Genomic DNA, 230686 nt, shown 5'->3' with positions numbered 1-230686 from the left:
TTCAGCGCGCCTTCCTCACCACCGGAGACGCCGGTGCCGATGAAATGCAGACCGGCCTTCGCGAGTTCCTGATTGCGGCGGATGGTGTCGGTGAAATGCGTGTTGCCGCCGTCGATCAGAATGTCGCCCTTGTCGAGCAGCGGCTTGAGCGAGGCGATGGTGGCGTCGGTGCCTTCACCGGCCTTGACCATCAGCAGAATGCGGCGCGGCTTTTCCAGCGACTCCACGAAGTCTTCCAGCGTGAAGGCCGGCACCAGCTTCTTGTCCGGATATTCGGCGATGAGTTCGTCGGTTTTCTCGCGGCTACGGTTGTACACCGACACCGCGTGGCCGCGGCTCTCGATGTTGAGCGCCAGATTGCGGCCCATGACCGCCAGCCCCACCACGCCGATTGCCTGTTTGCCCATGTGAATTCTCCAGAGTCCAAAAATGTCGTGACGCCGCGCCGGAAGGAAGGTCGGCGCGGCGTCGAGGGTGAAAGGATAAAAGAAATGCGCACTTGCCGCTCGTTGGCGGACAACGGGCGGTGTGTTCCACTGCATGCGGCCGGCGCGGCACCGCTTCATGATTCGCTTTGCGGCGCCCTTCATGAAGCCTCGATGCGTGCCGCCACGTCGCCGCGACTCATGAAGCAGGCCGGTTTCCGCCCGCGGAAAAACCGTTTGCCGGAGCCGCGCCGTGGCCGAATCCGACGTTCGTCAGACCTGCGCCGCGTCCGGGCGTTTCCTGAACACTAGGCTGAAATTGTTGGCCGGCATCGCGATCGGCTCGTCGCACGCGAAGCCGACCGACGCGCCCAGCGCAATCACGGCTTCCATGTCGCGCACGCCCCACTCGGGGTCGCGGCTGCGCAACTGCTGATCGAACGCGTCATTGCTCGGCGCCGTATGCGCACCCCCGCGTTTGTACGGACCATACAGATACAGTACACCGCCATCGACGAGACGGCGGCTCGCGCCGGCGAACAGCGCCTCGGCCGCGCTCCACGGCGAGATGTGAATCATGTTGACGCAGATCACCGCGTCGAGCGCAGCATCCACGCCCCAGTCCGGTTGATGCACGTCCAGAGCGAGCGGCGCGCGCACGTTGCGCAGACCCTCGTGCGCGATCCACGCGGCAATCGACGCGCGCGCGTCGGCGTCGGCGTCGCTCGGCTGCCAGTCCAGCCCGGGCAGCGCGCGGGCGAAGCACATCGCGTGCTGGCCCGTGCCGCTCGCGATTTCGAGCACGCGGCCGGTGGCCGGCAGCGTGTCGCGCAGCACGGCGAGGATCGGTTCGCGATTGCGCTCCGCGGAAGGCGAACGTTGCCGCAGCGCCGGATGGGAATCAGTCATGGTTGGATTGTGTGTCAATAGAGGGTCGTGCGCACGCGTTCGGCGAACTCGCGGTCGTAGGTGGCGGCGTCGAAGCCGGCGCCGTTCAGGCGCCGATGAATCTCGCCCGCGCTCGGCAACTGCGAGCGTCCGACGTGCCGCGCCGGGTCCCACAGCTTCGAACGCACGAGCGCCTTCGAGCAGTGAAAATACACCGAGTCGACGTCGATCAGCAGCACGGTGCGCGGCAGCTTACCTTCGACGGCGAAACTGTCCAGCCATTCGGGGTCGCTGGTAATCCGCCCGCGGCCATTCACGCGCAAACTTTCGCCGACGCCGGGAATGATGAACAGCAACGCCAGCCGCGGCTCGACGATGATATTGCGCAGACTGTCGAGGCGATTGTTGCCGATGCGGTCCGGCAGCGCGAGCGTGCGTTCGTCGACGACCCGCACGAAGCCCGGCGCGTCGCCGCGCGGCGAACAGTCGAGGCCGTCCGGACCGGCGGTGGCCAGCACGGCGAACGGCGCGACTTCGATGAACGCGCGATAGTCTTCGTTGACGTACGCGATCTCCTTGCGCAGCGCGCGCTCGTGCGGCTGGCCGTAGAGGGCTTCGAGCTGTTCGATCGTGGTCAACATCGGCGTTTCCTTTCGAGTTGCGTTGTTATTCGGGGCGACTCACGAGCAGCACGCGAGCGGCACGCGCGGCAGAAGCGAAGCGGCTTGTCGGAGCAGCCCAATGCGCGCATCACCCTGCACGCCGCCGCTCCGCGCATGCCTCTCGTTCAATCCAGCGCCAGCCGGCCGGCCAGCGCGCTCAGCGTGTCCCCGCAAGGCGCGGCGAGCTTCAACGACAGCAACGGATCGGCGCGCGTGCGCCCCAGATTGATCGCGGCGATCGGCTTGCCCTGCCTCTGCGCCCACACGCAGAAGCGATAACCGGAATACACCATCAGCGACGAGCCGGCTACCAGCAACGCATCCGCCGCATCGAGCGCGTGCGAGGCCGCTTCGACGCGCTCCTTCGGCACGCTTTCGCCGAAGAACACCACGGCCGGCTTCAGCAGACCGCCGCAGTTCGGACACGCCGGAATGCGGAAGCCGCCGAGACCGTGCCATTCGAGATGCGCGTCGCCATCGGCGGCGGTTTCGGCGCTCACGTCCAGCAGCGCAGGATTGTCCGCTTCCAGCACCTGCTGAATCGACGCGCGCGCATGCTGCAACCCGCAATCGAGGCACGTCACGCCGTCGATGCCGCCATGCAGTTCGATCACCGCGCGGCTGCCCGCGCGCTGATGCAGGCCGTCGACGTTCTGCGTCACCAGCGTCGGCACGTGGCCGGCCGCTTCGAGCCGGGCCAGAGCGGTATGCGCGGCGTTCGGCTGCGCCCGCGCGACCACCGGCCAGCCGACCATGCTGCGCGCCCAGTAGCGCTGGCGCATCGCGAGCGTGCCGAGGAACTCCTGCAGTGTGATCGGCGGCGAGCGCTTCCACTCGCCGTTGTCGTCGCGATAGCCGGGGATGCCCGAGTCGGTGCTGATGCCCGCGCCGGTCAGCACGAACAGGCGCGGATAACGCTGCACGAAGCGATGCAGGTCGTCGAGCGTGTGCGAGTCAGGCAAAGGTTCGAGTGGCGCGGGCTGAAGATCGGTCATGACGGAGCACGGTGAAAGACGGCGGCCTGGACGTGTCACCTCGCATGCCGCTCAACGAGGCGGGCGCGGCCTGGTTTGCCGCGTGGGTGTCGCGTGCCGCGCCTGCCACTCGGCGAGCGCGGTCCGATAGCGCGCGAGCGCTTCGTCGTAGAGATCGAAAATACAGGGACTGCAGCCGCTATGACAACAGTCGTTGAGATCGGGCTGCTCGGGCGGCAACGGCTGCGGGTCGTCGCTGGGTGTGGCTTGGGGCACGGCGAATCGCGTTCCGTGAAAAACAGGAAGCGCCCAGTATAAGTTGATCCCGCATGGCGCGCTGCCGCGCGCGCAACCTCAGCCCCGGCCGACGAACGGCATCTTGCTCGCCATGATGGTCATGAACTGCACGTTCGCCGACAGCGGCAATTCGGCCATGTGCAGCACCGCGTCGGCGACGTGCCGCACGTCCATCAGCGGCTCGACGGCGATTTCGCCGTTGGCTTGCCGCACGCCGCGCGCCATCCGCGCGGCCATTTCGGTTTCGGCATTGCCGATGTCGATCTGCCCGCACACGATGTCGTACTGGCGGCCATCGAGCGACACGGCTTTTGTGAGACCTGTGATAGCGTGTTTGGTGGCCGTATAGCCTATGCTGTTGGGCCGCGGCGCATGCGCGGAAATCGAGCCGTTATTGATGATGCGGCCGCCGCGCGGACTCTGCGTTTTCATCAGGCCGAAGGCGGCCCGTGTGCAGAGGAACACGCCAGTGAGATTGGTGTCGACGATGGAGCGCCATTCATCGATATCGAGTTGATCGATATCGACGGGCGAGCCGTTGCGGCCCGCGTTGTTGAACAGCACGTCGAGCCGGCCGAAACGCTCGCGGATCTGATCGAACAGCGCCGCGACGCTGGCGGCGTCCGTCACGTCGCAGGCGACGGCGAGCGCGTCGCCGTTCAGGTGTCGTGCTTCCTGCGCCACGGCATCGAGCGCCGCCTGACGGCGCCCGGCCAGCACGACGTGATAACCGTGTTCCAGCAGCCTGAGCGCACACGCGCGTCCGATGCCGCTGCCCGCGCCGGTTACCAGCGCGATCTTTCCGATTTCCGTTTCCGTCACTGTGTGTCTCCTGTCGACCTCAATGCTCGCAACTGCGCGTGCTCACCGGTCCGCCTCGACCCTATAACGGCGGACACGCACGCGCTCCTGCCCAGCACCATACAGCAGCGGATTGCCAATCGCAAAGGCCCCACCACAGCGCCTCAACTTTCATCGTGCTTTCATTTGCAACCATTCCTGACACCCGTGCGCCCCGGCGCGCATCAATGGTATCTTTCGCGGCTGCGCGTGATGCGCAGGATTCATGGCCTTCCCGGACGGAAGAAGGCAGACAGGAAGCACGCTTTGATGAACGAATTCTCCACGACGCCGCATGGCGTCCAGCCCGCGCCGCCGCGCCGCTGGCCGCTAACCGGCTATCCCGCGATGCTCACCGCGACCGCCGCATGGCACGTCATCGTGCTGGCCGGCTGGCTGCTGGCGCCCGCCGCGTGGCTCTGGTGGCTGGCCGCGATCTTCGTGAACCACGCCATTTTCACGGTGACCGGCCTGCTGCCGCGCACTTCGCTGCTGGGCCCGAACTGGACGCGCCTGCCGGCCGGCGCGCACAACGCGGACGCCATCGCGCTGACCATCGACGACGGCCCCGATCCCGTGGTCACACCGCGAGTGCTCGACCTGCTCGACGCGTTCGACGTGCGCGCCACTTTCTTCTGCATCGGTGCGAACGTACAGCGCTATCCGGCACTCGCCCGCGAGATCGTCGCGCGAGGCCATGCGCTCGAAAATCATTCGCAGGTTCACGTGCACACCTTTTCCGTGACGCTGCCAGGCGCGCTCACGCGTGAGATCGACGCCGCGCAACGCACGCTCGAAGAGGTGTGCGGCGAGCGGCCGATGTTTTTCCGCGCCCCCGCGGGCTTGCGCAACATCTTTCTCGAGCCCGTGCTGCGCAAGCTCGATTTGCGGCTGGCGGCATGGACACGGCGCGGCTACGACACGCGCGAGCGCGATCCTCGCGTGGTCACGCGACGGCTGCTCGACGGTCTCGCGGCGCGCGACATTCTGCTGCTGCACGACGGCAATGCCGCGCTCACGATCGAAGGCACGCCGCTGATTCTCGCGGTGCTGCCGAGGGTGATCGATGCAGCGCGGCAAAAACAGCTGCGCTTCGTTACGTTGAGAGAAGCGCGGATCGACGCGTGAGGCGAGCGGGTTGTGGGCGACCGCATCCGCCCCACTCCCGTCATCGCCCAAAATCCGCCGCCATATCCTCATCCGTACGCACCTCCAGTTCACCGCTGCGGCACGCCTTCAGAAACACGCCGTAGTCGCGTTCCACCTGGTCCGCGTAGCTCGTCGCATACCCGGTCAGCGCTTCCGCGAACTGATCGCCTCGGCCGATATACGCGCTCACCTCGATCGCCTGGCCGCTCGCCTTCGCATGCGCGCGCGCCATGATCCAGCCGCATAGTCGCGCATAGCCCTCCAGCAAGTCGTTATCGAACAGTTCGAGATTCGCCGACAGCTTCATGTCGCGCAGTTGGCGAAAGTAGAAATGCCGGCCGAGCGGGCTTGTGGCCCAGCCTAGAAAGATGTCGCTCGTCGCCTGCAACATGCGCTGCCCCTGCACGACACGCTCGCCCTCGTGCGCGAGCGGTCGCGACGTGTGAAACCGCGCGATCACCGACGGCCGCGCTTCCTTCATTTGCAGGAACAGCGGCTTTCCCATGTGATCGACCAGCAGCAGCGCGAGGCAACGCGTACCGACGCCGCCCACGCCCATTACCCTGAACACGATGTCCTGCACGGAGAAATGATCCAGCAATTCACGCCGGTCGTGCGGCATCGTCTGCAGGTACTCGCCCCACATGCGTTCGAGCAGCTTGCGCCAGTGGGCACCTCCGTACATCTCGGTCTCTTCCGGTGTGAATAGCGTGTTCGTGCCGTGCACGTGAAAGAACGCCGGCGGTGCGTCGCGAATCGTCCAGTGATCGCCTTCGTGCAAAGCCATTTTTTCGAGCGCGCTTTCGTGGGTTCGCGCGGCCGCCTTTTCCATGCCGCGCCGCACGCTGCGCCGCCGCTCGGGTGACAGCGTGGTTTCCGCCATGCGGTCGAACGTGATGCGGTCGTACCAGAGTTCGAGCGCACCCAATTGCGCGTACTGCGCCATGCGCTCGCGATACTCGCGCACGGCGGTCATCACGAGGTTCTCGGCGGTGCCGCGGCTCAGCCGCATATGACGCGCGGCCACCACGAGGCTCGCGCTCAGCCGTTTCAGGTCCCATTCGAACGGACCGACCGACGCTTCGTCGAAGTCGTTCAGGTCGAACACGAGTTGCCGCTCGGGTGTGGCGAAGCCGCCGAAATTCATCAGATGGCCGTCGCCGCAGATCGGCATGGTCAGGCCACTGTCGTGAACCTTGCTGAGATCGTGCGCCTGCAGCAGCGCCGCGCCGCGAAAAAACGCAAAGGGCGATGCAGCCATGCGCCCATGGCGCAGCGGCACGAGACTCGCGACCCGGCCTTCGCTGCTTTGCTTCAGCAGGTCGATCGGGTTGCGATGCAGTTCGCCTACCGTGCGATGGCTCGAACGTTTCGAATGCTCACGGGCGGCACGGCCACGGGCCTCCCGTTCAGCGATGGTGCTGGCTTTCATGCGCTTCTCCGTTTTGTGCAAGTCTTGACCGGCGGTCGCAAAGACTGCTTTTACTGGCACGACAAAGCAAATCATCAGGCGCGCGAGGCATCGTCGAACGGAGCCCTTCGCGGGAAAATCACCTTCGGGCTTCGAACCGCGATCATAGCGGCCTGCGACAGGCAATCGGTAAAAATGTTGCCTCGCTCTATTCGACCATGACGGTCGCTCACTTCGGGTTGCCACCGACGTCGTGGCCAATTTCTCATGAAAGCAGCGGGCAAAATTACCGGAGCGTACGTTTCAAACTAACCATTTGGTGAATTTCCATTTTTTCCTTGCCCGACACACTTCAGCTATAGCGAATCCAGCCGTTTACCCATCCATACAGAACTTTTATGACGCGTGAAAAAAGCCCTTGAATTAGGGCCTGTTCTGAACGGACGTGCGTCGCGCGAGAGAAACGGAGAGAGTATGTTTGTCGCAATCGGCTGGGTGGTGGTCATCGCTTCCGTGATCGGTAGCTTTATCGGCGTGGGGGGCCATTTGCCGGCGCTCGTTCAACCGTTCGAACTACTGTGCATTTTCGGCGCGGCAATCGGCGCGTTCGTCGTGAGCAATCCGACTTCTACGCTGAAGAAAACCCTCAAGGCGATTCCTTCGTGCTTCAAGGGTGGCGGCTACACTAAAGAAAAATATCTCGAACTGATCGCCCTGCTTTATGAACTGCTGCAGAAGGCGCGCAAGGAAGGGATGATGGCGCTCGAAACCGACGTCGCCACACCCGAGGAAAGCGTGATCTTCCAGAAGTATTCGCACGTGCTGAACGACCACCATCTGCTCGATTTCATCGTCGACTATCTGCGCATGATGTCGGGCGGCAACGTCAACGTACTGGAAGTGCAGGACCTCATGGACGAGGAACTGGCCACGCATCATGCGGAAGCCTCGGTCGCGGCCAACGCGATCCAGAAAATGGCCGACGGCCTGCCCGCGTTCGGCATCGTCGCCGCGGTGATGGGTGTCGTTCACACGATGGGCTCCGTGGGTGCGCCGCCCGCCGTACTCGGCGAGATGATCGCCGGCGCGCTGGTCGGCACCTTCCTCGGCATCCTGCTCGCGTATGGCTTCATTGGTCCGGTGGCGGATCTGCTCAACGCGAAGGGCCGCGCCGAAGCCAAGCCGTACCAATGCGTGAAAGCCGTGCTGCTCGCATCGCTGTCCGGTTACGCGCCGCCGATCGCCGTCGAATTCGGCCGCAAGGTGCTGTTCACCGCCGACCGCCCGAGCTTCCAGGAACTCGACGACGCAGTCCGCGCCACCAAGATGCCGAAGTCGGCCTGACGCGGAGCGACACGATGAGCGAAAGAAGATCGCGCGCGTTGCAGCAGGTCGAGACGCCTGCGCCGGTGATCGTGCGCCGCTCGAAAAAGGGCAACGATCATGGTGGGCATCACGGTGGCGCATGGAAGATCGCATACGCCGATTTCGTCACCGCGATGATGGCGTTCTTCCTGCTGATGTGGTTGCTCGGCTCAACGTCGAAGTACGACAAGCAGGGCATCGAGGACTACTTCAACACGCCGCTGTCGAGCCTGCTCGGCGGCAACGAGGGCGCGGCGGCGGCGCGGCCGAGCGTGGTGCAAGGCGGCGGCCGCGACATCGCCGATACGCGCCCCGCCGAGGGCAGAAAGAGCCAGACCGAGCCGACCCCGCCGTCCGCCGCTACGCCGAGCGTGACGCCGCCTGCCGACGCGGCCCGCTTGCAGCAGTTGAAGGCGAAGCTCACCGCGCTGATCGAGCAGAGCCCGGCGTTGAAGGCATTCAAGGATCAGATCCGCATTTCGATCACGAACGAAGGGCTGCGCATCGAGATCGTCGATTCACAGAACCGGCCGATGTTCGCCTCCGGCAGCCCGAAGCTGCAGCCCTACGCGGTGACGATCCTCACGCAGATCGGCGCCGCGCTGAACGACGTCGACAACCGCATTTCGATTGCGGGCCATACGGACGCAGTACCGTACACGGCGGGACCGGAAGGCTATTCGAACTGGGAGTTGTCGTCCGAACGCGCGAACGCCGCGCGCCGCGCGCTGGTGGCGGGCGGCATGCACGGCGAGAAGCTGCTGCAGGTGCGCGGGCTCGCCGACGTCTTGCCGCTCAACAGCCATGTCGCCGACGAGCCGACCAATCGGCGCATCAGCATTCTCGTGTTGAACAAGGCGGCGGAGCTGGCGTTCTTCCACGATGGAGGGCGAACCACGATCGACGAAACCTCGCCGGCGAGTTCCGCCATTCCTGACGTCGTCGGACGCTTGCGGCCGGTGAGCGGCTCGCGTGGCACGCCTTGAGTTGCGAAGGGCATTGCGCACGACTGGTGCGGTGATACCCGCGCCGGCAGTTTCGTGCGACGCGCTCATGATGGCGCATGCGCTGTGTTCCATGCAGTGCCCGGTCCGGACTGCTACGCGTTGCATCGAACGCACTTCCACCTCGATATGGCGCAAGCTTCGGTGGCGCAGTATCGCTTCAAGCCCTTCGTCGAGACATAAGACCCCTGTGATTCACTGCGCAAGCTGGCAGCGCAAAACAGGATGCGGCGCGCACGCCGGCATCGCCCACACGCCGGTCGAACCGAGGTCCCGAAGCGTTCGCGCGCAAGCTCTGGTTGCCCACGCCCACGTTAGCGATCGTCGCACCGGTCGCGATGGAGACATTGCGGCAGGCCGCGAGCGTGAGCGAAGCCGGATCGCGCGCACGCGCTCCGCGCCGCCGCCTGGCTGATCAGCTGCCGATCGAAACATACAGCAGCACCATCGGCGCTTTCGATCCACCCGGCGTCGGCGCGCGCAGCGGTACCCCGTACGTGCAGCGAAAGTCGACGAATCGCGACCACTGGAAACGCACGCCCGCGCCGACGCTGGAGAGCGTGCCGCTACTGGTTTCCGCCGGCTGATCGATGCGATTCCACACGTGCCCGGCGTCGAAAAAGACGAAAGCCTGAATGATCGCGCTGCTCGTGCCGAACGGCAGTCCGGGCGCGCGCAATTCGGTCTGTATGTTCCAGCCGCGATCGCCGAGCGCGACGTACGGCGTGTACCCACGCACGCTGGACTCTCCGCCGAGGCCCATCTCCTCGCTGGGCAACAAAGTGTTCGGCGTCCACTGGAACGCGCCGCCTGCGCTCAACGTGAAACCGGCGCCGAGCGCGAACGTGCGCAGCGCCGCCAGTTGCAGATACATGTAGCGCGCGGTTGCGCCTTGCCGCGCGGCGTTGAAGGCGGCGTCGTCGTTCTCGCTCGCCAGTCCGCCCGGACTGCCGACGAGTGTCGCCGACGCGTGCGCGTTTCCCGCGTCGGTCGGCTTGCTGATGTCGTAAGTCAGCAGGAACTGATGGATGTGGGTGTTCGAGTTGAACACCTGGAAGCCGCCGAATTCCAGATCGTTGTTGCTGCGCTTGAAGTCGTAACCGAACTGGATCTGCTGCGCCGTATCGGTCGTGCCCGGCAGACGCCAATCGTAGCGCGCGCTCATCTGCGCGGAGATGCCGGTCTGTCCATAACTGTCGGGCAAGCGCGGCGTGCTTTGCGCGTAGACCCCGAACAGTTCGATGCTGTCGCCCCACGGCAGCGGCGCGACGTAGTTCAGCGCATGCGCCATGAAGCGCGCGCGGTTCGGGCGCCCTTCGATGTCCGGATTGCCGCTGAAGAAATCGTTGCTGGCGGTGAATTGATACGCGATCTGCTGATCGAGTCCGAACAGGTTGCCGTAGCCGATGCCCGCGAAGAAGCGATCGCGGCCGAGATCGGGCACGCCGGCATTGTCGTAGCCCGCGTTCACGCGCAGCGGCAGGCGATCTTCGGTTTGCAGGATGACGTCGGTCGAGTTCGCCGCATCGCCGGGTGTAAAGACCGCGTCCACGCGCCGATACGGGTTCGCGTTGAGCACGGCAAGCCCCGACGACACCGCCGATTGCAGGATCGCCCCGCCGGGTTCGAGCGGCATCTCGCGCTCTAGCAGCGCATCGGAAAAGTAGCGGTTGCCGCGAGCGCGAACCTGACCGAGCCGGAATTCGGCGACGGCGATATGCACGATGCCCGAGCTCACGTCCTGCTCGGGCACGTAGACATCCACGAGCGGCTTGCCCGCCGCGCGATAGTGCTCGACCACCGCGCGGCGGATCTCGGCAAGACGCGCGAAGCTCAGCGGCTTGTCGAGATCCGCGTCGAAGGTGCTGAGAAACGAGGCGTCGAGTACCGGCAGACCGGTGGCCGCGATGCGTTGCGGCGCAAGCGACTGCGCGGCCGAATCTGTTCCCGCGGGCTCGAAGACCAGTCCTTCGAGCCGGCTGACGGCGATCTGCGCGGACTGCGCGCCGGCTTCCGGAGTCTGCTCGGGCGGCGCGCTGCGCGGCGTCGGCGGGGTCGGCTGCGGCGCGAGATCCCGCCACGCCTGCGCCGACGCCGGCGCGCACTGAACGGCGAGCGCGACGCCTATCGCGACCAGCGTGAGATGCAGAGGCTCGAACACGCGTCGCGATACGCCCGCCGGTTCGGCTCTCGACGACCCGAACGGGCTAGTGCGCAAGCTGCCAGCGCAGCACGGGGTGGGTCGAGCCAGCCGGCATCGCCCATACGCCGTTCGGACCCATGTCGTAACCGGCAAAGCTGGCGGGGTCGCTCATCTGCGCGGTGGTGAACCCGTTCGACGGCGGTAATGTTCCGCCGCTCAAGGCCTGGCCCGTCGTTTCCGTGTTCCAGTGGACGTCCGGCGCGAGGGTGCCGGAACCGAACGCGATCACGCCGTGCGTCGGCATCAGCCGCGTCTGAACCGCGCCGGTGGCGAACGACTGGCTGATCGTCCCATCGTTGGTGCCAACCAGCCCGCCGCCGAATCCCGTCGAATAGGTCGGACTGACGCTTCCGGTTGCATACGACTGCGTGATCGAACCCAGGTTGTAGCCTACGAGCCCGCCGTTCGCGTCAGAGCCCGATACGGAAGCACTGCTCCACGAGCGTTCGACAACGCCCTCGTTGCGTCCCGCCAGCCCGCCGAACGTGGTGCCTTCCTGAGTCGGTTCCGACGCCACGCCCGTGGTGTGCGCCGCCGTGATCAGGCCTTCGTTGAGGCCGGCCAGGATGCCGCTGCCGAGAAAGCTGGTTCCGACCGAACCGCTCTCCACACCCACGTCGCGCAGCACGCCTGCCTGTCCGACCACACCGAATAATCCAGCCGAGTAGTCGTGACTGAAATCGGCGATCTGGACATTGGCGTTGAGCACGCTATGCCACATGCCGTCGAACTGGCCCGTGAACGGCGTCGTGTGGTTGCCGATCGGCGCGAGCGTGACGCCCGCGGCGTCCACGTCCTTGCCGAGCGCGTAGTTGCCCGCGACGTCCTGCGCAATGTTTTCCAGGTCGGTGACGTTGTTGATCAACTTGTACGCGGTGATCTGCGTGATCTGGCCGCTGCCCGGCGCGCGGGTCCACGCCGGATTGGCAAGCACCGTGCCCGCGTTGTAGGTGCCGTTCATGTCGTAAAGCGCATTGACGATCCCGGTGCTGCGCGACCAGTCGATGACGCCGTGGTTGACGACTGCGCCGCCGTTATCGAGGCTCGCCGCATCCGCTCGCAAGGTCAGGTTGCCGCTGCCCCGATTGCCGATGGTCGCGTCCTGGCCGACCGTCAGCGTGCGATACGCGGCGAGCGTGAGCGATGCGCCTCCGTGCCAGGTGATCCCCGAATTCACGTTGAGCTCGCCGCTATTGCCGTTTGCGCCCGTCGTTTGCAGCTCGACTGACGTACCTTTGGCGAGGCTCCTGGAAAGGGCGCGAGCCGCGCTGTCGTCGACCGTGAAGCCCGCTGTCGATATGTTCCATTGACCTGCCTTCACCGACGTGCCGCCGGCGGGGAAGGTGACGGTGTCCGCACTCATGTCGACGGTGCCGCCGGCCGCCTCGACGAAGCCGCCGGGCCGTACCTCGCCATGACCGCCAACCAGCCAGACGTGGCCGTCGCGCGTGGCGGTGCCGGTCGCACGAATGGCTTCGTGATTGCCGGCAAGCGCGTAGATGTTGCCGTCCATCGCCTGCAGGTTGACCTGAGCGGCCCGAATCACGCCGTTGTTCTGCAGCGTGCCGCCCGTGCCCGCCTGCACGAACACCTGCTTGCCCGACGAGGAATCCTGCAGCAGCACCTGCTGCGCGACGGCCAGTTCGGCCGTGCCGTTCGGCGCGCTGATGGTGCCGCTGTTGATCACCTCGCTGCGCGCGATGAGAAAAACGTCGCCGCCGCTGGACGCAATCGTGCCGAGATTGACGATGCCCGCATCGGCGTCGCCGGAGAACATCAGCGGGCCGCCGTTCATGAAGGCCGCGCTGTCCACGTCGAGCGTCGAAGCGACAAAGCGTCCGTGGGTGGAAATCACGCCCTTCGGTCCGACCAGAACGCCTTGCGGGTTGATCAGGTAGACACTGCCGCTTGCGGTGAGCGTGCCGAGAATCGCCGACTGCGAGCCGCCCGTCACGCGATTGAGCGTGGCGCCCCCGCCGTTGGCGAATACGACATGGTTTTTGCCGCCGATCGAAAAGCTGTCCCAGTCGATCACGCCGCGGCTGGAAGTCTGGTTGATCGTCAAGGTGGCGCCGCTTGCGCCGATCGATCCGGTTCCGCCGGCGAAGTGCCCGCCGGCCGGCAGCGCGCCGGCCGCTCGCGCAGGCTGTGGTGTGACGCAGCACAGGACGGCGGCAACAACGGGGAGCAACGCGGCGAGCGCGTTGCGGCGACGTAAAGGTCCACATACAGGTCCAGCATGTGATACCGGCGAAACATGGTTCATCACGTCTCCTTGTCGCCTGTGGATCGTGTCGCTTGCCGCGCTGGACGTGCAAAGGGCGGGAGTTTCAGCTTCCCGGTCGCGTTAGTCCAACCGCCGCACGTCCACGGGATTATCTACGACGAATCCGGGCATTGCAGCCTGTCGTGCGGATCCAGCACCGACGTTTTCGGCCTAAACATCTGCGGAATAGGACATGCGCCGGCCTCCTTGCTGACCCTTGGGGAAAGCCCGCAGCCGTTCTGCGATGGCGGGCGTCGTGATTCGCGCAACGCAGCGCAGCATTTCCAGAGCCGATGTCGACGCCAGTCCGCCATATCGCAGCAAGCATAAAGTTGTCCGCGGGATTGTCGATAGAAGGGCAGAGAGCATGCCGCCCGCGCTGATCCGGCGCGCTGCAAGAAAAGCAGTCGCAAGAGACTGCTACGAACGAGAGAGAGAGGGCCGATGACTGGGATCTATAACCCGCTGCTGGTCTGGCTGTCGCTGGTGGTGGCATTTCTCGCGTCCTATACGGCCGTGGAACTGTCCGCCGGCCTGAATGCGCTCGCCAGCGCGAAACGGCGGCCGCCCTGGCTCGCCGGCGGCGCATTGTCGATGGGCCTCGGCATCTGGTCGATGCACTTCATCGGCATGCTCGCCTTCACGCTGCCGGTGGCGATCGGCTACGACCTTGTCATCACCACCGCGTCGCTGATTCTCGCAATCGGCGTGTCGCTGATCGCGCTGGCCACCGCGAGCCGCGGCGCGCTGTCCCGGCGCCGCCTGTGCGCCGCCGGAACAATCATGGGCGTCGGCGTGGCCGCCATGCACTTCACCGGCATGCAGGCAATGCAGATGTCGCCGACCATCGACTACACGCTGTGGCGAGTCGCGCTCTCGGTGGGCGTGGCGATTGCCGCGTCCATCGCCGCGCTCTGGCTCGCCTTCACACTGCGCAGCTCGGGCGTGCAAAACCGCGTGGTCAAGCGGCTCGGTGCGGCCTTCATCATGGCGATGGCGATCACCGGCATGCACTATGTCGGCATGAGCGCGGCCAACTTCGCCGCCGGCAGCCTTTGCCTGTCCGGCGATAAGCTCGACGCCAACTGGCTCGCGCTGATCGTCAGCGCGACGTCGTTCATCGTGCTGGTCGGCACGCTCGCCTTTCTCGGCTTCCATACGGGCAGCCTGACCGTGTCGCTGAAGCGCGCGAACCGGCAACTGCACTATCTCGGTACGCACGACGCGCTGACGAATCTGCCGAACCGTCAGCAGCTTTCGCTGCACATCGCACGGGCGGTCGCCGAATGCGCGCGCCGTGAAACGTCATTCGCCGTGCTCTTCATCGATCTCGACGGCTTCAAGGCGATCAACGACTCGCTCGGCCACGCCGTCGGCGACGATCTGTTGCAGGTGTGCGCCGAGCGATTGAGTCAGGACTTGCGTCAGACGGACATGGTCGCGCGGCTCGGCGGGGACGAATTCGTGATCGTGGCCGAGGCGTCGTGCGCCGAGGCTAGCGCCGCCGGCGTGCTGCGGCGCCTGAGCGAGGAGATCGTTGTCGACGGGTTGCCGCTGCGCGTGAGCGCGAGCATCGGCATCGCCTTCCATCCCCGTGACGGCGGCAATGCCGACGAACTGCTGCATTGCGCGGACGCCGCGATGTATGCCGCCAAGCAAAGCGGGCGCAACACGTTCTGCGTGTTCGAGCCGCACATGAACCAGACCGCGCTCAAGTCGCTGATCCTGCAGCGCGACCTGCGCCGGGCGTTGAGCGACGGTGAACTCAGCGTGTCGTTCCAGCCGAAGTTCCGCGTGGCGTCGCAATCGGTGACCGGCGTCGAAGCGCTGATCCGCTGGCGTCATCCCGAACTCGGCGAGATTGCTCCGCTCGAATTCATCCCGCTCGCGGAACGCTCCGGCCTGATCGTCGACATTGGCGACTGGGTACTGCGCGAGGTTTGCCGCAACATCGTGCTATGGGACGCGCAAGGGCTGCCCGCGATTTCCGTCGCGGTGAATCTCTCGCCGATCCAGTTCAACGTGCCGGACCTGGTGGCACGCATCGACGCGCTGCTTGGCGCGGCCGGCGTCGATCCGTGCCGCCTGATGTTCGAGATCACGGAAACGGCGGCCATGCAGAACGTCGAGAAGGCAAGCCGCACGATCGAAACGTTGCAGTCGCACGGCTATACCGTCGCCGTCGACGATTTTGGCACCGGCTATTCGAGCCTCGGCTATCTGCAGCGCTTCAGGTTCGACCAGATCAAGATCGACGGCTCGTTCATGCGCGACCTCGACGCGGGCGGCGAGCGCGGCGGCGCGTTGCTGTCGGCTGTCGTGGCGCTCGCGCGCGCGCTGCGGATCGAGGTCGTCGCGGAAGGTGTCGAGACGGAGTCGCAATTCCACGCGCTCAGCGAGCTGGCCTGCGATCAGGTGCAGGGCTTCCTGTTGAGCCGGCCGTTGCCGGCCTCGGAGTTTCTGGCCTTCCTGCGTGGTTCGGCGGAGCGGATCGTCGCCGCCGGCAACGTCTGCGCTGTGCCCGCCGTATGAGGCGCGCGGGGCCTGGCCGCGCAGCAAGCGGCCAATTTTTACCTGGTATCTTTTAGCGTGGCTGCGCGCGATGCGGCCGCGCCGGGCAGGTTCTTCAACACTGCTGCAAAGCGCGTATAAAATCGCACGCATGCGCCCTTTCCCTCATCAGCAGCGGGAGCCCGAGCTTCCGCTGCATACGCCAAGCGTTTCGTCGGTGACGTTGGCCGCGGTGATCGCCGCGATCAGCTGGGTCGCCCTCTTCGCGCAAGCCAATGTCACGATCGATCGCACGCTCGCCCGCGGGCTGACCGTGTTCGACGGCCTCGCTCGCATGAGCAGCTATCTCACGAATCTGACTGTGCTCGCGTGCGCGATCTGCTTCACCTGCGTGGCGCTGCGTAAGCACCGTTCGCCGCTCGTGCGGTTTTTCCGGCAGCCCACCGTCGTGACGGCGGTGGTCGTGTACATGGTTTTCGTCGGGATCGCGTACAACCTGCTGTTGCGCGGCTGGTGGTCGCCTGCGCCGCTCAGACGGCTGCTCACCGAATCGCTGCACAGTGTGCTGCCGATGCTCTGCGCGCTCTACTGGGTGCTGTTCGTGCCGCGTTTTCATTTGCGGTGGCGCCACTGTCTGTTGTGGCTGATCTATCCACTGACGTATCTGGGCGTCACGTTCTGGCGCGGCAGTCTGTCGGACTTTTATCCCTACCCTTTCATCAACGTCGATGAACTCGGCATCCGGCACGTGGTGGTCAACTCCGCGCTGCTGTTCGGCGGCTTTCTGATGTTGATGGCGGTGTTCGTCGGCATCAATTCCCGGCGGCGACGCTGACGCCTCATTTCCACTGCCCTCAATCTGTTTGCGGTGCGGGCGCGCTTTTTGCGCGCTGTTTGCTGGACGTAAGCGGCCTCCGGCGCGGGGCGGCCTGCGCGACCCTTGTGTGTGACGGCGTTGCAATTGCAGCGCGCTCGCACGTAAATATGACAACGGGAGCACATTCGTATGGACACCAATTCAGCGGAAGGCGCAGTGAAGGAAGTCGCGGGTAAGGTTCAGGGCGCGGTCGGCGAAGTACTCGGCGATACCGGTACGCAAGTGGCCGGCAAGGCTAAGGAACTCAGCGGCAAGGCGCAGCAACTTTGCGCGAGCACGACGAGTCTGGTGCGCGACACGACGGCCGAAAGCCCCTTTACCACCATTGCGGTGGTCGCGCTCGCGGGATTTGTCGCCGGGGCGATCTGGTCGCATGGCCCGGCGAATCGCGACTATCGCCGGTAGTCGATAAGCACGGTTAGACCGGAGTGACGGGCGATCTGCCTGGACGGAGATCGCCCGATCCGTGTGGAGGCGATTCTTTCGGATCCAGAGGCGTTTCTTCTGGATCACCCCTTTGCTGCGCATCTGTGAGTCGCTTCTGGGAGTCGCGTGCGTTGTCTCGCGGCTGGTTCCGTGGTGCCTCGTTCCGACTGGCCTCTGATTCACTCGCCGCTCGTCACTACCCGCCCTTCTTCTTGCGCCCGCTACCCATCTCCAGTTCCACCCACGTCGGTGCGTGATCGCTCGCGTGCGGTTCGCCGCGCACCCAGCGGTCGACGCCCGCGTCGCGCAAACGCGGTGCGAGCTCAGCACTCAACAATAGATGGTCGATTCGCAAGCCCGAGTTCGTCTCCCAGTGGCGGCGAAAATAATCCCAGAACGTGTAGACCCGTTCGTCGCCGAAGTGCGTGCGTAGCGCGTCGGTCCAGCCTTGCGCCAGCAGCCGCCGATAACGTTCGCGGCTCTCCGGTTGCAAGAGCGCGTCCTTGAGCCATGAACGGGGGTTATAGATGTCCTCGTCGGTGGGCACGACGTTGAAGTCGCCCGCCAGCACCACCGGATGGCCGCTCTTGAACAGCTTGGCAGCATGCGTGATGAAATGATCGAACCACGCGAGCTTGTAGTCGAACTTGGGGCCCGGTTGCGGATTGCCATTCGGCAGATACAGGCAAGCCACCAGTACGCCGCCGGCCGCCGCCTCCAGATAACGGCTGTGCGTATCGACCTCGAAGCCGGGCAGACCGCGGCGGTTCTCGAGCGGTGCATCGCCTTTCGACAGAATCGCCACGCCGTTCCATGCGCTCTGTCCTTGCCAGATGGCACCGTAGCCCGCGTCGCGCAATTGCTCGACAGGAAACGCGCTGTCGACCGCCTTGAGTTCCTGCAGACACACGATGTCCGGCGCTTCACGCTCCAGCCATTGCAGCAGTGCGGGCAAACGCGAACGGATACCGTTGATGTTGAACGTCGCAATTCGAAGCTTCGCCACGGCGTGTTCTCCCTGGGTCTGTTCTTCCTGTCACGCGCTCCGTTCTGCCGCGACGTCGCACCACTCGATCGCCCACGACCTCGCGCATGCAATGGCATCGGCTTCGTTGGCGAAGGAATCGATGTCGCCGGAATCGTGCGACTTCACATGCTCGTTTTTTCGCGGCACGTGCGTGATTTTCGCTCTCGCGTAGTAGACGCCGTCTTCCGCATGGCGTGCGCGGCAATCGATGTGGAAATGCCTGTAGTCGAACTGCATGGACTCTCCTGTCGACCGGAGTTAGTGCTTTAGCTGTCGACCGGAGTTAGTGCTTCAGCACTTACTCCGGTCCCATGCAACGCACTTACTCCGGTCCCACGCAACCTGTTGCAGCCAACACGCACAATAGTTGCTCTGATCGAATTAAATCTATTCAGCGGTAGCATCGGCCGTACCTGGCCGGATGCAATAAGCGAAGCCGCGCGCAACGCCATCGCACCCGGAACAGGCACATCTCAATTCGGCACGTTCACCGCCCCACCCGCCGCCGTAATCGCATTGCTCCCCGGGCTCGCCGCAATCGCCGGCAAATTCGCCGCGCTCAGCGCGGGCGCCGCGCCAGCCACACCGCCACGCGGTGTCGTGTGAATCACCTGCGACGGCGGCAGCGGCGTGCCGCTCTTCAGGTGACTCCACATCAGATTGAGCGCCTGCAGATTGTAGTAATGCAGCGGCACGAAACGCGTATCGAAACCGGCCACACTGAGAAACGCGTCGAAGTGCTGAGCATTCGTCACTTCGTAGAACGACAGCTTGCTCGCCCCCCCCCTCGATCAGCTGATTCATCCCGAGGTACGGCCGCGACGCGTGATTGATCGGCACCAGAGCATCCGCGCGGCCCTGCACGATGATCGTCGGCTTGCCATGCAGATTCGCATTCACGCGGACGGCGTCCACACTGCCGGTCAGCGCGCCGCCGGTCCACAGCGCACGCAGACACGCCGCTCCCGCGTAGCTCGCATCGGCGGTCGCCAGCCGGTGATCCGCCGCGCCGAATGCCCCTGCGTTATAGACGAGATTGATGCCATTGGTCGGCGGCACACCGTTGCCGTTGCCGAACACCGTGAGCATCGGCGATACGCCCGGCGTCACACCCGCTGCCCCGGCCGCACTGGTCGTGCCGAAGCTGAAGTTGCAGAGGTTGTCGGCGACACTGGCGCGCGCGTACGCATTCGCATAGGTCACAGCGACGGCGGGCACGGCTTGCGAATCCCACATCGGCGCGTGCAGGAGATCCGAGTCGGTCTGGTAGCCGCTCTGATGCAGCAGCGCGAGCGCGTTCACCGCCCTGGTCGTCACATCCGTTCCCGCGATCACACCAGCGACCGCGAGCGACGCACAGCGTGCGACGCGGATCGCCGTGGTGGTCGTGGTCGGCAACGTGCTCAGATACGGCGCGCCGGCGGCGGCGGGCGCGAGCGCGGCGCACGGCTGCAACAGGTTGGCGAGCGTCATGTAGTCGGCAAGCGGCTTGCCGACCGCGCCGACCGGCACGCCGCCCTGCGCCACCGAGACTTGCGTGCCAACCCGCAAATTGATCTGCGGCTCGCCGACCACCACCGCGGTGATCAGGCCGGACGTATCCTGCTCCGCCGCCGCGAGCGACGCGCCGCCGCCATTGCTCACCGACGCCGCAATCGTCGTGATGCTGCCGCTCGCATAACGCACGGCGCGTGTGGAGCCGTTCAGCGCGCCGTACGAATCGTTGAGCGCCCAGTATGCGAACTGGATCGCCTGCAAGGTATTCTTGCCCCAGTCCTGCTCCGGATTCTGCTGCGAGTGCGCGTGCTTGAACGCATAGCGATTGGGGAACTGCGTGTTGAACGAGGTGAGCGCGCTGCCGCTCAGGTTCGCGGTGAAGAGACTCGCTTTGCCGGCGGCCGACGCATCCTGCAACGTGCCGTCGATCAGCGTGACGCGATTGGTCGACAGTTCGTGCGCACCGTTGCCGCTGCCCTTGTCGGTATAGGCCACCGCGCAGCCGCGCTTGAGGCCCCACTCGCCAGCCGCGGAAATCGCGCCGTACACGCCGCGCGAACCCGACGACGTCGCCGTGACGATGCACGGCTGATCCGGATTGAAGCTTGCCGGAATCTGCACCAGCATGCTGACGTTCTGCGCGCCGCTGCCGTCGTCGGCGAACGCGAGGTACTCCTTGCCCGCGATCTTGCCTTCGCCCAGCGTGTCGTTGCCGTTCAGGTCGACGTTGGGTCCCCAGAAGCGTCCATAGCCGCCGTTCGCGCTCATGTCGACGAGCGCGCGATAGTTCGACCAGATCGCCACGCGCCGCAACTCGGCGGCCGTGGGCTGCGCAGGGTTCGCAATCGCCGGCGCGGTGGCCAGCGCAAGGCCGCTCTTGCCGAGACCCGCAGTAAGCAGATCGTCGGTGTTGCCGTCATAGGACTGGGTGGTCACGGCGCTTTTGATGAAGCCGGGCAGCACGTTGGCTGGCGGTGAAGGTGGAGCGTTGTTTTCATCGTCGCTATGGCAGGCAGTCAGCGCAATTGCCGCCATCATCACGACGGCCACGGTACGCATAGGCGAAGCAACGCGTGAAGCCTTACGCGAAGCCGGCCAGACTCTGATCGTTGAAGTCATTTTTGCTGTCTCCGTCATTTTCTAATACCGTTGTAATTGCAACGGCACCGAAATTGCTGCGTCAGCTTTGTTGGAACGCGACGCTTCGGATACCGATGCATCGCTAGCCTGCATTGACCTTTCACTGGAGTCAACAGAACGTCATGTCCACGCATAACGAATGTCAGGATTCAGGCGCTTCAGACGCCACCCCACAGCAACCCGCACGCCGCCGCTTTCTGCAATCGGCCGCCGCCGCCGCGACGGTCGGCGCGGCGCCGCATCTGCGCGCACAAACCCAAACGCCGGCCGCGCCGCCGGCTCAACTCAACCAGGCCGTGCCGCCGCGCCCGGTCACACTGACCGTCAACGGCCGCGCCTATACGCTGCAACTCGAACCGCGCGTGACCCTGCTTGATGCGCTGCGCGAATACGCGGATCTGATGGGCACGAAAAAAGGCTGTGACCGTGGTCAGTGCGGCGCGTGCACGGTGCTCGTCGAGGGCCGCCGCATCAACTCGTGTCTGACGCTCGCGGTGATGCACGAAGGCGAAAACATCACCACCGTGGAAGGACTCGCGGCCAACGGCGCATTGAGTCCGATGCAGCGCGCGTTCATCGAACACGATGCGTTCCAGTGCGGCTACTGTACACCGGGGCAGTTGTGTTCCGCGACGGCTCTGCTGAACGAATTTCGCAACGGCACGGCGAGCACCGTGACCGCCGATGTCCGCAGCCGTCCCGCCCAACTGTCCGACGAGGAAATCCGCGAACGGATGAGCGGCAACATCTGCCGCTGCGGCGCCTACGCGAACATCGTGGCCGCGGTGCGTGCGGTGCATGAAGGCGGTGGCTCGAGCGGCGCCCCCCAACCCGGCAATGCCTGACGGAGCGACCAGCATGGATGCGATCTCTTACGAACGCGCCGGCGACGTCGCCAGCGCAGTGCGCGCGGTTCAGCAACCGGGCGCGGTCTTCATCGGCGGCGGCACCAATCTGCTCGATCTGATGAAGGGCGGTGTCGCGAGGCCGATGCGGCTCATCGACATCACGCACATCAGCGGACTCGATACGGTAACGACGCTGCCCGACGGCGGCATCCGCATCGGCGCGCTGGTGCGCAACAGCGATGCGGCGAACCATGCGCTGGTGCGCGAGCAATACCCGTTGCTGTCGCAAGCGCTGCTCGCGGGCGCGTCGTCGCAGTTGCGCAATATGGCGACGGTCGGCGGCAACCTGCTGCAACGTACGCGCTGCGGCTACTTCTACGATACGGCCTTCACGCAATGCAACAAGCGCATGCCCGGCAGCGGCTGCGCGGCGCTCGGCGGCCACAACCGCATGCATGCGATTCTCGGCGCGAGTGCCCAATGCATCGCGGTCAATCCTTCGGATATGAGCGTGGCGCTGGCCGCGCTCGAAGCGGTCGTGCGCGTGAGCGGTCCCAACGGCGAGCGCACGATCGCGTTCGCCGACTTCCACCGCCTGCCCGCCGACCGGCCCGACGTCGATACCACCTTGCAGCCGGGCGAACTGATTACGGCGGTCGATCTGCCGCCGCCGCTTTTCAGCGCACATTCCCATTATCTGAAAGTGCGTGACCGCGCCAGTTACGCATTCGCGCTGGTGTCGGTGGCCGCCGCGTTGCAGATGGACGGCGAACGCGTGAGGACCGCGCGCATCGCGCTGGGCGGCGTCGCGCACAAACCGTGGCGCGCGAGCGTCGCCGAACAGATGCTCAACGGTCAGCCTCTCACGCAGGCGTCGTTGAATAACGCCGCGGCCGCCGCGTTGAGGGACGCGCGCCCGCAGCAAGACAATCGTTTCAAGGTGCAGCTCGCGCAACGCGCGATCGTGCGCGCAGTCAACCAGGCCGCCGGCCACGCCGGAGGTGTCGCATGAATCTGATCGGTCAACCGGTCGACCGCGTCGACGGTCTGCTCAAAGTCACCGGCGAAGCACGCTATGCCGCCGAATTCCCCGAAGCGCGTCTCGCGCATGCGGTGCTCGTCACCAGCACGATTGCGAGCGGCACGATCGCGTCGATCGACGCAAGCCGCGCGCAGGCGCTGCCCGGCGTGCTGCTCGTGATGACGTATCAGAACGCGCCGCGTCTGCCGAACGGCGGCAGGCCCGCGCTCGCGCCGCCCGCCGGCAGGCGGCTGTCGCTGCTGCAGGACAACCAGGTTCACTACAGCAACGAGCCGGTCGCGGTGGTGGTCGCCGACACGCTCGAACATGCGACCGACGCCGCGCGTCAATTGCGCATCGTCTATCAGGCGAGTGCCGCGACCGTGGACTTCGCGCAGGCCAAACCGAACGCGCACGCACCGGACAAGCCGCAAGGCCGCCAAACCGACACGCAACGCGGCAGCTTCGAAGACGGCATGCAAAGCGGCGCGGTCCATGTGACTGCGACGTACACCACGCCCATCGAGCATCACAACCCGATGGAGCCGCACGCCACGATGGCGCGCTGGGACGGACCGCAACTCACGCTCTACGATTCGACGCAAGGCGTGAGCAGCGCCGCGCAGGCGGTGGCCAAGGTGTTCGGCATCGCGCCCGGCGACGTACGCGTGATCTCGCCGTTCATCGGCGGCGGCTTTGGGTGCAAGGGCTCGTCGTGGTCGCATGTGTCGTTGTGCGCGATGGCGGCGAAACAGACGGGGCGTCCGGTGCGCCTCGTGCTTGAACGGCCGCAGATGTTCGGGCCGGTCGGCGCGCGTCCGCGCACCGAGCAGCACTTCACGATCGGCGCTCGGCGCGACGGCACGCTCACCGCCATGCGCCACGACAGCTTCTCCAACACCTCGACGATCGAAGACTGGACCGAGACCTGCTGCATGGTCACGCGAATGCTGTACGCGGTGCCCAACCAGGTGACGACGCATCGCATCGTGCCGCTCAATCTCGGCACGCCGACCTTCATGCGCGCGCCAGGCGAAACCACGGGTTCGTTCGCGCTCGAATCGGCGATGGACGAACTCGCGGCCGCATTGAAAATGGACCCGCTCGCGCTGCGCATCAAGAATTACGCAGAGGCCGATCCCCAGGAAAACAAGCCGTGGTCGGGTAAGTCGTTGCGCGAGTGCTATCAGATCGGCGCGGAGAAATTCGGCTGGTCGCGCAGAAGCGCCGCGCCACGCTCGATGCGCGCGGGCCGCACGCTGATCGGCATGGGCATGGCGACCGCGACCTATCCGGCCAACCGCAGCGAAGCGGCGGCCATCGCGAGGATTCTGCCGGACGGCACGGCGATGGTCGCGTCCGGCACCCAGGACCTCGGCACCGGTACTTACACGGTGATGACCCAGGTGGCCGCCGACGCGCTCGGCTTCGCGCCGGAAAACATCCACTTCGCGCTCGGCGATTCGACGCTGCCGCGCGCGCCCGTGTCGGGCGGCTCGCAGTCGGCGGCGAGCGTGTCGCCCGCCGTGCGCGAGGCGGCGAGCCAGGCGCGCAGCCAGTTGATCGCGCTGGCGCTGGCCGACCCGGCTTCGCCGGTGCACGGCATCGCGCTCGACGACATCACCGTGGATAACGGCTGGGTGGTGAGCCGCTCGCAGCCGGGCAAACGCGATCCGGCGGCCGCCATCATCGCGCGCTCGGGCGGCAAGCCGATCGAAGCGACCTCGACGGTCAAGCCCGGCGATGAGAAGCAGAAGTACTCGTTCCACTCGTTCGGCGCGGTGTTCGTCGAGGTGCATGTCGACGCCGAACTCGGGACGATTCGCGTGCCGCGGGTGGTCGGGGTGTACGACGTGGGCCGTGTACTCAATCACAAGACCGCGCACAGCCAGATGATCGGCGGCATCGTGTGGGGCATCGGCGCGGCGCTGCAGGAAGAGTCCACGGTGGACACGCGTTATGGACGCTTCACCAACGCGAATCTCGCGGAGTACCACGTGCCGGTGAATGCGGATATCGGCGCGCTCGATATCACGTTCATCGATCGGCCCGATCCGTATATCAACTCGCTCGGCGTGCGCGGGATCGGCGAGATCGGCATTACGGGCGTGCCGGCGGCGATCGCGAACGCGGTGTATCACGCAACCGGAGTACGGGTGCGCGATTTGCCGCTCACGTTGGACAAGGTGATGGGGACGGGCTGATCCTTTTGCGAGCGGCAGCGAGGGCTGCCGGTTGATTGTGACGGGCACGTGCGTCGATTTGAGTTTCGCCGATGCACGGGTGAGCCGCGCTCGTCAGTCGCCCCGTCGCCGCGACAACCTTCGCGCCGCACCAAAATGACGCGGCGCCGCGCTTCACGTCCGCCGGCCAGGTAGCGCGGCGAGGCGCCATGCACCCACATTGGCGCTTGCCTGCGACCGCGTTGCATCGCACAATCGGCTTCATTCCCTCCACCGGTGTCCGTCCATGGCCTACGCCTCGCTCGCCACTGGCGTGCTGCTCGCCGCCGGCTTCGGTTCGCGCTTCGATCCGGACGGCCTGCACAACAAACTCCTTGCCCGGATGCCCGATGGCACGCCGGTCGCGCACGAAGCCGCGCATCGGCTGCTACACGTCGTGACGCGCGTGCTGGCCGTAGTGCGACCGGGTTCGGACGCCCTCGCGCGTCTGCTGAACGACGCCGGTTGCGACGTGGTATTCGCGTCCGACGCCGAACGCGGCATGGGCGCGAGCCTCGCCGCCGGCATCGAAGCGAGCGACGACGCCGAAGGCTGGATCGTCGCGCTCGCGGACATGCCGCGCATCGCCACCTCGACGATCGAGACCGTGGCAATCACGCTCGACAAGGGCGCATCGTTAGTCGCGCCGTTTTATCGGGGACAGCGCGGGCATCCGGTCGGCTTCGGCATCGAGCATCGCGAGGCACTGCTGGCGCTCGACGGGGACACCGGCGCGAAATCCTTGCTGATGTCGCAGTGTGTGACAAAGGTGGAGGTCGACGACCCGGGGATCCTGCGGGACGTGGACACGCCGGAGGATTTGCGCAACGTCTAGCGTGAGTGAGCGGCGTGCAGGCGCCGCTCGTAGTGCGGCCTTGATCCCGGCGCGGGTTTGAGTGCATACTGTATATCCATACAGTATTTTTGTCCGCATGGGCTGCCGCTTCTCGTCGCGCGCCCACGGCGCGTCCGCATGAAGCGCATTCCGATCGAACCGTCTTTTGCCGCATGGCGCCGCACGGCGCGAGAGCTACTGCGTCAGGGTGCTGAGCCGGGGTCGATCGAGTGGGTCGAGGTTGAAGGCGAGATGGCTGGAGAAGGCGAGTCGGAGGCTGGGCGCGATGCGCGGCTTCCGGGTGCGGCCCAGACAACCGTAGATACCGCCGCCGCCCTCGACGCCCTGACCACCGCCCCTCCTCTCACGGCGCCCGCCATTCCCCGCGACCTCCTCGCCCAGTTGCAGACGGCGTCCTGCTTCCGCGCGCCGGATCGCTGGGCTCTGCTTTATCGCGTGCTGTGGCGTTGGACGCACGGCGAGCGCCACGTCGTCGATCCGGCTGACTCCGACGGCGCGCAACTCGCGCTGCGCGTGCAGTCGATCGAACATGAAACCGACGAGCTGCTGAGCTTCACTCGCTTCAGACTGCGCGATCCCTCGATGGGCCTGCCCGAATTCGTCGGCTGGTACGAGCCGCGGCACGATATCCTGAAGCGCGCCGCCGCGCGGTTCGCCCAACCCATGGGCGACTCCACGTGGATGCTAGCCACCCCGCACGGCGCGGTGTTCTGGAACGGCATGCTGTTGCGTATCGACCGGTGCGCAACGGAAGAAGACCAGCAGGCTGTGCCGCCTGACGTCATGGCGGGCGAAGCCACCACCAGCGAGCCCGCCGAAGCACTCTGGCTCGCCTACTACGCAAGCGTCGTCAATGCGCTGCCGACGCCGGCGCGGCTCTCCTACTGGCGCACACCGCCCGCCGGTCCGCCGCTGCCCGCGCACCTCGCGCGCAAGCGCAGCCGTCTCGGCGCGCAAGCCGTCACTGTCACGGTGCCGCAGACGCCGCCGGTCGAATATTCAGCGCTCACGCCGCCCTTGCGTGAGGCGGTCGGCCCGCTCGCCGCGTGCCGGCGTTGCGCGCTGTGGCGCAACGCGAAGCAGGCCGTCGCGGGCGCCGGGCCGGCCCACGCGACGATCATGGCCATCGGCGAACAGCCCGGCGAATATGAAAACCAGCACGGCGAACCTTTTACCGGACCCGCCGGCCAACTGCTGGACGCGGTACTCGCGCGCGCCGGTCTCGACCGCGCGGCGCTGTATCTGACCTATGCCGTCAAGCATTACAAGTGGGAAACGCTCGACCAGCAGCGCGTCCACCGCACCCCGGAGCGCCGCGAGGTCGAGGCTTGCCGGCACTGGCTGGAACAGGAACTGACGCGCGTCGCGCCGCGCGTGATCGTGACGCTCGGCGCGACCGCGCTGAAAGCGCTGACCGGCGCGCACGTCAATCTGTCCGAATATGTCGGGCAGACCATTGCTCATCGCGAACGCCTGATCGTGCCGACGTGGCATCCGGTGTATGCGCTAAGAACGGCAGACGCGCGCTTGCGCGCGGACATCGTGGAGAGCATCGTGACGACGTTTCGCCGGGCAGCGGCGCTGGCGGTGGGGGGCGAGTAGTTTTTCTGATCCGGATGAAACGGTCAGAAAAAGGTGCGATTGACTCCCTGCAAACGGGCTCATGGGCTGACGCGACAGGCCGCAGCAGCAGCGCGATGCCCGGGCACTTTCCTCGCGCGAGTCGCATGCCGAATGCATACCGCCTTATCCCGCCAACGAAAATCCCGCCTTCCACCGCCAACCGACGGTGAGTCAATTCAGGAGCCCCCACGCTCCCAACCGGTGAGCCTCTACGGGAGCCCGCCAAACACAGTCCAACACAGCCAGCCACACCCAGGCACACCCAGGCACACCACTTGCGGCCCCACAACCGCCGCGCAAGCCGCATCGATTCGGCCTAAGCTGATGTGAGCCCATGTTTTCCGCGCGGACCGGGCCCTGAGAGCTCTAGCTCACGCATTAGCCGGCCGCCCGCGCCCAACCCTACCGCCCCAATGAGCGAAACCAGCCCACGCCTGTTCATCGTCTCGCCCCATTTCGACGACGCCGTTTTCAGCTGCGGCGCATTGCTCGCCGCTCACCCCGACGCCTCGGTCTGCACGGTGTTCGCCGCGCCGCCGGAGCACGAGATGCATACCGAATGGGATCAGAAGTCGGGTTTCGCGAATGCCTACGAAGCCATCCACGAGCGCACGCTTGAGGACAACCGCGCGCTGGAGGTGCTCGACGCGATTCCGCTGCGCATGCCGTTTCGCGACAGCCAGTATGCCGACTCGCCGTCGATCAGCCGGATGGCGGCAATGCTCGAAGAAATCATTTATCGCAGCACCGCGAATACGCTGCTGATGCCGCTCGGCCTCTATCACGACGATCACGTGCGGGTCTTCGAAGCCTGCTGCGAAATCCTGCCGCGGCTGTCGCATCTGGTCTGGTTCGGCTACGAGGAAGCGATTCACCGGCGCACGCCCGGCGTCGTGCAGGCGCGCCTCGCCGATCTTGCGCAGCGCGGCATCGTGGCGACGCCGGCGCATCCGAGCGCAGCGCATACGATCGACGTCCAGCGCCGCGCGCAACTCAAACGCGAGGCGGTCAATGCGTACGCCAGCCAGTTGCGCGCATTCGGCGCGGGCAATTACGACGACGTTTTCGCCACCGAGCGTTACTGGCAGCTCAGCGTTGGCCGTCGCGGAAGAAAGTGACAACACTGAGCAGCGCGGCGCGCGGCAAAAACGCCTACGCTTGAAGAGGATTGCCGGCGTCGGTTCGAGCGCGGATTGTCCGAAGCGCTCGAACCGCATGCGTTTCAACTACAGGGTGATGCGATGAGCTACGACATGCATACCAGTCCAATTCCCGACCCCAATGCCGATCCGAACCGCGACCCGGAAGCCGACCCGCTGGTGCCGCCGTCGCCCGGCCATCACGTGGAGGAGCCGCAGCGGCCCGACGGGCCGCCTGACAAGGATCCCGTGTGACCGGGCGCATTGCATCGCGCGGTACGGCGCGGCGCGGTGAAAGCCGCCGCGCCCTGCACCGCGACGCCCGAATCAACGCGTCAGTTCGGTGAAGCCCTGCAGCAAACGGTCGATATCGGCGGCGTGGATATTGCCCATCGTCGAAATGCGGAACAGTTCGGCCGACAAGCCGCCCTGCCCCGCATAGATGACGAAGCCGCGCGCCTTCAGCGCGTCGTGCAATTGCGCATACGCGACGCCGTCCGGCAACCGGTACGCGCGCAGCACCACCGACGATTGCTCCGCTGGCAACACGCTGCGGATGCCCCGCTCGGCGAGCCCCGCCCGAGCCTGTTCGGCCAGCGCCGCATAACGCGCGTGACGCGCGCGCCAGCCGCCTTCGTCGGCGAGTTCGCGCAGCGCTTCGACGAGCGCGTAGTACGCGTGAACCGACGGCGTGAACGGCGTGTTGCGCTGATCCTGCAAACGCGCGAGCCGCCCGAGATCGAGGTAGTAGGTGCGGCTCGCCGCCTGGGCGAGCGCCACGCGCCGCACCAGCACGAACGACGCGCCCGGCACGCCGTGCAGACACTTGTTCGCGGTGGCCGCGACCGCGTCGAGACTCGCATCGGCGAAATCGATCGCTTCGGCGCCGAAACTGCTCACGCCGTCCACCAGTAGACGCAAACCGCGCGCGCGGCACAGCGCGCCGAGCGGCGCGAGGTCGTTCAGACGGCCCGTGGTCGTTTCGTGATGAATCACCGCGACGTGCGTGAACGCCTTGTCCGCATCGAGGCGTTCGGCGATCTTCGCGAGGTCCGGCGCGTGCATCCAGTCGTGCTTCAGCGATTCATGCGCGATGCCGTATTGCATGGCGATCTGCGAAATGCGCTCGCCGTACACGCCGTTTTCCACCACCAGCAGCTTGCCGTTTTGCGGCACCAGCGCGGCGCTCATGCTTTCGACGGCGGCCGTGCCGGAGCCGGTCATCAACACCGCCTGCCATTCATTCGCATCGAGACCGTACAGATCGACGAGGCGCGTGCGGGCCTCTTCCTGCAAGTCGAAAAACTCGCTTTCGCGATGGCACAGATCCGTCTGCAACAGGCTATGGCGAACACGTTCGGTGAGCGTCACCGGACCGGGATTGAGCAGCAGCATGGGCGCTCCTTTACTGTGATTTCAAGCGGCGCCGATGTGGCGCATCAGGCGCGTCTTCACATCGGGCGGGGTGATGGTGGGACGCGGCAGGCCGTCCGGCGTGCCGCGGCGAATCGCGAGGCGCACGAAGCGCGGGCCGTCGAGCGGCGGCGCGTCGAAGACCTGATCGAACACCGCTGCGTCGTCGCTTTCGACCGCCGACGCATAACCGCACGCCGCGGCCACACCCGCGAACGACACTTGCGACGACACCGTCGCCTGGCCGCCGGTCGAATCGTGCGCGCCGTTGTCGAGCAGCACGTGCGTGAGATTGCCCGGACCGTAAGCGCCGAGCGTCGCGAACGCGCCCATGCGCATCAGCGCGGCGCCGTCGCCGTCGAGCGCGACCACGTGCAGGTCGGGACGCGCGAGCGCGAGCCCGAGCGCGAACGGCGTCACGCAGCCCATCGAGCCGACCATGTACAACTGGTTCGGCCGGTCGTCGATCGCATAGAGTTCGCGGCCGCAAAATCCGGTCGACGCGAGCACCACCGTCGATTCGAGCGGCGTGTGCGCGATGACCTTCTGCAACGCGTCGTGACGCGAAGCCAGTTCGGCCGCCGCGACGTCATGGAACTGCGAGCGCGGCGCCACCGGCGCACGGCGCGTACTCGCGCCGCCGGCTTTCAACTCGTACGGCGCCACGCTGCCCTTCTGCATCACGAGCGCATACGGGCGGCCGGTTTCGTCCATGTGCGCGATCGCGCGATCCAGCGCCGGGCCGATCGCGTCGGCCTCGGTCGGGAAAGTCTCCCAGGGAATCTCCATCGTGTCGAGCATCGCGGGCGTGACCGGACCCATCAGCGCGTGCTGCGGTTCGTCGGCGACACCGGGCTGGCCGCGCCACGTGACAATCAGCAATTGCGGCAGACGGAAGGTCCACGTGAGCGACGTAAGCGGGCTCACGGCGTTGCCGAGGCCGGAGTTCTGCATCATCGTGATGCCGCGCCGGCCATGCTTCGCGCCGAGCGTGACGCCCGCGATCAGCGCGACCGCATCGCCTTCGTTGGCCGCCGACACGTAGTGCAACGACTCGTCCTGCAACACGTAGTTGATGAACGGCGTCAGATACGAGCACGGCACTCCTGCGTACCAGTCGAAGCCGCGCTCACGCGCCGCCTCGACGAACTGTGCGGCTTCGATCATTGCGCCGCTCCGTTCGCGGCGCTCTTCGCCGCACTTTGCACCGCGCTGCCGCCGCCCGCCCCCGCGAATGGCGCTTGCGCATGCGCGAAGTCGCCCGCACGGCGGAAGTCGTCCAGATCGTTCACGCCGCGCCAGTGGCCATGCACGTATTGCACCTCGATCGATTCACCCGCTTCGATCAGCGCGTTCAGCAGCGCGGGCATGTCGAGCGAAGCGAAATCGGCGCGCGCCTGCAACCGGCTCATCACCGCCTGCAGACGCTCGCGGCCTGCGTCGCGCACGTTCAGCAGACCCACCCAGCGGCCATGCGGCGCTTGCGCGGCAATCTCCGCCGATGCGTTCTGTCCGCTCGACACATGGCGCAGCACGACCTTGTTGCCGAACAGTCCGCGATCGTCGGCGGCCGAGCACCACGCGAAATCGCGCACGCTGGCGTTTTCCGTATCGGTCAGCGACGAATCCACCACGACGCTGAACGCCGCTTCGCTCTCCACGAGATCGCGCAGGATGTAGCTGCGGAACAGCAGATCGCCGTACGAGACGACGGTATCGCCGCTCAGCTTGTCGAGCGCGCACGCGAGCGACGCGAGTTCGCCGGTTTGCGCATGCTGTTCGTTGACGACGAGCTTGATGCCCGCCGTTTCGATCGCATCGGCACGATAGCCGCCGACCACGGTGATGTCGTTGACGCCCTGCTTCTTGAACGCGTCGACGAGCCAGCGCAGCAGCGGCTTGCCCGCGATCGGCAGCATGACTTTCGGCCGGTCTTCGGTGACGGCTTCGAGGCCCTTGCCGCGGCTCGCGGCAAGGACGACCGCGGCGCCGGCCGCGCGGCCGCTCGACAGATAGCGGTCTTCGGCTTCGGAATATTCATCGGCGTCCTGCAAACGGAAGATTTCGTTGACAGCGGCAATGCTGTCTTCGACGTTCACGAGCGTCTGACTCGAATGAATTTCCTTCGCGACGGCTTGCATCGCCGAGGTTGCCGAGCGGATCAGATGATTCGCCCAGATCACCGTGCTGATGCCCGCTTCGCGGAACACTTCGGTCGGCGTGCTGTAGTACTTGGTCGGCACGATCACGAGCGGACCGCGGCCAGCCCATTCGCGCGCGAATTCGAGAATTTCATCGGGACGCGAGAGCTTGCTGTGAATCAGGATCGCATCCGCACCGGCTTGCCGGTAGGCTTCCGCGCGACGCAGCGCCTCGTCCATGCCCCAGCCTGCGATCAGCGCTTCGACGCGCGCGACGATCGAGAAATTTTCGTCGGACTGCGAGTCCTTGCCGGCTTTGATCTTGCCGCAGAACTCGTCCATATCGGCGAGCGGCTGCGCTTCGCCGTTGATGAAGCTGTTGGTCTTCGGGAATTGCTTGTCTTCGATACAGACGCCTGCAATGCCGCGCTGTTCGAGCTTGCGCACGAGGCGGCGCACGTTGTTGAAGTTGCCGTAGCCGGTGTCGCCGTCGAGCAGGATCGGCAGATCGCTCGCGTCGGCCATGAATTCGAGCGTGTCGACAACCTGGGTCCAGCTTGCTTCGTTGTTGTCGCGCACGCCGTATTGCGCGGAGATCGCAAGCCCCGAACCCCAGATCGCCTTGAAGCCGGCTTCACGGACGATTCGCGCGGACAAGCCGTTATGGGCCTCCATCATGAATTCGAGTTCGTTGCTAAGGAGCATCTGGCGCAGACGTGCGCTGCGGGATACGGAGACGAAGGCGGGTTGGCGGGCGTTCATTTTCTACTCCTGATAGCGGGCTTATTGGTGCTCTTATTGCCCGCCTGGCGACGGGAAAATCGCGACTATAGCGGAATTTTTATTTATTCGTCTTTTCGATGACAGCGCGTTTTTCTGCGTTGCCGTTAAGTGGAAAAATGTGTCTTTTTTTGCGTTTTCCGCAATACTGCAGCGGGTTTTGGATTTGATTGGCGTTTTGTGGCGGTTTGACGCGCTTTCGTGGTGAGCACGGGGTTGGCGCCGGGCCGGCCTGTTTCAGGCTTTACCTGAGTCATTAATAGCCGTAGCGGGTCGCTTTTTTATATCGCTTGTTATTGACGCAGACCGATTAATTTCATGACCGCGCTCTCAAGTCGTCATTGGCATTAAACGACGCGAATAACAATAAGCCGGCAATGGAAAATCCAGATTAAAACCGTCGCGGATCGCGCAGTGAAAGCTGCCGCCCGGGCGAGCCAAACGGCTTATAGATCAGACGAATAACAACCTGAAACAACGGGTTTCCCCTGCCTGCGGAGCACACCGTGTTGCGCCGTAAACAACGTTAGCGACAAGCTAATCGCTGCCAGGCAAACTCAACTCCGCCCGATCACCTGCAAAAGCCACTCTCATTGCTATGACTCTGAACAAAAAACTGACGTCCATGATCGCCGTGCTGTGGATCGGCCTGATCCTGATCGGCGGCTTCGGCGCATGGCAAAACCGCGCGTCGATGATCTCGGACCGCCGCGATCAATTGACCGCGCTGATCGACCAGGGCAACCACATCGTCGCCCATTACTACGCGCTGGCCCAGCAGCGCACCCTTTCCGAGACCGACGCCAAAAAGCAGGCGCTCGAGATGCTGGCGGCCATGCGTTACGGCAAGGACGGCTACATTTCCGTCAACGATTCGCAGCCGGTCATGCTGATGCACCCGTTCAAGCAGGAACTGGTCGGCAAGAACCTCGCGCAGTTCGCCGACCCGGCGGGCAACCATCTGTTCGTCGCGATCGTCAACGCGGGCAATCACGACGGCGGCGGCTTCGTCGACTATCTGTGGGCGAAGCCCGGCAGCGAGCAGCCGGTCGCCAAAACCAGCTACTCGATGCACTTCGCGCCGTGGGATTGGTATCTCGTCACCGGCATGTACATGGACGACGTGCAGAGCGCGTTCTACGCGAATCTGCTGCGCTGGCTCGCGATCACGGTGACGCTCGGCGCCGTTGCCACGGCCGTCATGCTGCTGGTGTTGCGCAGCATTCGCCGCTCGCTCGGCGGCGATCTCGAAGTGGCCGTCGAACATGCGCAACTGATGGCGCAAGGCAATCTCGCGACGCGCGTACCGGTCGGCCCGCACGACAACGGCAGCCTGCTGCACGCGCTACAAACCATGCAGGCCGGTCTCGTCGACACGGTGTCGCGCGTGCGTCTGGGCACCGAGAACATCAACATCGGCGCGACAGAAATCGCCGCCGGCAATACCGACCTCTCGCAACGCACCGAGGAACAGGCTGCGGCGCTCGTCGAAACAGCGTCGAGCATGGATCAGATGACCGTCAACGTGAAGCAGAACGCGGACAGCGCGATGCAGGCCGCGCAGCTCGCCGGCCAGGCGGCGGACGTAGCCACGCGCGGCAGCCGCGTGGTCGACGACGTGGTCCGCACGATGGGCGAGATCACCGCCAGCTCGCGGCAGATCGGCGACATCATCGGCGTGATCGACGGCATTGCGTTCCAGACTAATATTCTCGCGCTCAATGCGGCCGTCGAAGCGGCTCGCGCGGGCGAACAGGGACGCGGCTTCGCGGTGGTCGCCGCCGAAGTGCGCAGTCTCGCGCAGCGCTCGGCGACGGCGGCCAAGGAGATCAAGGCGCTGATCGAAACCTCGACGAATACGGTCGAAACGGGCGCGTCGCAGGTCGCCAATGCGGGCTCGACGATGGGCGAGATCGTGCACTCGGTGCGTCGCGTCAACGAAATTCTCGAGGAAATCAGCCATGCTTCGCGCGAGCAGAGCGCGGGCATCGAGCAGGTCAATCGCGCGGTGGGCGAGATGGATCAGGTCACACAACAGAACGCGGCGCTCGTCGAGCAGGCCGCGGCCGCGGCTCATTCGCTGAAGGATCAGGTGGGTGTGCTGCGCGAGGCGATTTCCAGCTTCGCGTTGCCGGGTTGAGGGTGTTGGGGCCGGCGTGGCTGGCGTGGGTGGCTTGCCCGGCGCTCGCCACGTGCAAGCAGGATCGGAAGCCCATAAAAAAGAAGGCGCTCGACAGGCGGAGAGCGCCCCTTTAACACGCCGCGTCGGAGTCGACGCATCAATCGAACGAGCCAGCCGCGCGGATTTTTCAAATCCACGCGGCTTTTTTACGGCCATATGAGTGGCTGCCTCGCGTGGCGCATTGCGGTCTAGTTGCCTCGCATTCTGCCGACGTCCACCCCGCTCGACAACGCAACGAACTTGAGCCGAATTGGGTATCACCGGATTCGGCTTAACCGTTTTCAAACCAACAACACGCTTACGATAATCGCCGTTTTACAACGCGAGCCCCACAGCGGTCTTCGCCGACGAAGCCGCTCATGAGCGCGCTCCGTCAAGACTGGCCGTCATGCTGCTGCACCGTCCCCTCCCTGCTCGCCATCGCCGCGAAGCCGTGTCCGGCGTGCTGATGGGCATGCGCCGCAGTATGGAACGCCTGGGTTTGCGCCCCGTCGGCACCGTTGCCACGCTGGGCGGCGGCACGGTGCGAGACGTCTTGCCCGGTCACTCTCCACTTGCGTGGATCTCGCATACAGATTACGTTCTCATTACAATCGAGGCGACCAAGGTCGTGACAGGCGTGCGGCATCGCGCGAGGACCGGCGTCGATCGTGATGTCGGCCGCAGGCTTCGCGATACACATGCCGGTCGTGCGCGCCCATTGGCATCTCAAAATGTCGAGCGCCGCCGATCCGGACGGCGCAAGTTAATCGCGTTCTCGAGTTCATTACCCGCAACCAATGATCCAGCAGAAAAAATCGCAGTCGCATGATCCCTACGCGTCCGTCGCGAAGAACCCCTTGCTGGCCGCTCGCCTGCCCACCTGGCGCTCGAAGTTCATCGTCCTGCTGGTGTTCGGCGCGTTCGCGGCGCTGGCGGGCCGCGCGCTGTGGGTGCAGGTGGTGAACCGGGATTTCTATATCGACCAAGGACAAAAGCGCTATCAGCGCACCATCGAACTCGACGCGACGCGCGGACGGATCGTCGATCGCAACGGCTCGATGCTTGCCGTGAGCCTCGCCACGTACGAAATCTGGGCCACCCCCAGACAGGTCGATGAAACCGCCGCCGTGCCGCTGGCGAAGCTGCTCGACCTGCCGCTCGCGGAATTGCGCCGGCGTCTGAACGGCGACAAGAGCTTCGTCCTGCTCAAGCGCCAGGTGGATGCCGACACCGCCGCCCAACTGTCCCGCCTCGGCCTCGCCGGCATCACGCAGATTGCCGATTCGAAGCGCTTTTATCCCGAAGGCGAATCGGCGGCGCACGTGGTCGGCTTCACGGATATCGAGGACAACGGCCAGGAAGGCGTCGAGCTGGCCGCCAACGAGCACCTGCTCGGCGTGCCCGGGCAGCGCGAAGTGATCCGCGACCGGCTCGGCCGCGTGGTGTCCGAGACCCGGCCGCTGGTGCCGGCGCGCAACGGCGAGACCGTCCATCTGACGATCGACCGGCGCATCCAGCAACTTGCCTATGGGCAACTGAAGGAAGCGATTGCGAAGCATCACGCCGAAGCCGGCAGCGTCGTGGTGCTCGACGCGCGCAACGGCGAGATTCTCGCGCTCGCCAACTATCCGAGCTTCGATCCGAACGACCGCGCCCGCCTGACCGGCCGGCAACTGCGCAACCGCGCGGTGGTCGACACCTTCGAACCCGGATCGACGATCAAGCCGCTGGTCGTCGCCCTCTCGATCGACGAGGGCAAGGTGCGGCCGCAAAGCGTGATCGACACGGCCCCCGGCTGGTACAAGATCGGGCCAGCCGTGATTCACGACACCTCGAATCACGGCGTGATGACGGTCTCCGAAGCGGTGCAGAAGTCGAGCAATATCGCGCTCGCCAAGCTCGCGCTGAATCTGCCGGCAGAGACGATCTGGACCAAGTATCAGCAATACGGGCTCGGACTGAGACCCGAGCTGACCTTTCCGGGCGTGGCGTCCGGCAAGGTTCGCCCGTACAAACGCTGGCGCCCGATCGAGCAGGCGACCATGGCGTATGGCTACGGGCTGTCCGCCTCGCTGCTGCAGATGGCGCAGATCTACACCGCCTATGCGGGCGACGGCACGATGCAACGCGTCAGTCTGCTGCGCAACGGGGCGCATGCCGCCGCGCCCTCCGTGGACACCGACCTCGCCGTGACGAAGCCGGCCACCGCGCGGGCGATCCGCGCGATGCTGGAGATGGCCACCGGCGAAGGCGGCACGGGACGGGCGGCGGCGGTGCCCGGCTACCGGATCGGCGGCAAGACCGGCACGGCCCGCAAACAGGTCGGTGCGACGTATGCGAAGAACCGCTATCGCGCGCTGTTCGTCGGCATGGCGCCGATGAGCGACCCACGGCTGATCGTCGCGGTCATGATCGACGACCCGGCGGGCAAGGCGTTCTATGGCGGAACGGTGGCTGGGCCGGTGTTCAGCGAAGTGACCGGCGGCGCATTGCAGTTGCTGGGCGTGCCGCCGGATGCGCCGGGCATTTGACGCCTCGCCAGCACCACCCATGCCTGACCGGCAAACTCAGTGTTCCGCCTGATCGTCGCCCGGCTTCACCAGCGCCTCGATGCGATTGCGACCATTGCGTTTGGCCTGGTACATCGCACGATCGGCTTCCTCGATCATCTCGCGCCCGAGCGACACGGCCCCGGCCGCCGTCCCGCCGACCCTGCGCGCCGCCACGCCGATCGACACGGTCAATGCGATGCGTTGGCCATGATCATCCTGCAGATCCAGCCGTTCGACCGCCAGCCGCACGCGCTCGGCGACGGTGAGCGCATCATCCCGGTCGCCTTGCAGCAGCGCGGCGAACTCTTCGCCGCCATAACGCGCGACAGTATCGCCCAACCGCACCTGTTGCCGCACGCAGGCCGCCACCACCGCCAACGCGCGGTCGCCGGTCTGATGGCCGTAGGTGTCGTTGATGCGTTTGAAACCGTCGATATCGATGAACAGACATGCCACCGGTACACCATAACGGACCGCGCGCATGAGTTCCTCGCGCAGCCGCTCGTCGAAATAGCGGCGATTGGCGAGGCCGGTCAGCGAGTCGGTCATACCGAGCTGCTTGAGTCGCTCGCGATGCGCGACATTGTCGAGACTCGCCGTCACGACACTCGCGAAGCGCTCCAGAATGTCCGTGGCCATGCCGTCGCCGAAACGCGCGGGGTCGTCGCTGCCGAGGCATAGATAACCGCTGACGGTGTCGCCCGCGGCAAGCGGCAACAGAATCGCGCTCGCCGGCGGTGGCGCGGCGCCGAAGAACGCGTGACGCACGGTGTCGCTCAGTTCGCCTGGCTTGCCGAGCCACGGCCGGCCCTCCTCGCACAGGTCTCGCGCGGCGAGTCCGCCTTCGCGCGAGGTCTTCAGATTCGCCTGATCGAGCGCGCGCAACGCGACGGGCTCGAGCAGGTCGAGCAGCATCGGAGCGCGGTCGTCGAGCCATAGCGTCACGCTCGCCAGCGAGAATTCCTGCGGCAAATGACTGAACAGGGTGTCGAGAAACGAGGCGAAATCCTGCGCGCCGATCAATCGCAACTCGACATTCTGGAAACGGCGCAACGTGCGCTCGTTATGTTGCACGGTATCGACTAGCGAGCGAAGGCGGTCGGAGAGCGGCGTTTGGGCGAGATTCGTCACGTTATCAGGATGCGAGCCCGAAGGCGAAGCGGGGATGGCGGCCCCAACCGCTCTAATAACGGCCTATCCCGCGAGGTCTTGAGGGTGAGAATACGGCGCGGACGCTGATGCGCCTCTTAAGTTTCGCTTAATTCTTCCCTGCAACCATGCGCACACCATCCCCTGTTAAGCCGCCAGAACATCGGCGGTCTTTTTTCTTAAGGGTGTCGACGACGCGCCAAAAGACGGGCTGCAGGCCCGCGCAGAAGGAGTCAAATCATGGTTGAAAAGACAGTATTCGAGCATTTGCGCGCCATGCCCGGCATTGAATGGGTCAGCCAGATCCACACCTGCAGAGTCTCCGACCCGTTGCAACCGCCTTGGGGACGTTCGTACCGTCTCGTCGAATGGACCATGAAACACACGCCCGAATCGAGCCGCCGGGTCGTGCCCGCCGAAAGTACACCGCTCGAAATCGCTCAGGCCGTCGTCTCACACGTTCCCGGCCGCCGCTTCTGCCAGCAAGGTAACGAATAAGCGCTGCCGCGCTCCCCACTCATTGTGCTGCACGCGTCGAATCGCAGTACGCCAACGCGTCATCCAGCCTGTCGTTGCCCCAGAACATTTCATTTCCGACGAAGAACGTCGGTGCACCGAATATCCCTCTGGCCGCAGCCGTTTCGGTCTGTTCGCGCAGGCGCAGTTTGTTGGCGTCGCTTTGCGAGTCGGCGATGATTTGCCGAGCGGGTAAGCCGAGTTCGGCAAGCGCGTCGCTCACTACCTCCGTCGAGCCGATGTCGCGGTCATCGGCAAAATTCAGTTGCATGATCTTGCGGCAGTAGCCAGCCATCCATTGCTGATCCGCGCCCAGCAGCGCCACGCGCATCGCCAGCAGCGCCGCACGCGGGAAGGTGCTGGGCCGCACGAACGGGATATCGTATTTGCGACATTGCCGCTCCATGTCCTTCCAGACGTATGCGCCCTTTTCCTTCTGCAGTACGAATGGTGAGTTGGTGAAGCCGAGATCGCGAAACACAGGCCCGAGCAAGAACGGTCGCCATTGAATCCGCACGCCATGCGCGGCTGCCAGCGCCTCGATTCGCATGACGCTCAGGTAACTGTAATTGCTGCCGAAGTCGAACCAGAACTCGACCCCCGGTGCGAAGGAAGGCGTTGAAGAAGACGCGGCGCCATTCATGTTGCCTCCTATATCAAGCATGCCCACTCGTTGCCGCCGATGGACTATGCCTTGCAATGCTTAACAGTCGCGTGTGACGGTTCTCCCTATGATGAACCTCCCGCACATGCCACGTTGACGGTCCGCAATGAACTATCCGTACGACATGCTCACCGCCGTCTGTCTTTTCATCATCGCCGTGTCGTCATCGATTCTGCTCGCGCTGTCCTGACCTCACTGAAGCCACTCGCACGGTTTGGCGAGAAGCCGTTGACGCACGCCGCACGGCTTCGAAATAAGACAAGCTATACTGTGCATATATACAGTATTTTTCGTCTGAGCAATGCGTCTTCCTCCCTTCGAATCTCCCACGCTCGCCGAGTTGCGCGCCTGGTGGCGAACGCGCGACGAGCGGGCCGTCCAACGGCTCATCCTCGAGATTCAGCGGCAGCGGCTCACGCTGCTGGAGTTGCGCAATCTGATCGATAGCGGCGTTCAGCAGGCACGCGCCACGGATCGCACACTGGTCGAACGCGGCGAACCGTTGATGACGCTACGCATCAGGATCGCGCAGGAAGTGCTGCGGGTCGGCGACATCGACGATACGCAGCAAGCAAGCCGCGCCGAACGGGACAAGGTCGCCGTTCGCACGCAAAGCCAGATGGAATACGCCCGCGAAGGCCGTCTGCAACGGCAACGCCGCAACATCTAGCGCAAACGCACCTAGTGCACAACGAGACGAAACAGACGCGCGGATCGATCAGCGCGTCTGCGCAGCCACGCGCAGGCCGAGCGAAATGAACAGCAACCCGATGATCTTGTTCTGCCAGCGCGCCAGCCACGTCAAACGCTTGACGAATTTGCCCAGCGGCCGAATGGTCAATACGATCAGTGTCGTATACAACGCGCTCATGCCGACGAAGATCAGTCCCAGCGTGGTGAACTGCAGAAACGTGGAACCGTGTTCGGGGCGCACGAACTGCGGCAGAAACGCGAGAAAAAACAGCGCGGTCTTGGGATTCAACACTTCAGCGGGAATCGCCTGAAGGAACGCTTTCGATCCCGATACCGGCGCGACCACCGGCAAATGCGCGCTCGCCTGCTTCTCGCGCAACGCGCGAATGCCCAGATAGACGAGATACGCTGCGCCGACGTATTTCACCGCATTGAACGCAAGCGCGGAAGTCATCAGCAATGCAGAGAGGCCGACCGCTGCGCCCAGCGTGTGAATGAAATCCCCGGCCGCGATACCGAGGCCCGTGAGAATGCCGGCTTTGCGCCCGCCATGCACGGTGCGCGTCAACACCAGCAGCACCGCCGGGCCCGGAATCAGGAAGAGCCCGAGCACGACTGCAACGAAAGTCCCCAACGTGGATAGGTCAAGCATGTCGTCTCCTTGTCGACGCGCTGGATTCAGCGAACTGACGCGCGTTCAGCCGGCAATTGTAGACGAATGCGTGAATTCGATCTTCGTGCGGCGCGGACGTGCCGTGCCGCGGCCAAGCCGAAGGTCCTCGTGGGTAATGCGCCGGCGATCCGTTACCATGGCGAGCACAGAGCCGCCTGCGGCTCGTACTCGTTCATATTTACTGAAGTCTTTGCCTTGCCCACCTATACCTTGCCCGCAGCGCTGAGCGCGGAACTCGAGATTCGCAAGAGCCGATTCATTGCCTATGCAATACCGGTTGCCGACCGTGATGCAGCGATGGCCGAGCTGCGTCGGCTGCGCGACGAACATCCTGCCGCGACGCATGTGTGCTGGGCGTTGCTGGCCGGCGGCCAGTCCGGTATGTCCGACGACGGCGAACCGTCCGGTACCGCGGGACGGCCGATTCTCGAAGTATTGCGTCATCATGATCTGGACGGCGTGCTGGCCGCCGTCGTGCGCTACTACGGCGGCGTGAAACTCGGCGCCGGCGGTCTCGTGCGCGCCTACACGGATGCAATCGCCTCCGCCCTGCTGGATGCGCCTCGAATCGAGAGGATTGCTCAGGTTTCGTTAATCGTCGAAGTGAGTTATGCCGATGAAGCCAAGGTTCGCCGATGGATCGAAGCCGAGGAATATACGCTTGTGGATAGCGCATATGGCATGCTGGTGAAGATGACGATCCGGTTACCCGTCAATAAGCTCGAAGAGGCTCAGCGAGTGCTGGTGGATATGACTCAGGGAAAAGCGGGTTTCTTTTGATGGTCCACCGGTGTTGCTCTCCTTTGCGAGACCGCAAGTAGGAAGTAGGAAGCAGGAAGCAGGGAGCAGGGAGCAGGACTGCACGGTACGTAAATGGTAAAAATATGACAACGCGTTAATGACGCGGTGTCTATTGAAAAAACGGCTCTGTATGATGAAGCGATTCGCGCCGATACGACAGGGAGCGCGAACCGTGTCACCCAGAAGGGCTCCGACGTCGGCTCACTGTTACCATGCTGTTCTCTACCGGATGTCTCCATTAAAAAGGGCAACGCCTCTGACCTCGACCGCCGCTTTCTCCAGCACAACGCCTGAATCGCCGCGACGAAGCCCGTCTCTGCCGCGCCCGGCCAGTGCCATGGATTCAACGTTGAGCACTACCCTGCTCAGGGGTTGCGGCCTCATTGCGTTGCCGTTGATGCTGTCGGCGTGCTCATGGTCGTGGTTCGGCCTGAATAGCAGTGCACCGCGCGCGGCCGCGCATTCCACCGGATCGCTCAGCGTCGCCCCTGCCCACGAGTTCGCCTACGTGCCCGCTCGCAGCGGACGTGTTTCGCCGAACCGCATCGAGAACACCGCGATGACCGGCATCGTACTTAAGGACGACATTAACGAAACCGTGCGCAACGGCGTGGCGAACAGTTTGCAGGTCGCGGGGTTTCGTCTCAACGATCGCAAGCGGGTGCTGAGCGGCAGCATCGAGATGTTCACCGTCGACGATGCGCGCTCGCCGGCGTTCTGGACGCTGAAGATGCGCTACGTGGTTACCGACTCCGCTACCCGTCAAATCGTGTTCACGACCGTCAAGACGGTCAAACAGAAGTCGCCGAAATTTACCAGTAGTACGATCGCGATCGAAGATACCGTCAAGCTGAGCGTCGATTCGTTGATTAGCGATCCCGGATTTGTCAAAGCGGTGAATTGAACCCGTCGGCGTGGGGTGCGCGCGCGTTTCGCTACAATTGCATGACCACGGGTGGCGCGCCGGCCCCGACGGCCATGACGGCCATCGCGCCGCGCGATTCCCCCTGCAATCTGCCGTTCATCGCGCGAGCCATCATGTCCATCACCGCCTGGCTTTTCTTTTTGCCCGCCTGTTTCGCTATCAACCTCGCGCCCGGGCCCAACAACCTGTTGTCGATCAATGTGGCCGCGCGTCATGGATTCCTGAAGGCGTTCGTCGGCGGCACCGGGCGTCTGGTTGCATTCGCGATGATGCTGGTACTCGCCGCAACCGGTCTTGCAGTCGTGCTGCACGCGTCGGAGTGGTTCTTTCTTGCGATCAAACTGGCTGGCGCAGCGTATCTGATCTGGCTTGCCATTCAACTGTGGCGCAGCGATGCGCCCACCATCGATACGTCGCAACCGCAGGACACGTCACTCGGTCGAATTGCGTGGCGTGAGTTCCTCGTCGCGGCCGGCAATCCGAAGGCGATTCTGGTCTTTACCGCGTTTCTGCCGCAGTTCGTCGATGTTGCGAGGCCAATCGTGCCGCAGTTCTCGGTGCTCGGCGCGAGTTTTCTGGTGCTCGAATGGGTAGCGATTGCGCTCTATTCGTGGGCCGGGATGTATCTCGGGAAATGGTTGGTGCGGGCGCGGGTCAGGCGGTGGTTTAATCGCTTTTGCGGCGGGTTTCTGGCGGCGATCGGGGTGAGTTTTTTGTTGGTGAGGCGGGGTTGAAGGTGAATATGGGAGGGAAGGCGCAAAGCCCCAGCCTTTCAGGATCGGCCACATTCCAATCGACCATCGCGAGACCGCGCACATCGGACATGCAGAGCACATTGACGAGGTCGCCGCTGAATTCGTCGAATTCGCGCAGACCTGCGAATGAAGGCAAATCATGCACGCCCGGCTGCGTCGTGCCTCGCGTGTTGAACGTCGCCACCGCACGAAAGCCTGCGTCCGGCAAACTCGCCATGCTGCGCCGATGCGCATCGTCCTTCCATAACCGATACCTAATGCATCGGACCAGAAACTTTAACTATCTGCTTTCGTCGCCCCCCCTTATCCTCGAACAGTGACCCGTTGGCTACGCTACGGGCGACCGACTTCTCACAGTCATTGGAGCGGCATCATGAAGATCTGCATCTTTGGAGCGGGGGCGATTGGCGGCCTGATGGGCGTGCAACTCGCCCGTGCAGGCGCGGACGTGAGTTTCATCGCGCGCGGCGCGCATCTGGCGGCCATGCGCGAGCATGGCGCGCGTCTGATCATGGACGGCGAGACATACAGCGCACCGGTTCGCTGTACGTCCGACCCGCGCGAACTCGGCGTGCAAGACTTCGTGATCGTCACGCTAAAGGCACATTCGCTGCCTGGCGTGGTCGACGCCATGCAGCCTCTGCTCGGCAAACACACGGCGATCGTCACCGGCGTCAACGGCATTCCCTACTGGTACTTCTATCAACATGGCGGGCGCTTCGCCGGCACGCGCCTCGCGAGCGTCGACCCGGACGGCGGTCAATGGACGAAGCTCGGCCCCGAACGCGCGATCGGTTGCGTGCTGTATCCCGCTGCGGAGATCGTCGAACCGGGCGTGATCAAACATGTGTACGGCAAGAAATTCCCGATCGGCGAGCCAAGCGGCGAGCGCACGCCGCGCATTCAGCAACTGCACGACATCATGCAGGCGGCGGGTTTCGAGGCGCCGATTCGCGACAACATCCGCGACGAAATCTGGCTCAAGCTGTGGGGCAATCTGTGCTTCAATCCGATCAGCGCATTGACGCACGCCACGCTCGACGTGCTCACCAGCGACCCGGGCACGCGCGCGGTATCCCGCACGATGATGCTCGAAGCCAAGCGGATTGCCGATCAGTTCGGCGTGCACTTTCGCGTCGATGTGGAAAAGCGGATCGACGGTGCGGGCGCGGTCGGCGCGCATAAGACGTCGACGCTGGTCGATCTGGAGAATCGCCGTCCGATGGAGATCGATCCATTGTTGACGGTCGTGCAGGAGATGGGACGTCTCGTCGCCGAACCCACGCCCACTATCGACGTGGTGCTGGCGCTGATCAAACTGCGCGAGCGCATGGCATTGCAGGGCAACTGATCGAACGTCGCGGGCTTTTCGGCTATTCCTGTTGCCGCTGCAATAAAAAAGGATCGAACGCCTGGCGCGTTCGATCCTTCTTTTTTACTATGCCGCTATTGATCGATTGCCAGCCACACCGCCTTCGGCTCGGTGAAGTTCTCAATCGCGACGTCGCCGTGTTCGCGGCCGAAGCCTGAATCGCCGGACCCGCCCCACGGCAGCCGCACGTCGGTATAGCCGTAGGTATTGATCCACACGGTGCCCGCTTTCAGATCCCGCGCCACCCGATGCACCCGGCCAATGTCTGCGCTCCATACACCGGCCGCGAGGCTATACGCCGTACCATTGGCAATCCTTAACGCATCGGCCTCGTCGTTGAAGCGAATCACGCTGGCGACCGGCCCGAAAATCTCCTCCTGCGAAATGCGCATTTCGTGCTCGACGTTGGCGAACACCGTCGGTTCGACGAAGAAGCCGCGCTCGCCGATTCTCGCACCGCCGGTCACGAGCGACGCGCCTTCGGCTCGTCCCGCGTCGACATAGCCCAACACGGTCTTCATCTGCGCGGCGGAGATGAGCGGGCCCATCGACGTTTCGCGCGCCGACGGATCGCCGACCTTGATCGACTTCGCACGCGCGGCGAGACGCTCGACCACTTCGTCGTACACGTCGCGATGGGCGAGAATGCGCGAGCCCGCCGAACACACCTGACCGGTATTGAAGAAAATCCCCGATGCTGCGGCGCGCACCGCATTGTCGAGATTTGCATCGGGGAAAATCAGGTTCGCCGACTTGCCGCCGAGTTCGAGCGTGACGCGCTTGAAATTGCCGGCCGCGCCTTGCAAAATGCCGCGCCCGACTGACGGCGAGCCCGTGAAGGTCACCTTGTCGACACCCGGGTGTGCCACCAGCGCATCGCCGACCACCCGTCCTTTGCCGGTGACGATATTCAGCACGCCGGGCGGCACGCCCGCTTCGAGCGCCAGCTCGCCGATGCGTAACGCGGTGAGCGGCGTGATCTCCGCGGGCTTGACGATCAGCGTGCAACCGCACGCGAGCGCCGGCGCGATCTTCCACATGCCGATCATCAGCGGGAAATTCCACGGCACGATCGCGGCGACCACGCCGACCGGCTCGCGCAACGTGTACGTTAACGCATCGGGCCGCGTCGGCACCACCTGACCGTTGATCTTGTCGCACCAGCCTGCGTAATATTCGAGCGTATCGATCGCGGCCGGAATGTCCTGGCGCATCACCGAGGCAATCGGCTTGCCGGCGTCGAGACTTTCTAGCGCGGCGATCTCGTCGAGGTTGGCGCGCATCAGGCCGGCGAGACGCATCAGAATGCGGCCACGCTCTGCCGCACGAATCGAATTCCACACTTTCAGCGCAGCGCGCGCGGCGTGCACCGCCGCATCCACGTCGGCGGCGCTGCCCTGCGCCACCAGCGCAATGGGTTCTTCGGTGGCCGGATTGATATCGACGGAATACTCGCCTGTGCCCGGCGGCAAACGCTTGCCGTCGATCAGCAGATCATGGCGCCTGAGGTCGGTTTCAGTTTCCATCATGAAGCTCCTTGAATGGATATTGTCGTGTGGCTGATCGCGGCGAATCGTTTGGGCAGACGTGCCGGCCATCGCGGCTGACGCTAAGGCTCATGCAAAAGGGCGCCGCGCGGCGCAAATGCCGGCCCTGTGATCGCTTGCGAAGGAGATGATGTCGCGCCGCCGTGTGCATCGATAGACTCCGGCGCGGCGAACTGTGTCCAGGCCGCCGCGGCGTTGGGTCGTAAAGAGCGGTTCCGGCGATGCACGAGGAAGGTAGTCACGGTCACTTCGGGCACCAAAGGCCGGCTCACCAGCGATCCCCCCGGTGCCGGCCAATGCGCATCGACAGGCAGCACGCCGACACCGAGGCCCAGTTCGACCATGCGCGACACGGCCGCCACATGGCCGAGTTCCTGCAGCGGGCGCCGCTTCAATTCATTGGTGCTGAACGCGAGCTCAAGCGCCGTGCGCACACCCGTGTCCGCATTCAGCGTGATGAGCGAGCACTCCCGTAAAGCTCGCCATGCAACGCTGTCATGACTGGCCAATGGATGGGTGGGAGGAATCACCGCATGCAGCGGCGTCCTGAAGATCACCTGCGCGTGCAGCAATTCATTGTCGAACGGCTGGGCCAACGACACCAGGCCGAAGTCCACTTCGCCTTGCTCCACGCTCGCGAGTACACCACATTGCGGCTGATCCCTGACGGATACGATCAGCTCGGGAAACGCCGATGCGCAACGTGCAAGCGCCTGCGCAACCCAACTCGACGACAACACCGGATTGCTTGCCAGCACCACGACACCGGTATGTCCGTCGTAAGCGGCGCGCTCTTCGAGCAAAGTCAGTTCGATCTCGTCGAGCAGCCGCCCAATCCGGCGCTCGAGGCTCGCACCCGCATGGGTCAGTTCAACCTGGCGTGTGGTGCGATCGAACAGTTTCAATTCAACGGCATCTTCGAGCTCGCGCACACAGCGGCTCACCGCCGATTGCGTCAGATCGAACTCGCGCGCCGCGCGCGTGAAACTCCGCTCACGCGCGACGGCAACGAACACCTTGAGCTGCTGCAGCGAAACGTTCATGACGTCTGCGCCGGGCGCGGGCAGTTCATGCTATTCCCCGGTCTGTTCGGGCCAATGGCTCAGCCGCGAAGCATTGCCGTTGCCCGCGACCGCCAGCGCGCCTTGAGGCTCGTTGTGCGACTCGATCCAGCGCGAGCGCATCGGTGCGAGGATGAATTTCGCCGAGACGCCGGCGGCGATCGTGATGACCGCGGAGACGATAAAGACGAGATTCCAGCCGCCCGCGGCCGCCAGTACCGATGCGATCGGCACGAGCAAAGCCGCCGTACCCTTCGCGGTGTACAAGGTACCCGCATTCGCCGTCGCGTATTTGCTGCCGAAAGTATCGGCGCAGATTGCCGGAAAGATCGAGAAGATCTCACCCCAGAACAGGAAGATCAGCCCGGCGAAAACCATGAACGCATACGGATTGGTGCCGAACTGCATCAAGCCGAGCAGTGCGAGGCCCTCGCCGATGAAGATCACGAACATCGTATTTTCGCGGCCGATCTTGTCGGAGATGAAACCGCACAGCGGGCGTGTCAAGCCGTTGAGGATGTTGTCGATCGAAAGCGTGGCGGTGAGCAGCGGCAACGTCAGTCCGAGGAACGACATCGGAATGCGGGCAAGCCCCCAGTCTCTCGCGATCGGGCCGATCTGCGCCGTCGCCATCAGCCCGCCTGCGGCAACCGCCACGAACGACACATAGATCACCCAGAATACCGGTGTCTTGATCATCTGGCGCGACGTGAAGTCGGCCTTCGACACGGCGAACTTGCTCTTGCGCATACCTTGCTGACGCAGCACCGGCCGGACCAACAGCATCGCGAGCACGAAAATGCTGACGCCTTGCAAAATGCCGAAGAAGAAGAACGTGTGTTCGAAACCCGAGCGCGTGATCATGTTGGCAATCGGAATCACCGTAATCGCCGCGCCCGCGCCGAAGCCCGCAGCCGTCAGACCCGCTGCGAGACCGCGTCGGTCGGGAAACCATTTCAGCGCATTGCCGACACACGTGCCGTACACGGCGCCCGCGCCGATGCCGCCAATCACTGCGGACGCGTACAGAACGCCCAATGTCGTCGCATACGAATTCATGACCCACGACAAGCCCGCGCATAAGGCACCCACCGCGACCACCGGCCGTGGCCCGAATTTGTCGACCAGCAAACCTTCGAGCGGCACGAGCCACGTTTCGGTCAGAATGAAAATCGTGAAGGCAAGCTGAATTGACGCTTCACCCCAATGATGCCTGGCGTTCATCGGCGCGACGAACAGCGTCCATGCGTATTGCAGATTAGCCACCAGCGCCATGCATGCGATGCCGATCACGAGCTGCCACCAACGATTCCCCAAAAACCTGCGGGTCGTTGTTTCCTCGGTGATATTGTCCATGAGTCTTGTCTCCGCTATTTGTCTGGTGCAGCCGGTCGACGCCCCGAAGGAAAGTGCCCTCGGAGGACGCGCCGCGCTGTATGCGTCCCACCTTATGGTTAGAACCCAAAAAGCCTTGCCTTTCGGGGATATTTAATATTTGCCTCTCTAATCCACTTCTTTAAAACACCCGGTTTTTATTCATCGCATTTTTCAAAACTTCTTTATTCCGATCAATTAACCGTCAACAGGATATCTTGACCGGCTGCCTCGTCCGCCACGCCTGACATCCAAGCGTTAACCCGAATGCTGTGACGACAATTTCGTTTTCTTATACAGGCTGATGCTAGGGTCATTGCTGAATTACTAATAATTAAAGTTTGTTATTATGTCGATTCATATTTGCTTATACATCGGCCATGACGATGCGCAATGCGACTCTACGGCAACTGAAGGTCTTCGAAACAGTGGCGCGCCACCTGAGCTTTTCGCGTGCCGCAGAAGAATTGCATCTGACGCAGCCCGCCGTCTCCACCCAGGTCCGGCAGCTCGAAGAACATGCGGGACTGCCGCTGTTCGAACAGCTCGGTAAAAAGATCTATCTGACGCCGGCCGGCACCGAAATGCTTCACTACAGTCGCGCGATCATTCAGCAGTTCCACGAAGTCGACGAAGCGATGTCCCAGCTCAAAGGCGTCTCCGGCGGCAAGCTGAATGTCGCGGTAATTAGCGCGGGCGACTACTTCTTTCCGCGCGTACTCGCCGAATTCACACGCCGCTATTCCGGCGTCGTTCTCAATCTTGCCGTGCACAATCGCGAAGAACTGCTGCATCAACTCGCGACCAACCAGACCGATCTCGCCGTCATGGTGCGCCCGCCGCACGAGACCGACGCGACCAACGAGCCGTTTGCACCGCACCCGTATGTCATCGTGGCGGCGCCCACACATCCGCTCGCGCAGAAACGCAACATCCGGATGAGTCAACTCGCGAACGAGGCCTTCATCGTGCGCGAGCGCGGTTCGGACACGTGGAATTCGATGGAAGAAGGTTTTGCGGGACGCCTCTCCAATCTGAAGATCGCCATGGAGATCAAGAGCACCGAGACGATCAAGCAGGCGGTGATCGCCGGCATGGGCATCGCGTTCCTGTCCGCGCATACGATCAGCCTCGAATTGCAGCTGGGACATCTGGTTGTGCTCGATGTCGAGAGCTTTCCCGTCATGCTCAACTGGTACGTCGTGCACCGGAAGAACAAGCGCCTGCCACCGGTGGCGGTCGCCTTCAAACGCTTCCTGATGGAGGAAGGCGCGAACCTGATCGAGAAGATCACGCGCGTCAAGGAATTGAGCGTGTATAAGCAGTAAGCTATGGACACCCAATAAAACTTTAACTATTTCAAATTGACCGGTACTTCTATGCTGCAAGCGAGTTCTCTCACTTGTCAGCCCAGGAGGCCGATCATGAACCATGCTCCGGTTGAGTCTCATACCAGCGGCACGCGCGCCGTCCGTCTTTCCATGGACGCTTCTGACGACGCCCATCTGAGCGCATACAATGCCGCGTTCAGCGACCTCGGACTGCGATTCCGCTGGGATCACGCGACGCTCGAACTGCTGAGGGAATTCAATGGCGAAGTCGCGCGCATCACCGCGTACATCGAGCGGTATCACAGTCATCTTCACCGCGCCTACGACGCCGACTTTCTCGCGCAAATGATCCTGCACAAGAAGGACCGGTACTACAGCGAGTTCGCGGCCGCAGGCGCTTGAGGACACAGGCGGGATCATGGTCCCGCCGTGCGTCGCGTCTGCGAGTCGATGAGTTTGCGCATTCATGCATTGGCTCATCTTCAATGGCGTGCCGTGAAATGAGTCGGACGATGGCGAACACACGCGCGTTGACGTCTGTTCGCGCGCCCGCTGTCATGCCGGCTCGCGCGGTGTCCGCGGTGTCGATACGCTACCGTACGGATCGTGCCCGGCGTCATGTCGCGCAGTGCCCACGCCAGTTCTTCGCCGCCATGCCACTCGATGCGCGCGAGCAGCCCTCCCTTGCCCATGTCCACACCATCGCAACGTGCGGCGAAAGCGTGCGCGTGCAACGCCCGCCCTTCGCCGTGACCGACGCAATACTCGCGGCTGATCATCAGATGCGCGCCCATGGCGGACGCCAGCGCGCTCATTGCAAGCAATGCAGCGAGTCCAAACGGCTGCGCCTGCTCGGTTGCGAAGCCGTAACCGAGCCATCCGCAGAGCACCATCGCGAACAGATTGACGATGCGGTGGCCCGGCCGCGCGATCGTATTCAACTGCAATGCGCCGCGTAATTTGCAGAACGCAATCGCGGAAGTCGCGAAGATCAGTGCGCCGATGAACACGGCTGCATAGAGTTCGATACGCTCGGCGCTTTCCCGCGCATCCGTCGACAAATAGCGCACGATGCCGCCCGACATGACAGCGAGTCCCATGCCGCTGCCCAGTAGCGCAACGAGACGCGGCCGCCGCGTCAGATCGCAACCGCGTACGAGCCACGCTCCGAGTACGGCGCCCAGCAGCGCGGCGTCGACCACCGCCCCGCCCGCTCCCATTCCCGCGGCGAACAGTCCCGTGAACACGGCTGCGAATGCGCCCGCATGCCAGTACGGCCGACGCGTCGCCCGCATTTCGAGCTGCCGTTGCCCGACCGCTGCAAGCGCAACCGTCAACACGGAGATCAACGCCGCACCGAGACCGGCGGCCAGCGAGAAGAGCACGCCCATCCATGCGGTACTGTCAGACGCCTGCAGCATGCGTACTCCTTCGAGTTGCGATGCAAAAACTGCTGGACCGATGATTCAGTTCACCGTCAGACCACACCCGCCGCGACGCCCGGCGGTACCGGTGCGACCGGCTCCGCGCGAGCGGCGCTCAACGTATTGCTGAGCGTACCGATCCCGTCGATCGTGATCGACACGGTCGCGCCATCCTTGATCGATCCGACGCCGACCGACGTACCGCACGCGATCACATCGCCGGGTTCGAGCGTGAGGTCCTGCGAGATCAGACTCACCTGCTGCGCGGGCGAGAAAACCATATCGGCGAGCGGATAGTTCTGCCGCTCGACGTCGTCGAGCTTCGTCACGAGATGCGCCTGCTGCCACGCGAACCCGGAGACGATCGCCGGCCCGATACAACAGAACGTATCGAAACCTTTCGCGCGGCACCATTGCGGAAAATGCGGATTCTCGTTCAGCAGATCCGCTGCGGTCACGTCGTTGACGAGTGTGTAGCCGAAAATCGCGTCGGCGGCCTCCTCCAGAGTCGCGTCGCGGCAACGCCGGCCGATCACGATGCCCAGCTCGCCTTCGTAGACGATCTTGCCCGCGTAACTGACAGGCCGCCGGATTGGCGCACCCGCGCCGATCACCGAGGCCGCCGGTTTCAGCAGAAAAAGCGGATGCGTGGGCACCGGCTTGTCGAGCTTCGCCGCCAGCGCGTGAAAGTTGTTCCACAGCGCGATGACCTTGCCGGGCGCGCACGGCGCGAGCGGCGTCAGCGCGCGCGTCGACAATACCGCGCCGGTCGGCACCGGTTGTTCGAGACTTTCGTATTCATGCAAATAGCCACCTTCGACACGGCCGAACACGATGCCACCGTCGTTCGACATGAACCGCATCCACGTATCCATACCTCGCTCCTTGAGCGTTCCAGGACAATCCTGGGTTGACTGATTTCGACTTCCGCGCACTCAGATCGCGCCGGCCGTGCGCAACGCGCTGATCTGCTCGGGCGAATAGCCGAGTTCGGCCATCACTTCGTCGGTATGCTCGCCCAGCAGGGGCGAACGTGTGACGTCAGTCGGACTGTCGGACAGTTTGATAGGATTGCCAACGGTCAGATACTTGCCGCGCGTCGGATGATCCACTTCGACGATCGTGCCGGTTTTGCGCAACGACGGCTCCTCGGCGATTTCCTTCATCGACAGGATCGGCCCGCACGGGATGTCGTATTTGTTGAGGATCTGCATGGCCTCGAATTTCGTCTTGGTCATGGTCCAGCGCTCGATCTCGGCAAAGATCTCTTTCAGGTGCGGCAGACGCGCGGCGGGCGTCGCATAGTCGGGATCCGTCGCCCACTCTTCCTTGCCGATCACGTTGCAGATCTTCGCCCACACCGGCGCTTGCGTGATGAAGTAGATGTACGCATTCGGGTCCGTCTCCCAGCCCTTGCACTTCAGAATCCAGCCCGGCTGACCGCCGCCCGAAGCATTGCCGGCACGCGGCACCGCTTCCCCGAACGTCCCATTCGGATATTGCGGATACTCTTTCATCGTGCCGGTGCGATCGAGCCGCTGCTGGTCACGCAGTTTCACGCGGCACAGATTGAGCACGCCGTCCTGCATGGCGGCGAGCACGCGTTGCCCGCGACCGCTCTGCGTGCGCTGATACAACGCCGTGACGATGCCGAGCGCCAGATGCAAACCCGTCCCGCTGTCACCGATCTGCGCGCCCGTCACGACCGGCGGCCCGTCGTCGAAGCCGGTGGTCGACGCCGCGCCGCCCGCGCATTGCGCGACGTTCTCGTAGACTTTGCAGTCCTCATAAGGTCCGGGACCGAAGCCCTTCACCGACGCGACGATCATGCGCGGATTCAGCTCCTGGATCCGCTCCCACGTGAAGCCCATGCGATCCAGCGCGCCCGGCGCGAAGTTCTCGACCAGTACATCGCATTTCTGGATCAGCGCTTCGAGAACCAGTTTGCCTTCGGGGTTCTTCGTATCGATCGTGACCGAACGCTTGTTGTGGTTGAGCATCGTGAAGTACAGGCTGTCCACGTCGGGAATATCGCGCAACTGCTCGCGCGTGATGTCGCCCGCCCCGGCCCGCTCCACTTTGATCACATCCGCGCCGAACCATGCCAGCAATTGCGTGCAGGTTGGCCCCGATTGCACATGCGTGAAATCGAGAATGCGTACACCGTCGAGTGCTTTGCCCATGTCCTATCTCCTGAAGGCCTTGTGTTTTACGTGTACATGGTCTGGTTCTTCGTGCCCGGCGCGTACTCGCACGGGTCGACCCAGATATTGACGACCGCCGAACGGCCGGTCCGATGAATCGCTTCGCGACCGCGCTGCAACGCGCTGGCGATCTGCGCGGGGTCGCGCACTTCCTCGCCGTGGCTGCCGAGCACGTCGGCGAACAGGGGTCCGCCCGAGATGACAGCGGCATTGCGCGTCTTCTGCCGGAGCGTGTCGTCGGCCGTCATCCTGTCCCTCGGGTTCAGCGATGAAACAACTGCAGACATGGTTGTCTCCTGTGTCGTTGCTTTGGCGCTTATGCCGGCACCGTCTCTGCCACATACCGTATGTGATATATCAGATTCAAGCAAGGCCAATTTCGAGATGCGTGTGCGTCGGAACACTTGCCGCTACGGCTTGCTGGTCGCGGCTTTGCAACGAAAAAGCGACTGCGGTTTCGGGTGCGGCTCGGGAAAATACCGAGTCGACAGATGGCTGATTCGGAAAGTTGATATATCACATACCATATTTTTTAGGCCGTCAAGGATGGGTTATCCCTGTCCCGCGAGCCACGCACAAACAAAAAGGCCCGCGGTGTTTGCACACCGCGGGCCTCTTCGCCGGCAACGCCGGTCAATCGCTTACGCAGCCATCAATCTAGAAAATCGCAATTCGCCTCGACGAATGCCGCGAGATCCAGCGAATGCTGACGCACGAGCCGTTCGGCCAGCTCGGTATCGCGTCGCTCCAGCGCCTCGATGATCCGCAGATGATCGACGATCGAGCGCGACGCGCGGTCGCTCTGCGAAATCGTCATGCGACGGATCGCCCGCACGTGGATGAAGATGTTCTTGATCGTGTCGAGAATGATCTGCGACTTCGACAATTCGACGATTGCCTGATGAAACGCGATGTTGGCGTCCGAATACTCGGCGATATGCTCGGCCGGCGTCGCATCGCGGAAATTGTCGAACATGTGGCGCAGACGGGCGATTTCCCCGTCCGAGGCGTGCAGCGTGGCGAGCCGCGCCGCCATGCTTTCGAGCGCCGCCCACATCTGGATCATCTCGACAATTTCGCGCTTGCTCTTGCGCACGATATAAATACCGCGCCGCGGCACCATGCGCAGAAAGCCCTCCTGTTCGAGGAGCGTCATCGCTTCGCGTACGGGCGTGCGGCTCACGCCGAGCGATTCGCTCAGCACGCGTTCGTCGAGGCGGATTTCATCGCGATTCTGGTATATATCCGCGTCGGCGATCGCCTGGCGCAGCATCGCGTACGCCTGATCACGCAAGCTCGCGCTCGCGCCGATCGGCTGCAATGACAAGGTCAACGGTGTTGCCACTGTTTCAGTTTGAAGTTCTGACGACATTCATCGCCTCGGATTGAACATGCGCGCGATACGACGTCGCCCCGCGCGGTTGCTCGCCCAGACCGATGAACCGGCCATGTTGCGATGCAAGCTGCGCGACCGATTGCGGAATCCAGTCGGTCAGCAGAACGGTGGCGGAGGCGCCCAAACCCACAACAGCAATGGCGAGCAGCAGAAGAGACACAAATTCCATTTGTAACTCCAAACGATTGAGTGAACGAATGACTCAATCATATGCTGCATCGCCGCATTTTTCAATATTCGGTATGTAGTATATCAGTAAATGTTGTTTTCACGTAACGCTCACATTCCCCAAGTTAGCACGCGCCAGCCCGGTTGGTTTGCCAGCTGGCCGCTTCGATCCGCGCCTGATCATTGGCCGACGCTCGGTGTAAACGCGCAAAACGCGCGCTATGCGCGCAGACGCGTCCGATGATCGCGCAGTTTCACCCCCGCGCGGATTGTGAGATCCGCTTCGCATCATTAACCTTCCGGACATTCTGAGCGGATCGACGGCGGCCACGGCGCTGCCCGCTCCGCCCGGTCTCACCCTGCAATCCGAGCATTTCAAGGAGACAACGACAATGAGCAGCACCCTCCCGACAGCCGCGATGGCCGACCACCAGAAAGCGCGCAACCAGGCGCGCAAGGCGGCGCTCGGCGGTTTCGTCGGCGCCGTGGTCGACTGGTACGACTTTCTGCTGTACGGCATCGTCGCGGCGCTGGTGTTCAACGCCGAGTTCTTCCCGAAAGTCAGCCCGGCGATGGGCACGCTCGCGGCGTTCGCGACCTTCGGCGTCGGCTTCCTGTTCCGTCCGCTCGGCGGCTTCGTGTTCGGCCACTACGGCGACCGCCTCGGCCGCAAGCGAATGCTCGTCCTCACGGTGATGATGATGGGTCTGTCGACCGCGGCGATCGGCCTGCTGCCGGCCTTTTCGGCGATCGGCTGGTGGGCGCCGGTGCTGCTCGTGACCTTGCGCGCGATTCAGGGCTTCGCGGTCGGCGGCGAATGGGGCGGCGCGGCGCTGATGGCGGTCGAAAGCGCGCCGGAAAAGAAAAAGGCGTTCTACAGCAGCGGCGTGCAGGTCGGCTATGGCGTGGGCCTCGTGCTGTCGACCGGCCTCGTCGCGCTGATCAGCCGTTCGATGGACAACGCGTCGTTCCTGAGCTGGGGCTGGCGTTTGCCGTTCCTGTTCAGTGTCGTGCTGGTGCTGATCGCGCTGTGGATCCGCTCGAGCATGGAAGAGTCGAAGGAGTTCGTCGAAAAAGTGGGCAAGCGCGGCGAGCGTCGCGCGCGGCTGCCGATCGTCGAAGCGCTGCTGCGGCATCCGAAAGCGTTCCTGCTGATTATCGCGCTGCGTCTTGCCGAGCTGTTCACGATGTACATCGTGACGGCGTTCGCACTGAACTACTCGACGGCGAATCTGCACATGCCGCGCGAATTCTTCCTGACGATCGGCCTGCTGGTCGGCGCGGTGAGCTGCGTGACGATCCCGTGCTTTGCCTTGCTGGCGGACCGCTTCGGCCGCCGCCGCGTGTACATCATCGGCGCGCTGGTCGGCATGTTCAGCGCGGTGCCGTTCTTCCTCGCACTCGACGCGCGCTCGACGGTGTGGATCGTGGTCTTCGCGGTCATGCTCGCGAACGTTGCGCACGATATGGTGGTGAGCGTGCAGCAGCCGATGTTCACCGAGCTGTTCGGTACCGAGTACCGCTATAGCGGCGCGGGCGTCGGTTATCAGGTGGCGAGCGTGGTCGGCGGCGGCTTCACGCCGTTCATCGCGGTGGCGCTGGTCAGCTTTGCTGGCGGCTCGTGGCATCCGGTGGCCGCGTACCTGGCGATCGGCTGCCTGATCTCCGTGCTGGTGGCGGCCAGAATGAAGACCGGGCGCGGCGTCGCCTGATACCCGGCAATCCATAACCGCCCAGAACAAACGGGCCGGCGTGGCGCAGATGCCACCGCCGGCCCGTTTGCTTTTTTGCGCCCGCGGTAACCGTTAGGCGGTCCGCGCCGCGTTGCCGCGCATCGAAGGTTACTGTCGCATTTCACCAGGACAATGCCTTATGTCTTTGCACCTCATATTGCAAAGGCCAACTTCGCGCCCTATCGTTCGTCAAAGCAAAATTCCTCATGAATTTGGCCGAGTCACATGAAAATAGAATGCATATATCGATGACGCGAAAGCCCGCAAGCTTTACACTGCGCCGCCTCAAGCATTGTGTATGAAACGCCGATAACAAAGCTTTCCTCACCGGAGACCGACGATGAGCAGCATTACCGAGCCAGGCGGCCAGCCAGGCTCCGCCCCCTTCTTTTCGAAACAGGCCACCATCGCGAAGCCGGGGTTTTCGCGCTGGATGGTTCCGCCCGCAGCCCTTGCCGTGCATCTGTGTATCGGCCAGGCGTATGCGTTTTCCGTGTTCAACGGCCCGCTGACCAAAGTCATCGGCATTACGCAATCGGCCGCCGACGACTGGTCGCTGACCGCTCTCGGCTGGATCTTTTCGCTGGCGATCGTGTTCCTCGGCTTGTCGGCGGCCTTTGCCGGCAAATGGCTCGAACACGTCGGCCCGCGCCGCACGATGTTTACCGCCGCATGCTGCTTCGGCGGCGGCTTCCTGGTCTCCGCACTCGGCGTGTACCTGCATCAGATCGCGCTGCTGTATCTCGGCTATGGCGTGATCGGCGGAATCGGGCTGGGACTGGGTTATGTCTCGCCGGTGTCGACGTTGATCCGCTGGTTCCCGGACCGCCGCGGCATGGCGACCGGCATGGCGATCATGGGCTTCGGCGGCGGCGCGATGATCGCCGCGCCGCTGTCGGTGGCGTTGATGAACCACTTCCGCAGCGCGACCAGCATCGGCGTGGCCGAGACCTTCGTCGTGCTCGGTATCGCCTACTTCATCTCGATGTCGATCGGCGCACTCGCGATTCGCGTGCCGGCCCCCGACTGGAAGCCGGCTGGCTGGACGCCACCCGCGACGAGTCAGAACAAGATGATTTCGCGTAACCACGTGCACATCGACCAGGCATTGAAGACGCCGCAGTTCTATCTGATCTGGCTCGTGCTGTTCCTCAACGTGACGGCCGGCATCGGCATTCTCGGTCAGGCCTCGGTGATGATCCAGGAGAGCTTCAAGAACACCGTGACGGCCGCTGCGGCAGCCGGCTTCGTGGGCCTTTTGTCGCTGTTCAACATGGGTGGCCGTTTCTTGTGGGCCTCGGCGTCGGACTGGATTGGCCGCAAGAACACCTACTTCATCTTCTTCGTGCTCGGCGCGGTGCTGTACTACCTCGTGCCGGGTTTCGCGGCTTCCGGCCAGATCGCGCTGTTCGTGCTCGCCTACTGCGTGATCCTGTCGATGTACGGCGGCGGCTTCGCGACGGTGCCCGCGTACCTCGCGGACATGTTCGGCACGGCCTTCGTCGGTGGTATTCACGGCCGCCTGCTGACGGCGTGGGCCGCCGCGGGCGTCGCCGGTCCGGTGCTGGTGAACTACATCCGCGCGTATGAAGTCGCGAATGGCGTCGCGAAAGCCGACGCCTACACGATGACCGTTCATATCATGGCTGTGCTGCTGGTGATCGGCTTCGTCTGCAACCTGCTGGTCAAGCGTGTGGATGACAAGCACCACATGACCGACGCACAACTCGCCAAGGGCGCTTAAGGAGATCCGCATGTCGACCGCTCACACTCAAACCGTGCCTCAGTCCAGCAAGGCGAAGCTCGCCATTTTCTGGCTGTACGTGACGCTGCCGCTGGCATGGGGCGTGGTCAATACGATCTCGCAGGCAATGAAGCTGTTCAAGTAATACCCGCCCGGCACCCCGTCCGCTCAGGCGACGGGGTGCCGACGAAGCGCGTAGCAAGTCCTCCCTCCTTACCACTGGTACGATGCGCCGGCGCCGACTGTCGTCGTAGCGGAACTGACGCCCGCGCCGACTTTCACCTTCAGATTCGACGTAACGCGCGCGGACAAAGCCACCGCCACCGCCTGATATCCCTTGTAGCCAGCCGTCGCGACACCGAGCGCGAGGTTCTTCGTTGCATCGACCTCCGGAACCATGGTCAGCGCGATAGCCGACGCGGTGCCCGAATACGCATTGCGCGCGACCTCGTTGATGCCGCCCTGGAACTGCTGCATGTTCACGGCGTCTGCAGGCGCCTGCCCCGCCGCGACGTTGGTGATGCGGCGCTCGTTGCCGGCCGAGCCCACCGACACCGTGCCCGTCTGATCGGCCACCGAGCCCTCGCCGATCGCCACCGAGTTCGGCGCCGAGGCCTTCGCGCCGCCGCCGAGCGCGACGGAACCATTGCCGATCGCCTGCGCCGCGTTGCCGGAACTGTTGACGGATACGTACGTGTCGCCGGTGGTTTGAATATTGTTGATGACCTGATTGAGGCTGCCGAGCTGCTGGTTCGTGCTCCACAGTTGCGCGCCGGTCACGGCGTCGCTGCTGGTGGCCGATAGTTCGCCATCCTTCAGATTGGTCAACTGCACCTTCGGCGCATTGGCGGCCGTGCCGCCGAGCGTGACCTTGTCGTGGGCCGAGCTGTCGTACTGCACCGCATTCGCGACCGCGCCGTTGAGGTTGACGAGGCTGCTCTGCAAGCCGGCGATGTCCGTGCTGTTCTGCGTCACGCGGCCATCGAGATTGGTCAGCGCGCTGCCGACATTGCTCACGACCGTACCGCCCACCTTGTATGACGGCGCGGTCATCGTTCCATCCGGATTGACCGTCGCCCCGCCGCCGAGCGCCACCGCCGTGCTCGCTGCCTGCGAATACAGTTGCGCGCCGTTGACCGCGTCGGTGCTCGACGGACCGACCGCACCCGCCGCCACGCCGGTGACGACCCGGCTGCCCGCCGTGCCGGCCATGTTGATCAGCGAGCCATCGGTCGCCGCGCCGACATTGATCACGCGGGTTGCCGCATCTTGCGTGACCATGCCGATGCCGCCAGTCTCCATGTTCTGCTGCAACGTGGCGAGTCCGCTGTCGAGCGAGCCGAGCGCGTCGCCGACGCTGGCCTGTGTGCCGCCCTGCACGTGATACGTGGGGCCGCTCACCGATCCGTCTGCGTTGATCTGCGCGCCGCCGCCCAACGCGGCCACCATCGGTCTGACCTGGCCGAGATTGACCGCCGACGAATCCGTCATGCCCGCCGCAATGCCGGTCAGTTCGCGCGCGCCAGCCGTGCCGGTGAAATCGACGCGGGCGCCGTCCGTATCTTTGGCCACACTGAGATCGCGCGACGCCTGATCCTGCTGCACGAGACCGATCTCGCCGTTCGTGATCTGGTTCGTGATGCTGCTCACGTCCCCTTCGATCGTCGTGGTGCGCTGGTCGAGGTTCGTGATGCTGCCGGTGTTCTGCGCGACGGCCTCATTGGTGCTGAACAGTTGCGCGCCGTTGACGGCATCCGAACTATCGGCGGCAAGATTGGCCGCGCGCACGTTGGTGAGCTGGACGGGCACGGGCAGGTTGCCCAAAGTGACCTTGTCGTGCGCCGCCGAGTCGTACTGGAGCGCATCGGCGCCCGCGCCCACGCTTGTCGCGACGGCTGCCGCGAGTGCCGCGCCGACGTCGCCATATGTGGATCCGCCGATGCTGTAGACGGGCTTCTGGATCGTGCCGTCCGGATTGACGGTTGCGCCGCCTCCGAGCGACTCGACGACCGGACCGAGCTGTCCGAGATTGACCGCGGAACCCGCCGTCGTCCCCGCCGCGACGCCGAGCAGCTCGCGCGGCCCGTCCTTGCCCGTGAAGTCGACATGCACACCGTCCGTGTCCTTCGCGACGCTCAGATCGCGCGAAACCGGATCCTGCCGAAGCAGACCCAAGGTCCCGTCGGCGATATTGCTGACGTTGTTGGTGATATTGGTAATGGCCGTCGAATTTTGCGTGACCGCCTGATCGACGCCATACAACTGCGCGCCGGTCACGGCGTCGGAACTATCGGCGCTGAGCGTGCCGTCCGCGACGTTGGTGAGCTTGACGGCCGTGCCCCGATTGCCGAGCGTCGCGATGTCATGCGCCGTGGTGTCGTAGCGCAAGGCGTCGGAGCTCGCGGCCACGCCGTCCGACGCGGCCGCGGCCAATGCCGCGCCGACGTCGTGATAAGTCGCGCCGCCCACCGTGTAGGACGGCGCGACCACCGCACCATCCGAGTCGACCGACGCGCCGCCGCCGAGTGCGGCGGCCACGCCAGCGAGCTGGCCGACGTTGACCGCGTCGGTGACTTGCGTGCCGGCCGCGAGATACCCGATCTGCCGGTTCAGCGCGCTGTTGCCGACCGAGACCACGTTCGCGCGATCCGCCATCGAGCCGCTGCCCAACGCCACCGCCCCCGCCGCGGTGGCCGTGGCGTTCGAGCCCATGGCCAGCCCGTTCGGCGCCGTCTGCCTGACGAACGAGTCATAGCCGATCGCCACCGCGCCAGCCGACGTCGCGCTCGCGAGGCCGCCGATCGACGCGCTGTTGAGCCCGCTCGAACGGGAGTTGTAGCCGAGTGCGATCGAGTTGTCCGACAGTGCGCCGACCGTCGCCCCCGCGCCGACGACAGTCGAGTTCACCGACAGCGCGCCCGCCGAGGAGCCGACTGCGGTCGAGCCGTCGCTACCCGCCGCCGAGCCCCCGCCGACAGCCAGCGCATTGATACCCGTTGCCGCGGCCACGGGGCCGATCGCCATCGCGTTCAGCGCGTCCGATGCGCTGGTGCTGCTCCCCTGAACGACATTGGGGCTCACGGAGATGTAATCGGTCACCGGCGTGGGAGCCACCGCCGCCAGCATCATGATCGGCTGACTCGCCGCGCTCCCACCCCCATCCACCGGCGTGCCGGCGAACACGCTGGCGTTGTTGATCGCGGCAGCGGTTTCCGGGGACATCGCAGCGTCATTGGCGGCCGGGCTGGACGCGCTTGCCACTTGCGTGGTCAACGCCTGCGCGAGGTTAATGCAACTCGGCACCTGCGGCGTGCAATCGTCGGCGCGGGCAGCCTGCGACAGCGTCAGCGCGCCCAACAGACCGGCGCAGGCGGCCGTCAGCGCCCGGCACACCGAGACGCCGGACGCGCCTCGCCGCGTTGCCAGCTCGGAGACGGCCGCATAGATGCGGGTGGTTCTGTTCCATACGGTTTGATATGTCTTGTTCAACACGGCTCCCAATCTTCTTTTGAGATTCACTCGCCAAGATTTTTCCTACGCCATCCTAAGTAATCAGCCTGATCACGCCATCACTTAGGAATGCAGCGCGCTTCCACTTGGCCGGCAAAAGCGAAGAGCCCAGTGTCCTCGACAGAATCGGATTGGGAAATACGACTACTCTTAAAAGAGTATTTTTTAGCTCAATTAAGAAAAACGGCAGAGCGGTACTAAGACGAAAGCTGCCAGATTTCCTAACTGGAGCGTTGTTTTCTTAGGTCGCTTTAAGACGCGCGCTGAATTCGTCTCAGAGTAAAGAGACGGACATGGGTCATCGAACCCAACTCAGGGCAATGGAAGGAAAAACGACAGCGGCCGCTTCAGGCACCCGCCACCGGCAAGCGCATCGGAAAGGTGATCTCGAAAATGGTCCCCTCGCCTTCCTGCGAATCGAAACGAATGTCGCCTTCGAGCACCCGGCACAATTCCTTGACGATCGCGAGACCCAGGCCGACGCCCGGAATGTCGTCGTCGGTGGCGCGCTCGAACTCCTTGAACACGCGCTCCCGATCGGACGCGCCGATTCCCACGCCGGTATCCGACACGCGCAGACGCCAGTGCTCGCCCTGTGCAGCCATCATCGTCAATTCGATCTGGCCGGCCTTCGTGTATTTCGCCGCGTTGGTCAGCAGGTTGAGCGCGATCTGCTTGAGCTTCAGCCGATTGGACACGACCTCGTCCAGGGCGCCGTCGAATGCGCTCTGAAGGCGCAGCCCTTTCGCTTCGATCGCGGGTGCGCACGCGCTCACCAGCTCGTCGAACAGTTCGCGCAGCGCGAAACGCTCCAGCACCACCGGACTGCTGTCGCCGAGGACGACCGAGTATTCGACCAGTTCATCCACCAGCGCTTTCATGTCGGCGGCCTGGCGGTTCGCCAGCGCAAGCGCCGTGTCGATTCTGGCCGGCGCGCGGCTGATCAGTTGCAGCGCCATCGAAAACACATTGAGGAAGTTGCGCAGATCGTGCACGACGCTGCGCGTGATCTGCATGCGCGATTCGTGCAGATCGCCGACCAGCCGCTGCTTGAGCGTCAGTTCGTGATTCGCGCGTTCGAGCCGGCCCGTGTAGTCGTCGATCTTCCTGTCGCGCTCGCTGACGACCTCGCGGATTGACGTCAGTGTGACGAAACTGACCGCTTCGTCGATGAAATGCCGCGCCCGCTCCTCGTGACGCCGCGTGAAAGACGGCCGCGCTTCGCTGAATTCGACGATCGCGCCCGTCAGCATCTGCCGGAACAGATCGAGTTCACGCACCAGTTCGTCGATCCGGTAGCCCTGTTTCCAGCGCAATTTGCCGTGCAGGCGTGCGTCGCGCTCGATCGCATCCTCCACGTGGTCGAGGTCCTGGTTCTCCAGCACGCTGCAGATTTCGTCGAGGATGTTGGGGATGTGATCGGCGAGTTGTTCGTAGGTCAGCCGGTCGGATTCGGTCAGTTCGGCGTCGCGAAAGACCGCCTTCATCCAGCGTTCGGTCAAATCGACCTGTTGCGAGCGCAACTGGGCGGCGAAGGCAGTCAACGGGGGGACTTGCGAGTCTGTCATCTAGGAGACCTGGCGCCGCAACACGGCGAAAAATAGGTGTGCCGCTCCCTGCGCAACGCGACTGCAGGGGCTGCAATCCGCGCTCGCGAGGCAGATCGTGAGCGCTCGGCCAGCCGCTCCCGCGCCTCCAGTATGCGCGATCTGGCGGACAAAAATTAACCAGGGTTTAAGACGGATGGACCGCGCGAGCGCTTCAGATCTTCTCGAACAGCACTTCCTGCGCGCCTTCCCACAGCACCTTGGTGCCGAGTTCGCGCAGCTTGTCGCGGCCTTCGACGACGGTCAGGAAGTGGTTGCCCGCCAGTTGCCCCAGCTTGCTCGCGAAGCAGCACGAACCGTACGCGAGGATGATCTCGGTCTCGCTGTAGCCGCCCGGGTAGAACAGGATGTCGCCGACCGACGGGTGGCTCGTGTGGTTCTCGAAGCCGACCGCCACGCCGTCGTTCTCCAGCTTGAAATCGCCGAGCGGAACCCAGCAGCCTTCGCCGCTCCAGCGCACGTGAATGATCTTCTGGCGATACGGCAGCAGCTTGAGGAACGCAGCCACCGTGTGCGGCGCGTCGGGATGGGTTTCGGCGATGAACTCATGGCCGCAGGAGGTGATTCGAAGTCGGGTCATCGCAAAGGTGTCCGGTGTGAGGGGTTGAACCGAGAGGCTGGCGAGGCCGAGCGCGTACCATTCTGTCGTCCGGCGCAAGGCTTCGACAGGTACAGTTGCTTCCGCACCGGTCAGGCCAGTTAGACCTGTGAGTGCCCTGCAGTACCCAACGTGCCGGCAACGCGCGCACGGCATGGTCATGCCAGGTCTTGCAGACTGCCGCCACGAAAGTTCGTAGTTTGCAAGCCGCGCAATGCGAAGCACACTGCGCATTGCGCGTGATTCCCGCCAGAGGCCTGCTTGTCCGCATGTACTCGCTGACAACACCTCGCGATGAACCCGCGCGGCTGGCCGTAAGTCGCAGCGCAGCACATCGGCACCACCGCTCCGCCGCACGATGAAAACGGTGCAAGCGGGGGCAATGGCCAGCGCCACAGACGAGACACATGACGAGATAAACGCGTCGCAGGCGCCGAACGAGGCCAGGCTTCCCGCCGCCGTCCACCGCCAATGGCCGCCTTAACCCGATCCGCCGCCTCGCTGAACGCCGCCCGTGTCGCGTTGCGCTACCCCGCGGTATCGGTTATCCGTACTCAGCCGCGCAGCCGGTAGGCGAGCGGCGTCACGCCATAGCCACGCTTGAACTGCACGGAGAAATGACTGGCACTCTCGAAACCAACCGCAATCGCAATCTGCAACACGGTCTGATCGGTGGCGCGCAGCTGCCGCGCCGCCTCCTCGAGCCGCAAGCGCGTGACGAACTGATGGGGCGTCTCGCCGGCCTCGCGGCGAAACACCCGCGCAAAATGAAAACTGCTTAGCCCGGCCTGCCCGGCCAGTTCTCCGATGCTCAGATCGGCGGCCAGATTGGCGCGGATGTAGTCGGTCACGCGGCGAATCCGGCGCGGCACCAGCCGTTCTGGCTGGGCCGGCAGCCGGCCGGGTGCAGGCCGGCCACGCGAATAATGCTGCAACAGATGCGCGGCGAGCGCGTGAGCCAGCGCGTCGACATAGAGACGCGAGTCGGACGGATCGGCGGCGGCGCGATGCAACGCACCGAGCATCGTGGCGATCAACGGATCGTCAAAACGCATCGCGTCGCCCAGCGACAGTTCGCGCGAGCCGCCGAGTTCCATCTGCTCGGCGACGCTGTCGATCAGGGCGCGCTCGATGTGCAAATGCACGGTGGACAGCGGCTCGTCGCCGAGCGAGCGCCAGCGCCACGAGATCGGCGAGGACGGCACGAACCAGACATCGCCTACGCGCATGTCGGCACGCTCCCAGCGTCCGTTCAGATTGCGTTCGAGATGCTCGGCGCCGCTCGCGAGCGTCATCAGCGTGAGGTCCTGCAGCCCGGGCGCCTCCAGCAGTTCCTGCTCGGCCGGTTCGAGGTACGAGCGCAAGACCAGGTGACGCCACGGCCGGTCCACGCTCGACACCAGTCTCTGGCCGGCCATGTAGCGGTCGTAGGCGAGCGTCGTTGTCAGCTTCGGAATTCGTGCCATCACATCCATTCCCAGGGAGGTGCCGTATGCAAGGAGAAACCCCGCCATACCCGCGTTGCCGGTCCGCTGTCAGCGCAAGATCGCGAAAATGATAGCAAGGAACCGGCTACCGTAATTTCTGGAAATAGCTAATCATTCAGGTTGTCGTCTTTCACGCGTTTCGAACGCCGGAGCTACCGTTTCATGGAACACGAATGCGATACGCTGCCGCACTGGCTGGCCGGCTCGCCGCAAGGTGAAGCCGGGCACGCGTCGGCAGCATACAAGTCAGCGGCTTCCGCACACCCGGCCTACCCGGCCGCCGCGCGGCAAGCCGTGAAATCAGTCCACGCGGCTGAAGCATCGAGAGCATCGTCCCGCGCCGCCACCGCTGCGGCGTCCAATGGCTTTCTCACCCTCTTCACCGAGGAAGAGATCGGCACGCCCGTGCCCGCCGCGCGGCGAGCCGCGCCGATCATCAGTCCGCTGGGGCGGTTCGGCAGCGCGCAGGACCGCATCGAATTCGTGCGGCGGCGCATCAGGCAGCTTGGCTTCGACTCGTTCAGCTATACGGCCACGCGCACGTCGTCGCATCACAAGACGATGTTCGCGCTGACCAGCTACGAGTCGCAGACCTGGCTCACGCGCTACTTCCGCGAGCGCTATTTCGAGCTGGACCCGCGCGTCGCGCTCGCGTCGCCGACCGGCCTGCCGCTCCTGTGGAACACCGTCGACATGCGCGCCGATCTGCCGCGCGCGCAAATGCGCAGCGAGCGCCTGGGCGGGCTGATCGACATGCTGGAGGCGACCGGCCGCAAGAGCGGGATTCTCACGCAGATGCCGCTGCCCGAGCCGGAACTGAGCGCGAGCCTGTGCTTCAACTCTGAGATCGGCAACCCGCGCTGGATGACCGAATCGATCGTCGCCGAAACGCTGATGTTCGCGCACTCGATTCACGAGTTCATCTGGACGCACGCGAAGAGCGTGATCGGCATTACGCCCGCGCAGCAGCAGCGCGTCGCGTTGAGCGAGTTGCAGCACGCGGTGCTGAAGGCCGTGGTGCAGGGTCAGCGGGACAAGGAAATCGCCTATTTCCTCGGGCTGTCGCCGCATAACGTCGACTATCACCTGCGCCGGTTGCGGCAGTTGTTCAACGTGCGCAATCGCGTGCAGTTGATCAACGTCGCGCAGGCATATGTGTCGTAGCGGACTGCTAACGGCGTGGCGGTGAATGCCGCCACGCCGTGACTTCGCTCAGGCAGCAGGCGGCATGAGCGTCTCGCCTGCCGGTTCGCTGAACGCTCAGCGGACTTCCGGCTTACCGGTCGCCCACGTGCCGATGATCTCCTCGATCGCGCGTGCCGCCGACAGCAACGCCGCCTCACCACGCACCTTGCCGACGATCTGTATCCCCAGCGGCAGACCGCTCGCGCTCATCCCGCACGGAATCGCCATGACCGGCATGCCGGTAAGCGTCAACGCATAGGTGATCGCGAGCCAGTCAATGTAGGTGTCGAAGTGCTGGCCGGCCGCTTCACGTATGTCGCGTGCTTCGACCGGGAACGGCAGCACGATCGATGCCGGACAGATCAGCACGTCGTAGCGGTGCAGGAGCGCGTTCATCTTGTGGAACAGTTCGGCGCGCGTGCGCTGCGCCGAGCGCATCGCGCGGTTGTCCAGTTGCAGGCCGAACTCGATGTTCCAGATGACATTGGGGTTGAGCAGATCGCGGTGCTGCGCGAGCACGTCCTCGGAATTGGTCGCGTACGCGATGCCGCGCAACGTGTGAAACGCCGGCTTCGCCGCGCTCAGATCGAGATCGCTTTCTTCCACCCCGACGCCCGCCCCTGCCAGCCGGTCCATCGTCTTGCGGCAGATCGCGAGAATCTCCGCTTCCGGCGTGGCGATGCCGAGCCCCGCGCTGAACGCGACGCGCGCCGGACGCCGCGGGCTGCGCGCCTGCGCGAGAAACGAATGCGCGGGCTCGCTCAGCGACAACGGCGCGCTATCCACTTCGCCGCACATCGCGTCGAGCAGCAGCGCCGCGTCGGTTACGTTGCGCGCCATCGGCCCATGAATGCCGAGCGTGTCGTAGGGATTGGCGGCCGGTCCGTACGCCACGCGTCCCGGTGTCGGGCGCAGACCCACCACGCCGCAGAACGCCGACGGCGTGCGCAGCGATCCCGCCAGATCGGAACCCTGCGCGACCCATGCGGTCCCCGACGCCAACGCGGCCGCCGCGCCGCCCGACGACCCGCCCGCCGAGCGCGACAGGTCCCACGGATTGCGCGTGATGCCAAACACGCTGTTGTACGTATGACCGCCCGAGCCGAACTCCGGCGTATTCGATTTCGCATAGACGACGCCGCCGCGCGCTTCGAGCAGCGTCACGCCGGCGTCGGAGGTAGCGGGAACCCGCTCGCGATACACGAGCGAGCCGCGCGTGGTGCGCACCCCCGCGACATCGGTCAGATCCTTGATCGGCACCGGCAGCCCGCATAGCAGGCCGCGCTCGGCCACCGGCTTTTTCAGCAGCGCGTCGGCATGCGCGTGCGCGCGCTCGAAACACAGCGTGGGCAGCGCATTGACCTGCGGCTCGACGCGCGCTACCTGCGCGGCAAGCGTGTCGAGCAGATCATGCGGACTCACCGCTTCCTCGCGCAGCAACTCGACGACATCGCACGCGCTGCGCTCAATCAGACTCAAATCGACGGACATGTTGGCTATCGGCTCCGTGGTGAAGGTGCGCGCCAGTTTCGCATGCCGCGTCGATTAACGTCGATTAACGTCGATTAGCTCTTGAGCCGGTAGCCGGTCCTGAAGATCCAATGGACGATCACGAGGAACACCAGCAGAAACAGCACCGTCATGCCGAGGCTCAACTCGACGTTCACATCGGCGAGACCGAAGAAGCTCCAGCGAAACCCGCTGACCAGATAGACGATCGGATTGAACAGCGTCACGACGCGCCAGAACGGCGGCAGTATGTTGACCGAATAGAAAGTGCCGCCGAGGAAGGTCAGCGGCGTGACGATCAGCAATGGCACGATCTGCAGCTTCTCGAAGCCATCCGCCCATATGCCGATGATGAACCCCAGCAGACTGAACGTGACCGCCGTCAGTACCAGAAACAGCACCATCCAGAACGGATGCTGGATCTGCAACGGCACGAACAGTCCGGCGGTCGCGAGAATGATCAGGCCGAGCAGGATCGACTTGGTGGCCGCCGCGCCCACATAGCTCACAACGATCTCCAGATACGACACCGGCGCCGACAGCAACTCGTAGATCGTGCCGGTAAAGCGCGGGAAGTAAATCCCGAACGACGCGTTCGAAATGCTTTGCGACAACAGCGACAGCATGATCAGCCCCGGCACGATGAACGCGCCGTAACTGATGCCGTCCACTTCCTTGATGCGCGAGCCGATGGCCGAGCCGAACACGACAAAGTAAAGCGAAGTCGAAATCACCGGCGCGATGATGCTTTGCATCAGCGTGCGCCAGGTGCGCGCCATCTCGAACTTGTAGATTGCGCGCATCGCGTAGATATTCATTGGTCACCTCGGAGCAGACTGACGAAGATGTCTTCGAGCGAACTCTGCGTGGTGTGCAGGTCCTTGAAGCGGATGCCGGCGTCGTCGAGCGCCTTGAGCAGCGCGATGATGTCGGTGCGGCCGCCCTCGCCTTCGTATGTGTAGATCAGTTCGTGGCCGTCTTTCGCGACGGCCAGCGCATAACCGGCCAGCGACGCCGGCACGTGCGCGAGCGGGCTCTCCAGTTGCAGCGTCAACTGCTTCTTGCCGAGCTTGCGCATCAGTTCCGTTTTCTCTTCGACCAGCATGATCTCGCCCGCGTTGATCACGCCGATGCGGTCGGCCATCTCCTCTGCTTCGTCGATGTAGTGCGTGGTGAGGATGATCGTCACGCCGCTTTCGGCAAGCGAGCGCACCAGCTTCCACATGTCGCGCCGCAACTCGACGTCGACGCCGGCGGTCGGTTCGTCGAGAAACAGCACGCGCGGTTCGTGCGAAAGCGCCTTGGCGATCAGCACGCGGCGCTTCATGCCGCCCGACAGCGTGATGATCTTGCTGTCACGCTTTTCCCACAGCGACAGGTCACGCAGCACCTTCTCGATGTAGGCGGGGTTCTTCGGCTTGCCGAACAGCCCACGGCTGAACGAGACGGTCGCCCAGACGGTTTCGAACGAGTCGGTGGTCAGCTCCTGCGGCACGAGGCCGATCAGCGAACGCGCGCCGCGATAGTCCGTCGCGATGTCGCGGCCGTCCACCGTCACGCTGCCCTCGCTTGCATTGACGATGCCGCAGATGATGCTGATGAGGGTCGTTTTGCCCGCTCCGTTCGGCCCGAGCAAGGCAAAGATTTCTCCGCGGTCGATGGCCAGGGTGATGTTTTTGAGTGCGTGAAAACCGCTGGCATAGGTTTTCGACAGATTCGTGACCGAGACGATTGGCTGCATGGATTCGAGGATGGCAGACACCGTGATTGGATTGGAAGGAGCGGCGCAAATATTCGACCGCACCCGCAATGTAATGGAAAGTGCGAAAGCGTGCAGCGTGCAGCGCGCCGGGTGGCGGCGTCGGAAGCGGGTGTAGCCTTCCCGGCCTTCGATGCCGCCTTCCGAAGCAATCCGGCGAAGCCGAGCCACCGCTTCGCTGCAATGCAAAATAGTTCGGGTTCCATATTGATCTGACGATGGCTCGATCTTTGAGCCGACGGCTGGGTGCAGGCATGCGGCATGCGCGTCGCCCAGCCCGCCCCACTCCAAAGAAGAAGCGACGAGGGTATCGCGGCATGTGCTTTCACTCGACGACTGAGGCACACCGCTTGCGGCAGCTCATTCATGTAAGCGAAAACGCTTGCGTGATATCAACCCGATTCTCTGGAGGTAATCATGAAACACATGACCAGGACGATTTTCGCTTCGGTACTCGTGATGGCACTGTCGGGCGGCGCCTATGCGCAAGCGGGCGGCGGCGCGGGCGGTGGTGGTGCGGGCGGCACCGGGGGCGCGGGGGCCGGCGGCGGTAACGGCATCGGCGCCGGCGGCGGCACCACGGGCGGCGCGGGCGGGACTGCCACACCTGGCGTCGGCCCCGGCTCGATGAAGAACCCCAACAACTCGGGCTACGGTTCGCCGGGCGTGACCGGCACCGGCGGCGGCGTGGGCACCGGCACGGGCGCAACGCCCAATAGCCCGTCGATGAACCGCTCGACCGGCGACATGAACAACGGGATGAACAAGGGCACGCGCAGTGGCACCGGCAACGGCATGAACGACATGAACAACGGGGCTGGCGGCACGATGCAGAAAGGCCAGTAAGCCATCGCCGAAGCGGTAGCGAGGCAGCGCAGCCGCGCGGGTCAGCGGCTCACTTCGAACAGGCGACGACGCCGATGGAGGCGCCGTCGCCTTTCTGCTTTCTGCGGCAAATTTGCGGCAAGGCAGCGGCATCGAGCCGACAAGTTAGCCTTTCAACCCAACGGCAGTTTTTGCAAGCACGACACCGGCCGCGAGGCCGGCACATCGTGACGCCATCTCGCGACTGCCGCCCCTCACGGCTCGGCACACTCGAAATTGTCCGCAAGATTCATATTGCCTTTGCCGAGATAGCGCGGAAACAGCGGATAGCGGCACAACGGCCGTGAGCGTCCATTGGTCGCCGCGGCGATGTCGGTCGCCGTCAAGGTCTCGGGCGGCACGCCGCGTGTCACCCAGTTGTCGAGCGCGCCCAGCAGATCCACTGACGGCACGAACGCGCCGCTGCCGTGCTGAAACCCCGGCACCATGTATAGCCGCATGAAACCGTCGACCGGCCCCACGCCGAATCGATCGATCAGCGCCTGGCGATACGCGATCGTCTGATTCGGGCTGATGACTTCGTCTGCCAGGCCTTGCACGGTGATGAGTTTGCCGCCGCGTGCGATGTAGCGCGACAGGTCGGGGTTCATCGCGCCGATCGTCTGCGAGAGCGCGACTAGTTGCGCGCGATATTTTCCGGGCCGCTGCGGGTCGAATCCGAGCGGGTCGAAGTCCGCGTCCCGCGTCACGAAATAGCGGATATAGCCGTCGCCCTGCGCGAACAGATAACCGTTGGCATAGAACGTCGGCACCGGCAGGCGCTCCGGCTGATGCGCGAGCCCGAGCAGCCCGGTCAGACGCGTGCCTTGAAAAACGTTGTAGCCGCGATAACCCGTCACGTCCCACGCCAACCGGTAGGGCAAGGACAGGCCGTCGCGCATCACCAGCAAGGTGGCAAGCTGCGCGTCCGTCAGGCACTCGTCGGATGCGTGCGCGGACCCCGCGCAATGCAGCGAATCGACGATCTCCGCCTCGTGCTCGCGACAGGCGGCGACATCGCTGACGATGCCGTCCGCCGCGCCGTCGAGCCGGTCGCAGGCGGCGAGCGTGCGTTGATAAATGCGGTCGAGCAAGGGCGGCGGAATGAAGCCGCCTCGCGTCGCGTACTCGGCGCGTCCGAGCTTCACGCCGAGCAGGCGCACGCCCGAGAAATTGAGCGCGGGGGAATTGGCGATCACACCGTCGTAGTCGTCGGGAAAGCGCTGCATCACCGTATAGCCTTCGCGCCCGCCGGTCGAGCCGCCGGCAAAATACAGCCGCTGCGGCGGCCGGCCGTAAGCGCGCGCGATCAGCGCGAGCGCGACGTCATGGGTCTTCTTCAGATGCGCATAGCCGAAATTCGTCACCGCCTCGTCGACGAGGCCGAACACCGCCAGCGACGAATCGCCGACATGCCCCGAGTCGTCGCCGAACGTCGCATAGCCTTGCGCGAGCGGCGCGCGATCCGGCGAAAACGGCATCACGCCGGTGCCGCTCACCACCACGCCGTTGTAGCCGCCGCCGCCGATCTGCAGCGCGCGGCCGTTCCAGCGGCGCGGCAGATTCAGATCGAAACGGATATCGGGCGTGCTCGCCTTGAGCCCCTTGATGCGCCCGGTGATGCGGCAATACTCGCCGCCTTGCTGATTGCCGGGCGCGGTCGCGCGCACCATGGCCGCGGTTTCGATCTGCGCGCCGGCAGTGGGCAACGCAATCAGCTCAGGAGACAGCACCGCGCCCGCGAACTCCGCGCAACGCATCACGAGAGGCTCGCCACCGGGCGAGGCAAATACCGCTTGAGCCGCAAGCGAAAGCAGTATGCCGGCGACGACCCCGGCAGCCGTACGCGCATTCCCTCTGCGACGCCGGGCGCGCCACCGCACCGTCATCCGTAACCCGCGCCGTTGGCAGGCGCACCCGACTGCTGCCCTTTCCAGCCGCTCCAGCCGCGCGCGATCATCAGCACGGCGCCGATCGCGACGAGATCGCCGCCAAGCCCGATCAGCACGCCGCGAAAGCCATGGAACGTATGCGGCGTCGCCGTATCGACGATCAACGACACCAGCGTGCCGGCGACGAAACACACCAGCCCGGTGCGGCCGACCGTCACGACCGCGGGCAGCCGCCGCGCGAGCCGCGCGATGCTGCCCATGCGCACGAGTTGCGCGGCGAGCCAGGCGATGACGATGAAGTTGATCACGCGATCCACGGACAGGTTCTGTTTAAACGTGCCGGGCAACGGTTGCGTCAGCACGAAGAGTTTGACGACGGCGAACGCCAGCACCGCGACCACCGCGGCGCGCGTGAACCAGCGCGCGGTGCGGCTTGCGTGAAAGCGCTCGCTGATGGGCTGCACCCGGCACAGCATGCCGAGCACGAACATCAGTTGCCATGCAAACGGATTAAAAGCCCAGTCGGCCATGTCGTCAATGCTGAATAACGCGGCCAGCGGCCGGGCGAACGCCCAGATCGCCACGCTCAGACCGAGCGCGATCCACGGCGCACGGCGCGCGAACGGCACCGCGAACGGCACGCACAGTGCAAACATCACGTACATGGGCAACACGCTCGACAGATACGGTTGACGCCGCAGCACCGCGATATCGAACGCCGCGCGCAGCGGCGCACCCGCGAACGGCGTCCAGCCGGTCAGCTCCACCATCGGCGGATTCAGATGCAGCAGCGCGAGGACCGCGCCGGACAGGAGTGTCAACATCGCCGTCAACAGATACGCGCGATAGATTTCCCAGCAGCGTCTGACGAAGCGCATTTTCGCCGCGCTCTCGCCACGGCCCGCGAGCACCGCCGTATACGCCGCCGCCGACGCATAGCCGCCGAGAAACACGAACACTTCCGCCGAGTCGCACAACGCGTACGCATGCAACATCAGATGCGACAACGTGCTGCCTGGAATGTGGTCCAGCACGATGACGATCAGCACGACGCCGCGGAAGAAATCCACTTCGATCGAGCGCCCCCTTGCGGGACTTGCTTCGCAACGGCCGCGACGAATGTCCATCAGGCTCTCGAAGAATGGCGCGAACGACGCGCCGGGAAAAGCGGCCATGAGCAATGATCCATGAGCCGCCGTCGTTCGTACGAACACCATGACGATAATTCGTTCCGGCCGGCCTCGTGCGTGCTGCCAACGCGCGCTGACAACCGGCCTTTAATTGCGTTCCTCAAGACGGCAATCTGAAATCGGGCTGTCGGCGTGCGGTAATACTGAGTCATCGCGCCTTCGATTCGCGGCAAGTTTTGCGGGTTTGGCACGCAAAACGCGCACACGCCCGGTCATGACTGCGGAAAAAAAATCACCGAACGCGCGCTGCGATTTTTTTCGCTTTTTTTCATCGTACGATGGTTGCACGCTTGCCCGCCGGAGCTCGCGCGTGCCAGTCGCGCGATGCCCTCTTCCGGCGGCGGCCACTCATGTGGACCGGACACGTTGCCAGCCGAACCTCGAACGGTCGGCTCGCCAGGCGTCATGACGACGCCATCTTTTCGCCGCGGCCAGGCTTCGCCATCGCTGGGCACGCCGGTCCTTCCACTACTGCCCTGAACGGCTGCGCGCCGCGCACGCCTTCGCTCTGGAAGACAACCACATGAACAACAGAATCGCCGGCTTCGACGGATTGCGCGCCATCGCAGTGCTGATGGTATTTTTTCAGCACCGGCTGTTTGGCGACATCGGCGAGATCGGGCATCTCGGTGTATGGATCTTCTTCGCGCTGAGCGGCTTTCTGATCATCGGCATTCTTTCCTCGCAACGTGCGCGCATCGAAGCGGGTGCCAGCCGGTTCGGCGCCGAACTCAGGCGCTTTCTGTTTCGCCGGACCCTGCGCATCTTTCCGATCTACTACCTGATGCTGGTGGTGATGTGCGTGCTGATGGCGTTCGGTCTCGCGAGTCCCGAACTCGCGAGCGGCATGCCGTTTCATTTCGCGTATCTGACGAACTTCTGGATCGGTTCGGTGCTGCGTTACTGGCCGGGGCGCTACTCGCATCTGTGGAGTCTGGCGATCGAGGAGCAGTTCTATCTCGTGGTGGCGCCGCTATTGCTGCTGGTCGCCGCACGTCGGCATCGCGCGGTGTGCTGGACGATCGTCGTGGTCGGACTGATTTCCCTGCTGGCGATGCGCTCCGCGCATTGGGACGAGATCACGATCTACACGCATCCGTTGACCAACTTCTGGCTGCTGGCGTTGGGCGGGATCGGCGGTCTGATGATCGCCCGCGAGCAAAGCGCCCTGCGGGCCTGGCTCGGGCGCGGTATGACGCTGTTCGCTTTGAGTCTCGCTCTCGTGGGCTTGTGCGCGACCGAGCCGAGGTGGAGCGAACTGGACAATCCAATGCTGTTCACCGTGATCAGCGCAGTGTACGGCGTATGCATCGCGGCGCTGGTCGGCTCGATCGCGTGCTGCCGCAATGCGGTTGTCATCGGTATGCTCGAGGCGGGGTGGCTGGTGAGCTTCGGGCGCATCAGCTATGGCTTCTACCTCTATCACAACCTGATTCCCGATCTGACCCGCAACCATCACGCTGCGGCGTTTTTCGGCGGCACGGTGCCGATGTGGGCGCACGCGGCGGGCATTGCCGCGTCGTTTGCGATCTCGCTGGCGATAGCGGTGCTCTCCTGGCGGCTGATCGAGGAGCCGATTCTCCGGTTGAAGACGCGGCGCAAGTCTGCTGCGCACGCGGCGCGCCCGGTTGCGGCGCAAACGCCATCTGCGTTGAAGCTGCGCAATGGACGCGCGCTGCGCGAAGATAGCACCACCTCCGATGCTGCGTGAGCGCTCGCGCTGCGTCGAGCGCTATATCGAGACCTCAAAGAGGGCGTGGAACGCGGCTTGCGGCGTACCGTTGAACCTCATCAACCGGAGAACGTCGTGGCAAACACCGCAAATGTCCCGAACGAGCATGACGAGCATGAGCGGCGGGCCGACGAAGACCCGGGCAGCCCGCCCACCGAAGTGTCCAAACCGATTGGAGATGCGATTCCGACACCGGTCGAACCCGGCCTCGATCAGCCGTTGCCGCACAAAGGCGAGGACCCTGTGCCGGAGAAAGATGAAGGCGACGGCACCCCGTTAGGCAATACCGACACGCCGCCGGGTGTGCCTGACCCCGGACCGTCCGACTTCGCATAGCCGCATAGCGAGCGGCAATGCTCGGGAAAGAGCAAGTCCGAGGCAGCGAGCGCGCAGCCGCAAAGGGTCCGCGCTTCCGTGCGCGTTGAAATTGAAGCCGCGTTCGGCAGGCCGCTCTTACGCTCAAGCCGCAGCCGGTTCGTGCACGATCGTGAGCGTACTCTTGTGTTCCTTGATCAACCGATAAACCGTTTCACCAGGAACGGTTTCATGCTCCAGCAGTTCGTCGGCGATTGCGCGCAGCACCGGTTCATACGCATGCAGCAGCTTGTAGCAAAGCTCGTTCAATTCCTTGAGCAGCACGTTCGCATGCTCGATCGCGCTCTTCATCTGCAAGCCCGCGTACTGCGACGGCAGCGCCGCGAGGCTGAACAGATCGCCGTCGCTGTTGAAGCCGAACTTCGACACCATGTCGAGACTGATCCGCGACGCCTCCTGCAAATCCGATGCGGCGCCGCTCGATGCTTCGGAAAACGTCAGAATTTCCGCGTTGCGCCCGCCGAGCAACACCTGGATCTCGTTGCGGATTTCGGTCTCACGGTACAGATGCTTGTCCTGCGCCTTGGTGACGAGCGCGACGCCCAACGCGCCGCCGCGCGGCAAAATCGTCACCTCTTCCAGCACGCCGGTGTCCAGCAGGGCGGCAACCAGTCCATGTCCCGCTTCATGCACCGCGATGCGCGTGCGTTCGTCTTCGCTGAGCGCGCGCTCGGCGCCGCTCACGTCGCCGATGCGCGCAATCTTGATCGCTTCCATGAAATGCTTCGCGGCGATTTCCGTGTCGCCGGCTTTGCGCGCGACGAGCCCGGCCTGGTTCACCACCATCGCGACCGTGGCCGGCGACAGGCCCGTGGTCAGCCGCGCGAGTTGGTCGTAGTCGATATCCGCCGCCTTCGACTTCAGCTTCTCCGCGTAGAAACGGAAAATCTTCGCGCGGTCTTCGCGGTCGGGCAAACGCACCTGCACGGTCCGATCGAACCGGCCCGGCCGGCGCAACGCCTCGTCGAGATTGTCGGGATGGTTGGTCGCGGCGACGATGATGACCCCTTCGTTCGACGCGAAGCCGTCCATTTCCGCCAGCAACTGATTGATGATCCGGTTGCTCTCGGCTTCGACGGGGCCGCCGCCGGTGTCGGTACGTTTCGCGAGACCGTCGGCCTCGTCGATGAAGATCACCGTCGGCGCATTCTTGCGCGCCAGTTCGAACAGATGTTTGACCTTCTGGATGCCGACGCCGTAGTACTTCGCGCTGAAGTAGCTGCCGGTAATCGAAATGAAGCTCGCGCCGCACTCGCCGGCCAGCGCCTGCGCGAGCCGCGTCTTGCCGACGCCCGGGCCGCCTACCATCAGAATGCCGCACGGCGCACGCACGCCCATCGACGTGAACTGCTTCGGATCGGAGAGATAGCCGCGAATGTCGGCGAGCGCGGCTTTCGCTTCACCCGCGCCGATCACATCGTCGAAGCGCAGCGCCGGCGTTTCGCTGAGCAGCCTCGCGCCGCCCTTCATTTCGCGCCGCATGAACCACACCATCCCGCCGATCAGCAGCAGCGGCAACAGCACGCTGATGGCGTCGCGCACATGGTCCAACGCCTGGGTCAGGCGCGCGCCGTCGGTGCGGATGTCCGCATCGGGCAGCCACACGAGTTGATACGGCGTAGCCTCGCCGGATTTGGGTTCGCCGAGCAGCAACGCGTGCGAGAACGTCGCGTTGTGGTCGGTGACGAAATACTTCGCCCCGTCACGGGTCGACACGAGGATCGCGCTGGGGCTCACGCCGATCGCGGTCACCCTGGCGTCGTGAATATCGCGCAGCATCTCCGACGCGTCTTTCTCTTCGTGCGTCCATGCGGACGGGTCGTGACGCATCTGGCTCGCCACGCCGGTCAGCGCCGGCGCCGCCTGCGCCGCGCGCTGCCGGGAATGCCAGAAGCCCAGCGCGAGCAATGCCGCGATTAGCACCGCCATCACCGCGACGGCGACCTTGCGTGTACGTCGTTTCCCAAGCGAATTGTTTCCCGGCTTCATAAGTCACTTCCAAAAACGGGCTCAAAGGCAAGCCCCAATACTTGTCAAAATCAGGGAGGTGGAGAGTGGCGGGGAAAATCGGCTGAAGCGATAAGCACCGCGCGTGCGTGGAAGAAAGGACAACCAGGCATGCGTCCCTTTTTGCCGCATTCACTAGCGACAGTATGTCGTGTGAATGCGTCTTCGAAACCACGGAAAAGGCCTGTTTCTGCCGTCAATCCGGCGTTTTACGCTGCCGGAATCAACGAAGCGGGGTGAAGATTTGAGAGGCATTACCGCACTGCTCCGGCGCACAGTTTATCAGCGTTAAATTAGCTGCGTAGTTTGATTAGCTATATTTAACCGCACCCCAATTAAAGCGGTCAGAATTACTTCAGTCTCAATTTATTTAAATGCCCGTTAAAATAACCGGCAGGCCATGATGACCTGTTTCCTCTACGCCAGGATGTCGGCCTGTTGCGGACGATACTCACGCGGCGCGGCGTGCCCTCAGGCGGGCGAACAACGGATGGTAAGGTTATTGACGTGACCGGCACGCCTGCGATCAAGGCCAGCCGGCGAAACCGCATGGATTCACGCGGCCAGTCGTCTTTCAGGCCAAGGCAGATGAGCGACGAGCCTCTGTGGGCCCGTTCGCATCATTGCCACTTTCTCTCAGGTCCTACGGTTTTTTATTGTCGACGCTGGCCCGCGTCGATAGCGTTCTCCTCTGCTTTGCTACCCCGGCCCTCGCACTCCCATCCGCTAACCAGCCACTAAGCGGCTCAGGCGGCCGTGCGCCGCTTCAACCCGATTCGCGCTTCGCTCGCCAGCCTTTCCAGCAGCCTGGCGCTCCGTTGTCGCTGGCTCGCAATCAGTTCGTGCGTCTCTTCCAGTAGCCGGACGCGCTTTTCCCAATACTCATGGTCGAACCCGTGCTGCAAGTGCGCCGTGCCCGCGCGCGTGACGTACTCGACCATGTTCTCAAGATGTTCCAACTGGCTGTCCACCAGATTGGCCGGACGCCGCCCGCCGCGTTGCGCGGTCGGTTGCTTGATCGTGCCGCTCATCGTTCATACCCCGTGTCTTGCCTGCTGGCAAAGCGTGGACCTCGCCGCCCATTGCGCCGTACCCGGCGGGTCGGCTTGTCTTGCGCAGTTGCGATTCCGGTGCGGGGCGTCAGCCAGCCAATCTGCGGCGCCGTCGGCGAAACCGATCTGCAATCTAATCGTGCGACGATATCGCAGCTTTTTTGTTAGGCTTTACCATCTGTCTCAATATTGGACGCGCGGCGCGAGAAAATTCGTTGACCGGCACTTGCCGCCGTCCCGTCGCCGGAACCGCTGTCAACCGCCGTTACCTGGGCGCCCCAACCGATTCATGAACCAGCGTTCACTGCCGTCCCACCTGGCCGCGGCTGCCGCCGCCGATTCGCGCTCGATCATTTCGACGAGCCGTTTCAGCACGCGCGGACTCGCGCCCGACGAGCAATTCCTCGCCTGGCGTCAGCGCGTGGGGCACGTGGTCGACGCGCCGCCGTCGAAGGAGCAGCTCGCGCGGGGTTTTCGCGGTGAAATCGACCTCTATGCGGTCGGCGGGATGGTGCTGACGGACTGCCGCACCGATTCGATGCTGCTGGAACGTTCGGTGGCGCGCGTGTCCACCGACACGCGGCGCGATTACGTATTTCAGCTCTTTCTCGAAGGAGAAGTCGGCCACGTGACGGGCATGCGCAAGAAGCGCAGCGATCTGGGCTCGGTGCAGGGCATCGTCGCGTTCGACCTGAACCAGCCGTTTCGCGCCGAACGCCCCGAGAGCCGCCTCCTGAGCCTGTTCGTGCCCGCCGCTCTGGTCGACGAGGGCTTGCGCGACGGCGCCGGGATTCACGGCCGCATCGTCCAGAAGGAGTCGCCGCTGGCGGGCGTCGTGCTCGACCATCTCGCGGCGGTCGCCCGCGAAATCCCCACTCTCGATCCGGCCGCCGCCATCGAGACGCTGCACGCCGGCGCGCAGTTGCTGGTCGCGGCGTTTCGCAAGGCGGCGCATCTGAGCGGCACGGACCGCGCCGCGCTGCAGGCCGCGTTGATGGGACGGGTGCGCCGCCACGTCGAAGCCAACCTGCACCAGCCCGACCTCACGCCGACCAGCGTGGTCGAGGCGCTGCAACTGAAACGCGCAACGATCTATCGCTGGTTCGAGCACGAAGGCGGTCTCGCCGCCTATATTCGCCATCGCCGGTTGCGGGAAGCGGCGGACGAACTGGTCCGGTTTCCGCACCGGCACGTCGTGGAAATTGCCTACGGACTGGGCTTCAACAGCGCGTCCGATTTCACCCGCGCGTTTCGCCGCGCCTTCGACATGAGCCCACAGGACATGCGCCTTCGCGCGCTGGACTTGCAGCGTCGCCAGCTGGCGTAGCGCTCAGGCAAGTGGCCGGGCCACGCGGCTGTCGGCGCACGCAAGGGGCGCCGCCTGCTCCGGAAACGATTTCAGCGCGATCAGCGTCAGCACGGTCGCGCCCATCAGATACCAGGCCGGAATCATCGGATCGCCCGTGCGCTCGATCAGCCAGGTGACGAGAAACGGCGAAAAGCCGCCGAACAGCACCACGCCGACGCTGTAGATCACCGACAGCCCGGCGGCGCGCCGGTGCGCCGGAAACGCCTCCATCATCAGTACCGAACCGGCGCCGGCGTTGTTGACGGCCAGCGCCACGTACGCGGTGATGATGACGAGCGCGGCGAGGTCGCCCGCGCCGTGGGTCAGTGCGCGGAACGCCAGCCAGGCCACCAGCAGCGACGCCCATAGCAACGCGTACTGCAAGGTCTTGCGGCTCGCGAACCGGTCGGCCGCGCGCGCGACCAGTGGCGTCACCACGAGAATGACGAGGCCCGAGAGGCAGGCCGTCAGCAGACTGATCGCCGGCGGCCGATGCAGCGTCCGAACGAGGTAGGCCGGCATGTAGAACACGGTGATGTAGATGCTCACCGACGGCGCGGCCATCATCAGCATGCCGCAGACGAGTGCTCGCGGGTGCTCCGCGAACAGCCGCCGCGGGTCGAGCCGCACGCGCTGGCGCGGCGCGGCCGCCGGCATGCGGCGGCGCAGATACCAGCCGACCGGGCCGATCAGGCCGCCCAGCACGAACGGGACGCGCCACCCCCATTCGAGCATCGCGGCGGGCGACAGCAACGCCGTGGTGCTCGCGCCGACCAGCGCGGCGGCGAAAGCGGCTGCGCCCTGGCTCGCGCCGCGCCAGCTCACCATGAAGCAGCGCTGCCGGTCACCCGCGGACTCCATCAGCGAGGCGGATGCGGGGCCGATCTCACCGCCCGCCGCGAGTCCCTGCATCAACCGCGCGAGCACCATCAGCACGGCCGCCGCCGGACCGATCGACGCGTAGCCCGGCAAGCACGCGATCAGCCACGTGCCGAGCGTCATCAGTGCGAGCGATACCGTGAGACCGGCCTTGCGGCCGCGGCTGTCGGCGATGTGGCCGATCATCAGCGCGCCGAGCGGGCGCATCACGAAGCCCGCGCCGAAAGTGGCGAGCGACAGCAATAGCGACGCCGCGGGATTGCTCGCCGGGAAGAACAGCTTGCCGATGATCACGGCCGAGAAGCTGTAGACGGTGAAGTCATACGCAACGAAGCCGTTGCCGATCACGATCGCGATAATGATGCGCCGGAGTTCGGCGCGGGATGGCGGGGCCTGGGTGCCGGCGGCGGTGTGCATGGGTGGCGGTCGGCGGGTTCGTCGAAGGGGTTCGGGGGAAAGGCGTGGCCAAGGGGTTTTCGTTACGGGTCTCGCGTTCGGTCTCCCGTCGTCTGCCATCGTCTCCCATGATTAACGGCGCGCCGCCACACAACTTGATAAGCGCGCGGCGGTGTCTTCTTCACGAGCGCTTGCCGCGCTCCAGACTTCCCGCCATGACGATGCACGCTCCGTTCGATTTCGATCCCGGATGAGAACACGATCCTAAGCCGGGACTCAAGCGCGAGAACTGGGCGCGCCGGCGCACGTGGCGCTGCTACACTGGCGCGACGCCAACCGCCCAGCCCAACCACGCGCCCTTGTCGCGCCGACCCACGCTCCAACTCATGCTTCGATTCGACCACCTCAGCAAGCGGTACAACGAACGCGTCATCTTTGAAGACCTGCATTACGACGTCGCGTCGGGATGCGTCGCGTTAAACGATGAATCCGGCAGCGGCAAATCGACCCTGCTCGGCATCCTCGCCGGCACGCTCGCAGCCGACGCCGGCGAAGTGTGGCTCGGCGGCCATTCGCTGCGCAGTGCGCCGCTCGCCGCGCAAGCCGTGCTCACGTATGTGCCCGAAGACTGCATGCCCTCGCCGGACCGAACCGGCCGCGAGTACCTGAACCATGTGGCGTCGGAGAGAAAGACGACCGTGGGGAGCGATACGCTCGATCTGGCGGATCGCTTCGGTCTCACACCGCATCTCGACAAGCGCTTCGAGCAGATGTCGTTTGGCAGCCGCAAAAAATTCTTCCTGACGGCAGCCGCGCTTGGCGAAACCAGCGTGGTGATTGCGGATGAGCCGGTCGGCGGACTCGATGCAAGCGCACGCGCCGTGCTCGCCGATCTGTTCAAGACGCTGGCCCGAACCCGCACCGTGTTTTTCACGAGCTACGACGCGGCTTTTACTCAAGCGTGCGAGGCGGCCAGCATCAGCTTCGCCGAACTAGCAAGGCGTGGCTAGCGGAGCATCACGCGTCGCCTCTCATGCCCATGGCGGCAGCAACGGGCGTGGCAGCGCGAACCTTGGCGCCACGCCCGTCTGCCAAGTGAACAGCTCACACCGCCACGCAGATCTTCCCGAAGTGAGCGCCCGATTCCTCGTGCCTGAAGGCGTCACCGAGCTTCTCCAGCGCGAACGTGCTGTCGATCACCGGCTTGATGCCTGTCACCTCCAGCGCGCGGATCATGTCGAGCTGATCCTGGCGGCTGCCGACGATCAGCCCCTGCAAGCGCTGCTGCCTCGCCATCAGCGCCGCCGTCGGCACCGGGCCCGCGCGGCCGGTCAACACACCGATCAGCGCAATATGGCCGCCGATCCGGCAAGCGGTGATCGATTGCGGCAAGGTGCCCGGACCGCCCACTTCGATCACGTGATCGACACCGCGCCCGCCCGTCAGCTGACGAACCTGCTTGCCCCACTCGGGGTTGTCGCGATAGTTGATCGTATGGTCCGCCCCGAGCTCGCGCAGCTTCGCAAGCTTCGTCTCCGATGACGACGTCGCGATCACCGACGCGCCCATCGCCTTGGCGATCTGCAAGCCGAAGATCGACACGCCGCCCGTGCCGAGCACGAGCACCGTGCTGCCCGCCTTCAACTGACCGTCGACGACGAGCGCGCGCCACGCGGTCAGCCCGGCCGTGGTCAGCGTGGCGGCTTCGGCGTGACTGTAGCCGCGCGGCGCGTGCGTGAAGTAGTGGCTCGGCAGCACGACGGCTTCGCGTGCGTAGCCATCGACGCCGTCGCCGGGCGTAGTCGAGAAATCGGCGATCGCCGGCGGGCCGTTTTCCCAGAACGGGAAGAAGCACGACACGACGTGATCGCCCGCCTTGAATCCGCTGACGCCCTCGCCGACTGCTTCAACGACGCCCGCGCCGTCCGCCATCGGAATGCGGCCAGCTTCGGCAGGCAGGTTGCCGTTCACCACGCCAAAGTCGTGGAAGTTCAACGAATTCGCGTGAATGCGCACGCGAATCTGGCCCGCCGCGGGTTGACCGGGATCGGGCAGATCGACCACCTGGAGATTCGCCACGGTGGCGGGCGAACCGATCTTGACGGCTTTCATGTCTGTTTTCCTTTCGTGAGCTTTGTCGGCTTCGTGGGCCTGGTGAGCGACGTGCGCGACTCACATTACGCACGCGCTTTGCAAGCACGCTTCGGTAGCGTGGCCCGCATCGCTCGATGCTTGCCACGCAACGAGCACCCACCCGCCGTTCGAGTCGCAAAAGAATACCGCATGCGCGATTTGCGCGTCGGCACACGCGCATAGGCCGCCGTACTCAACGCGTTCACTGATAGCTCATTGTGAACGTCGCGATTCCCTTGACCGTGCCCGCGCCCACTGTGCCCGTCGAGATGTATTGCGCGGTCAGCGCAATGCGCGTCGTGCTCGACGACGCCCCGACCAGCCACTGGTTCGGATTGCCCGCAACCGCCGAGTCGGGCCCGTAGCTCACCGGCGAGCCGCCGCTGTTCAACACGCGCAGCTTCACGCCGGTCGCGGTCGAGCCGCTCGCGAGCGTGAGATTGCTGGTGGTGTTGCCGGGATTGGTCGCGTCGGTCAACGTGACGTAGACATTCGCGCCGGCCTGGCATGACAAACCGATGCTGAGACTAGTGTTACCCACTGTCGTGCCGGTCGGGCTCAACGCGCTCGCGTTGACGGCCGGCAGCGTGACGCTGATCGACGGTGTAGTCACCGTGCAGGTTATCGCGACGATCGATGTGTTGTTCACCGAGATCGTCACCAGCGTCGGTGACGTGACGTTCGCCGGGACATTGTGGCTAACCAGCGTGAACAGTTGCGGGATGTTGATCGCGCCGCCCGTCGTCACCTGCGCGGCGGTTTTGACCAGTTGATAGGTGAACGTAAAGCTGCCCTGAAACGCGGCCGTATTGGTGATCGGCGCGCCGAAATCGTCCCACTTGCCGACGTTAAGCGTCGACATCGTCTTGTTGCCATAGGTCACGTCGATTACGCGAATGCCGATTCCCGCGATGCCGGTATTCCACACGCCGGCCACCGCGCTGACGCTCAGTTGCGGGTAATACTGGATGTACCAGCCGTTGTTGTACGGCGGCACCGTGCCGGGATTCGACGGACAGTTCACCGATACCGTCGACGAGCGCAGCGGCCCGATCGCCGTGCCCACCGGCGTATCGCGCGGCACCGTCAGCGTGCCGAAGCTGATCGCCGCGGAACCGCTGATCGTGCATTGCAGCGCCGCCTGCGCCGGCAAGCTGATCAGCAGCGCGGCGCATCCCGCCATCCACATCGTCAGGATGCCCAATGATTTGACGATCACGCCGCGCCTGCGCGACGCAAGCCTGCGTGACAAAACTCCGTTCATTGCGTTGCTCCCTCTGCGGACGAAGCCGCTGCCTGTTTCGCCACTTCACTCGTCGAGCCGCACACCGCGTCGATATGCGCATACGCACCGCGGTCTTCGCCCTTCGGCGGCAGCTGGTAGCCGAATGCGCACTGCTCGTCGGCGGCGTCGCCCCACTTCACCGTGAGCGCGCCCTCGTCCGCCACGCCGCGCACGAAGATCCGGCTGTTCTGCCCGATCGCGCCGACGCTCGCGCCCTTCGCGTCGTATACGCTCGCGCCGAACGGTAACGGCGCACCATTCGGCAGGCGCGCGCCGATCACCGCCGCCCTGCCGCTCACGGTGCCGAAGTGAATCATCACCACCGAATTCGCACGCGGCGCGACCTGCTGGCTGGTCGATTTGAATTCGACGTCGAGTGGAATACCCTTTGGATCGATTTCGACCGTATTCAGGCTGTATGGCGTCAGATACGGAATCACCGCATAGCCGAAGCGGTCCACGCGTACGCCCGATGAATTCGTGATGCGCGCACCCTTCGCGTCCTGCGCGTCGACCACGCCGATCGTGTCGCCGAGATCGTTGGCAAACGTCACGCCGCCTGGATGTGCGACGATCGCGCCGCTCACGCCCGCGGACATCTGCGAGAAGCCCGAGCCGCCGCTCGCGCTCGCGGCGAGCGTCGCGTACGGGCTGCGGTACTGGCCATTCACGCCGCCCGCGCTCGAACCCGGCGCGTGATTCGCCGTGACGCCATAGGTGAATTCGTTGTCCACACCGGCCGCGCCGTTCAGCATCGCCTGCGCGGACGAGCCGCTCGCGCTGTTGTGCGTGAAGCTCGTCGACAGGGTCGGCGCGTGCTGGCCCGTGCCGAGCGGAATCGACACGCTCGCGAAGAACTGGTTGTTCATCTGTCCGCTCAGGGCGCCGCGCTGTCTGGACAGCGATACGTTGTAGCTGAAGCTGGTGTCGAGCGCACGCAGCACGTTGTTGTAGCCGATCTGAAACTGCGTGGTGGTGCCGCCGCGATTCCAGTAATCCAACGTCGAGCCAACCACGTAGGCATTGCCCCAGCCGTTGCCGAAGCTCTGGTTCATCGTCAGTTGAACCTGATTGCGCTGACGGTCGACCCCGCTCGGGTCCTGTCCCGCCGCGACCACGCTGCGCGCGAGCATGGCATCGCGCAACGCCCAGAATCCGCTCGACGAATAGCGATACGCCGCGACCGTGAAATTCGTGTCGGTAGCGGGCAGCAGTTTGCTGTAGCTGATGCGCACGCTCTGGCCGGTGGTGTTGGTCACGCCGCGAATGCTCGCGCGCGCCTCGGTCACGTCGAGCGCAACCGCACCCAACGGCGTATTGACCGCCGCGCCGAGCAGGCCGGCCAGATAGCCTTGCGCAACGATGGTCCCCGCATAGCCGGTTATCACGTTGTTGAAGCCGCGCTGCACAGTCGCCTGCACGAGATTGTCGCGCTCGCTCACCTGAGCGTCGCGCAACTGGCCGGCCGCCACATTGAAACGCGTGATGCCGGGCCGCAGCAATTGCGCGACCGATGCATACGGCACCGAGAAACTGTGCTGACTGCCGTCCGCTTCCGTCACCGTGACGAGCAGGTTGCCGCCGTATCCGGTGGCGTACAGGTCGTTGATTTCGAACGCGCCCGGCGCGACCGTGGTCTCGTACAGCCGGTTGCCGTTCTGCGTCACGCTCACGCGGGCGTTGGTCATCGCGACGCCGCGAATCAGCGGTGCATAGCCGCGCAGCGAATCGGGCAGCATGCGGTCGTCGCTCGCGAGTTCGACGCCGCGAATACCGATGCTGTCGAACACCGCGCCGTCCGTGAAGGCGTCACCCAGCGTCAACTGGCTGCGCAGCGACGGCAGATCGTGCTGCAGATAAGAGGCGATGTTCTGATACGTGCGCGGGCCGTTCGATTGCCACGTCAGCGCGGAGTTCTGCCGGAAGTGCCAACTGCCGATGTTGACGCCGCCGTTCAGACCAAGATACGTCTGCGTGCCCGACGCCCCCGCACCGCTCACGTGAAACGAATTCAGGTTGTAGCCGAGCGTAGCCGAATTCACGCCTTCGTCCCAGAACTCCGGGCTCACATAGCCTTGCGGATTGCGCAGCAACGAGGCCTGCGCAATGCTCAGATCGAGCCGCAGATCGGACAGATCGAACGTTTGTGACGCACCGTCGAGCAGGTCGGCAAGACTCGCGCACTCGCCCGCCTGAGCCTTCGCGAGTTCACCGCGCCCTTTGTCCGACAGCGTCGTGTAGTCGAGGCCGAGGCGTTCGATCAGCGTCTTGTCCAGACACGGCTCGGCGTTGGCCGCACCTTCTCGGACCACGAAGCGCAATGCGTCATGGCCGACCCAGTTGCCGTTCACGTATAGGTCCACCGTGTATTCGCCGGGCTGCACCGGATTGCCGCGCTCGAAACGCGACACGTCGACGCTTCGCCCTTTCGGCTTCATCAGAAAGTCGCTGTTGAACTGCACGTCGGCGAGTTGGGCCGAAGCAGCGAAGGCCGGCACGGCGCTCCATGCGGCGAGCGCGCCAAGCACCACGGCATGGCTGCGCCTGAGCGTGAACCACGTTCCGGCACGCGGCCGTCGAGATTGTCCCCGGGTTCGCATGGCTTACTTGCTGGTCCCATCGCGCAGACGTTTGCCGTTGACGCCGGCGCCGTAGTCGTTGATGAACGTGTAGTCGACCTGCGCGGGCACGGTGGCGTGCGGCGCGAGGTTGCCGATATCGAAGTCGGCGCTCGCGCCGGGATCGACCATGCCGCCCTTGTCACTAGTCCAGTTCGTCGCGCCGTCCGCCACGACGATCCTGCTGAACGTCACGTGATACGGCGTCGGATTGCTCGCCTCGAGCGCATAGCCGCCGTTTTCCTTGCGCACGAATTTCCAGCGCACCTGTGCGGCGGCATCGTCCGCATTGCCCGGCAGACCCGCCGGACGGAAAAACAGCTTGATACGCGAGCGAAACGCCAGTTGCAGCGAGTTCGGATCGTTCGAGCCCGTCGCGGCGTCGGCGCGCGGCGGCACTTCGAGCACGTTGAGCCAGAACAGCGACTCCTTGTCTTGCGGCAGCGGCTCCTGTGTATAGATCAGCCGCAGGCTCTGCCCTTTCTTCGGATCGAGGCGAAACAGCGGCGGCGAGAGCGTGAACGGCACCTTCGACTCGTCCGGCAACGCGTTCGGATTGCCCGTGTCGAGCCACACCTGAACCAGCGCCGGGGCATCGCCTTCGTTGCCGAGCTTCACGGTGACTTCCCGCTCGCTAGCCTGATAGATCACTCGCGTACCGCTGATCACGACGCCCGCCTGCGCACCGCCTGCCAACCATGACAATGCGAAAACCGTCATCGCCGTTGATATTTTTTTTCGCACTGTCATTTGCAATCCTCATTACATGGCGAAATCGTATTTCGCTCTGATCTCCTCGCCGGCCGGCGCTTACTCAGCGCGCCGGCCGGCACCCCGTAGCGCTTTGACGCTTACTGATAGACGATCGAGTACATCACGGTGGTATTGACCGTACCCGCGGTCGAGGCGCCGTTGGTCGCCACGTACTGTGCGAAGTACTTGAGCGTGGCCGCACCGCTCGCGAGCGCGACAGCCTTCGAGTTCTGCGACGCCTGTGCCGCACCGAGCGTGATCGCGCTGCTGTCACCGTTGAGCAGGCCGACTTCGACATTGGTCGCCGTGCCGGAAGCGTTGACCAGTTGACCCGTCGTCGTATCGACGGTCGCGCCCGGTTCGAAATAGGTCGACACGTTGCCCGAATTCGGCGTGCAGTTCGACAGCGCGATGTTGAAAGGTGTACGGCCTGCCGTCGTGCCTGCGGTGGCGAGCGCCGAGGTTGAGACCGTCGGCAGCGTGACGGTGAAGTTCTTGCCGCCGCCGTTGCCGCTGATCGTACAGGTCTGGCTCGTGATCTGACCGGTGAACGTGATGGTCCCGTCCGCCGCGTGCGAAACGGCCGGCATGGTGAATGCAGCAGCGAGGGTCGTCGCGAGAACGCCCGAGCGCGTGATTTTCATGGTTATCCCCATTCGATAAGTAGTGCGATCTATTGGAAAACGTAGGTATGGCGAGTTCAGCGATGGCGTTGTGCCCGAACCGTCGCGCCGGGACACATTATCAAGATAGCCTTGAAAGCCGACCGTCAAGCAATGTCAGGCAAAGCGGCGAATGGTTTAAACAATGTCAAACTGGGGAATGGAGGCGTCGGTGCGGCTCAGGAGGACGTGCAGCGGGCGAAATCTTGCTGAGGACGCTAACGCCTGCTTTATTCGCGTTCGTCCGATCGAAGTGGAGATGGGTGTGGCGTGCTTGATGGCAGCGGAGACGTTCTCCGTACCGGGGGAATGACGCGCTGGTGTGAACCCGGACCGAGCCGGCGCCCCGCCACTCGCCAGCCATGGCAAGCGGAATGCGGGACACCGCCTCAAAGCGACTACTTCACCGTCTGGATAACTTCGAAGCCCTCGAATTCCGGGTGCCCGAGATAGAGCACGCGATTCTCGTTGCCCGCGCTCCGATGCGCGGCCCGGAAGGCTTCCGATTTCGTCCACGCTTCGAATGCCGCGTGGTCGCGCCAGATCGTATGACTGGAATACAGGACGTGATCTTCCTTTTGCGGCCCCCTCAGCAGATGAAACTCCACGAAGCCCGGAACCTCTTTCAGATGCGTATCACGAGACGTCCACAGATGTTCGAATGCGGCCTCGGACCCAGGCGTCACTTTGAAGCGGTTCATGGCGATATACATGCTGTCGGCCTCTTTGCAGTAGCGATACAGTTGGCGGGCAGCGGGCTTTCCATCCGACTCATTCACGAGTCGAGAACCCGCAACGCGTTTTTTTATTATAGGCCCGCGCTTGCCGACGCCCGGCTCAGCCTGCCTACGCCTGCATCGCTGCGGGATTCAACTCGATATGCAGGATCACCAGCCACCGTTTCGGACAATCTTCGGCGATCTGCACGTGCTGCGCCGCGTCGCCGCTTTTTTCGCCGCTTTTTTTCACGAAGCCCTTCTCACACGCGAAGCCGAACGCGCGCCGCGCATCGGCTTGCAGCCAGAGCGTCACCAGCCCGGACGTCACGCAACTGAATAGCCAGATCGTGTCATGCGGCAGCGCCGAGTCGAGCTGCTGCGCGGCATAGGTGAAGATGGTCGTGAGCACCTGGTTGGTGACGAAGGCAACGGCCACGACCTTGCACAGCCCCCGGAACATCATGGTGGATCTCGACGGCGCTCTCATGACAGGTCGAGCCCCAACAAGCGGCGAGCTTCGAGTTCGGCCAGCGCCATCGCCGTCGCGAAGCTGCGCACCGGGCGGCCGCAACCGCGTCCGGTAATCCGCTGAACCTGCTTGTCGTGCCGGGTGATCGTGACGCGCAGTGCGCCCTTGAACCGCTGCCCCGGAGCGGGAAACACGCACGCTTCGACGCGCACGGTCCCCTTCGTCTGATCGAATGCCATACCACCTCCAGCAAAAACCGTTGCTTCCTTTACGGCAAAACGCCAGTCACACACTCTAGGGACTTCGCCATCAAGACCGCGAAACGATTGCTGCGAACGGTATAAAAATTCTGTGAAATAAATGCGCGCATTGCGCTACGACGCGGTTAGCGGGTTTCAGGCCGTCGGTTGGAACGCGCCCGCTCGGCGCCTGACATCCGTCAAAAGGGGGTTGACCTTACCGCCGTGGGAAGGTCCACGCTTGAGCCTGGTTTCTGACAGGAGCAGGAAATGGAATTCACAATCCCGGACATGGCGTGTGGCGGATGCGCCAATGCAATCAGCCGCGCCGTCACCCGTCTCGACCCTGCAGCGAAGCTCGACATCGACGTCGCCCTCAAGCGCGTCGAGGTCGTCTCGACGCTGCCCCGGCAGCGGTTCATCGAGGTGATCGAGGCAGCGGGTTTTCATCCCTCTCCAGGAAATTGAACGGCATGCAGGCGGGAAGGCACGGCGCCTGGTTAAACTTTCGCTTCCCGGCAGCAGGTCACTCGAGACACTCTTTTACCAACGGACATCCACTATGAAAAACCTTCGCGCATTTCGTGCCCTCTGTTTCTTCAGCGGCTTGACGTTTACCGTGGCCACCATGCCGGTCCACGCGCAGCAGCCACCCGCGATGCACGGCATGCACATGTCCGGTTCGGAGCATGCGGATTCAGGCGAATCGACGCAGGCGTTCAAGACCGCCCACGACAAAATGATGCAGGACATGAGCGCCCCCGACTATACGGGCGACGCCGACAAGGACTTCGTCGCCCACATGATTCCGCATCATCAGGGGGCGATCGAAATGGCGCAGGTGGAATTGAAATACGGCAAGGACCCGGAAATCAAGCGCCTCGCGCAGAACATCATCAAGGCGCAGCATGACGAGATCGCGTTCATGCGTCGCTGGCAGGCGAAGCACGGCGGCAAGTAAGCGGCGCATACGCCCTACGCCGTCGGTTGGGCGTCGAGCATGCTGCAAAAGCGTGCGCCGCGCCGCAGGTTAGTGTCGTCATGGTGACAACACCCTGCGGCGCGGCGCATTCCTTCAGACAACCCTATTGCTCCACGCGTTTCGCCGCACATTTCAGATGGGCGATGAACGCCTCGCTCGCATCGTCCAGCGGCGCGCGTGACTTCTCCAGTTTCGAGCACAACACCGCGCCTTCCCACGCATTCCAGAAGTATCGCGCGAGCGCCGCCGTATCCGCATCCGCGTGAATCTGGCCAGCCTCCTTGGCCTCGTCGAGGCAGGCCTGGATGCGCCGGCGCCAGTCCTGAATCACGTTCAGCAAGGCGGCACGAAATGTTTCGTCGAGCGCGGCGAGCTCCTGACTGAGGTTGCCCACCAGACAGCCGCGCTTGAAGTCGAAGCGCTCCATGCCGCTGGCCGCGTCTTCGGTGAACGACTCGATGCGCTTGATCGGATCGAGCGTGGTGTCGCCGAGATGCCGGTCGAGCTTGCGCGCAAAGTACGCGGCATAGCTCTCGATCACTTCCAGCGCGTACGCGTCCTTACTATTGAAGTAGTAGTGAAACGAGCCTTTGGGCACGCCGGCCAGCGCAACCAGTTCGTCCAGCGAAAAGTTGTAGAAGCCCTTTTCCGTCAGGATGGCTACGCCGATACGGACCAGTTCGGCGCGTCGGCCATTGTCGCGCCTGGTTGTTGCGGTCGCCATTTTTATGTCCTCTCCTCATTGACTGCTGAAACTGCTGAAGTCTGCGAATGTGTACGTGCGTTGGTTGTACGTGCGTTGGTCGGCAAACGCATCACATACTGCTCACCATGGCGGCCGCTTGCGAAGCAGCGGCCTCATCGCAATCAAGCCGATGATCGGGCCGGGCAGCAGCAGCCAGGCGACCCGTGCATCGAGCGAATGATAGGCACTGGTCGACCACAGGATCGAACACGCCGACAGGAAAAAGCCAAAGCTGTTCTGCAAGGTCAGCGCTCCGCCGATTTTGTCGGCGGGACAAGCCTTGACCGACAACGCGGAGAACTGCGGCGAATCGGCGATCACGCTGATGCCCCACAGCAGCAGCAGCGCGAGTTGCCCCGCGGTACCCAGCGCGGACGACAACGGATAGACCGCGCACAGCGTGCCCGATATCGTCAACGCGAGCGCGGCGGTGCGCGCACTGCCGACCGACTTGCTGAGCCTGCCGCCGAGCAGGCATCCCATCGCGCCGATCGCGATGATCAGAAACGACCAGAGCGCGACGACACTCGCGGACACCTGCGCGCTGCCTGCAAAAGCGCGCTGCACCAGCAGCGGCGTGAGCGTCCAGAACGCATACAGCTCCCACATATGCCCGAAGTAGCCGAGCGCGGCCGCGCGAAACTCTCTGATGCGCAGGACCTGCCCCACGCCCGCCGACAATCCCGCGCGCCGGTTGCCGGCGCGTCGCGCGTGCGGCCCTTCGCCGAGCACGAGGACCAGCAGCGCGCCCATCACCGCGAGCACCGACGACGCCAGCACCACGGCTTGCCAGGGAACGGTCGCAAACAACGCCCGTATCGCATGCACCGATGCCGTGCCGAGCGTCAGCATCGCGACCAGCAACGCGAGCGTTTGCGCAGCCCGGCGCGGATCCCACGACACCAGCAGCTTCATCCCCAGTGGATAGATGCCGGCCAACGCGACACCTACGCCGAAGCGGAATACGATCGCCGAAGCCAGCCCGCTGCTGTAGAGCGCAAACAGCGCGTTGAGCGTGGCGCCGAGCACGCCGCACACCGCGAACACCTTGCTGGCAGAGACACGATCCGCGAGTCCTGTCGTCGCCGAGAGCAACGTGCCGACGATAAAGCCCGCCTGCACCGCATTCGTCAGCCAGCCGATCCCGGATGCATTCAATTGCCATGCTGTCTGCAGGTCGCGCATCGCGCCGTTCGCGCTGAACCATAGCGATGTGCCCAGCAGTTGAGCCACGGCGATCACGAGCACGGCGCGATTCGCCCGCGCCGCGATCGCGGCTGCATCCGCCGTATTCGCCGTATTCGCCGTGCCCGCTGCGTCCGCAGCATCCAGCCTGTCCTCCATCCTGCCTCCTGCGGCTCGTTCTTTCGCCCGGCCTGCGCGACGCGCCATTGTGGTATCGATGGCCCCGTCGTGTCACGTGATCGGGACTTACCCGAGCAACTATAGGTTTTTGTAGACGACCAGTCAACTAGTGGCTATAAATTCTAACTGACCGGTCGTCTACAAACCGGAATCGATAGCGGGCACGGCCTTCAGCGGGCCAGCCGCCGCCGGATGAACTGGAGTAAGACAACGGAGACACGACATGGAAAAGTTGAATGCGGATGCGCCCCCGGTCGCCACCAGCAACCGGGCGGGGTCTTTCGGTCTACAGAGAATCACCCGGCTGTGCGTTGTCCTCGTCGAGCGCGTGATGCCTGACCCCTTCGTCATCGCGATCCTGCTCACCGTTCTGACCTGCGCGCTCGCCTTCGCCATGGCGCCGAAAGCCTCGATTCCCGAGGTGCTGACAAGCTGGTACGACGGCGTGTTCAAAATCGCCAGCTTCGCCTTTCTCGTCGCGCTCACCCTCGTCACCGGCCACGCACTCTCCACCTCGAAGCCGGTATCGAAACTGTTGCACCGCATCGCCTCGTTGCCGACCACCGCGGCCGGCGCGATGACGCTCACGTTCTTCGTATCGATGGTGGGCGGCATGCTGAACTGGGCCGTCGGCCTCGTGGTATCGGCGCTGTTCGCACGTGAAATCGCCAAGCGGATTCGTGTCGATTTCGCGTGGCTCGTCGCCGCCGCTTACGCGGGCTGGTCCTTCTACGTGTGCGGCATATCGAGTTCGATTGCGCTCTTGAGCGCGACGCGCGGCTCGCCGATGAACCTGATCGAGAAAGTCACCGGCGACGTGCTGCCGATGAAAGACTTCCTGTTCTCCCCGCTCAACTACATTCCGGTGCTCGTGCTGGCCGTCGCGGTGCCCGTGGTGTTTCGCATCATGATGCCGCGCGAGCACGAGTCGATCGTTGCCGACCCGGCGCGTCTGATCGCCGAGGACACGGTCCAGTCCGACGAAGCGCCGCCGAAAACGGTCGCCGGCAAACTTGACAACGCGTGGCTGCTCAATCTCGTGCTCGTCGCGTTGGGGCTGGGATATATCGGATTGAAGGTGGCGCGCAATGCGTTCACGATGGACCTGAACATGCTGGTGATGATCTTCCTGCTGCTCGGGCTCGTCACGCACTGGACCCCGAAGGCCTATTTGCGCGCGATCAACAACGCCGCGCGCGTGGCCGGTCCGATCCTGCTGCAGTTCCCGATCTACGGCGGCATCATGGGGATCATGACGGCCACGGGCCTCGCGGATGTGATCGCGCAGTGGTTCATAGGGTTTTCCACCACGCAGACGCTGCCCTTCTGGAGCTTCGTCTCGTCCACACTGATCAGCATGTTCGTGCCGAGCGCGGGCGGTCACTGGATCGTGCAGGCGCCGTTCGTCGTACCTGCCGCCGAACATCTGCACGTGCCGCAAAGCGCGGTGGCGATTTCGGTCGCGCTCGGCGAGGGCGTCGCCGACATGATCCAGCCGATGTGGGTCATTCCGTTGCTCGCCATCGCGGGCGTGGGCATGGGACGGGTCATGGGCTTCACGGTCATCATCTTCTTCGTGATGTTCGCGGTGATGGGCGCAACGCTACTGATGTTCGGGCATTGAGCGGCCTTTCGGCCTACCTCTGAACAGCCTCTGGTTCAATCGAATTCCTATTGAAGACGACTCATCATGAACAGCACAGGCAATCTCGGCGCGCTCGTTGCAACGGCGTGCCGCCAGCATCAGGGCGCGCTCGCAATCGACGCGCCCAGCGCAACCGTCACCTACGAGCGCCTGCTCGAAACCGCGACGGCGCTCGCAGCCGCGCTCGGCAAGCTCGGCGTCCACAGGAACGAGCCGGTGCACGTGCGGGTGTCGAATCAGCCGCATGACTTCGCCGGATTACTCGGCGTATGGCTCGCGGGATGCGTCGCGGTGCCGATTCACCGCACGTCTCCCGAAGCGGTCACCGCGCGGATTCTCGACAGGACGCAGGCGCGCTTCGCCGTCGACGTGCCTCATGCATTCAGCGGCGAACAGGATGCGATCGAACTCATCGGCGCGAACGCCAGCGCACCTGCGCCACGCGAGCAACTCGACAACGCTGCGCTGATCATCTTCACGTCCGGCTCGACGGGCGCGCCCAAAGGCGTCGTGGTCACGCATCGGGCGTTCTGCGCGAAGCTGCTTTCAATCGACGCGATGATCCACTTCCGCAAGACCGAGCGCACCTTGCTGCTGCTGAACATTACGTTCAGTTTCGGCATCTGGGTCAGCCTGCTGACGCTGCTGGGCGGCGGCACCGTCGTGTTGCCGGAGAAGTTCGAACCGGCCCTGCTGCTTGCGCAATTGCGCGAGCGGACCATCCATCGGGTCGGCGTCGTGCCCACCATGTTGCGCGCGCTGCTGGCGGTGGTGCCCGCGGCCGGCCGCAATGCGCAGGCGTTCGCGTGTCCCGACCTGCGGCAGATTCTCACCGGCGGCGAACAGCTCAGCGAACAGCTTGCCATGCAGATCGAAACACTGTTTCCGAACGCGGACCTCATCAACATTTTCGGCCTCACTGAAACCTCGACCTGCGACTTCTTCCAGTTTCCGAACTATCGGCGCGCAAAGCCGACGTCGCTCGGCTTGCCGTCGAGCCATGTCGAATATCGCGTCGTCGATGAAACGCAAACGCCGGTGCCGTCCGGCACGATCGGCGAATTGCAGCTGCGCAGCCCGTATCTGATGCGCGGCTATCTCGACGAGCCGCAACTCACGGCCGCCGCGTTCACGCACACGTGGTTCCGCACCGGCGATCTGGCGATCACGACCACAGATGGCGACGTGCAATTGATGGGCCGCCAGAAGGAGTTGATCGTGCGCGGCGGCAACAAGGTCACGCCGATGGAAATCGAGCAGGCCATCACGATGTTCGAAGGCGTAGGCGCCGCGATGGCGGTAGGCGCGCCCGATGAAATTCTCGGCGAGCGGATTCACGCACTGGTCGTGCCCTGCGCGGGCAACGCGCTGGACGTCGTCGCGTTGCGCGCGTTTCTTTGTCTCAAGCTCGACAAATACAAGGTCCCCGATTTCTTCTACGAGGCCGACGCGCTGCCGGTCGGCCGCACAGGCAAAGCGGACCGGCGCGAATTGCGCAGCATGGTGGCGACTGGCACGCTCGTCCCGCTCACCCGTCACGTTCAATAGGAAAACAGATCAATGACTCAATTTTCCACTCTGCTCTACACCGCTGAACAGAACGTCGCGCACATCACGCTCAATCGGCCCGAGCGGTTGAATGCGCTAGGCAAGCTGTCGCTCACGGAGATCAACGCCGCGCTCGATCTCGCCGAGGCCGACGACGGCGTCAAGGCGATCGTGATCAGCGGCGCGGGCAAAGCATTCTCATCGGGATTCGATCTGAAGGAACAGATGGAAGCGCGGCCCGAGGGCGAAGCCGTATGGCGAGAAATCCTCGCACGCGATTTCGACACCACCATGCGCTTCTGGGACTCGCCGAAGCCGACCATCGCAGCGGTGCACGGCGCGTGTCTCGCGGGCGCGTTCGAGATCGCGCTGGCCTGCGATATCACGGTCGCCACACCCGATGCGATCTTCGGCGAGCCGGAACTGAAGTTCGGCGCGGGCATCGTCACGATGCTGCTGCCGTGGATGACCAACCCGAAACAGGCGAAGGAAATCATCCTGACCGGACTCGACCGCATCGACGCGCAGTCCGCGCGCGAGCTGGGGCTCGTCAATCGCATCGTGCCGGAAGGCGAGCATGTTAGCGAAGCGCTGCGGATTGCGCACACGATGTCGGTGATCGACCCCAACCTCATGCGCGTGACGAAGGCCGCGATTAATCACAATTTCGAAGCGCGCGGCATGAAGGCCGCGCTGCAACACGCACTCGATCTCGACCACGCGATCGAATCCGCCGGTTCGCCCGACAAGAAGGCGTTCATGGCGGTCGCACGCGAACAGGGTATGCGCGAAGCCATCCAATGGCGCGACCGGCGCTTCGCCCGCTGACGCCGCGAAGCACAACCCTTTCCTTTTGACCTATTGGAGGATCACTCATATGTCGGCACAGACTTTCAACGCAATGCTGCTTCGCGAAGAAGACAGGAAGACCAAGGCCACGATCGAAACACTGTCGTTCGACGCGCTGCCCAACGAGGACACGCTCGTCAAAATCGACTTTTCGACGATCAACTTCAAGGACGCGCTCGCCGTCACCGGCACGGGGAAAATCGTCAAGACGTGGCCGCTCGTGCCCGGTATCGATTTCGCGGGAACGGTGGTCGAAACCGCCAATCCGAATCTCGACGTGGGACAGAAAGTCGTGCTCACGGGCTGGAGCGTCGGCGAGAAGTACTGGGGCGGCTACAGTCAGTATCAGCGCGTGCGCGGCGACTGGCTCGTGCCGCTGCCGGCCGGCTTGAGCACGCGGCAGGCAATGATGATCGGCACGGCGGGCTTCACCGGCATGCTCTGCGTGAATGCGCTCGAAGCCGCTGGCATCACGCCGCAAAGCGGCCCGGTTCTGGTGACGGGTGCGGCGGGCGGCGTGGGGAGCGTGGCCATCGCGATTCTGAGCAAGCTCGGTTATCACGTCACCGCACTGACGGGCAATCCCGCCAAACACGACTACGTGAAGCGACTCGGCGCGCAGGAAGTGATCGACGGCCCCGAGTGGGCCGAGCCGCCGCGTGCGCTGGAAGGCCAGCGCTGGGCCGCCGCGATCGACACGGTCGGCTCGAAGGTGCTCGCGCGCGTGCTCGCCGAGATGAACTACGGCGGCGTCGTCGCCGCTTGCGGACTGGCCGGCGGAGCCGACCTTCCGACCACCGTCATGCCGTTCATTCTGCGCGGCGTCAAACTGATCGGCGTGGACTCGGTCATGTTGCCGTCAAAAGAGCGGATCAACGCATGGCAGCGGATCGTGCAGGATTTGCCGCTGTCGGTGCTCGACGGGATTACGTCGAAAACGGTCGCGTTGGATGAAGTGCGCGACGCGGCAGCGGAGATGCTCGCCGGGAAGTTCCAGGGGAGAGTGCTGGTGGATGTGAATTGAGTGTTGGTGGTTGCGGGGCTCGCGGGCGGCAGACGGAAAACGACGCGATCGTGCGTTTCGTTCTGCCCGCGCAACCGTTCGAGTCCCCCAGTTTGTCGCACGCACACCGACAGCCGATTTTTCAACTGTTGGGTGCGTTACACCACTCTTCCACCGAACTACCGGCTCAACATGCCGGCGCCCCTTGTTCATCCAACGTGGATGCCCGTCAAGCATGCTTGGCACACCCTATGCGGTGCAGCCTGAGAGCACCCGAAAAACGTGCTCATCAGGCAACCTTCCTTAGGAGAACCATCATGAAAGCAATCAGGATCGATGAACTGCATCGCCATGAAGAAATGACTTCCGCCGAGATGGCGCGTGTGGTCGGCGGAGACGGAAAAGAGAAAGAGCCGGCCGGCAAGCCGACTCATATCGACGCGATCAACGGCGTCCTCACGTTCGGCGATGGATCGAAGTGGTCGATGGACCTCAACGGCAAGCTTCACCCGCTCTAAGCCGACAACGCTCGCCTGCCTCTCCGATGAGATGTCGCGAAGCTCGACCTCTCATCGGCGGTCAGCATTGATGTTCATCAAATACTTCAAATTCCTCCGACCTGAACGGCTGGATTATCCCCACTTGACGCTGCTATTCCCGCATGCGAGCATCGCCGCCATCGACTCGACTGTCGGCAAATTTCAGCCCTGCGCTTCACGATTCCCCTGCTAATGAAGCGCTTCTGGAAATGTTCCGGCCTATACGCCGACAGCAATCGATCGTTATCGATTCCCGTGCACGTTCGACGAATACATGCTGTCGGCAACGTCACGTGAACTGATGACCCATAGCAAAAGACGGCGCTCAAGTCCGCCTGCAAGCGGTCATCTAAAACAATCTATAAGACGCAATACAAGGACCGAACTCTTCACGCCAATCTTCGACAGAGGTCACTCATGCTCTTTCACGCGTCCATCCCCGCTCGCAATCCGGAAAACGTCGCGCGCGTCATTGCCGAACTATGGGGCGGGTTCCACGCACCATTCCCCTCCTTTCCCGATTCGTGGATGGCGATCGCCGGCGACGACCGTGGCTCGATCATCGAGACCTATCCGAGCGATCGCGTGATTTCCCCGGGCAGTGGGCAGAACTCCTTCGTTCCGGCAGAGAGCAAGACGGCGCAATACAGCGCGTTTCACCTTGCCGTCGCGAGCAAGCTGACGCCTGACGAGGTTCTCGCAATCGGCGAGCGCGAGGGTTGGCGTGCGGTTCGGTGCACGCGCGGTCACAACTTCTTCGATGTGATCGAGTTGTGGATCGAAGACATCATCATGATCGAAGTTTTGACGGAAGAAATGCAGCGACAGTATCTGGCCTTCGCCACGCCCGAGAATTTCAGGGCTTTTGCGCCAGCGGCTGCCGTGCAGGCGTGAATGACAGGCCAGCGCGATCCACACTGCTCGTCATGTCACACGTGCACAAGCACATTGACGAGTTTGCCAAACGGATCGCGCACATAGAACCGCCGCACGCCCCACGGTTCGTCGACCGGTCCGTATTCGACCGGAATGGCCGCCGCCCTCACGCGTTCGAGCGCGGCGGCAAGATCGTCGACTTCGATCGACAGATCGGGCACAGGCGTGTCCGATCCTCCCTGTGACGCGAAACTGATCTGCACAGTCATCGTTTCGGAAGACCCATACGTGGCAATCCAGCCAAGATCCATCAGCAGATCGAGGCCGAATATCTGCTGGTAGAAGCGCGTCGCTTCATCCACTGCTTGCGTGCCGATATTGGCGACGATTCTTTTGACTTTCATGGGTCCCTCCGCAACCGTGTAGCGAGCATATGCCTGAGCGGTACGCCAGCCAGCCGGGGCTCATCCCTCCTGCGGCACTCGCACCCAGCCTTCCATCAACACGCGCGCGCTGCGGCTCATCATGGCCTTCGTCACCGTCCATTCGCCATCCTTGCGGCTCGCTTGCGCGCCCACTCGCAGCGTCCCCGAGGGATGCCCGAAGCGCACCGCTTCACGCTCGCCGCCGCCCGCAGCCAGATTCACGAGCGTGCCCGAAATCGCCGCCGCCGTGCCGATCGCCACCGCCGCCGTGCCCATCATCGCGTGATGCAGCTTGCCCATCGACATCGCCCGCACCAGCAGATCGACGTCGCCTGCGCCGACGCGTTTGCCGCTCGACGCCACGTAATCGGCCGGCTTCGCGACGAAGGCGACCTTCGGCGTATGCTGCCGCGTCGCGATCTCGTCGAGGTGCTTGATGAGACCCATGCGCAACGCGCCATGCGCGCGAATGGTTTCGAACATCGCGAGCGCTTTCTCGTCGCTATTGATCGCGTCCTGCAACTCCGTGCCCGTGTAGCCGATCGCCTGCGCCTCCACGAAGATGGTCGGAATGCCCGCGTTGATCATCGTCGCCTTCAGCGTGCCGACGCCGGGCACGTCGAGGTCGTCGACCAGATTGCCGGTGGGGAACATCGAGCCGCCCGCGCCCTCTTCCTCCGCGGCCGGGTCCATGAATTCGAGCGGAACTTCCGCCGCGGCAAAGGTCACGCCGTCGAGTTCGAAGTCGCCGGTTTCCTGCACGGCCCCATCGGTCATCGGCACGTGCCCGATGATCGTCTTGCCGATGTTGGCCTGCCAGATGCGCACGGTGGCCACGCCGTCGCGCGGAACGCGGCTCGCGTCGACGAGACCCGCGCTGATCGCGAACGGCCCGACGGCGGCGGAGAGATTGCCGCAATTGCCGCTCCAGTCGACGAAGGCTTTATCGATCGACACCTGGCCGAACAGGTAATCCACATCGTGATCGGGCCGGCTGCTTTTCGCGATGATCACCGTCTTGCTGGTGCTCGACGTCGCGCCGCCCATGCCGTCGATCTGCTTGCCATATGGATCGGGGCTGCCGATCACGCGCATCAGCAGCGCGTCGCGCGCGGCGCCGGGTACCTGAGCCGCCTCGGGCAAATCCTGCAGGCGGAAGAACACGCCTTTGCTGGTGCCGCCACGCATATAGGTGGCCGGAATCTTGATCTGCGGTTTATGGGCCATGAATGTCCTGTCCTGATGTGAGCGGGCGGCATGGCTCGCGAACGAAGCCACACTGCCCATGCTGCATTATGTTCATCGCTGCTCCGCCGTGCTGCGGCGCATGCCAGCGATGCAATCCAATCGAGCCGGTCAAATGCAAGTGAACCGCGCTCAAGCCGCCGCTTTCGTCGACTCGAGAAAGTCCTGCGCAAAGCGTTGCAGCACGCCGCCGGCTTCGTAGATGGAAGCCTCTTCAGCGGTATCGAGCCGGCACGTCACCGGCACCTCGACACGCTGACCGTCCCTGCGCTGAATCACCAGCGTCAGATCCGCACGCGGCTTACGCTCGCCGATCACGTCGAACGTCTCCGTCCCGTCGATGCCGAGCGTGAGGCGGTTCACACCGGGCTTGAACTCCAGCGGCAACACGCCCATGCCCACGAGGTTCGTGCGGTGAATACGCTCGAAGCCTTCCGCGACGATCGCTTCCGCGCCCGCCAGACGCACGCCCTTGGCCGCCCAGTCGCGCGACGAACCCTGCCCGTAGTCGGCACCCGCAATCACGATCAGCGGCTGCTTGCGTGCCATATACGTTTCGATCGCTTCCCACATGCGCGTGACCGTGCCCTCGGGCTCGATGCGCGCGAGCGATCCGGCCTTTACCTTGCCGTCTTCGAGCACCATCTCGTTCTTCAGCGTCGGGTTCGCAAAGGTCGCGCGCTGCGCGGTCAAATGATCGCCACGGTGAGTCGCATAGGAATTGAAGTCCTCTTCCGGCAGGCCCATTTTCGCGAGGTATTCGCCGCTCGCGCTGTCCGGCAAAATCGCGTTGGACGGTGACAGGTGGTCCGTCGTGATGTTGTCGCCGAGCACGGCGAGCGGGCGCATGCCCCTAAGGGTGCGTTCACCGGCAAGCGCGCCTTCCCAATACGGCGGACGGCGGATGTAGGTGCTCATCTCGCGCCAGTCGTACAGCGGGTTGGCTCGTTCGCCCGAATCGACGGAGGCCGTGAACATCGGTTCGTACACCTTGCGGAACTGCTCCGGCTTCACGCTCGACGCGACGATCGCGTCGATCTCTTCATCCGACGGCCAGATGTCCTTCAGCGTGACGGCATGGCCGTCGGCGTCGATGCCGAGCACGTCCTTCTCGATGTCGAAGCGAATCGTGCCCGCTATCGCATACGCGACCACCAGCGGCGGCGAGGCGAGAAACGCCTGCTTCGCGTACGGATGAATGCGGCCGTCGAAGTTGCGGTTGCCCGACAGCACGGCGGTCGCGTACAGATCGCGCTCGACCACTTCTTTCTGGATCACCGGATCGAGCGCGCCGGACATGCCGTTGCACGACGTGCACGCATACGCGACCACGCCGAAACCGAGTTTCTCCAGCTCGGGCAGCAGCCCGGCCTCTTCGAGGTACAGCGTGACCGCCTTCGAGCCCGGCGCGAGCGAGGTCTTCGCCCACGGCTTGCGGGTCAGTCCGCGACGGTTCGCGTTGCGCGCGATCAGGCCGGCGGCGATCATGTTGCGCGGGTTGTTGGTGTTCGTGCAGCTGGTGATCGCGGCGATGATCACCGCGCCGTCGGGCATCAGCCCCGGCTCGTTCTCCACCTTGCCGCTGATGCCGCGCGCCGCCAGCTCCGATACCGGCAAGCGGCGATGCGGATTCGACGGCCCGGCCAAGGTACGCACGACGCTCGACAGATCGAACGTCAGCACCCGTTCATACTCGGCGCGCTTCAGCGTGTCGGCCCACAGGCCGGTTTCTTTCGCGTACGTTTCCACCAGCTTGACGAGTTCGTCGTCGCGGCCCGTGAGCTTCAGGTACTTGATGGTCTGCTCGTCGATGTAGAACATCGCGGCCGTCGCGCCGAATTCGGGCGCCATGTTGGCGATGGTCGCGCGGTCGCCGAGCGTCAGCTTGCTCGTGCCTTCGCCATAGAATTCGAGGTAGGCGCCGACCACCTTTTCCTTGCGCAGGAATTCGGTCAGCGACAGCACTACGTCGGTTGCCGTGATGCCTTCGCCCGGCTTGCCCGTCAGCTCCACGCCGACGATGTCCGGCAAACGCATGTACGACGCGCGGCCGAGCATCACGCTTTCCGCTTCGAGCCCGCCCACGCCGATCGCGATCACGCCGAGCGCGTCCACCATCGGCGTATGCGAGTCGGTGCCGACCAGCGTATCGGGAAACGCCACGCCGTCTTTCACCTGCACGACCGGGCTCATGCGTTCGAGGTTGATCTGATGCAGGATGCCGTTGCCCGGCGGAATCACGTCGACGTTCTGAAAGGCGCGCTTCGTCCAATTGATGAAATCGAAGCGGTCTTCGTTGCGGCGATCTTCGATCGCGCGGTTCTTCGCGAACGCATCCGGATCGAAACCGCCGCATTCGACCGCGAGCGAATGATCGACAACGAGTTGCGTCGGCACCACCGGATTGACCAGCGCCGGGTCGCCGCCTTGCGCGGCGATCGCATCGCGCAGGCCGGCGAGGTCGACCAGCGCGGTCTGGCCGAGAATGTCATGACATACCACGCGCGCCGGAAACCACGGAAAATCCAGCTCGCGTTTGCGCTCGATGATCTGCTCGAGCGACGCGGTGAGCGTCGCCGGATCGCAGCGGCGCACGAGATTTTCGGCCAGCACGCGCGACGTGTACGGCAGCGTGTCGTACGCGCCGGGCCGGATCGCGTCGACCGCCGCACGCGTGTCGAAGAAATCGAGCTGGGTGCCGGGAAGGCGTTTGCGGTTTGCAGTATTCATGGCTTAGGAACCAACAGTAATGAGCCGGGGACGACGGCGGCATCGGTCACGTTCAGCCGCGTCTTGTCAGGTGACGCTTCGCTTGCGGACCGGTCAGGCAATGGTTGTAGTTTAGCTCGCTGGGTTGCGGCCGTTCGTTCGAATGCGTTGCATGCTACGTTGCGTGAGCGGCCGACCATGCCGCCGCTCCAGCCACCGCGAAAAAGCGGCCTTGAGCCGGGGTATCGGCGAACCAAGGCCCAACTTCATTGCATCGCGCCCAGAGGACGTGACGCAGGAGAAGCGCTTGCGCGGCGGCTTTGCTGCATTGTGGCTGCTACGCCTTCGACGGCTGACGGATGCGCTTTCGCGCACCGTTGCGTCAGACGCGCTTGGCAAGCGGCACGAACGGCAGATCGTCGGGTCCGGTGTAATTCGCGCTCGGCCGGATGATCTTGTTGTCGACGCGCTGCTCGATGATGTGCGCGCTCCAGCCGGCCGTGCGCGCGATCACGAAGATCGGCGTGAACATTGCCGTCGGCACGCCCATCATGTGATACGAGACCGCGCTGAACCAGTCGAGATTCGGGAACATCTTCTTCGCGTCCCACATCACCGATTCGAGCCGTTCGGCAATCGAAAACAGCTTGGTGTTGCCCGCTTCCTTCGAGAGCTTCTTCGCGACATCCTTGATGACCTTGTTGCGCGGATCGGAGATCGTGTACACCGGGTGGCCGAAGCCGATCACCACTTCCTTGTTCTCGACGCGGCGGCGAATATCCGCCTCGGCTTCGTCCGGGCTCTGATAGCGCGACTGGATCTCGAACGCGACTTCATTGGCGCCGCCGTGCTTCGGACCGCGCAGCGCGCCGATCGCACCGGTGATCGCCGAGTAGAGGTCCGAGCCCGTGCCCGCGATCACGCGGCCGGTGAACGTCGATGCGTTGAACTCGTGCTCGGCGTACAGGTTCAGCGACACGTGCATGGCATCGACCCACGACTTCGACGGCTCGACGCCATGCAGCAGATGCAGGAAGTGGCCGCCGATCGAATCGTCGTCGGTCTCGACTTCGATGCGCTTGCCGTTGTGCGAATAGTGATACCAGTACAGCAGCATCGAGCCGAGCGAGGCCATCAGCTTGTCGGCGATGTCGCGTGAGCCCGGCAGGTTGTGATCGTCCTTCTCCGGCAGCACGGTGCCGAGCACCGACACGCCGGTGCGCATCACGTCCATCGGATGCGCGGCGGCGGGAATCCATTCGAGCGCGGCCTTGACGTTCGCGGGCAGGCCGCGCAGGCCCTTGAGTTTGGTCTTGTAGGCAGTCAGTTCGGCCTGGGTCGGCAGCTTTTCGTGGACCAGCAGATAAGCGATCTCTTCGAATTCGCACGCGCTCGCGATATCGAGAATGTCGTAGCCGCGATAGTGCAGGTCGTTGCCGGTCTTGCCGACCGTGCACAGCGCGGTGTTGCCCGCGGTCACGCCGGACAGCGCGACGGATTTCTTCGGTTTGAATGCGCCTGTGTTCGGCGTGCTGTTGTCTGCTTCACTCATCAGTTGTCTCCAGAAGGCATGGTGGGGCTTTTTGACTGGCATCCTTAAACGCAAAGAACGGGCCAGCCGTGATATCGCGTGCTAAGTGCCTGATTTAAAGGAAGACAGCCGCCGCACCGCCCCGCCGACCTATTTCACAAGTGAAATCGCCATTTCAGTTTGGGAATGGGTACGCGCATAATAGACAGCCTCCCCAAGCCTGCCGCGAGCCACCCCGTGAGCACACCTCTTTTCGAACCGTCCCCCCGCCCGCGCATCTGGGCGCTCAGCATCAGCCGCCTGCGCGATCTGTTCTTCGACATCGCCGGCGAATACGTCGAGCGCGCGGACCTGCGCATCGTCTCGCACGGCTTCGAAGACGCCGTGCGGGAGATCGAAAGCGCAGGCGCGGGTCGTCCCGATGTCGTGATCGCGGGCGGCTCGAACGGCGCGTATCTGAAAACGCGCGTGTCGGTGCCGGTCGTGCGGATCAACCCGACCGGCTTCGACGTGATGCACGCGCTCGCGCGGGCGCGGCGCGACGGCGCCCGGGTCGCGCTCGTCACGCACGGCGAAACGCCCGACGAAATACGGCGTTTCACGGCCGCCTACGCGCTCGACATCACGTTCGCGTCATATCAATCCGTGCAGGACGCGGAGAGCGTCGTGCTCGACCTGAGCGATCGCGGCATCGACGTCGTGGTCGGCCCCGGCCTCGTCACCGATCTCGCTGCGAATGCCGGGATGGGCGCGGTGTTTCTCTATTCGCGCGCGTCGGTGCGCGCGGGCTTCGACACCGCACTCGAAGTCGCGCAGGCCACGCGCCGCGAAACCGTGCGCCGTCAACGGCTCGACAATCTGCTGCAACATCTGCGCGACGGCGTCGTCGCGCTCGATGCGCAAGGCCGCGTCGAAGTGATGAATCAGCGTCTTGCCAGCGTGCTCGGCATCGATGCGGCGAAAGCCGCGGGCCGCGCGCTGCTCGAGCTTGCGCCCGATCTCGCCGGCAGTCTGCCCGACGCCGACGGCGACAGTTTCTGTACGGTGCGCGGCGCGAGCTATGTCGTGCATCGCGGGCCGCTCGCCAGCACCAGCACGGCGGCGGGCACCGTGCTGACGTTTCAGGAATCGCGTGCGGTCGAGCGGCTCGACCGCACGTTGCGCGCGCGGCAGCGCGTGCAGCAGTTCACCGCGCGTTACCGGCTCGACGACATCGTCGGCGCGTCGGAATCGATCGAACGGGTGCGCTCGCTCGTGCGGCGCTATGCGAGATCGGACGCGACCGTGCTGATTCTCGGCGAGAGCGGCACCGGCAAGGAGATGGTCGCGCAGAGCATGCATCACTTGAGCGCGCGGCGTGACTTCGCCTTCGTCGCGATCAATTGCGGCGCGTTTCCCGAGGCATTGCTGGAGAGCGAGCTGTTCGGCTACGAAGAAGGGGCGTTCACCGGCGCGCGCAAGGGCGGCAAGGCGGGGCTCATCGAAGTCGCGCATCGCGGCACGCTGTTTCTCGATGAGATTGGCGAAATGCCGCTGTCGTTGCAGAGCCGCCTGTTGCGTGTGCTGCAGGAGCGCGAGGTCGTGCGGCTCGGCTCGACGGAGCCGACGCGCGTCGATATCCGGGTCGTCGCGGCGACGCATCGCGCGCTGACCGAGGGCGTCGAAACGGGCAGCTTTCGCGCCGATCTCTACTACCGGCTCAACATCCTGAGCATCGCGCTGCCGCCGCTGCGCGAGCGGCCGAACGATCTGTTGCCGCTCGCCGCCGAATTGCTGCGCCAGGCCGCGGCGCGTGAACCGAGGCTCGCGGCGCGCGTGCCCGACGTGGTGACGGCAGAGCGTGTGCTTGCCGGGCTCGGTGGATCGTTGCGGCGTTATGCATGGCCGGGCAACGTGCGTGAATTGCAGAACGTGATCGAACGGATCGCGGTCGAACTCGCGGATGTGGACATCGGCGCGGAGACGGACACGAGCGCGGGTGCACAAGCCGACAGCGCCACCGTCGTCACCCGCGAGATGCTGCGCACCGTCGCGCCTGAAATCGTCGAAGCCCACGCGCGCCCGGCGAAGCCCGCCGCGCTCACGCTGCGCGAACGCAGCCGTCATGTGGAAGCCGATCAGATCCGCGCCGCGCTCGCGGCCCACGACGGCGATCGCGACGCGGTCTGCGACGCGCTCGGCATCAGCAAGACGACGCTGTGGCGCAAGCTGAATGCGGCGGCCCGGTAGCGCACGCGTTGCGCCATCAGACGCCCGCTTCGCGCTGCAGGATCACTGCGACATGGCGCAGCGCGTCCCACGAAAACTTTCGCGACCGGCGCCGAGTTGAACGTGCCACTCACTTCGCGGCCGAGGCCCGCTGCGCCGGTCCCTTTGCGAAACACGCCCGCCCCTCCGAAGCGGCTAAACCTGCTCACCCGACTCCACCGCTCCCCAGTGCGCGAACTCCTCGCTCAGGAAATCCACGCACACCCTGACCTTCGCCGACTGCGCGAGCCGCGCCGGATAAACCGCCCACAGATTCGCCGGCTGCGTGACCTCGGGCAACACCTGGCGCAACTGCCCGCTCTCGAGCAGCGGCCGCACGTCCCACATCGAGCGCAACACGATGCCGCGACCGGCGAGCGCCCATTGCACCGCGACCTCGCCGTGATTGGTCGACAGCGGCCCGGTCACCTTGATCGACGCCGCTTCGCCGCGCACCGTGAGGCGCCACAGACCGAACGGATGGTCGCGCTCCTTGATCGCGAGACACGCGTGCGCGGACAGATCCGCAAGCTGCCGCGGCGCCCCATGCCGCGCGAGATAATCGGGCGACGCGCACAGCACGCGGTGATTCGACGCGAGCCGCCGCGCGATCAGATGCGGCGCGATCTCGTCGCCGAGGCGGATATCGAGGTCGAAACCTTCGCCGCCCACGTCGACGAGACGATCGAACAGATCGAGCCGCACGCTCAATTGCGGATAACGTTCGGAGAAGCGCGCCAGCGCGGGCGCGATGAAACGGCGGCCAAAGCCGAAGCTGCTGGAGATGCGCAGCTTGCCCGCCGGAATGCGGCGAGTGGTGGAGACGTCTTCGACCAGTTGCTCGACGTCGTCGAGAATTTTTTCGGCCCACGCGTAGACGCGCTCGCCCGCCTCGGTAATCGCGACGCGGCGCGTGGACCGGTGCAGGAGCCGCGTACCGAGCGTAGTCTCGAGCACGTTGATCCGCTTGCTGACGTACGCCGCCGACACCGACAGCGCCTCCGCCGCCGCGCTGAAACTGGATTTACGCGCGACTTCACAAAACACACGCAAATCGGCGAGATCGGGTGACGGGACGGCATTCATAGCGGATTGGCGGCCAATGCGTTTGTGCACGAATCGTGCACAGTGACTTAACTAAAGCCGCCATTTTAGATGCAAACGACAGGAATAGAATAAGCGCCGTTGAATCGTCGAAAGCCCTGATTCAAGCCCAAAGGAGGAGCACAAACATGTCGAAGAAATATCGGATTGCCGTCGTACCCGGCGACGGCATCGGCGTCGAAGTCATGCCGGAAGCCATTCGCGTGCTGGACGCGGTGCAAAAGCGCTTCGGCATCGAGCTCGAGTATCAGCACATCGAATGGGCGAGCTGCGACTACTACGCGAAGCACGGCAAGATGATGCCGGACGACTGGAAGACCCAGCTGCAATCGGCCGATGCGATTCTGTTCGGCGCGGTGGGCTGGCCGGACACCGTGCCCGATCACATCTCGCTGTGGGGATCGCTGCTGAAGTTCCGGAGCGAATTCGACCAGTACATCAACCTGCGCCCGGCGCGCCTGTTTGCGGGCGTGCCGTCGCCGCTCGCGGGCCGCAAGGCGGGCGACATCGATTTCTGGATCGTGCGCGAGAACACCGAAGGCGAATATTCGTCGGTGGGCGGCGTGATGTTCGAGGGCACCGAGCGTGAATTCGTGCTGCAGGAATCGGTATTCACGCGGCACGGCAGCGAGCGCGTGCTGAAGTTCGCCTTCGATCTCGCCCAGCGCCGCGAGCGCAAGCAGATCACCGTCGCCACCAAGAGCAACGGCATCGCGATCAGCATGCCGTGGTGGGACAAATGCGCGGCCGGCATTGCGGCGCAGTATCCGGACGTCAAGTGGGACAAGCAGCATATCGACATTCTGTGCGCGCGCTTCGTGCTGCATCCCGACCGCTTCGACGTGGTGGTGGCGACCAACCTGTTCGGCGATATCCTCTCCGACCTCGGTCCGGCCTGTACCGGCACGATCGGCCTTGCGCCGTCGGGCAACCTGAACCCGGACCGCAAATTCCCGTCGCTGTTCGAACCGGTGCACGGCTCGGCGCCCGATATCGCCGGCCAGAACATCGCCAATCCGATCGCGATGATCTGGTCGGCCGCGATGATGCTCGACTTCCTCGGCCAGTCGAGCGGCAAGGAACGCGAAGCGCACGACGCGATTCTCGCGGCGATCGAAGCGACGCTGATCGAAGGCCCCCACACCGGCGACCTCGGCGGCAAAGCGAACACGACCGAAGTGGGCGAGGCAATCGCGGCGAAACTGGGCTGAAGCGGTCGCCTGCTTCAGGCAGTTAACGTTCAGCAATGAAGTTCTGACAATCCCTGACGGGCGCCAGTTGAAGCTCTCAAAGCGGCGCTCTCCCCTTTCCCTCCTCTGGATCCGCCGCACCGCGCGCGGGCACCGTGGCATCCACCCTCTCCGCGCCGCCCGGCGCGGTCCCGCGCGCCGATGTGCGCTCGCAACATCTCGGGTAATCCCGCCTTGCCCCCCGTTGTCGGATTACTTACAGTGCGTGTTCGCAGAAAGAATCACGGTTCTATATACGAACACGCCCACCAAATCAGTCATGCCACCATCGCGGCAATCGCCGGTTACGGCTTCCGGGCCGCGTGGCCGTCGTCATGCAAACGGTTTGCTGCGGCGGGGGCATCGTGCATCGCTTCCAAACGGCGTACGATCGTGAAAGAAAGGAAAGGCTCGGGTTCCACGAGCCTTTTGACAATCGGGAGACCATCATGAGCCGCAGCACTGCTGTGAACGTTCAGACATTCATTAACGAACACCCCTTCTCGCCGTTCCAGTGGCTGGTTTTTTTCATGTGCTTCATCATCGTCCTGCTGGACGGTTTTGACACGGCCGCGATCGGCTTCATCGCGCCTTCGCTGATCGGCGAATGGGGCATCGCCAAGCCGGCGCTCGCGCCGGTACTGAGCGCCGCGCTGTTCGGCCTCGCGTGCGGCGCGCTCGGCTCGGGCCCGCTATCCGACCGCCTCGGGCGGCGCGTGATGCTGCTGAGTTCCGTGCTGCTGTTCGGCGTCGCGTGCCTCGGCTCGGCCTTCTCGAGCAACATCGAACAACTGACCGCGCTGCGCTTCATCACGGGCGTCGGCCTCGGCGCGGCCATGCCGAACGCCGTGACGATGATGGGCGAGTTCTGCCCGGACCGCCGCCGCGCGACCGTGATCAACCTGATGTTCTGCGGCTTTCCGCTCGGCGCCGCATTCGGCGGTTTTCTCGCCGCATGGATGATCCCGCATTTCGGCTGGCGCAGTGTGCTGCTGCTCGGCGGCATCACGCCGCTGCTGCTGATGATCCTGCTGGTGAGCAAGATGCCGGAGTCGGTCCGCTACATGGTGGCGAACAACAAGCCGGTCGAGCGGATTCGCGCGGCGCTCTCGCGCATTTCGGGCGACGCGGTGCAGGCAAGCGCCTTCACGATGACCGAAAGCGCGCCGCAAACCGGCAGCAAGGGCCTGGGCGTGGTGCTGTCGCGCTCGTACATCATCGGCTCGGTGATGCTGTGGGTGGCCTACTTCATGGGCCTCGTGATCTTCTACGCGTCGATCAACTGGATGCCGATCCTGCTGAAGGACGCCGGGCTCACGCCGCAACGCGCGACGCTGATTTCCGCACTGTTCCCGCTCGGCGGCGTCGGCGCGGTGGTGTGCGGCGTGCTGATGGACCGCTTCAACGCGAACCGGATCATTGCGGCCTGCTATGCGCTGACCGCGGTGAGCGTCTATTTCATCGGCCAGGCGGCCGGCAACGTGGGCGCGCTGGTGTTCATCGTGTTCGTCGCGGGCGTGCTGATGAATACCGCCCAATCGTCGATGCCGGCGCTCGCCGCCGCGTTCTATCCGACCGAAGGCCGCGGCACGGGCGTCGCGTGGATGCTCGGTGTGGGCCGCTTCGGCGGAATTGCGGGTTCGTTCCTCGTGGCCGAACTGACGCGCCGCCACTTCACCTTCGGCGGCATCTTCGCGACCGTCGCGGTGGCGGGTCTGCTGTCGTGCGTGGCGCTGCTGATCAAACAGGCGGCGCGGCCGCATGTGGCGACGGCGAACACGTCGAAGGCGGAGTCGTTCGGGCATTGAACAACGCGCGCGACAAGGGCGCGCATGCCGGATCCGCTGGTTTCTCGAAGCCGCCCGCCTGGGCGGCTTTTTCATTTCCAGCGCGTGACAGCAAGCAGGCCAGGGGGTAAAAAAAGCGTGCCCCGTCACTTCCCGATAAACTACGCGGTTGTTTACCCGTGCGGCCGCCGCGCTGGCCGATGCCACCGTCGTCGCCGCACCGCTCATCTCAAGTCAGGATTCCGGTAATGAAACGCGTAGTCGTCTCCGCGCTGCTGGCGGCGTGCCTCGCGCAACCGGCCGCGCAGGCCGTTGCACAGACCGTCAACGATCAATGTTTTGCGCTCGGCGATATCGCCGGCCAGGTCGCCTCGTGGCGTGCGCACAAGAAGACCAAGGCCCAGGCGCTCGACCAGGCGGCCAAATACTACAAGGACCCGGCGGACCTGCAGGCGGTCGACGCGATCATCGAAAAGATTTTCAGCCCGGGTGCGCCGCGCATGACGCCCGACCAGGCCAGCATGGCGTTCACGTCGGAGTGTCTGAAGAAGAACGGGCAGGCACCCGCTCAGTGATGCCTGCCCTCGGCACGCGATGCGGTGCCGTGCGATATGGACGTAGCACTCACGGCCCGCGCGCCGGACGCTAACCGGCGCGCATGCCGGTGCGGATGCTAGCGTCGGCGAAACGCATCCAGCGACGGCAACGCGTTGCCGTGAAAATCGAACAACGTGTTGTTGTCCCACTGATCGCCCGCACCGTTCTCCCAGCCGACGTTCGGCGTCGGAATCCATTCGGGCTCCCACCAGAACACACCTTTGCCGCGGCCGTCGGGGATCGCCTTGACGACATCCGTCACTGCACCGAGAAACTGTGCCTGCCCCGCCGGGGTCTGCGGAAAGGTCGAGGTGCCGACGTTGGTCATCGAGTTGGGCTCGGAATCGCCGTCGCTGGTCGTCCACGGATACGCGGTCTCGACCACCATGACGTCCTTGTCGTAGCGCGCCGCCAGATCGTTCGCGTTGTTCTGCAGGTCGCTCAGCGAGCCTTGCCACTGCGGGTAGTAGGACAGGCCGATCACGTCGAACGTCACGCCGCGCTGCGTCGCACTGTCGAACCACCAGCGGCTCTTCGCGTTGTCGCCGCCGCTGTCGATATGCAGCATGACCCTGGTGCGCGGATCGACGGATTTGACCGCGTCATGCCCCGCCTTCAATAGCAGCGCGAGGTTGTCCAGCTGGTCGTACTTGCCAAGCGGCCACAGCATGCCGCCGGTGATTTCATTGCCGATCTGCACCCACTCCGGATGCACGCCGTCACGCTTGAGCATGTTCAGCACATTCGACGTGTACTCGGACAGCAGCGCGCACGTCTGCGTGATGTCCTTGCCTTCCCACTCGTGCGGCGGATACTGCTTGCCCGGATCGGCCCACCAGTCGCTGTAGTGGAAGTCGATCAGCACGCGCAGGCCGAGCGCGGCCGCGCGGCGCGCCAGCACGCGCACGTGTTCGGCATTGTTGTAACCGGCGGCGGGACTCTGATTGGCCGGAAAATAGTTCGGATTGCCAGGATCGTTCCAGACCTTGATACGGATCGAATCGACGCCATGGCTCTTCAGAATCCGCAAACAATCGAGGCGCTCGCCATGCTCGTAAAACTTCGCACCGTTCGCTTCCAGTTCGAGCAGCGTCGAGACGTCCGCGCCCATCGCAAAGCGGCCGCCGTGCGCGGTGGATTCACCCTCGCCCGCGATGGCGGGCAGACCCACCGTCGTGCCGACACCCGCCGCAGCCGCTGATGCCAGCCATCCCAGCATTTCTCTTCGGTTCATTCGTCATCCTCCATCTATTGAATGGCGGCTCTTCTCGAGGCCGCCTGGTCCGGTGTGATGCGCCTGTGTCTCAACCTCCGGCCTTGCCACTTCTCCGACTACTCCCTCTGCCAATCCGATCCGGTCCGAACGGCACGCCAGTTCAGGCGTCTTTCCATACGCAGACATCGCCGGTGTTCAGGCGCGCCGCGCCGAGCACGAACGTCGCGTGGGACGGCGCCGGCGCCTGCACCGGCTGCTCGCCGAAATTGAATGCGAAGGTCAGGCCACCGCGCCGGCGAATGCGCAAGCCGTCGGCCAGCAGTTGCGTCTCGATGCCCGCGTCTCGCGTGGCCTGCTGCAACACCGCGCGATGCAGCGCATGCGACAGCCAGGCCGCCACATAGCGAACCTTGCCGTGTATGAGCAGCGCCGGCCACGCGTCGTCGAATTGCGCGGCGACGCGCGTCTCGGCATTGGCCCGCACATGCTCGCGCCAATACACGGCGGTGCCCTGTGTGCCCTCGATCGACAACGCGGGCGTGAGCGTGGGCCGTAGCGACTCGACTTCGAGCACCTGCATCGGCAGCACGCGTTGCAATGCGCCGGGCGGCAGGTTGCCCGGAATCGCGAACGCGTCCGTCTTGGAGCCGCTGCGCGGGCCGAAGACCCATTGCGCGCTGCTGCGTTCTATCTGCTGCACCAGCGCGTCGTCGATCACGGCGATACTCGGCACGACCACGAGGCGATACGTCGACAGGTCCGCGCGGCTCGACACGATATCCACGTCGAGCCCGAGTTCGCGCAACGCCTCGTAGTAGTCGAACGCCAGCGTCTGATAGTCGAAGGTCTTGCCATGACGCTGAATCTCGAACATCCATTGCGTCTCGTAGTCGAAGACGATCGCCACGGACGCGCGCGTGGGCGCGCCGAGCGTCGAGAGCGCCGTGGACCCCGCGATTTCACGCGCCGCCTGCCGCACTTCGAGGCCGCCCGGCGAGAGTTCGTTGTTCGGCAGATTAAGCCCGGAGTGCATCTGCTCCTGCGCATACGGACACTGACGCCAGCGGAAATACGACACCAGCTCCGCGCCGTGCGCGAACGCCTCATATGCCCACAGCCGCACCATGCCCTTCGCGGGCACCGGGTTCCACGGCGCCCAGTTGACCGGCCCGGCCTGCTGCTCCATCACCCAGAAGCGTCCCTTGCCGACCGCGCGATAGCGGTCGTGGTCGAACGCGGACACGTCGGGATGCGCGGTGCGCGCGAAACGCGCCTTCTGCTCTTCCGGCAGCGCGATCGACTCGGTGCGCGCGATCGGATAGCTGTCCCATGCGGCGACATCGAGCGCGTTGTCTTCGGAGAAACGGTAGTGGTCGAAGGTCGTGAAGAAGCCCATGAAGTTGTGCAGCAGATCCGCCGTCGGCGCATGCTCGCGCAGCACCTCGATCTGCTCGCGATGGAAGCTCGCCACTTCGTCGGACATGAAGCGGCGGAAGTCGAGCAGGTGGATCGGGTTGGCGTCGGTCGGCGTGAGGTTCGGCAAGCCGATCGCGTCGAACGACGGGTACTCCATGCTCCAGAACACGTTGCCCCACACTTCGTTGAGCGACGCGATCGTTTCGTAGCGCTGCTGCAGCCATCTCTGGAAACGCCCGAGCGCCGCGGGCGAATAGCTCGGCACGGTCTCGTGACAGCCGAGTTCGTTATCGGTCTGCCACGCGACGATCGACGGATGCCGCCCGTAACGCTCAGCCATGGCAGCCACGATGCGCACGCATTCGCGCCGGTACGTTTCGCTCGATATATCGTAGTGACGGCGCGAGCCGAAATTCCAGCGCGTGCCATCGGCACGCACCGGCAACACGTCCGGATGCGCGTCGATCAGCCACTTCGGCGGCGACGCGCTCGGCGTGCCGAGCACGAGTTTCAGCCCTGCTGCTGCGAGCGTTTCGACGGCCTCGTCGAGCCATTGCCATTCGAAAACGCCGGCGCGCGGCTCCATCCGGCTCCACGCGAATTCAGCGATCCGCACGTGCGTGATGCCGAGGTCGACCATACGCTTTGCATCGTCGGCCCACATCGCGCGCGGCCATTGTTCCGGGTAGTAACAGACACCAAGTTGCATGAGAGAAGTCTCGTTATGAGTTGACGAGTAGACGGGTTGACGTCGGGCAGGTGCTCAGCCTTTGCTTGCACCGAAAGTCAGACCGGCAACGAAGTGCCGTTGCATCGCGAAGAACATCAGAACGGAGGGCAATGCGGCCAGCACCGAGCCCGCCGCGACCAGGTTCCATGCGGTCGTCCATTGCCCCTTGAGCGCGGCGACGCCCACGGTGATCGGCGCGGCCTCGTCGCCTTGCGTGAGACACAGCGCCCAGAAATAGTCGTTCCAGACGAACGTGAACACGAGGATGCCGAGCGCGGCGAGCGCGGGCCGGATCAGCGGCAGCACGATGCGCAGATAGATGGTCCATTCGCTCGCCCCTTCAACGCGTGCCGCTTCGATCATCTCGAACGGCAACTGCTTGATGAAGTTGCGCAGAAACAGCGTGCAAAAGCCGGTCTGGAACGACACGTGGAAAATCACCAGCGCCCACACGGTATTGAAGAGTCCGAATTTCAGCGCCATGTCGCGCACCGGAATCATCAGGATCTGGATCGGCACGAAGTTGCCGGCGACGAAGGCGAACAGCACCGCCGTATTGCCGGGAAAACGGTAAGTGGCCAACGCGAAGCCCGCCATCGACGCCAGCACGATCGCGCCGAGCACCGACGGCACCGTGATCAGCACGCTGTTGGCGAAGTAATGCAGCATCGGCGTTTGCGTGAGCGCCGCGCCGTAGTTTTCGAGCAGCGCGAAATGCTTCGGCCAGGTCCAGTAATCGCCTTGTGCAAGCTCGTCCGACGAACGGATCGACGTGACGAGCACGGCCAGCATCGGCAGCAGCCAGAGCAGCAAGGCGAGCGGCAACGACGCCTTATAGAGCGTGCGATTGATGGGTTTCCAGCGTTCGACGGGAAGCGGATACATGACACGTAACTCCTGGCAAGCGGCAAAAAGGCAAGCGGCGAATCAGCGTTCTTCGCGCAACATGCGGCGAAGATGGAACACGATATAGACCAGCATGATCGCGAACAGCACGACGGCAATCGCCGCGGAATAGCCTTCGCGGTAGTACTTGATCGCCTGGTCGTACATGTAATAGGCGAGCACGGTGGAGCTGTCGAACGGACCGCCGCCGCTCATCACCGCGATCAGATCGAAGCTGCGCAGCGCGCCGATCACGGTCAGCACGACCGCCATGAAAGTGGCCGGGCGCAACTGCGGCAGGATCACGTGCCACAGCAGACGCAGGCCCTTCGCGCCTTCCATGCGCGCGGCTTCGACCACTTCGGGATTGATGCCCGTGAGACCGGTGAGATACAGCACCATGCAGAACGGCGTTTGCGGCCATAGCGCGGCGAAGATGATGCCGAACGTCACCGTGCGCGGATCGCCGAGCACGGGAATGCCGTGACCCACGATCAAACGCAGCAAGCCGAAGCCGGGGTCGTAGAACCAGCTGAACACGAGCCCGACCACGACGCCCGACAGCACGAAGGGCGCGAAGAACAGCGACTTCACGACACGCATGCCGCGCACGTGCTGGTTCAGATACAACGCGAACATCAGACCGAGCGGCGGCGCGAGCAGGAACAGCGCAAGCCAGATGAGGTTGTTCTTGAGCGCCGTATAGAACGTGTCCGACTGGAACAGTTCGACGTAATTGCCAAGACCCACGAAGGTCTTCGGCGTCATGCCGTCCCAGTTGTAAAAGCTGATCGAGATGCTGCTGATGATCGGGTAGACCACGCACAGACAAAACAGCAGACATCCCGGCAGCAGGAAGAAAAACGCGGCGCGGTGCTGATGACGGCGCGTCGTCGAGACGTGACGACGCCGGGCCGCCGGTAAGCGGCTCGCTGCGGAATGAGACATGGATCGAGCCTCGTCGGGAATCGAAGGCGGGCGCCGGCGGCGGTTACGCCGCCGGCGCTGCGGGACTTACTTCTGGTAGATGCGCTTCCTGGTCGCTTCGAGGCGCGCGAGCACGGCGTCGAGTTGCGACGGATCGCTGTAGAACTGCTGCATGGCCTTCATGCCTTCGTCGGCCATTTCCTTCTGCATGTCGCGGTCGTAGAACTGCGCGATGCCGCCCTTGGTATTCGCGAGTGTCTGGAAGCCGACCTTCGAGATCGCGTCCTCAGGCTCGGCGGCCTGGCTGTTCGACGGCAGTTGACCCCAGCCCTTCGCGAGTTCGGCGTTGATCTGCGGCTGCTCCATGAATGCAAGCAGCTTGCGCGCGTCGGCCTTGTTCTTCGCCTTGGCGGGAATCAGCAGCACGTTCACCGGGCCGTCCTCGGCCATCGGCACGTTGGCGTCGATCACCGGGAAGCGGAAGAAGCCGATTTGCGGCTTGATCGACGGCGGCAGGCCCGCCGAGAAGAACGTGCCCATCAGCATCATCGACGCCTTGCCGCTCGTGAGGAACGGCGCGATCGAATCGAGATCGTAGGAGAGCGCGTTGTCGATGAAGTAATGATCGTCGATCAGCGTCTTCCACGTCGTGTAGACCTTCTTCACGCGCGGGTCGGTGTACGGAATCTCCCCGGCCATCAGCTTCTGATGGAACTCGTTGCCGTTGATGCGCAAGTTCAGATAGTCGAACCACGCGGCGAGCGTCCAGCTGTCGCGTGCGGCCACCGCGATCGGCGCCACGCCGATCGCCTTCAGCTTCTTGTTCGCCTCGAGAAATTCGTCCCACGTTTTCGGCTCGCTCCTGATGCCGGCCTTCTCGAACAGATCCTTGCGATAGAAGAAGCCGTACGCGTCGTAGCCGAGCGGCGCGGCGTACTGCTTGCCCTTGTACGTGGACGCTTCCTTGACCGACGCATACTGTTGCGACCAGCCGTTCTTGCTCCAGTCCGACGACAGGTCTTCGAGCAGGCCGCGTTGCGCGTAATAGGCCATCCGTTCGCCGTCGTGCCACGACACGACATCAGGCGGATCGGTGGCGAGCCAGCCACCCATCTGCACCTTGTACGCCTCTTCGGTGATGTAGGTCACCTTGAGATCGACGTCGGGATTGGCTTTCTTGAACTTGTCGAACGCGTCCTGCCACGTCGAGCGCTGGTTGCCGCGCGCCGATACATTGACGTTGAGCGTGGCAGCGTCGGCCGTGACGCTGGCTAACGCGCCGGCCACCAGGGCGGCGGCAATCGACACCTGGGCAAGACGGCGAAGGCGAAGAGCAATCATCTTGTGTCTCCTTAACTACCTTGTTGACTGACAGCGGATGGCTGTCAGCGAAGTAACCCGCTCTGTGGCGGAATTCGGCTGGGTGAACCCGGCGGCTTCATCGGGTTTCGGTATCCTGATTACCTCGGTTCAGGCGGCAATGCGCTCGGGTTCGAAGGCGCTACGCCGCAATGCGATTCCCTCTGCGTCGAACAGATGGCACGCGGACGGCGGAACATGAATGCGGATGCGCTCGCCGGAGCCGATCGGCGTGTCGCCGGCCGCCTTTGCGATCAGCGTGCCTGTCGCGTGATCCGCGTGAATGTAGCTGTGCTCGCCGAGCCGTTCCGAGAGCACCGTCGTGCATTGAACGAACTGCTCGTCGCCGTCGAGCCGCAAATGCTCCGGCCGCACGCCGAGCGTGACCGGCTGGCCGCGCTGCAAACGCTGGCCGTCCACGTGTGCGATCAGCTTTTCGCCGCTTTGCGCGAGCGATACCGTCACGCTGCCCGGCTCGATCGCATCGACCGTCGCGTCGATGAAGTTCATGCGCGGCGAGCCGATGAACCCCGCCACGAAGCGCGACTTCGGGTGGTGATACAGCTCGAGCGGCGCGCCGGTCTGGGCGATGCTGCCGAAGCGCTCGGCGTCCGCGCCGGCGTGCAGCAGCACGATGCGGTCGGCGAGCGTCATCGCTTCGACCTGATCGTGGGTCACGTAGACCACGCTCGCATTTGCAAAACGCTGATGCAGACGCGCGATTTCGACCCGCGTCTGGCCGCGCAATGCGGCGTCGAGATTGGACAGCGGTTCGTCGAACAGAAAAACGCCCGGCTCACGCACGATGGCCCGGCCGATCGCAACACGCTGGCGCTGCCCGCCCGAGAGCGCTTTCGGGTAACGCTCCAGCAAGCTGTCCAGTTGCAGAATGCGCGCGGCTTCGCGCACCTTGCGCTCGATCACCTCCTTGGGCTGCTTCGCGAGCTTCAGGCCGAACGCCATGTTGTCGAACACGGTCATGTGCGGGAACAACGCGTAGCTCTGGAACACCATCGCGACGCCGCGCTGCGCGGAGGGCACGTCGTTCACGAGATGCTCGCCGATGTGCAACTCGCCTTCGCTCAGGTCTTCAAGACCGGCGATCATCCGCAACAGGGTCGACTTGCCGCATCCCGAAGGGCCGAGGAAGACGCAGAACTCGTGCTGCGCGATCTCAAGATTGACGCGCCGGATTACCGGCGGATGGTCGCCGTATGATTTCTGCACGTCCGTCAAACGAATGCTCGCCATGCTGTCTCCGTTGGATTTAACCGCTTAAATTTTACAAAAAAATTAGCGTCCAACGCTTGTGCGACGGGCATTTAATCGCTTAAATTTGAGTTCGAGGGAAAAAGTCATGGCGGGTGTCTCCGTGTGTTTTCCAGAAACTTAGCAATGTCGCAGAATGCTTGCAACATTTGAATCGCATTCCCTGAATATGGGATAAACCACCATGGTCACGCTGTCCGAAGTGGCAAAGCGCGCGCACGTCACCGCCGCCACCGTCTCCAACGTGCTGCGCAATCGCGAGAAGGTCCGGCCTGAAACGGCTGAGCGCGTGCTGAAAGCCATCGCCGATCTCGGCTACCGGCCCAACCTGAACGCACGCGCGTTGGCCGAGGGCCGCTCGTCGACGCTCGCGCTGATGCTGTCGAACATCTCGAACCCGTTCTACCCGGAGTTCGTGTTGGCCGCCGAGCGCGCCGCGCGCAAGACCGGCCACTTCCTGATGGTCTGCAATACCGACGACGACGCCGAGATCGGCCGCGCGTATCTGAACCAGATCGCGGGCACGTTGGCCGACGGCGTGCTCGTGATGAACACCGACATCACGATCAACGATCTCTGTGCGTCGGCCATGCACAGCGCGCCGATTCTGCTGGCGATGTGGGAGCACCCGGAGTCGCCGCCCGCGCTGCCGTGCATCGCGGTGGATTTCGCGCATGCGGGCGAACTGGCCGCGCGGCATCTGCTCGAACTCGGCCATCGCGAGATCGGCCTGTTGATCGGCGACGGTTGCGGCGGCTTGCAGGATGCGCGCTCGAACGGCTTTCGCGCGGCGATGCGCGCGGCCGGCATCGAGGCGGATGCCGCCGCGGTGCTGCAGATCCGCGACTCGATCGATGCGGGCTACGCCGCCTGCATGCAGTTGATGGCGAACCGTCCGCACCTGAGCGCGATTTTCGCGACCAACGACCTGCTCGCGATCGGCGCGGCGCAGGCGTTGATCACGCTCGGCCGCGCGGTGCCGGACGACGTGTCGGTGATCGGCATCACCGACATTCAACTCGCGCATCAGGTGCACCCTGCCCTGACCACGGTCGCGATCCAGACCGCGGCGATCGCGGAGTTGTCGATCGACAGTCTGATCCGCCTGATTCAGGCGCCCGAGCAGCAACCGTCGATGGTGCTCGCGCCGTTGCCGGAACTGGTGGTGCGGGCATCGACGGGACCACGGCGGGCCAATCAGAGTTTCTGCCGCACTGCCTCCTGATGCGCTTTCACGAGCTCGGCCATGCTGTTGAAGCGGAAGTCGACCTTCGGCGGCGAACCCGGGTTCATCGTCGCGCCGAAGCCTTGCTTCGCATGCCGGCGATAAATCCAGCACGACGCCAGACCGAATTCGTTGGCGGGCTGGTGATCGTGAAACAGGCTCTCGGCCGTGTGCAAGATTTTGTCTTTGCCGATGCCCCGCTCGCCGAGTTTTTCCAGCATGTATTCGAAATTGCGCGGCGACGGCTTGTATGACCCGACGTCTTCGGCGGTGATGATCGCGTCGAATTCGACCTGCAGTTTTGCGTTGCTGTAGGTGAAGCTCTCGTTGTCGACGTTCGACAGAATGACGAGCTTGTAGTGCTGCTTCAGGTACTGCAACGCCGCAGCCGAATCGTCGAACGCAGGCCAGTTGCGGATCGACTTGCCGTACGCGACACAGTCGGCGAGCGTGTAGGGCACGCGCCATTCCTCGGCGAGACGCTTGTAGACGATCGGCAGCAGTTCCTGATAACGCCGCGCTGGCGTGTACTTCTGCTGCGACGACTCATGCCGCGCGTGCGCTTCGAGCACCTGGTCGCGCGTGAGTTGCGGCTCGACGCGCTCCAGCAGCGGCCGCAAGCCTTCGAAGATGCCGGTCTCCCAGTCGATCAACGTTCCGTAGCAGTCGAAGGTCAGCGTATCGAAGTCGGTCAGTTGCATAGGGGTTTCCTCATCGGATGAAGGGCACGCGCTGCGCGTCGAACCCGCCAATCATGCGCTCATCGGTCCACGCGGTCCATTGCCATCCGCGTGACGATGTCGAAGGCCTTCTGCGTCGCGCCGACATCGGCCATGCCCCGGCCGTGTATGTCGAACGCGGTGCCGTGCGCGGGCGTCGCGATTGGAACTGGCAAGCCGCCGTGCACGGTGACGCCGCGCCAGAAGCCCATCAGCTTCATCGCAATCTGGCCTTGATCATGGTACATCGTGACCACGCCGTCGAACGCCTTCTGGTCGCGCGCCCGTACGAAGATCGTGTCGGCGGGGAACGGTCCCTGCGCGTCATAGCCGAGCTTGCGCGCCGCTTCCACTGCGGGCGCGATCACATCGATCTCCTCGCGTCCGAACGCACCGTTATCGCCATTGTGCGGATTGAAGCCGCACACCGCGATGCGTGGCGCCGGATTGCCGGCGCGTTTCAGGCCGTCGTGAATCAACTGCACCGCGCCGACGATCCGCTGTTCCGACAGTTTCTCGCTGACGTCCTTGAGCGCGATATGCGATGTAACGCGTGACGTCCACAGTTCATCGAGCACGTTGAACTCACAGAAGCTGCCCGTGTAGCCGAGTTGCCGTGCAAACCATTCCATCTCGTCGCCGGTTTCCATGCCGGCCATATGCAACGAGGTTTTGTTGACCGGCGCAAACAGCATGCCTTGAGTGACGTTGTTCTGCGTGAGCGCAAGCGCCTGCGCGAATGCTTCCAGGCTGTAGCGGCCGCCGCGCCCGGTGGACACCGCGCGCTCATAAGGCAGGTCGTCCGGCAAGCGGAAGTCGAGCAGCGACGGCACGCCCACGTGCCGGAACGCGGCGTCCGCGTGGTCCACAACCTCGTACTCGAAGCGCTGATCCGCGATCTGCATGCCGGTCTCCAGCTCGCGCCGGTCGCCGATGATCAGCAGCTCGGCGCGCGCACGGTTGCCGGCCTGCGCGAGCAAACGCGCGATCAGTTCGGGACCGATGCCGGCGGGGTCGCCGAGCAGCACTGCAATGCGTGGTTTCATGTTGCTTATCCTGTTCCTTTTGTCGAGCCGGCAAGCCGTCTTACTCGATGATATTGAAATCCGAAAGATGTTTGTCGCTCAACGTGATGCCGAGGCCCGGCGTGTCGTCGGAAAGCTGCAGGTAGCCTTTCTCTGGACGCGGCTCGCCTTCGAAGATGTAGTAGAACAGTTCGTTGCCGACTTCCACGTCGAACACCGGGAAGAACTCGGACATCGGGCTCGCGGTGCTCGCCATCGTCAGGTGATAGTTGTGCATCTGCCCCGCGTGCGGAATCACCGGCACCGACCACGCTTCGGCCATCGCGTTGATCTTGCGCGCCGCGGTGATGCCGCCCACGCGGTTCGTGTCGTACTGGATCACGTCGACCGCGCGTCGTTCGAGCAGATCCTTGAAGCCGTAGCTGGTGAACTCATGCTCGCCGCCGGACACGGGAATGATGTTCATCTTCTTCAGTTCCTGATAGCCCTCGACGTCGTCGCCGATCACCGGTTCTTCGATCCAGCGCGGATTGAACTCGGCGAGACGCGGCAGCATGCGCCGCGCGTACTCGAGCGTCCAGCCCATGTAGCATTCGAGCATGATGTCGACCTCGTCGCCGGCCAGCTCACGCAACAGCCGCACCTGTTCGATGTTTTTCGCCATCCCCTTCGGGCCGTCTTTCGGACCATAGCCGAAGCGCATCTTCATTGCGGTGAAGCCGTCTTCGAGGTAGCCCTGCGCTTCGCCGAGAAACGCGTCGCGGTCGTCGTTGTTGTAGAGCTTCGACGCGTAGCACCAGATCTTCTCCTTGGTGCGCCCGCCGAGCAGCTTGAACACCGGCTTCCTGACCGCCTTGCCCATGATGTCCCACAGCGCGATGTCGACGGCGGAAATCGCCGCCATGCCGATGCCTTTGCGGCCCCACGCGAGCGTGCGGCGATACATCTTCTGCCAGATGTACTCGTTATCGAACGGGTCCTCGCCGATCGCGATCGGCGCGAGGTATTCGTCGATGATCTGCTTGGCGACGCGCGGCGCGAGCGCGCAATTGCCAATGCCGACCGTGCCGTCGTCGCATTCGATTTCCACCACCAGCCAGCCGTGGAAGCGGAACGAACCCATCGCATCGCCGCGCTCGTAGAGAATGTCCACCGCGTTCGTGCAGAAATGCGCCTGAGGCGGCACGACCTTGCCTTTCCATTCAAAGACGCGCGTGCGGATGTGCTTGATTTTCATGTCGATGATTCCTCGAAAGAGTTAATGGCCCTGGCGTTCGCCGAGCGGTACGGGATGATGGGAGACGGATGCGGACGGGCGCGGCGCGCGCCGGAACGTGAGCAGCAACGCCGCGCCGATCAGACCGACCGCCGACAGCGACAGCATCCCGGCTTGCGGCGAGCCGGCCCAGTGTTCGGCGAGGCCTTTCAGATTGGGCGCGACGAAACCGCCGAGGTTGCCGATCGAATTGATGAGCGCGATGCCGCCCGCGGCTGCGGCGCCGCCGAGATAGCCGGTCGGCAAGGTCCAGAACAGCGGTTGCACGGAAACGAAGCCGATCGCCGCGACGCAGAATGCCCCGAGCGCCAGCACAACGGACGAGGTGAGCGCGGATGCGCCGATGCCAAGCGCCGCGAGTGCGAGCATGGCCGCCGCCCAGGTCCGGTGATGGCCGTGGCGATCGGCCATGCGCGTCACACAGAAAGTGCCGACGATCGCCGCGATCCACGGAATGGCGGTCAGCAAGCCGACCTTGGTGCCGACATGACCACCCGTGAGTCCGGCGATGCGCGTCGGCAGATAGAACACCACGCCATAGACGCTCATCTGAACCGCGAAATAGATCAATGCACAAAACAGCACGCGCGAGTCGCGCAACGCGGCGAGCACCGAAGCCGGACCATGCGCGAGCTTGCGCTCGTCTTCTTCGCGCAGGGCGCGGTCCAGCGCATCACGTTGTGATGCATCGAGCCAGGCGGCTTTCGAGGGCCGGTCGGTCAGATAGAAATACGCGACGACGCCCACCACCGACGCCGCCAGGCCTTCGACAACGAACAGCCATTGCCACGGCAGCAGTCCGAACGGATTGCCCGAGTCGAGCAGCAGACCTGAGAGCGGACTGCCGAGCAGCAACGCGAGCGGGAAGCCGAAATAGAACATGCCCATCGTCTGCGAACGGATTTTCGCGGGAAACCAGTTGGACAGGAACAGAATGATGCCGGGGAAGAAACCCGCCTCGGCGATGCCGAGCAGCGTGCGCAGCACATAGAAACTGGTTGCGTCGTGGACCAGTGCGGTACACGCGGACACGATGCCCCATGTCACCATGATGCGGCTCATCCAGACGCGCGCGCCGAAGCGGTACATCAGCAGATTGCTCGGCACCTCGAATACGGCGTAACCGATGAAGAAGATGCCCGCGCCGAACGCGAAGGCCGCGTCGCTCAAACCCGTGTCGGCCTGCAGCACATTCTTCGCGAAGCCGACGTTCGCGCGATCGATAAAGGCCAGCACGTACATCAGGATCAGAAAGGGCAGCAGCCTCGTGCGCGCTTTCACAATCGCGCTGTCGAGCGCCGCGCTGGCGGTCGTCATCATGCTTCGTCTCCTTGAATTTATTTATCGACCCGGCTTGTCAGTGTAAGCCGCGAGTCGTTCGATAGCCGCTAGTGTGCGAAACTATCCAATAACTGACCATTGAATAAATCGAATCAGCTGATTCCCTGGAGTTATCGCTCACATGATCGCGCCCGCCTCCGCCATTCGCAAACGTCTGCGTCTGCGTCATCTGCAATTGATGGTCGCACTCTCGGAGACCGAATCATTGCGGCGTGCCGCCGACGAACTGGCCATGACCCAGCCCGCGGCCACCAAAGCCTTACAGGAACTCGAAGACACGATCGGCGTATCGCTGTTCGTGCGGCATGCGCGCGGCATGGAGCCGACGGTCTTCGGCGAGGCCGTGATGCGTTATGCGCGCGTGGTGTTCGAAGATCTCGACGAGTTGCGCGAGGAACTGGCCGCCATCGAGGCGGGCGACATCGGCAAGGTGCGCATCGGCGCGGTGATGGCGCCCTCGCCCGAATTGTTGACGCATACCATCGTCAAGCTGAAGGAAGCGCATCCGCGTCTGCAGATGGCGGTGACGATCGACACCAGCGACGTGCTCGTGCAATCGTTGCAGCAGGACCAGCTGGATATCGTGATCGGACGGATCCCCGATGGCTTTCCGGCGCTGGACCTGAGCTTCGAGACCTTGTCGGAAGAGGCGTTGTCGATCGTCGTGCGCCCCGATCATCCGGCTGCGCTCGCGACCGTGCGCCCGAAGCTCGCGGAGCTCGCACGCTATCCGTGGATCATTCAGCCGCACCCGAGTCCGATGCGGCAAGTGATCGACCAGACCTTCCGCGAGTCGCGGGTCGCGCCGCCGGTCAGCACGGTCGAGACGTCGTCGATTCTGACCACGCTCTCGTTGCTGCGCGACTCGGACATGCTCGCGGTACTGCCCAGTTCGGTCGCGCAGTACTACGTCGAACTCGATGCGATTGCCGCCGTGGCTACGCCGCTGCGCGGACGGCTCGCGCCCTATGGTTTGATTCTGCGCAAGAACCGGCGCATCACGCCGGCCACGCAGCTGGTAATCGACTCGATTCGAGCGGCGTGAGCGGCGTTTCAGTGCATCCGGTCGGCGGTCAACGCTCTGAACGCCCGGCGAATTCGAGTTCGCCGCGATTCGCAAGATCGTCGGAAGCGCTTACCGTGTCGAGTGGAATATCCGGCCGCATGAAGAACGTCGCGACGATTCCCACGGCGAGCAGCCCGAGCGAGCCGGCAAACGGCAGCGTCCAGCTTCCCGTGCGATCCACCACGAGGCCGAACACGATCGGCGTGAAAATCCCCGCTACCGCCGAGCCCGCATTCACCAGCCCGCTCGCGACGCCGACGTGTTTCGGCGTGATGTCCATCGGCACGGCCCACACCGGTCCGATCGTCATTTCGAGGAAGAAGAACGACAGGCTCATGCAAGCCGCCATCACCGGCAAGGACTTCACCACCATGACCGGTGCGAGGAACACCAGCGCACCGAGGAATGCGCCGATGATCACGTTGCGCCGCGCCGCGACGACATTGCGCGTGCGCTTCAGCACGCGGTCGCTGATCACACCGCCCGCCGTGTTGCCGACCACGCCCGACAGAAACACGCCGGCCGAAAACATCGCCGAGCTTTTCAGATCGAGACCGCGGCCGTGCATGAAGAAGGTCGGCAGCCACGTGAAGAAGAGCCAGCCGGTCCATCCATAGCAGAAGTACACGAGCATGGTCGGCCCGATGCGTTTGAGAAGACGCCGCCACGGTGTGGGCTCGCGCGTTTTCTCGACCACTACCTTGCCCTCCGGCGGCAATTCCGCTTCTTCCTGCGGCGTCATGTGGCGGTGCTTGCGCGGGTTGTCGGTGAAATACCATGCGTAGACCACGACCCACACGAACGTCAACGCACCGACCACGAAAAACGACGCACGCCACGACGAATACGCGACCAGCAACGCGACGAAGGGCGGCGTGATGGCATTGCCGAGCCGCGAGAACGAATGAGTCAGCCCTTGCACGAAACCGCGCTTGCTGGAGGGGAACCAGTTGGTCAATGCACGCGCCTGCGCCGGCAACGCCGCGCCTTCGCCGATGCCGAGCAGCATGCGCGCACAGAACAGCGAGACGATACCGCCCGCGAGCCCGGTGGCGACCGTCGCGACGATCCAGATGCTCGCGCAGGTGACGAGCGTGAGCTTCGCGCCGAAGCGGTCGCTGACCCAGCCGCCGATCACCTGGCAGATCGTGTACGTGTACGCGAATGCCGCGAAAACGAGACCCACGTGGGTGTTGCTCAAATGCAGGTCGTCGCGGATCAGGCCCGCCGCGGCCGACAGATTGACGCGATCGAGATACATGATGAACGACATCGCGCACATGATCGCGAGAATCGCTCGACTGACTTTGGGTCGATGCAACATTGTCTCTGTCTCCTCCGGATATTTCGCCTCGTTGCCCCGTATGACTCGGGATTCGGGCTGACCGATGCGTCCAGCCGGCTCAGGGAGCGCGGCGCTCAGTTTTGTGCGGCCATTATCTGGACACCAGCGATAATTGACCAATGAATTGTTTCGATACTGCGATCACCGGTGGTTATCGCTGAAGGTGACCGCAGACAGGATGCCGCATCGCTGGCACGCCGTGCGCTCACGCACGAAGCGCGGCGCGGCGCGGCGCCATGGATGCTGTGGTGCCATCAGCGGATATCGCGCGGATTGCATGCGCTACGCTGATTCGAGAGGTAGACGGACAGCGACGCGTTTGCTACGTTGACCGTGACGCTTGGAGAGCAGGTGCGCGCCGAAGCGATCCGGCGCGGCGGCGAATGGAAACGGCACGCCGCTCATACGCCGATCTTGCACTGAAATCGTACGGGCGCAGAGCATGCGATGGGGACCATTTGCGCTTCGTGTTTGACGAAGTGTTCCGTGTGAACAGCTCGCCCTGGAACATTGCAGTCCGCGTCCCGGCTTACTGATGTGAACTGGCGGGCATCAAGGATTACCGCCTTCGTGCAAGAAGAAGCGACACCAGCACAAGTGTCATTGCAGCGGCAACACACAGAAAAACTGCGGCTCGGTTCCATCCATTGGCGTAACCAACTAAAGCCGGTCCAAGCAACATAGCGGCGAGAATCTGAATCAGCTTCTCCCGCAAGCCAAGCTCAAGAGTTGGCCTGCGAGCCAACCAGAAGGTCGGCCCGCGCGTGCATGAGCAAATCCACGCTTTTGACTGTCTGTCACGAATCAGTGCCATCGCGAACAAACGCAGGACGATGCAAGCACCGATCACAAGAAAGGCCCACGCACCAATGCGCAGAAGCCAAGGCTTACCGAAAGGCCACCAAAATAGGCTCAGAGGCGCAAGTAAGAAAAAAGTACCGTAAGCCCACCTACGCCGCCGTAAACAACCTATCAGCACTACTGGATGAACGCAGACCGCGCCCGCCAATGCGACTATACCGACGGATGCCAGGGATTGTGAGTGAATCAGCACAACGACAATCGCCAGTTCGCACGCGGCGGCCAAAGACCACACCGAGAGCGCCAGTTTGAGGCGTGTAAGCATTGGCCTCATTTTTTACCTGAACTTGACGTTCTTACAGTAGTCCATCCCGCTGACTATATCCCCCCACCCTTCCTTGACGCTCAGGTATCGGCAGTAGTTTTCCTTGTAGGAGTTCTCATTCACTGGCGTCATGCTACCGGGAATAGGCGAGTAACTCATAAACAGAGGCCCCGTCGTGCCTTGATCACTTAAAGAGACGAACAAGCCCTGCTGGTTAAGAATTTCGTCGTAGGTAGCCAAAGTGACGGTCTGCGAGCTCGGTACAGTGGCCCAATAGAGTGACGAACTGGCGGTGGAGATTGGGTCGACGATTGGTAAAGTGTTCGGCATGGCAGTTCCTAGCCAGATTTTTAACGAAGGCAGGTAAGGTTGAGCGGCCGCCTGCACGTCTGCCGCGAGAGCTAGCGCCGCGACTGTCAGAGCGACCCCTTCGCCAATTTCGGCCCACACCAGCATTTGCATGACCACTGCGCCCGATCCTGAAACGAGCGTCAGCACGTCACCCGGCTGAACCCTCTTCTTTGGATCAGTCCAGTCGGCGACAATTTTTGCCATCGCAGTTGTGGCTAGCAGACCGTTCGACACGATTCTAACCGGCTGCAGCATTGGAACGATGTTTGTCACTACTGCCAGCACACCGACACTACTCTGTACGATTGATAGCGAATCCGAACCAGTATGTGCAGCGTCCAGCAGCGTCTGATAAGTATTCAGGTTGTTTGATCCTGTCTCCAACACCTGAATTGCAAATTCCGAATGCGCCATATTTATTGCGCTCTCGATTCGTTGTCCCAGGGTGCGATGCTGTTCACAACGCCACTGACCGCAGGTGCCGTTGATGCTTCCTGTCCAATGACGTACCGATAGTAAAGCTGTGTACTGCCGGCAGGTGGTGCGTAAGGGACTTGCGCGATAAACGATTTGGATGCTGTCAGCATGACTGGCAGGTTGTCCACTATCTGCTGAAAACTCCTGTCCGTGGCAATCTGCAGATTCGCTGCAATGTCAGCGCCAGGCTTGTCGAAGTTCACCAGACGGACCCAGAAAACCCATGTTCCATCTTTCCGCTTTTTTGCCGTGGCGCCGTTAGTTAGCGCGCGTATCCGCGGTTCATGGCATTGCTTGCAGGAGGATTGGCAGGAGCCGCGCGCACGCCTACGGAGAGTGCAGTCACGGAGGAAATGGCGCCAACCCGAATAAATCGTCGTCGGTTTATCATCGTTCTATCTGTGTTCTCGGCAAGGGAGGGGTGCGTGATCAACGTATCGTAGTCACCCAACAACCATAACGCGGCCAAGAACAGCAAAAAAATCGGACAACTCTCAAATCTGCTGGAAGGCAGAGGGCTGCTTGAACAGACGCCACGAGGAGGTAAGCGGGTTATCTTGACATTCACAACATTTGATTTGATATGCTAACAAGTGTGTAGCGTGAAAGTCTCGACTCACAACCCGCCATGTATAGGTTTTTTCAGTTTAAGGGCAAACCTTTTCTGCGCTTTGCCGGCCCTTTCATCGATGATGACGCACGAATCCCGTCTGCTGACAGCGTAGACCGCCGTCAACGGGACGCATTACTGCGCACTTCAAAAATTGCCGCATGCATTCCGATTCGCAGATCGAGCAAGTGCCAGTATCGCTGCACGAATGGGGGCAGGACAAAACCGATACTGATCGCCGGGCATGGCCGCGTGCTCGCTGCGCGTCAACGCGGATTGACCGAAGCGCCGGTTATAGTAGCGCGGGGCTGGACCAATGCGCCAAAGCGCGCCTACGTGTTGGCGGACAATAAACTCGCGTTCAGAATGGGCGTGGCGACGATTGCGCTCATCAACACCGTCGCGCACTTCGGCGCAAAAGAAGCGGCTGCGCTGGCGTCGATTGCCGACGGCCGTTTCGACCGCGCGTGGGTCGCTCCCCAGCGGGACCGGATGATGAACCCCTGACTGTGAGCCACATGGCGCAATACCTGACCGCTGCAACCCTGCTCGAACTCGCGCGCGCGGCGCAAACGCGCGCCACCGCGCCTTGCGCATGCACGAAAACGCCCCTGGACGGCTGGCAATCGCAGCCGCTGTCGCTCGACGAAACGCAGTTCGAGGAAATCGGCACGCTGTTGCCGGAAGACGATCCCGAGCCGACCTTCAGCGAGTATCTGCCGGGCAAGACGACCTACTGGGCGGCCGATGCGCCGATCGCGCCGCGCTACTTCCCGTACAACCGCTGCGCGCTCTGGCAGTGCTCGTTGTGTACGCGGCTTTATCTGCGCTACGTCGAAGGCGGCGGGTATTTCGTCGATCGCAGAATCCGTGCGGTGCGGGCGGAGTTGATCGAAGACGTGCCGCTTCCGGCGTGATGCGCGTAGCGTGACGAACGTTTCGGCATTGCGCGTCGAGGCGTTCGTCATGCGCAGATACAGCGACGCACCACTCAAACGCTCGCGATATGCGTGTCGGAAATCGCGCGCACGTCGATACGGCGCGGCAGAATCGCGTCGCGGTTCGCGCTGTCGGCGACCTTCTGAAGCGCGGCAATGTCGGCGTCGGTGACGAAATGCTGCTTCAGCGACGCGCGCTGCGTGATCCGCTTCGCGGCATCGAAAGGCGAGCGTGTCAGCGTCGCGTAGATCTGTGCGTACGCGTCGGGGTTGGCCAATGCCCAATCGCCCGCGCGTTGCAGTCTCAGCAGAAAATCGGCGATCGCCCTGCGTTTGTCCGCATCCGCGAGCGCGGCGCCCGAGGCCGTGATAAACCCCAGCCCGCTATTGATGCCAGTGCCGTCGCGCAGAATTCGCGCGCCGCGTTGCACGGCGATGCCGTAGTAAGGATCGAACGTCGCCCACGCTTCGATCGATCCCGATGCGAATGCCGCGAACGCATCCACAGGCAGAATGAAGCGGACCGTCACGTCGTCTCTGGACAGTCCCGCCTCCGCAAGCGCGCCATAGAGCTGGAACTGCGAAATGCTGCCGCGCGCCGACGACACGAACACCGTGCGCCCTTTCAGATCCGCCACCGTCGCGATCTTCGAATTCGGTGCGACCAGAATGCCCAGTTGCGCGCCCGAGCCCACACGCGTTGCGACGATCTTCAACGTGGGATCGCCGAGCGCGGCCGCGAGCACCGGCAAGTCGCCCGCCGGCGCGAGATCGACGGCGTTCGCGCGTTGCGCTTCGAAGAGCGGCGCCGCGCCCTGAAAGTTGGCCCAGCGATACGCATACGGCGCGCCGTCGAGCACCTTGGCGGCTTCGACGAGCGCGCGCGTGCCGCCCGCCTGGTCGCCTAGCACGAGCGTGGTCGACGCGCCCCCGGCTGCATGCGCACTACGTGAAGCAAACACGCTCGCGGCGAGTGCCGGTGTTGCGCCGAGCAGTTTCAGCGCACGGCGTCGCTGGAAAAACGACTGGGAAACGGATGCGGCCATATGCCCTCGCTGACGATTGAGTGACAAGCGTAGCGGCGGTCGCGGGTCGTGGGAACGAATCGATTGCGATATGTATATGAGCGCTCGCGTGAATATCATTGCTCGTGGTCGATAACCACGCATTCGAAGCTGCTCGCGCAAGCCGCCGCCTCCATCGCTTCGGGCAGCGCGGGGAGCGGATAGACACGCGGATGCAGCCTGGTGAGATCGAGCTGCCCGCTGCGAACCAGGTCGAGCAGCCGGCGATACGACTCACGCGGATACATGAACTGGCCGAGAATTTCCCAGCCGTTCAACATGACTTCGGTATAGGGAATCGGCAGCGGCACGGCCATGCTGCCCATCAGAACCAGCCGGCCGCCTTGCGCGAGACCGCGTAGCGCGGCCAGCGTGAGATTGGGATCGCTCGCATTGCCGACCATGTCGAATGCCATCTGCGCACCGCCGTGCGTGGCCTCGCGCAGCGCTTGCGCGTCGGCCTGCACGTCGCCGGTGGCCGTGACCGTGACGACCCGCGCACGGTCGAGCGCCGCAAGCGCCTCGAGCGCCCGCGCATTTCTGCCGACCGCGACGATCCGGCTCGCGCCCATCGCCAAGGCAAGCAGCACGGCGCCGGTGCCATAGGCGCCCGTCGCGCCGGACACGATCAGCGTTTCACCGGCGGCCAGCCGGCCGCGCAACAGGCCGCCGAACGGCACGATGCAGCGGGTGGTCATCGCGAGCTGCACGGAACTCAGACGCGGCAGGTCGTCGGCCGGCGTCACCGCGCTGGCCGGATACGAGGCGTATTCGGCCAGCGTGCCGTCCGGCCAGTCGGCCTGCACGCGCTCTGCTGCCGCGCCGTTAGCGGTCACGCCCAGCAAAACCTGCGCGGGCTCCCGCACGTTTTCCTGCGCGACGAAATACGACGACAAAACGACACGCTGCCCGGGCCGCAGATGCCACACGTCGCGACCCACCGCATGTACGACACCCACGCCATTGCCGCCCGGGACGAACGGCTGTGACGGCACGTGGTAGATCGGCAGTTTGCCGTCCACGTAGGCCTTCATATACGACATCAGCGAGGACGCTTCGACGCGAACCACGACGCCGCCCGCGCGCGGTTGCGGAACCGGAATGTCGTTCAGGCTCAAGGCGCCGCCCAGCCGTTCGAGTTGCCATGCTTTCATCGAAGAGATCCTCCGTGTATGCGCGTTGCCACGCCTCGCCTGTTGCTGCATGAAACCGCTCGTGGATAAGCGGGGGAAAACGCAAACATGTCCGCAAGCCGCACGGCTCGTCGCGTGAATGGCACTATGATCCCGCCAAAAAAGCTCCGTGCCTATAATGGAAAAGCCCTCATTCCTCTTAGACCGTACATTTATGGATGCGCTTTCCGACGTACTCTCGATGCTGCGCGTGAGCAGCGTGCTGTCGTCCCGGTTCGAAGGCAGGGGGGCGTGGGCGTTCCGCTTCCCCGCGTATCAGGGCATCAAGTTCGGTGGGGTGCTGGCCGGCCGCTTTCATCTGTGGATCGAAGGCAGCCAGGCGCCGCTGACGCTCGAACCCGGCGACTTCTACATGCTGACGGACGGTCAGCCGTTTTATTCGGCAAGCGACCCAGGCCGTGCGCCGCTCGATGGTCCGGCAACTTACCGCAGTATTCGCAGCGCGGACGGCGTCGTGCGTTATCGCGGTGAAGGTGAAAGTAATGGCGATGGTGAAGGCGGCACGCGACGTGATCACGACCGCGTGACCATCGCGAGCGGCCGCTTCACGTTCGAGAACGACGTCACAGGCAAGCTGTTGAGCCATCTGCCGCCGCTGATTCATCTGCGCGCCGCGGAGCTGGGTTCGCAGGCGCTGTCACGCGTGCTCGATCTGCTCGAATGGGAAACGACCGGCCTGCATGCGGGTGCGGACATCGCGCGCAGCAGTCTTGCGGCGCTGGTGCTCGTGCACGTGCTGCGCACCTATCTGGCGTCGACCCCGCAGCCGCAGGGCTGGCTCGGCGCGCTTGCCGATCCGAAGATCGGCAGCGCGTTGTCGATGATGCACGCGCAGCCTGGCGAACGCTGGACCGTCGAGAGCCTGGCGTACGCAGTGGGTATGTCGCGCACTGCGTTCGCGACGCGCTTTCGCCGCCAGGTGGGCAGCGCGCCCGTCGAATACCTCGCGCAGTGGCGGATGACGATCGCATGTTCCGCGCTCAAGCACTCGGAAGAGTCGCTGACCGACATCGCGTCGCGCATCGGTTATTTGTCCGATACTGCGTTCAGCATCGCATTCAAGCGCTCGACCGGGCAGAGCCCCGGCCGCTTTCGCGCGCTCAGCCGCGAGCCGTGATGGTTGCCGGACGGCGCCGGGCACTTCGTCGGCGGCGCGCCGATAGAAAGTGAGTAACAGGGTGCCGTTTTTGCGTTTCCAGTCAGCTTCCGGCACCCGCTCGCTTGCGTCGCTCAGGCCGCGCGATACATCTGCGCACCCCACGGCGCGCCGATCGTGCCGCCGTCCACGACGATCTCGGCGCCGGTCATTCCCGACGCATCCTTCGACGCAAGAAACAGCACCGCCGCCGCCACTTCTTCCGGCGCCGCAAGACGGCCCATCGGAATGCGCGGTGAGAGCGCCTGTTCGGTTCCGTCGAGCGTCGCGCCCTCGCGTGCGCCGCGCGTCCAGATCGGCGTGCGCGTGCCGCCCGGAATCACCGTGTTCACACGGATGCCGCGCTGTACGAGTTCGGATGCGAAAACCTTCGCCATGCCCGTGATGCCCGCCTTGGTGGCCGAATAAGCGGCCGAGCCCGGCGAACCGAGTTCGCGCATCACCGAACCGTTCAATACGATCGAGCCACCTTCGCTCATCAACGGAAGCGCCGCCTGCACCGTCAAAAACACCGCCGTCAGGTTCGTGCGAAGAATCGCGTCGAACGCCGCGGCCGATGTACCGCCGAGCGGCGTGGGTCCGGAAATGCCGGCGTTGGCGAACACGATGTCCAATGAACCAAACGCGCTTTCGATCTGTTTGAACAGCACGCCGATTGCGGCCTCGTCATCCAGATTGGCCTGCACGCCCAGCGCGTTTTCGCCCAACTCCGACACCGCCTGATCGAGTTTGGCCCGGTCGCGGCCCGTGATCATCACGCGCGCGCCTTCGCCAATCAGCAGCTTCGCCGTGACGAAACCGATGCCGCTATTCCCACCCGTGACTAACGCTGTCTTTCCTGTGAAACGCATCATCCTTCTCCCTGAGCGCGCCGCCGGAATGCTCCACAAAGCACGGCCGGGCGACGCCTTGAACGGTTAAGCGGCTCCGCGCCGCTGCTGACAAACGAACTATCCGAGGATATTCCTCACCGTCATTCTGCATGTTGATCATCATGCACATTTTCAGTATTATGCTCGTCATGCAGATTGTCAAGTGTCGGAGAACGGAAAAATGGGCTACTCACAGGCGCAGAAGGCAGAAAGCAGGCAGCGCGTTCTGGAAACGGCGGCGAGGCAAATTCGTGAAGACGGCATCGCCGCGCTCGGCGTCGCCGACTGCATGCGCAGCGCCGGACTTACGCATGGCGCGTTCTACGGCCATTTCGATTCACGCGACGCGCTGATTGTCGAGGCCCTCGAATACGCGGTCGCGCAAAGCAGGAAACGTATCGAGGCGCTGCACACCGGAACGGGCGCGCCCAACGCGAAAGAGCCGTTGCAGGCGATTGCGGAGGCGTTCCTCAGCGAGCGTCATATCAGGAACCCCGGCAGCGGCTGCGCGTTGTGCGCGCTCGCCGGCGAGGCGCGCCACGCGAGCCCCGAAGTTCGCGAGCGGCTGACAGCCTACGTGCACGCGCTAACGGCGCAAATCGCCGAGACTCTGGCGGGTCGAAGCAAGAGCGCGGCGCTTGGCATCGTCGCGACCATCGTCGGGGCGGTGACCCTGGCGCGGGCGGTGGACGACAAGCAACTCGCGAAATCGATTCTCGCTGCATCGCTCGACCTGATCGTGGCTCAGGGCGGTCACGCCGGCGCCGGGTAAAACCGTCGCGCACCGTCTCGCACGCGTTACCATGACGGTCTTTTCAGGCAACCATCCAATCTATTCCAATGAAGCCCACACGATGGGCCGGTGTATTTTTCCTTCTGGTGACGGCAACCGGCTGGGCTCTCAACTGGCCCGCGATGAAAATACTGCTACGACAGTGGCCTCCGTTGTTCTCCCGTGGCGTCGCCGGAGTGGCGGCGGCGCTGCTGCTCGCGGCGATCGCGCTCGGTTCCGGCGAACGCCTGCGCGTGCCCCGGCATTTGCTGCCACGCATACTGCTCGCGGCCAGCACCAACGTATTCGCATGGATGGGGTTCTCGACACTGTCGATGAAATGGCTGAGCGTGAGCGAAGGCGCGTTGCTCGTCTATACGATGCCGATCTGGGCGATGCTGCTCGCGTGGCCAGTGCTGTCGCGGCGGCCGTCCGCGGAAGGTTTCGTGTCGCTCGCTTTGGGACTCGCCGGTGTCGTCGTGCTGCTCGGCGCTCAAGGTTTCGCTTTCGACTCCGGCAAGCTCGCCGGCATTCTGTTCGCTCTGCTCGCGGCGGTGCTGTTTGCGCTGGGCACCGTCATTACGCGCACACCGATCCCCGTGGCGCCGATTACGCTGGTGGCGTGGCAGGTCGGACTCGGATGTGTGCCGATGGTCATTGCGGGATTGCTGATCGAGCATCCGGACTTCACGGCGCTCAACACCGCGGGCTGGGCCGTGCTGATCTACATGACCGTGGTACCGATGGGCGTGTGCTATCTGGCGTGGTTCGCGACGTTGCGCCATTTGCCGCCTGAAGTGGCGTCCATCGGCATGCTGCTCGTGCCGATCATGGGCATCGTGGCAGCCGCGCTCGCACTGGGTGAGCCGCTAGGCTGGCGCGAGACTGCCGCGATGGCATTGACGCTGAGCGGCGTGGCACTCGCGCTTCGGCGTAAGCGGCCGGTGAAGCAGGCCGCAGATTGAAACAGGCTGGGGCTGCTCAGACGCCGTCGCTATTCCTGCTCAAACGCCGCGCAAGCTCGCGACCGCGTCCTGTCAGTTTGAGTGTCGAGATATCGCCGTCGTCCCGCCAGGCGATCTCGACCAGCTCATAGCGGCTCAGCGCAAGTACTTCCGCATCGAGTTCTTGCAGACGCCTTTCGGCATCGCTCAGGCGCAGCAGGGTCGCGACTTCGTGATGGGTCAGCATCGGCTACCTCGTCGGTGAATAGAGGACATGCCGACATCGTAGACACGCAGCCCGACATTCAGACTACGGTTGTGTTGCGCAAAATTACCGCGTTACACATGGCGAGGACGTGCGCCGCCGTCACACAGGCTCACGCTACTTGCCGCGCGCCACGGACACGAGTTCTTTGACACGCCGTGCAATGCTCCCCAGCACACCATCGGGTTCACTCGTGGACGGCTGTCTGTGCGGCATGTTCTGCAAATCGTGCCAGTCATCCTGGAGCGAGCGCGCATGACTCGCCGGTGTGAACGGCCATTCGATCACCACCGCCCGCAGGATCGCCGCACGGGGACCTTTCTCGGCCCTGTCGATATACGCATTGATCGCTAACGCCTCCTGCCTCGCCGATTCGTGGGAATCGGTGGCAATGAAGTCGTTCAGTCCTTCGATATGGACGCACCATAACTGTTCGCTCACGTCCTGTCTCCGTATGGGTTCCTGATTGCCGACCCGCTCGTTGCGGATAACGCCCTGTTCGTCTCCGGCATTCCCGCCAAAACACCACCGATATGCCGCCATTTTTATACCCGAGCCATCCGGGGCGCTGCTTTTCAGAACCCACGACCCAACTTCCTGTACCGTATTACTGGGGCCTCGATCTAAGATCAGTAAGCATTAGGATGATGAAGCCCCTTGAATACAGTCGCGAAAATGATTTTTACGTCCAGTGCGAATGACCAGTTGCGCAGGTAATACAAATCGTGCGCGACGCGGCCCTCCATCTTTTCGATGCGATCGGTTTCACCGCGAAAGCCGTTGATCTGCGCCCAGCCGGTAATGCCGGGTTTGATCCGGTACCGATGGATATAGCCGGACACGATGTGCTGATAGAGATCGTCGTGTTCGAGCGCGTGAGGACGCGGCCCCACCACCGACATATCGCCGCGCAGCACATTGAAGAATTGCGGCAGTTCATCGAGACTCGTGCGGCGAAGGAATCCGCCTACCCTGGTAATGCGTGGATCACCGCGTGTCGCCTGCTCCAGCAGGCCCGGCTTCTGCTCGTGCAGGCGCATGGTGCGAAACTTGTAAATGCTGAAGACCCGCCCGTCCGCGCCTTTGCGGCGCTGTCTGAAGAAGACCGGGCCGGGCGAACTCAGCTTCACGGCAATCGCACAGGCGAGCAGAATCGGAGATACAGCGATCAGCGCCGCTAGCGCAAAGAGACGGTCGAACAGTTCCTTCTGCACCATTGCCTTGGGCGGTAGCGGCGACGCGGCCAGATTGATCGTCGGTAGGCCCAGCAGGTCGGTCATGCTGCCTTCGAAGAGCGCCAGTGTGCGCACATCGGGCATGAACCGGATATTGATCAGGTCATTGCGAAATTCGTCGACGAGCCGGAGAATCGAACGCTCCTCGGTCAGCGGCAACGCCAGCCAGACTTCGCCGATGTTCTGCTCGCGAACGTATCGGGCAAACGCGGCATGCTCTTCAAAGACCTTCACCGGCGACGCGTTCGCGACGCCGCTGCCCGGACGCAGGTTGTACAACGCGTTGGCGCGAAAACCGGCGGCAGGCGACATCTCCATCTTACGAATGATCTCGTCGCAATGCTCTCCGCACGCGGCAACCGCAACCTGCTGCAAATTCAGTCCGGCATTGCGCATCCGGCCGAGCAGCGCATGCGTCACCATGCGCCCGGCCATCATCGCCGCACCCGAAATGCCGGTCCAATACACGAACCAGAGACGCGACACGAGGTCGATCTGGTGCAGCGAGAACATCAGCACCATCGCGCACGCCTGAACGAGCAGCCAGCCGAGCGCGACGTGCCCCGCGAGCGCACGCTTGGAGCGGCCGCGCCATGACTCGTACACGCCCAGCGCCGGAAATACCGCGAGTGCAAAGGCCGCCGCAAAGGCCACGAACGCCAGATAGAAACTCTGCTGCGAGCCCGTTTCGAAACGGATCTGCGAGGCCACGATCGCGCCCGAGAGAATCATCGCCACGTCGAACAATCTTGCCAGTAGACCAGTAATCAATCGCATTGCAGCCCCCTAAGAGCACGCGTCCGTTCGACTCACCTGATTCAGCTGCAGCGCCCATACTTGTCGTCGAATCTGACGATGTCGTCTTCGCCAAGATAGGTTCCGGACTGAACTTCGATGATCTGCAGCGGCACGCGGCCGGGATTTTCCAAACGATGACGAATGCCCAGCGGGATATACGTCGACTCGTTTTCGCCGAGAAGAAACTGCTCTTCCCCGCGCGTGACGAGCGCAGTCCCGCTCACGACAACCCAATGCTCCGCACGGTGGTGATGCATCTGCAACGACAGGCGCGCGCCCGGCATCACGACGATGCGTTTGACCTGAAAACGATCGCCGTGGTCGATCGAATCGTAAAAACCCCACGGGCGGCGAACTTTTCTATGCGCGTCGGCTTCCGGTGATTTATCCCGCTTGATGCGCGACACCAGACCCTTGATGTCCTGCACGTGCGAGCGGTCCGCCACCAGCACGGCGTCGTCGGTCTCGATCACGATCAGATTGTTCGTGCCGACACAGGCCAGCAACCGGCCGCCTTGCGAACGCGCGTAGGTTGCGGTCGCGCCTTCGAACAGCACGCGTCCATTCGATGCGTTGCCGCAGTCGTCCTTTTCCATCGCCTGCCAGACCGCATCCCACGACCCGAGATCCGACCAGCCCGCGACGAGCGGCACGACCACGCCCGCGAAAGGCGAATCAGGCTTACCCAGTTGCTCCATCACCGCGTAATCGATCGAATCGGCGGGCGAGCGCAGGAATTCGGTGGCGTCGGGAATGACGCACTCGGCGGTTTTTCTCGCCCCCTGATGCGCCTGAACGCACGCGGCGTGTATTTCCGGCTGAAAACGTTCGATCATCGCGAGCCATACCGATGAGCGGACCACCACCATCCCGCTGTTCCACCAGTAATTGCCCGACTCCACATACTGAGCGGCGAGTTCTGCTGCCGGCTTCTCGACGAAACGCTCGATGCGACGCGCGCCATCGCGCAACTCGCTGCCGAGGCGGATATAGCCGAAACCGGTGTCCGCGCGATCCGGGGGAATGCCTAATGTGGCGATCGAACCCGCCTGGGCGTAGCGCGCTGCGATGTCGATGGCCCGATGAAGCGCGTCGAGGTCGGCTATCGAATGATCGGCGGGCATCACGACCAGAATAGCGTCCTGTCCATCGGCGCAAGCGGCCAATGCGGCGAGCGTAAGCGCGGGCGCGGTATCGCGGCGCGCGGGCTCCACCACGATGCGCGCGTTCACCCCGACCTCGCGCGCCTGTTCGTAAGTGGCGAAGTAGTGCTCGGCACCGCAGACGACGACCGGGTCGGCCGACACATCCCACATGCTGCTGAAGCCCGCCATGCGCCCCATCGTGGCTTGCAATAATGTCTGGTTACCGATCAGGTCGATCAACTGCTTCGGAAACTGCTCACGCGACATCGGCCACAGACGCGTCCCCGATCCCCCGGCGAGAATGACCTGCACGAGCGGCGGATAGTCCACCAGAGCCTTTTCGATCGAATCGGTGTCCGTCGTCCCGTCCGTCACTGCCGTAACCTTGCCCATATAAAGCTCCCTTAGCTCGATGCCGGCTCGAGAACGACCCGCTCGATGTCCGCGCATAACGCATAACGACGCGAAGCGCGTCGAGGACTTCTCATGTGATTAATGACAGGACGTCCGTAACGGATGGACAGAGCCAACCAGTTCGTTGCGCCGGACGATGTGCGTATCGGCCTATCGGTCTGATTCGGCCTCAAACGCAAAGCATCGGCGCGATCGGGTCGCGGCAGATCGCGTAAGGGCACCAGCGTTACGCCGACAGACTGGTCCCTTTAGCGCCGCACTCGATGTGATCAATCATAGTCAGCCTACGCTGCACCACAGCATTCGTGGCGCGAACAGTGGAGGTTTTGGCTCTGCTCGTGGGCACGGATTTCTTAAGCACCCCGGTGAAGCCGAAGCGACGAACAGCGGCATACGCGGAGGTTGGAAATCAATTACGACACGTGGTACCGTGCAGTGAACGCGTTCGCGTTTTATTCCTCAAAGTTACGGACACCGATGTTGTCCATTGCCATTACGACGCTGGCTTTCTGTTTCTGACTCCATGGCGGCTTTCTTCACATGGACGAGTCTTTGGGCACTGTGCGCCATTTCGTTTTCATGGAGTCGCAATGGCTTACATATCGTTACTTGCGCTATTCCTGACTGTCACCAATCTGGTACCCGTAAGCGCGGTAGGTTTTGTCCCACTCCTCTTCTGTTCGTGGCGTTTTTTCGGAAGAAGTTACCCCGCATTTATTACGCCGCTGACGATGTTGACGCTGCTGATCGTGGTTTCGACGCTGCTTTACGACCCCCGGTCGTTTCTTCAATTCGACTTTTATCGCCGCGACGGCAATTTTTTCATCTCCTATGCGCCGATCTTTGCCGGTTGCCTGTACATGCACCGCTGGGATCTGAACAAAGTGCTTCGCGCGTTCTTCATGTTTGCAGTAGTGATCAACCTGCCGATTTACGCTTACTACATTCTTGAGAATGGCTTACTCAGCATCTTCACGAATCCCGATGCCAGCTTTGGCAGCTACTTCATTGCACGCAACGCGGCCGGAGGCTTCTTTGCGATGCTGTTCTGCCTGGGCCTCGGGTGCTATCTGCAACGACGCAGCAAGCTGGTCCTGGCGCTGCTGGCCGCCAACGTGTTGATGCTTTTCTCCACGTATAGCCGGGGCTCGCTGCTGGGCGCTCTGGCGGTGCTGCCCTATCTCTACTTCGGCCGCAAGCGCTGGATGCTGGCCTCGCTGATAGCCTGTCTTCTCGTGGCTTCGATCGCAATGGCGATCTACAATACCGACCCGACCGTCAACTATATGGGTTACACCTTCTCGATTCAGAATCAGGATGCGAAGGTCGCCAATCTGAACATCCGCTACGAATGGCTGTGGCCGCGCGCGCTCGCGTACTTCGAACAAAGCCCGATTATCGGCCTCGGGTTCGGTTCATTCGACGACCATATCGGCAGCGTCATCTCGTACTTCCACGTGGTGGGTATTGCGTCGGACGTCACGACCGAACATAGCGACTCGCATGCACACAACTCCTACCTCAACTTTCTCGCGGAACTCGGCATAGTCGGACTCGTTCTGTTGCTGAATTTCCTCTGGAAGCTGATTGAATGGAGCCAGCACGGCGCGGCGGCCGCCGCGCTGATCGGGCGCGGACAAAACTTCGCCGCCTTCCGGTTCGTCGAAATCTCGTCGGTTTGCCTGCTCGTGATGGCCGCCACCGAACATCGGATGGTCTCGCCGTCGAACGTTCTGATCCTGTCGCTTGTCGTCTCGTTGTTGCTCGCATGGCGGCCGCCCAGCGCCGTCGCGTTCGAACGGCCGCCGCGCATGCCGGACGGGCGCACGCCCTCGTGAGCGATAATACGGACGCACCCAACTAATCTGCCCGCGGGAGGCGCTCTTTTCAGCCACGCGGCAGCCAGAAAGCGACAACGAGAGAATCCTATGTGGACTGTGTTCACCAACCTGGGCGACGCCGCCATCACGTTGCCCGTGGCGGCTATTTGCGCCGGCTGGATTGCGCTATTCAATGTGCGTCTGGCACTCCGCCTGATCGGCGTACTCGCCGTTGGCGCCGCGCTCGTGGGCGCAACCAAGGTCGTCTATGCCAGCTGGGGAATAGCCATTCCGGCCGATGATTTCCGCGTCATTAGCGGGCACACCATGCTGTCGACGTCCATCTGGATGGTCGCCATTACGCTCTTGCTGAAGTGGTGGCGGCAACCGACGCTGCCCGGTATCGTTGCGGGCATGGTCATCGGCGCGCTGACTGGTCTTTCCCGCCTCGTCGACCATTCGCATTCGCTGCCTGAAGTCATTTCCGGCTGGCTTCTTGGCGCACTGGTGGCGTTAATTTTCTTACGGGCGGCCGTCAACGTCGAGCCCGAAAGATTCGGGGCCATCTGGCCCACGCTAAGCCTTCTGCTAGTCTCCACGCTCGCCTATGGCCACAAGGCGCCGCTTCAACATCTGATCGAAACACGTTCGCCGCAAATTCGAACCCATGTGCCCTCCATCATGGCCGCGCTGGGACGAATCCGCTATCGCATCCAGTCTTACGATGCCACGTCGGCCAGATGACGTTCGTCAACGGACTGCGGGTTCCTGACCGGATACGGAAGAAACTGCTCGACACAGGCGTAGGGAAGCCGGGCGTCGATGAAACTCGTCAGTGCCGCCTTGAAGTTCTCCGTTGAAAAGCGCTCGGCATTTCGACGGCATTGCCGGGGGTCGAACAGTCCGGCATTGTTTTCAAACCGGCTGACCGCTTCCAGCAGCGACTCCATTGTCTGCTCGCCAAAGAACACGCCCGTAGGCCGATCGAGCGGCAAACCGACGACCGATTCGAGCGCGCCGCCCCTGCCGAATGCGATGACCGGCGTTCCGCACGCCTGCGCCTCCACCACGGAGATGCCGAAGTCTTCTTCGGCCGCGAACACGAACGCGCGGGCGCGCCGCAAATGATCGACGAGAACTTCCGATGGTTGATGACCAAGAATCGTCACGTTCTCTCCGGCGCAAGATTTGATCTTTTTCATCTCAGGACCATCGCCGATCACCACGAGCCGCCGCTCCGGCGTTTGCGAAAACGCTTGCACGATCAGATCGATGCGCTTGTACGGCACCATCCGTGAAGCCGTCACATAGAAATCGTCCTTCTGCGTACACACCGTCATGCTGCCGAGATCGACCGGTGGATAGATGACGGTCGCTTCGCGTTGATAGGCCTTCTTGATCCGCCGCGCAATGAACTGCGAATTCGCGACCAGATGATCGACGCCGTTGGCCGAACGCGCATCCCATCCCCGGATGTAATGTAGCAGCACGCGGGCCATCGCGGACTTGATGCCGGTACTCAGGTGAGACTCCCTGAGATACTGATGTTGCAAGTCCCACGCATAGCGAATGGGCGAATGAACGTAACTGACGTGAACCTGGTTCGGCCCGGTCAGTACACCCTTCGCCACCGCATGCGAGCTGGAAATGACGAGGTCATACCCGGACAGATCGACCTGTTCGATCGCAATCGGCATGAGCGGGAGGTAGGCACGGTAGCGTCGCCGGGCAAAAGGCATTCTCTGAATAAACGACGTATGGACGGTCTTTCCCTTCACGCAGTCGCGGTCCTCCAGAAAATCGACAATCGAGAAGATGTCCGCGTTCGGGAAGCACTCGATGATATTTTTCAACACCTTCTCCGCGCCGCCCGAGACCACCAACCAATCGTGAACAATAGCGACTTTCACTTCGACCTCCTGTGAGAGAGCAACCGGGACCTACGTATGCGAGGTCCCGCTTCATTCATCCTTCGCGGCGCCTGCCTGAGGCCGAAAGCCGCACGCCATTCGAACCATGCCGAGCGCCCGTTCGGCGCCTGGCAACAGATTGATCAACTCCAGGCGGATCATGATGCTCATCAGCATCACCGCCAGCGCTGCTTCGCCGATAACCCGGGCAGACGCCATACCCACCGCACCGTATCGAGAAGCAAGAAAAAGGGCCGCCGCGAGATTGATCAACCCCGACGCCACACCCGTCACGGCAAGCAGCCTGTCTTTCCTTCGTGGCACGAATACATAGAACGCGATGAATTGGTTAACAGCGGCGAAGGGGAACATCCATGCGAAGATCTGCAATACGTGCGCACTCGGTCCAAACGCAGGCCCCAGGATCAGCGGCAGCACAAATGGCGAAAGCGTGAGTGCGCCACAAAACATCAGTAGTCCATAGCCGATCAACAAGGTGGCGCCCCACCGGGTCGTGACCTGCGCGCCGTCTTTGTCGCCGAGCGCGAGTTGCCGCGATATCGTGGGAATGAACACCTGCGACGCCGGCCCCATCAGACTGAGCCCGATCGTCGCGAAGCGTTCGGCCGCGCCGAAGTAGCCCACCTGAGCGGGCGTGGACAGCAGCGTCAACAGATAAGTCGACGACGCCGTGAGCACGACCGAGCCCGACGAGTAGCAGAACAGCATGGTCGAGCCTCGCACAAGAGGCACGACGCCCGCGAACCTGAGACGCGGCAAGCCCAGTTGCCAGGTCGTCAGGCCGTACGAAATGATCGAAGACGCCACGCCTGCGATCAGCAGGCTCGCCAGCACCCACACGGCGTCACCGGGCCCATTGACGAGATTCAGAACCAGCACGAGGCTCAGCGCGAAACCGAACACCTCGATCATGATCGGGGTTCGAAAATGCTGACGCCCTTGAAACAGCCAGCCGAGATTCATCGCCGACACGACACCCAGCAGCGTGGCGAGCAGACCAATCACTGGCCGCTCTGACAGGACGGGCGAGCTCATCGTGGCGACGACGCCGATAACACCACCCAGCAAACCCATCAGAACGCGTGCGCTCACATGCAGCGAGTAGATGGAGTTGCACTCCGCCGCCGATTGCGCCTTCGACACCTCGCGCATGCCGACGAACGTGAATCCATAGCTGGCGAGCATCCATATCACGTTCATCAGCGACATCGACGCCAATACCCGGCCGTACTCGGTGACGCCAAGAATCCTGCCGTAGAACGGCACGACGATGATGAGATAGACGTATCTCATCAAATACCCGCCGTAGACAAACGCAATAACGTTGGCGCCCGCTCGTCTATCCATATCGCCCCCTTTCTCGCGCGTTCCGGACTTCAGCGCCCAACCGCGCGACGGCGGGCAAGCGGGTTGGAGATATAACGCACGACGAAATCGGACAGCGGCGAGTAAGGCACGAGACACAAACTCGACAGCACGAGCGTGCCGAGTTTCTTCTTCACCCCCCAGAACGGGTTCGCGATGATCGTATGCAAATAGGTGCGGGAGTCTCGCGTCATCCAGCGCCAGCGTGTTGGAAAGGTCGCATGATAGACGCTCGAACAGAACGTGGCCCTTTCGTGAGAAAAGTCGTAAAAGACCGGCGGAAGTTCTATCTGCAAGCGGTTGCGCGCGATATTCCTCAGTATCGCCCAGCGCAAGTTGAAGGTTCTCGGCGCTTTGTTGAGTTGCTCCGAATTGGCGAACGAGATCGTTTCGCCGTGGGCGTTATGCACACGATAGCCGCCGAGCGACTTCGGCACGGTGGCAATAGGTCCCGTCAATGCCGCGCCGTAGATCGCGTAGAAGTCTGCGCCGTAGCGGTTAATACCCTCCTCCGGTATGGGAAAGAAGCGCCTCAGGGCGCTCACACGATAGGCATTGCCCGACGCCGGCGGAGAGGGGTAAAGCCAGCCGCTGCGCAGCAGCTTTCCGCAGTCGTGCGGTGGTTCGCTGTGGGGTACATGGGTGCCCGTTAGCACGCTGGCGCTGTCCATCACGTCGAGGCGGAATTGCACCTTCGCCCAGTTTCCCCCCGAGAAAAGGCGCATCACTTCGGAGACCGCGCTCGGATAAAGAATGTCGTCGGAATCGAGGAAGATCACATAGTCCGTTTCAAGCACGCCGATCGCATGGTTATACGCGGAGACCTGGCCGCCGTTCGTCTTGAAGATGGATGAAATACGCGTGCCGTACTGTTCAATGATCGCTCGCGAGCCGTCGGTCGAACCGTCGTCGATGACGAGCACCTCCGTTGCCGGATAGTCCTGAGCAAGCGCCGAGTCGATCGCCTCGGCCAGATAGCGCTCGTAGTTGTAATTGCAAATCGCGACAGTAACGTGGTTCATGATTTCTCAACGGTATCCAAAAGTTCGATCAACCGGAGTGCGATGACCGTAAAACTGACGACACACGCGGCAAACACAACACTTCAACTGGATCGGGCGTGCCCTTGCCCGATCGCATGGCTATGCGGCACGACGCACAACGACATACGCGAGGTGCTTCGGCGGATTGTTGCCAGCGCCGTTGACTCGACCCGGCACCTTGAATCGAACCTTCAGCATCTGGTCGTCCCACGTCAGCGCAACGTCGTCGCGGGAGCTCGCCTCGCCGGTTAGTGCGTCGATAAACTCGACCCGGGTAATGCGCGGCGACGACTGCGGCCCAAACCCAGGAAGGCCGACCGTCTGCCAACCCGGCTCAGCCCTGACCTGCATCACGATGTCGCTGCCGGAAAGCAACGCGGCTCCAGCGGCGCCTGGACCGAACTGCAACGGCCTCGACAAGCCGGCAAGCGGTCCATTGACGGTCTGACGCAGCACAACCAGGCTTTGACCGGATACGTTGTAAGTCCGCTCGGGCGGGCCCCGATGCGTCAGACGGTATGGCTCATAGCCATCCCAGTGATAGATCATGGACAGGTACTTGTCCTGGTCGTTCCAGTTCCTGTCCAATGCCCACACGGCGAAGTCGAAGAAATAGCGCGGCAGGTAGTGCGGATCTTTCATGTACTCGTTACCTATTTCCGTTTGCCAGATACCGCGTGCAGGACCGTTCTTCACGTACTGCTCATACAGAGGATCCAGATCGGCGACGGGAAGGTAATGCGTGTCGAGGTAATCGACCCAGTCCAGCATGCGTTCATTCAACACCGGGCTCCTGTACTCCAGCCATCGCTTGAAGTTGGAGAGCCCGCCCTGATCCGGCCAGCCGCCGTACACGACATACGCGCGGTAACCGCGGATAATTCGCGCCGCCGGAATATGAATCCGCTCGACGTAATCCTGCATCGCCCGCTCATAAGGCTTCGCACGCTTCTGGTCCCGACTGAATTCCGGGCCGTGCCAGAACGTCGCCTGCGGCAAGCCGCCGGACAACTTGCCGGCCGCCTCGTTCCAGATCTGGAAATAGCGCAGGTTAAACGGCGGTGTCGAATACTTGCGAACCACCGCGTCGACGTAGCGCGTCCAAGCCTTCTCGTCGACAGGCGCCGAGTTGGAGTCCCCCGGCACGCTCGCATTCCACTTCGGCGTGTACCCGAGCAGCAGCAACGAGCCGATTCCGTTGCGATCGTTTCGAATCAGGACCGACGGCAGATCGCTATCGAATGCGGAGCCGGTCTTGTCGATTCGCATCGCGTCTTCCGGCCCGTGCGACTGGCCAGGTCCCACGGAATCGCGTCCCCAACTGATACCCATCGCACGCCACATCTGAATGTCACCGGCCGATCCGGGCCAGCCATTCGAACCGATCAGGTCGGTAATCCTGCGAGCGGTAGCACGTTGTTTCCGCGCATCGGACACCACCGCGAGCGCGCTCTGCGTTCGCAGCAGAGGTATCGTCGCGCCTGCGAGCGCCGCGAGTAAGCGCAGTGCTCGCCGTCTGCCGGCACCGTTTTCGACGCGATACATTTGCCTGCCCAGAAACATGCGTCAACTCACCGACGCGCGCGGCATCAGGTCCGGCAAGCGGTCGCCGCTGTGTCCGTAGAGAATCTCAAGCACTTTCTGCGCCGAATACTCCCAGCGAAACTCGCGGGCGTGAAGCAAGCCCTTCGTTCGGTGACGCTCCCTGAGTTCCGCGTCGCCCATCATTTGTGAAATCTTTGCGGCGATGTCGTCAGCCGACATCGCGTCGCAATACATCGCAGCATCGCCGCACGCTTCGGGGATCGACGTACGCGACGAGGCAATCACAGGACAGCCGCAGTACATCGCTTCGAGCGGCGGCAGTCCGAATCCTTCATACAACGACGGGAAAATCAGGCAACCCGCGTTCTCATACAAGGACTTCAACTCGCCATCCGACACGAAACCGGCCCACAGTACCTGCTTCGATAAAGCCGGCTGCCCGTCATCGGCGCTATTGAAGATGCGCGGATTTCTGCCGCCCACAATGACGAACTTGATTTCGGTGAGATGTCCGAGTTTGCCGATCGCCTCCAGCGCGCGCTGCAGATTCTTGCGCGGATCGAGACTGCCGACAATCACACAGTAAGTGTCTTTCGCAAGTCCCAGACGGCTCAATACCGCCGGATTCGACGTGATCCGGTCGAGATGATCCGCGCCGGGCGCCACGACCGTCACGCGCGATTCATCGATTTTCAGGTGATGGCAAATGCGCATCTTCGAGAATGCCGAGACCGTCAGGATCATCGGCCGGGTTCGTGGGAGGCATGCAAAGCAAACCCGGTACCAGAGTCTGAATTTTCTCGAGAAGCCTTGCGGGACATCGTAGATCGCCATGTCATGAACCATCACGACCTGTCCGCGCTTGAACAGCGGATTGGTATTGCACAGACTCAGGAGCGTCATACCCCGCGCGGCAATCGGCAGCGTGATCTGCTCCCAGAGCGTGCCGCGCAGCCACGGAAAACGCCGCTGCGGTGCGAGCAGCGCACCCGGTTCGATCGCGTTTTGCGGCATGAAGACTTCCAGTTCGTCGCCAGGCAGAGCGCGCATCTGCATCGCTCTCGTGAGTTCATAGGCGACCCGTTGAACACCGGTGACGGGCTGGGAAGTGAACTTTCCGTTGATTGCAAAGGTCATCGGGTTCTCCGTTTAACGCCGTCACGACACGACGCTGGCTGCCATTTGCTTGAGCCCCGGGGGAGATCAATGCACTGCTTCCGGGTCGCCGGCATCACTGGCGTAATTCGTCGCGTAGCCGTAATTGCGCGTACTTCGCCGCAGCGGGATGCCGTTGAAGACCGCGCCCGCGATGCGTCCCTCGGCGCGCTCCATCTTCTTGACCGTGTCGGCAATCTCCTCCTCGCTCTGCATTCCCGAACGCAAGACGAGCAAGGACGCACCCGCTTCACTCGCAATGATGGAAGCGTCCGTGACCGCGAGAAACGGTGGCGTATCGATGATCACCAGATCGAACTGGCCCGCGAGCCGCTCCAGGACATCCTTGAAGCGCGGTTTCATCAGCAATGCGGCGGGATTCTCCGGGCGCAAGCCGCAGGACAGGAATGTCAGGCCCTCGACACTCGTCTGCCGCAACGCGCTGCGCAAAGGCATTCGTTCCGCGAGCACCTCCGAGAGCCCGCCGCGATTGCTGCCATTGAACAACGACGCGAGATGTCCGCGCCGCATATCAGCGTCGATCAGCACGACGCGTGAGCCGATTTCCGCGTGCAGGATCGCGAGGTTCGCGGCAACAAAGCTCTTTCCCGCGGAAGGCGTCGGCCCGATGACCATCAGGACGTTATTGCGCGCGTGGGCAAGATCGCGCGTCACCGCAGTACGCACGTTGCGAAGCGCCTCGACCGACGTATCGTGCGGAAAACGTGACGCCAGAGCCCGGCTGATGTCGCCGTCCAACAAGGCCGCCGCTCCATGAAACTGGATATCGGGCGCGGCTTTCTGGAATGGCAGGTTGCTTCGCCCTCCCAGACCCGGTAGTGATTTTCGGCCGAAGCCGGCGGACATGCGATCGAGCAATAACTGCTGCTGACTGAACAGGATCTCCCCGAATACGGGCACGCTCATGCGGCGCTCGACGTACTTGGGGTCGGTCACGCCGGTCATCACGTGGCGGCGCATGAAGACCAGCGTGACGCCGGACACGAGCCCAAGTATCAAGGCCCCTGAAAGCACCACGGCGGGCTGGGGTTTGACCGGACGATGGGGCCTGATTGCCCGGTCGACGATATGCGCGCCGCCCGTCGTACTGGCGCGCCGAACCTGCAATTGTTCGGCTTTCTGAACCATCCCTAGATAGATCGTTTCCGCCACCTTCTGCGCGCGGAGCAGATCGACGCTCTCACGCTCGGACGACGGCATGCCGTTGAAATGACCGTTGAATTTCTCTTTCGCATCCTTCAATTGCGCCAGTTGCGTGTCGATGCTCTGTATCCAGCGGCTGCCAACGGTATAACGGTCGAGGAGTTGAGTACGCTGCAGTTGCAGGGTTGCAATCTGCCTGTCGAGGTCGAGGCCGCCCTGGAGATACGCTTGCGCCTCGGCGGTCGGTTGCATCGACTGTGCAGACGAACGGAAGTGCTTGAGATTGTCCTCGGCCTTCTTGAGGTCCACGAGCAGGCGCGGAAGTTCTCCGTTAATGAAGGCGAGCGTGGTCGTGTCATTGAGTTGCCGGCTGGCAACGGCAGAGGCAAGGTATTGCTGGCCCAAAGCATTGGCGACTTCAGTGGCCTTATCGGCGTTTTTATCCGCATACTCTATCTGAAGAAGGCCCGAGTCTTTCACCTTGTCGCTAACCTTGATCAGATCGTCAAACCGCTTGATCGCGTCGAGTTCGTTCCAGCGAATCACCTCGAACTTCGTGCCCGGCCGCGCATCCAGCGTCTTCACGAGCATCGACACGCCATTGTCCATGGCCTGCGTGCCCACAATGCCTTTGACGAGCAACTGATCGGACGGTCCACGCAACTCGTACGCGCCGTCTTCGAGGGCGATCAACGTGAGCTTTTCTTCCTCGAGTTCTCGCGGTACATCCAGCGCGCCAATCTGAACACGCTCTCCGCCCCACGCAAAGGACTTCAATCCAAACCACGGCGCCGCCGGCCGGCCCGGAGTCGCAAACTTCTCGGCGATGTCGCCCAGAAGCGGGATCTTGTGCGGCTTCACCGAGACGTCGAAGCGGAACCGGTCGATCACTGGATCGAGCACCGAGCGGCTACGCATGACGGCCATTTCAGTCACCGGGGCCGGCGCAGGCGCAGGAAGCATCTCCTGATTCTGCAAGGCCAGACCGAGCGCATTCGGCTCCGGTGGGTCCACGCGCAGGAGGACATCGGCCGAGTAGATCGGTGTCGCGATGAGCAGATATGCCACGGCAAGCGTCAAAACGACCACCGTCGTGACCACGATTTCCCAAATGTGATCGCGCATCAACGTGAGCATCCCACTCACGCTGAGTTGGCCACGTTCGGTGCTGGCACCCGGAGAGAGCGAATTCTGAGGGTAGTAATCCACCGGTTTGATCCTTCCATGTTCGATGGGCAGAGTAATGATTCGATACTGCTCTGCTGCACCACCAGTTCGCGATCTGAATCCGCCGCCGGACGACGTGGGTATTGCATTGCCCGGCAGCACCTCGACGTGACGTACCTCGTTAGATTGGGTCGGAGAGCCGCCTTCCGGCGCGCACGAGCGACGGATGACGGTACTGCGTGATGCATATCATCGGCGTCCTTACTACATAACCTGCAACGCCGCTTCTCCCACCACGATCTCAACGAATTAAAATCCTCAAGATATTCGTGCTACGAAAAGCTATTCTGTAATGAACCCTGAAAAACTGATGTATTGAGACTGTTATGGTCATTGCCCGCCTCTACTTCATAAAACAGGAATAGGGGCTCGCGGCATCGACGATGCCAACCTCCAACTGCACAGGTAGTTCGAGAGGATGCCTTGCGATCCAATGGCTCACGTCTGGCGTGATGGCCTCTTCGCCAATCAGACGCTCGCCCGGCAAGGTCGATCTTCATGTATGAGAACGCCGGATGATCCAACCATATGCCACGATCGCCGCGAGCGCCAGATGCGGCACGATCAACGCAAGCACCGCGCCCTTCCGGGCACGGTGGTACATGATCGCGCGCTACTCCTCTCGCGCAATGCATTCGACCCGACACAAATCCAGCGGTCCAGAGAGGACGGTAATTGGACATATCCTCGCCAAAGCACGGCGATGGCACGTTAAAGCAGGTACTCATATTGCGGAGTCGGAAATCGGCTCATTAGGCCAACAATTTCTCTCTCGATGTTGCGGTGAAGCATAGCCTGCGTAAAAAGCAGCAATTCGCCGTCGGCATAAATTCGGGTGTTAATGGCCGATTATGCAGAGGGGATTACAAATGCAGCGGCACTCCAGAAAGCCTTGTTGCTATCTGCAATTAATGTAACAGAGTTATACGGGCCAGTGCAGATGCGGTGAGGGAACCCTCTCCGCAATTCATGTACGCAAATTGCCCATTCGAGTGCACATACCAGTCGGCAGCCCTTGCCCCATCGCGTGAGAGCACGCTCAGACGAAGGCGCTATTCACAAGATCCTTGCGTATTAGTTACGGAAAATGTTTCCCGCGGAAATAGATATTAGAACGCTTTTTCTTCGATTGCGAGGTAAGAATTTCCCCCGTCATGACTATTACGCCAAAACACCCGCGAATGCCAGCCAAGTTCGTCCTGAAAATTTCGATGCGTTAATCTCGATACCTGGGTGATTAGCCTGTGCGGATAACTCAGCCTGATGACTTCCACCGATTGTCTTACGTCGGACGTGAATAAGCGTCGGAATGGACTGAATGCGATGAAACACATTGGCCTTCTGGTTTTTCAGCACTGTTCGATGGCAACCACCGGAGCTATCGGCGACGTATTTCGTCTTGCCAACGAGTTCGAGAAAGCCACGGGCAGGGAACCGCCATATCGACTCTCCGTGTTGTCGGATGCGGGGGGCCTGGTGACCAGTTCATCCAGCATCTCGATCTGGACGCAAAGCCTGCAGCGTTACAGCCTCGCCGATTTCCACGCGTTCTTTGTAGCGTGTCGGGACGCGGCAGAGACCGCGGAATCCAATGACCGCTTTCTCTCGTGGATCTCGCTCCAAGGGTCCATTGCATCGTTTCGTGTGCAGCAAGGCGCGAATCTGGCAGTTGTCTGCAGGAACCCGTTGCAATCGACTGTGCCCATATTCCTCTTTGATGACAGCGGTGGCACCGCTCAGGGCGGCAGCAGTGTGACACCCACCGACCTGGCACTTTCCCAGATCGAGCGCGACCTGAGCTCCGACACCGCGCGAAAGATCGGCCGCATTCTGCAAACAGGATACACGGGGCAGAACAAGTCGGAGTTGGACGATGCAAGCGTCACCACGACCACCGAGAAAGTCCGCGAGTCGGCACGCTGGATCAAGGAGAACTATAGTAAAGCGATCTCGGTCGCTCAGGCAGCTGAGACCGCGGCCATGAGCAAGCGCAATTTTCAACGCCGCTTCAAATGCGAATTCGGCATGACGCCACTCGAGTACCTGTTGCGTACGCGCTTCGAGATCGTATCGGCCATGCTGAGAAACACCGATTTGCCTGTCGACAAGATTGCACGGCGCTGTGGCATGGGTGACGGCAATCGTTTGGGGCGGCTGTTCAAGGAACGGTACGGGATGTCACCCACGCAATTTCGCGCCCGGCAACATTTCGAATCCGAAGAGCGCTATCAGGCGCCGGAGGAAAGCTGGAACGCCGCCGCTGAGATAGTGCGAGAAGCCCCTTAAGACTTTCAATACCGCTTGGCGGTGCCGCCAGTTACGGATGAAACCATGACGACGATAAAATCCGCTCAGTTCGATGGGGAAGCCGCAACCCCGGTTGCAAGGCATAAGGGAGTCGTGCTGTCTGAAGAAATTGTCTCCGCCGACGTGCCGCCAGGATGGGTCGATCCGTATCGATTGCCCGAACACCCCGTCTCTACGGTCAGAAGACTCAAGGAAGCGGCGAAGTCTTTTCTGCCGGCCTCTCTTTTCCTGAGTCTGTTGCATCACAAATGTATTGGCCGCTATCCCAATCTGCGCCGCCCTGTCACTTTCAATGAGAAGATCCTGCAACGCAATCTCAGGCCGGATCCTCGCTACATCGGTTTGACCGACAAGCTACTGGTTCGCGAATACATCGCCGGCAAGATAGGCGCGAAGCATCTGATACCGTTGGTCGCGACACCAGACGTGTTCACGCGCGAAGTATTCGATGCCCTTCCCAGTGCTTTCGTGATGAAGGCGAATCATGGCAGCAGCTTCGTCGAGGTGGTGAGAAACAAGTCGGAAACATCGTTCGAAGAGCTGCAGCGTCGTGCCGAACAGTGGCTGGCAATCGACTTTTACAGCATTGCGCGAGAGCGGCACTATCGCACCATCAAACCGCGTATCTTCTTCGAGCATCTGCTTCTCGATGCGCACGGCCAGATACCGGCAGATTTCAAGTTGCACTGTTTTGGTGGTCGGTCGGGACCGCCGATCATCTACATACTGGTGATATCGGACAGATTTGGAAACGCGACGCATGGCGACGTGTACGACGTCGACTGGAATCACCTCGACGTCGCGATCGGCTACTACAAGCGGAGCCCCGCGCCGGCTCCTCGCCCGGCAAACCTCGAAGCGGTGCTGGACACCGCGATCGCCCTCTCTGAAGACTTCGACTACGTCCGCGTGGATCTGTACGCGCCCGACAACGAGGTCTACTTCGGTGAACTGACGTTCACGCCCGGCGCGGGCGTATTGCCCTTCACACCGGACAGGATCGATTACGAGTGGGGAAAACTGCTTGCGTGAGTGCGCGGCAGAAAGAGATCACGAGTGCGGTTACGCGTCCTTTCGAGCGCACCATAGCAACTGGTCTTCCCTTTGCGTCGCAAGGGGAAGACCAGTTTTATCGCCCGGGAAACGCCCTTCGGCTTAGTTGTCCGGATGGCTCGCCGTGAAACTCTTGAATGCGCTGTAAGGCGGATCCAACGCGACATTGTTGTTCATGATGCCGTAGGTGTTGTTGCCGCTGTCGAGCACGTAGTACATCACGGACTGGATGTTGTGAGTCTTTCGTGCCTGATAGAACTCGCCCAGCTGCGCGGTGATGTAATTGGCGCGATAGGCTTGAGTCTGCTCAGGGCCCGTATTCCACTCGGTGATGATGAACGGCACACCGTATCGGGCTTTGCAATAGGTCGGCAGATCGAAGCCGGGACCCGCGCCGTCGGTGCCGATGTTGAAAATATCGCCGTAGACTGCGTAATTGTGCCAGGTGGTGATGTCCCAGCGCACCTTCGGATAGCCGCCACTGCCGTCGGGTTGCATACCGTCCCACAATGCGTCGGCCGCGCCGATATCCGCCACGCAGAAATTGATGCCGCACTTCGCGGAAGCCTGAACCGACTTCACACCGTCGATCATCCCGCGCATCACGCCTCGCATGATCGGCCAGTTCGCATTGTTGAAATCGACCGCCTTCGTGCCGGCGTTCGTGAAGTCCAGCACAGTGGCGTTCTGGCGGGTCAACTCATTGCCGCATTCGTAAATCGTCACGCCATACGGTTGCAGTGCGGCGGCTACCGTCTTGCCGACCGTGAAGCCGCGGCTATACGCAGCCGATTCACTGCTAAAGAGCGTGCTGCCAGATTGATACACGCCTTGATTGACCAGCACTAGCAACTTGAGGCCGGCCGACTGGAAAGCCTGCGCCAGATTGATCACCGCATTCAACTGGTTCGGGTCATCCGTGCAGCCGACCCGATAGCTCGTGCAACCCAACCCCTTCAGAATCGAAACGAGTTGTGCGGGCGTATACGTGTAGTCATAGTGACCGTTGATACCGTAGAACATACCCGCGCTCGCAGCAACGGCGTTGCGCGGATCGCTGCAAGGCAGCCATTGGGTCGCCACACCCGCGTTGACGTAGAACTGCCCGCCAGTGCCGCAATGCCAGACCTTTCCGCCGTACCAGAGGACGAGCGACACGTTATACGTATTGCCGACGGCGGCGCCGTTCCTGAGAATGACGCCGTTGACGAGCGTCCAGATTGCGCCGGTCTTGTCGACAATGTACGGCGACGCAGGAAGCGTCGTGCCGTCGGCAGACGTGCCGCCCAGGCGCGGATCGTTACAGGCCGCCCAGTTGGAACCGTTCCACGCATAGAACTGGCCACCCGTGCCTTCATGGTAAATGCTGCCGGCGTACCACAGCACTAACGTCACGTTGTAGGTGTTGCCCGCTTTTGCCCCGTTCTTATAGACCGAACCCTGCGCGAGAGTCCACGCGTTGCCCGCGCTATCCGTGATGGAGGCCGCCGGCGGGATGGCCGTGCCGCTCGCGGAGGCGGCGCTCGCATGCGCGGTGGCCTGCGTGTCGGCGGATTTGGAAGTACTGCCGCTATTACTGTCTTCCGAGCCTCCACCACATGCGCTCAAAAGATAACTTCCACCGAGTGCTGTCAGGCAACCAATAAATCGACGTCGTTTTACCATGGCAAATTATTTCCGCTGTCGAGAAAATTCTCGATAAAAAATCCAAATATTATTTTTGAGCTTCAAACGGGTCATTGAATGAAAAGACCCTCTCCAATTCGCTGCACCGGCAAATAAGGATCCTTCCAGTGCAAGTCGAGCCTGGCTTTTGAGCCGATTAAAACTTCCGAACACGGGGTTCGAATAAACGTGACAATCCAGCGGGACGCGCGTGATTCACCATCAACGAGGAGCCACGCGTGCGTCGCTCGCGTTTGACAACGAGGAAAACGTTCCGGGCAAGGTGCCTACTGCTGACCGCCAAACTTGCGGTCGGGGTGCCGCGCAAACGTTTTACCGAGCGGGCGCGCACCTTGCTACCGCTTGGCAAATTTTTCCCTCAAACGCCTTGACCGGGGTAAATCGTACGCGGAATGGCGGGCCGGGCACAGTAGAAATGGTAGTTTTGACAGAAATAGTAAGAATATTTCTAATAAAATATTACTTCGCAAAAAATCTAACTTTCTGATGATGATCAGAGGATTGGATGCGCGCGAACTTTGCGACTTCGACCCTATAAATGAAAGCGCTTCCAGCGCGGTCGTTTGAAACGTGGGTTTGCTCGCGAAGCGCCATGCACCATTGGGGCGCATTATCAATGGCGAGATGGGGCGAGGCGAATGAAGGAGACCGCGGCCGCGATAGAAATCATCGCAGCAAGATTCGAGCGAGCGTCTTCACTCGCTCATGGCTTGAGCCTTTCGATGTCTTTTTTATAGCCCATGACGTGGCTAATTATTTTATGAACCGGTTATAAACCACATTGATAAAAATGCGATTATGACCGGTGTGTTTATGAGAATACGCGACGCAATCCCGCTGATACTGGAGAATAAAGATAGATCCACGTCGCGTCGGTCAGCGAAAGCTGATCATGGCAATTAGCGGCCCGCCCCGCGCCGCCCCTTCATCATCGGAATGAAGCGTTAAAGCGTCAGCGCAGCCGACACTAATGCGATCAAACGGGCTCCATCCCGTTCCCCGACTTGGCGCCCTGGGCTTCGCGCGACGTCAGAAACGCCAGCAGCGCCTGCGCGGCCTCGCGCTGGCGCGTCGCGGTGCAGATCGCGGCCGCAAAGACGGTGATGGATTGTGCCTCGGTCGGTAATGCACCGACCACGTCGATGCCCGGCAAGTGGATCAATTCACTCAGCTGCTGAAAACCCAGCGCGACCTCGCCCCGAGCGACCAATGCCCCCACCGGGACACCGGGCGGCGCCCGCACGATGCGTGGAGCGATCGTTTCCGCTATGCCCCAGCGCTCGAACAAGTGCCTCAGATGGGCCCCGCTGGGACCCGTCGAGTAGCCGATGCTGGGTGCGCTCAGGATAGCGTCGCGCAGCGCCGCTTCGGTACTGACGTCCGGCCGCGCTTGCCCCGTTGCCACCGCAACGGCGATGCCCGAGCGAGCGAGCGCAACCCGGCTCGCCGCATCGACGCGGCCGGCCGCCGCTAACCGGTCGAGCGCGTCCGCAGCCAGCACAACGATATCGAATGCTTCGCCATCCTGAACACGTTTCGCCGCATCGACACCGCCGACCGACTCAAACGCAATCGGCTGCCCCGACAAATGCTCGTAGGTGGCGGCGAGTTCGGCCAGCACCTGCCGCGTGGCCATCGACGAGATGCCGGTGATCGGCTTGCGCACGGTTTGACCGCTGACCATCTTTTGACGCCCTCTTCAGTCTTTGTAACGCAATCCGGCCTGTTCCAGCGGTCCGCGCATGTTGTACATGTCCAGACCCAGCACGCCAGCGGCCAGCTTCGCGCGTTTTTCGCCTTCGTTCGCTTCGCGTGCGGCCGCTTTTTCGAGCACCGTTTGCGCGAACGCCGCGGGCACCACCACGACGCCGTCGTCATCCGCGACGACGACGTCGCCCGGTGTGACCAGCGCACCCGCGCACACCACGGGGATGTTCACCGAACCAAGCGTCGCCTTGACCGTGCCTTTCGCGGAAATCGCCTTGCTCCAGACCGGGAAGTTCATCTCCGTCAGCACGCTCACGTCGCGCACGCCGGCGTCGATGATCAATGCGTGAGCGCCGCGCGCCTTGAAGCTCGTCGCCAGCAGATCGCCGAAATAGCCATCGGTGCAATCCGCGGTCACTGCGGCCACGACGACATCGCCCGGCCGGATCTGCTCGGCCGCGACGTGCAGCATCCAGTTGTCGCCGGGTTGCAGCAACACGGTGACCGCGGTGCCGCTCGCGCGCGCACCGACATAGATCGGCCGCATGTACGGTTTCAGCAGACCCGTGCGTCCCATTGCCTCGTGCACGGTCGCCGAGCCGAGCGCACCGAGTTTCGCGGCGGCATCAGCGTCCGCGCGCGCGATGTTGCGATAGACGACTCCAAGTTCGTACATGATTACTGTCCCTTCGATTTAAGCAATGCATCCAGACGCGGATAGACGCGCCGCGCATTTCCTTCGTAGATCTTGTGACGCTCTTCTGCATCGACATGCGCCGCTTCGATATAGCGCTTCGTGTCGTCGAAATAGTGGCCCGTCTCGGGATCGATGCCACGCACCGCGCCAATCATTTCGCTCGCGAACAGAATGTTGTCGACCGGGATCACGCGCGTGAGCAGATCGATACCCGGCTGATGATAGACGCAGGTGTCGAAGAAGATATTGTTGAGCAGATGGTCCTTCAGCAACGGCTTTTTCAGCTCCTGCGCGAGTCCGCGGAAACGTCCCCAGTGATATGGCACCGCGCCGCCGCCGTGCGGAATCACAAAACGCAGCGTCGGAAAATCGCGGAACAGGTCCGACGTCAGGCACTGCATGAAGGCCGTCGTATCCGCGTTCAGGTAGTGCGAGCCGGTGGTGTGAAAACACGCGTTGCAGCTCGTGCTCACGTGAACCATCGCCGGGATGTCGTACTCGACCATCTTCTCGTAGATCGGATACCAGTAGCGATCGGACAGCGGCGGGCTGGTCCAGTGACCGCCCGACGGATCGGGATTCAGATTGATCGCCACGTTGCCGTACTGCTCGACGCACTTGACCAGTTCCGGAATACAGGTGGCAGTGTCGACACCCGGGCTTTGCGGCAGCATCGCCGCCGGCACGAAGTGCTCGGGAAAGAGTTGGCTCACCCGATAGCACAACTCGTTGCAGATGGCCGCCCACGTGCTGGAGATCTGCGCATCGCCGATGTGATGCGCCATGAAGCTCGCGCGCGGGCTGAAGATCGTCAGATCGAGGCCGCGCTCGCGCATCAGCTTCAACTGGTTGCTTTCGATCGATTCGCGCAGCTCGTCGTCGCTGATCTGCAATTCCGACGCCTTCGGCATGCCGGACGGGTCCTTGATGCCCGCGATCTGGCGGTTGCGCCACAACTCCAACGCTTTCGGCGCGGTAGTGTAGTGGCCGTGAATGTCGATAATCACGGTCTCTCCTCAGAAAATTGATTCGACCAGCGACGCGCCACGACAAAACTCGCGCGCGCCGCGTTTCCTTGCTATGTCATTCAGTGAGCGGCATTCGGGCTTGCCGTCGTCTCGCCGGCGCTCACGCGCTGACTCACGAGAATAGCGATCGCGGCCAGTGTAGCGGGGATCGCGAGCATCGCGAGAATCGCGCCGAACTGCCAGCCGAAGCCGAGCAGCGCACCGCCGATCGCCGAGCCGAAGATGCTGCCGAAGCGGCCCATGCCGAGCATCCAGCTCACGCCGGTTGCACGCGCGACGGTCGGATAGCGGCCTGGCGCATACGCGTTCAGACCGGTTTGCGCGCCGCTCATGCAGAAGCCCGCGGCAAACACCAGCAACGCCAGCGATGAAGACAATGCGCCGATATAGCCCAACCCGAGCACGCACAGACCACCGCCCAGGTAAGCCGCGCTGATCACCGGCGCGGGCCGGACCTTGTCCATCACCCAGCCGACCAGAACCGCGCCGACCGTTCCGCCGATCTGGAACATCGCCGTAATGTTGGCCGCCGCGGTGACGGTGAGACCCGCGTCTTTCATCAGCGTGGGCAGCCAGCCTGTCAGCAGATAGATCACGAGCAGGCCCATGAAATACGTGACCCACAGCGCAAGCGTCATCGAACCGTAGCCTTGCGAAAACAGCACGCCGATCGGCTTGCGCGTCGGCAGCGGCGGTTCGCTCGAAACGAATACTTCGTCGCCCGCAAAGCGCGCGCCGCACACGCGGCCGAGCACCGCGCCGATACGCTTGGGCGATGCGCCGCGCACGGCCAGCAAGCGGGCCGATTCCGGCAGCAGCCAGATCTGGAACGGGATCAACAGCAACGGCAACGCGCCCCCGAAAATCAGCACCGAGCGCCAGCCATGAATCGGAATCAGCCAGCCGGCAGCGAAGCCGATCAGCGCCGAACCGAGGTTGAAGCCCGTGAACATGATCGTGATGAGCAATGCGCGCTTGCGTTGCGGCGCGTACTCGGACAGCAGCGTCGTCGAGTTAGGCATCGCGGCGCCAAGACCGATACCGGTCAGCAGCCGCAACAGCGCCATCGCGGTCGGTGTTTGTGTGAACGCGGTAGCGATCGTGAAGACGCCGAATAGAAACACCGACGTGATCAACACCCACTTGCGCCCAATGCGATCCGACGCCGGTCCCGCTGTCAGTGCGCCGATCACCAGACCGATCGGCGCCGCGCTCATCACGAGGCCGAATGCGGGGCGCGAAATGCCCCAGTCGTGAATGATGGAAGGCGCGACGAATCCCATGATGGCGACGTCCATGCCGTCGGCCGTCACGATCAGAAAGCACAGCGCGACCAGTAGCCACTGGTAGGCCGAGATCGACCGTTCGTCGATGAACGCCTTGATATCAATTCTCTTACCGCTCGTCATTGCGCTTGTCATCAGATTTCTCCTGTCTCCTTTACTGGTTTTATCGCGCGGCCGAAGCTCGTGGCTTCGCGCTCTCGTTGATCCCGCTTCCCGTCATGTCGATGCCTTGCATACCTTCCCCAAATGATCCGGTCTGAAGGTAGCGGTTCGGGCTCCGGCTCCAAAAGGGCGGGTTAACCAGATGTGTGAGTGGAGTATCCGGGTTTTGGCTGTTCCGCATAGTGCCGCCGGAATCCGCGAAACGCCCTCATAAGCCCTTTGAATAAGGCTCGATCGCAATCCGGCAGCCCTTGGAGACGGCCTCGTCCGGCGCCCTTGAAAGCGCACCTCGATAAATAGATCAGATGACTCGGGAACGAAGTCGCATAGAACGGCGGAGCGAGCCGATGCTTTTCGCCGTCCTCCCCTGTTCCTCGTATCGCGATGAGGCGAGGCCGGTCCATATCGGTCCACTGGCGCGTTCGCGCGGCAAGCAAATCGATGGGGATGACGAACCTCGCACCACGCCATCTTTTTCAATCTCTTTCGATCTCTTTCCCCATCTAAAAAAATTATTGCGTGTCGTCGTGCAGAACGCTCGCGCTAGCGCGATCCGGATTCCGGCGCGAGACGCGAATGCTTGTGCCGTGGGGCTGCTGACGTACATCGAACGAAGTGAAAGCGGTCGAGTTGGCGCGCCGCCGGCTGGCCGCCCGCGTATGGTTCTGGTTAACCCCCGATTTCACCCCACTTCCCGCCCCGCTAACGTCGCGTCAAAACTCAGTGAGCGCGCACACCCGCCACGACATCATGAATAGAGACAGGACGATGTGCATCGAGCATCCAGGCCAAGCACGCGTCAGCGGCATCAGAAGGTTTTGCCCGACTGCTTTGGAAGCGGCAACCCAAAAACAAGTTAGGCGTATTGAATAACGCGGAGCGCGGATGACATGAGCTGTCCTGCAGGCACGCCCGATTCGCTATCGGCCGCCGTCGCGCGCAGGGCCGCGTCATGCCACGCGAATGATTGAAGAACAACAAACAGGTCGGCGATCTGGAGACGTCTTTGCGAACCGAAGTATTAAAAGAGGAGATGTGAATTGATGAAGACAAACAGGCAATACGCCAATCGCGGATGCGTCGTGCAATCAGGAAGCATGCGGGCGGTTCTGGTGCTCGAGGAAGAAAACCCATCAAGGAGGCAAGCATGAGAACTCGGCAATCCCTCGGGCTGCTCGCGCGCGTTCATGCGCGCACGGCCTCGCTGCTGACCCTGGCTGTTGTCTGCGTGAGCGCCACGATCGTCGCCGCGTGCGGCAGCGGTGGTGGCGGTCTTAGCCCCACGCCGCTGTCCGTCGTCAACCCGGTCGTCGATTGTTCGAAGCTCGCTTCGGTCGACATCACCGACATCGGCGGCGCAGGCAGTTCGATCACGTCGGCTACCGTTACCGCTGCCACCGTCAATGGCGCCACCGTCAACTTCTGTACGGTGAAAGGCACGCTCGCACCGTCGAACACGTTCGAGGTCGCGTTGCCGGTCAGCTCCTGGACGCAACGCTTCGCGGAACTCGGTTGCGGCGGCCTGTGCGGCAACCTGAGCGATCCGACCAAGCAAAGCTCGTTCAGCTTCAGCTACACCTGCCCGCTGGTGCAACAAGGCGGCTTCGTGACGGCCGCGACCGACATGGGCCATACGGGTCAGGACACGAGCTGGTCTTCGGATACGCAGAAGCAGGCCGACTTTGCCTATCGCGGTCAGCACATCACGACGCTCACGGCGAAGAAGCTGATCAAGGCCTACTACGGGCAGGCGCAGAAGTACTCGTACTTCATTGGCTGCTCGGACGGCGGCCGCGAAGCGCTGATGGCAGCGCAACGCTACCCGACCGATTACAACGGCATCGTCGCCGGCGCACCGGCTGCTCACTTCCAGATCCAGAACTCGCTGTATCACGGCTGGAGCGTGGAATCGAACAGCACCACCGGCAATAGCCTCGGCAACGCCGTGCTTTACGCCGACAAGGCGCAAGTGCTGCACAAGGCCGTCGTGGCCGCATGCGGCGGCGCAAGCGGTGCGGCCGACGGCCTGCTGGCCGATCCGCGCACCTGCCACTTCGATCCGGCAACGATCCAGTGCGCGAATGGCGCGACCAGCACCGCCAACTGCCTGAGCGCGGCCGAAGTCGCCACCGCCACGAAGATCTACAGCGGCCCGACGGATGCCACGACCGGTGAGCGCATGCTGGCCGGTTCGCCGCAATACGGTTCGGAAGCCAACTGGGTCGGCGTCGAAGTGCCGACGACGAACTCGACAGATGCCCCCGTGAAGACCACGGGTCTGTTCAGCTACAACATCGTGACCGGCGCATACAACCTGATCTTCACGGGTTCGCCGAGCATGCCGAACATCGACACGTTCGGCTATCACGACGCGAGCTTCTACACGAGCTTCCTCCAGGCCAACCACCCGCTCAACGATGCGACCAATCCGGACCTGTCGGCATTCAGGAGCGCCGGCGGCAAGCTGATCCTGTGGCACGGCTGGGCCGACCAGCACATCTCGCCGCTCTTCACGATCGCTTACTACGAGGCGATGCAAAGCACGATGGGCGAGTCGAGCGTGAGCGATTTCGCACGACTGTACGTGGTGCCGGGCGTCGCCCATTGCGGCGGCGGCGAGGGCTTCCCGAACATCGATCTGGTCTCGCAGGTGACCGGCTGGGTCGAGCAGGCGAAGGCGCCGAATTCGGTCATGACGTATCAGACCGATTCGAACGACGTCGTGACCGCGTCGCGCCCCGTGTACCCGTATCCGGCGGTGGCCAAATTCACGGGTTCCGGCGACTGGCGCAGCGGCGCCAACTACACGCAAGGCGCACCGCTGTATACCGCGAAGACGCTTGCGTGGGCCGGCTCCAGCTTCTACAAGCCCTATACGCCGCAGACGCAAGGTGTCGCGGCGCCGTAAGCGGCTTGCCGTGTAGCCACTCAGGCGGCCGGCCCTGCGGGGCGGGCCGCTCGTCGGGCGGAGCAAGCCCCGGCGCACAACCCTTCGCCTAAAAGCGTTCGCGATCGAACTCCGGCAGCGCACGCGTGCCTTCAATAGCAACCGATTGCAGCAGTTCGGGCTTCAGATCGAGCATACGCATGATAGTCGGCGCGACCTGCGTGGTCAGTACACGCTCGTCGTTGCTCTGTCCGGCGTGATGGGCATGAGGCACGTAGATCACTAGACCGAGATGGCTGTCGTCGGGCGCGTTGCCGCCGTGCTCTTCGTCCTTGGCCGTACTCGATGTATAGATGACCCCCGGGTTCGGCTGGACGACGATGTCAGGCGTGCGGCCGCGCGCCGGATCGCCGAACCGGCTGGTCAATTGCGGGCCGTACAGAATGTACGCCTGCGGGCCGTCCGCGCAAATGCCAGGTGCGTTGCAGCTCAGGTTGTCTTTCAGGGTCTTCACGACAGCGGGCACTTGGCTTTGATCGCGCAACCAGATCAGGCCGACGTCATCGCTTTGCACCAGGCCCGTACCGACGAGACCCGTGCCGTCATTGAGGTTGCCGCTCTTCGTACTGTTCTGTCCGAAGTTGCCGTTCGGATCCAGGTAGTTGTTTGCTTCCAGCAGTTTCGAGAGCGTGTCGCCGTTCTTCACCAACTTCGAATGATCGGACGGCGACTGCCCATGCTTCGCCGTGACGATGATCGCCGTCGACGCATAAAGATTGCGCTGCTTGAGCTCGGACACGATGCGACCCAGCGCATTGTCCAGATAAGCAATCGCGCCGGCGACCTGCGGACCCGGCGTGAAGCTGGCGTCCAGATAGCCGCCGCCGGTCGCGACCGTCGCCTTCTGGGCGACGCTCAAGGTCTGGAAGTTGGCACCAAACACCGTGGGCACGTCGGCGCCCGATCGGCCTGTCGAATCCTTGCCGTCAATTTCATTGATCAACGACTGCACGTGGAAGTTGTCGAACTGCTCCGTGTGCTGGTAGAGGTCCGTGTAGTTCGTCCCCGTCGCCGGATCGATCGAATTGATCTCGGTGCGCGACAGATCGTCGACGCCTGCGCCAGACGGCCCATTGAGCCAGTCGTAGCCCCACGCATGTTTGTCCGCCCAGGCGGTGCGAGCGCCTTTCACGTTGTGTTTGACCACTTCGAAGATCGTGTTGGTCTTCACATAGTTATGCGGATAGACGGGCGTACAGACACCATTGACCAAAGCATGCGGAATGGCCTGCGGATTGAACGCGCCACCACCGTCGAGATGGGTCAGTGCGCCGCCGTTCTCGCCATCGATGCCGGTGGTTTCGTCGAATACGACATTCCAGCCCTGCTTGCCGGTGCAATTGTTGTCGGACGGCGCGTAGAGCGTGCGGTCATAAGATACGTCGTAAAACAGGCCCGCGGATTTCGGCGAGCCACCCGTGACGAGCGCCGCGAGGCCCGGGAATGAATCCGAGAGGCCGGGCGTGTACGCGTTGGTATAGGTCGTCCCCGACCTGGCCAGCAACGCGAGGTTCGGGCATGCATTCGAACCGATGCAACGCGCGACATCCTGCTCATGCAATCCGTCGAAGCTGATCAGCAGCACATGCTTCACTGACGCTTGCTCATGTTCGTGTTCATGGTCACGTGCGTGATCGTCGCCCGCCACGGCGCCTACTGCGTACAGACCCGCAAGCAAGGCAACGCCAACGCAAATGGCGCCTTGTGTGCGCTTCCATGTCCTGATCGTCTTCATGTCCCGTCCTTTTTTGGTTGCGAAGAAATATTTGGTAAGACGGGGTGAATTTGCAGTGGATTTGAGTCAGCCGGATGAACCGACGCTTTCGATTTCATAACTCATTGATGATTTGCGAAAATGACCTCGATATACGTAACAATATGTATTGCTTAACGTTCTCTTAAGGTTTGATGGCTCCGAAAAAAGGCGGCCATTCAGGCCGCCTTCGCATCAACAAACAAACCGGTTAGTTCGCCACCACTTTCGCCCGCACCTTGGCGACCTGGGCGCGATTGCACGCTTTCTGGGCATTACGTGGCGGGTCGCACGCATGCGCAAGCATGGGCTCGCGGTTAGCGCCGAGGGAGAGTGGAAGTTCGGGGGGGAAAGGTACGGCCGCTGGGGCGAGTGCGCGAACAGGCGTCGGCGCGCGGCGGCATCAGGTATAGAGAGCTTGCGAGCCGGATATCAGTTGCCGCTTCAGAAACACATTGAGAAGCAAAAAGGGCTTCGATGGCGTGTTACCCATCGAAGCCCCAATCCGTTCTTACCGCTTACATCTTCACCACGTCGACCAGCGTCTTCTTGCCGTCCTTGTAGTCATACAGCGAGATCACGCCGTGCTGCAGGTCGCCCTTCGCATCGAACGTCGTCTGACCGGTGACGCCCTTATAGTCGGTGCCCGCGATCTTCGCAAGAACCTTCGACGGGTCAGTCGAGTTCGCGCGCTTCATTGCGTCGACCACGATATACACCGCGTCGTACGTGAACGGTGCGTCGAATTCGATCGGATGGCCGAAGCGCTTCGTGTATTTCGCCGCGAATTGCGCGCCGCCGTCCATGCGCTCGACGGCCATGCCTGCCTGCGAGCACACGACATTGCCGGCTGCCGCGCCGGCCAGCTGCGCGAGGCTTTCGGTGCAGACGCCGTCGCCCGACAGCACCTTCGCGCGCACGCCCAGTTGCCGCGCCTGCTTTGCGAACGGACCGCCGGTGGCGTCCATGCCGCCGTACATGATTGCGTCCGGATTCTCGCCCTTGATCTTCGTGAGAATCGCGCGGAAGTCGACGGCCTTGTCGTTGGTCGCGTCGTGCGACATGACCTTCAGGCCGAGCGCCTTGGCGGTCTTCTCGAATTCGTTCGCGAGACCCTGACCGTATGCCGTCGAATCATCGATAACCGCCACGGTCTTCACGTTCAGGCTTTTCGCCGCGTAGTTCGCGAGCGCCGGACCTTGCTGCGCGTCGGTCGCAACGACGCGGTACGTCGTCTTGAAGCCCTGCTGCGTGTACGCAGGATTCGTCGACGACGGCGAGATCTGCACGATGCCCGCATCGCTATAGATCTTCGATGCCGGAATCGATGCGCCCGAGTTCAGGTGGCCGACCACCGCGACGACTTTGTCGTCCACCAGCTTTTGCGCAACCTGCGTAGCCTGGCGCGGGTCGGCGGCGTCGTCCTGCGCGTCGAGCACCAGCGTGACCTTCTGAGCGTTGATCGTCAGGCCCTTCGCGTTGATTTCCTCGATCGCGAGACGCGCGCCGTTTTCATTGTCTTTGCCGAGGTGAGCCGAGCCCCCCGTCAGCGGACCGACGTGACCGATCTTGACGGTTTGATCGGCGGATGCCGTGGTGGTCATTGCGGCGAATGCTACGACTGCGGCGCTGATCGGCAGCAGTTTGTGAAACTTGAACGACATTCAAAAATCTCCTCTTTGTTTTCCAGATCAATTGGTTATGGGACTGTCAAGGCTGCGGAATCCATTCCGGCGACTTTGGCGCGAATGCGGCCGCGTCGTCGAATTTTAGGTGCAGGACAATAACGTAAAACTGGCGATCGTAAAAGGTTTCGAAGACATGCGGTTCGCGCGAGTGAGGCCCCAATGGCCGAGGCAATCGTTGCGGAACACCCGTGCCTTCAACCATTTACGTCGACGTGGCGCAATGTTTTGGCGGAGCGTTCGTCTGTGCGGAGAATGGACGCGCACCGGTTTGTGGCTATACCGCAAGGCAGTTTTCCAGCCTCGCCCTCCCTTCGCAAATGTCCTTTTGACCGTAGCACGCATCGATCAAACGAATACATAATCTTTGTCAATTTCTCTTCATCTCAATATCAATTCTTTGTTACTGACGTGAATAAATGCGGAATGCCTTCGCAGAACGGGGCCTTGTTGTGAAATCGGGGTATAGAGCCCGCCATGCACGGATGCGTGGTCCCGCCTCATATCTTCAGCAGCGTTGACAATCCCCGTTTAGCGCCGACCATTTACCTGGTTATCCGAACGAATATCGTCGGCAAGGTCCCGGAGACACTCAAGGGCTGCTTGACTTGAGTTACTGCGTTGAGTTACTGCGGCGGGTGAATCGCAGGTATGCGGGCGCCGCAATATTGGCGCCCGCAACCACGTAGACTGAACCGTGAGCCGCGCCACCGGAGAACATTATCTGCGCCGCTTTCGCTTCTGTTCGCGTCGCGCGTCTGCATCTTCGCGGATCATATCGATCAGCGCACGCAACCCCGCCGGCACATGCCGGCGCCCCGGATAGTACAGACAGAGCCGATCCAGCGGCGGTGTCCAGTCTTCCAGCACGCGCACCAGTGTGCCGGCTTGCAGGTCCGCCGCCACATTCCACTCCGTCAGATAGGTCAGCCCCAAACCGGCACGCGCGGCTGCCAGCATCAGGCCAGGTTCGTCGAGCGTCAGCGCACCTTTGCCGTCGAACCGCACGATCTCGCCGCGCCGCTCGAATTCCCATTGATAGATCGCACCGCTCGGCATGCGCGTGCGGATACAGCGGTGCGCAGTCAATTCAGCAGGCGTGCGCGGGCGTTTGTGTTGCGCGAAATACGCCGGACTGCCGACCACGGCGAAGCGCTGCGCGTCGCCGAACGGCACCGCGATCATATCTTGCGGCACGGTGTCCGCCAGCCTGATGCCCGCATCGAATCCGTCGACGACGATATCGATCAGGCGCCCCTCGGTGACGAGGTCGAGCTTCATCTCCGGATAGCGTTGCAGAAACGCGATGAAGAGCGGCATTGCCTGATTCGCAGCACCCGTCGATGTGTTGATGCGCAACGTCCCCGACGGCGTGTCGCGATAGCTGCCGGCCTGTTCGAGCGCATCGCGGATCGTCGAGAGCGCGGGCGCGACGCTGGCGACGAATTGCACGCCGGCCTCCGACAAGGACACGCTGCGCGTCGTCCGATTGAATAGCCGCACGCCGATACGCGCTTCGAGCGCGGCCACCGCATGACTGAGCGCGGACGTCGACACGCCCAATTCGATTGCCGCCGCCCGAAAGCTACGACGGCGCGACACCGCGAGCACTGCTTCCAGCTCACCCAGACCCGATGTTTTCATTATCCCAAATCGTTCACTACGACATGCATGATTGTACGGCTAGTCAGCACAATACGATGCGGCTATCTTGAGCATTGAACCGATTCCGGAGAAACGCAATGCAGATCATCGACACGATTTATATCGACGGCAGATTCGTCACGCCGCATGGCGACGAAATGTTCGACCTGTTCAATCCCGCGACCGAGCAGGTGATCGGCCGCGTGCGCCTTGCCGACGCGCAGGATGCGCGCGCCGCGATCGCCGCCGCGAAGCGCGCGTTTCCCGCGTTTTCGCAGACCGGCAAGCGCAAGCGGATCGAGATGTTGAAGCGCATGCACGCCGCCGTGCTCGCCCGCGAAGACGCGTTGTACGAAGCGATCACCGTCGAATACGGTGCGCCCGCGTCACGCGGACGATGGATGGCGCGCCACGCGAGCGACGTGCTGCTCGCCACGGCGCAAATCCTGCAGGACTATCCGTTCACACGCCGCGCGGGCATGGCCGAAGTGACCATGCAGCCGCTCGGCGTGGCCGGTTTGATTACGCCGTGGAACAGCGACGCGGGGTTCATCTGCGGCAAGCTCGCGGCGGCGCTCGCAGCCGGTTGCACCGCAGTCGTCAAGCCGAGCGAGATGAGCGCGATGCAGACGCGCATCGTCACCGAAGCGCTGCACGATGCCGGCTTGCCACCGGGCGTCTTCAACATCGTCACCGGCCGGGGCGAAACGGTCGGCGCGGAAATCAACGCGCATCCGGACGTCGCCAAGCTGTCGTTTACCGGCTCCACGGCCGTCGGCAAAACGATCCTGCGCACCGGTGCCGAAACGCTCAAACGCGTGACGCTCGAACTCGGCGGCAAGTCGCCGGTGATCGTGCTCGACGACGCGGACTTCGATCAGGCCGTGCCGCTCGCGCTGCAAGCCGGCTTCATGAACAGCGGGCAAGCCTGCATCGCGGGAACGCGGATCCTCGTGCCGCGCGCGCGGCTGGCGGAGTTCGAAGCGCGGGTGCAGCAGGAACTCGAACAGATCAAGGCGGGCGATCCGCGCGACCCGCAAACGACCGTCGGCCCCATGGTCAGCCGCAAGCAATGGGACCGTGTGCAGCGTTATATCCGCATCGGCATCGACGAGGGCGCGCGCCTGATCGCCGGCGGCGAGGGGCGCCCGGAGGGCATCGACACGGGCTGGTTCGTCCGTCCGACCATCTTCAGCGGCGTCACGAACGAGATGACCATCGCGCGCGAAGAAATTTTCGGCCCGGTGCTGTCGATCATCGCGTATCACGACACCGAAGAATCGATCAGGATCGCCAACGACACGCCGTACGGCTTGCAAGCGTATGTTCTGTCACGCGACAATAAACTCGCGCACGCTGTCGCCTCGCGGATCGAAGCGGGACGCGTGCTTGTCAACACGCTTGCGCATGAGCCCGCGGCGCCGTTCGGCGGCTTCAAGCAATCCGGTATCGGACGCGAGTACGGCACGTTCGGGCTGGAGGCGTTTCTCGAACCCAAGTCGGTATTGGGTGTGCTGTGATCGGCCGTAGTGCCGGGCGAGAGCGCCCCGGCACTACGGCGAAGCGTCAAGCCGCGCGTTATTTGAACAGAGACTCCGCCTCGTCAATCGCTATATTTCGCCGCCTCCACCGCTCTTCGGCTTGCGCAATTTTCTTGCGGTTATGAAAGTGCGGATTCATCCACCACGGAGCCGCGATTCCCTTGTGTTTGTCGCCCTCGGCGCCTATCACGGCGATCTCGTGGAGCGGTACATGAGGACGCGCCGCGGTGCGCTCGTCGCCGAGCACACCGATCGACGCCACCCGCATGATCTTCGGAATCACCGAATTGTGAAACGCGAGCTCGCACTCCGAGCAGCTGGCCCACGCGGCCGGCCGGTATTTCGCCGGCCACGAATTCAGGATCATGTGCTTCAGATCTCCGCCTACGTGCGGCGCCCCGTCGTCGATCACGGTTTGTGTTTTGCCGTTCCTGAGCCTTTCCTGCACCGGTCTCCAGTATTTGAACGCATAGCTTCCGGCGAAAAAACAGTGAACGTCCTGCATCAACGTCAGTTGCACAACGCGGCGAAAATCGTTGCCGTGCGTGCCGGCCCTGCCTTTGTTCTCCAGGGTGAAGAAGCTGTAGTCGTCCTCGACGTGGCCGCCGACCATCTGCCGGGTCACCCAATCGGCTTCACGTGTGACATGGAGAAGCCGCGTGCCCTTCGTCAATACGCCAACCGGCACGTGACGAAGGAAGTCGTTCACGTTCCGGCGCTGCAGCGGCTCACTGTCAGCGACCACGCCATCTCGCCTGAGCATGGCCTTTTTCCAGTCGCCGGCGGTGAGCGCGCCATTCACGAGGGCGAAGCCGCCGGGTGTCGCGTCCGTTAAGTCACTGCCGGCAAATGCGCAATGCGTGCAACTGGCGCACTGTTCACCCAGTGTTTTCGTACTGAGCTTTTCAGAAGACACAATCCACGATTTATTCATTCGCTTAGTATTTCTGGAGGTTGAGAACGTCCGGCCGCATTGCGCCGCTTAGGGCGCTATCTGGCGGATCTGCTCACGTACAACACCTGGTCATGCAGTCTTATTCCTTTTCTCCCGGCAAGTGGACGCGCGGACCACGCCACTCACGACCGGCACCGCACACGCGAAAGTACGCGCCGTCACGAAAACATCAAAGTGACTATAATTTCTGCCGAATTACTCAATACTGCTCACCGTGTCAGACGCTCCGCAACGACCATTAGCGACAGACAGCCATGCGCATCGAGACGCCGCGTCACGACGAACGAAACCGTGGTTTGGCTATGCGCTCATCGTCGTCGCAGTCGGCGTGCTGGGCGGTGTCTTCGCCTATGTGGCCGGCTGGTTTCCGCGCGCCACCTATGGCGCTCAACCTCGCGCGCAATGGATCGTCGACGCCTTCGAAGCGACGACGCGTCCGCATCCGGGATTCCGTCGCAATCACGCGAAGGGCATTTGCGTAACCGGCCATTTCGACAGCAATGGCAACGGCGCGGCGCTTTCCACAGCCAGCGTATTCGAAGCCGGTACATACCCCGTTATCGGGCGATTCTCTGCGCCGGGCAGCAATCCCTCACAAGCCGACGCGGAATCCAGCGTGCGCAGCTTCGCGTTGCTATTCAGCTTGCCCGGCGACGAACAGTGGCGCACCGGCATGAATTCGGCGCCCATCTTCGCGGTCGGAACACCACAAGCGGTGTTCGAACAACTCTCCGCGCGCGCGCTCGACGCGACAGGCCACCAGAATCCAGCGCACATGGCGGCCTTTTTGCACAAACACCCCGAGGCGCAGGCATTCGACGCATGGGTCGCCGCGCATCCGCCGTCGTCGGCATTTTTCAATGCCGCCTACTTCAGTGTCGACGCGTTTCGCTTCGTCGATCACGAGCGCCGCGCCCAGTATGTTCGCTGGCGCGTGGTGCCCGAAACGCCTTATCAGCAGCTCGGCGAAGACGCCGAAGGCGATCCGGACTTCCTCGCGCACGGCCTCGTCAAGCGGCTGGAACAAGGTCCGTTGCGCTGGCGTTTGATGATCTCCGTAGCGAAGCCGGGCGATCCTGTCGACGACGCTACCCGGCAATGGCCCGCGCAACGCGATCGCGACAGCATCGACGCGGGAACGCTCGTGATCGATCGCGCGCAGTCGCAAATCGACGGCCCGTGCCGCGACATCAATTTCGACCCGCTAATATTGCCGCAAGGCATCGAAGCGTCGAACGATCCTCTGCTAGCCGCGCGGTCGTCCGCGTATGCCGTGTCGTTCGCGCGTCGTACGAAGGAAGAAGCGCGCTTTAGCGCGGCGCGCAATTGACGCGCTCGCAGCCGCGCGACGCAGTCCGCACGGCAGCGCCGGGACAGGCACGGAGGTGCCAGGCAGAAACCCGCGATCGCGGATAAACTGGCTGCTTTTCGGGCCGCGCCGACACGTTGCGACACGCACGCTGTCATCCGTCTCGAGACATCACCGACCAGCTACGCGACTCATCAAGGAACGAATGTCGATGACTGGAGCAGAATTAGCCAGCATGCTTCCAGGCATGCTGCCGCGACTTTGGGCATTCGCTCTGCGCATTTCGGGCGACCGGCACGACGCGGAAGATCTCGTTCAGCGCGCCTGCGTGCGCGCGCTGGAACGCGCGCATCAATTGCAGCCCGGCACCGCGCCGCTGAGCTGGATGTTCTCGATCGTTCAGTCGACGTGGATCAACGAATTACGCGCGCGCAACGTTCGCAGCCGCTCGGGCATGGATTGGGACGACGACTTTCTCGAGACCGTGCCGGACCCCAATGGGCGCACACCGGAGCAGCACGCGATGGACGGCCAGATCATCAGCGCCGTGCAGCGGTTGCCTGAGGCGCAGCGAGTCGTTATGCTTCTCGTAGGCGTAGAAGGGCTCAGCTACAACGAAGCGGCCGAAGCACTGGACGTGCCGATCGGTACGATCATGAGCCGGCTTTCGCGGGCGCGCCAGGCCATCGGCGCACTGTTCGGCGGTCAGAACGAAAAGCGTCAAAGAGCTGCATCGAATATTAAGGACCCGGGGTGATGAAAATAGACGACATCCTGCTCTTGGCATATGTCGATGGCGAACTGACGCCGGGCGAGCGCCTGGAAGTCGAGAAAGCAATCGAGGCATCGGCTGATATCGCCGAGCGCGTCGAGCTGCTCGAAGCGTCCAGGCTGCCTTATCAGCAGGCGTACGCGCGCCAGAAACTGCCGCCGGTTCCCGACAGCCTCACACAGAAAATCGCCGAACTCGCGCGAGCCTATTCGGCGCCGGAAGGCGTCGCTATACATGCCGCCGCCACCGCGGCCGGCGCCAACGATCCCATTGCCGCCCTGGCGGAAACATCCGCATCGCGTTCCGCACCGGTGCGCTCCAGAATGCGTGTCGCCGCGCCCTGGCTCGCGGTTGCTTTCGTCGCCGGCGCATTTTGCACGGGCATCGTATTGCGTGTCGCACCAAGCGCGATGCCGGGCACGGCCGGGCCTGCCGGTGCGCAGCAGGTCGCGGCCAGCGGCGTGTCCGCATGGGTGCGCGCCGCCGCCGGCTATCAGCAGCTGTATTCGCGCGACACCGTCGCGCTAGGCGCGCCCGCCGCCGATGTATCGGCGCGCATCGTCGCGGACATCCGCACTCAGGACGGACTCGAACTGCGTGTGCCCGATCTGAGCGCAATGGGACTCACGTTCAAGCGCGTGCAGCGTCTGCGCTTTAACGACAAGCCGCTGGTCCAGATCGTCTATTTGCCGAAAGAAGGGCCGCCGGTCGCACTGTGCGTGATGAAGGACGCCAAACCCGACGCCGGCCTCGCCCAACAGCGCGTCGACCGGATGGATGTCGTGACCTGGCGGCAGGCCGAGCTCAGCTATGCGCTGATCGCCGAACCGGGCGCGGCGGACCTGCATGCGATCGGCAAACAGATTACCGGAAGCGGTGTGGGCGCGATGTTCAGCCAGAGCAGCGCGGTGTTGCAGCCCATCACCTGATGCGTTTGCCATCGATGGAATAAAAAGGGAGCGCTGGATGTTGTGTCGAAGGTGCGGCGTCATAGCCGCGATCTTCGATCGGCAAACCGGCGCATGAGTTCAGCCCCTTCCGTCTCTCACCGACAATCCGCACTTTCGCGGCTCGCCGCATGCGGCGCCCTGCTGGCGGCGCTGATTCCGCTCGACGCGCGCGCCGGCTGGATCGTCACCGAAGCCGACGGGCCGTATCGCGTGATCCACGCGACCAGCGTCGATACGGCGAGCGGCGCGGGAAATCGGCTGGCAGACGGCGACATCGTCGAGACCGCGCCGCAGCGCGCGCTACAGATGCAGGACGACGCCGGCAACATCCTCGCGCTCGGCCCTGACACGCGAACCCTTCTCGGCCCGGCTGAACGCGTTTCGCTGCTCGACGGCTGGATCAAGCTCTCGCACCTCTGCGCGACATCGTCGTGCCCGCAACCGGTGCTGGAAACCACGCACGTCGGCGCGTCGCCGGACAACGGTTCGGCGATCGTCGTCACTGCGTCGAACGCCCGCGCGGGCGACGCGGCCGTATTCGTCGAAACCGGTGGAACGGCGCTCACGGTGCGCATCGACGGCAAGCATGCGCCGCTTCGCTCGCGGTTCTCCGGTGGCCAGTTCGCCTCGTTGAGCGCCGCCGCGCCGCCGGTCGTCACCACGCGCCTGCCGGCCGATTTTCTCGCCGGCATGCCGGTATCCTTCCGCGAAGCGCTGCGCCCGCTTGAGGTCAAACTCGACACTCACGCGGTGCGGCCCGACACGCCGCACGCCACGCCCGTCAGCTACGACGACATAGCGGCATGGCTCACCAGCGCGCTGCCCGCCCGCTACCGGCCCGACACGCGCTTTGCAACCCGCTTTCGCACGCGGCTCGCCGACCCGGCGTTCCGTCACGCCATCGACAGCCACCTTGGCGTGCTGCCCGACTGGCGCACGCTGCTTTATCCGCCGCCGTCCCCTGCCCGCAACCGGCCACGCGCCGCACTCCGATTCCCATGAAACTCTCCCTCGCTCTGAAGTTCAACCTGGTGTTCGTCGGCATCTTCACCGTCGGGCTGATCGCGGCCGGCGTGATCGCGGAGCGCGTGCTGCAGCGTGAAGCGCTCGAACAGACGCTTCATGACGCAAACGTGATGATCAGCGCGGCGGGATCGATGCAGCATTACACCGCCGCGCACATCACACCGCTGCTCGCCACGCAGATCAAATACAGCTTCGTACCGGAGTCGATCCCCGCCTTTTCCGCGATCGAAATGCTAAACCAGTTGCAAAAGGAATTTCCGAATTTCTCGTACAAGTCGACGATGCTGAACCCGACCAATCCGCGCGACCGGCCGACCGATTGGGAGACCGACGTCATCCGCCATCTGCATGACCGGCCGGCACTGAAGGAGCTGACCGGACAACGCGACGGCGCCGACGGCCGCACGCTGTTTCTCGCGCGTCCCACCCGCATTACCGACGCGTCGTGCATGGCGTGCCACAGCACGCCGTCCGCCGCGCCGCGCACGGTGCTGGACAAGTACGGCCCGGCGAACGGCTTCGGCTGGACCATGAACGAGGTGATCGGCGCGGAGTTCGTGTCGGTGCCGATGGCCCAGCCGATCGGGCGAGCCCGCGTGTTGTGGCGCACCTTCATGGGATCGCTGGCCGCGGTCTTCGCGGCGGTGCTGGTCGTGATGAACGTGATGGTTCATCTGCTGGTCACGCGGCGGATTGCGACGCTGTCGCGCGCCGCCGACGCGATCAGTCTCGGCAAGCTCGACGATGCCACCGCGCTGCCGACCGGCTCGGACGAAATCGCGTCGCTGGCGGTGTCGTTCGGACGCATGCGAACGAGCCTCACCGAAGCGTTCAGAATTCTCGACGAAGCGTAGCGCGCGATGCGCGATGCCCCCCCGAACCACGGCGCACACGCCGCGACGCTCCCCGCCTGCATCGGCCGATACCGGATCGAGCGCGTGCTGGGCCGTGGCGCGATGGGCGTGGTCTATCTTGCGTTCGATCCGAAGATCGAGCGCAAGGTCGCGCTGAAAACGATCCGCCACGACCTGCTGCACGGCGCGAGCGGCGAACGCCCGACCGACGATCCGCGCCAGCGCTTTCTGAACGAAGCGCGCGCAGCGGGACGTCTGATTCATCCGCACATCGTGCAGGTGTACGACTTCGACGAACCCCGCGACGAACCCCGCGACGAAACCGGCGACGCCGCGTTCTTCACGATGGAATACGTCGCCGGCGAAAGTCTCGCCGCACGGCTCGCCGCCATCCGGCCGACGCAACGCATGCCGCCCGTGCGCGCGCTCGGCTGGTTCGTGCAACTGCTCGACGCGCTGGATTACGCGCACGGCGCGGGCGTCGTGCACCGCGACATCAAGCCCGCCAATCTGCTGATTACGGAGCGCGGCGCATGCAAGGTCACCGACTTCGGCATCGCGCGAATCGGCACATCGGATCTGACGCAGGCGGGCATGCTGATCGGCACGCCCGGTTACATGTCGCCCGAGCAATTCACCGGCGAGCCGCTCGATGCGCGCGCCGATCTCTTTTCGGCTGCCGTCGTGCTCTACGAAATGCTGACCGGTGTTTGCCCGTTCAACGGCCCGCCGAGTGTCGTCATGCAGCAGATTCTCACCGTGACGCCGGCCGCGCCGTCGACGCTTGCGCCTGACCTGCCCGCGTCGCTCGATACGATACTGGCCAAAGCGTTGGCGAAACGTCCCGCAGAGCGCTTTCAGTCCGCTGCCGAGTGGCGCGCGAGCCTGCTCGCGACATTGAGCGCGATGGGGGCATCGGGCACACCCGGCGTGGAAGCTCCGGCCAGCGACGACAGTCTCGCCGAGCGCACCGTGATCGCGTGCGCGATTCAACCGGCCGTGCTCGAACCGCCCGCGACGGATTCGACACCGCGATTCGCGCCGCACGCCATCGCACAACTGGAAAGCCGGCTCGCGAGCCAGGTCGGCCCGGTGGCGACGCTGCTGATGCGGCGCGCGACAGCCGATGCGCCCGACGTCGCGACACTGCGCGAGCGTTTGTCGCGTCACTTTGCGGACGATGCGGCGCGGCGCGACTTCGACGCGCTGCTCGCGCAGCTAGGGCCGCTGCGCCACGCTGACCGGCCGGCGCCCGAGCTCATCCCCGGCCAGGGCCTCGATGCGGCGTTGCTGCAAGAGGCGACGCACAAGCTCGCGGCTTATCTCGGGCCGATCGCGAAGATCATCGTGGCGCGCGCCGCAGCCGGCGTCATCGACACGCCGACGTTCCACGCGAGACTCGTCGAGGCCATCCCGGATGCGGCGCAGCGCGACGCGCTGCGCCGCGATCTCGGTCTTTGACGCACGATGGCGCGGCTAGTAAGCCGCGTGGCTGTCGAGAAGCCGCAGGAATAACGCGGTATCGAGCGGACCGTCGTGACGATGTCGAACCAGCGCGCCGCGCTCGCCCGCCGCAGTGCGATGCCACCACACGCTATCGGCGTCGCCCGCCGACGGCAGACTCGCCGTCGCCGCGTGCGCTTCCTGCGACGGTAAGACGGCAAGCGCGGCCTCGAACGCCGTCAGCGAAAAGCCCGTTTTCAGCGACGACAGCGCAAGCCGCGCAGCCGCTTCGTGCCACGCCGCACCCGGCGCGCCGTCGTCACGAGGCGGCTCATCCGCGTCCGTCATGACGCAGGCAATCGCAAACGGAAAATAGCGGCCCACTGCATCGATGCCCGGCATCATCACGCCCGCATAGCCACACCCGCCGGCGACGCCGGGCCGCATCGAAAAATGCCATAGCGGCATCGCGAGATAGCTGTCGAGCCATGCGTCGCCGAAGCGTTCACGCGTTTTCAGCATCCCGGCTTGCAGCCACCGGTCCCATCGCGCGACGAATTCCGGTGCGAGCCCCTGGCCGACAAAATCGCCGTGCGTGCGGACCTTGCCGTAGAAGCCCGTCTCGCGAATGCGGCGCGGCCTCATAGTTGCGCCGGACAGCGAAAGCGGTCCAGGAGTCCTGCGCGGAACGGGTTGTTCACGCTGCTCGCGGCCACGGCCAACGTCGCGCGGCCCGCATCGAACGACACCTTGAAACGATCCGCCTGACCGTCCTGCGCGATACGTGCGCCGTCGAGCAAACGGAACAGCGCCCACGCTCCGTCGGCGTGCAAGGGCGGCGTTTGCGGCGGGTCGAATTCGACGTGCGCCTGGCCCGTGCCTTTGCCGCTCGGCCACTGGAACGCCGCGGCGGCCCCGGGCGACTCGCGCGTCGCCACCAGCTGTTGGCCGTCGATGTCGAGCACGAAACGCTTCACCGCGGGATCGAGGCTCGCCACCTTCGCGCTGAAGCGGACCGATACGTCGCGGCCGCCATCGCGGAACAATGCGTCGCGAATCGCGGCGGCGTTCTGGAACTGCGCGAGCACGTCGTCGCCGATGCCGAGCGAGCGCGCCTCGGGACGCCAGCGCCAGGTCGCGCCCGACATATCGACGCGGCTTTGCAGGTTCTTCTGGAAAAAATCGTCGATCAGACCGCCGGGCGCGAGAATCCGGCTGAAGTCATCGGGCGCGGCATCGCGAGTGGAGCTCAGCACGAGCGGATAGCGGCCGTCGAGCGCCTGCCGGCACGCCGGCGCGACACTCGCCGCCCACAGCGCGCGAAGCTGCGCACGCTGGCTTTGCACCTGCACGGTATCGGCATTGGCTGCCACGCCCTGCAACACCGACGCAAGCGGCGCGGGCGCGCCTTGCGACAACAGCTTCAACCGATCCAGCGGCGCGGTGGACGGCAACGGCAACGACTGCCGGCGCGCGGAATCTTCCGCCTGCAAGGTCGCGGCGGCGTCCTTGAGCGCGGCGATCGATTCGTCGATCGGCGCGGCGCCCGGCTTGCCCGCGAGGTCGTGCAAGGGCTGGAAATGCGTGTCCATCGACGTGGTCTTGCCTGCTTCGGGCACCGCAAACGTGGTTTCGCGCGCCGCCGCCTGCACCAGCGCGCGCAATGGCGAATTCGGCGAGCCCAGCAGATTGGCGACGCGCGCGCCCGCTTCCGGCGCGTTGAACGGCACCACGTTCACATCGTCGAGCAAAGCGTCCCATTGGCGGATGCCTTCGTCGTAGTACAGACGCGTGAGCGCCGTGCGCAATGCGTCGACGCCGCCCGCATCCAGCTTCGCGTCGCTGCGCCCGAGGACCCAGTCGTCTTTCGACAGATTCGCGAGCGCCACTTCGCGCAGCCGCTGAAACGCCGCGAAGCCGGCTCGCGTATATGCACCGTCGACACCTTGCGTGAGCGGCGCGCCGCTCCTGCGCACGAACACCAGCAAGCCACTCGGGCCGGCCGCTTTGGCCACCGAAAAATCGGCGAGGCGCAACTGCGCAAGCTGCTGCCGGATGCGGCCGTCCAGGCGCTGCGCCAGCGGAACGCGCGCGAGCGCCGCGCGGCTTTGCGCAATCAGGTTCTGATCCAGCGGCAAACCGGAATCGAACTGCCCGGGCTGAAACAGCGCGTCGAGATGCTGTTCGATCGCGGCGCGCTGCGCGTCGGTGGCACTGCGCAGCGAGCCGTGCTGCCAGTCGCGCATAGCCCACGTGACGATCGCGCCGGCATCGAAATGCGACGGATCGCCGAGCATCAGATACGCGCGCAGCACTTCGTACTGCCCCACGGCATTGCTCGCGTCGCCGCGGCGCAGCGCTTCCTCCATCCGCTGCACGACGATCGGCAGCAGCGTCTGGCGCAACAGACGTTGATAGACGCGCTCCGCTTCGAGACCGAGCTTCTCGCGCTGATCGAGGCGCAGCGTTGACCACCACGGCGCGCCATGCGCGGCGCGCTCGGCCGCGCCGCCCGGCAACGCGCGCGCCGCATCGAGAACGGGCAGCACGGCGAGCGGGTCGTCGCCGGGCGCGATCTGCCGAACCTGCGCTTGCAGCGCGGCGATCTGCTCGCGGCTCGCGTCGACGAAGCGGCGATTCGCGCGGTCGCCGATGAAGAGCGCCGCGAGGCCGGCGCTCAGCAGCGCGATCACGAGGCCGATCGCCACGCGCTGAAAACGCGCGCGCCAACGCTCGACGCGCAGATTGCTGCCCGCGATGCCCGCTTCCGCGAAGATCACGTCGTGCAGCAGACGCTTGACGAAATACGCCCGCCCGCTCGACGAATCCGCGAGCAGGACCTCGCGGCGCAGGCCGAGCGCCGCCGCCATCGAACTCATCATCCGGTCGAGCGGACGGCCGCTCTGCGTGCCGCTCGTGAAGTAAACGCCGCGCAGTAGCGGCGCGCGTGCGAAGCGCGACGCGCCGAACACGTCACCGAGAAAACGCTGCAACGAGGTCTCGATGCCGGCGAACTGCTGCGGAAACGCGTAGATCAATGCACGGCGCCGCACGTCGGTCTCCTGCTGCATGCGCTGCACGACGCGCGCCTGGAGTTGCCGATGCAGCAGCCGGAACTCGTCGGGGAAACGTTGCAGTGGCGCGGCATCGGCGGCATCGTGCGAGGCGTCGTCAGCGGGCGGCGCATACGGGAACGTCATGCCCCAGACCTGTTCGCGCTCGTCGCGACCGAGGTCGTCGAAGAATTCGGAGAATCCCGACAGCAGATCGCTTTTGGTCACCACGACGTACACCGGAAAGCGCATGCCCAACTGCCGGTCGAGTTCGGCCAGCCGCTCGCGCACGGCGGCCGCTTGCGTGGCGCGCTGAGCGTCCGTCTGCTGCAGCAGATCGGCGGCGGAGACGACCACCATCACGCCGTTCAACGGCCGGCGCGGCCGGGACTTGCGCAACAGCGCGAGGAACCCGAGCCATGCGCCGCGATCGGCGTCGCGATGACTGTCCTGCGTCGTGAAGCGGCCGGCGGTGTCGAGCAGCACCGCGTCGTCGGTGAACCACCAGTCGCAATGACGCGTGCCGCCCACCCCGCCGATCGCTTCGGCGCCGAGCCGTTCGGCGAGCGGAAAGCGCAGCCCCGAATGGGTCAGCGCGGTCGTCTTGCCGGCGCCCGGCGCGCCGACGAACAGGTACCAGGGCAAGTCGTACAACACGTGACGGCGCGCGCCGATCCAGGACGTCAAACGCGCTTTCATGCCGCCGCCCTTCGTGCCGCCAGTGCCGTTCGTCCCGCGCGCGCCGTTCGCGTGATGGCGCAACGTCGATAGCGCGGCCTCGAAGCGTTCGCGCAGCACGGCGAGGTCGGCGTCGGCGGCTTTCTGCGCGTCGCTGCGCTCGCGATGCGCGGGGTCCGCGGCATTGGCGATCAGATTGCGCACGAAGTTCGACTGCGCGATCCGCACCTTCGCAGCGCGCACGCCCCAATAGATCGTCCAGGCCGCGATCAGCAGCCCGATGGCGACCCGGCGGCTCATCGCGCTGCCGAGCGGCACATGTCCGCCCACCGCGACCAGCGGCCCCTCGAACCACAGCACGACAGCAAGCGCGAGCACACCGGCCAGCGATACGACGACAGGTTTCCGTAACAACGCTAACCACTTCATGACGCGGCTCCCGGCGCAAGAATCACAATGGCGACGCGGCGGTTTTTCGCGCGGCCCGCCGCGGTGTCGTTAGAAGCAAGCGGCTCGGTGTCGCCGCGCCCTTCCGCGCTCAGACGCTCAGGCGAGCCCAGCCGCTGTGCGATCAATTCACGCACCGTATCGGCGCGCGCCTGCGACAGCGTCACATTGGAAGGAAAGCGTGCCGACAGAATTCGTTGGTTATCCGTATGACCGACCACGACGACGTTGCCCGGCTTGTCGCGCAACGCGTCGCCGATTCGCTGCATGAGCGGCACGAAATGCGGATCGAGATCCGCGCTGCCGGAAGCGAACAGTTGCGTGCCGCCCGCCGTGTTGTCGATCGTGACCGTGGTCCGGTCCGCCGACTCGCTCACCGACACGAGCCCCTGAGCGATCTCGGGCGCGAGGAATCCGGACAGGGACGCGGCGAGACCCGGCTGTGCATGCACCTTGTTCGCGAGCACCGGCGCGGGCGCTACACGAATCGAGCGCATCGATGCAAAGACCGGGTCGGAGAAATCGTTGATGCGCAGGTTCAGGATCAGACTGGTTGCGACCAGCACGAGCGCGGCCAACGCGCCGGCCACCCACAGTGGCACAAGCTGGAACAGACGCTTGCCAGCCTGCGCGGCCGGCTGCCAATGCGGCGACAGGCCGCGTTCGACGGGCGGCCTTTGCGCGCGGATCAATTCCGCGAGCCTTTCCCGGATCGCGTCGAGCTGCGACTTGCCGTTCTCGACCAGCCGGTAGCGTCCGTCGAAACCGAGCGCCAGCATCACGTAGATCAGTTCGAGCAGATCGAGATCGGCGGCGGGTGTCTGCGCGACGCGCTGCAGGATCGCGAAGAGCCGCTCGCCGCCCGACGCTTCGTTGTGAAACGTGACCAGCAGACTGCGCTGTCCCCACACGCCCGCGCCCCATGGCGTCGCGGCGATCGCCTCGTCGATGAAGGTGCACAGGCAGTAACGCGCGGGGCCGAGTTGCGCATCGGGCACGCCGAACGCGCGGCCGTTCGTCTCGAACGTGCGCATCATGTCGATCAACTGCGTGCGCAGCGCGTCGAGATCCGCATGGCTGGTCAGGCGCCGCAACGGCAGCGCCAACTCCAGCAGCGGATTGGCGGCGCGCAGCAGGGGATTGAGGCCCGGCACCGCGGCATCGAGCGGCGCGAGCGGCGGTGCCGTAGCCGACGCCGCCGACGGCTGCGCGCGGCGCTCGCGCTCCGTGTCGAGCCGGCGGCCTGGCGTCGGCATCATGATCGTGCACGCGGCGTCGAGAAAGTCCGGAGCGTCGGACGCCGGGTTGGTGTCGTGGGTCATCGCCTGAGTCCTGATATGGGTCGTGACGTGCGTGCGGGCTTCATCGACGGATCGCCCAGCATTCCATCGTCAGAGCGGGAAAATCGCCGGCGACGTACAGCGCCAGTCCCGCCGACGAAGCCAGCGTCTGCCATGCGTCGTTCGAGTCGTCGAGTTCGAAGTAGCTGAAGCCCGCATGAAACGGCAGCTGGCGCGGCGCGACCGGCAGCGCGCGCAAGCCGATCCCCGGCAGTTGCAGATTCACGAGGTCGCGGATATGTTCGATTGCGCCGATCTTCAACTGTGCCGGAAAGCTCGCCTGCAGCGCATCGGCGGGCATTTGCGCGCGCACCGCGAGCACGAAGGTGGCCGACGCGAACAGCGCGCGGTCGGCGACGCGCGCCACCCGCAGACCGTAACGGCGTTCGTCGAGCGGCACCGCCACGACTTGCGGATCGGCGACGCGGCTCAGGGCGAGCCGCAACGCGTCGATCACCGGCGTGAAGGTTTCCGCGAGCCGGTCGTGACGGTAAGCGGGAAACACGGGTGGACGCCGCTCGTGCTGGCCGAATGTCGCGAGTTCTCCGGCAAGCTGCACGGTCTCCTGAAACAGCGACTCGGGATGCAGTCCGCTCATCGACATGAAATGGCCGATCAGCGGTTGTGCGCGATTGATGGCCTGCAGCAGCAGAAAGTCCGCGATTTCTGCCGCCCCGGCGGCTTGCGGTTGCGCGAGGCGCGCGGCGAGCGTTTCGCCGCGTTGCTGCAACAGACCGTTCAGCTCGGTGGTGAAGCGCGCGAGGCGGTCGGCGACGCGCAAGTCGAGACAGGGCGCGCAGTACGCGTCATCGAGCAGTACGCGCGAATCGGCAACGCGCTCGACGATCTTCGCCACGCCGAGACACGCGTGGGCATTCGCGACGTCCGGTTCGAACGCGAGACGCAAACGCAGCTTGCCGACCTGCATCAGCGTGGTGACGGCGTCCCGGTCGTTGCTGTCGTGTACGTCGAACTCGTCGATCCGGTAGCGCGCCGGATTGTCGGGCCGCTCGGCGCCGCCCGATTCGGCCGCGCCCGGACGGCGGACCGGCAGCGCCAGCACGACCAGCAGGTTCGCCGTGCCGTCGGGAATCTCGAGCGGTTCGGGAAGCGCATCGTCGGCGGGCAGGTTGAACGGCGTGCCGTCGGGCAGCACGCCCGCCGCCGAACGCAGCGACAGCTTGCCGAGCTTGAGCAGCGCGTCGTCGATTTCAAGCGACGTGAAGCCCCAGCCATACGCACGCAACGGCGCGGCGCGCCCTTCGAGCTGAGCCTGCAGATGCCGGTCATGCTGCTGCAGATGCTGCGGCTGCAGGAACATGCCTTCGGACCAGATCACCTTGTTGTTCCAGGACATCGCGTTACTCCCGGTCCGCGCGGAGCGCATCGAGCTGCGCCTGATAGGCGCGGCTGAAAGGCTCGCCGAAGGTTCGGTGGAAATCGTCGCCGGCGTCGCGCGCGACATGCTCCCAGGTGTCGACGTAGCGTTGCCACAGACGCGCGCGCCGGTTGCCCAGCAGTGCATCGATGCCGCTCGCGGCATCGAGTGACTTCTCGATCGCGGCGGGCTCGATGCGGGCCATCGCGTGCGCGAGCGCGGCGCGCATGCCCGCGACGACGGCCAGCTCGTGCGCCTGAATGTCGTGGAATGCGGCGCGCAAAGCGTCAAGCGGGGCGAGGTAGCCTGCGCCGCGAGACGCGAGCATTTGCGTTAATGCCGCGTCCACGTCGGGGAAAAACTTCAGTGGGTTGTTGTCGCGCTCTTCGATCAAGGTCATGGCGATGCGGGTCTCGCGTTTTGCCATCGAGCGTGAACGTAGCGCGCTCATCGCGCCTTGCGTCGCTTCGCGCAGCATCGCGCCCGCCAGGCGCGCGAGTTCGGGCGCAGGGATGTGGCGCACGGCGTTGGGGTCGATGGCGAGGCCTTCGAGTAAGGCGGCGGTGGCGGCGTCGGGAGTGAGGTTGGGACTCGCCTCGGGATTCGCGTCCGCGGCCGGGTGCAACGGCTCGGCTGCGCGCGTTGCGATTGGCGCCGCATTCGCGATCGGGCTTGCGCTCGTGTTCACACTGAACGTCGAGGGCCAGCGCATCGAAGGCAACGCTCCGTCTTGCGCGTTCGAGCGCAGCGGGTCAGCGCCCGCTTCGCCGCCGAGCGGTTCGCGCTGCTGCGCTGCTGCGGGCAACGGCGTCGCGGCCAACGTCGGCACCTTCAACACCACCTGCTCCGGCGAGACATGCTCGAACGCACGCGACGGTGTCGCTTCGACGCGGCGCGCTGAATCGGACAACGAAGCACGCAAGGGATCCTCCGGCGTCAACGCGTCCAGCAAAGCCTGATTCGCATTGCCGACAAGCCGCGCAGATTCGCGCAACAACGGCGCAGCGGCGAGCGGATCGGGAAAGAACGGCGTGCCGGGTAGCTTGCTCTCGCGTACGGGCGGCTCGTCCTTCGGGCAATCCCAATCGTCGGGAATCAGCGGAGCCGTTCGCTTCCCATCCCAATGCGCCTGCTCCGGCCACACCGGGGGCGCGGTCGCTGCCGGCGCGGCCCGCGTCATCAGCGTGTCGGGAGCCTCGAACGCCGTCTGCGTATGCGGCTCCGATACCGCTGCCGCATCGATCGACACTTCCAGCACATAAGCGCCGATGCGCAGCCTGTCGCCGTCATGCAGCACGGCCTCACGGCTGCCGTCGAGCACGCGTTCGTTCAACACGGTCGGGTTGCTGCCGCAATCGATCAGCAAGAAGCCCGCCTCGCGCCAGTCGATTCGCGCCTGCAGCCGCGACACGTTGCGCTGCGGATCGGCGAGCACGATCGTGCAGTCCGGCGCGCGGCCGATGGTGCCGCCTTCGTGATCGAGCCGGACACCGTGCGGCGCGGCGCAAGCGTCGCCGCCATGCACGGTCAGCGTCAGTGACGCAGAGTGGTTCGGTGACACGTGAACTCCTTATTTGACGAGCTTGCGGGTGCCGTCGTCGGCATCGCGCGGCGGTGTGGGGGACGGCGGCGGAACGTTGAGCGCGACGGGCGGCACGCCCGGACCGAGCGGAATCGGAAAGCTCGACATCTCGATCGTTTCGGGGCCGATCAGGATGTAGGACGCTCCCGCGCGCAACGCGATCGTGGCGCTCGCCTCGATCTCGACCGCCGCGCCCGCCGTGATCCGCACGGCCGCGCCCGCGCCGAGCGAATACGCGCCGCCCGCGAACTGCTCGTGCGAGCCGAGCGTCGCGGCCGACACGCTGCCGTCCACGCGCGAGCGGCTGCTGCCGCGAATCGTGTCGTGCCGCGCGCCGCCCGTTTCGCGATACTCGTTGCCGTCGACGCGCCGATGCGAATCGTGCGCGACGTTCATCAGCGCGTCGTGCGCAACCCACGTTTCGTGATCGCGGGCCGCGTGGAAAAACAGTTGCTCGCCGCCCTTGCGGTCGTCGAAACGCAACTCGTTGTAGCCGTTGCCACCTTGCGTCGAATGGCTTTTCAACGTCGACAGCGCGGCATTCGCGGGCAATTCGTACGGCGGCATGCTGGTCGAGTTGTAAAGCGCACCGGTCACCACCGGCCGGTCCGGATCGCCCTCGATGAACTCGACCAGCACTTCCTGGCCGATGCGCGGCAGCATCATCGCGCCCCAACGCCGGTTCGCCCAACCTTGCGACACGCGCATCCAGCCGCGTTCGAGCCGTTGCGCGCCGCCGCCCTGCGCAAGCTGTTCCCAGTGAAACTGCACTTTCACGCGGCCATAAGCATCGGTCAGAAAGTCATCGCCGTCCGGCCCCACGACGACCGCCGTCTGCGGGCCCGAAACCGACGGCACCGGCGTGATCCGTTCGGGGCGAAACGTCGTGTCGGCGCGAATCGCGGTGAAGCGGCAATCGAACAGCGGCATGCTCGGGTCGTCGCTGGATACGTAGGCATCCGATGCAATGTCGGCCTCGATGCCCGTGACGAGGAACTGCCGTTCCTGCGCGCCGTCCGGATGATCGCGCAGGCGAAACAGGCCACCTGCCGCGATGCCGCGCGACGTGCAACGCGCTTCGATGGATTGGTTCAGCGTCTCGTGAATCTCGGCATTGACGCGCGCGACACGCTCGCCGTCGGCGGCGCTGCGGTGCCCCGTCAAGTGTTCCTGCTTCACGTAGCGGGCCGGATCGAACGGCGCGCCGCGTGTCGCGCGCGCCATCAAGCCCTGACTGTTGCTGACGGACGCCTTTTCGAAATCGTAGTCGTTGACTTCGTAGCGGCCGGTCTGCAACGTCGCGCCCGACACCCAGCGGTAGATGCACTCCTCGTCCTGATCCGGTGTTTCCCACGCCTGATACGGAATCGTTTCGTAGTGCCCGATGGGCCGGTGCGCGCTGTTCGAATCGGTCAGCACCAGCGTGCTCTTGCCGCTCGCGTGCTCGAAAAAATAGTGGATGCCTTCGCGCTCCAGTAGCCGGCTGATGAAATCGAAGTCGGTCTCGCGATGCTGCATGCAGTGCTCGAGCGCCGGATACGCCGCGCTGCACGTATTGCGCAAATCGACGCCGAACGATTCGAGCACGCTCGTCACGATTTGCGGCACCGTGCGCTGATAAAAGAAACGCCGATGCGACGCGCGCGTCAACAGCCAGAGCCGCGGATGCACGAGCGCTTCGTAACGCGCCATGCGGTTATGCGTGGTGTCGCCGGGCGTCAACAGCCGCAGTGTGGTCACGATGCCGTTGAACTGGCGCTCGCCGCCCGCCGGAAAGTCGAGCGTCACGGACAGCTCCTCGCCGAGCACCGCCCCCGCATCGAGATCGTTGTGCGGACTCAGAAACGTCAGCTCGAATACGCTCAGCCGGCCGAGCGCCTCGCGCGCCGACATCCGCAAAAACACCGCCGTGTCGCCGAGCGCCGCGCACTGCATGCGAACGTGCCGCGTGCTACTCGAAGTCATAAGTCAACTCCCCGTCCTGTTCGCCGACATGCACGCGCGCCAGCGCCCTGCCGTCGATCAGGCGCGACAGCACCTCCGCGCTGATACGCGGCAGCACGCTATGCGTGAGGATCGCGTCAATCATCCGGCCGCCGCTGTCCATGCGCGTGCAGCGTGCGGCGATCTGCGCGATCACGCCATCGTCGTAGGTAAACGGCACCTGGTGCGCGCGCCGCACTCGCTGCGCCACCCGTTCGAGCTGCAGAACGACGATCCGGCACAGCATCCCGTCGCTCAGCGGGTAATACGGAATCGTCACCATGCGGCCGAGCAGCGCGGCCGGAAAGGTGCGCAGCAGTTCCGTATGCAGATGGCGCTCGATTGCGTCGGCCTCAGGCAGACGTTGCGGGTCGGCACACAACTGCGCGATGCAATCGGCGCCCGCGTTGGTGGTCAGCAGGATCAGCGTGTTGCGGAAATCGATCGAACGGCCTTCGCTGTCTTCCATGCGGCCTTTGTCGAATACCTGAAAGAACAGTTCGTGCACATCGGCATGCGCCTTCTCCACTTCGTCCAGCAACACCACGCTGTGCGGCCTGCGGCGCACGGCTTCGGTCAGCACGCCGCCCTCGCCGAAACCGACGTAGCCCGGCGGCGCCCCCTTGAGCAGCGACACCGTGTGCGGCTCCTGGTACTCGCTCATGTTGATCGTGATGAGGTTCTGCTCGCCGCCGTACAGCAATTCGGCGAGCGCCAATGCCGTCTCCGTCTTGCCGACGCCCGAGGTTCCCGCGAGCAGGAACACGCCGACCGGTTTGTCCGGATTGTCGAGGCCGGCTCGCGACGTGCGGATTCGCCTCGCGATCGACTCCGCCGCATGACGCTGGCCGATGACCCGCCGGCCCAGATGATCTTCGAGATGCAGGATGGTGTCGGTTTCCTCCTTCACCATCCGCAGCACGGGAATGCCCGTCCAGTCCTGCACGACCGACGCCACCGCGTGTGCATCGACGGCCGCCATGATCAGCGGCGCGTCGCCCTGCTGCACGGCGAGCGCATCCTGCTGCGCGCGCAACGCGGCCAGATCGGCGCCTGGCGCGTTCTGCGCCAGTTGCGCGCGCTGCGCGAGAAGGCCCGCCACCAGCTCGCGCTCGACGGACCAGCGGCTTTCGAGTTCCGCAAGGCGCCGCGTGTGCCGGTCGAGCGCATCGGACGCCTGCGTGTGCCGCGCGGCGGTGTCGATGCCGATCGCGCTCTCTCGTTGCAATACCGCGAGTTCGGTCTTCAGCGCGGCGATCCGCTGACGCACGTCGTCGACGGCGGCGGGCGTGGCGTGCTGGCTGACGGCGACGCGCGCACACGCGGTATCCAGCAGATTCACCGACTTGTCGGGCAACTGCCGCGCCGGAATGTAGCGATGCGACAGCCGCACGGCCGCTTCGACGGCTTCGTCGAGAATGTGTACGCCGTGATGCTGTTCGAGCGCGGCACTGACGCCGCGCGTCATCAGGATCGCCCGCGCTTCGTCGGGCTCGCGCACCTGCACGACCTGGAAGCGCCGCGTCAATGCGGGATCTTTTTCGATGTACCGCCGGTACTCCGACCATGTCGTCGCGGCGATCGTGCGGACCGTGCCGCGCGCGAGCGCCGGCTTGAGCAGGTTCGCGGCGTCGCCGGTGCCGGCGGCTCCCCCTGCGCCGATCAGCGTATGCGCCTCGTCGATGAACAGGATGACGGGCTGTTGCGCCGACTGCACTTCGTCGAGCACCTGGCGCAGCCGCGTCTCGAACTCGCCCTTCACGCTCGCGCCCGCCTGCAGCAACGCGACGTCGAGACTGCGCAGCACGACGCCGCGCAACGCGGGCGGCACGTCGCCCGTGGCGATCCGTTGCGCGAGTCCTTCGACCACCGCCGTCTTGCCGACGCCCGCCTCGCCAGTCAGCAGCGGATTGTTCTGGCGGCGGCGCATCAGGATATCGACCAGCTGGCGAATCTCGTCGTCGCGTCCGACAATCGGATCGAGCGCACCCGTGCGGGCTTGCGCGGTGAGGTCGACGGTGAAGCGCAGCAACGCGTCCTGGGTTTGGCCCAGCGTGTTGGCGGCGGCCGGCGCCTGAGGCTCGGTCTGCGCTTGCGTTTGTGTCTGTGTCTGCTCCGGCGAGCCGTCGAGCACCACCGCGAAACGCTCGATCAGATCGTCGAGCCTGACCCTGTCGAACTCGCGCGAGATGCCGCGCATCGCGTTGCGCAGCGCGGGCGTCTTGAGCGCGCCGACCAGCAGGTGCGCACTGCGCACCCGCGCCGCGCCGAACATCAACGAGCCGTAGACCCAGCCACGCTCGACCGCTTCTTCGAGCTGCGACGAGATATCCGTAATCGATGTCGAGCCGCGCGGCAAACGGTCGAGCGCTTCGACCAGATCGCGTGCGAACGCAGCGGGCTCGATATCGAAGTGCCTGACGATTCGATGCAGATCCGAATCCGGCAGTTGCAGCACCTGATGCAGCCAGTGCGCGACTTCGACATACGGATTGCCGCGCAGCCGGCAAAACGCGGTTGCGCTTTCCATCGCGCGGAAGGCGAGCGCGTCGAGTTTGCCGAACATTGCGGCGCGGCTGATATCTGCCATGGTTTATCCCTGTGCGTGAGACGGCGCGCGTGCACTCGACGCGCCCATGTTGATGACGAGTTGCCCCCCATCCGCCTGCGCGGGACGCGCCAGCAACCAGGTCGTATAGCCCAGCCGCTGATGACGGCCCAGTGCAAGACGCGGGACGTCCGCGCGTCGCAAGCACAGGTTGACGTCCCATTCGAGCGGATCGCGCACATAGTTGTGCACCCAGTCGGCGACGCGCGCGAGGCTCGGCTCGCCCGGCAGGAAGCGCCGGTAGTCGTCGATCGAAAGCGGGCCGAGCACGACGCGAAACTTATGCTGACGATCCCACGCGCGCGCACCCAGCACCGTGGCCACGCCAAGCCGCGCGCTTTCGCCGTTCGCGCCGAGGCGGCTGAGCGTCGACGGCGGCAGGCGCAGCCAGTGCCCGACGTTCTCGATCACATGGACCGGCACGCCGAAAAAGCGCGCGAGCACGAGACGCAATCCGGCCGCATGCCGCGTCGGGCCGCTCAGCACGCCGGCGAAATGCAGCTTGGCGAAGTCGGGCACGGCGTCGCGATTGCGCAGCTCCGCCTCGCCGAGTCCGAAGGTCGTGCCGACATACGCGGAGAAGCGGTCGCCCGTCTCGCGATCCAGACTGACGACCGGTTGCGCGACGGCCCACGCGCGATACAGCAGCGACGTCATCCGGTGATGAAACACATCGAGAAAGCGGGCAAACGTCGGGTCGTCCGCGTTGCGCGCGCGGTCGCGCACGTACTCGGTCAGATGCGTCGGCATCGGACCGTTCGGCCCAAGCAGTCCGAAGAAATTCACCACCAGACGCGGCGGCGCCGCGCGCTCCGCGTCCACCGTAAAGCTGCGCATCGTGGTGGGAAAGAAAATCAACTCCGCTTCCTGCGCGAAACGCACCGCATCGTCACGCGGACGAAGCGACGCGCCGACGCGCGGCAACTGCGGATGCGCGCATTCGAGCAAGCGCACCGCGTGGAAAAAATCGTAGCGGTTGGCATTTGAGGAGAGGCGTTCGAACAGTGTCATAGCGTGCGCCACGGTCCGCTCCTCGGCGCCCAGCGCATGATTTCACCGCGCGTGACGCTATGCACGACCGTCTCGGTGAACGAATTCAACGACACGTATTGCGCAAAGAAGCGCGCCAGCACCGCGCCGAACAGAAACGCCCCGCCGCCTTCGAACCCGGCTTCGTCCAGCAGCAGCGAGACTTCGAGGCCGCGTCCGAATACCAGCGGGCCACGCGAAGGCAGACGCCGTGTCACCGCTTCGGAGCCGATCGAGCGCAGAGCGTCGACCTGCCGCGCCGACACGATATCGCCGGACGGCACATAGAGGGCCAGCAGATCCCGCATCGCGCGCGCGCCTTGCGCCGTATCGGTGTCCAGCAGCGACGCGTAGTTCAACGACAGGTGGCTCAGCAATCGCCAGGCAACCGGGCCCTCGGCAAACGACGGCAACGGCCGGCTCGGTCCGGCCACGCAGCGCACGCCGGTCACCGGCGCTTCGAGGTCGATCGTGAAGTCGGCCGTGTCGCCGCCGAGCGGCATCGTCAACACCAGGTCGCGGTTCGTGCACAGCACGCCGAGTCCCATTTGATGCAGTTCACCGGCGTGCGGCGCGCCGCGCGTATCGACCAGCGCAATGAAGGTCTCGCTGCCGAGGTAGTGCGTGCGCGCGCCGCGAACGTCCTGACGCGCGGACGGTTGCCGCTTCTCGCGCCGCACCTGGTAAAACGCGGCAGCGGAATCCGGCACGCCAAGGTCACGCGCGCGATAGAACGGCTGGAACTCGATATCCGCACCACCGCCTGCCCGGTAACCGGTGACGCTCTCGATCTGATACACCTCGAAGTCCATCGGCCGGGTGCGGTCGGGCACGACATGATGTTCGAATTGCTCGCCATTGACTGCGATCCGGTCGGCGCGCCGGCGGAACAGATTGATGCACGGCGTGCAGTGCAGCGCGAAATGCGACGCGTCGACCCGTTGTTCGAGTGCCGGGTCCGCGCGCGAAAGCAGCACGATCAATTCGAATTCGTCGCTATCGCAGCGGCTCATGAACGGCTTCAATCCGTCGATCGACAGGAACAGGAAGCGCTTCGAAAACGCGAAATATTCCTGCAACAGCCGATAACCCGGAAACGATTGGCCGCTGACGGGCAACAGTGCTTCGTCATCGGAAAAGCCGCGCGCTTGCAACGACGACGGCGCCAACACGGTGCCGCTGCTGTCGTGGGTCACCGCGACACCGAGCGTCGATGCGAGCAGCAGTTCATAAAGACGCTCCGGCAGACCTTCTCCACCGCGCAGATAAAGATGCAGGCTGTCGAGATCAATGTCCCGCATCTTCAGATTGTTCGATGCGCGCAAGCGCAGCTTCAAACAGCTCCTGACGCCTTTTGGCAGCGTCGCGCTCACGCCGTCGAGCGCGCCCGCATGAGTGAGGAGCCGCGCGTCGACCAGCTCCAGCGGCCACAAGGTCACGGCGTGGCCCGTGCGGAATTCGCAGCGGGTCGAGCTATCGCCATCGAGCCGCCCATGCAGGGACGTGCCGCGCGGTATCGCCACCCCCTGCGCCAGCGACGGATGCGTGGCGTCCGGCTGCATCTGTACGACGGCCATCGCGGGCGTCGGCGCGAGATAGTGCGGATAGACGAGTTCCGCGAGATGTTGCGTGAAGCGCGGAAACTCCGCGTCGATCTTCATCTGCACCCGCGCCGCGAGAAAGCTGAAGCCTTCCAGCAAACGCTCGACGTACGGGTCCGCGCAATCGAAACTCTCCAGCCCGAGCCGTCCCGCGACTTTCGGATACGCCTTCGCAAATTCCGCGCCCATCTCGCGGACATGCTGAAGCTCCTGGCTGTAGTACTCGATCAGTTGTGGATTCATGACTGGTGTCTAAATGGCGCTCACAGCGAGCCGCTCTGTTCGATCACGCTCGCCTGACCGGCTTCGAGATCGAACTCGGTGCGCAGATAAAGTCGTTCCGGCACCGGATGCGCATGAAGATCGGCTTCGACGATGAACGCGAGCGCGTTGTGCTGGCTTCCGTTCTCACCCGTCGTCACCGCACGCACGCGCAACGAGCCGCGCAGAATCCGCGGCTCGAACGCGCGAATCGTGTCGGTGAGCCGCCGCTCCATCCGCACGATATCGACACTGGAGGCGCTCTTGCCCGCAAGATCGGCAAAGCCGAAATTCAGCACCGAATCCGCGACATGGGGAAAGCGAGCAATGTCCTGCGCCGCCGCGATACCTTGCGCGTTCAGGAGCCAGCCGAGATCGCGCATCACGCTGCGGCGCAGAGCGCTTGCCGAGCTGGTCCGGTGTTCGCGGGTTTCGCGTGTCGCGGCGGGCTCGTGATCGGTCAGCCGCTCCAGGAGCGACGGCTGGATGCGCTCTGCGTTTTTCATCGCGGATTCGGGCCTCGTTCGCGTTCGGTGCTCAGGCTTCCGCGTTCGCGGGGATGTTCCACTTGCTCTCGACCACGCCGCCGAGCGCCGAACCGGTGGTTGGATCCTGCTGCTGGTACGTCACGTGGAATTTCTCGAAGTTGAGCGCGACGTTCTCGGTAAAGCGATCCTCGCCGTCGGAGCCGCCCGTGGCGTAATTCACCACCAGCACTTTCTCCAGTTCGATCTTGTAGTACTCCAAAGGCGTCGTGCCGCCGGCTTTGCGCACGGTCAGCGTCACTGTCGGATAATGCTTGCCGGTCGCGCACGCGGTGATGAGCGACGGCGTGGAGCGGTCCGTGTACTTCGTCACCGACAGATCGTGCACGGCGACTTTTCCGCCACCGCCGCCGGTGCCCAGGTGCATCGTGCCGGACTGGCTCATGCCCCAGCTCCACGACAACACATCGATTTCATCCTTGTGCTTCGAATCGAGCGATTCGCCCTTGACGGTGCCGAGTGCCAGAAAAATATCGACTGCCATGATGTGATTCCTGTTTGAATGACTGCGGTTGAATGAAGCGTGAGCGGCGTATCGTCAGGCCGCGCGCGCCGAAGGCAGCTTCGACACGAGGCGCAGCGAGACGGTGAGGCCTTCGAGCTGATAGTGCGGTCGCAAGAAAAACTTCGACGTGTAGTAGCCGGGATTGCCCGCCACCTCTTCCACGACCACTTCGGCGGCGGCCAGCGGACGACGCGCCTTGGTCCCCTCCGACGAATGCGCGGGATCGCCGTCGACGTATTGAAGAATCCAGTCCTGCAGCCAGCGCTGCATGTCTTCCTTTTCGCGGAAACTGCCGACCTTGTCGCGCGCAATGCATTTGAGGTAGTGAGCAAAGCGGCTGCATGCGAAAAGATACGGCAGACGCGCGGCAAGATTCGCGTTCGCCGTCGCGTCGGGATCTTCGTATTCGATCGGCTTGTTCAGCGATTGCGCGCCAATGAACGCGGCGAAGTCGGAGTTTTTCTTGTGCACCAGCGGCATGAAACCGTTCTTCGCCAATTCCGCTTCGCGCCGGTCGCTGATCGCGATTTCGGTCGGGCACTTCATGTCAACGCCGCCGTCGTCAGTGGGAAACGCGTGCACCGGCAGGTTCTCGACCGCGCCCCCCGACTCGATGCCGCGAATCCGCGAGCACCAGCCATAGGTGCTGAACGACCGGTTGATGTTCACCGCCATCGCATAGGCCGCGTTCGCCCACGTGTATTTCGACGCGTCGCTGCCGGCCGTGTCTTCCTCGAAATCGAACTCCTCGACGGGGCTCGTTTTCGCGCCATAAGGAGGCCTCGCGAGAAAACGCGGCATGGCGAGACCGATATAGCGCGAGTCCTCGGCGTCGCGCAACGAACGCCACGCGGCATGCTCCGGGGTCTGGAAAATCTTCGTCAAATCGCGCGGATTCGCGAGTTCCTGCCAGGAGTCCATCAGCATCACGGCCGGGTCCGCGCCCGCGATAAACGGCGCGTGGGCCGCCGCCGAAATCTTGCCGATCTGTGTCAGAAAATCGACGTCCGGGCCGCCGTTATCGAAGTAATAATCCGCTACCAGCGCGCCATAAGGTTCGCCGCCGAACTGGCCGTATTCCTCTTCGTACATCTTCTTGAAGAACGGGCTTTGGTCCCACGCGACGCCTTTATATTTGCGCAGCGAATGGTGCAGATCGTTTTTGGAAACGTTCAGTACGCGCAGCTTCAGTGTCTCGTCGCTCTCGGTGTTCGTCACCAGATAATGCAGGCCGCGCCATGCACTTTCCAGCTTCTGGAAACGTTCGTCGTGCAGAATCACGTTGACCTGCGCGCTCAGTTTTTCGTCGATGCGCGCGATCATCGATTCGATCGTCGCGAGGGCGTCGTCGGAAACGAGTTGCGTGTCCTGAAGAACCTGCTGTGCCAGCGTGCGCACCGCTGTTTCGACGGCTTCTTTCGCTTTTTCGGTTTTCGGCTTGAAAGCCCTTTGAAGCAGGCGTTCGAAATCGCCGGAGGCGCCGGTTTCAGCTTGCGCCGCGTCCGCGGATTCGCCGGTAGGGATCTGCTGCAAGGTGTCGATGGTGTTGGCCATGGTTGCTTGTCTCGATGACTTTTAACGAAGGGGCGGCGCTCAGGATTTCGACGCGGCTTGCGGGCTCGCGTCCGGATTGCCGTCCGGCGCGCGGCCTGGCTTGTCGCCCGCTTCGGCGCCACCGGCGATGGCGTCGAGCAATGCCGGATCGTCGAGCAATCTGCCGACCAGCTGTTCGGCGTCCGTCTTGCCGTCCATATACGTGAGCAGGTTCTGCAACTGGCTGCGCGCTTCGAGCAGCCTCGCGAGCGGCGCAACGTTTCTTGCGATCGCGGCGGGCGAGAAATCGTCGATGCTTTCGAACGTGATATCGACGCCCATCTTTCCTTCGCCGGTCAGCGTGTTCTCGACCTGCATCGCGACGCGCGGCTTCATCGAGCGAAGACGTTCGTCGAAGTTGTCGATATCGATCTCGAGAAACTTGCGCTCCGCGACCGGCGGCAGCGGCTCCGCCGGTTGCCCCGACAGATCCGAGAGCACTCCCATCACGAAAGGCAGACTCACTTTCTTTTCCGCGCCGTACACTTCGACGTCGTATTCGATCTGAACGCGCGGCGCGCGATTTCGCGCGATGAACTTCTGACTGTTCTCTCTGGCCATCTTGCTGTTTCTCCGTTCGGTTAGTCGGACGACGCCACGCCGGCGGCTCCAATTACGTTGGTCAATTGAGCGAGCCCTTCGGGTGCAAGCTCCCTGATCAGATCGACAAAGGTTTTGTCGACGAGTCCTTTCGCGCGGCCGAGCAGTAACGGCACCGGACTCGACGGTTCATGACGCGCGTAGTAGTCGCACAAGCGGTCGAGCGTCGCGATCACGTCCGAGCGGGTCGATACCGAAGTGGGGATCAGCGGCGCTGCACCCATCTCGACTGCGTCCTGTGAGCGCGCGCCGCCGAAGCCTTGCCGGTCGAGACAGGCGTCGAGCAATGCCTGCGCGCGCCGCAAAGGCGTGCGCAAGACCGTGAGATCGAGAGAGCGGCCGTGCCCGACGCGCTCGACGAGCGTGGCTTCGATGCGCTCTGCGTGCGCCGATGCGGCACGAAATGAGCGCGACAGCAACGCGGCCCGATCCGCAGCCGCGGCCACCGATGCGTCGATCTCCGCCAGCGTCGCGGCGTCATTCGCTTCGGCTGCGGCTGGCTCGTCGCTAACGGCGAGCCAGCGTCTCAACGTGACCCATGCACTTGCCGAGTGCAGTTGCGGCACGAGCGGCGCATTCAGAATCTGCTCGACGAGCCCCGCGTTATCTGCAAGCGCGGCCAGTGCGTTGATGCGCGCGGTCGGATCGTCCGCGTCGTCCGCGTCGCCCGCGTCGAGTTGCGGATGCACATGGGTCCACTGCGTGTCGAGCAGGGCAAGGACGAGCGCAAGGCCGTCCGCAAGCGCCACGACGCCTTCGACGGCGACCCGCGCGCGAATCAGGTACATGACCACGCGCAGATCGCGTGTGCGGGCTAACAGGTCGACGCACAACGCGTCCGCGGCTTTCCAGTCGGGCGGCACGGCGGGTACGAGGATCGCGCCGTACTCGGCTTCCGGACGGCCATGTGCCGCCGCTTCGAGCGCGCGGAACGACGGATCGTATTCGAGGTCGTCGCCACAGGGAGACGCCTCGGCGAGACCGTCGAGCCACTTGCTCCAGTCGGGATGATCGGTGAATACCACCGCTATGCCGTCGATTTCGGAAAGCCGTGCGTCGGTCGGTTCGGATTGCAGATCAAGTTCTTTCATGTTGAACAAAACATTCGGCACGTCGATTTATTCCAGTCATTTGTGTGCGCTGTTCCGCCGGGAAGCTTCCGCACGCAATGCGTTTTTTTGGCGCTTATCGATAGAACACGTAGCGCGCAAAGTACGCGGAACTGCCCGTTTGATGTTCGACTGAACACGGACGTGCCGGCATCGCGCCGCCAACTGTGTCCACCCGTTGCACGTAGGTGATTGACGACAGCGCGCCCGGCGCGCCGGTACTGTGAGTCGCCAATAGCAGTTGAGGTACGCTACCGGGCATCTCGCTTGGCTTCTGCGCGATTGCATGCCCGACGATCCGGCTGCCGTCATCTGCTTCCCATGACGGACCCGCGCCATGCTGAATGATGGCGACGCCGTTCGCGTCATAGAGCGTCGCCTGCGGATTGCGGAATACCCATCCGAGGTGTCTCTGCGCGTCGAATTCACACGAGTAGATCTGTACGCCCGATGCCGTTGCAGCCATCACGCGCGTGGCGCTGGGTGGCTCGATGGAGTGCGTATCGGCGGTAACCGGCGCGACGCAACCGGCGAGCACGATTCCACTGCCGGCGGCCAGTACGGTCGAAATCAAGAAAGACGTTGACATCATGTCTCCTGTGGATGGACGGCGGTGCAACGCGAAGCGGGTCAGGAACGCGCGCTGTGCCATCACAACATCCAGGCAGCCGGATCTATTCCATCTCATCCGGGAAGTGAGAGCAGCTGTTGCGGCATGGAATAAAACGCTTTCAATGACTGTTATGGAAGAATCTGCTCACCGGAACGACATCAGTTCATGCCAGTCATCACGATTCCATCGATCTTCAATCAGCCGACGCCGGAGCCACGAAACGAGGTGCAATGGACGCCGACCCCATACGGCGGCGTCATGATCGGCAGGTATCCACGGCAGCCGCAATCGTTCGTCGCGGCAACGCTAGAGGCACTGGGGAAAATCGCGAGCGGCACGATTGGCCGCAGACTCATGGACGCAATCGTCATGGCCGGGGTGCTTGTTCACACGTCCCTGCCCTATAAAGTGGCGATTCTTCCTTCCGGGGATAGCACCGGGTTGTCACTATCGCGAGGGCCGTCGTTTGGCAAGCGGATCTATCTGCGCGGCAACGCCACGACCGCGTCGAATATCGATCGTGCGCGCGGAAACAGGCAGATCGCTCGACGAGCCGCGGGGAATTCATCCCCAGTCGTACCTGAGCCGTTCGATGCCGCGGAGTGGTTGGACCCTCAACTGAGCTTTCTCGACGGCGACGTTGGATCGCCGTCGTCGATCCGCTGGAATCCCAATCAATTCAGCACACCGGATGGGCACCGGCCGCCATTCATCGGTCTCGCGCATGAGCTCATCCACGCGCTGCGCAATCTGCGGGGTGACACCCCTGTCATGGTCGAGGACGACGAGCGCGACGTGACCGGCCTTCGACTTTCTCAGGGCAACGCGATCACGGAAAACGCGATCAGAGCCGACCATGGCATTGCGCCTCGTACGCGCTATTCGGGTATTCAGTCGGGAGCTACGACAAGCTGAGCGGGATGGTGGGGTATGTACGCGAGCGGACGCTGCGTTCGGCGCGCATGGCGCAGGGCGCCCAGCTTGCGTGGGATACGCTGGCTCAGGCAGGTCGCTTGCGCCACCTGAAGCTTCAACGGACGCGAGGCTCGCGTCTCACCTACAGGAAAAATGCGAAGGCGAGTCAGAAGAGACTCGTTCTTCATCGCGTCGCGTTTTGCGACGCAATGGAGTCTCGACATCCCTAACAAAGTCTCGTGCTCATCACCCACGACATACCGTTAAACCGCGTGACGATTGAATCCAGCAATTCACGTCGTGTTTGAACGAGCGCGATCTCGACTTCCTCGAAGCCGCTATCCGGAAACGTTTTGATATCCACGTGCTCGACGTTGCGCGAAAACGGCAGCAAGACCTGCCAGATCGCCGCGACGCGTATCCCCTGGACGCGTGCGCGCACCACCAGACGATGGCAATCCGCAGCACGGATCGCCGGTAATTTAAGCTCTCTTTCGAGCTGCCTACTATTCATGCCGATCCCCTTGCGTTTGCCAGACCACGTCTTTTCGATCTTCGCGATCCTCGTTCCGTTGTTCGCTCCGTTGGCTCTCCGGCGGCAGCTTGCCAATGCCGCGCAATCTTTTCAGCAACACCTGGGCATGGTCCCGATCGGCTCGCGAAATATCGTGTCGGCCGAGTAGCGTCTCGATACGCTGACGCCAATAGCCCGGCTCGTTGATCAGCGTTGTCGACGCAATCGAGTCGCCGCTGGTCGTTATCCTTTCGAGCGCAACCACTATCGCTTCGATATGCAACAGATCACTTTTACAAGAGGCGTCAAATCCCATTACACTCCCGAACTACTCGTTTTCTTGAATGCGTTGTTTCGCGTCTATTTCGGTCCGCGCGTGCGATACCACCAGTCGACGTGATTGAGATTTCGAAGAAGCTGCCCACGACGGTGTTCGCGGCGATAATGGCTGATTACCAGCGGTATTGCGATCAGCAGTGCGGAAACCCCGATCGTCAATCCCATCCATCGTTCGATCATTGCAACCTCGTCTGAAAAGAAACCGCGTGATTCACGCGATTCTGATTACGGGTGTCCCCTCGCAACGTCAGGGTCAATGAACGGACAAGACATCGCACTCATACGCCGTTCAATCCGGTCCCCGGACAAACCAACAGGAAATGCGATGCCATGCCGGTCCGGATCGTCCGATCCGTCCTGCTTCTTTGAAAAACGTTTGAATGGCCCTGCCGTGCCCGGCTAATCAGCGCCAGCGTGATCGCGGGACTGTTCAGAGTCCGGGGCAACGGCCGTCAGTTGATTACGCCGCGCCATTGCGATGGCTTGCGCGGTGGCTTTCAACACCGTGTCGTAAGCGGCACCGGCACTGGAAGCCGTCGACTTCAATATCGTGACGGCAGCATCGGAACCGGCAGGCGCGCGGCTCGCGACGCCGTCGACAAGCGCTTGCAGTTTGCCGTTGTGCTGCTCGAAGCGCGCCTTGGTGAATTTCATCCACTCGGCGTGTGTATGGGCCGCCAGTCCAAGCAACTGGTGGTTATAAGAACGCGCTTTTTCGGCAAGCGAGCGCGCAGCATGGGTCTGATGAGACCAAAGTTCGACGGGTGCCTGACCCGACACCGCCATCAGCCAGGCCTTCTGGTTCTCGGCCAGCGTCGTCTTAACCATCTGCTGATTCAGCTCGACGAGTTCTTCAAAACACTCGAATGCTCGCTGCGCCAACGAAAACGCGGCGGCAACGCTATCGTGTTGCATCCCGTCTATTTGTGGGTTGGTCAAAAAGTACATTGCTCACTCCTTTAGTCATACGTATTAATTGGCTCAGGAAGAGGGCAAGAAAATCTGCCGCAACTTGACCTGGCGAATGCTCGAGGCCGGCGGTGTGCGTGGCCCGACGCATTCCGCATTGCAGCATTAGATGTTTCATTCTAACTTTGTTAAATGAGTAGTTGCAGTGCTCTTTTCCAGGTGATTACCCTCGCTTTTTAATCCGTTTATGTCCGGTGAATTTGTCAGAGGTAAGAAGACAGCTGACATGTCGGCGGCGAGGTGACTCAATGCGTTCAAAGGACTTCATCAGATAATCCGCGCCAAAGCGGCTTTCGGCAGTCGTTACAATGCATCGGATGAACCCCATTTCTTCCCCTCACATCGAATGCGCGACACGCTGACGTCCTATTTCTGGAGCGACCACGCCATTCGCAGTCGCAGCGTCAGTAATCTCATGCTGTCCGGCACGGTCGATATTCCTGTTCCCCCTACCCGTCTGCTGGCGGATTGGCAACGGGAGATCGCGTCGCGCCTGGTTCTGGAACCTGGAGACGTCGAGGTCATGCCTTTGGCGCGAGCGCGCATGCGTTGGCCGGAATACGCACGCTGCGTGCAGGCAGCGTCCGACTGGACGCGCGCGCTTGGCCTGCCCGAGATACTCGGCTCGAGTGACGTGGCCCTGATGGCCTGCCGCGGCGCGCGATATCACCATGACGGAGCGCAATATGGCGGGGCGGCCTTCTGCAATCTTTTCCTGAGCGAGGACAAGGGGCTCGACCTGCACTTTTCCTCTCTCGGCCGTCGCATTCCTCTGACCCGCGGAACGATTGTGCTATTCGATACCGCGCAGCCTCATGGGGTCATTCAGCGCGGCAGCAGTGGATTCAATGCAGCCGAATTCCCGCCGGATCAGGATCATGTGCAGATCTTCCTGACCTGGGAGCTTCCCATTGAAGATGCCCGTGTCGCGCAAGCACTGAAGGTCGTCTTCGATGTCGCGCCTTCCACCTCGTCGCAGCCGGATGAAGAACAGGTCTTGCTGAATGGCGAGCAGGTCGTAGTGTGTCCGGAATCCGGTGGTTGGCGTCCGGTCGACTGACGCCACTTTTCGGGCGCCAGGTTCGATTGGCGGCGTGACGGCGACGCGAAACCGCGGGTCACCTTCCAATAGCCATCTTTCCCGTCCGCATCACGAGCCTTGCATTGCCCGCTGTTCCTGCGCATACCGGGTCGGCGGCTGCCCGACATGGCGCGTAAATGCGACGCTGAACGCGCTCGCCGAACTGTAGCCGACGCGTTCCGCAACTTGCGCAACGCCCCCTTCTTTCCGACGCAGCAGTTTCTTGGCCAACGCCATGCGCCACGACAGCAGGTACTCCATCGGAGCGACGCCCACTGCGCTGCTGAAGCGCTCGAAAAATGCCGAGCGGGAAAGGGCTGCAGCCTTCGCCAGTTGCGCAACCGTCCACGCTTTATCAGGACTCCCGTGCATCTGACGCAATGCGAGCGCGAGGCGTGCGTCGGTCAGTCCGCGCACGAGGCCGGGCGACGCTGCCGTTCCGGTTGACCGGAGCGCCTCGATAAACAGAACCTCCAGCAGGTGTGCAAGGACGACGTCCCGCGCGGGCCGCTGCTCGCGCGACTCTTCTCTGACGAGCTTCACGAGGGTGGCCAGTCTGCGTTCGCCGCGAATGTGCACGAGTTCGGGAAGAAGTGATACCAGCATGGCCGCGTCCGGCGAGCCGAAAGCGCAGTGCCCCACCAGCAGTTGCACATCGGCTGGCGCGCCCTGCTCGCCGATACCGAATCCGCCGCCGGGCAACGCGACAGGCAAGGTGTCGAGGTCGTCGGGTCCGGGAGGTTCGAGGCTCGACATCGTGAAGTCGTACACCTCCGGAATCAGAACGAAGTCGTCCGCCTGGAGGATGATCGGCTCGCGCCGTTTGCGACGAGGCGGCACGAACCGTCGAGGATCACGCAGTAGAACGGCTGACCGGCTTCAGAGCGGCGAACCCGCCAGCGCCCCGCCCCGCCGACCACCTTCGAGAAAGTGGCGACCGGTTGCAGCAGCGTGACGACTTCCGCGAGTGGGTCGACCATGGCCGGACTCTCTCTAATGAAAACTGGACGCCTGATTGTAGCAAGTCCGGCAATGGCGACATATCGTGTTGCCATCGCAACCCACCCACGGAGTCCCCATGAAAACCGTTCTGATCACCGGATGCTCATCCGGATTCGGCCTCGAAACCGCCCGCTATTTCCTCGATCGCGACTGGCGCGTCATCGCCACGATGCGCACGCCGCGCGAGGACGTTCTGCCGCGCTCGGAGCGTCTGCATGTGCTCGCGCTCGACGTAACGGATAAGGAAAGCATTCGCGAGGCCGTGGCTGCGGCCGGGCCGATCGACGTCCTCGTCAACAACGCGGGCGTTGGTGTGCTCAACGCGCTCGAAGGCACGTCGATGGACATCGCGCGCGAGGTCTTCGAAACGAACACGCTCGGGACGATAGCGATGACCCAGGCGGTCCTGCCTCAGTTTCGGGAACGAAAGGCCGGCGTCGTCGTGAACGTCACGTCGAGTGTGACGTTGCGGCCGCTCCATCTGCTTTCCGTGTACACCGCCAGCAAGGCGGCGGTCAACGCATTCTCCGAATCGCTTGCGCTCGAACTCGAGCCATTCAATGTCCTCGTGCGTGTGGTCCTGCCGGGCCGCGCGCCGGAGACCCGCTTCGGCGAGAACGCGCAGTCGCGGATGCAGAACGGCTTTCCCGACGCGTATGCGGAGCTGGCGCAGCGAGTCTTCGCCCACTGGCAGCAGGAATCCGCTGTGACGCATTCGCTCGATGTGGCGGAAGCAGTGTGGCGTGCAGCGAACGATCCATCCTGCCCGTCGCGCATCGCCGCTGGCGCCGACGCCATCGCGTGGGCGAATGCTGCGGCGAACTGAGCGCGCAGCCGTTGAGATAGATCGTCGCCGTGACGGCGATTTCACGGCGACGACAGTTAGAACCTCCGCACCATGCCGGTGGCAACGTCGCCGGTTTCAAACTCCCCTCCCGGACAAGCACCGCATCGTGCCCACGTCCGAAGTGTATACATCTGGTAATTCATCTCATACAATTTGGCGCTCTGCGTGAGTGCGGCGCAGAATGTGTCGACACTAAACCGTTCGACACGAAATCGTAAGGACCCGCCCAACGCCATTTCGAACGTCCCGTCAGGCGACGGCACGCGGCCTGCGCCGTCATCCGCGCAGGCAACAGCCGCTCGCCTCGCCGCCGTATCGACCATATCGAACATCAAACCTGAAGGAGACAAAAACATGGCCGCTATCGATCGGCGTCATTTTCTGAAGACCAGTGCCGCGGGTGCTTTGGCATCGGCCACGGCCAGCGCGAGTGTGTTCGCCCAATCGTCCGACGCCGCCGCGGCTTCCGCACCGGCGTCCGCCAGCAGCGCGGGCGGCACCAGCGCACGTCCGCCGAAAGTCACGCGCATCCTCGCGGAGTTCATCACCAGAACGGCTTATCAGGACCTGCCCGCACCGGTGCGCAAGGAAGGCGTGCGGACCTTGATGAACTGGGTCGGCGTCGCTGTCGGCGGCTCGCACGACGAGACGGTGAATCGCGCGGTCGCCGCCCTCACGCCCTTCTCGGGACCGCCGCAAGCGAACCTGCTGGGCCGCACCGAGCGCTTCGACATCATGAACGCGGCATTCATCAACGGTGTGAGCAGTCATATCTTCGATTACGACGATACGCATCTGAAGACGATCATTCACCCGGCGGGCCCCGTCGTGTCCGCCATTCTGGCGTTCTCGCAATACCATCCGGTGTCGGGCAAAGATTTTCTGAACGCGCTCGTGCTGGGTGTGGAAACGGAATTGCGCATCGGCAATGCCGTCTATCCGAATCACTATGATGTCGGCTGGCACATCACCGGCACATGCGGCGTGTTCGGCTCGGCGGCGGCAACCGGCAAACTGATGGGGCTGAGCGTTCAGCAAATGGTGTGGGCATTGGGTCTGGCCGCGTCGCAGCCGGTCGGTCTGCGTGAATCGTTCGGCTCGATGAACAAGAGCTTCAACCCGGGACGCGCGGCTGCGAACGGCATCTTCGCCGCGTTGCTGGCCGCTCAGGACTATACGAGTTCGGACGGCATGATCGAAGCGAAACGCGGTTGGGCCAATACCATCAGCACCAAACAGGACTACCGCGAAATCACCGAAGGCCTGGGCTCTCATTACGAGTCGACGCTCAACACTTATAAACCGTTTGCTTGCGGCATCGTCATTCACCCCGCGATCGACGCGGCGATTCAGTTGCGCAATCAATATCATCTCAAGGCCGATCAGATCCGCTCAATCGAGCTTCGCGTGCATCCTCTCGTCATCGAACTGACCGGTAAGAAGACGCCGCAGATCGGGCTCGAAGGCAAGTTCAGCATCTATCACGCGGTGGCCATCGCGGTGATCGACGGAGCGGCGGGCGAGAAACAGTTTAGCGATGCGAAAGTGCGCGACCCGATGACGGTCGCCCTGCGCGACAAGGTGAATGCCACCATCGATCCGGCGATCAAGCCGGAACAGGTGGACATGACGATCACGCTCGAAGACGGCCGCAAGCTGCATAAATTCATCCAGCATGCGATTGGCAGCACCGAAGTGCCGATGAGCGATCAGCAGCTCGAAAAGAAATTCTCCGATCTCGCCGATGGGATTCTTTCGCCGGAGCAGACTCGTGCGCTGATCGACAAGTGCTGGCATGTCGAACAACTGGGCAGCGCAGCGGAGATCGCGCTGGCGGCGTTGCCGCGTTAGGCTGGTGAGTGGCCGCTATCGGCGTCGAATCCGATCGGCGGCCTTTCGGGCGACAGGAGGTCCGATCACACCGCGTCATTTCTTGCCAGACATAGGCTGAGGCAAGCTCGTAGCATTACGAAGCGCCGTGCCTGCCAAAAATGCCGCCCCTCGATACCGACAACTCGCGAGCTGTCGACACTGATTCAATCGGCTAGTGACTGGAAAGCAGAACGTTTGCAATCACGCCGGTGGCAATCGCGGCGAGCACATAGTCCCCGTTCACCCCGACCCATTGATACCCGCGCGGCGGCGCTTGCAAGCCGTGGCCGTGCCAGTCGTCGACCACGTAGTTGCGGTTACGATATTCCGCCGGAAGCCGTTCACCCTTGTGCCAGTCGGCATGGGGCACCGGCCCGCCCGGACGCCGCGAGTCAGCGTCGTGCGGCGCAGGTCCGTGACCATGTGATTGGGGGTGTCCCCCATGGCCGCCGTGCTTGCCTTGAGAGGATGGACCACCGTGATGGTTGTCATCGTGAGGTTGAGCGAAAACGGCGAATGACGTACCGAGCAGAGAAGCGATCAAAAGCTTCGCGACGGAGGTTGTTTTCATGGCTGCATCTCAAGAAGTGGTTGGAATGACAGTCTGGAATTCGATGATGACCAGGGTTCGAGACACCTGTGGTGGGTCATCATCGGCCGGCTGCGCGAGGTGGCCGGCCTTCGGCGGCTTTCGAAGAAAGTCAGAGGAATGATGGCACGAAACGTTCCCGACGGCCAATCGCGAGCGATTGGCCGTCTATCCAGAAACGATGTGCCGCGGTGATCGAAGCGGCAAAGATCGCTCCAGATGCGCCGATCGGGATGAACGGCGCATCGGATGTTCCTTGTGCCATGTCACACTTCCATTTCATTACGCACTCGCAGTACGGCACCGCCCGTGCGGTCGCGCGGAACGCCTTGCACGTTCGTGGATAGTTCACGCACGCGGCGTGATCTTTGTCGGCATCGTCCTGCTACACAAGCTTGACGACGTGGCCAATACCCTGCCGTGTCATCTTCGTATCAGGGCAAAATCGTTCGCAATCCGGGACGAGCAGGCTCGCGGGGTTGATTGTTTCCTGAAAGGCAACACCATGCGTTCCTACCGGGGCTTCCGCGTCCGACGGGACACGCCTACGATTCGCGTATGCGTCACTGGCGTGTGGCGTGCGCGAGTCGCACGCTGGCGGGCGACAGGCTCACCCCTGCGCTGCCGCGTCTGAACAGATTCAAAGCACCACCGGATCAACACCATGGACAATCTCACGCCTCCGCCTTTGACCGTGCTCGATAAATATCACGGGCCGGACTTCCAGGGGCTCTACACCGGCACCGTACGGGTGACGGGTGGTGAGGCCAAACACGGCAGAGCGTCCGGAATCGTCCGTTCAGACGATGGCAATCTCGATCTCAACCTGCGCTTGCCGGAAGCCCTGGGCGGCCCGGGTGGCGGCACCAATCCCGAGCAACTGATCGCCGCCGGCTATGCAGCCTGTTTCCACGGCGCGTTGACGCTGATTGCCGCCAGAAACGACATTCCGCTCGTCAACGCGGCCGTCGACGCTTCCGTGACGTTCGGACGCGACCCGGTAGACGGGATGTACATGCTGACAGCCGACATCCGGATTCACTTGCCCGGTGTGGACCGGGCTATCGCCGAGCAGCTCGTGCGCAGCACCGAGCGCGTCTGTCCGTACGCCAAGATGGCGAGACAAGGAATGGTCAATGTGGTCGCGCTGTACGTCGATCCACCCGCACCCGCACTGGATGGCGTCGAGGCTGGATCCACGCGCTCCTGCGCATGACAGGATCGAATCCAGCCCATTCACATGGGCTGAATCCGGTTATGAAGCGTCTTTAAAGTGGTAGCGGCTCCATCCATCACTGCCCATTGCCATACATATCGAGCAGCATCAGCGTTACACCGTTGGTCCAGCCAAAGCCGTCCTGCAGCGGATACTCCCCGCCGCCGCCCCCGCCCTCTCCCGCCCCTTCGACGACATACTTCTCGACGAGTTTCTGCTGCGTCTTGTAGACATTTTCGACGTCCGCGAGAAAGCGCGTGCCGATCGGCTTTGCCAGATCGGCGCGTCCATAGCGCTTGAGGCCCTGGATCGCGATCCAATGCAACGGCGCCCAGCCGTTCGGCGCGTCCCATTGCTGCGTCGTGTTATAGGTCGACGTCGTCAGACCGCCCTCTTTGAGCAACACGCTTTGCACTGTCCGCGCGGTTTTCCACGCGCGATCAGGCCACGCGACGGCCGCCATCAACGGATAAAGCATGGCGGGCGTCTGATTGTCGCGAATCTTGCCGAGTTGCCAGTCGTAGTCGCCGTAGTAGCCTTTGTCGTTCCACAGATAACGGTTGATGCCCTCCGCACGCCGCGCCGCGTAGCCGGCGAACTGCGCGACGCAGGCGAAATCTCGGTTGAGGGTGCAGCCGCGCACGATCGTCGTCTCAAGATGGAACAGCAGGCTGTTCAGATCGACCGGAATGATCGACGTGGTGCGCACGGTCGACAGGTTCTGGTTGTCGCCGAACCAGCGCGAGCTGAAATCCCAGCCGCTTTCGGCAGTGGCGCGCAGATCGCGGTAGACCTCGTTTGCCGGGCGTCCACTGGCCTGCTGCGCGGTCTGCACGTCTTCGATATAGGACTCGTTGCGCGGCGTGTCGAGTTCGTCCCAGTAGCGATTCAGCACCGTGCCGTCGCGCAACACGACGACGTTACGCGTCGCACTGCCGCGCGCGGTGCTGGATGCCCCCTGCATCCAGTACGCGTACTCCTTGCGCAGCGCAGGAAGATACTTCTGATAGACCTTGTTGCCTTCCTTCTGCGCGGCAAGTTCCACCATGTACGAATAGAACGGCGGTTGCGAGCGGCTCAGGTAGTACGTGCGATTGCCGTTCGGAATATGGCCGAACGTGTCGATCATGTACGCGAAGTTATCGAGCATGTTGTCGACCAGATCTTCGTGTCCCGATTCCTGCAGGCCGAGCATCGTGAAATAGGTGTCCCAGTAATAGCCCTCGCGAAAGCGGCCGCCCGGCACGACGTAGGGCTTGGGCAGCGGGATCAGCGAACTGTAGTCGGGCGCGGTCGTTGTCGTGCGCGTGAGACCGGACCATAGCCAGTCGATGTGCTCGCGCAGACTCTGGTTGGGCGGCGGCGTGATGCTCTGATCAGGTGGCGGCGTGAAATACTGGTTCACGAAGGCGAGCAGCGAAAAACCAGGCTGGCCCTTCTGTGCTTCGTATAGCTGCACGATCGTCGCGGGATTCTCTTTCGGCGTCGAATCCACGAAGGTCTTCTGGTCGCTGAAGATCTGCGCGGTCTGCACGGCGACGAACAGATCGCCGTACAGGATGTCCGGTGCGGGTGGCAACGCTGCGCCAACCTGGGTATCGGCAAGGCAACTCGCCGACGCGAACGCGAGACTTGCGATGCATGCCACGCTGAGTGCGGTCAGCGAGCGCTGCTGCGTGATGCGGTGTCGACCGCGCGAAACGTGCGCAGCAAGCCGCCATGCGGTGGTTTGCAACGATGGGTCGAGGAATCGCGCGTCATTCGCTGACGCCGCAACGGTACGAGACTGTGACTGGATGCTCATGTCGCCTCCTGGGTAGATGGGCATTGCACTGGTCTCGTCGCGCGATGCCGTCTGTATGCGGCATGCATCGCCGGCACGCTACTGCCGGATCAAGAGCATCGGAAGCATCGCATGCGCGGGGAGATCGGATCAACTGCGGTGCAGCAATTCCAACACGCGGAGGCTGGCCGCCGTGGACGGCGGTGAATTAAGGTAACGTGTAGGCTCGGATGCGCAAGCCGGTTGCCTGTCGCCCGTGGTTTATTGGGCGAACCGGTATCGGTTTGAAGAGCGACGCCGCGTCTGGGTAGTCGGCCATATTTTCAAAGTAAAACGTTGCGGGAGTTCCAACCAGCATGAAACCCCTTTGCTTCGCCACGGTCCTCGTCTTTCTCGCTGCTGGCTGCACGTCGACATCGTCGACATCGTCGCCCACGAATGATCAGAGCGCTCGCACAAATCCGGCTGACACGGATAGCTACATCCTGCACGGACCCAACGGAGCAGTGCCTTACGACTCCACATCAAGGCCACCGAGGCTCAGCGTCGGCACCAGCTATTCCGATACGCAATTGATCCTGCCGTGGTTTCTCAATGACATCATCAACTTCGTGAACTATCGGTAGCCGGATAGCGGGATGCCGGCAAGGCAGCGCCAGGCGCGCAGATTTTTTTGGTCCGGTGTCGATTCCAGGGCTTCTCAAACGTCGTTGTTTGGCAAAACAACTCGTCAGGAGCCTGGCGTTGCCGTTTTCCCTGAGCTCCGGCCGCCATCGCAATCCCATTCCGGAGGCAACACCGTGGACAAACTCGCCGATCCGATTCTGCAGGTCCTGTCCGACTACCAGGCCGCGGTCTTCGCAAAAGATGTCGACCGGTTCGAAGCGCTGTACGACCGGGATGTGGTGCTGTTCGATATGTGGGCTGCGTGGTCATGCAAGGGCATCACGTCCTTACGGGAAATGACGACGGGCTGGTTCGGCTCGCTGGGTACAGAACGCGTTATCGTCGATTTCAGCGACGTGCAAGCGACGGTGGGCCAGGACCTCGCCTTTGTTCACGCCTTCGTGAAATTCAAAGCCGTGACGGCCGAAGGCGTGGAACTGCGCTCGATGGACAATCGGTTGACCATGACGCTCAGGCAGACCGGCGATGGGTGGAAGATTGTCCACCAGCACACTTCGTCGCCGATCGAGCCCGGTACGACGAGCGTTATTTTCAAGCGTGGGTAAAGCGTGCCCCCCTCGCCTCGCCAGGCTTTGCGTCGAATTCAGCCGGTATCCCCGCCTGCCACCGGCAACACCGAGCCCGTGATATAGCTGGCCTCGTCCGACGCAAGGAACAGAATCGGCGCGACCTGTTCTTCAATGCTGCCGTAGCGCTTGAGAAACGTCGAGTCGGTGACCTGCTTCACCGCGTCGCCCATCCACGCTTTTTCCTGCTCGCTGTCGCCGGCGATATTGCGTGGGACGCGTCGCGGCGGCGCATCGGTGCCGCCTGGTGCTGTGGCGACCACGCGGATGTTGTGCCCGGCGTACTCCATTGCCAGCGACTGCGTCATCGCATTGACACCGCCCTTGGCCGCCGAATACGGTACGCGGCGGATGCCTCGCGTGGCATTCGAGGAAACGTTGACGATGGTGCCCCCACCACGCTCGAGCAAGTGCGGCAGCACGGCATGGCACGCGTACAGCGTAGGCATCAGAGAGCGCCGGATTTCCGCGTCGATCTGCGCCGGCTCGAACTCGGCGAACGGACGCATGCGAATGGCGCCACCCACGCCGTTGACCAGGATGTCGATGCCGCCAAACCGGCTCGCCGCAAAGGCCATCGCCGCTGCCGCGCCTTCGTAGGTCTCGAGGTCGGCGACGAAGCCTGCCGTGTCCGCACCGCCTGCTTCGGCCGCAACCTCGGCGACGAACTCGGCGCGGTCGACGAACAGCACCCTGGCGCCCTCGGCGGCTGCACGCAGCGCCACTGCGCGGCCGATGCCCTGCGCCGCGCCGGTGACGACCATGACCTTGCCGGCGAATCGTTGCGTGTTCATGCGATCCTCGGTGCGGCGTTGGGAGTGAACTTCTCGTAGTGGAAGCTGTTGGGTTTCACGCCGTTATCGTCGAAGTGCTTGCGCACGGCATCGACCATGGGTGGCGGCCCGCACAGGTACACGTCGACATCACCGTCATTCAAGGCTCCAGGCGGCATGTGCTGCGTGACCCAACCCTTGCGGGGGTGGTTCGAATCCGCTTCGGCCACGACGGTGGCATAGGTGAAGTTCGGCAACTTCGTCATGTACGCTTCGATTGCATCGACCTGCACCAGATCAAGCTCTCGTGTCACGCCGTAAATCAGGTGGACCGTCTGCTGCGAATGGGTGCGCGCCAGCATTTCCAGCATCGACAGGAATGGTGCCAGGCCCGTGCCGCCCGCAAGAAACAGCAAGGGCCGCGCCACCGCACGCAAATAGAAGCTGCCGAGGGGGCCGGTCAGCTCCAGCTTGTGGCCTGGCTGTGCGGAATCGAGCCAGGTGCTCATCACTCCACCGGTGATTCTCTTGATCAGAAAACTGACTTTCGATTCGCCCGGCGCCGATGAAAACGAATACGAGCGATGCTGCCCGCTGCCTGGCACATCGATGTTCACGTACTGACCCGGCAAAAATACCGGTGCCGCCGCGTCCACGTCCAGTTCGAGCACGACGGCCGCGTCGTTGTGCGGTTCGATCTTCGATACGGTCGCGGCGAACTTGCTCTGCCCGGTCTTGCACGTTGTGGAAGAGGCCGGCACCGCAATCACACAATCGCTTTGCGGCACCATCTGGCAGGTCAATACGAGGCCGCTCTCCTTCTCATCCTCGCTCAGCGCGTCGTCGATGTAGTCGTCGCCCAGGTCGTAGCTTCCGCTTTCGGCGCGGCACTTGCAGGTGCCGCACACGCCGTCGGAGCAATCCATCGGCAGATTGATCTTCGCGCGAAAGGCAGCATCGAGTACCTTCTCGCCCGCCTTGCAGGTCACGAAACGGGTCACGCCGTCTTCGAAATTCAGTGCAATGTTGTAGCTGGACATCTTGCCTCCTCCACTTCAGTTTCCGCCTGTGCCGGGTCTCAAACGTGATAAACGTCGAGCACCTGGCGGATGTAGTCGTCCTTAAGCACGATTCGCTTATAGGAAATCAGCAGTTCATCGTCGGCCTTTCTCAGCGTCACGAACATGGTGCCGAAGAACTGGTCAGTGGTTTTGTAGCGATGACTGAGCGTGTTGAAGTTGTAGCGCACGTCCACTTCGTTCTCGCGCTCGGCCAGCACTTCCACATTGGTCACGTTGTGACTGGTCCGGGGTTCAGGCATCGAAGCGCCGCTGCGTTCGGTCTTGATGCGGAACACACGGTCTTCCAGGCCGCCACGGTCCGCGTAATACATCAGCGAAATCTGACTCTCGTGGTCGTCGGTGAGCTGGTCGTCGTCATCCCACGCGGGCATCCAGTAGGTGACGTCTTCGGCATAGCAGGCAAGCCATGCGTCCCACTGACGGTCATCGAGCAGGCGGGCTTCGCGGAACAGCACCGCGCAGATTTTCTGGTAATCGAAGCTCATGCCAGTGCCTCCCCTTGTTCCTTTTTCAGCGCGTCGCGCATCACGTGCACCCAGTATTCGTGCTGACACACAAACAGGCCTTCGTCTTCGCTGCGCTCACCCGAGATACGCGGCTTGAGCCCCATACTTTTCGCATTCGCGTCGGGGCCTTCGACCCACAACGGCGCCCCGCGCGACAGGTCGTTCCATAGCGCAGTGGTGCCGGCATAACCCGCCTGGCAAGCGCGGAACTCTTCGAGATCGTCGGCAGTGCCCATTCCCGAGACGTTGAAGAAATCTTCGTATTGACGGATGCGGGTCGCGCGGTCGGCTGCGCTCTCACCTTTCGGGGCAAAGCAGAAAATGCTGACTTCGGTCTTGTCCACGCTGATCGGGCGCACGACGCGAATCTGGGTACTGAACTGATCCATCAGAAACACGTTGGGATAAAGGCACAGGTTTCGAGTCTGATTGACGATAAAGTCCGCCTTCACTTCGCCGACGCGCGCCTTGATTTCGTCGCGGTATTGATAGACCGGCCGCACTTCCGGGTTCATCGTGTTGGTCCACAGCAGAATGTGGCCGTGGTCGAACCCGTATACGCCGGCTACCGACTTGCTCCAGCCATTCGCATCCACCGCCTTGGTGCCGTCGACCTTGCGACGGTCCATCGTGGCGGCATAGTTCCAGTGAACGGTGCTGACGTGGTAGCCGTCGCAACCGTTCTCCATCTGCATCTTCCAGTTGCCGTCGTAGATATACGAAGAGTTGCCGCGCAATACTTCCAGCCCGTCCGGGGCCTGGTCGGCGATCTGGTCGATGATGATTCTGGTCTCGCCAAGATAGTCCTCCAGCGGCATCACATCCGCGTTGAGACTGCCGAACAGGAAGCCTCGATAGCTCTGGAAACGAGCGACTTTCTTCAGGTCGTGCGAACCGTTGGTATTGAATTGCACCGGGTATTCGGTGGTCTTCACGTCCTTCACTTTCAACAGCTTGCCGGTGTTGGCGAAGCTCCAGCCGTGGAACGGGCACGTGAAAGTGCCTTTGTTGCCGTGCTTTTTCCGGCACAGCATCGCACCCTTATGCGCACAGGCGTTGATGACCGCGTGAAGTTCGCCGGTTTTGTCGCGGGTTATCACGATGGGCTGGCGGCCGATCCACGTCGTGTAGTAATCGTTGTTATTGGGAATCTGGCTTTCATGCGCGAGATAGACCCAATTGCTCTCGAAGATGTGCTTCATCTCGAGATCGAACAGATCGGCGTTCGTGAAGATATCGCGGCGGCAACGGAATACACCGTTCTGCCTGTCGTCCTGGACGGCGGTATGAAGCAGTTCATCCAGCTGCGTGGCTTTGTCGATAATGACGGACATGTGAGCTCTCCCTACACGTGCTCCAGGCAATGGAGCACGCGCTTCGGTGTCGAAAGGATTCTTGCGAAGGATTGAGCGGCAGCAGTGGTGCGACTCAGCCGCCGCGTCGAGCGGTTACGCCGTAACCGATGCGCGCAGGCGATGGACGACCTGGTTGTCCTTGCCCTGAACCAGCGGCGTCAACTGGATGTTGAACTCGATTTCCTTGTACGCGTCGGCCTTCATGCCCAACGCCGCGCCGCCGGTCTTGTCGACAACGTGCGGAATCAGATCCTCGCGAGTGGCGTAGGCGAAGTCGTCCCAAATCAGGGGGTCGCCCTCGATATTGATTTGCGTCGTCAGCTTGCGGTGCTTGCCGGAGGTCACGAAGAAGTGCACATGCGCCGGACGGTTGCCATGCCGGGCGAGCACGTCCAGCAGCTGTTGAGTCGCGCCCTGCGGAGGACAGCCGTAGCCCACCGGCATGAGCGTGCGGAATTCGTACTTGCCGTCGGCACCCGTGCTGACCGCGCCACGCAGGTTGAATGCGGACTGCGCACCAGTCGGGTCGAAGTGCGAATAGAAGCCTTTCGAGTTGGCGTGCCAGCACTCGACCATCGCACCGGCAACGGCCTCGCCGTCTGAACCGGTGACCGTGCCGCGGATAACCAGCGGGCCTGCATCGCCGTCGGGATTGATGTCGATCTTCGATACGCCATCGCGCACCGGCGCACCGGCGACATACAGAGGGCCTTCGATGGTGCGCGGCGTGCCGCCCGTGATTTCGGCCGCCTTGTCCGCTGCATCCATGCGAATGTCGAGATATTTCTCCAGACCGAGACCGGCGGCAAGCAGCGCTGCTTCGCCATCCTGACCAAGCTTGTTGAAGTAGTGGACGCCGGCCCAGATTTCATCAGGGGTCGTATCGAGGTCGTCGATGGCCTTGAAGAGGTCGCCTAGCAAGCGCTGGACGATCTGTTTGGCGCGTGCGTCACCGTCCTGGCTTCCGAGGTTGGCAGCGGCCCTCAGCAGGTCCTGCACCTCCTTCGTATCGAACACTTTAACGCTCATGTCTGCTCCTGAATCTCTGTATTTTTGGCTGGGGTTAACCCTCGATTCGGCACCGACTGGTTTATGTTTGAAAGGTATAATCGATTGCTGAAACAGAGTGTGAATGCAGGATAATGGACGCCGGAAAGCCTCGTCCAACACTGATTTGGTATCGGTCTATATCCAGGAGGTATCGAAATGGAACTGCGGCATCTTCGTTACTTCGTCGCGGTGGCCGAAGAACGCAACTTCACACGCGCGGCGCAACGGTTGAACATCGCCCAGCCGCCTCTGAGCCGTCAGATACAGCAACTCGAAGAATCGCTGGGCGTGCAGCTCCTGGAGCGCAACTCGCGCCCGCTGAAACTGACGGAAACGGGTAAGTTCTTTTATTCTCATGCCGCGCAACTGCTGTCTCAGACCGCGGAGCTCGAATCGATGACGAGGCGGGTCGGCAACATTGAACGAAGTCTTTCGATTGGATTCGTGGGTTCAACGTTGTACGGGATGCTGCCGAAAATTATCCGGCGCTTTCGCGACGAGAACACGACCGTCGAACTCAGCCTGCACGAGATGTCGACGATGGATCAGATCAGAGCGCTGAAGGACGGCCGGATCGATGTCGGCTTTGGCCGCATTCGACTCGAGGACACCAACATCCGCCGGGTGATTCTTCGCGAAGAGAAGATGATTGTCGCCTTCCCGGACGGCCATCCACTTTCGATTGCCAAACCGGTCGTCGCGCTTCGTGACCTGGTCAACGAGACTCTGATTATTTTTCCGAAGTCGCCGCGCCCGAGCTATGCCGACCAGGTACTGGCGGCATTTCAGGACCGGGCACTCAAACCTCGCCGGATCTATGAAGTCCGGGAGCTGCAGATTGCGCTCGGCCTCGTCGCGGCGGGGGAAGGTATTTCCATCGTTCCGAGTAGCGTCTACGGCCTGAAGCGGGACGATGTGAGCTACAAGGAACTGGATGACCCGACTCTGGTCTCTCCGATCATCATGAGTATGCGTGCGCTCGACGAGTCGCGAGACATTCGGGAAATGCTCGAACTCATATACCGTCTGTATGAAGAGCAGAAGATATCCTTTGCGCCCCGTACGGATCGGGGCCGATAGTGCGTACGGCTTCGTATAGCTTCACCATAGCGAGTGCCGGCACAGAATCGCTCCAATTGCCCGTGGAAGGCGCGGATACGGCGGGTTATTTCACCCAGGCCTGCGGCCTCCGGTTTGGCGCAGCCAATCAGCACCTGCATGCAGGGGAATTGCTGGCGATCTGAGCGCGAGGCGCACCGATCGCAGTGGATGCCATTACAATCCAGCACTTCGATCCGACAAATGTGATTCGCGCCATGAAATACCTGCTTGCATCGACACTCGCGGTGGTCATCGCAGCCACAAGCGCGACCGCGAACGCCGACACGTCCGGGGACACCGATACGCCCAAACAGCAGTGCGCCATTGGGTATGTCACGGGTATCGGTGGAACCGCACAGAGCTTTCGCGAATACCTCGCGACGCCCGACAGAGACAGATATCGCTACCTGGCAGACCATCCGATTCAATGCCAGATATCCGACGAGGGGCGCGCGTCTGGCTGTGTCGGCATGACGAGCCTGCGGCGTGAACGAGTTAGCGTGTACGACGATATCGACAGCACGACGATGGCCGTGGTCGCGCGCGTGGAACTCGACCAGGGGACATACCCGGCGATTATCGTTGTGTCGAAGAAGGACGTGAAATGCGAGGAGTGAGTGCCCTCACGGCACCCACCATAGAGCTGACGGCAACCACGAAGCGGTATGGTGCGCGCTCAGGCTCTCCTCAGTTTCCACTCGATTGCCGACGAGTCAGCGCCCGTATTTCATCCAGCAATTTGCCGGTCTCCGACTCGCTGGTCAGATAGCAGCCGCGAACATCCGTTTCGACCGGAGCCGCCGTTCGAGCTGCAACGGTGCGACTCCCAGCGCATCATGTGCGCTCCTCGCTCGCACCCGTCATTCACTGCCTCGCCAATATCTCAAGACCAGCCGTGCAGTTCCTCATCGGCCACATCCTTGATTCGCGGCCAAACACGCTCTTCAAATTGGTCAGCCGGCACCGGCTCGGAATACAAAAACCCTTGAGCAAAATTACACCCCACCGCCGCGAGAAAATCGCGTTGATCGGTCGTCTCCACTCCCTCTGCAATCACTTTCAATCCCAGCTTGTGCGCAAGCATCACCATTGCCTCGCACAGCGCTTGATTGTCTGGATCAAAGCCGAGGTTCTGTACGAACGAACGATCGATCTTGAGATAGTCGATGTCAAAACGCTTCAGATACGCAAGGGATGAGTAACCCGTCCCGAAGTCGTCAATCGAGATCCGAATTCCGGCATCACGGAACGTCAGTAATTTCCCGTTCAATTCGGCGTCCAGCAACAAGCCTTCGGTTATTTCAATGGCGACGCTCATTCCGGGCATCCCTTCCTGCAAGAGGTACTCGGACCATTGAATACACACCAGATTGTCTTGACGAATCTGCGCGGGTGACATGTTGACGCTGATCTGAAACGACGGGTGAAATCGCTGGCGCCACTGACGAGTCTGGTGCACCGCCTGCTTGAACACCCAATCGCCGATCGGAACGATGAGCCCTGTGTCTTCTGCCAACGCAATGAAATCGAGCGGACTGATCATGCCACGCTCGGGGTGCAGCCAACGAATCAGCGCTTCCGCTTTGTAAATCTCGCCAGTCGCCAGATCGACGATGGGTTGGTAATAGATGCGGAACTGTTCAGCCTGCAAAGCGGCACGCAAATCGTTCGTGAGGCGCAGGCGTTTTTCCGCTGCCACTTGCAGGTCGGGCGTGAAGTAGCTGAAACGGTTTCGCCCGGCGCTCTTTGCCGCATACATGGCCTGGTCCGCATTCTTGAAGAGAACATCCAGTTCACGGGTGTCCTGAGGATAAAGCGTGACGCCGATACTCGCAGAAATGAAGGCGTCATCCGGGCCGAGCCTGAAGGGTTCGGCCAGCGTGTCGATAATGGTCTTCGCGATCTGTTCAATGCTTTCGGTGTTGTCCAGTTCCGACAGAATGACCGTGAACTCATCACCGCCAAGGCGGGCTACGGTGTCGGATTCGCGCACACACGAAGTGATCCGCCTCGCGGCCTCGATCAGCAGGATGTCGCCGGTATCATGGCCGAGGGAATCGTTGACCTCCTTGAACCGATCCAGATCGATCAGCATCAAACCCATTGGCCGTCCAGAACGATGCGACATTCTCGCTTCGTGGTCGAGCCGGTCATGAAACATCTGGCGATTCGGGAGATGGGTCAGCGCATCGAAATTGGCCTGTTTCCATATCGTTGCTTCGAATACCATCCGGTCCGATAAATCACGACCGACCGCCAACACGGAACTCACCTCGCCTGAGCGCTCGATCTCCGGCGTCAACCGGATATGGCTGCACTGTTCCTGTCCGTCCTTACTGAGCCATCTCAGTTCAAACTGGCCACTCGTTCCGCTTGCTATCGTTTCGCTGATCTTCCTCTCGTAGATCAGTGCGTTAGCGCCGCCCGGAACCTCTGAAGGCCGCTTTCCGAGCACTTCGTCGAGGCTGCGCCCCGCCGAAGTACAGAACGCCGGATTGGCATAGGTACGCCGGAGTTGCCTGTCGTAACGCGTAATCGTGTCGGGCGAGTTTTCGATCAACGTGCGCGACTGCTGCTCCTTGGTGACGAGTTCCGCCGTTCGTTCGATGACGGTCTGCTCAAGGGAAGCATTGATCTCGTTGATCTTCTGCATCTTCTGCCGGATCGCCGCACGCATTCGTTCGAATCGCTGCGCCAGCCTGCCGAGTTCATCCTTGACGCCAGTATCGGTGTGAGCATCCGGTTGCGCATCGATCTCGGCCCCCACATCGCTACCGGTGGCATGCATTTCCCGCACCAGCGCTTTGAGCGGTGCAGAGATGCTGTGCGAAATGAAGTAGGCAAGGAAGATCGATAGCAGGAACCCCGCGACGCCAACCAGTATGATCTGGTTGCGCACGGACTGTGCCTCTGCGGTCAGCTTCTTCTCAGGAATGGTGCTGACCACAAACCATGTCGTGCCCGGAATGCGGGTGTACGCGGCAAGATACCGGCCCCCGCTCTTACCGTCGAAGGCGACGAAAACACCCGGCCCGCCGTTCGGCCCGGCGCTTGCGATCTTTTCGATCAGCCCTGGCTCGGCGATACCGTCGCGGGTCATGGGTGCACCGTCGGCACGAATGATCAGCCTGTTATTGCTGGCATCCAGTACATAGATCTCGGTTCCACTGCCCAACGCGACATCATTAAAGATCGATGAAAAATGTTCGGGGCGAATAACCAGAACCAGATTGCCGATCTGCCGATTGTCGCTCTTGCCGATGATGGCCCGCACCATCCCAAGGTTCTGTTGTCCGACGCCGTTGTCGTAGCTGCCCCAGTAAGGACGGCCACTGTGATTGGGCGCCTGCTCGACGAGACCTAATACCCCTCGCGTCAGTTGCGCGAACGCCTGGGTGTCCATGATCCGGTTGCTCTTGTCGAGCAGATATTTCTGGTTGATGAAATCAACCGATCCGTAGTGTTCCAGAAGCAGCCGGGTCATGTCGAGCCGCGCGTCGCTGCGCTCTTTTTCATTGCCATTCGCGGCACGGATCAGAGCGTCCTGAACACGATCCGACAACACCAGAAGGCCGCTTTCCGTCTCGATCTGTTCTATGCGCAGCGAGATGTTCCTGGATACCTGCTTGACCACCTCTTTCGAAAAAATCTCCGCCTTCTGCTTGATTGCCGCGGTCGACTCTACATAAGAAATGTAGCCGGAAATAAGTATCGGTAGCAGCGAAAGCAGGATGAACGCGGTGATGAGCCGGTAGCGAATTTCGACACGGCGCAGCAGATCCAGCGAGAAGTAGGCGAATGCGCTTCGCAGCCAACCGACGAGTGAGCTCATTTGTAATGCATCTTCGCTTCATTCTTGACAGACTCGTCCAGGAACTTCGCCGCCTGTTTTGGCGTGATCTTCCTGAACAGCACATCCTGCATCAGCCGATGCAGCCGCTCGATGGAATTGGAGGGCAGCGCCGAATAGTACGGGCTGCCGGTGACCGGGTAGCGGCTGACCATGTTCGTGTAATCGACCATCTTCGGATCGCTCACCACCGTTGCCGAGGTCTGCCTGAACGGCGAAATATTCCGGCGCTTTCTTTGAATAATGGAAAACCCTTGCCCGCCAATGAACTCGAGAAAACGCATCGCAGCGGCTTTGTTGGGCGTCTCGAGCACGGCAAAGCCGGTTTCGCTGCCGATCACCGGCACCACCGGCTTGCCGGGCGCATTCCAGGGCGGGATGAACACGCCGACGTCGAACGGGTTGCCATGGAGCAACAGTCCGGCGGCCCAACTGCCGTGAAAAGCCATCGCGACCGCGCCCTCCTTGAATAGCCTGATGCCGTCATCGTAACCCGTCGCCATGAACGATTCCTGTACGAAACCACGCTCCGGGATCAGCAGCATCCTGGCAAAAATATCGGCTACCTGAGGTGTGTTCAGATTCAGCGTGCCGTCGCTGATCTTGTTCTTCCAGTCCGGCTCGCGCGCCACCACATTGTTGGCAAAGCCTGAGCTGAAGGGACCGTTTCCAAGCATATTCGGAAAGCCGCCGTTCCACATGATAGGCGTATAGCCCGCATGTTTGAGCTTTTCACACACCGCGAGGAACTCGTTGAAGTTGGTCGGCAGTTCTTTGATCCCCGCCTTCGCGAACATGTCGCGGTTGTAATAGATCAGCGTGGTAGCCACGCCCCCCGCTATTCCGAAGCGCCTGGATTGGCGGCTGGTCCAATCCTCCCTGAGAGGATCGAGCATGTTGTTCCATGCGGAGGTCTTGCTGACGTCGGCCAGAAACCCTTGATCGGCCAGATCGGCCGCGTAGGCATTCGGATTGATACTCACCAGATCGGGCAAGTTGCCAGAGGCAATTCGAGGTTTGATATTCTCCTCGACCGAATTGCCGATCATGAACTGCACGTTCACGTGAACGTCCGGATTCAGCTTGCTGAATTCAGCGGCGATCTGCAGCATTTCCTCCGGCCAGTCAGGGGCCCAGATCAATGCGGTGATGGTGGTCCCGGCCTGCCCGCTCGCGCTCGAAGAAGCCTGGTCGTGCTGACGGCAACCGAACAACGACAAAAGAATCAGGCAGGCCAAAGCGGACAACAAGGAGGTGAACTCGGTTGGTCGCACGTGGGTTGGCTTTTTCGTGTTGGGGTGTAATCGCGCGGGCTTCGGCAGACATTAACAGCGCACCCGGCAGTTATCCATCGACAGGCCGAACCTGCACGGCATAACGGCAACGGACGTTAAGACTTTAGTCGACATATGCCCGAATCTCGCTGCCGTGCGGGAACGCCGGTACCAGCGGTACGGGCTTACGGGTCACCGGGTCGAGCGATGCGTTCCTTTTTCGCAACTTCATGCGCGCATTCGGTGCATAAACGGTCCACGAGACACGACCGGCATCCCGTGGCACACGCCGCAGGGTTGCTATCGGTCAACCCGACCGGTATTGATTGCCGGAAGACCGTCCGGATCGACGATCTGTGATTGTGCTCTGACGCTGAGGATTCCGGTTTCAGCGCAGAACATGCAACTGCTTATAATTCCGCTGTGAAGCCCGGTTGCCACCCTCGATGAAACAGCATCCGAAGGATGAACCCGGCGACCGAAGCAAAGCTCATGCAGCCCCTGCGTCATATTAGAGTTGATCATGGCACGTAGCGAACCAAAGAATCAATCGCGGTATTGGTGGGATCGTCACACACCGGGTCTCAGCCTGATGTGTGCGGATTTCACGACCCAGGAGTATGCACCGCATACACACGAAGGTTTAGTGATAGCGGTCACCGAAACAGGCGGTGCCGTGATCAAGAGCCGTGGCCTCGTCGAAGAGGCGCGTTCGTCCACCTTGTTCGTTTTCAATCCGGTCGAGGCGCACGCCGGCTGGATGGGTTGGAGCGAGCGCTGGCGTTACCGGTCGTTCTATCTCACGGAGTCGGCGCTCAATGCGGTCGCGCACGGCCTCGGCATAGAGGACGTGCCGTATTTCACGCGCAACCTGTTCGGCGACGCCGATCTCATCGACGGGTTTCTTGCGCTGCATCGGGCGCTCGAAGAAGGCCGCGATCTCTTCCGCGAGCGGGAATTGCTGTTCTCGACGTTCGGAGGTTTGTATCAGCGGCACGGCAGCGGCGGTGGACGTATCGAGCCGGCGCCGCACGACCGGGCGTTGGTCCGGATCGTGACCGACCTGATCCATGACCGGCACACCGAGAACCTGCTTCTGGAGGATCTGAGCGGCGCCGTCGGCCTCACGCCCTTCCAGCTCATCGGGTTGTTCAACCGCTGCGTCGGCCTGCCTCCGCACAAGTATCTAACCCAGGTGCGTCTGAGCCGGGCCTGCCACCATCTGCGCCGCGGGATGCCTATAGCCTGTGTGGCCGCCGCGACGGGATTTTATGACCAGAGCGCGCTCACCAAGCACTTCAAACGGTGTTTTGGAATGACGCCGTTGCAATTTGCCCAGGCCGCGGCCGACAGGACAGCGCACTAGCCCCGATTTCCGCCGCAATTTTTGCCAATACGCTCGCGGCGCGCCTCCCGATACTTCCATGATCTGTAACCCGTATTGGAGGCAAGCATGCCAGCATGTGCGTTCTATCACGCGAATCCTGAGACCCTCACACTAGAAACCCAGGTGATCGACGCCAGACCTGGGCGCGTGGTTCTCGCCGAATCTCCGTTCTATCCCGGCGGCGGCGGCCAGTTGGCCGACTGCGGCACGCTCCATCACAACGGTGGAGACATCGCGGTGACGGGATTCGATATGGTCGACGGCAGGCTTTGGATGCACCTCGCCGATCCCGCCGCCGAGCTCACCGGGACGGTCCAGGCCGTGGTCGATCCGGCCTTCCGGCAGATGATGCGAGAACTCCACACCGGCACCCACGTGCTCAATGCGTTGATCTTTCAGGCCTTCGATGGTGCGCTCGTCACCGGCGTGCAGATGAATGACGACGGCACGGCGCGCATGGATTTCGACGTGCCCGAGGCCGACAACGATCGCCTGCGCGCGTTGGAGGGCCCCGTCAACGACGTCATCCGGCAGAATCTCCCTGTGCGGGACGTCTACCTGCCAATCGCCGCCGCGCGCGCAGAGCAGGGGCTGATTCGTTCGAGGTCGGTGGCGCCGCCGCCGACCGACGATGGCCAGATTCGGATCGTGGAGATCGTTGGGCTGGACCGCCAGGCATGCGGCGGGACTCATCTGTCGGAAACCGGGGCATCTCGTGCGATCCGTATTCTGAAAATCGACAACAAAGGTCGCCATAACCGGCGTGTGCGCATTGGCCTCGTGAATGCGTAAGTACCCGGATAAGCGCAGAATCAGCCGCCGACAAGCCGTCAGATAACGCCGTCGCCTTTTCCGGGGACGAGCCGGGCGGCCAGAAAGTCGATCAGTGTGCGTACGCGACGCGGTACTGAGCGGCCTCCCGCCCATACCAGATGAACGGGTACGGGTTCGGGCTCGAACGAGTCGAGCGCCGTCACCACTTGCCCCGCGTCGAGAAGTTTCTGCACCTGAAAGCTCGGTGCCCGGCCTATGCCGGCTCCGGCTGCGGCCGCTGCATTGCACGCTAGTGCGCTCGTGGACCGGAAACGCCCTGCGACCTCGACTGAGCCGCCAGCGCGGTTGAACGTCCATGTCTCGCGCAGGGGATGCTGGCGCAGCATGCAGTCGTGTAGAGCAAGCTCGGACGGATGAGCCGGGTAGCCATGCGAGGCGAAATATTCCGGTGTGCCAAACACAACGCGCCGCAACGTACCCACCTGCTTCGCGCGCAGGGTCGAGTCCGGCAGGTGACCCAGGCGGACCGCGAGATCGATGTTGGCTTTGGCAAGGTCGAGATGCTGCTCGGCGAGCACCAGTTCTATCCTGACACTTTCGTGAATCGACAGAAACTGCGCAACGAGCGGCGCAACGAATTCAGCGCCGAATGCCGTCGGCGCTCCAACGCGAATACTGCCGCGCAACTGGGTTGCGTGATCGACGAGTTCGTCGCGTGCCGCATCGATTTCTCCGAGGGCGGGTCGTATCCGGGCGGCGAACTTCAGGCATGCCGCAGTAGGCTGTACGCGGCGCGTCGTCCGGTGGAACAAGGTCGCGTTCAGATCACGCTCGAGCTTCGCGATGGCGCGGCTCACCGACTGCAACGTTCGGCCCAGCGATCGCGCGGCGGCCGTCAAACTTCCTTCGTCAAGAATCGCCAACAGTACTTCGTATTCGTCCCGGTTCATGACCGTCATTCTCTCGTTTAGTGGAAGAATCTCTGCCGGCTCGCGCATCTATGCGTGGTTTGGTCGCCGTCGTACATTCTAGCTGTGCAGACACCTGATTGGTTCCCAAGGAGACGACTGATGACCCAACGAAACGAGCATGAAATGCCCATGAGCTACAGTGACCGGTTCAGCCTCGCCGATGCACGCCGGGTCGCGCGTGCGGCCGAAGAGGAGGCAACACGTCATGGTTGGCCCATGGTGATCGCCGTGGTGGATAGCGGTGGACATCTGGTGCTTCAGCAACGACTTGATGGAGCGCAACTCGGCAGTATCCATGTTGCGAGACAGAAGGCCGAAACAGCCGTGCTGTTCCGGCGTCCTACGCGTCTTTTCGAGGATGCAATCGCGCAAGGAGGACTCCACCTGCGGCTGCTCGGTATGAATAACCTCGTGCCGCTCGATGGAGGGATTCCGCTGATTCGCGACGGAGCGGTGGTCGGCGCGATAGGGGTGTCGGGCATGCGCTCCGATCAGGATGCGCTGGTCGCCCAGGCCGGTGCTGATCAGTTCATGGCAACGGCGGCATGAGGAAGAAGCCGGTTCAGGGGGCCAGCGCGGCGAGACAGCGTGAAGCCGTGAATATCGTCAGGGCGCAGCGCATCGACATTGCCTGTTCGCACGCTCCGGAAGCGGCCGCACGCGGTTGAATGAGCGTCCGCGCAAGACGCCGAACGACGAAACGCCAGCCACCCGATTCCAGCAAACTATTGCATCCGCCGCTACGGAAGTTCGCTATCACAGGACGACCCACCGCCCCTCTCGCGGCGAAGGACTTCCGTAGCCGCCCCATTCTCGACATTACCCCCTCCTCGACACCCCATTCCTTCCGCAGCGGCCACGCACATCGTCCACAACGTTTCGACAATTCCCGGGTATTCTTCAGTCAATGGCGGGGCTACGTCCAACTCTTCTGTTTTTCCACTGCGCAGTTCACGGAACCCAAAGGAGGAAGCATGAATATAAACGGGGCGAGCAGAATAATCGGCGCAATGTTGGCTGCGGCCAGCGCGAGTTGCGCCATCTATGCGAACGCGCAGACAACGATGAACGCGCCACCCGACGGCGCTTTCCAACGGGTGGCGACCTCGACGTCGCCGCCTGGAACCAGGCCGGATACCTCGGTGATTCGTGACGTGCGCCGCGCCCTCAGGCGCGTACCGGACATGGACGACTCGGGGATTCACATCAGGGCGCGCCTCGGCGTCGTCACGCTCACGGGCGAGGTACCGGAGAGCTGGCAGATCTCGCGCGCGGGCAACGCGGCAAGGTCGGTGCTCGGCGTCAGGTCGGTAACGAACAGATTGAAGGTTCGAGAGGAAGAGCACGAGCATTGAGCCACATCTCGCGGCGCCGGCCGGATAGGCTCGCAGTTCAGTTGCGACTGAGATTTTGAATGCTCTGTCGCAGTTGCCTGCTCCGTACGGCCGGTGCCTCGAACTTCGGATTCCGGTGGCCTCGTCTGGTCGATGGAACCGTCCCAGAACGAGCGACCGGCCGCACGGACCGCTCTATTGCGATCGTCCTGAACGCGGTCGCCTTTCGATGCCGAGGCTCCTCGCGCTCGAACCCGATGCCCCACCCCTCAGCAGCGGTTTCATCGCTTCCTGATCAAGACGATCGCGTCACGGCTCAACGTCGCCAATGAAGCGGCTGCGCGCCGCGTATTGATCGCGTCGCAGATAGAAAAAATACGACGCCGGTTGCATTGACGGTTCGCCTGAGAACGGCGTCGTGTTCTCCGGACCCCGGGTTTCAATTGCCACGCGCTTCTGCCTTCAGGACACTTTCCAGTGCCTATACTTTGCATGGACGTCGTCAGGAAAGTGCATGCATCGAAAGACGTTTTCGTCAGATCAATTCTGCCTTCGTCAAGGAGGTGGCACATGCAATACGATCAACAGAAGGTGCAGGATTTCATGGGGCGCATGGTCGAAGAATTCGGCGCGGTGGCGTCCGCGCCGCTGATTGCGCTCGGCGACCGCCTTGGCCTGTACAAGGCAATGGCCGAACAGGACTGGATGACTTCGGAGCAGGTCGCCGAACGCGCGGCTCTCGCCGAACGATACGTACGCGAATGG

General features: G+C 63.1%; 196 protein-coding genes and 4 pseudogenes (2 of these 200 only partly in view). 79 read left to right on the top strand and 121 right to left on the bottom strand.

Annotated elements, in window-relative coordinates:
* The 6 genes from gndA to ACZ9H4_RS18165 all read right to left on the bottom strand — a co-directional run.
* Positions 1–407 carry the start of an NADP-dependent phosphogluconate dehydrogenase gene (gene gndA / locus ACZ9H4_RS18190; RefSeq protein WP_476120104.1) on the bottom strand. The gene continues 1006 nt to the left of window position 1, outside the view, so the window shows 407 of its 1413 coding nt (coding positions 1–407); it begins with the start codon at positions 405–407; its stop codon lies off the left edge, out of view.
* Positions 408–698: 291 nt separating this feature from the next.
* Complete coding sequence (locus ACZ9H4_RS18185) at positions 699–1334, bottom strand: DUF938 domain-containing protein (protein WP_408149051.1); 636 nt, start codon at positions 1332–1334, stop codon at positions 699–701.
* Between the two features lie 14 nt (positions 1335–1348).
* Positions 1349–1954 carry a pyridoxamine 5'-phosphate oxidase family protein gene (locus ACZ9H4_RS18180; protein ID WP_476120102.1) on the bottom strand — a complete coding sequence of 202 codons (606 nt, stop codon included), beginning with the start codon at positions 1952–1954 and terminating at the stop codon, positions 1349–1351.
* Between the two features lie 146 nt (positions 1955–2100).
* Positions 2101–2970: an NAD-dependent protein deacetylase gene (locus ACZ9H4_RS18175; protein ID WP_408327341.1), complete on the bottom strand. Its 870-nt coding sequence runs from the start codon at positions 2968–2970 to the stop codon at positions 2101–2103.
* Positions 2971–3021: 51 nt separating this feature from the next.
* The gene (locus ACZ9H4_RS18170; protein ID WP_408327344.1) at positions 3022–3225 is read right to left on the bottom strand and encodes an oxidoreductase-like domain-containing protein; all 204 of its coding nucleotides are present in this window, start codon (positions 3223–3225) and stop codon (positions 3022–3024) included.
* A 78-nt stretch (positions 3226–3303) separates the two neighbouring features.
* Positions 3304–4068 (bottom strand): SDR family oxidoreductase, encoded by a 765-nt coding sequence (locus tag ACZ9H4_RS18165; RefSeq protein WP_476120099.1) that lies wholly within the window; start codon positions 4066–4068, stop codon positions 3304–3306.
* Positions 4069–4356: 288 nt separating this feature from the next.
* Here ACZ9H4_RS18165 and ACZ9H4_RS18160 point away from each other — a divergent pair, with 288 nt between their 5' ends.
* Positions 4357–5214, top strand: coding sequence for a polysaccharide deacetylase family protein (locus ACZ9H4_RS18160; RefSeq protein WP_408149044.1), 858 nt, complete (start codon positions 4357–4359; stop codon positions 5212–5214).
* 40 nt (positions 5215–5254) lie between these two features.
* Here the strand turns inward: ACZ9H4_RS18160 and ACZ9H4_RS18155 are convergent, their stop codons facing one another.
* Positions 5255–6667 (bottom strand): DUF2252 domain-containing protein, encoded by a 1413-nt coding sequence (locus ACZ9H4_RS18155; protein WP_476120097.1) that lies wholly within the window; start codon positions 6665–6667, stop codon positions 5255–5257.
* A 453-nt stretch (positions 6668–7120) separates the two neighbouring features.
* Between ACZ9H4_RS18155 and motA the strand changes: the two genes are divergently transcribed.
* From motA to ACZ9H4_RS18140, 3 genes are read left to right on the top strand one after another with little or no spacing between them, the layout of a single operon-like run.
* A complete protein-coding gene (gene motA / locus ACZ9H4_RS18150; protein WP_408149040.1) occupies positions 7121–7990 on the top strand; it encodes a flagellar motor stator protein MotA in 870 nt (289 codons plus the stop codon).
* A gap of 14 nt (positions 7991–8004) precedes the next feature.
* On the top strand, positions 8005–8997 hold the full coding sequence (motB, locus tag ACZ9H4_RS18145; RefSeq protein WP_408149038.1) for a flagellar motor protein MotB: 993 nt from the start codon (positions 8005–8007) through the stop codon (positions 8995–8997).
* A 12-nt stretch (positions 8998–9009) separates the two neighbouring features.
* On the top strand, positions 9010–9198 hold the full coding sequence (locus ACZ9H4_RS18140; RefSeq protein WP_476120382.1) for an extensin family protein: 189 nt from the start codon (positions 9010–9012) through the stop codon (positions 9196–9198).
* Between the two features lie 232 nt (positions 9199–9430).
* On the opposite strand, the gene ACZ9H4_RS18135 is transcribed toward ACZ9H4_RS18140, so the two are convergent.
* Together ACZ9H4_RS18135 and ACZ9H4_RS18130 are read right to left on the bottom strand one after the other, a co-directional pair.
* A complete protein-coding gene (locus tag ACZ9H4_RS18135) occupies positions 9431–11152 on the bottom strand; it encodes a ShlB/FhaC/HecB family hemolysin secretion/activation protein (RefSeq protein ID WP_476120380.1) in 1722 nt (573 codons plus the stop codon).
* 70 nt (positions 11153–11222) lie between these two features.
* On the bottom strand, positions 11223–13484 hold the full coding sequence (locus ACZ9H4_RS18130) for a two-partner secretion domain-containing protein (RefSeq protein ID WP_476120095.1): 2262 nt from the start codon (positions 13482–13484) through the stop codon (positions 11223–11225).
* Between the two features lie 444 nt (positions 13485–13928).
* Between ACZ9H4_RS18130 and ACZ9H4_RS18125 the strand changes: the two genes are divergently transcribed.
* The 3 genes from ACZ9H4_RS18125 (at position 13929) to ACZ9H4_RS18115 (ending at position 17277) form a co-directional block, all read left to right on the top strand.
* Entirely contained in the window at positions 13929–16016 is a 2088-nt protein-coding gene (locus ACZ9H4_RS18125) for a putative bifunctional diguanylate cyclase/phosphodiesterase (protein WP_476120093.1), read from the top strand.
* Positions 16017–16146: 130 nt separating this feature from the next.
* The gene (locus tag ACZ9H4_RS18120) at positions 16147–16830 is read left to right on the top strand and encodes a Pr6Pr family membrane protein (protein ID WP_408149034.1); all 684 of its coding nucleotides are present in this window, start codon (positions 16147–16149) and stop codon (positions 16828–16830) included.
* 171 nt (positions 16831–17001) lie between these two features.
* Entirely contained in the window at positions 17002–17277 is a 276-nt protein-coding gene (locus ACZ9H4_RS18115) for a CsbD family protein (RefSeq protein ID WP_408149032.1), read from the top strand.
* Positions 17278–17494: 217 nt separating this feature from the next.
* Here ACZ9H4_RS18115 and ACZ9H4_RS18110 read toward each other — a convergent pair whose 3' ends face one another.
* The 3 genes and pseudogenes from ACZ9H4_RS18110 to ACZ9H4_RS18100 form a co-directional block, all read right to left on the bottom strand.
* Positions 17495–18304: an exodeoxyribonuclease III gene (locus ACZ9H4_RS18110; RefSeq protein WP_408149031.1), complete on the bottom strand. Its 810-nt coding sequence runs from the start codon at positions 18302–18304 to the stop codon at positions 17495–17497.
* 30 nt (positions 18305–18334) lie between these two features.
* The gene (locus ACZ9H4_RS18105; protein WP_408149029.1) at positions 18335–18562 is read right to left on the bottom strand and encodes a hypothetical protein; all 228 of its coding nucleotides are present in this window, start codon (positions 18560–18562) and stop codon (positions 18335–18337) included.
* Between the two features lie 236 nt (positions 18563–18798).
* Positions 18799–20860: pseudogene (locus ACZ9H4_RS18100) on the bottom strand (D-(-)-3-hydroxybutyrate oligomer hydrolase).
* On the opposite strand from ACZ9H4_RS18100, the gene ACZ9H4_RS18095 reads away from it, so the two are divergent.
* The 8 genes from ACZ9H4_RS18095 (at position 20769) to ACZ9H4_RS18060 (ending at position 28926) form a co-directional block, all read left to right on the top strand.
* Complete coding sequence (locus ACZ9H4_RS18095; RefSeq protein WP_408149083.1) at positions 20769–20966, top strand: hypothetical protein; 198 nt, start codon at positions 20769–20771, stop codon at positions 20964–20966. The pseudogene ACZ9H4_RS18100 and the gene ACZ9H4_RS18095 sit on opposite strands and share 92 nt — an antisense overlap.
* Positions 20967–21084: 118 nt before the next feature.
* Entirely contained in the window at positions 21085–21807 is a 723-nt protein-coding gene (locus ACZ9H4_RS18090; RefSeq protein WP_408149027.1) for a 2Fe-2S iron-sulfur cluster-binding protein, read from the top strand.
* Between the two features lie 13 nt (positions 21808–21820).
* The gene (locus ACZ9H4_RS18085) at positions 21821–22822 is read left to right on the top strand and encodes an FAD binding domain-containing protein (protein ID WP_408149026.1); all 1002 of its coding nucleotides are present in this window, start codon (positions 21821–21823) and stop codon (positions 22820–22822) included.
* A complete protein-coding gene (locus ACZ9H4_RS18080) occupies positions 22819–25035 on the top strand; it encodes a xanthine dehydrogenase family protein molybdopterin-binding subunit (RefSeq protein ID WP_408149024.1) in 2217 nt (738 codons plus the stop codon). Before ACZ9H4_RS18085 ends, ACZ9H4_RS18080 begins: the two co-directional genes overlap by 4 nt.
* A gap of 265 nt (positions 25036–25300) precedes the next feature.
* Positions 25301–25888 (top strand): nucleotidyltransferase family protein, encoded by a 588-nt coding sequence (locus ACZ9H4_RS18075; RefSeq protein WP_408156185.1) that lies wholly within the window; start codon positions 25301–25303, stop codon positions 25886–25888.
* Positions 25889–26026: 138 nt separating this feature from the next.
* Entirely contained in the window at positions 26027–27511 is a 1485-nt protein-coding gene (locus ACZ9H4_RS18070) for a UdgX family uracil-DNA binding protein (RefSeq protein ID WP_476120088.1), read from the top strand.
* Positions 27512–27945: 434 nt separating this feature from the next.
* Positions 27946–28650: a PIG-L deacetylase family protein gene (locus ACZ9H4_RS18065; protein ID WP_408149019.1), complete on the top strand. Its 705-nt coding sequence runs from the start codon at positions 27946–27948 to the stop codon at positions 28648–28650.
* Between the two features lie 75 nt (positions 28651–28725).
* On the top strand, positions 28726–28926 hold the full coding sequence (locus ACZ9H4_RS18060; protein WP_408149081.1) for a hypothetical protein: 201 nt from the start codon (positions 28726–28728) through the stop codon (positions 28924–28926).
* A 72-nt stretch (positions 28927–28998) separates the two neighbouring features.
* Here the strand turns inward: ACZ9H4_RS18060 and ACZ9H4_RS18055 are convergent, their stop codons facing one another.
* Genes ACZ9H4_RS18055 through aepX form a run of 3 tightly spaced genes read right to left on the bottom strand, consistent with a single transcriptional unit; the run spans position 28999 to position 32987 of the window.
* The gene (locus ACZ9H4_RS18055) at positions 28999–30066 is read right to left on the bottom strand and encodes a 2-aminoethylphosphonate aminotransferase (RefSeq protein ID WP_476120086.1); all 1068 of its coding nucleotides are present in this window, start codon (positions 30064–30066) and stop codon (positions 28999–29001) included.
* A 21-nt stretch (positions 30067–30087) separates the two neighbouring features.
* Entirely contained in the window at positions 30088–31251 is a 1164-nt protein-coding gene (gene aepY / locus ACZ9H4_RS18050) for a phosphonopyruvate decarboxylase (RefSeq protein ID WP_476120084.1), read from the bottom strand.
* Positions 31248–32987, bottom strand: coding sequence for a phosphoenolpyruvate mutase (gene aepX, locus ACZ9H4_RS18045; RefSeq protein ID WP_476120082.1), 1740 nt, complete (start codon positions 32985–32987; stop codon positions 31248–31250). Before aepX ends, aepY begins: the two co-directional genes overlap by 4 nt.
* A gap of 616 nt (positions 32988–33603) precedes the next feature.
* Between aepX and ACZ9H4_RS18040 the strand changes: the two genes are divergently transcribed.
* From ACZ9H4_RS18040 to ACZ9H4_RS18030, 3 genes and pseudogenes are all read left to right on the top strand, one after another.
* The gene (locus tag ACZ9H4_RS18040; protein WP_408149011.1) at positions 33604–35145 is read left to right on the top strand and encodes a methyl-accepting chemotaxis protein; all 1542 of its coding nucleotides are present in this window, start codon (positions 33604–33606) and stop codon (positions 35143–35145) included.
* 430 nt (positions 35146–35575) lie between these two features.
* Positions 35576–35788: pseudogene (locus ACZ9H4_RS18035) on the top strand (TRIC cation channel family protein); the annotation flags it as partial.
* Between the two features lie 178 nt (positions 35789–35966).
* Positions 35967–37700: a peptidoglycan D,D-transpeptidase FtsI family protein gene (locus tag ACZ9H4_RS18030; protein WP_476120080.1), complete on the top strand. Its 1734-nt coding sequence runs from the start codon at positions 35967–35969 to the stop codon at positions 37698–37700.
* A 36-nt stretch (positions 37701–37736) separates the two neighbouring features.
* Here the strand turns inward: ACZ9H4_RS18030 and ACZ9H4_RS18025 are convergent, their stop codons facing one another.
* Entirely contained in the window at positions 37737–38852 is a 1116-nt protein-coding gene (locus ACZ9H4_RS18025) for a GGDEF domain-containing protein (protein ID WP_408149007.1), read from the bottom strand.
* Positions 38853–39110: 258 nt separating this feature from the next.
* Between ACZ9H4_RS18025 and ACZ9H4_RS18020 the strand changes: the two genes are divergently transcribed.
* A complete protein-coding gene (locus ACZ9H4_RS18020; protein ID WP_175160068.1) occupies positions 39111–39368 on the top strand; it encodes a DUF2866 domain-containing protein in 258 nt (85 codons plus the stop codon).
* A gap of 19 nt (positions 39369–39387) precedes the next feature.
* Here ACZ9H4_RS18020 and ACZ9H4_RS18015 read toward each other — a convergent pair whose 3' ends face one another.
* Positions 39388–40029: a 2-hydroxychromene-2-carboxylate isomerase gene (locus tag ACZ9H4_RS18015; protein ID WP_408156269.1), complete on the bottom strand. Its 642-nt coding sequence runs from the start codon at positions 40027–40029 to the stop codon at positions 39388–39390.
* Between the two features lie 322 nt (positions 40030–40351).
* On the opposite strand from ACZ9H4_RS18015, the gene ACZ9H4_RS18010 reads away from it, so the two are divergent.
* Complete coding sequence (locus ACZ9H4_RS18010) at positions 40352–40720, top strand: hypothetical protein (protein ID WP_408149005.1); 369 nt, start codon at positions 40352–40354, stop codon at positions 40718–40720.
* 48 nt (positions 40721–40768) lie between these two features.
* Here ACZ9H4_RS18010 and ACZ9H4_RS18005 read toward each other — a convergent pair whose 3' ends face one another.
* Positions 40769–41395, bottom strand: coding sequence for a LysE family translocator (locus tag ACZ9H4_RS18005; protein ID WP_408149003.1), 627 nt, complete (start codon positions 41393–41395; stop codon positions 40769–40771).
* A gap of 216 nt (positions 41396–41611) precedes the next feature.
* Here ACZ9H4_RS18005 and ACZ9H4_RS18000 point away from each other — a divergent pair, with 216 nt between their 5' ends.
* From ACZ9H4_RS18000 to ACZ9H4_RS17990, 3 genes are all read left to right on the top strand, one after another.
* Positions 41612–42196 carry an IMPACT family protein gene (locus tag ACZ9H4_RS18000; RefSeq protein ID WP_476120378.1) on the top strand — a complete coding sequence of 195 codons (585 nt, stop codon included), beginning with the start codon at positions 41612–41614 and terminating at the stop codon, positions 42194–42196.
* 382 nt (positions 42197–42578) lie between these two features.
* Positions 42579–43121, top strand: coding sequence for a hypothetical protein (locus tag ACZ9H4_RS17995; protein ID WP_408149069.1), 543 nt, complete (start codon positions 42579–42581; stop codon positions 43119–43121).
* A 134-nt stretch (positions 43122–43255) separates the two neighbouring features.
* Positions 43256–43876: a LysE family translocator gene (locus ACZ9H4_RS17990; RefSeq protein WP_408148999.1), complete on the top strand. Its 621-nt coding sequence runs from the start codon at positions 43256–43258 to the stop codon at positions 43874–43876.
* Here ACZ9H4_RS17990 and ACZ9H4_RS17985 read toward each other — a convergent pair.
* Positions 43809–44114 (bottom strand): hypothetical protein, encoded by a 306-nt coding sequence (locus ACZ9H4_RS17985; RefSeq protein WP_408156202.1) that lies wholly within the window; start codon positions 44112–44114, stop codon positions 43809–43811. The genes ACZ9H4_RS17990 and ACZ9H4_RS17985 overlap by 68 nt on opposite strands.
* A gap of 156 nt (positions 44115–44270) precedes the next feature.
* Between ACZ9H4_RS17985 and ACZ9H4_RS17980 the strand changes: the two genes are divergently transcribed.
* The gene (locus ACZ9H4_RS17980) at positions 44271–45248 is read left to right on the top strand and encodes a 2-dehydropantoate 2-reductase (RefSeq protein WP_408148995.1); all 978 of its coding nucleotides are present in this window, start codon (positions 44271–44273) and stop codon (positions 45246–45248) included.
* Between the two features lie 95 nt (positions 45249–45343).
* Here ACZ9H4_RS17980 and ACZ9H4_RS17975 read toward each other — a convergent pair whose 3' ends face one another.
* The 3 genes from ACZ9H4_RS17975 to oxlT form a co-directional block, all read right to left on the bottom strand.
* Positions 45344–46795: an aldehyde dehydrogenase family protein gene (locus ACZ9H4_RS17975; RefSeq protein WP_408148993.1), complete on the bottom strand. Its 1452-nt coding sequence runs from the start codon at positions 46793–46795 to the stop codon at positions 45344–45346.
* A gap of 83 nt (positions 46796–46878) precedes the next feature.
* Positions 46879–47859, bottom strand: a complete 981-nt coding sequence (locus ACZ9H4_RS17970) for a LysR family transcriptional regulator (RefSeq protein WP_408148991.1) — start codon at positions 47857–47859, stop codon at positions 46879–46881.
* A 30-nt stretch (positions 47860–47889) separates the two neighbouring features.
* On the bottom strand, positions 47890–49233 hold the full coding sequence (gene oxlT / locus ACZ9H4_RS17965) for an oxalate/formate MFS antiporter (protein ID WP_408148990.1): 1344 nt from the start codon (positions 49231–49233) through the stop codon (positions 47890–47892).
* A gap of 398 nt (positions 49234–49631) precedes the next feature.
* Here oxlT and ACZ9H4_RS17960 point away from each other — a divergent pair, with 398 nt between their 5' ends.
* Both ACZ9H4_RS17960 and ACZ9H4_RS17955 read left to right on the top strand, forming a co-directional pair.
* A complete protein-coding gene (locus ACZ9H4_RS17960) occupies positions 49632–50579 on the top strand; it encodes a LysR family transcriptional regulator (RefSeq protein ID WP_175160082.1) in 948 nt (315 codons plus the stop codon).
* Between the two features lie 96 nt (positions 50580–50675).
* Positions 50676–50984 (top strand): HAD family hydrolase, encoded by a 309-nt coding sequence (locus tag ACZ9H4_RS17955; protein WP_476120074.1) that lies wholly within the window; start codon positions 50676–50678, stop codon positions 50982–50984.
* Between the two features lie 80 nt (positions 50985–51064).
* Here ACZ9H4_RS17955 and ACZ9H4_RS17950 read toward each other — a convergent pair whose 3' ends face one another.
* From ACZ9H4_RS17950 to ACZ9H4_RS17925, 6 genes are all read right to left on the bottom strand, one after another.
* Entirely contained in the window at positions 51065–52003 is a 939-nt protein-coding gene (locus tag ACZ9H4_RS17950; RefSeq protein WP_476120072.1) for an NAD(P)(+) transhydrogenase (Re/Si-specific) subunit beta, read from the bottom strand.
* Positions 52004–52059: 56 nt separating this feature from the next.
* Positions 52060–52881, bottom strand: coding sequence for a fumarylacetoacetate hydrolase family protein (locus ACZ9H4_RS17945; protein ID WP_408148984.1), 822 nt, complete (start codon positions 52879–52881; stop codon positions 52060–52062).
* A gap of 60 nt (positions 52882–52941) precedes the next feature.
* Positions 52942–54189 (bottom strand): formyl-CoA transferase, encoded by a 1248-nt coding sequence (frc, locus tag ACZ9H4_RS17940; RefSeq protein WP_408148982.1) that lies wholly within the window; start codon positions 54187–54189, stop codon positions 52942–52944.
* Between the two features lie 26 nt (positions 54190–54215).
* The gene (locus ACZ9H4_RS17935; RefSeq protein WP_408156275.1) at positions 54216–54497 is read right to left on the bottom strand and encodes a hypothetical protein; all 282 of its coding nucleotides are present in this window, start codon (positions 54495–54497) and stop codon (positions 54216–54218) included.
* 365 nt (positions 54498–54862) lie between these two features.
* Positions 54863–55582, bottom strand: a complete 720-nt coding sequence (locus ACZ9H4_RS17930) for a GntR family transcriptional regulator (protein WP_476120069.1) — start codon at positions 55580–55582, stop codon at positions 54863–54865.
* Positions 55560–55775 (bottom strand): hypothetical protein, encoded by a 216-nt coding sequence (locus ACZ9H4_RS17925; protein WP_408148978.1) that lies wholly within the window; start codon positions 55773–55775, stop codon positions 55560–55562. Before ACZ9H4_RS17925 ends, ACZ9H4_RS17930 begins: the two co-directional genes overlap by 23 nt.
* A 391-nt stretch (positions 55776–56166) precedes the next feature.
* Here ACZ9H4_RS17925 and shiA point away from each other — a divergent pair, with 391 nt between their 5' ends.
* The 3 genes from shiA to ACZ9H4_RS17910 all read left to right on the top strand — a co-directional run bounded on the left by shiA (position 56167) and on the right by ACZ9H4_RS17910 (position 59396).
* The gene (gene shiA / locus ACZ9H4_RS17920) at positions 56167–57486 is read left to right on the top strand and encodes a shikimate transporter (RefSeq protein ID WP_476120067.1); all 1320 of its coding nucleotides are present in this window, start codon (positions 56167–56169) and stop codon (positions 57484–57486) included.
* Between the two features lie 361 nt (positions 57487–57847).
* Positions 57848–59251 (top strand): L-lactate MFS transporter, encoded by a 1404-nt coding sequence (locus ACZ9H4_RS17915; protein WP_408148974.1) that lies wholly within the window; start codon positions 57848–57850, stop codon positions 59249–59251.
* A gap of 10 nt (positions 59252–59261) precedes the next feature.
* The gene (locus ACZ9H4_RS17910; RefSeq protein WP_408148972.1) at positions 59262–59396 is read left to right on the top strand and encodes an MFS transporter small subunit; all 135 of its coding nucleotides are present in this window, start codon (positions 59262–59264) and stop codon (positions 59394–59396) included.
* Positions 59397–59464: 68 nt separating this feature from the next.
* Here ACZ9H4_RS17910 and ACZ9H4_RS17905 read toward each other — a convergent pair whose 3' ends face one another.
* The 4 genes from ACZ9H4_RS17905 to ACZ9H4_RS17890 all read right to left on the bottom strand — a co-directional run bounded on the left by ACZ9H4_RS17905 (position 59465) and on the right by ACZ9H4_RS17890 (position 66432).
* Complete coding sequence (locus ACZ9H4_RS17905) at positions 59465–62743, bottom strand: YadA-like family protein (RefSeq protein ID WP_476120064.1); 3279 nt, start codon at positions 62741–62743, stop codon at positions 59465–59467.
* Positions 62744–63108: 365 nt separating this feature from the next.
* Positions 63109–64329 (bottom strand): sensor histidine kinase, encoded by a 1221-nt coding sequence (locus ACZ9H4_RS17900; RefSeq protein WP_476120062.1) that lies wholly within the window; start codon positions 64327–64329, stop codon positions 63109–63111.
* Between the two features lie 193 nt (positions 64330–64522).
* A complete protein-coding gene (locus tag ACZ9H4_RS17895; RefSeq protein ID WP_476120060.1) occupies positions 64523–64948 on the bottom strand; it encodes a DUF3830 family protein in 426 nt (141 codons plus the stop codon).
* A gap of 572 nt (positions 64949–65520) precedes the next feature.
* Entirely contained in the window at positions 65521–66432 is a 912-nt protein-coding gene (locus ACZ9H4_RS17890; protein ID WP_476120058.1) for a helix-turn-helix domain-containing protein, read from the bottom strand.
* A gap of 183 nt (positions 66433–66615) precedes the next feature.
* On the opposite strand from ACZ9H4_RS17890, the gene ACZ9H4_RS17885 reads away from it, so the two are divergent.
* Positions 66616–67617 carry an autoinducer binding domain-containing protein gene (locus ACZ9H4_RS17885; protein ID WP_408150018.1) on the top strand — a complete coding sequence of 334 codons (1002 nt, stop codon included), beginning with the start codon at positions 66616–66618 and terminating at the stop codon, positions 67615–67617.
* Positions 67618–67713: 96 nt separating this feature from the next.
* On the opposite strand, the gene ACZ9H4_RS17880 is transcribed toward ACZ9H4_RS17885, so the two are convergent.
* The 3 genes from ACZ9H4_RS17880 to ACZ9H4_RS17870 form a co-directional block, all read right to left on the bottom strand.
* A complete protein-coding gene (locus tag ACZ9H4_RS17880) occupies positions 67714–69129 on the bottom strand; it encodes an amidase (RefSeq protein ID WP_476120056.1) in 1416 nt (471 codons plus the stop codon).
* Positions 69130–69203: 74 nt separating this feature from the next.
* Positions 69204–69965 carry an ABC transporter permease gene (locus ACZ9H4_RS17875; RefSeq protein ID WP_168664700.1) on the bottom strand — a complete coding sequence of 254 codons (762 nt, stop codon included), beginning with the start codon at positions 69963–69965 and terminating at the stop codon, positions 69204–69206.
* Positions 69962–70888, bottom strand: a complete 927-nt coding sequence (locus ACZ9H4_RS17870) for an ABC transporter ATP-binding protein (protein WP_476120053.1) — start codon at positions 70886–70888, stop codon at positions 69962–69964. The genes ACZ9H4_RS17875 and ACZ9H4_RS17870 overlap by 4 nt, the downstream gene beginning before the upstream one ends.
* 435 nt (positions 70889–71323) lie before the next feature.
* On the opposite strand from ACZ9H4_RS17870, the gene ACZ9H4_RS17865 reads away from it, so the two are divergent.
* Positions 71324–71752: a hypothetical protein gene (locus ACZ9H4_RS17865; RefSeq protein WP_408150010.1), complete on the top strand. Its 429-nt coding sequence runs from the start codon at positions 71324–71326 to the stop codon at positions 71750–71752.
* Positions 71753–71985: 233 nt separating this feature from the next.
* Here ACZ9H4_RS17865 and ACZ9H4_RS17860 read toward each other — a convergent pair whose 3' ends face one another.
* A complete protein-coding gene (locus ACZ9H4_RS17860; protein ID WP_476120375.1) occupies positions 71986–73530 on the bottom strand; it encodes a tannase/feruloyl esterase family alpha/beta hydrolase in 1545 nt (514 codons plus the stop codon).
* Positions 73531–73655: 125 nt separating this feature from the next.
* Entirely contained in the window at positions 73656–74789 is a 1134-nt protein-coding gene (locus ACZ9H4_RS17855; RefSeq protein WP_408150028.1) for an OpgC domain-containing protein, read from the bottom strand.
* Between the two features lie 586 nt (positions 74790–75375).
* Here ACZ9H4_RS17855 and ACZ9H4_RS17850 point away from each other — a divergent pair.
* The gene (locus ACZ9H4_RS17850) at positions 75376–76563 is read left to right on the top strand and encodes an acyltransferase family protein (protein ID WP_408327390.1); all 1188 of its coding nucleotides are present in this window, start codon (positions 75376–75378) and stop codon (positions 76561–76563) included.
* A 96-nt stretch (positions 76564–76659) separates the two neighbouring features.
* Positions 76660–76920, top strand: coding sequence for a hypothetical protein (locus ACZ9H4_RS17845; protein WP_408156225.1), 261 nt, complete (start codon positions 76660–76662; stop codon positions 76918–76920).
* A 123-nt stretch (positions 76921–77043) separates the two neighbouring features.
* On the opposite strand, the gene ACZ9H4_RS17840 is transcribed toward ACZ9H4_RS17845, so the two are convergent.
* A complete protein-coding gene (locus ACZ9H4_RS17840; protein WP_476120050.1) occupies positions 77044–78948 on the bottom strand; it encodes an ATP-dependent metallopeptidase FtsH/Yme1/Tma family protein in 1905 nt (634 codons plus the stop codon).
* Positions 78949–79712: 764 nt separating this feature from the next.
* Complete coding sequence (locus ACZ9H4_RS17835; RefSeq protein WP_408156230.1) at positions 79713–79997, bottom strand: hypothetical protein; 285 nt, start codon at positions 79995–79997, stop codon at positions 79713–79715.
* Between the two features lie 310 nt (positions 79998–80307).
* Here ACZ9H4_RS17835 and ACZ9H4_RS17830 point away from each other — a divergent pair, with 310 nt between their 5' ends.
* A complete protein-coding gene (locus ACZ9H4_RS17830) occupies positions 80308–81345 on the top strand; it encodes a helix-turn-helix domain-containing protein (RefSeq protein ID WP_476120048.1) in 1038 nt (345 codons plus the stop codon).
* A 3-nt stretch (positions 81346–81348) separates the two neighbouring features.
* On the opposite strand, the gene ACZ9H4_RS17825 is transcribed toward ACZ9H4_RS17830, so the two are convergent.
* On the bottom strand, positions 81349–82662 hold the full coding sequence (locus tag ACZ9H4_RS17825; protein WP_408327398.1) for an MFS transporter: 1314 nt from the start codon (positions 82660–82662) through the stop codon (positions 81349–81351).
* Positions 82663–83027: 365 nt separating this feature from the next.
* On the opposite strand from ACZ9H4_RS17825, the gene ACZ9H4_RS17820 reads away from it, so the two are divergent.
* Positions 83028–83651, top strand: coding sequence for an ABC transporter ATP-binding protein (locus ACZ9H4_RS17820; RefSeq protein ID WP_408149996.1), 624 nt, complete (start codon positions 83028–83030; stop codon positions 83649–83651).
* A gap of 94 nt (positions 83652–83745) precedes the next feature.
* Here the strand turns inward: ACZ9H4_RS17820 and ACZ9H4_RS17815 are convergent, their stop codons facing one another.
* The 8 genes from ACZ9H4_RS17815 to ACZ9H4_RS17780 all read right to left on the bottom strand — a co-directional run bounded on the left by ACZ9H4_RS17815 (position 83746) and on the right by ACZ9H4_RS17780 (position 91519).
* The gene (locus ACZ9H4_RS17815; protein WP_408149994.1) at positions 83746–84753 is read right to left on the bottom strand and encodes a zinc-dependent alcohol dehydrogenase family protein; all 1008 of its coding nucleotides are present in this window, start codon (positions 84751–84753) and stop codon (positions 83746–83748) included.
* 223 nt (positions 84754–84976) lie between these two features.
* Entirely contained in the window at positions 84977–86038 is a 1062-nt protein-coding gene (locus tag ACZ9H4_RS17810; RefSeq protein WP_476120045.1) for a fimbrial protein, read from the bottom strand.
* The gene (locus tag ACZ9H4_RS17805) at positions 86035–88659 is read right to left on the bottom strand and encodes a fimbria/pilus outer membrane usher protein (RefSeq protein ID WP_476120043.1); all 2625 of its coding nucleotides are present in this window, start codon (positions 88657–88659) and stop codon (positions 86035–86037) included. Before ACZ9H4_RS17805 ends, ACZ9H4_RS17810 begins: the two co-directional genes overlap by 4 nt.
* Before the next feature lie 3 nt (positions 88660–88662).
* Complete coding sequence (locus tag ACZ9H4_RS17800) at positions 88663–89382, bottom strand: fimbria/pilus periplasmic chaperone (protein WP_408149988.1); 720 nt, start codon at positions 89380–89382, stop codon at positions 88663–88665.
* Between the two features lie 146 nt (positions 89383–89528).
* A complete protein-coding gene (locus ACZ9H4_RS17795; protein ID WP_408156242.1) occupies positions 89529–90074 on the bottom strand; it encodes a fimbrial protein in 546 nt (181 codons plus the stop codon).
* 416 nt (positions 90075–90490) lie between these two features.
* The gene (hmuQ, locus tag ACZ9H4_RS17790; RefSeq protein ID WP_121320886.1) at positions 90491–90805 is read right to left on the bottom strand and encodes a heme-degrading protein HmuQ; all 315 of its coding nucleotides are present in this window, start codon (positions 90803–90805) and stop codon (positions 90491–90493) included.
* Positions 90806–90938: 133 nt separating this feature from the next.
* Entirely contained in the window at positions 90939–91274 is a 336-nt protein-coding gene (locus ACZ9H4_RS17785) for a hypothetical protein (protein WP_476120040.1), read from the bottom strand.
* A gap of 20 nt (positions 91275–91294) precedes the next feature.
* Complete coding sequence (locus ACZ9H4_RS17780) at positions 91295–91519, bottom strand: hypothetical protein (RefSeq protein ID WP_408149981.1); 225 nt, start codon at positions 91517–91519, stop codon at positions 91295–91297.
* Positions 91520–91789: 270 nt separating this feature from the next.
* On the opposite strand from ACZ9H4_RS17780, the gene ACZ9H4_RS17775 reads away from it, so the two are divergent.
* Both ACZ9H4_RS17775 and copM read left to right on the top strand, forming a co-directional pair.
* Positions 91790–91987, top strand: coding sequence for a heavy-metal-associated domain-containing protein (locus tag ACZ9H4_RS17775; protein WP_408149979.1), 198 nt, complete (start codon positions 91790–91792; stop codon positions 91985–91987).
* Between the two features lie 94 nt (positions 91988–92081).
* Entirely contained in the window at positions 92082–92480 is a 399-nt protein-coding gene (gene copM, locus ACZ9H4_RS17770) for a CopM family metallochaperone (protein WP_476120037.1), read from the top strand.
* 124 nt (positions 92481–92604) lie between these two features.
* On the opposite strand, the gene ACZ9H4_RS17765 is transcribed toward copM, so the two are convergent.
* Together ACZ9H4_RS17765 and ACZ9H4_RS17760 are read right to left on the bottom strand one after the other, a co-directional pair.
* On the bottom strand, positions 92605–93225 hold the full coding sequence (locus tag ACZ9H4_RS17765; RefSeq protein ID WP_408156245.1) for a TetR/AcrR family transcriptional regulator: 621 nt from the start codon (positions 93223–93225) through the stop codon (positions 92605–92607).
* A gap of 102 nt (positions 93226–93327) precedes the next feature.
* Positions 93328–94590, bottom strand: coding sequence for an MFS transporter (locus ACZ9H4_RS17760; RefSeq protein WP_476120034.1), 1263 nt, complete (start codon positions 94588–94590; stop codon positions 93328–93330).
* 244 nt (positions 94591–94834) lie between these two features.
* On the opposite strand from ACZ9H4_RS17760, the gene ACZ9H4_RS17755 reads away from it, so the two are divergent.
* The 6 genes from ACZ9H4_RS17755 to ACZ9H4_RS17730 all read left to right on the top strand — a co-directional run bounded on the left by ACZ9H4_RS17755 (position 94835) and on the right by ACZ9H4_RS17730 (position 101089).
* Entirely contained in the window at positions 94835–96235 is a 1401-nt protein-coding gene (locus ACZ9H4_RS17755) for a short-chain fatty acid transporter (protein WP_476120032.1), read from the top strand.
* Positions 96236–96301: 66 nt separating this feature from the next.
* Entirely contained in the window at positions 96302–97804 is a 1503-nt protein-coding gene (locus ACZ9H4_RS17750; protein WP_476120030.1) for a class I adenylate-forming enzyme family protein, read from the top strand.
* A gap of 12 nt (positions 97805–97816) precedes the next feature.
* Positions 97817–98632, top strand: a complete 816-nt coding sequence (locus tag ACZ9H4_RS17745) for an enoyl-CoA hydratase/isomerase family protein (protein ID WP_408156253.1) — start codon at positions 97817–97819, stop codon at positions 98630–98632.
* A 49-nt stretch (positions 98633–98681) separates the two neighbouring features.
* Positions 98682–99677, top strand: a complete 996-nt coding sequence (locus ACZ9H4_RS17740) for an MDR family oxidoreductase (RefSeq protein ID WP_408327420.1) — start codon at positions 98682–98684, stop codon at positions 99675–99677.
* A gap of 296 nt (positions 99678–99973) precedes the next feature.
* Positions 99974–100174: a hypothetical protein gene (locus tag ACZ9H4_RS17735; protein ID WP_408149963.1), complete on the top strand. Its 201-nt coding sequence runs from the start codon at positions 99974–99976 to the stop codon at positions 100172–100174.
* A 438-nt stretch (positions 100175–100612) separates the two neighbouring features.
* Positions 100613–101089: a hypothetical protein gene (locus tag ACZ9H4_RS17730; RefSeq protein ID WP_408327425.1), complete on the top strand. Its 477-nt coding sequence runs from the start codon at positions 100613–100615 to the stop codon at positions 101087–101089.
* Positions 101090–101124: 35 nt separating this feature from the next.
* Here the strand turns inward: ACZ9H4_RS17730 and ACZ9H4_RS17725 are convergent, their stop codons facing one another.
* From ACZ9H4_RS17725 to prpC, 4 genes are all read right to left on the bottom strand, one after another.
* Positions 101125–101475 (bottom strand): VOC family protein, encoded by a 351-nt coding sequence (locus ACZ9H4_RS17725; RefSeq protein WP_408149959.1) that lies wholly within the window; start codon positions 101473–101475, stop codon positions 101125–101127.
* 60 nt (positions 101476–101535) lie between these two features.
* Positions 101536–102723: a 2-methylaconitate cis-trans isomerase PrpF gene (gene prpF, locus ACZ9H4_RS17720; protein WP_476120026.1), complete on the bottom strand. Its 1188-nt coding sequence runs from the start codon at positions 102721–102723 to the stop codon at positions 101536–101538.
* 150 nt (positions 102724–102873) lie between these two features.
* Positions 102874–105471, bottom strand: a complete 2598-nt coding sequence (gene acnD / locus ACZ9H4_RS17715) for a Fe/S-dependent 2-methylisocitrate dehydratase AcnD (protein ID WP_408327431.1) — start codon at positions 105469–105471, stop codon at positions 102874–102876.
* A gap of 361 nt (positions 105472–105832) precedes the next feature.
* A complete protein-coding gene (prpC, locus tag ACZ9H4_RS17710) occupies positions 105833–107002 on the bottom strand; it encodes a bifunctional 2-methylcitrate synthase/citrate synthase (protein ID WP_476120024.1) in 1170 nt (389 codons plus the stop codon).
* Positions 107003–107218: 216 nt separating this feature from the next.
* Here prpC and prpR point away from each other — a divergent pair, with 216 nt between their 5' ends.
* A complete protein-coding gene (gene prpR, locus ACZ9H4_RS17705) occupies positions 107219–109210 on the top strand; it encodes a propionate catabolism operon regulatory protein PrpR (protein WP_408329177.1) in 1992 nt (663 codons plus the stop codon).
* Positions 109211–109384: 174 nt separating this feature from the next.
* Here prpR and ACZ9H4_RS17700 read toward each other — a convergent pair whose 3' ends face one another.
* Positions 109385–110314 (bottom strand): LysR substrate-binding domain-containing protein, encoded by a 930-nt coding sequence (locus ACZ9H4_RS17700; RefSeq protein WP_476120021.1) that lies wholly within the window; start codon positions 110312–110314, stop codon positions 109385–109387.
* A gap of 146 nt (positions 110315–110460) precedes the next feature.
* Between ACZ9H4_RS17700 and ACZ9H4_RS17695 the strand changes: the two genes are divergently transcribed.
* The 3 genes from ACZ9H4_RS17695 (at position 110461) to ACZ9H4_RS17685 (ending at position 113923) form a co-directional block, all read left to right on the top strand.
* A complete protein-coding gene (locus ACZ9H4_RS17695) occupies positions 110461–111543 on the top strand; it encodes a tartrate dehydrogenase (protein WP_476120019.1) in 1083 nt (360 codons plus the stop codon).
* Between the two features lie 467 nt (positions 111544–112010).
* Complete coding sequence (locus ACZ9H4_RS17690) at positions 112011–113369, top strand: MFS transporter (RefSeq protein WP_408150775.1); 1359 nt, start codon at positions 112011–112013, stop codon at positions 113367–113369.
* A gap of 227 nt (positions 113370–113596) precedes the next feature.
* Complete coding sequence (locus tag ACZ9H4_RS17685) at positions 113597–113923, top strand: hypothetical protein (RefSeq protein WP_408150777.1); 327 nt, start codon at positions 113597–113599, stop codon at positions 113921–113923.
* Between the two features lie 98 nt (positions 113924–114021).
* On the opposite strand, the gene ACZ9H4_RS17680 is transcribed toward ACZ9H4_RS17685, so the two are convergent.
* From ACZ9H4_RS17680 to ACZ9H4_RS17655, 6 genes are all read right to left on the bottom strand, one after another.
* A complete protein-coding gene (locus ACZ9H4_RS17680; protein WP_408150779.1) occupies positions 114022–115179 on the bottom strand; it encodes a glycoside hydrolase family 53 protein in 1158 nt (385 codons plus the stop codon).
* 142 nt (positions 115180–115321) lie between these two features.
* Positions 115322–117286, bottom strand: coding sequence for a beta-galactosidase (locus ACZ9H4_RS17675; RefSeq protein WP_476120016.1), 1965 nt, complete (start codon positions 117284–117286; stop codon positions 115322–115324).
* Between the two features lie 54 nt (positions 117287–117340).
* On the bottom strand, positions 117341–118192 hold the full coding sequence (locus ACZ9H4_RS17670; protein WP_121320857.1) for a carbohydrate ABC transporter permease: 852 nt from the start codon (positions 118190–118192) through the stop codon (positions 117341–117343).
* Positions 118193–118234: 42 nt separating this feature from the next.
* Positions 118235–119140, bottom strand: coding sequence for a carbohydrate ABC transporter permease (locus tag ACZ9H4_RS17665; protein ID WP_408150784.1), 906 nt, complete (start codon positions 119138–119140; stop codon positions 118235–118237).
* A 66-nt stretch (positions 119141–119206) separates the two neighbouring features.
* Positions 119207–120460 (bottom strand): ABC transporter substrate-binding protein, encoded by a 1254-nt coding sequence (locus tag ACZ9H4_RS17660; protein WP_408155327.1) that lies wholly within the window; start codon positions 120458–120460, stop codon positions 119207–119209.
* Positions 120461–120589: 129 nt separating this feature from the next.
* Positions 120590–121729: an ABC transporter ATP-binding protein gene (locus ACZ9H4_RS17655; protein ID WP_476120013.1), complete on the bottom strand. Its 1140-nt coding sequence runs from the start codon at positions 121727–121729 to the stop codon at positions 120590–120592.
* Positions 121730–121931: 202 nt separating this feature from the next.
* On the opposite strand from ACZ9H4_RS17655, the gene ACZ9H4_RS17650 reads away from it, so the two are divergent.
* Positions 121932–122972, top strand: a complete 1041-nt coding sequence (locus ACZ9H4_RS17650; protein ID WP_408145506.1) for a LacI family DNA-binding transcriptional regulator — start codon at positions 121932–121934, stop codon at positions 122970–122972.
* On the opposite strand, the gene ACZ9H4_RS17645 is transcribed toward ACZ9H4_RS17650, so the two are convergent.
* From ACZ9H4_RS17645 to ACZ9H4_RS17630, 4 genes are read right to left on the bottom strand one after another with little or no spacing between them, the layout of a single operon-like run.
* Positions 122945–123673, bottom strand: a complete 729-nt coding sequence (locus tag ACZ9H4_RS17645; protein ID WP_408155333.1) for a haloacid dehalogenase type II — start codon at positions 123671–123673, stop codon at positions 122945–122947. The two genes, ACZ9H4_RS17650 and ACZ9H4_RS17645, sit on opposite strands and share 28 nt — an antisense overlap.
* Positions 123674–123732: 59 nt before the next feature.
* Positions 123733–124737 carry a 4-hydroxythreonine-4-phosphate dehydrogenase PdxA gene (locus ACZ9H4_RS17640; protein ID WP_476120010.1) on the bottom strand — a complete coding sequence of 335 codons (1005 nt, stop codon included), beginning with the start codon at positions 124735–124737 and terminating at the stop codon, positions 123733–123735.
* Positions 124738–124777: 40 nt separating this feature from the next.
* Positions 124778–125953 carry an L-rhamnonate dehydratase gene (locus tag ACZ9H4_RS17635; protein WP_408155337.1) on the bottom strand — a complete coding sequence of 392 codons (1176 nt, stop codon included), beginning with the start codon at positions 125951–125953 and terminating at the stop codon, positions 124778–124780.
* 21 nt (positions 125954–125974) lie between these two features.
* The gene (locus ACZ9H4_RS17630; RefSeq protein ID WP_408155339.1) at positions 125975–127312 is read right to left on the bottom strand and encodes an MFS transporter; all 1338 of its coding nucleotides are present in this window, start codon (positions 127310–127312) and stop codon (positions 125975–125977) included.
* A 142-nt stretch (positions 127313–127454) separates the two neighbouring features.
* Here ACZ9H4_RS17630 and ACZ9H4_RS17625 point away from each other — a divergent pair, with 142 nt between their 5' ends.
* Complete coding sequence (locus ACZ9H4_RS17625; protein ID WP_408145496.1) at positions 127455–128378, top strand: LysR family transcriptional regulator; 924 nt, start codon at positions 127455–127457, stop codon at positions 128376–128378.
* Between the two features lie 28 nt (positions 128379–128406).
* On the opposite strand, the gene ACZ9H4_RS17620 is transcribed toward ACZ9H4_RS17625, so the two are convergent.
* The 3 genes from ACZ9H4_RS17620 to ACZ9H4_RS17610 form a co-directional block, all read right to left on the bottom strand.
* The gene (locus ACZ9H4_RS17620) at positions 128407–129723 is read right to left on the bottom strand and encodes an MFS transporter (RefSeq protein WP_476120007.1); all 1317 of its coding nucleotides are present in this window, start codon (positions 129721–129723) and stop codon (positions 128407–128409) included.
* Positions 129724–130303: 580 nt separating this feature from the next.
* On the bottom strand, positions 130304–130870 hold the full coding sequence (locus ACZ9H4_RS17615; RefSeq protein ID WP_476120005.1) for a hypothetical protein: 567 nt from the start codon (positions 130868–130870) through the stop codon (positions 130304–130306).
* Positions 130871–130882: 12 nt separating this feature from the next.
* Positions 130883–131635, bottom strand: a complete 753-nt coding sequence (locus ACZ9H4_RS17610; RefSeq protein ID WP_476120003.1) for a hypothetical protein — start codon at positions 131633–131635, stop codon at positions 130883–130885.
* A gap of 1084 nt (positions 131636–132719) precedes the next feature.
* Here ACZ9H4_RS17610 and ACZ9H4_RS17605 point away from each other — a divergent pair.
* Positions 132720–132815, top strand: a pseudogene (locus tag ACZ9H4_RS17605) (RraA family protein); the annotation flags it as partial.
* An 11-nt stretch (positions 132816–132826) separates the two neighbouring features.
* Entirely contained in the window at positions 132827–133225 is a 399-nt protein-coding gene (locus ACZ9H4_RS17600; protein ID WP_408145484.1) for a hypothetical protein, read from the top strand.
* A 74-nt stretch (positions 133226–133299) separates the two neighbouring features.
* Here the strand turns inward: ACZ9H4_RS17600 and ACZ9H4_RS17595 are convergent, their stop codons facing one another.
* Entirely contained in the window at positions 133300–134292 is a 993-nt protein-coding gene (locus ACZ9H4_RS17595; RefSeq protein WP_476120001.1) for an ABC transporter substrate-binding protein, read from the bottom strand.
* Between the two features lie 95 nt (positions 134293–134387).
* Positions 134388–135464, bottom strand: a complete 1077-nt coding sequence (locus ACZ9H4_RS17590) for a zinc-binding dehydrogenase (protein WP_476119999.1) — start codon at positions 135462–135464, stop codon at positions 134388–134390.
* 193 nt (positions 135465–135657) lie between these two features.
* On the opposite strand from ACZ9H4_RS17590, the gene ACZ9H4_RS17585 reads away from it, so the two are divergent.
* Positions 135658–136620: an AraC family transcriptional regulator gene (locus tag ACZ9H4_RS17585; RefSeq protein WP_476119997.1), complete on the top strand. Its 963-nt coding sequence runs from the start codon at positions 135658–135660 to the stop codon at positions 136618–136620.
* A 113-nt stretch (positions 136621–136733) separates the two neighbouring features.
* Here the strand turns inward: ACZ9H4_RS17585 and ACZ9H4_RS17580 are convergent, their stop codons facing one another.
* Positions 136734–137510 (bottom strand): SDR family NAD(P)-dependent oxidoreductase, encoded by a 777-nt coding sequence (locus ACZ9H4_RS17580; RefSeq protein ID WP_476120373.1) that lies wholly within the window; start codon positions 137508–137510, stop codon positions 136734–136736.
* A 202-nt stretch (positions 137511–137712) separates the two neighbouring features.
* Here ACZ9H4_RS17580 and ACZ9H4_RS17575 point away from each other — a divergent pair, with 202 nt between their 5' ends.
* Positions 137713–138303 (top strand): TetR/AcrR family transcriptional regulator, encoded by a 591-nt coding sequence (locus ACZ9H4_RS17575; protein ID WP_408145474.1) that lies wholly within the window; start codon positions 137713–137715, stop codon positions 138301–138303.
* Positions 138304–138371: 68 nt separating this feature from the next.
* Positions 138372–139268 carry a DMT family transporter gene (locus ACZ9H4_RS17570; protein WP_408145472.1) on the top strand — a complete coding sequence of 299 codons (897 nt, stop codon included), beginning with the start codon at positions 138372–138374 and terminating at the stop codon, positions 139266–139268.
* 16 nt (positions 139269–139284) lie between these two features.
* Here ACZ9H4_RS17570 and ACZ9H4_RS17565 read toward each other — a convergent pair whose 3' ends face one another.
* The 4 genes from ACZ9H4_RS17565 to ACZ9H4_RS17550 all read right to left on the bottom strand — a co-directional run bounded on the left by ACZ9H4_RS17565 (position 139285) and on the right by ACZ9H4_RS17550 (position 143083).
* Positions 139285–139494 carry a hypothetical protein gene (locus ACZ9H4_RS17565; protein WP_476119994.1) on the bottom strand — a complete coding sequence of 70 codons (210 nt, stop codon included), beginning with the start codon at positions 139492–139494 and terminating at the stop codon, positions 139285–139287.
* 135 nt (positions 139495–139629) lie between these two features.
* Complete coding sequence (locus tag ACZ9H4_RS17560) at positions 139630–139953, bottom strand: hypothetical protein (RefSeq protein WP_476119992.1); 324 nt, start codon at positions 139951–139953, stop codon at positions 139630–139632.
* A gap of 188 nt (positions 139954–140141) precedes the next feature.
* Positions 140142–141524 (bottom strand): undecaprenyl-phosphate glucose phosphotransferase, encoded by a 1383-nt coding sequence (locus ACZ9H4_RS17555; RefSeq protein ID WP_476119990.1) that lies wholly within the window; start codon positions 141522–141524, stop codon positions 140142–140144.
* A gap of 41 nt (positions 141525–141565) precedes the next feature.
* Positions 141566–143083 carry a mannose-1-phosphate guanylyltransferase/mannose-6-phosphate isomerase gene (locus ACZ9H4_RS17550; protein ID WP_408145466.1) on the bottom strand — a complete coding sequence of 506 codons (1518 nt, stop codon included), beginning with the start codon at positions 143081–143083 and terminating at the stop codon, positions 141566–141568.
* A gap of 611 nt (positions 143084–143694) precedes the next feature.
* Here ACZ9H4_RS17550 and ACZ9H4_RS17545 point away from each other — a divergent pair.
* Both ACZ9H4_RS17545 and ACZ9H4_RS17540 read left to right on the top strand, forming a co-directional pair.
* Positions 143695–144942, top strand: a complete 1248-nt coding sequence (locus tag ACZ9H4_RS17545) for an O-antigen ligase family protein (RefSeq protein WP_408155475.1) — start codon at positions 143695–143697, stop codon at positions 144940–144942.
* A 90-nt stretch (positions 144943–145032) separates the two neighbouring features.
* Positions 145033–145668 (top strand): phosphatase PAP2 family protein, encoded by a 636-nt coding sequence (locus ACZ9H4_RS17540; protein ID WP_408326852.1) that lies wholly within the window; start codon positions 145033–145035, stop codon positions 145666–145668.
* Here ACZ9H4_RS17540 and ACZ9H4_RS17535 read toward each other — a convergent pair.
* From ACZ9H4_RS17535 to ACZ9H4_RS17510, 6 genes are all read right to left on the bottom strand, one after another.
* The gene (locus tag ACZ9H4_RS17535) at positions 145644–146834 is read right to left on the bottom strand and encodes a glycosyltransferase family 4 protein (protein ID WP_476119988.1); all 1191 of its coding nucleotides are present in this window, start codon (positions 146832–146834) and stop codon (positions 145644–145646) included. The genes ACZ9H4_RS17540 and ACZ9H4_RS17535 overlap by 25 nt on opposite strands.
* 51 nt (positions 146835–146885) lie before the next feature.
* Positions 146886–148202, bottom strand: coding sequence for a lipopolysaccharide biosynthesis protein (locus ACZ9H4_RS17530; protein WP_476119986.1), 1317 nt, complete (start codon positions 148200–148202; stop codon positions 146886–146888).
* Between the two features lie 29 nt (positions 148203–148231).
* A complete protein-coding gene (locus ACZ9H4_RS17525) occupies positions 148232–149242 on the bottom strand; it encodes a glycosyltransferase family 2 protein (protein WP_408145458.1) in 1011 nt (336 codons plus the stop codon).
* A gap of 120 nt (positions 149243–149362) precedes the next feature.
* Positions 149363–150808, bottom strand: coding sequence for a hypothetical protein (locus ACZ9H4_RS17520; protein ID WP_476119983.1), 1446 nt, complete (start codon positions 150806–150808; stop codon positions 149363–149365).
* A gap of 21 nt (positions 150809–150829) precedes the next feature.
* Entirely contained in the window at positions 150830–151945 is a 1116-nt protein-coding gene (locus tag ACZ9H4_RS17515) for a glycosyltransferase family 4 protein (RefSeq protein WP_408145455.1), read from the bottom strand.
* Between the two features lie 66 nt (positions 151946–152011).
* Positions 152012–154336 (bottom strand): polysaccharide biosynthesis tyrosine autokinase, encoded by a 2325-nt coding sequence (locus ACZ9H4_RS17510; RefSeq protein ID WP_476119980.1) that lies wholly within the window; start codon positions 154334–154336, stop codon positions 152012–152014.
* Positions 154337–155677: 1341 nt separating this feature from the next.
* Between ACZ9H4_RS17510 and ACZ9H4_RS17505 the strand changes: the two genes are divergently transcribed.
* Positions 155678–156640: a helix-turn-helix domain-containing protein gene (locus ACZ9H4_RS17505; RefSeq protein ID WP_476119979.1), complete on the top strand. Its 963-nt coding sequence runs from the start codon at positions 155678–155680 to the stop codon at positions 156638–156640.
* Positions 156641–156685: 45 nt separating this feature from the next.
* Positions 156686–157693 carry an ATP-grasp fold amidoligase family protein gene (locus ACZ9H4_RS17500; protein WP_476119977.1) on the top strand — a complete coding sequence of 336 codons (1008 nt, stop codon included), beginning with the start codon at positions 156686–156688 and terminating at the stop codon, positions 157691–157693.
* A 123-nt stretch (positions 157694–157816) separates the two neighbouring features.
* Here ACZ9H4_RS17500 and ACZ9H4_RS17495 read toward each other — a convergent pair whose 3' ends face one another.
* The 5 genes from ACZ9H4_RS17495 to ACZ9H4_RS17475 form a co-directional block, all read right to left on the bottom strand.
* Positions 157817–159379 carry a hypothetical protein gene (locus tag ACZ9H4_RS17495; protein ID WP_408145447.1) on the bottom strand — a complete coding sequence of 521 codons (1563 nt, stop codon included), beginning with the start codon at positions 159377–159379 and terminating at the stop codon, positions 157817–157819.
* A 997-nt stretch (positions 159380–160376) separates the two neighbouring features.
* Positions 160377–161084 (bottom strand): substrate-binding domain-containing protein, encoded by a 708-nt coding sequence (locus tag ACZ9H4_RS17490; protein WP_408326834.1) that lies wholly within the window; start codon positions 161082–161084, stop codon positions 160377–160379.
* 15 nt (positions 161085–161099) lie between these two features.
* On the bottom strand, positions 161100–161783 hold the full coding sequence (gene ligK / locus ACZ9H4_RS17485) for a 4-carboxy-4-hydroxy-2-oxoadipate aldolase/oxaloacetate decarboxylase (RefSeq protein ID WP_408155364.1): 684 nt from the start codon (positions 161781–161783) through the stop codon (positions 161100–161102).
* Positions 161784–161785: 2 nt separating this feature from the next.
* Complete coding sequence (locus ACZ9H4_RS17480; protein ID WP_408145442.1) at positions 161786–162811, bottom strand: amidohydrolase family protein; 1026 nt, start codon at positions 162809–162811, stop codon at positions 161786–161788.
* Positions 162812–162891: 80 nt separating this feature from the next.
* Complete coding sequence (locus tag ACZ9H4_RS17475) at positions 162892–164241, bottom strand: MFS transporter (protein WP_408145522.1); 1350 nt, start codon at positions 164239–164241, stop codon at positions 162892–162894.
* Between the two features lie 1186 nt (positions 164242–165427).
* Here ACZ9H4_RS17475 and ACZ9H4_RS17470 point away from each other — a divergent pair.
* Complete coding sequence (locus ACZ9H4_RS17470; protein WP_476119973.1) at positions 165428–167188, top strand: tannase/feruloyl esterase family alpha/beta hydrolase; 1761 nt, start codon at positions 165428–165430, stop codon at positions 167186–167188.
* 88 nt (positions 167189–167276) lie between these two features.
* Here the strand turns inward: ACZ9H4_RS17470 and ACZ9H4_RS17465 are convergent, their stop codons facing one another.
* The 3 genes from ACZ9H4_RS17465 to ACZ9H4_RS17455 all read right to left on the bottom strand — a co-directional run bounded on the left by ACZ9H4_RS17465 (position 167277) and on the right by ACZ9H4_RS17455 (position 172309).
* Positions 167277–168962: an alkaline phosphatase family protein gene (locus ACZ9H4_RS17465; protein ID WP_476119971.1), complete on the bottom strand. Its 1686-nt coding sequence runs from the start codon at positions 168960–168962 to the stop codon at positions 167277–167279.
* A gap of 536 nt (positions 168963–169498) precedes the next feature.
* Positions 169499–170644, bottom strand: coding sequence for a branched-chain amino acid ABC transporter substrate-binding protein (locus tag ACZ9H4_RS17460; RefSeq protein ID WP_476119969.1), 1146 nt, complete (start codon positions 170642–170644; stop codon positions 169499–169501).
* Positions 170645–171385: 741 nt separating this feature from the next.
* Positions 171386–172309 carry a LysR family transcriptional regulator gene (locus ACZ9H4_RS17455; protein ID WP_408145435.1) on the bottom strand — a complete coding sequence of 308 codons (924 nt, stop codon included), beginning with the start codon at positions 172307–172309 and terminating at the stop codon, positions 171386–171388.
* Positions 172310–172407: 98 nt separating this feature from the next.
* Here ACZ9H4_RS17455 and ACZ9H4_RS17450 point away from each other — a divergent pair, with 98 nt between their 5' ends.
* On the top strand, positions 172408–173829 hold the full coding sequence (locus tag ACZ9H4_RS17450) for an aldehyde dehydrogenase family protein (protein WP_476119967.1): 1422 nt from the start codon (positions 172408–172410) through the stop codon (positions 173827–173829).
* A 58-nt stretch (positions 173830–173887) separates the two neighbouring features.
* Here ACZ9H4_RS17450 and ACZ9H4_RS17445 read toward each other — a convergent pair whose 3' ends face one another.
* Positions 173888–174784, bottom strand: a complete 897-nt coding sequence (locus tag ACZ9H4_RS17445; RefSeq protein WP_476119965.1) for a hypothetical protein — start codon at positions 174782–174784, stop codon at positions 173888–173890.
* A 349-nt stretch (positions 174785–175133) separates the two neighbouring features.
* On the opposite strand from ACZ9H4_RS17445, the gene ACZ9H4_RS17440 reads away from it, so the two are divergent.
* The 6 genes from ACZ9H4_RS17440 to ACZ9H4_RS17415 all read left to right on the top strand — a co-directional run bounded on the left by ACZ9H4_RS17440 (position 175134) and on the right by ACZ9H4_RS17415 (position 181177).
* Positions 175134–176135 (top strand): catalase family peroxidase, encoded by a 1002-nt coding sequence (locus ACZ9H4_RS17440; protein WP_476119963.1) that lies wholly within the window; start codon positions 175134–175136, stop codon positions 176133–176135.
* Positions 176136–176325: 190 nt separating this feature from the next.
* Positions 176326–176871, top strand: coding sequence for an RNA polymerase sigma factor (locus ACZ9H4_RS17435; RefSeq protein ID WP_408145427.1), 546 nt, complete (start codon positions 176326–176328; stop codon positions 176869–176871).
* Complete coding sequence (locus ACZ9H4_RS17430) at positions 176871–177815, top strand: anti-sigma factor (RefSeq protein WP_476119960.1); 945 nt, start codon at positions 176871–176873, stop codon at positions 177813–177815. The genes ACZ9H4_RS17435 and ACZ9H4_RS17430 overlap by 1 nt, the downstream gene beginning before the upstream one ends.
* 93 nt (positions 177816–177908) lie before the next feature.
* Complete coding sequence (locus tag ACZ9H4_RS17425; protein WP_476119958.1) at positions 177909–178838, top strand: hypothetical protein; 930 nt, start codon at positions 177909–177911, stop codon at positions 178836–178838.
* Complete coding sequence (locus ACZ9H4_RS17420; protein ID WP_408145422.1) at positions 178835–179716, top strand: c-type heme family protein; 882 nt, start codon at positions 178835–178837, stop codon at positions 179714–179716. The genes ACZ9H4_RS17425 and ACZ9H4_RS17420 overlap by 4 nt, the downstream gene beginning before the upstream one ends.
* Positions 179717–179722: 6 nt before the next feature.
* Positions 179723–181177 (top strand): serine/threonine-protein kinase, encoded by a 1455-nt coding sequence (locus ACZ9H4_RS17415; protein ID WP_476119956.1) that lies wholly within the window; start codon positions 179723–179725, stop codon positions 181175–181177.
* A 15-nt stretch (positions 181178–181192) separates the two neighbouring features.
* Here the strand turns inward: ACZ9H4_RS17415 and tagF are convergent, their stop codons facing one another.
* From tagF to ACZ9H4_RS17340, 15 genes are all read right to left on the bottom strand, one after another.
* The gene (tagF, locus tag ACZ9H4_RS17410; RefSeq protein WP_476119954.1) at positions 181193–181804 is read right to left on the bottom strand and encodes a type VI secretion system-associated protein TagF; all 612 of its coding nucleotides are present in this window, start codon (positions 181802–181804) and stop codon (positions 181193–181195) included.
* Complete coding sequence (tssM, locus tag ACZ9H4_RS17405; protein WP_476119952.1) at positions 181801–185319, bottom strand: type VI secretion system membrane subunit TssM; 3519 nt, start codon at positions 185317–185319, stop codon at positions 181801–181803. Before tssM ends, tagF begins: the two co-directional genes overlap by 4 nt.
* Positions 185316–186659: a type VI secretion system protein TssL, long form gene (tssL, locus tag ACZ9H4_RS17400; protein ID WP_476119950.1), complete on the bottom strand. Its 1344-nt coding sequence runs from the start codon at positions 186657–186659 to the stop codon at positions 185316–185318. The genes tssM and tssL overlap by 4 nt, the downstream gene beginning before the upstream one ends.
* A 40-nt stretch (positions 186660–186699) precedes the next feature.
* Positions 186700–188034: a type VI secretion system baseplate subunit TssK gene (tssK, locus tag ACZ9H4_RS17395; RefSeq protein ID WP_408326781.1), complete on the bottom strand. Its 1335-nt coding sequence runs from the start codon at positions 188032–188034 to the stop codon at positions 186700–186702.
* Positions 188035–188038: 4 nt separating this feature from the next.
* Positions 188039–189616, bottom strand: coding sequence for a type VI secretion system-associated FHA domain protein TagH (gene tagH / locus ACZ9H4_RS17390; RefSeq protein WP_476119948.1), 1578 nt, complete (start codon positions 189614–189616; stop codon positions 188039–188041).
* A 9-nt stretch (positions 189617–189625) separates the two neighbouring features.
* Positions 189626–191602 carry a type VI secretion system Vgr family protein gene (locus tag ACZ9H4_RS17385; protein WP_408155391.1) on the bottom strand — a complete coding sequence of 659 codons (1977 nt, stop codon included), beginning with the start codon at positions 191600–191602 and terminating at the stop codon, positions 189626–189628.
* Positions 191589–194210, bottom strand: coding sequence for a type VI secretion system ATPase TssH (gene tssH, locus ACZ9H4_RS17380; RefSeq protein ID WP_476119945.1), 2622 nt, complete (start codon positions 194208–194210; stop codon positions 191589–191591). The genes ACZ9H4_RS17385 and tssH overlap by 14 nt, the downstream gene beginning before the upstream one ends.
* A gap of 3 nt (positions 194211–194213) precedes the next feature.
* The gene (gene tssG, locus ACZ9H4_RS17375; protein ID WP_476119943.1) at positions 194214–195239 is read right to left on the bottom strand and encodes a type VI secretion system baseplate subunit TssG; all 1026 of its coding nucleotides are present in this window, start codon (positions 195237–195239) and stop codon (positions 194214–194216) included.
* On the bottom strand, positions 195236–197101 hold the full coding sequence (tssF, locus tag ACZ9H4_RS17370) for a type VI secretion system baseplate subunit TssF (RefSeq protein ID WP_408155397.1): 1866 nt from the start codon (positions 197099–197101) through the stop codon (positions 195236–195238). Before tssF ends, tssG begins: the two co-directional genes overlap by 4 nt.
* Positions 197102–197121: 20 nt before the next feature.
* Positions 197122–197625: a type VI secretion system baseplate subunit TssE gene (gene tssE, locus ACZ9H4_RS17365; RefSeq protein WP_408145400.1), complete on the bottom strand. Its 504-nt coding sequence runs from the start codon at positions 197623–197625 to the stop codon at positions 197122–197124.
* 31 nt (positions 197626–197656) lie between these two features.
* Positions 197657–198148, bottom strand: coding sequence for an Hcp family type VI secretion system effector (locus tag ACZ9H4_RS17360; RefSeq protein WP_408145398.1), 492 nt, complete (start codon positions 198146–198148; stop codon positions 197657–197659).
* A gap of 54 nt (positions 198149–198202) precedes the next feature.
* Entirely contained in the window at positions 198203–199723 is a 1521-nt protein-coding gene (gene tssC, locus ACZ9H4_RS17355; RefSeq protein ID WP_408145396.1) for a type VI secretion system contractile sheath large subunit, read from the bottom strand.
* Positions 199724–199762: 39 nt separating this feature from the next.
* Positions 199763–200323 carry a type VI secretion system contractile sheath small subunit gene (gene tssB / locus ACZ9H4_RS17350; protein WP_408155405.1) on the bottom strand — a complete coding sequence of 187 codons (561 nt, stop codon included), beginning with the start codon at positions 200321–200323 and terminating at the stop codon, positions 199763–199765.
* A 20-nt stretch (positions 200324–200343) separates the two neighbouring features.
* Positions 200344–201453, bottom strand: a complete 1110-nt coding sequence (tssA, locus tag ACZ9H4_RS17345) for a type VI secretion system protein TssA (RefSeq protein WP_476119939.1) — start codon at positions 201451–201453, stop codon at positions 200344–200346.
* 94 nt (positions 201454–201547) lie between these two features.
* A complete protein-coding gene (locus tag ACZ9H4_RS17340; RefSeq protein WP_476119937.1) occupies positions 201548–202060 on the bottom strand; it encodes a DUF3455 domain-containing protein in 513 nt (170 codons plus the stop codon).
* Between the two features lie 189 nt (positions 202061–202249).
* Between ACZ9H4_RS17340 and ACZ9H4_RS17335 the strand changes: the two genes are divergently transcribed.
* On the top strand, positions 202250–202999 hold the full coding sequence (locus tag ACZ9H4_RS17335; protein ID WP_476119935.1) for a M91 family zinc metallopeptidase: 750 nt from the start codon (positions 202250–202252) through the stop codon (positions 202997–202999).
* 226 nt (positions 203000–203225) lie between these two features.
* Here ACZ9H4_RS17335 and ACZ9H4_RS17330 read toward each other — a convergent pair whose 3' ends face one another.
* The 4 genes from ACZ9H4_RS17330 to phaP all read right to left on the bottom strand — a co-directional run bounded on the left by ACZ9H4_RS17330 (position 203226) and on the right by phaP (position 204800).
* Positions 203226–203513 (bottom strand): hypothetical protein, encoded by a 288-nt coding sequence (locus ACZ9H4_RS17330; RefSeq protein ID WP_408145385.1) that lies wholly within the window; start codon positions 203511–203513, stop codon positions 203226–203228.
* On the bottom strand, positions 203506–203829 hold the full coding sequence (locus tag ACZ9H4_RS17325) for a hypothetical protein (protein WP_408145384.1): 324 nt from the start codon (positions 203827–203829) through the stop codon (positions 203506–203508). The genes ACZ9H4_RS17330 and ACZ9H4_RS17325 overlap by 8 nt, the downstream gene beginning before the upstream one ends.
* A 44-nt stretch (positions 203830–203873) precedes the next feature.
* Complete coding sequence (locus tag ACZ9H4_RS17320; protein WP_408145382.1) at positions 203874–204032, bottom strand: hypothetical protein; 159 nt, start codon at positions 204030–204032, stop codon at positions 203874–203876.
* A gap of 219 nt (positions 204033–204251) precedes the next feature.
* Positions 204252–204800, bottom strand: coding sequence for a TIGR01841 family phasin (phaP, locus tag ACZ9H4_RS17315; protein ID WP_476119932.1), 549 nt, complete (start codon positions 204798–204800; stop codon positions 204252–204254).
* A gap of 367 nt (positions 204801–205167) precedes the next feature.
* Between phaP and ACZ9H4_RS17310 the strand changes: the two genes are divergently transcribed.
* The gene (locus ACZ9H4_RS17310; RefSeq protein ID WP_476119930.1) at positions 205168–205881 is read left to right on the top strand and encodes a hypothetical protein; all 714 of its coding nucleotides are present in this window, start codon (positions 205168–205170) and stop codon (positions 205879–205881) included.
* A gap of 90 nt (positions 205882–205971) precedes the next feature.
* On the opposite strand, the pseudogene ACZ9H4_RS17305 reads toward ACZ9H4_RS17310, so the two are convergent.
* Positions 205972–206882: pseudogene (locus ACZ9H4_RS17305) on the bottom strand (AraC family transcriptional regulator).
* 98 nt (positions 206883–206980) lie between these two features.
* Here ACZ9H4_RS17305 and ACZ9H4_RS17300 point away from each other — a divergent pair.
* Positions 206981–207730 carry an SDR family oxidoreductase gene (locus ACZ9H4_RS17300; protein WP_408145374.1) on the top strand — a complete coding sequence of 250 codons (750 nt, stop codon included), beginning with the start codon at positions 206981–206983 and terminating at the stop codon, positions 207728–207730.
* 375 nt (positions 207731–208105) lie between these two features.
* Positions 208106–209602, top strand: coding sequence for an MmgE/PrpD family protein (locus ACZ9H4_RS17295; RefSeq protein ID WP_476119928.1), 1497 nt, complete (start codon positions 208106–208108; stop codon positions 209600–209602).
* A 193-nt stretch (positions 209603–209795) separates the two neighbouring features.
* Here the strand turns inward: ACZ9H4_RS17295 and ACZ9H4_RS17290 are convergent, their stop codons facing one another.
* Complete coding sequence (locus ACZ9H4_RS17290; protein WP_408145370.1) at positions 209796–210194, bottom strand: RcnB family protein; 399 nt, start codon at positions 210192–210194, stop codon at positions 209796–209798.
* 130 nt (positions 210195–210324) lie between these two features.
* Positions 210325–210477 (bottom strand): hypothetical protein, encoded by a 153-nt coding sequence (locus ACZ9H4_RS17285; RefSeq protein WP_408145368.1) that lies wholly within the window; start codon positions 210475–210477, stop codon positions 210325–210327.
* A 399-nt stretch (positions 210478–210876) separates the two neighbouring features.
* Between ACZ9H4_RS17285 and ACZ9H4_RS17280 the strand changes: the two genes are divergently transcribed.
* Positions 210877–211428 carry an Ohr family peroxiredoxin gene (locus tag ACZ9H4_RS17280; protein WP_408155423.1) on the top strand — a complete coding sequence of 184 codons (552 nt, stop codon included), beginning with the start codon at positions 210877–210879 and terminating at the stop codon, positions 211426–211428.
* Positions 211429–211504: 76 nt separating this feature from the next.
* Here ACZ9H4_RS17280 and treA read toward each other — a convergent pair whose 3' ends face one another.
* Complete coding sequence (treA, locus tag ACZ9H4_RS17275) at positions 211505–213232, bottom strand: alpha,alpha-trehalase TreA (RefSeq protein ID WP_476119925.1); 1728 nt, start codon at positions 213230–213232, stop codon at positions 211505–211507.
* Positions 213233–214011: 779 nt separating this feature from the next.
* Between treA and ACZ9H4_RS17270 the strand changes: the two genes are divergently transcribed.
* Entirely contained in the window at positions 214012–214443 is a 432-nt protein-coding gene (locus ACZ9H4_RS17270) for a YybH family protein (protein ID WP_408155425.1), read from the top strand.
* 38 nt (positions 214444–214481) lie between these two features.
* Here the strand turns inward: ACZ9H4_RS17270 and benD are convergent, their stop codons facing one another.
* The 5 genes from benD to catA form a co-directional block, all read right to left on the bottom strand.
* Entirely contained in the window at positions 214482–215258 is a 777-nt protein-coding gene (gene benD, locus ACZ9H4_RS17265) for a benzoate diol dehydrogenase BenD (RefSeq protein WP_408145360.1), read from the bottom strand.
* A complete protein-coding gene (gene benC / locus ACZ9H4_RS17260; RefSeq protein WP_408155429.1) occupies positions 215255–216277 on the bottom strand; it encodes a benzoate 1,2-dioxygenase electron transfer component BenC in 1023 nt (340 codons plus the stop codon). The genes benD and benC overlap by 4 nt, the downstream gene beginning before the upstream one ends.
* Positions 216278–216315: 38 nt before the next feature.
* A complete protein-coding gene (benB, locus tag ACZ9H4_RS17255; RefSeq protein WP_408155431.1) occupies positions 216316–216804 on the bottom strand; it encodes a benzoate 1,2-dioxygenase small subunit in 489 nt (162 codons plus the stop codon).
* On the bottom strand, positions 216801–218159 hold the full coding sequence (locus ACZ9H4_RS17250; RefSeq protein WP_408326745.1) for a Rieske 2Fe-2S domain-containing protein: 1359 nt from the start codon (positions 218157–218159) through the stop codon (positions 216801–216803). The genes benB and ACZ9H4_RS17250 overlap by 4 nt, the downstream gene beginning before the upstream one ends.
* 114 nt (positions 218160–218273) lie before the next feature.
* Entirely contained in the window at positions 218274–219209 is a 936-nt protein-coding gene (catA, locus tag ACZ9H4_RS17245) for a catechol 1,2-dioxygenase (RefSeq protein ID WP_476120371.1), read from the bottom strand.
* 177 nt (positions 219210–219386) lie between these two features.
* Between catA and ACZ9H4_RS17240 the strand changes: the two genes are divergently transcribed.
* Both ACZ9H4_RS17240 and ACZ9H4_RS17235 read left to right on the top strand, forming a co-directional pair.
* Positions 219387–220310: a LysR family transcriptional regulator gene (locus tag ACZ9H4_RS17240; RefSeq protein ID WP_408145356.1), complete on the top strand. Its 924-nt coding sequence runs from the start codon at positions 219387–219389 to the stop codon at positions 220308–220310.
* Positions 220311–220546: 236 nt separating this feature from the next.
* Complete coding sequence (locus ACZ9H4_RS17235) at positions 220547–220948, top strand: hypothetical protein (RefSeq protein WP_476119921.1); 402 nt, start codon at positions 220547–220549, stop codon at positions 220946–220948.
* Positions 220949–221214: 266 nt separating this feature from the next.
* Here the strand turns inward: ACZ9H4_RS17235 and ACZ9H4_RS17230 are convergent, their stop codons facing one another.
* Together ACZ9H4_RS17230 and ACZ9H4_RS17225 are read right to left on the bottom strand one after the other, a co-directional pair.
* The gene (locus ACZ9H4_RS17230) at positions 221215–224163 is read right to left on the bottom strand and encodes a bifunctional diguanylate cyclase/phosphodiesterase (protein ID WP_476119919.1); all 2949 of its coding nucleotides are present in this window, start codon (positions 224161–224163) and stop codon (positions 221215–221217) included.
* Positions 224160–225395 (bottom strand): ABC transporter substrate-binding protein, encoded by a 1236-nt coding sequence (locus tag ACZ9H4_RS17225; protein ID WP_408326868.1) that lies wholly within the window; start codon positions 225393–225395, stop codon positions 224160–224162. The genes ACZ9H4_RS17230 and ACZ9H4_RS17225 overlap by 4 nt, the downstream gene beginning before the upstream one ends.
* A 583-nt stretch (positions 225396–225978) precedes the next feature.
* Here ACZ9H4_RS17225 and ACZ9H4_RS17220 point away from each other — a divergent pair.
* Entirely contained in the window at positions 225979–226821 is an 843-nt protein-coding gene (locus tag ACZ9H4_RS17220) for a helix-turn-helix domain-containing protein (protein ID WP_408145514.1), read from the top strand.
* A gap of 87 nt (positions 226822–226908) precedes the next feature.
* Entirely contained in the window at positions 226909–227634 is a 726-nt protein-coding gene (locus tag ACZ9H4_RS17215; RefSeq protein WP_476119917.1) for an alanyl-tRNA editing protein, read from the top strand.
* 38 nt (positions 227635–227672) lie between these two features.
* Here the strand turns inward: ACZ9H4_RS17215 and ACZ9H4_RS17210 are convergent, their stop codons facing one another.
* Complete coding sequence (locus ACZ9H4_RS17210; RefSeq protein WP_408145352.1) at positions 227673–228614, bottom strand: LysR family transcriptional regulator; 942 nt, start codon at positions 228612–228614, stop codon at positions 227673–227675.
* Positions 228615–228686: 72 nt separating this feature from the next.
* Between ACZ9H4_RS17210 and ACZ9H4_RS17205 the strand changes: the two genes are divergently transcribed.
* From ACZ9H4_RS17205 to ACZ9H4_RS17195, 3 genes are all read left to right on the top strand, one after another.
* Positions 228687–229136 carry a GlcG/HbpS family heme-binding protein gene (locus ACZ9H4_RS17205; protein ID WP_408155443.1) on the top strand — a complete coding sequence of 150 codons (450 nt, stop codon included), beginning with the start codon at positions 228687–228689 and terminating at the stop codon, positions 229134–229136.
* 515 nt (positions 229137–229651) lie between these two features.
* Positions 229652–229942 carry a BON domain-containing protein gene (locus tag ACZ9H4_RS17200; RefSeq protein ID WP_408326734.1) on the top strand — a complete coding sequence of 97 codons (291 nt, stop codon included), beginning with the start codon at positions 229652–229654 and terminating at the stop codon, positions 229940–229942.
* A gap of 549 nt (positions 229943–230491) precedes the next feature.
* A protein-coding gene (locus tag ACZ9H4_RS17195; protein WP_476119914.1) for a class I SAM-dependent methyltransferase crosses the window boundary here: on the top strand, positions 230492–230686 show its start. The gene runs 867 nt beyond the window's last position; 195 of the gene's 1062 nt are visible here — the first part of the coding sequence; it begins with the start codon at positions 230492–230494; its stop codon lies beyond the right edge, outside the window.

The organism is Paraburkholderia sp. TE9906 (assembly GCF_056279605.1).
This window is presented reverse-complemented; position numbering and strand designations above follow the sequence as displayed.

Coding starts and splice junctions, on each gene's coding strand:
- ACZ9H4_RS17585 (WP_476119997.1), top strand. CDS start 135,658: ATGGATGCGCTTTCCGACGTACTCTCGATGCTGCGCGTGAGCAGCGTG.
- ACZ9H4_RS17785 (WP_476120040.1), bottom strand. CDS start 91,274: ATGATGTTCCGGGGGCTGTGCAAGGTCGTGGCCGTTGCCTTCGTCACC.
- ACZ9H4_RS17545 (WP_408155475.1), top strand. CDS start 143,695: ATGGCTTACATATCGTTACTTGCGCTATTCCTGACTGTCACCAATCTG.
- benB (WP_408155431.1), bottom strand. CDS start 216,804: ATGAGCTTCGATTACCAGAAAATCTGCGCGGTGCTGTTCCGCGAAGCC.
- ACZ9H4_RS17540 (WP_408326852.1), top strand. CDS start 145,033: ATGTGGACTGTGTTCACCAACCTGGGCGACGCCGCCATCACGTTGCCC.
- ligK (WP_408155364.1), bottom strand. CDS start 161,783: ATGTACGAACTTGGAGTCGTCTATCGCAACATCGCGCGCGCGGACGCT.
- ACZ9H4_RS17595 (WP_476120001.1), bottom strand. CDS start 134,292: ATGGCCGCATCCGTTTCCCAGTCGTTTTTCCAGCGACGCCGTGCGCTG.
- tssB (WP_408155405.1), bottom strand. CDS start 200,323: ATGGCCAGAGAGAACAGTCAGAAGTTCATCGCGCGAAATCGCGCGCCG.
- ACZ9H4_RS17760 (WP_476120034.1), bottom strand. CDS start 94,590: ATGGAGGACAGGCTGGATGCTGCGGACGCAGCGGGCACGGCGAATACG.
- ACZ9H4_RS18175 (WP_408327341.1), bottom strand. CDS start 2,970: ATGACCGATCTTCAGCCCGCGCCACTCGAACCTTTGCCTGACTCGCAC.
- ACZ9H4_RS17620 (WP_476120007.1), bottom strand. CDS start 129,723: ATGTTGCATCGACCCAAAGTCAGTCGAGCGATTCTCGCGATCATGTGC.
- ACZ9H4_RS17205 (WP_408155443.1), top strand. CDS start 228,687: ATGACCCAACGAAACGAGCATGAAATGCCCATGAGCTACAGTGACCGG.
- ACZ9H4_RS18015 (WP_408156269.1), bottom strand. CDS start 40,029: ATGAATGGCGCCGCGTCTTCTTCAACGCCTTCCTTCGCACCGGGGGTC.
- ACZ9H4_RS17815 (WP_408149994.1), bottom strand. CDS start 84,753: ATGAAAGCCGTCAAGATCGGTTCGCCCGCCACCGTGGCGAATCTCCAG.
- ACZ9H4_RS17650 (WP_408145506.1), top strand. CDS start 121,932: ATGGTCACGCTGTCCGAAGTGGCAAAGCGCGCGCACGTCACCGCCGCC.
- ACZ9H4_RS17910 (WP_408148972.1), top strand. CDS start 59,262: ATGTCGACCGCTCACACTCAAACCGTGCCTCAGTCCAGCAAGGCGAAG.
- ACZ9H4_RS17290 (WP_408145370.1), bottom strand. CDS start 210,194: ATGAAAACAACCTCCGTCGCGAAGCTTTTGATCGCTTCTCTGCTCGGT.
- ACZ9H4_RS17735 (WP_408149963.1), top strand. CDS start 99,974: ATGAAAGCAATCAGGATCGATGAACTGCATCGCCATGAAGAAATGACT.
- ACZ9H4_RS18090 (WP_408149027.1), top strand. CDS start 21,085: ATGTCCACGCATAACGAATGTCAGGATTCAGGCGCTTCAGACGCCACC.
- ACZ9H4_RS17330 (WP_408145385.1), bottom strand. CDS start 203,513: ATGAATAGTAGGCAGCTCGAAAGAGAGCTTAAATTACCGGCGATCCGT.
- ACZ9H4_RS17460 (WP_476119969.1), bottom strand. CDS start 170,644: ATGTCGTTCAAGTTTCACAAACTGCTGCCGATCAGCGCCGCAGTCGTA.
- ACZ9H4_RS17385 (WP_408155391.1), bottom strand. CDS start 191,602: ATGACTTCGAGTAGCACGCGGCACGTTCGCATGCAGTGCGCGGCGCTC.
- ACZ9H4_RS17415 (WP_476119956.1), top strand. CDS start 179,723: ATGCGCGATGCCCCCCCGAACCACGGCGCACACGCCGCGACGCTCCCC.
- ACZ9H4_RS17295 (WP_476119928.1), top strand. CDS start 208,106: ATGGCCGCTATCGATCGGCGTCATTTTCTGAAGACCAGTGCCGCGGGT.
- phaP (WP_476119932.1), bottom strand. CDS start 204,800: ATGTACTTTTTGACCAACCCACAAATAGACGGGATGCAACACGATAGC.
- ACZ9H4_RS17945 (WP_408148984.1), bottom strand. CDS start 52,881: ATGGATACGTGGATGCGGTTCATGTCGAACGACGGTGGCATCGTGTTC.
- ACZ9H4_RS17680 (WP_408150779.1), bottom strand. CDS start 115,179: ATGAACCGAAGAGAAATGCTGGGATGGCTGGCATCAGCGGCTGCGGCG.
- ACZ9H4_RS17635 (WP_408155337.1), bottom strand. CDS start 125,953: ATGAAAATCAAGCACATCCGCACGCGCGTCTTTGAATGGAAAGGCAAG.
- ACZ9H4_RS17475 (WP_408145522.1), bottom strand. CDS start 164,241: ATGACGAGCGGTAAGAGAATTGATATCAAGGCGTTCATCGACGAACGG.
- ACZ9H4_RS17200 (WP_408326734.1), top strand. CDS start 229,652: ATGAACGCGCCACCCGACGGCGCTTTCCAACGGGTGGCGACCTCGACG.
- ACZ9H4_RS17610 (WP_476120003.1), bottom strand. CDS start 131,635: ATGGCGCATTCGGAATTTGCAATTCAGGTGTTGGAGACAGGATCAAAC.
- prpF (WP_476120026.1), bottom strand. CDS start 102,723: ATGGCCCATAAACCGCAGATCAAGATTCCGGCCACCTATATGCGTGGC.
- ACZ9H4_RS17670 (WP_121320857.1), bottom strand. CDS start 118,192: ATGTATCCGCTTCCCGTCGAACGCTGGAAACCCATCAATCGCACGCTC.
- ACZ9H4_RS17775 (WP_408149979.1), top strand. CDS start 91,790: ATGGAATTCACAATCCCGGACATGGCGTGTGGCGGATGCGCCAATGCA.
- ACZ9H4_RS17625 (WP_408145496.1), top strand. CDS start 127,455: ATGATCGCGCCCGCCTCCGCCATTCGCAAACGTCTGCGTCTGCGTCAT.
- ACZ9H4_RS17935 (WP_408156275.1), bottom strand. CDS start 54,497: ATGTCTGCAGTTGTTTCATCGCTGAACCCGAGGGACAGGATGACGGCC.
- ACZ9H4_RS17840 (WP_476120050.1), bottom strand. CDS start 78,948: ATGAAGCCGGGAAACAATTCGCTTGGGAAACGACGTACACGCAAGGTC.
- ACZ9H4_RS17520 (WP_476119983.1), bottom strand. CDS start 150,808: ATGTATCGCGTCGAAAACGGTGCCGGCAGACGGCGAGCACTGCGCTTA.
- ACZ9H4_RS17835 (WP_408156230.1), bottom strand. CDS start 79,997: ATGAGCGGCACGATCAAGCAACCGACCGCGCAACGCGGCGGGCGGCGT.
- ACZ9H4_RS17600 (WP_408145484.1), top strand. CDS start 132,827: ATGGCGCAATACCTGACCGCTGCAACCCTGCTCGAACTCGCGCGCGCG.
- ACZ9H4_RS17470 (WP_476119973.1), top strand. CDS start 165,428: ATGAGAACTCGGCAATCCCTCGGGCTGCTCGCGCGCGTTCATGCGCGC.
- ACZ9H4_RS17660 (WP_408155327.1), bottom strand. CDS start 120,460: ATGATTGCTCTTCGCCTTCGCCGTCTTGCCCAGGTGTCGATTGCCGCC.
- prpC (WP_476120024.1), bottom strand. CDS start 107,002: ATGAGTGAAGCAGACAACAGCACGCCGAACACAGGCGCATTCAAACCG.
- ACZ9H4_RS17730 (WP_408327425.1), top strand. CDS start 100,613: ATGCTCTTTCACGCGTCCATCCCCGCTCGCAATCCGGAAAACGTCGCG.
- ACZ9H4_RS17745 (WP_408156253.1), top strand. CDS start 97,817: ATGACTCAATTTTCCACTCTGCTCTACACCGCTGAACAGAACGTCGCG.
- ACZ9H4_RS17310 (WP_476119930.1), top strand. CDS start 205,168: ATGCGCGACACGCTGACGTCCTATTTCTGGAGCGACCACGCCATTCGC.
- ACZ9H4_RS17525 (WP_408145458.1), bottom strand. CDS start 149,242: ATGAACCACGTTACTGTCGCGATTTGCAATTACAACTACGAGCGCTAT.
- acnD (WP_408327431.1), bottom strand. CDS start 105,471: ATGAATACTGCAAACCGCAAACGCCTTCCCGGCACCCAGCTCGATTTC.
- ACZ9H4_RS17865 (WP_408150010.1), top strand. CDS start 71,324: ATGAAACACATGACCAGGACGATTTTCGCTTCGGTACTCGTGATGGCA.
- ACZ9H4_RS17805 (WP_476120043.1), bottom strand. CDS start 88,659: ATGCGAACCCGGGGACAATCTCGACGGCCGCGTGCCGGAACGTGGTTC.
- ACZ9H4_RS17505 (WP_476119979.1), top strand. CDS start 155,678: ATGAAACACATTGGCCTTCTGGTTTTTCAGCACTGTTCGATGGCAACC.
- treA (WP_476119925.1), bottom strand. CDS start 213,232: ATGAGCATCCAGTCACAGTCTCGTACCGTTGCGGCGTCAGCGAATGAC.
- ACZ9H4_RS17280 (WP_408155423.1), top strand. CDS start 210,877: ATGGACAATCTCACGCCTCCGCCTTTGACCGTGCTCGATAAATATCAC.
- ACZ9H4_RS17795 (WP_408156242.1), bottom strand. CDS start 90,074: ATGAAAATCACGCGCTCGGGCGTTCTCGCGACGACCCTCGCTGCTGCA.
- ACZ9H4_RS18120 (WP_408149034.1), top strand. CDS start 16,147: ATGCGCCCTTTCCCTCATCAGCAGCGGGAGCCCGAGCTTCCGCTGCAT.
- ACZ9H4_RS17980 (WP_408148995.1), top strand. CDS start 44,271: ATGAAGATCTGCATCTTTGGAGCGGGGGCGATTGGCGGCCTGATGGGC.
- ACZ9H4_RS17900 (WP_476120062.1), bottom strand. CDS start 64,329: ATGACAGACTCGCAAGTCCCCCCGTTGACTGCCTTCGCCGCCCAGTTG.
- ACZ9H4_RS17990 (WP_408148999.1), top strand. CDS start 43,256: ATGTCCATCACCGCCTGGCTTTTCTTTTTGCCCGCCTGTTTCGCTATC.
- ACZ9H4_RS18115 (WP_408149032.1), top strand. CDS start 17,002: ATGGACACCAATTCAGCGGAAGGCGCAGTGAAGGAAGTCGCGGGTAAG.
- ACZ9H4_RS17530 (WP_476119986.1), bottom strand. CDS start 148,202: ATGGATAGACGAGCGGGCGCCAACGTTATTGCGTTTGTCTACGGCGGG.
- ACZ9H4_RS17435 (WP_408145427.1), top strand. CDS start 176,326: ATGACTGGAGCAGAATTAGCCAGCATGCTTCCAGGCATGCTGCCGCGA.
- ACZ9H4_RS18180 (WP_476120102.1), bottom strand. CDS start 1,954: ATGTTGACCACGATCGAACAGCTCGAAGCCCTCTACGGCCAGCCGCAC.
- tssK (WP_408326781.1), bottom strand. CDS start 188,034: ATGTCCTGGAACAACAAGGTGATCTGGTCCGAAGGCATGTTCCTGCAG.
- ACZ9H4_RS17780 (WP_408149981.1), bottom strand. CDS start 91,519: ATGGCATTCGATCAGACGAAGGGGACCGTGCGCGTCGAAGCGTGCGTG.
- ACZ9H4_RS17565 (WP_476119994.1), bottom strand. CDS start 139,494: ATGCTGACCCATCACGAAGTCGCGACCCTGCTGCGCCTGAGCGATGCC.
- ACZ9H4_RS18185 (WP_408149051.1), bottom strand. CDS start 1,334: ATGACTGATTCCCATCCGGCGCTGCGGCAACGTTCGCCTTCCGCGGAG.
- ACZ9H4_RS18105 (WP_408149029.1), bottom strand. CDS start 18,562: ATGCAGTTCGACTACAGGCATTTCCACATCGATTGCCGCGCACGCCAT.
- ACZ9H4_RS17495 (WP_408145447.1), bottom strand. CDS start 159,379: ATGGTAAAACGACGTCGATTTATTGGTTGCCTGACAGCACTCGGTGGA.
- motA (WP_408149040.1), top strand. CDS start 7,121: ATGTTTGTCGCAATCGGCTGGGTGGTGGTCATCGCTTCCGTGATCGGT.
- ACZ9H4_RS17870 (WP_476120053.1), bottom strand. CDS start 70,888: ATGCAGCCAATCGTCTCGGTCACGAATCTGTCGAAAACCTATGCCAGC.
- ACZ9H4_RS18010 (WP_408149005.1), top strand. CDS start 40,352: ATGCGTCTTCCTCCCTTCGAATCTCCCACGCTCGCCGAGTTGCGCGCC.
- ACZ9H4_RS17235 (WP_476119921.1), top strand. CDS start 220,547: ATGAAATACCTGCTTGCATCGACACTCGCGGTGGTCATCGCAGCCACA.
- ACZ9H4_RS17220 (WP_408145514.1), top strand. CDS start 225,979: ATGGCACGTAGCGAACCAAAGAATCAATCGCGGTATTGGTGGGATCGT.
- ACZ9H4_RS17550 (WP_408145466.1), bottom strand. CDS start 143,083: ATGGGCAAGGTTACGGCAGTGACGGACGGGACGACGGACACCGATTCG.
- ACZ9H4_RS18125 (WP_476120093.1), top strand. CDS start 13,929: ATGACTGGGATCTATAACCCGCTGCTGGTCTGGCTGTCGCTGGTGGTG.
- tssE (WP_408145400.1), bottom strand. CDS start 197,625: ATGAAAAACGCAGAGCGCATCCAGCCGTCGCTCCTGGAGCGGCTGACC.
- ACZ9H4_RS17615 (WP_476120005.1), bottom strand. CDS start 130,870: ATGCTTACACGCCTCAAACTGGCGCTCTCGGTGTGGTCTTTGGCCGCC.
- ACZ9H4_RS17915 (WP_408148974.1), top strand. CDS start 57,848: ATGAGCAGCATTACCGAGCCAGGCGGCCAGCCAGGCTCCGCCCCCTTC.
- ACZ9H4_RS18020 (WP_175160068.1), top strand. CDS start 39,111: ATGGTTGAAAAGACAGTATTCGAGCATTTGCGCGCCATGCCCGGCATT.
- ACZ9H4_RS17985 (WP_408156202.1), bottom strand. CDS start 44,114: ATGGCGAGTTTGCCGGACGCAGGCTTTCGTGCGGTGGCGACGTTCAAC.
- ACZ9H4_RS18070 (WP_476120088.1), top strand. CDS start 26,027: ATGAAGCGCATTCCGATCGAACCGTCTTTTGCCGCATGGCGCCGCACG.
- benC (WP_408155429.1), bottom strand. CDS start 216,277: ATGTCCAGCTACAACATTGCACTGAATTTCGAAGACGGCGTGACCCGT.
- ACZ9H4_RS17830 (WP_476120048.1), top strand. CDS start 80,308: ATGAACCAGCGTTCACTGCCGTCCCACCTGGCCGCGGCTGCCGCCGCC.
- ACZ9H4_RS17430 (WP_476119960.1), top strand. CDS start 176,871: ATGAAAATAGACGACATCCTGCTCTTGGCATATGTCGATGGCGAACTG.
- ACZ9H4_RS17725 (WP_408149959.1), bottom strand. CDS start 101,475: ATGAAAGTCAAAAGAATCGTCGCCAATATCGGCACGCAAGCAGTGGAT.
- tssL (WP_476119950.1), bottom strand. CDS start 186,659: ATGACCCACGACACCAACCCGGCGTCCGACGCTCCGGACTTTCTCGAC.
- ACZ9H4_RS17490 (WP_408326834.1), bottom strand. CDS start 161,084: ATGGTCAGCGGTCAAACCGTGCGCAAGCCGATCACCGGCATCTCGTCG.
- ACZ9H4_RS17975 (WP_408148993.1), bottom strand. CDS start 46,795: ATGGAAACTGAAACCGACCTCAGGCGCCATGATCTGCTGATCGACGGC.
- ACZ9H4_RS17655 (WP_476120013.1), bottom strand. CDS start 121,729: ATGGCGAGCATTCGTTTGACGGACGTGCAGAAATCATACGGCGACCAT.
- ACZ9H4_RS17465 (WP_476119971.1), bottom strand. CDS start 168,962: ATGAAGACGATCAGGACATGGAAGCGCACACAAGGCGCCATTTGCGTT.
- ACZ9H4_RS17580 (WP_476120373.1), bottom strand. CDS start 137,510: ATGCGTTTCACAGGAAAGACAGCGTTAGTCACGGGTGGGAATAGCGGC.
- ACZ9H4_RS17880 (WP_476120056.1), bottom strand. CDS start 69,129: ATGTCCGTCGATTTGAGTCTGATTGAGCGCAGCGCGTGCGATGTCGTC.
- ACZ9H4_RS17820 (WP_408149996.1), top strand. CDS start 83,028: ATGCTTCGATTCGACCACCTCAGCAAGCGGTACAACGAACGCGTCATC.
- ACZ9H4_RS17740 (WP_408327420.1), top strand. CDS start 98,682: ATGTCGGCACAGACTTTCAACGCAATGCTGCTTCGCGAAGAAGACAGG.
- ACZ9H4_RS18155 (WP_476120097.1), bottom strand. CDS start 6,667: ATGAAAGCCAGCACCATCGCTGAACGGGAGGCCCGTGGCCGTGCCGCC.
- ACZ9H4_RS17455 (WP_408145435.1), bottom strand. CDS start 172,309: ATGAAAACATCGGGTCTGGGTGAGCTGGAAGCAGTGCTCGCGGTGTCG.
- ACZ9H4_RS17360 (WP_408145398.1), bottom strand. CDS start 198,148: ATGGCAGTCGATATTTTTCTGGCACTCGGCACCGTCAAGGGCGAATCG.
- ACZ9H4_RS17925 (WP_408148978.1), bottom strand. CDS start 55,775: ATGGAATTTGTGTCTCTTCTGCTGCTCGCCATTGCTGTTGTGGGTTTG.
- ACZ9H4_RS17825 (WP_408327398.1), bottom strand. CDS start 82,662: ATGCACACCGCCGCCGGCACCCAGGCCCCGCCATCCCGCGCCGAACTC.
- ACZ9H4_RS17450 (WP_476119967.1), top strand. CDS start 172,408: ATGCAGATCATCGACACGATTTATATCGACGGCAGATTCGTCACGCCG.
- ACZ9H4_RS17860 (WP_476120375.1), bottom strand. CDS start 73,530: ATGCGTTGCGCGGAGTTCGCGGGCGCGGTGCTGTCTCCTGAGCTGATT.
- ACZ9H4_RS17335 (WP_476119935.1), top strand. CDS start 202,250: ATGCCAGTCATCACGATTCCATCGATCTTCAATCAGCCGACGCCGGAG.
- ACZ9H4_RS17325 (WP_408145384.1), bottom strand. CDS start 203,829: ATGGGATTTGACGCCTCTTGTAAAAGTGATCTGTTGCATATCGAAGCG.
- ACZ9H4_RS17515 (WP_408145455.1), bottom strand. CDS start 151,945: ATGACCTTTGCAATCAACGGAAAGTTCACTTCCCAGCCCGTCACCGGT.
- ACZ9H4_RS17885 (WP_408150018.1), top strand. CDS start 66,616: ATGGAACACGAATGCGATACGCTGCCGCACTGGCTGGCCGGCTCGCCG.
- ACZ9H4_RS17590 (WP_476119999.1), bottom strand. CDS start 135,464: ATGAAAGCATGGCAACTCGAACGGCTGGGCGGCGCCTTGAGCCTGAAC.
- ACZ9H4_RS17640 (WP_476120010.1), bottom strand. CDS start 124,737: ATGAAACCACGCATTGCAGTGCTGCTCGGCGACCCCGCCGGCATCGGT.
- aepX (WP_476120082.1), bottom strand. CDS start 32,987: ATGAACGCCCGCCAACCCGCCTTCGTCTCCGTATCCCGCAGCGCACGT.
- ACZ9H4_RS17500 (WP_476119977.1), top strand. CDS start 156,686: ATGACGACGATAAAATCCGCTCAGTTCGATGGGGAAGCCGCAACCCCG.
- ACZ9H4_RS17425 (WP_476119958.1), top strand. CDS start 177,909: ATGAGTTCAGCCCCTTCCGTCTCTCACCGACAATCCGCACTTTCGCGG.
- ACZ9H4_RS17445 (WP_476119965.1), bottom strand. CDS start 174,784: ATGAATAAATCGTGGATTGTGTCTTCTGAAAAGCTCAGTACGAAAACA.
- ACZ9H4_RS17215 (WP_476119917.1), top strand. CDS start 226,909: ATGCCAGCATGTGCGTTCTATCACGCGAATCCTGAGACCCTCACACTA.
- ACZ9H4_RS18005 (WP_408149003.1), bottom strand. CDS start 41,395: ATGCTTGACCTATCCACGTTGGGGACTTTCGTTGCAGTCGTGCTCGGG.
- copM (WP_476120037.1), top strand. CDS start 92,082: ATGAAAAACCTTCGCGCATTTCGTGCCCTCTGTTTCTTCAGCGGCTTG.
- ACZ9H4_RS17665 (WP_408150784.1), bottom strand. CDS start 119,140: ATGTCTCATTCCGCAGCGAGCCGCTTACCGGCGGCCCGGCGTCGTCAC.
- ACZ9H4_RS17320 (WP_408145382.1), bottom strand. CDS start 204,032: ATGATCGAACGATGGATGGGATTGACGATCGGGGTTTCCGCACTGCTG.
- ACZ9H4_RS17890 (WP_476120058.1), bottom strand. CDS start 66,432: ATGGCACGAATTCCGAAGCTGACAACGACGCTCGCCTACGACCGCTAC.
- ACZ9H4_RS17570 (WP_408145472.1), top strand. CDS start 138,372: ATGAAGCCCACACGATGGGCCGGTGTATTTTTCCTTCTGGTGACGGCA.
- tssA (WP_476119939.1), bottom strand. CDS start 201,453: ATGAAAGAACTTGATCTGCAATCCGAACCGACCGACGCACGGCTTTCC.
- ACZ9H4_RS17895 (WP_476120060.1), bottom strand. CDS start 64,948: ATGACCCGACTTCGAATCACCTCCTGCGGCCATGAGTTCATCGCCGAA.
- ACZ9H4_RS17960 (WP_175160082.1), top strand. CDS start 49,632: ATGACGATGCGCAATGCGACTCTACGGCAACTGAAGGTCTTCGAAACA.
- oxlT (WP_408148990.1), bottom strand. CDS start 49,233: ATGGACAATATCACCGAGGAAACAACGACCCGCAGGTTTTTGGGGAAT.
- hmuQ (WP_121320886.1), bottom strand. CDS start 90,805: ATGTATATCGCCATGAACCGCTTCAAAGTGACGCCTGGGTCCGAGGCC.
- frc (WP_408148982.1), bottom strand. CDS start 54,189: ATGGGCAAAGCACTCGACGGTGTACGCATTCTCGATTTCACGCATGTG.
- ACZ9H4_RS18030 (WP_476120080.1), top strand. CDS start 35,967: ATGATCCAGCAGAAAAAATCGCAGTCGCATGATCCCTACGCGTCCGTC.
- ACZ9H4_RS17750 (WP_476120030.1), top strand. CDS start 96,302: ATGAACAGCACAGGCAATCTCGGCGCGCTCGTTGCAACGGCGTGCCGC.
- ACZ9H4_RS17855 (WP_408150028.1), bottom strand. CDS start 74,789: ATGGACATTCGTCGCGGCCGTTGCGAAGCAAGTCCCGCAAGGGGGCGC.
- ACZ9H4_RS17755 (WP_476120032.1), top strand. CDS start 94,835: ATGGAAAAGTTGAATGCGGATGCGCCCCCGGTCGCCACCAGCAACCGG.
- ACZ9H4_RS17210 (WP_408145352.1), bottom strand. CDS start 228,614: ATGCGCGAGCCGGCAGAGATTCTTCCACTAAACGAGAGAATGACGGTC.
- ACZ9H4_RS17810 (WP_476120045.1), bottom strand. CDS start 86,038: ATGAACGGAGTTTTGTCACGCAGGCTTGCGTCGCGCAGGCGCGGCGTG.
- ACZ9H4_RS17630 (WP_408155339.1), bottom strand. CDS start 127,312: ATGATGACGACCGCCAGCGCGGCGCTCGACAGCGCGATTGTGAAAGCG.
- ACZ9H4_RS17240 (WP_408145356.1), top strand. CDS start 219,387: ATGGAACTGCGGCATCTTCGTTACTTCGTCGCGGTGGCCGAAGAACGC.
- ACZ9H4_RS17300 (WP_408145374.1), top strand. CDS start 206,981: ATGAAAACCGTTCTGATCACCGGATGCTCATCCGGATTCGGCCTCGAA.
- ACZ9H4_RS18130 (WP_476120095.1), bottom strand. CDS start 13,484: ATGAACCATGTTTCGCCGGTATCACATGCTGGACCTGTATGTGGACCT.
- ACZ9H4_RS17930 (WP_476120069.1), bottom strand. CDS start 55,582: ATGTCGTCAGAACTTCAAACTGAAACAGTGGCAACACCGTTGACCTTG.
- ACZ9H4_RS18055 (WP_476120086.1), bottom strand. CDS start 30,066: ATGCTGCTGCTCAATCCCGGTCCGGTGACGCTCACCGAACGTGTTCGC.
- ACZ9H4_RS17575 (WP_408145474.1), top strand. CDS start 137,713: ATGGGCTACTCACAGGCGCAGAAGGCAGAAAGCAGGCAGCGCGTTCTG.
- ACZ9H4_RS17340 (WP_476119937.1), bottom strand. CDS start 202,060: ATGTCAACGTCTTTCTTGATTTCGACCGTACTGGCCGCCGGCAGTGGA.
- tagF (WP_476119954.1), bottom strand. CDS start 181,804: ATGAGGCCGCGCCGCATTCGCGAGACGGGCTTCTACGGCAAGGTCCGC.
- ACZ9H4_RS18080 (WP_408149024.1), top strand. CDS start 22,819: ATGAATCTGATCGGTCAACCGGTCGACCGCGTCGACGGTCTGCTCAAA.
- ACZ9H4_RS17875 (WP_168664700.1), bottom strand. CDS start 69,965: ATGAATATCTACGCGATGCGCGCAATCTACAAGTTCGAGATGGCGCGC.
- ACZ9H4_RS17420 (WP_408145422.1), top strand. CDS start 178,835: ATGAAACTCTCCCTCGCTCTGAAGTTCAACCTGGTGTTCGTCGGCATC.
- tssH (WP_476119945.1), bottom strand. CDS start 194,210: ATGGCAGATATCAGCCGCGCCGCAATGTTCGGCAAACTCGACGCGCTC.
- ACZ9H4_RS18160 (WP_408149044.1), top strand. CDS start 4,357: ATGAACGAATTCTCCACGACGCCGCATGGCGTCCAGCCCGCGCCGCCG.
- ACZ9H4_RS18075 (WP_408156185.1), top strand. CDS start 25,301: ATGGCCTACGCCTCGCTCGCCACTGGCGTGCTGCTCGCCGCCGGCTTC.
- aepY (WP_476120084.1), bottom strand. CDS start 31,251: ATGATCGAAGCCGCACAGTTCGTCGAGGCGGCGCGTGAGCGCGGCTTC.
- catA (WP_476120371.1), bottom strand. CDS start 219,209: ATGAGCGTTAAAGTGTTCGATACGAAGGAGGTGCAGGACCTGCTGAGG.
- tssC (WP_408145396.1), bottom strand. CDS start 199,723: ATGGCCAACACCATCGACACCTTGCAGCAGATCCCTACCGGCGAATCC.
- ACZ9H4_RS17645 (WP_408155333.1), bottom strand. CDS start 123,673: ATGCAACTGACCGACTTCGATACGCTGACCTTCGACTGCTACGGAACG.
- ACZ9H4_RS17695 (WP_476120019.1), top strand. CDS start 110,461: ATGTCGAAGAAATATCGGATTGCCGTCGTACCCGGCGACGGCATCGGC.
- ACZ9H4_RS18040 (WP_408149011.1), top strand. CDS start 33,604: ATGACTCTGAACAAAAAACTGACGTCCATGATCGCCGTGCTGTGGATC.
- ACZ9H4_RS17685 (WP_408150777.1), top strand. CDS start 113,597: ATGAAACGCGTAGTCGTCTCCGCGCTGCTGGCGGCGTGCCTCGCGCAA.
- ACZ9H4_RS17230 (WP_476119919.1), bottom strand. CDS start 224,163: ATGAGCTCACTCGTCGGTTGGCTGCGAAGCGCATTCGCCTACTTCTCG.
- tssM (WP_476119952.1), bottom strand. CDS start 185,319: ATGAAGTGGTTAGCGTTGTTACGGAAACCTGTCGTCGTATCGCTGGCC.
- ACZ9H4_RS17850 (WP_408327390.1), top strand. CDS start 75,376: ATGAACAACAGAATCGCCGGCTTCGACGGATTGCGCGCCATCGCAGTG.
- tssG (WP_476119943.1), bottom strand. CDS start 195,239: ATGACACTGTTCGAACGCCTCTCCTCAAATGCCAACCGCTACGATTTT.
- ACZ9H4_RS18095 (WP_408149083.1), top strand. CDS start 20,769: ATGAAGCCGGGCAGCACGTTGGCTGGCGGTGAAGGTGGAGCGTTGTTT.
- tssF (WP_408155397.1), bottom strand. CDS start 197,101: ATGAATCCACAACTGATCGAGTACTACAGCCAGGAGCTTCAGCATGTC.
- ACZ9H4_RS17250 (WP_408326745.1), bottom strand. CDS start 218,159: ATGTCCGTCATTATCGACAAAGCCACGCAGCTGGATGAACTGCTTCAT.
- ACZ9H4_RS17675 (WP_476120016.1), bottom strand. CDS start 117,286: ATGCAACTTGGTGTCTGTTACTACCCGGAACAATGGCCGCGCGCGATG.
- benD (WP_408145360.1), bottom strand. CDS start 215,258: ATGAACACGCAACGATTCGCCGGCAAGGTCATGGTCGTCACCGGCGCG.
- ACZ9H4_RS17955 (WP_476120074.1), top strand. CDS start 50,676: ATGAACCATGCTCCGGTTGAGTCTCATACCAGCGGCACGCGCGCCGTC.
- motB (WP_408149038.1), top strand. CDS start 8,005: ATGAGCGAAAGAAGATCGCGCGCGTTGCAGCAGGTCGAGACGCCTGCG.
- ACZ9H4_RS17700 (WP_476120021.1), bottom strand. CDS start 110,314: ATGAATGCCGTCCCGTCACCCGATCTCGCCGATTTGCGTGTGTTTTGT.
- ACZ9H4_RS17555 (WP_476119990.1), bottom strand. CDS start 141,524: ATGCGATTGATTACTGGTCTACTGGCAAGATTGTTCGACGTGGCGATG.
- ACZ9H4_RS17285 (WP_408145368.1), bottom strand. CDS start 210,477: ATGGCACAAGGAACATCCGATGCGCCGTTCATCCCGATCGGCGCATCT.
- shiA (WP_476120067.1), top strand. CDS start 56,167: ATGAGCAGCACCCTCCCGACAGCCGCGATGGCCGACCACCAGAAAGCG.
- ACZ9H4_RS17970 (WP_408148991.1), bottom strand. CDS start 47,859: ATGAACGTTTCGCTGCAGCAGCTCAAGGTGTTCGTTGCCGTCGCGCGT.
- ACZ9H4_RS17690 (WP_408150775.1), top strand. CDS start 112,011: ATGAGCCGCAGCACTGCTGTGAACGTTCAGACATTCATTAACGAACAC.
- ACZ9H4_RS18065 (WP_408149019.1), top strand. CDS start 27,946: ATGAGCGAAACCAGCCCACGCCTGTTCATCGTCTCGCCCCATTTCGAC.
- ACZ9H4_RS18085 (WP_408149026.1), top strand. CDS start 21,821: ATGGATGCGATCTCTTACGAACGCGCCGGCGACGTCGCCAGCGCAGTG.
- ACZ9H4_RS17765 (WP_408156245.1), bottom strand. CDS start 93,225: ATGGCGACCGCAACAACCAGGCGCGACAATGGCCGACGCGCCGAACTG.
- ACZ9H4_RS17950 (WP_476120072.1), bottom strand. CDS start 52,003: ATGCTGCAGGCGTCTGACAGTACCGCATGGATGGGCGTGCTCTTCTCG.